This is a genomic window from Paraburkholderia solitsugae (genome assembly GCF_013177695.1).
GTDB lineage: Bacteria > Pseudomonadota > Gammaproteobacteria > Burkholderiales > Burkholderiaceae > Paraburkholderia > Paraburkholderia solitsugae.
The window spans coordinates 1-174,376 of record NZ_WOEY01000127.1; the positions used below are offsets into that span (position 1 = coordinate 1).

Annotated in this window: 162 protein-coding genes, 1 tRNA gene and 6 pseudogenes; 79 read left to right on the forward strand and 90 right to left on the reverse strand. The window is 61.6% G+C overall.

What is annotated here, in order from left to right:
- Nucleotides 1-115: 115 nt before the first annotated feature.
- The 6 genes from GNZ12_RS31480 to GNZ12_RS31505 form a co-directional block, all read right to left on the reverse strand.
- Nucleotides 116-742 (reverse strand): 50S ribosomal protein L25/general stress protein Ctc, encoded by a 627-nt coding sequence (locus GNZ12_RS31480; protein WP_172316022.1) that lies wholly within the window; start codon nt 740-742, stop codon nt 116-118.
- A gap of 164 nt (nt 743-906) precedes the next feature.
- Nucleotides 907-1,863: a ribose-phosphate pyrophosphokinase gene (locus GNZ12_RS31485; RefSeq protein ID WP_074285517.1), complete on the reverse strand. Its 957-nt coding sequence runs from the start codon at nt 1,861-1,863 to the stop codon at nt 907-909.
- Nucleotides 1,864-1,908: 45 nt separating this feature from the next.
- Nucleotides 1,909-1,985: transfer RNA gene (locus tag GNZ12_RS31490), tRNA-Gln, on the reverse strand.
- A gap of 51 nt (nt 1,986-2,036) precedes the next feature.
- Nucleotides 2,037-2,918: a 4-(cytidine 5'-diphospho)-2-C-methyl-D-erythritol kinase gene (gene ispE / locus GNZ12_RS31495; protein WP_172316023.1), complete on the reverse strand. Its 882-nt coding sequence runs from the start codon at nt 2,916-2,918 to the stop codon at nt 2,037-2,039.
- A 65-nt stretch (nt 2,919-2,983) separates the two neighbouring features.
- Nucleotides 2,984-3,616, reverse strand: a complete 633-nt coding sequence (lolB, locus tag GNZ12_RS31500; RefSeq protein WP_172316024.1) for a lipoprotein insertase outer membrane protein LolB — start codon at nt 3,614-3,616, stop codon at nt 2,984-2,986.
- Nucleotides 3,616-5,457 carry a tetratricopeptide repeat protein gene (locus tag GNZ12_RS31505; RefSeq protein ID WP_172316025.1) on the reverse strand — a complete coding sequence of 614 codons (1,842 nt, stop codon included), beginning with the start codon at nt 5,455-5,457 and terminating at the stop codon, nt 3,616-3,618. The genes lolB and GNZ12_RS31505 overlap by 1 nt, the downstream gene beginning before the upstream one ends.
- 87 nt (nt 5,458-5,544) lie before the next feature.
- Here GNZ12_RS31505 and mutM point away from each other — a divergent pair, with 87 nt between their 5' ends.
- The gene (mutM, locus tag GNZ12_RS31510) at nt 5,545-6,375 is read left to right on the forward strand and encodes a bifunctional DNA-formamidopyrimidine glycosylase/DNA-(apurinic or apyrimidinic site) lyase (RefSeq protein WP_074285513.1); all 831 of its coding nucleotides are present in this window, start codon (nt 5,545-5,547) and stop codon (nt 6,373-6,375) included.
- 7 nt (nt 6,376-6,382) lie between these two features.
- Complete coding sequence (mutY, locus tag GNZ12_RS31515; RefSeq protein WP_172316026.1) at nt 6,383-7,498, forward strand: A/G-specific adenine glycosylase; 1,116 nt, start codon at nt 6,383-6,385, stop codon at nt 7,496-7,498.
- Nucleotides 7,499-7,525: 27 nt separating this feature from the next.
- On the opposite strand, the gene GNZ12_RS31520 is transcribed toward mutY, so the two are convergent.
- The 11 genes from GNZ12_RS31520 to kdsD form a co-directional block, all read right to left on the reverse strand.
- On the reverse strand, nt 7,526-8,158 hold the full coding sequence (locus tag GNZ12_RS31520) for an LON peptidase substrate-binding domain-containing protein (RefSeq protein ID WP_074285511.1): 633 nt from the start codon (nt 8,156-8,158) through the stop codon (nt 7,526-7,528).
- A 39-nt stretch (nt 8,159-8,197) separates the two neighbouring features.
- Complete coding sequence (rapZ, locus tag GNZ12_RS31525) at nt 8,198-9,091, reverse strand: RNase adapter RapZ (RefSeq protein WP_172316027.1); 894 nt, start codon at nt 9,089-9,091, stop codon at nt 8,198-8,200.
- Nucleotides 9,092-9,201: 110 nt separating this feature from the next.
- Nucleotides 9,202-10,170, reverse strand: coding sequence for an HPr(Ser) kinase/phosphatase (gene hprK, locus GNZ12_RS31530; protein WP_012431656.1), 969 nt, complete (start codon nt 10,168-10,170; stop codon nt 9,202-9,204).
- Nucleotides 10,171-10,310: 140 nt separating this feature from the next.
- The gene (locus GNZ12_RS31535) at nt 10,311-10,826 is read right to left on the reverse strand and encodes a PTS sugar transporter subunit IIA (protein ID WP_074285509.1); all 516 of its coding nucleotides are present in this window, start codon (nt 10,824-10,826) and stop codon (nt 10,311-10,313) included.
- A 317-nt stretch (nt 10,827-11,143) separates the two neighbouring features.
- A complete protein-coding gene (hpf, locus tag GNZ12_RS31540) occupies nt 11,144-11,500 on the reverse strand; it encodes a ribosome hibernation-promoting factor, HPF/YfiA family (protein ID WP_028199089.1) in 357 nt (118 codons plus the stop codon).
- A gap of 170 nt (nt 11,501-11,670) precedes the next feature.
- The gene (locus GNZ12_RS31545) at nt 11,671-13,188 is read right to left on the reverse strand and encodes an RNA polymerase factor sigma-54 (protein WP_172316028.1); all 1,518 of its coding nucleotides are present in this window, start codon (nt 13,186-13,188) and stop codon (nt 11,671-11,673) included.
- Nucleotides 13,189-13,372: 184 nt separating this feature from the next.
- Nucleotides 13,373-14,158 carry an LPS export ABC transporter ATP-binding protein gene (lptB, locus tag GNZ12_RS31550; RefSeq protein WP_172316029.1) on the reverse strand — a complete coding sequence of 262 codons (786 nt, stop codon included), beginning with the start codon at nt 14,156-14,158 and terminating at the stop codon, nt 13,373-13,375.
- On the reverse strand, nt 14,155-14,826 hold the full coding sequence (gene lptA, locus GNZ12_RS31555; RefSeq protein WP_172316030.1) for a lipopolysaccharide transport periplasmic protein LptA: 672 nt from the start codon (nt 14,824-14,826) through the stop codon (nt 14,155-14,157). The genes lptB and lptA overlap by 4 nt, the downstream gene beginning before the upstream one ends.
- Nucleotides 14,827-14,846: 20 nt before the next feature.
- Complete coding sequence (gene lptC / locus GNZ12_RS31560; protein ID WP_172316031.1) at nt 14,847-15,455, reverse strand: LPS export ABC transporter periplasmic protein LptC; 609 nt, start codon at nt 15,453-15,455, stop codon at nt 14,847-14,849.
- On the reverse strand, nt 15,452-16,012 hold the full coding sequence (locus tag GNZ12_RS31565) for a KdsC family phosphatase (RefSeq protein ID WP_172316032.1): 561 nt from the start codon (nt 16,010-16,012) through the stop codon (nt 15,452-15,454). The genes lptC and GNZ12_RS31565 overlap by 4 nt, the downstream gene beginning before the upstream one ends.
- The gene (gene kdsD, locus GNZ12_RS31570; protein WP_172316033.1) at nt 16,012-16,995 is read right to left on the reverse strand and encodes an arabinose 5-phosphate isomerase KdsD; all 984 of its coding nucleotides are present in this window, start codon (nt 16,993-16,995) and stop codon (nt 16,012-16,014) included. The genes GNZ12_RS31565 and kdsD overlap by 1 nt, the downstream gene beginning before the upstream one ends.
- 161 nt (nt 16,996-17,156) lie before the next feature.
- On the opposite strand from kdsD, the gene GNZ12_RS31575 reads away from it, so the two are divergent.
- The 5 genes from GNZ12_RS31575 to purU all read left to right on the forward strand — a co-directional run bounded on the left by GNZ12_RS31575 (nt 17,157) and on the right by purU (nt 22,425).
- Nucleotides 17,157-19,160 carry a cation:proton antiporter domain-containing protein gene (locus tag GNZ12_RS31575; RefSeq protein ID WP_172316091.1) on the forward strand — a complete coding sequence of 668 codons (2,004 nt, stop codon included), beginning with the start codon at nt 17,157-17,159 and terminating at the stop codon, nt 19,158-19,160.
- Between the two features lie 128 nt (nt 19,161-19,288).
- On the forward strand, nt 19,289-19,855 hold the full coding sequence (locus GNZ12_RS31580) for an adenine phosphoribosyltransferase (RefSeq protein WP_172316034.1): 567 nt from the start codon (nt 19,289-19,291) through the stop codon (nt 19,853-19,855).
- Nucleotides 19,856-19,900: 45 nt separating this feature from the next.
- Entirely contained in the window at nt 19,901-20,515 is a 615-nt protein-coding gene (locus GNZ12_RS31585) for a LysE family translocator (RefSeq protein WP_172316035.1), read from the forward strand.
- A gap of 72 nt (nt 20,516-20,587) precedes the next feature.
- A complete protein-coding gene (locus GNZ12_RS31590; protein ID WP_172316036.1) occupies nt 20,588-21,445 on the forward strand; it encodes an NUDIX hydrolase in 858 nt (285 codons plus the stop codon).
- A 110-nt stretch (nt 21,446-21,555) separates the two neighbouring features.
- Nucleotides 21,556-22,425, forward strand: coding sequence for a formyltetrahydrofolate deformylase (purU, locus tag GNZ12_RS31595; RefSeq protein ID WP_172316037.1), 870 nt, complete (start codon nt 21,556-21,558; stop codon nt 22,423-22,425).
- A gap of 7 nt (nt 22,426-22,432) precedes the next feature.
- Here the strand turns inward: purU and GNZ12_RS31600 are convergent, their stop codons facing one another.
- The 3 genes from GNZ12_RS31600 to uvrA all read right to left on the reverse strand — a co-directional run bounded on the left by GNZ12_RS31600 (nt 22,433) and on the right by uvrA (nt 27,903).
- Nucleotides 22,433-23,677 carry a PepSY-associated TM helix domain-containing protein gene (locus GNZ12_RS31600; protein ID WP_172316038.1) on the reverse strand — a complete coding sequence of 415 codons (1,245 nt, stop codon included), beginning with the start codon at nt 23,675-23,677 and terminating at the stop codon, nt 22,433-22,435.
- 232 nt (nt 23,678-23,909) lie between these two features.
- Entirely contained in the window at nt 23,910-24,995 is a 1,086-nt protein-coding gene (locus GNZ12_RS31605; RefSeq protein WP_121109227.1) for an AI-2E family transporter, read from the reverse strand.
- A gap of 34 nt (nt 24,996-25,029) precedes the next feature.
- Nucleotides 25,030-27,903: an excinuclease ABC subunit UvrA gene (gene uvrA / locus GNZ12_RS31610; RefSeq protein WP_172316039.1), complete on the reverse strand. Its 2,874-nt coding sequence runs from the start codon at nt 27,901-27,903 to the stop codon at nt 25,030-25,032.
- A 355-nt stretch (nt 27,904-28,258) separates the two neighbouring features.
- Here uvrA and GNZ12_RS31615 point away from each other — a divergent pair, with 355 nt between their 5' ends.
- Together GNZ12_RS31615 and GNZ12_RS31620 are read left to right on the forward strand one after the other, a co-directional pair.
- Nucleotides 28,259-29,449, forward strand: a complete 1,191-nt coding sequence (locus GNZ12_RS31615) for an MFS transporter (RefSeq protein WP_172316040.1) — start codon at nt 28,259-28,261, stop codon at nt 29,447-29,449.
- Nucleotides 29,450-29,667: 218 nt separating this feature from the next.
- The gene (locus GNZ12_RS31620; RefSeq protein ID WP_172316041.1) at nt 29,668-30,201 is read left to right on the forward strand and encodes a single-stranded DNA-binding protein; all 534 of its coding nucleotides are present in this window, start codon (nt 29,668-29,670) and stop codon (nt 30,199-30,201) included.
- A gap of 227 nt (nt 30,202-30,428) precedes the next feature.
- Here GNZ12_RS31620 and GNZ12_RS31625 read toward each other — a convergent pair whose 3' ends face one another.
- Together GNZ12_RS31625 and GNZ12_RS31630 are read right to left on the reverse strand one after the other, a co-directional pair.
- Nucleotides 30,429-31,349 carry a polysaccharide deacetylase family protein gene (locus GNZ12_RS31625; RefSeq protein WP_216673447.1) on the reverse strand — a complete coding sequence of 307 codons (921 nt, stop codon included), beginning with the start codon at nt 31,347-31,349 and terminating at the stop codon, nt 30,429-30,431.
- A gap of 42 nt (nt 31,350-31,391) precedes the next feature.
- Nucleotides 31,392-32,867: pseudogene (locus GNZ12_RS31630) on the reverse strand (purine-cytosine permease family protein).
- Between the two features lie 444 nt (nt 32,868-33,311).
- Between GNZ12_RS31630 and GNZ12_RS31635 the strand changes: the two are divergent.
- The 9 genes from GNZ12_RS31635 (at nt 33,312) to GNZ12_RS31675 (ending at nt 43,475) form a co-directional block, all read left to right on the forward strand.
- Nucleotides 33,312-34,700 (forward strand): APC family permease, encoded by a 1,389-nt coding sequence (locus GNZ12_RS31635; protein WP_172316042.1) that lies wholly within the window; start codon nt 33,312-33,314, stop codon nt 34,698-34,700.
- Nucleotides 34,701-34,737: 37 nt separating this feature from the next.
- Nucleotides 34,738-35,475 carry an SDR family NAD(P)-dependent oxidoreductase gene (locus GNZ12_RS31640; RefSeq protein WP_172316043.1) on the forward strand — a complete coding sequence of 246 codons (738 nt, stop codon included), beginning with the start codon at nt 34,738-34,740 and terminating at the stop codon, nt 35,473-35,475.
- A gap of 27 nt (nt 35,476-35,502) precedes the next feature.
- On the forward strand, nt 35,503-36,294 hold the full coding sequence (locus GNZ12_RS31645) for an IclR family transcriptional regulator (RefSeq protein WP_172316044.1): 792 nt from the start codon (nt 35,503-35,505) through the stop codon (nt 36,292-36,294).
- Nucleotides 36,295-36,381: 87 nt separating this feature from the next.
- Nucleotides 36,382-37,290, forward strand: a complete 909-nt coding sequence (locus GNZ12_RS31650; RefSeq protein ID WP_172316045.1) for an NAD-dependent epimerase/dehydratase family protein — start codon at nt 36,382-36,384, stop codon at nt 37,288-37,290.
- Between the two features lie 38 nt (nt 37,291-37,328).
- Entirely contained in the window at nt 37,329-38,111 is a 783-nt protein-coding gene (locus GNZ12_RS31655; protein WP_172316046.1) for a creatininase, read from the forward strand.
- Complete coding sequence (locus GNZ12_RS31660; RefSeq protein ID WP_172316047.1) at nt 38,108-38,896, forward strand: hypothetical protein; 789 nt, start codon at nt 38,108-38,110, stop codon at nt 38,894-38,896. The genes GNZ12_RS31655 and GNZ12_RS31660 overlap by 4 nt, the downstream gene beginning before the upstream one ends.
- Before the next feature lie 1,185 nt (nt 38,897-40,081).
- Nucleotides 40,082-40,858: an IclR family transcriptional regulator gene (locus GNZ12_RS31665; RefSeq protein ID WP_172316048.1), complete on the forward strand. Its 777-nt coding sequence runs from the start codon at nt 40,082-40,084 to the stop codon at nt 40,856-40,858.
- Between the two features lie 114 nt (nt 40,859-40,972).
- On the forward strand, nt 40,973-41,896 hold the full coding sequence (locus GNZ12_RS31670) for a polysaccharide deacetylase family protein (protein WP_172316049.1): 924 nt from the start codon (nt 40,973-40,975) through the stop codon (nt 41,894-41,896).
- A 451-nt stretch (nt 41,897-42,347) separates the two neighbouring features.
- Nucleotides 42,348-43,475 (forward strand): porin, encoded by a 1,128-nt coding sequence (locus GNZ12_RS31675; protein WP_172316050.1) that lies wholly within the window; start codon nt 42,348-42,350, stop codon nt 43,473-43,475.
- A gap of 237 nt (nt 43,476-43,712) precedes the next feature.
- Here GNZ12_RS31675 and GNZ12_RS31680 read toward each other — a convergent pair whose 3' ends face one another.
- Entirely contained in the window at nt 43,713-44,513 is an 801-nt protein-coding gene (locus GNZ12_RS31680; protein ID WP_172316093.1) for a bestrophin-like domain, read from the reverse strand.
- A gap of 305 nt (nt 44,514-44,818) precedes the next feature.
- Here GNZ12_RS31680 and GNZ12_RS31685 point away from each other — a divergent pair, with 305 nt between their 5' ends.
- The gene (locus tag GNZ12_RS31685) at nt 44,819-46,459 is read left to right on the forward strand and encodes a methyl-accepting chemotaxis protein (RefSeq protein ID WP_172316051.1); all 1,641 of its coding nucleotides are present in this window, start codon (nt 44,819-44,821) and stop codon (nt 46,457-46,459) included.
- A 126-nt stretch (nt 46,460-46,585) separates the two neighbouring features.
- Here GNZ12_RS31685 and GNZ12_RS31690 read toward each other — a convergent pair whose 3' ends face one another.
- The gene (locus GNZ12_RS31690; protein ID WP_172316052.1) at nt 46,586-47,473 is read right to left on the reverse strand and encodes a LysR family transcriptional regulator; all 888 of its coding nucleotides are present in this window, start codon (nt 47,471-47,473) and stop codon (nt 46,586-46,588) included.
- 98 nt (nt 47,474-47,571) lie between these two features.
- Here GNZ12_RS31690 and GNZ12_RS31695 point away from each other — a divergent pair, with 98 nt between their 5' ends.
- From GNZ12_RS31695 to GNZ12_RS44625, 4 genes and pseudogenes are all read left to right on the forward strand, one after another.
- The gene (locus GNZ12_RS31695) at nt 47,572-48,888 is read left to right on the forward strand and encodes an MFS transporter (RefSeq protein ID WP_172316053.1); all 1,317 of its coding nucleotides are present in this window, start codon (nt 47,572-47,574) and stop codon (nt 48,886-48,888) included.
- A 362-nt stretch (nt 48,889-49,250) separates the two neighbouring features.
- The gene (locus GNZ12_RS45375; protein WP_328806091.1) at nt 49,251-49,604 is read left to right on the forward strand and encodes a response regulator; all 354 of its coding nucleotides are present in this window, start codon (nt 49,251-49,253) and stop codon (nt 49,602-49,604) included.
- 108 nt (nt 49,605-49,712) lie between these two features.
- Nucleotides 49,713-49,904, forward strand: coding sequence for a helix-turn-helix domain-containing protein (locus GNZ12_RS45380; RefSeq protein ID WP_328806092.1), 192 nt, complete (start codon nt 49,713-49,715; stop codon nt 49,902-49,904).
- Between the two features lie 151 nt (nt 49,905-50,055).
- A pseudogene (locus GNZ12_RS44625) lies at nt 50,056-50,202 on the forward strand (response regulator transcription factor); the annotation flags it as partial.
- A 42-nt stretch (nt 50,203-50,244) separates the two neighbouring features.
- On the opposite strand, the pseudogene GNZ12_RS31705 reads toward GNZ12_RS44625, so the two are convergent.
- A pseudogene (locus GNZ12_RS31705) lies at nt 50,245-51,330 on the reverse strand (ISL3 family transposase); the annotation flags it as partial.
- Nucleotides 51,331-51,580: 250 nt separating this feature from the next.
- On the opposite strand from GNZ12_RS31705, the pseudogene GNZ12_RS31710 reads away from it, so the two are divergent.
- Nucleotides 51,581-52,203: pseudogene (locus tag GNZ12_RS31710) on the forward strand (LuxR C-terminal-related transcriptional regulator); the annotation flags it as partial.
- On the forward strand, nt 52,200-52,340 hold the full coding sequence (locus GNZ12_RS31715) for a hypothetical protein (protein WP_172316054.1): 141 nt from the start codon (nt 52,200-52,202) through the stop codon (nt 52,338-52,340). The pseudogene GNZ12_RS31710 and the gene GNZ12_RS31715, both read left to right, overlap by 4 nt.
- 218 nt (nt 52,341-52,558) lie before the next feature.
- Here GNZ12_RS31715 and GNZ12_RS31720 read toward each other — a convergent pair whose 3' ends face one another.
- Nucleotides 52,559-52,819, reverse strand: coding sequence for a LysR substrate-binding domain-containing protein (locus GNZ12_RS31720; protein ID WP_172316055.1), 261 nt, complete (start codon nt 52,817-52,819; stop codon nt 52,559-52,561).
- Between the two features lie 204 nt (nt 52,820-53,023).
- Between GNZ12_RS31720 and GNZ12_RS31725 the strand changes: the two genes are divergently transcribed.
- Together GNZ12_RS31725 and GNZ12_RS31730 are read left to right on the forward strand one after the other, a co-directional pair.
- Nucleotides 53,024-53,458 carry a CHRD domain-containing protein gene (locus GNZ12_RS31725; RefSeq protein WP_172316056.1) on the forward strand — a complete coding sequence of 145 codons (435 nt, stop codon included), beginning with the start codon at nt 53,024-53,026 and terminating at the stop codon, nt 53,456-53,458.
- A gap of 118 nt (nt 53,459-53,576) precedes the next feature.
- Complete coding sequence (locus GNZ12_RS31730) at nt 53,577-54,542, forward strand: alpha/beta hydrolase (protein WP_172316057.1); 966 nt, start codon at nt 53,577-53,579, stop codon at nt 54,540-54,542.
- Here GNZ12_RS31730 and GNZ12_RS31735 read toward each other — a convergent pair.
- Complete coding sequence (locus GNZ12_RS31735; RefSeq protein WP_172316094.1) at nt 54,512-55,354, reverse strand: EcsC family protein; 843 nt, start codon at nt 55,352-55,354, stop codon at nt 54,512-54,514. The two genes, GNZ12_RS31730 and GNZ12_RS31735, sit on opposite strands and share 31 nt — an antisense overlap.
- Nucleotides 55,355-55,494: 140 nt before the next feature.
- On the opposite strand from GNZ12_RS31735, the gene GNZ12_RS31740 reads away from it, so the two are divergent.
- Complete coding sequence (locus GNZ12_RS31740; RefSeq protein WP_172316058.1) at nt 55,495-57,090, forward strand: MDR family MFS transporter; 1,596 nt, start codon at nt 55,495-55,497, stop codon at nt 57,088-57,090.
- Nucleotides 57,091-57,121: 31 nt separating this feature from the next.
- Nucleotides 57,122-57,595 (forward strand): annotated as a pseudogene (locus GNZ12_RS31745) (MarR family winged helix-turn-helix transcriptional regulator); the annotation flags it as partial.
- A 169-nt stretch (nt 57,596-57,764) separates the two neighbouring features.
- On the opposite strand, the gene GNZ12_RS31750 reads toward GNZ12_RS31745, so the two are convergent.
- Nucleotides 57,765-59,042, reverse strand: coding sequence for an amino acid deaminase (locus GNZ12_RS31750; protein WP_172316059.1), 1,278 nt, complete (start codon nt 59,040-59,042; stop codon nt 57,765-57,767).
- A gap of 145 nt (nt 59,043-59,187) precedes the next feature.
- On the opposite strand from GNZ12_RS31750, the gene GNZ12_RS31755 reads away from it, so the two are divergent.
- The 3 genes from GNZ12_RS31755 (at nt 59,188) to GNZ12_RS31765 (ending at nt 62,019) form a co-directional block, all read left to right on the forward strand.
- Nucleotides 59,188-60,078: a MurR/RpiR family transcriptional regulator gene (locus GNZ12_RS31755; RefSeq protein ID WP_172316060.1), complete on the forward strand. Its 891-nt coding sequence runs from the start codon at nt 59,188-59,190 to the stop codon at nt 60,076-60,078.
- A gap of 3 nt (nt 60,079-60,081) precedes the next feature.
- On the forward strand, nt 60,082-61,563 hold the full coding sequence (locus GNZ12_RS31760; protein ID WP_172316061.1) for an N-acyl-D-amino-acid deacylase family protein: 1,482 nt from the start codon (nt 60,082-60,084) through the stop codon (nt 61,561-61,563).
- Between the two features lie 69 nt (nt 61,564-61,632).
- Nucleotides 61,633-62,019 (forward strand): RidA family protein, encoded by a 387-nt coding sequence (locus tag GNZ12_RS31765; protein WP_172316062.1) that lies wholly within the window; start codon nt 61,633-61,635, stop codon nt 62,017-62,019.
- Between the two features lie 923 nt (nt 62,020-62,942).
- Here GNZ12_RS31765 and GNZ12_RS31770 read toward each other — a convergent pair.
- The 5 genes from GNZ12_RS31770 to GNZ12_RS31790 all read right to left on the reverse strand — a co-directional run bounded on the left by GNZ12_RS31770 (nt 62,943) and on the right by GNZ12_RS31790 (nt 67,796).
- Complete coding sequence (locus tag GNZ12_RS31770) at nt 62,943-63,842, reverse strand: IS3 family transposase (protein ID WP_407947724.1); 900 nt, start codon at nt 63,840-63,842, stop codon at nt 62,943-62,945.
- Nucleotides 63,842-65,197: an IS110 family RNA-guided transposase gene (locus tag GNZ12_RS31775; RefSeq protein ID WP_172313947.1), complete on the reverse strand. Its 1,356-nt coding sequence runs from the start codon at nt 65,195-65,197 to the stop codon at nt 63,842-63,844. Before GNZ12_RS31775 ends, GNZ12_RS31770 begins: the two co-directional genes overlap by 1 nt.
- Nucleotides 65,198-65,318: 121 nt before the next feature.
- Nucleotides 65,319-65,684 (reverse strand): transposase, encoded by a 366-nt coding sequence (locus GNZ12_RS31780; RefSeq protein WP_216673326.1) that lies wholly within the window; start codon nt 65,682-65,684, stop codon nt 65,319-65,321.
- Between the two features lie 222 nt (nt 65,685-65,906).
- Nucleotides 65,907-66,158: a hypothetical protein gene (locus GNZ12_RS31785; protein ID WP_172313949.1), complete on the reverse strand. Its 252-nt coding sequence runs from the start codon at nt 66,156-66,158 to the stop codon at nt 65,907-65,909.
- 309 nt (nt 66,159-66,467) lie between these two features.
- Nucleotides 66,468-67,796 (reverse strand): aspartate aminotransferase family protein, encoded by a 1,329-nt coding sequence (locus GNZ12_RS31790; RefSeq protein ID WP_172313951.1) that lies wholly within the window; start codon nt 67,794-67,796, stop codon nt 66,468-66,470.
- Nucleotides 67,797-67,952: 156 nt separating this feature from the next.
- On the opposite strand from GNZ12_RS31790, the gene GNZ12_RS31795 reads away from it, so the two are divergent.
- Nucleotides 67,953-69,368 carry an aminotransferase-like domain-containing protein gene (locus GNZ12_RS31795; RefSeq protein ID WP_172313953.1) on the forward strand — a complete coding sequence of 472 codons (1,416 nt, stop codon included), beginning with the start codon at nt 67,953-67,955 and terminating at the stop codon, nt 69,366-69,368.
- 12 nt (nt 69,369-69,380) lie between these two features.
- Here GNZ12_RS31795 and GNZ12_RS31800 read toward each other — a convergent pair whose 3' ends face one another.
- From GNZ12_RS31800 to GNZ12_RS31875, 16 genes are all read right to left on the reverse strand, one after another.
- Complete coding sequence (locus GNZ12_RS31800; protein ID WP_172313955.1) at nt 69,381-70,004, reverse strand: LysE family translocator; 624 nt, start codon at nt 70,002-70,004, stop codon at nt 69,381-69,383.
- 158 nt (nt 70,005-70,162) lie between these two features.
- The gene (locus GNZ12_RS31805) at nt 70,163-71,581 is read right to left on the reverse strand and encodes a sigma-54 dependent transcriptional regulator (RefSeq protein WP_328806055.1); all 1,419 of its coding nucleotides are present in this window, start codon (nt 71,579-71,581) and stop codon (nt 70,163-70,165) included.
- A gap of 254 nt (nt 71,582-71,835) precedes the next feature.
- The gene (locus GNZ12_RS31810) at nt 71,836-72,795 is read right to left on the reverse strand and encodes a type II secretion system F family protein (protein WP_172313957.1); all 960 of its coding nucleotides are present in this window, start codon (nt 72,793-72,795) and stop codon (nt 71,836-71,838) included.
- A gap of 48 nt (nt 72,796-72,843) precedes the next feature.
- Nucleotides 72,844-73,821: a type II secretion system F family protein gene (locus tag GNZ12_RS31815; RefSeq protein ID WP_172313959.1), complete on the reverse strand. Its 978-nt coding sequence runs from the start codon at nt 73,819-73,821 to the stop codon at nt 72,844-72,846.
- 51 nt (nt 73,822-73,872) lie between these two features.
- Nucleotides 73,873-75,240 (reverse strand): CpaF family protein, encoded by a 1,368-nt coding sequence (locus GNZ12_RS31820; RefSeq protein ID WP_172313961.1) that lies wholly within the window; start codon nt 75,238-75,240, stop codon nt 73,873-73,875.
- Nucleotides 75,241-75,261: 21 nt separating this feature from the next.
- Nucleotides 75,262-76,470, reverse strand: coding sequence for an AAA family ATPase (locus GNZ12_RS31825; RefSeq protein ID WP_172313963.1), 1,209 nt, complete (start codon nt 76,468-76,470; stop codon nt 75,262-75,264).
- Nucleotides 76,471-76,496: 26 nt separating this feature from the next.
- A complete protein-coding gene (locus GNZ12_RS31830; protein WP_172313965.1) occupies nt 76,497-76,961 on the reverse strand; it encodes a TadE family protein in 465 nt (154 codons plus the stop codon).
- Nucleotides 76,958-77,467: a TadE/TadG family type IV pilus assembly protein gene (locus GNZ12_RS31835; protein ID WP_172314128.1), complete on the reverse strand. Its 510-nt coding sequence runs from the start codon at nt 77,465-77,467 to the stop codon at nt 76,958-76,960. Before GNZ12_RS31835 ends, GNZ12_RS31830 begins: the two co-directional genes overlap by 4 nt.
- A gap of 39 nt (nt 77,468-77,506) precedes the next feature.
- The gene (locus tag GNZ12_RS31840; RefSeq protein ID WP_172313967.1) at nt 77,507-78,760 is read right to left on the reverse strand and encodes a TadE/TadG family type IV pilus assembly protein; all 1,254 of its coding nucleotides are present in this window, start codon (nt 78,758-78,760) and stop codon (nt 77,507-77,509) included.
- 23 nt (nt 78,761-78,783) lie between these two features.
- Nucleotides 78,784-79,092, reverse strand: a complete 309-nt coding sequence (locus GNZ12_RS31845; protein WP_172313969.1) for a hypothetical protein — start codon at nt 79,090-79,092, stop codon at nt 78,784-78,786.
- Between the two features lie 21 nt (nt 79,093-79,113).
- Nucleotides 79,114-81,063: a type II and III secretion system protein family protein gene (locus tag GNZ12_RS31850; protein ID WP_172313971.1), complete on the reverse strand. Its 1,950-nt coding sequence runs from the start codon at nt 81,061-81,063 to the stop codon at nt 79,114-79,116.
- Nucleotides 81,064-81,167: 104 nt separating this feature from the next.
- Nucleotides 81,168-82,004, reverse strand: coding sequence for a Flp pilus assembly protein CpaB (gene cpaB, locus GNZ12_RS31855; RefSeq protein WP_172313973.1), 837 nt, complete (start codon nt 82,002-82,004; stop codon nt 81,168-81,170).
- Between the two features lie 37 nt (nt 82,005-82,041).
- A complete protein-coding gene (locus GNZ12_RS31860; protein ID WP_172313975.1) occupies nt 82,042-83,439 on the reverse strand; it encodes an ATP-binding protein in 1,398 nt (465 codons plus the stop codon).
- Between the two features lie 89 nt (nt 83,440-83,528).
- Nucleotides 83,529-84,065 carry an A24 family peptidase gene (locus GNZ12_RS31865; protein WP_172313977.1) on the reverse strand — a complete coding sequence of 179 codons (537 nt, stop codon included), beginning with the start codon at nt 84,063-84,065 and terminating at the stop codon, nt 83,529-83,531.
- A gap of 206 nt (nt 84,066-84,271) precedes the next feature.
- Complete coding sequence (locus GNZ12_RS31870; protein ID WP_328806057.1) at nt 84,272-84,436, reverse strand: Flp family type IVb pilin; 165 nt, start codon at nt 84,434-84,436, stop codon at nt 84,272-84,274.
- A 150-nt stretch (nt 84,437-84,586) separates the two neighbouring features.
- Complete coding sequence (locus GNZ12_RS31875; protein ID WP_172313979.1) at nt 84,587-84,757, reverse strand: Flp family type IVb pilin; 171 nt, start codon at nt 84,755-84,757, stop codon at nt 84,587-84,589.
- Between the two features lie 1,072 nt (nt 84,758-85,829).
- Between GNZ12_RS31875 and GNZ12_RS31880 the strand changes: the two genes are divergently transcribed.
- The 10 genes from GNZ12_RS31880 to GNZ12_RS31925 all read left to right on the forward strand — a co-directional run bounded on the left by GNZ12_RS31880 (nt 85,830) and on the right by GNZ12_RS31925 (nt 94,616).
- Nucleotides 85,830-87,071 carry a glycosyltransferase family 87 protein gene (locus GNZ12_RS31880; protein ID WP_172313980.1) on the forward strand — a complete coding sequence of 414 codons (1,242 nt, stop codon included), beginning with the start codon at nt 85,830-85,832 and terminating at the stop codon, nt 87,069-87,071.
- On the forward strand, nt 87,068-88,351 hold the full coding sequence (locus GNZ12_RS31885) for a glycosyltransferase family 87 protein (RefSeq protein WP_172313982.1): 1,284 nt from the start codon (nt 87,068-87,070) through the stop codon (nt 88,349-88,351). The genes GNZ12_RS31880 and GNZ12_RS31885 overlap by 4 nt, the downstream gene beginning before the upstream one ends.
- Nucleotides 88,352-88,456: 105 nt before the next feature.
- Complete coding sequence (locus GNZ12_RS31890) at nt 88,457-89,506, forward strand: glycosyltransferase (protein ID WP_172313984.1); 1,050 nt, start codon at nt 88,457-88,459, stop codon at nt 89,504-89,506.
- A gap of 18 nt (nt 89,507-89,524) precedes the next feature.
- Nucleotides 89,525-90,259, forward strand: a complete 735-nt coding sequence (locus tag GNZ12_RS31895) for a class I SAM-dependent methyltransferase (protein ID WP_172313986.1) — start codon at nt 89,525-89,527, stop codon at nt 90,257-90,259.
- A gap of 7 nt (nt 90,260-90,266) precedes the next feature.
- Nucleotides 90,267-90,644: a GtrA family protein gene (locus GNZ12_RS31900; RefSeq protein ID WP_172313988.1), complete on the forward strand. Its 378-nt coding sequence runs from the start codon at nt 90,267-90,269 to the stop codon at nt 90,642-90,644.
- On the forward strand, nt 90,566-90,880 hold the full coding sequence (locus GNZ12_RS31905) for a hypothetical protein (protein WP_172313945.1): 315 nt from the start codon (nt 90,566-90,568) through the stop codon (nt 90,878-90,880). Before GNZ12_RS31900 ends, GNZ12_RS31905 begins: the two co-directional genes overlap by 79 nt.
- Nucleotides 90,881-91,009: 129 nt before the next feature.
- Complete coding sequence (locus GNZ12_RS45615) at nt 91,010-91,717, forward strand: hypothetical protein (RefSeq protein WP_172313990.1); 708 nt, start codon at nt 91,010-91,012, stop codon at nt 91,715-91,717.
- A gap of 376 nt (nt 91,718-92,093) precedes the next feature.
- Complete coding sequence (locus GNZ12_RS31915; RefSeq protein ID WP_172313992.1) at nt 92,094-92,684, forward strand: TetR/AcrR family transcriptional regulator; 591 nt, start codon at nt 92,094-92,096, stop codon at nt 92,682-92,684.
- 173 nt (nt 92,685-92,857) lie between these two features.
- Nucleotides 92,858-93,838, forward strand: coding sequence for a zinc-binding dehydrogenase (locus GNZ12_RS31920; RefSeq protein WP_172313994.1), 981 nt, complete (start codon nt 92,858-92,860; stop codon nt 93,836-93,838).
- A gap of 166 nt (nt 93,839-94,004) precedes the next feature.
- Entirely contained in the window at nt 94,005-94,616 is a 612-nt protein-coding gene (locus tag GNZ12_RS31925; protein ID WP_172313996.1) for a glutathione S-transferase family protein, read from the forward strand.
- Nucleotides 94,617-94,634: 18 nt separating this feature from the next.
- On the opposite strand, the gene GNZ12_RS45115 is transcribed toward GNZ12_RS31925, so the two are convergent.
- Entirely contained in the window at nt 94,635-94,769 is a 135-nt protein-coding gene (locus GNZ12_RS45115) for a hypothetical protein (protein ID WP_268959047.1), read from the reverse strand.
- 132 nt (nt 94,770-94,901) lie between these two features.
- Nucleotides 94,902-95,672: a DUF4410 domain-containing protein gene (locus GNZ12_RS31935; RefSeq protein ID WP_172313998.1), complete on the reverse strand. Its 771-nt coding sequence runs from the start codon at nt 95,670-95,672 to the stop codon at nt 94,902-94,904.
- A 168-nt stretch (nt 95,673-95,840) separates the two neighbouring features.
- Between GNZ12_RS31935 and GNZ12_RS31940 the strand changes: the two genes are divergently transcribed.
- From GNZ12_RS31940 to GNZ12_RS31960, 5 genes are all read left to right on the forward strand, one after another.
- Nucleotides 95,841-96,074, forward strand: a complete 234-nt coding sequence (locus GNZ12_RS31940; RefSeq protein ID WP_172314000.1) for a hypothetical protein — start codon at nt 95,841-95,843, stop codon at nt 96,072-96,074.
- A 391-nt stretch (nt 96,075-96,465) separates the two neighbouring features.
- On the forward strand, nt 96,466-96,891 hold the full coding sequence (gene phaP / locus GNZ12_RS31945; RefSeq protein ID WP_074286572.1) for a phasin family protein: 426 nt from the start codon (nt 96,466-96,468) through the stop codon (nt 96,889-96,891).
- Nucleotides 96,892-96,992: 101 nt separating this feature from the next.
- Nucleotides 96,993-97,259: a hypothetical protein gene (locus GNZ12_RS31950; RefSeq protein WP_172314002.1), complete on the forward strand. Its 267-nt coding sequence runs from the start codon at nt 96,993-96,995 to the stop codon at nt 97,257-97,259.
- Nucleotides 97,260-97,543: 284 nt separating this feature from the next.
- Nucleotides 97,544-97,966, forward strand: a complete 423-nt coding sequence (locus tag GNZ12_RS31955) for a DUF2844 domain-containing protein (protein ID WP_172314132.1) — start codon at nt 97,544-97,546, stop codon at nt 97,964-97,966.
- A gap of 11 nt (nt 97,967-97,977) precedes the next feature.
- Nucleotides 97,978-99,255 carry a DUF3443 domain-containing protein gene (locus tag GNZ12_RS31960; RefSeq protein WP_172314004.1) on the forward strand — a complete coding sequence of 426 codons (1,278 nt, stop codon included), beginning with the start codon at nt 97,978-97,980 and terminating at the stop codon, nt 99,253-99,255.
- 109 nt (nt 99,256-99,364) lie between these two features.
- Here GNZ12_RS31960 and GNZ12_RS31965 read toward each other — a convergent pair whose 3' ends face one another.
- Nucleotides 99,365-100,546 (reverse strand): zinc-binding metallopeptidase family protein, encoded by a 1,182-nt coding sequence (locus tag GNZ12_RS31965; protein ID WP_172314006.1) that lies wholly within the window; start codon nt 100,544-100,546, stop codon nt 99,365-99,367.
- A gap of 380 nt (nt 100,547-100,926) precedes the next feature.
- On the opposite strand from GNZ12_RS31965, the gene GNZ12_RS31970 reads away from it, so the two are divergent.
- From GNZ12_RS31970 to GNZ12_RS32035, 14 genes are all read left to right on the forward strand, one after another.
- A complete protein-coding gene (locus tag GNZ12_RS31970) occupies nt 100,927-104,409 on the forward strand; it encodes a transglutaminase family protein (protein WP_172314008.1) in 3,483 nt (1,160 codons plus the stop codon).
- Between the two features lie 55 nt (nt 104,410-104,464).
- The gene (locus tag GNZ12_RS31975; RefSeq protein ID WP_172314010.1) at nt 104,465-107,137 is read left to right on the forward strand and encodes a circularly permuted type 2 ATP-grasp protein; all 2,673 of its coding nucleotides are present in this window, start codon (nt 104,465-104,467) and stop codon (nt 107,135-107,137) included.
- Nucleotides 107,134-108,024 carry a transglutaminase family protein gene (locus GNZ12_RS31980; protein ID WP_172314011.1) on the forward strand — a complete coding sequence of 297 codons (891 nt, stop codon included), beginning with the start codon at nt 107,134-107,136 and terminating at the stop codon, nt 108,022-108,024. The genes GNZ12_RS31975 and GNZ12_RS31980 overlap by 4 nt, the downstream gene beginning before the upstream one ends.
- Nucleotides 108,025-108,288: 264 nt before the next feature.
- Nucleotides 108,289-109,038: an IclR family transcriptional regulator gene (locus GNZ12_RS31985; protein ID WP_172314013.1), complete on the forward strand. Its 750-nt coding sequence runs from the start codon at nt 108,289-108,291 to the stop codon at nt 109,036-109,038.
- Between the two features lie 73 nt (nt 109,039-109,111).
- A complete protein-coding gene (locus tag GNZ12_RS31990; RefSeq protein WP_172314015.1) occupies nt 109,112-109,867 on the forward strand; it encodes a transporter substrate-binding domain-containing protein in 756 nt (251 codons plus the stop codon).
- A 17-nt stretch (nt 109,868-109,884) separates the two neighbouring features.
- The gene (locus GNZ12_RS31995) at nt 109,885-110,553 is read left to right on the forward strand and encodes an amino acid ABC transporter permease (RefSeq protein ID WP_172314017.1); all 669 of its coding nucleotides are present in this window, start codon (nt 109,885-109,887) and stop codon (nt 110,551-110,553) included.
- Nucleotides 110,550-111,323, forward strand: coding sequence for an amino acid ABC transporter ATP-binding protein (locus tag GNZ12_RS32000; protein ID WP_074286582.1), 774 nt, complete (start codon nt 110,550-110,552; stop codon nt 111,321-111,323). Before GNZ12_RS31995 ends, GNZ12_RS32000 begins: the two co-directional genes overlap by 4 nt.
- Complete coding sequence (locus tag GNZ12_RS32005; protein ID WP_172314018.1) at nt 111,320-112,390, forward strand: formimidoylglutamase; 1,071 nt, start codon at nt 111,320-111,322, stop codon at nt 112,388-112,390. The genes GNZ12_RS32000 and GNZ12_RS32005 overlap by 4 nt, the downstream gene beginning before the upstream one ends.
- Nucleotides 112,391-112,638: 248 nt before the next feature.
- On the forward strand, nt 112,639-113,061 hold the full coding sequence (locus tag GNZ12_RS32010) for a MarR family winged helix-turn-helix transcriptional regulator (RefSeq protein ID WP_172314020.1): 423 nt from the start codon (nt 112,639-112,641) through the stop codon (nt 113,059-113,061).
- 80 nt (nt 113,062-113,141) lie between these two features.
- The gene (locus GNZ12_RS32015) at nt 113,142-113,564 is read left to right on the forward strand and encodes a MarR family winged helix-turn-helix transcriptional regulator (RefSeq protein ID WP_172314022.1); all 423 of its coding nucleotides are present in this window, start codon (nt 113,142-113,144) and stop codon (nt 113,562-113,564) included.
- A gap of 89 nt (nt 113,565-113,653) precedes the next feature.
- Nucleotides 113,654-114,742, forward strand: a complete 1,089-nt coding sequence (locus GNZ12_RS32020; RefSeq protein ID WP_172314024.1) for an HlyD family secretion protein — start codon at nt 113,654-113,656, stop codon at nt 114,740-114,742.
- Between the two features lie 6 nt (nt 114,743-114,748).
- Nucleotides 114,749-116,320, forward strand: a complete 1,572-nt coding sequence (locus GNZ12_RS32025) for a DHA2 family efflux MFS transporter permease subunit (RefSeq protein ID WP_172314026.1) — start codon at nt 114,749-114,751, stop codon at nt 116,318-116,320.
- A 10-nt stretch (nt 116,321-116,330) separates the two neighbouring features.
- Nucleotides 116,331-117,770: an efflux transporter outer membrane subunit gene (locus GNZ12_RS32030; RefSeq protein ID WP_172314027.1), complete on the forward strand. Its 1,440-nt coding sequence runs from the start codon at nt 116,331-116,333 to the stop codon at nt 117,768-117,770.
- Nucleotides 117,771-117,827: 57 nt separating this feature from the next.
- Nucleotides 117,828-119,012 (forward strand): thiolase family protein, encoded by a 1,185-nt coding sequence (locus tag GNZ12_RS32035; protein ID WP_172314029.1) that lies wholly within the window; start codon nt 117,828-117,830, stop codon nt 119,010-119,012.
- A gap of 85 nt (nt 119,013-119,097) precedes the next feature.
- Here the strand turns inward: GNZ12_RS32035 and gltS are convergent, their stop codons facing one another.
- A complete protein-coding gene (gene gltS, locus GNZ12_RS32040; RefSeq protein ID WP_172314031.1) occupies nt 119,098-120,327 on the reverse strand; it encodes a sodium/glutamate symporter in 1,230 nt (409 codons plus the stop codon).
- A gap of 257 nt (nt 120,328-120,584) precedes the next feature.
- Here gltS and GNZ12_RS32045 point away from each other — a divergent pair, with 257 nt between their 5' ends.
- From GNZ12_RS32045 to GNZ12_RS32065, 5 genes are all read left to right on the forward strand, one after another.
- Nucleotides 120,585-121,862: a NupC/NupG family nucleoside CNT transporter gene (locus GNZ12_RS32045; protein ID WP_172314033.1), complete on the forward strand. Its 1,278-nt coding sequence runs from the start codon at nt 120,585-120,587 to the stop codon at nt 121,860-121,862.
- Between the two features lie 15 nt (nt 121,863-121,877).
- Nucleotides 121,878-122,267, forward strand: a complete 390-nt coding sequence (locus GNZ12_RS32050) for a cytidine deaminase (protein ID WP_115776755.1) — start codon at nt 121,878-121,880, stop codon at nt 122,265-122,267.
- Nucleotides 122,264-123,229, forward strand: coding sequence for a nucleoside hydrolase (locus GNZ12_RS32055; protein ID WP_172314035.1), 966 nt, complete (start codon nt 122,264-122,266; stop codon nt 123,227-123,229). The genes GNZ12_RS32050 and GNZ12_RS32055 overlap by 4 nt, the downstream gene beginning before the upstream one ends.
- A 304-nt stretch (nt 123,230-123,533) precedes the next feature.
- A complete protein-coding gene (gene panE / locus GNZ12_RS32060) occupies nt 123,534-124,469 on the forward strand; it encodes a 2-dehydropantoate 2-reductase (RefSeq protein WP_172314037.1) in 936 nt (311 codons plus the stop codon).
- A 54-nt stretch (nt 124,470-124,523) separates the two neighbouring features.
- Complete coding sequence (locus GNZ12_RS32065) at nt 124,524-124,823, forward strand: hypothetical protein (RefSeq protein WP_172314039.1); 300 nt, start codon at nt 124,524-124,526, stop codon at nt 124,821-124,823.
- 73 nt (nt 124,824-124,896) lie between these two features.
- Here the strand turns inward: GNZ12_RS32065 and GNZ12_RS32070 are convergent, their stop codons facing one another.
- The 7 genes from GNZ12_RS32070 to GNZ12_RS32100 all read right to left on the reverse strand — a co-directional run bounded on the left by GNZ12_RS32070 (nt 124,897) and on the right by GNZ12_RS32100 (nt 131,845).
- Nucleotides 124,897-125,943, reverse strand: a complete 1,047-nt coding sequence (locus GNZ12_RS32070; protein ID WP_172314041.1) for an ABC transporter substrate-binding protein — start codon at nt 125,941-125,943, stop codon at nt 124,897-124,899.
- A gap of 64 nt (nt 125,944-126,007) precedes the next feature.
- Nucleotides 126,008-127,135 (reverse strand): NAD(P)/FAD-dependent oxidoreductase, encoded by a 1,128-nt coding sequence (locus GNZ12_RS32075; protein ID WP_172314043.1) that lies wholly within the window; start codon nt 127,133-127,135, stop codon nt 126,008-126,010.
- Complete coding sequence (locus tag GNZ12_RS32080; protein ID WP_172314045.1) at nt 127,128-128,561, reverse strand: FAD/NAD(P)-dependent oxidoreductase; 1,434 nt, start codon at nt 128,559-128,561, stop codon at nt 127,128-127,130. The genes GNZ12_RS32075 and GNZ12_RS32080 overlap by 8 nt, the downstream gene beginning before the upstream one ends.
- Nucleotides 128,558-128,980 (reverse strand): (2Fe-2S)-binding protein, encoded by a 423-nt coding sequence (locus GNZ12_RS32085; RefSeq protein WP_172314134.1) that lies wholly within the window; start codon nt 128,978-128,980, stop codon nt 128,558-128,560. The genes GNZ12_RS32080 and GNZ12_RS32085 overlap by 4 nt, the downstream gene beginning before the upstream one ends.
- 23 nt (nt 128,981-129,003) lie before the next feature.
- Nucleotides 129,004-129,798, reverse strand: coding sequence for an ABC transporter permease (locus GNZ12_RS32090; RefSeq protein WP_172314047.1), 795 nt, complete (start codon nt 129,796-129,798; stop codon nt 129,004-129,006).
- A gap of 51 nt (nt 129,799-129,849) precedes the next feature.
- Complete coding sequence (locus tag GNZ12_RS32095; protein WP_172314049.1) at nt 129,850-130,761, reverse strand: ABC transporter permease; 912 nt, start codon at nt 130,759-130,761, stop codon at nt 129,850-129,852.
- The gene (locus tag GNZ12_RS32100; protein WP_172314051.1) at nt 130,754-131,845 is read right to left on the reverse strand and encodes an ABC transporter ATP-binding protein; all 1,092 of its coding nucleotides are present in this window, start codon (nt 131,843-131,845) and stop codon (nt 130,754-130,756) included. Before GNZ12_RS32100 ends, GNZ12_RS32095 begins: the two co-directional genes overlap by 8 nt.
- A gap of 303 nt (nt 131,846-132,148) precedes the next feature.
- Here GNZ12_RS32100 and GNZ12_RS32105 point away from each other — a divergent pair, with 303 nt between their 5' ends.
- Complete coding sequence (locus tag GNZ12_RS32105; RefSeq protein ID WP_172314053.1) at nt 132,149-133,027, forward strand: IclR family transcriptional regulator; 879 nt, start codon at nt 132,149-132,151, stop codon at nt 133,025-133,027.
- A gap of 28 nt (nt 133,028-133,055) precedes the next feature.
- Here the strand turns inward: GNZ12_RS32105 and GNZ12_RS32110 are convergent, their stop codons facing one another.
- From GNZ12_RS32110 to GNZ12_RS32125, 4 genes are all read right to left on the reverse strand, one after another.
- Nucleotides 133,056-133,433, reverse strand: a complete 378-nt coding sequence (locus GNZ12_RS32110) for a copper resistance CopC family protein (RefSeq protein WP_172314054.1) — start codon at nt 133,431-133,433, stop codon at nt 133,056-133,058.
- A complete protein-coding gene (locus GNZ12_RS32115) occupies nt 133,433-134,359 on the reverse strand; it encodes a hypothetical protein (protein ID WP_172314056.1) in 927 nt (308 codons plus the stop codon). Before GNZ12_RS32115 ends, GNZ12_RS32110 begins: the two co-directional genes overlap by 1 nt.
- 103 nt (nt 134,360-134,462) lie before the next feature.
- The gene (locus GNZ12_RS32120; protein WP_235993850.1) at nt 134,463-134,786 is read right to left on the reverse strand and encodes a DUF2946 domain-containing protein; all 324 of its coding nucleotides are present in this window, start codon (nt 134,784-134,786) and stop codon (nt 134,463-134,465) included.
- A 388-nt stretch (nt 134,787-135,174) separates the two neighbouring features.
- Nucleotides 135,175-136,146 carry a LysR family transcriptional regulator gene (locus GNZ12_RS32125; RefSeq protein WP_172314060.1) on the reverse strand — a complete coding sequence of 324 codons (972 nt, stop codon included), beginning with the start codon at nt 136,144-136,146 and terminating at the stop codon, nt 135,175-135,177.
- An 85-nt stretch (nt 136,147-136,231) separates the two neighbouring features.
- On the opposite strand from GNZ12_RS32125, the gene GNZ12_RS32130 reads away from it, so the two are divergent.
- Together GNZ12_RS32130 and GNZ12_RS32135 are read left to right on the forward strand one after the other, a co-directional pair.
- Nucleotides 136,232-137,158, forward strand: coding sequence for an MFS transporter (locus GNZ12_RS32130; protein ID WP_235993851.1), 927 nt, complete (start codon nt 136,232-136,234; stop codon nt 137,156-137,158).
- Between the two features lie 49 nt (nt 137,159-137,207).
- Entirely contained in the window at nt 137,208-137,711 is a 504-nt protein-coding gene (locus tag GNZ12_RS32135) for a hypothetical protein (protein ID WP_172314062.1), read from the forward strand.
- Between the two features lie 39 nt (nt 137,712-137,750).
- Here the strand turns inward: GNZ12_RS32135 and GNZ12_RS32140 are convergent, their stop codons facing one another.
- On the reverse strand, nt 137,751-138,752 hold the full coding sequence (locus GNZ12_RS32140; protein ID WP_172314064.1) for a questin oxidase family protein: 1,002 nt from the start codon (nt 138,750-138,752) through the stop codon (nt 137,751-137,753).
- Nucleotides 138,753-138,903: 151 nt separating this feature from the next.
- Between GNZ12_RS32140 and GNZ12_RS32145 the strand changes: the two genes are divergently transcribed.
- From GNZ12_RS32145 to GNZ12_RS32165, 5 genes are all read left to right on the forward strand, one after another.
- Nucleotides 138,904-139,875, forward strand: a complete 972-nt coding sequence (locus GNZ12_RS32145) for a Dyp-type peroxidase (protein WP_172314066.1) — start codon at nt 138,904-138,906, stop codon at nt 139,873-139,875.
- Between the two features lie 683 nt (nt 139,876-140,558).
- The gene (locus GNZ12_RS32150) at nt 140,559-141,680 is read left to right on the forward strand and encodes a polyamine ABC transporter substrate-binding protein (RefSeq protein ID WP_172316063.1); all 1,122 of its coding nucleotides are present in this window, start codon (nt 140,559-140,561) and stop codon (nt 141,678-141,680) included.
- Nucleotides 141,681-141,889: 209 nt separating this feature from the next.
- Nucleotides 141,890-143,053 (forward strand): ABC transporter ATP-binding protein, encoded by a 1,164-nt coding sequence (locus GNZ12_RS32155; protein ID WP_172316064.1) that lies wholly within the window; start codon nt 141,890-141,892, stop codon nt 143,051-143,053.
- On the forward strand, nt 143,050-143,979 hold the full coding sequence (locus GNZ12_RS32160; protein ID WP_172316065.1) for an ABC transporter permease subunit: 930 nt from the start codon (nt 143,050-143,052) through the stop codon (nt 143,977-143,979). The genes GNZ12_RS32155 and GNZ12_RS32160 overlap by 4 nt, the downstream gene beginning before the upstream one ends.
- A complete protein-coding gene (locus GNZ12_RS32165) occupies nt 143,979-144,797 on the forward strand; it encodes an ABC transporter permease subunit (protein ID WP_172316066.1) in 819 nt (272 codons plus the stop codon). Before GNZ12_RS32160 ends, GNZ12_RS32165 begins: the two co-directional genes overlap by 1 nt.
- A gap of 848 nt (nt 144,798-145,645) precedes the next feature.
- Here the strand turns inward: GNZ12_RS32165 and hypB are convergent.
- The 16 genes and pseudogenes from hypB to GNZ12_RS45120 form a co-directional block, all read right to left on the reverse strand.
- A complete protein-coding gene (gene hypB / locus GNZ12_RS44640; RefSeq protein WP_172316067.1) occupies nt 145,646-146,743 on the reverse strand; it encodes a hydrogenase nickel incorporation protein HypB in 1,098 nt (365 codons plus the stop codon).
- Nucleotides 146,743-147,072, reverse strand: coding sequence for a hydrogenase maturation nickel metallochaperone HypA (hypA, locus tag GNZ12_RS32175; RefSeq protein ID WP_172316068.1), 330 nt, complete (start codon nt 147,070-147,072; stop codon nt 146,743-146,745). Before hypA ends, hypB begins: the two co-directional genes overlap by 1 nt.
- Before the next feature lie 18 nt (nt 147,073-147,090).
- Nucleotides 147,091-148,173, reverse strand: a complete 1,083-nt coding sequence (hypE, locus tag GNZ12_RS32180) for a hydrogenase expression/formation protein HypE (RefSeq protein WP_328806093.1) — start codon at nt 148,171-148,173, stop codon at nt 147,091-147,093.
- A gap of 94 nt (nt 148,174-148,267) precedes the next feature.
- Nucleotides 148,268-149,554, reverse strand: coding sequence for a hydrogenase formation protein HypD (hypD, locus tag GNZ12_RS32185; protein WP_172316070.1), 1,287 nt, complete (start codon nt 149,552-149,554; stop codon nt 148,268-148,270).
- A complete protein-coding gene (locus GNZ12_RS32190) occupies nt 149,551-150,267 on the reverse strand; it encodes a D-sedoheptulose-7-phosphate isomerase (RefSeq protein ID WP_172316071.1) in 717 nt (238 codons plus the stop codon). The genes hypD and GNZ12_RS32190 overlap by 4 nt, the downstream gene beginning before the upstream one ends.
- 30 nt (nt 150,268-150,297) lie before the next feature.
- The gene (locus tag GNZ12_RS32195; protein ID WP_172316072.1) at nt 150,298-150,603 is read right to left on the reverse strand and encodes a HypC/HybG/HupF family hydrogenase formation chaperone; all 306 of its coding nucleotides are present in this window, start codon (nt 150,601-150,603) and stop codon (nt 150,298-150,300) included.
- A gap of 90 nt (nt 150,604-150,693) precedes the next feature.
- Nucleotides 150,694-153,105 carry a carbamoyltransferase HypF gene (gene hypF, locus GNZ12_RS32200; RefSeq protein ID WP_172316073.1) on the reverse strand — a complete coding sequence of 804 codons (2,412 nt, stop codon included), beginning with the start codon at nt 153,103-153,105 and terminating at the stop codon, nt 150,694-150,696.
- Between the two features lie 24 nt (nt 153,106-153,129).
- Entirely contained in the window at nt 153,130-153,231 is a 102-nt protein-coding gene (locus tag GNZ12_RS45620) for a DUF6893 family small protein (protein ID WP_407947743.1), read from the reverse strand.
- A 123-nt stretch (nt 153,232-153,354) separates the two neighbouring features.
- Nucleotides 153,355-153,906 (reverse strand): hydrogenase maturation protease, encoded by a 552-nt coding sequence (locus GNZ12_RS32205; RefSeq protein WP_172316074.1) that lies wholly within the window; start codon nt 153,904-153,906, stop codon nt 153,355-153,357.
- A complete protein-coding gene (locus GNZ12_RS32210; RefSeq protein WP_172316075.1) occupies nt 153,903-155,333 on the reverse strand; it encodes a hypothetical protein in 1,431 nt (476 codons plus the stop codon). Before GNZ12_RS32210 ends, GNZ12_RS32205 begins: the two co-directional genes overlap by 4 nt.
- On the reverse strand, nt 155,330-155,977 hold the full coding sequence (locus tag GNZ12_RS32215; RefSeq protein ID WP_172316076.1) for a DUF6084 family protein: 648 nt from the start codon (nt 155,975-155,977) through the stop codon (nt 155,330-155,332). Before GNZ12_RS32215 ends, GNZ12_RS32210 begins: the two co-directional genes overlap by 4 nt.
- Nucleotides 155,970-156,605, reverse strand: a complete 636-nt coding sequence (locus GNZ12_RS32220) for a DUF5947 family protein (RefSeq protein WP_172316077.1) — start codon at nt 156,603-156,605, stop codon at nt 155,970-155,972. Before GNZ12_RS32220 ends, GNZ12_RS32215 begins: the two co-directional genes overlap by 8 nt.
- A complete protein-coding gene (locus tag GNZ12_RS44650) occupies nt 156,602-157,204 on the reverse strand; it encodes a NifU family protein (RefSeq protein WP_172316078.1) in 603 nt (200 codons plus the stop codon). The genes GNZ12_RS32220 and GNZ12_RS44650 overlap by 4 nt, the downstream gene beginning before the upstream one ends.
- The gene (locus GNZ12_RS32230; RefSeq protein ID WP_172316079.1) at nt 157,201-159,015 is read right to left on the reverse strand and encodes a nickel-dependent hydrogenase large subunit; all 1,815 of its coding nucleotides are present in this window, start codon (nt 159,013-159,015) and stop codon (nt 157,201-157,203) included. Before GNZ12_RS32230 ends, GNZ12_RS44650 begins: the two co-directional genes overlap by 4 nt.
- Nucleotides 159,016-159,063: 48 nt before the next feature.
- Nucleotides 159,064-160,122: an NADH-quinone oxidoreductase subunit B family protein gene (locus GNZ12_RS32235; protein ID WP_172316080.1), complete on the reverse strand. Its 1,059-nt coding sequence runs from the start codon at nt 160,120-160,122 to the stop codon at nt 159,064-159,066.
- A gap of 272 nt (nt 160,123-160,394) precedes the next feature.
- A pseudogene (locus GNZ12_RS45120) lies at nt 160,395-160,517 on the reverse strand (HoxN/HupN/NixA family nickel/cobalt transporter); the annotation flags it as partial.
- Nucleotides 160,518-160,627: 110 nt separating this feature from the next.
- On the opposite strand from GNZ12_RS45120, the gene GNZ12_RS32245 reads away from it, so the two are divergent.
- Entirely contained in the window at nt 160,628-161,974 is a 1,347-nt protein-coding gene (locus tag GNZ12_RS32245) for a TAXI family TRAP transporter solute-binding subunit (protein WP_172316081.1), read from the forward strand.
- 19 nt (nt 161,975-161,993) lie between these two features.
- On the opposite strand, the gene GNZ12_RS32250 is transcribed toward GNZ12_RS32245, so the two are convergent.
- The 5 genes from GNZ12_RS32250 to GNZ12_RS32265 all read right to left on the reverse strand — a co-directional run bounded on the left by GNZ12_RS32250 (nt 161,994) and on the right by GNZ12_RS32265 (nt 166,258).
- Nucleotides 161,994-162,758 carry a ProQ/FinO family protein gene (locus GNZ12_RS32250; RefSeq protein ID WP_172316082.1) on the reverse strand — a complete coding sequence of 255 codons (765 nt, stop codon included), beginning with the start codon at nt 162,756-162,758 and terminating at the stop codon, nt 161,994-161,996.
- Between the two features lie 1,115 nt (nt 162,759-163,873).
- Nucleotides 163,874-163,987 carry a hypothetical protein gene (locus GNZ12_RS44655; protein ID WP_235993942.1) on the reverse strand — a complete coding sequence of 38 codons (114 nt, stop codon included), beginning with the start codon at nt 163,985-163,987 and terminating at the stop codon, nt 163,874-163,876.
- Entirely contained in the window at nt 163,948-164,640 is a 693-nt protein-coding gene (gene hpnK / locus GNZ12_RS32255; RefSeq protein ID WP_172316083.1) for a hopanoid biosynthesis-associated protein HpnK, read from the reverse strand. The genes GNZ12_RS44655 and hpnK overlap by 40 nt, the downstream gene beginning before the upstream one ends.
- Complete coding sequence (hpnI, locus tag GNZ12_RS32260) at nt 164,630-165,901, reverse strand: bacteriohopanetetrol glucosamine biosynthesis glycosyltransferase HpnI (RefSeq protein ID WP_172316084.1); 1,272 nt, start codon at nt 165,899-165,901, stop codon at nt 164,630-164,632. Before hpnI (GNZ12_RS32260) ends, hpnK begins: the two co-directional genes overlap by 11 nt.
- Before the next feature lie 12 nt (nt 165,902-165,913).
- Entirely contained in the window at nt 165,914-166,258 is a 345-nt protein-coding gene (locus GNZ12_RS32265) for a hypothetical protein (protein ID WP_172316085.1), read from the reverse strand.
- Nucleotides 166,259-166,635: 377 nt separating this feature from the next.
- Here GNZ12_RS32265 and GNZ12_RS32270 point away from each other — a divergent pair, with 377 nt between their 5' ends.
- Nucleotides 166,636-167,295, forward strand: coding sequence for a response regulator (locus tag GNZ12_RS32270; RefSeq protein WP_172316086.1), 660 nt, complete (start codon nt 166,636-166,638; stop codon nt 167,293-167,295).
- Nucleotides 167,295-168,695, forward strand: coding sequence for an ATP-binding protein (locus tag GNZ12_RS32275; protein WP_172316087.1), 1,401 nt, complete (start codon nt 167,295-167,297; stop codon nt 168,693-168,695). Before GNZ12_RS32270 ends, GNZ12_RS32275 begins: the two co-directional genes overlap by 1 nt.
- Before the next feature lie 87 nt (nt 168,696-168,782).
- Here the strand turns inward: GNZ12_RS32275 and GNZ12_RS32280 are convergent, their stop codons facing one another.
- The 4 genes from GNZ12_RS32280 to GNZ12_RS32295 form a co-directional block, all read right to left on the reverse strand.
- Nucleotides 168,783-169,814 carry a flippase-like domain-containing protein gene (locus GNZ12_RS32280; RefSeq protein WP_172316095.1) on the reverse strand — a complete coding sequence of 344 codons (1,032 nt, stop codon included), beginning with the start codon at nt 169,812-169,814 and terminating at the stop codon, nt 168,783-168,785.
- An 80-nt stretch (nt 169,815-169,894) separates the two neighbouring features.
- Entirely contained in the window at nt 169,895-171,079 is a 1,185-nt protein-coding gene (hpnI, locus tag GNZ12_RS32285; protein ID WP_172316088.1) for a bacteriohopanetetrol glucosamine biosynthesis glycosyltransferase HpnI, read from the reverse strand.
- Nucleotides 171,076-172,497: a hopanoid biosynthesis associated radical SAM protein HpnJ gene (hpnJ, locus tag GNZ12_RS32290; RefSeq protein WP_172316089.1), complete on the reverse strand. Its 1,422-nt coding sequence runs from the start codon at nt 172,495-172,497 to the stop codon at nt 171,076-171,078. Before hpnJ ends, hpnI (GNZ12_RS32285) begins: the two co-directional genes overlap by 4 nt.
- Before the next feature lie 303 nt (nt 172,498-172,800).
- Nucleotides 172,801-173,004: a cold-shock protein gene (locus tag GNZ12_RS32295; protein WP_007181784.1), complete on the reverse strand. Its 204-nt coding sequence runs from the start codon at nt 173,002-173,004 to the stop codon at nt 172,801-172,803.
- Between the two features lie 300 nt (nt 173,005-173,304).
- Between GNZ12_RS32295 and GNZ12_RS32300 the strand changes: the two genes are divergently transcribed.
- The coding region (locus GNZ12_RS32300; RefSeq protein WP_172316090.1) for an aldehyde dehydrogenase family protein at nt 173,305-174,376 on the forward strand (1,072 nt) is incomplete at its 3' end.

The window sequence follows — 174,376 nt, forward strand, 5'->3', positions numbered from 1 at the left end:
GTCGAACTCGGCCGAGCCGAAAAAAACCGAAAAAAAACCCGCCGGGGCGAACCTCGGCGGGTCACATCGACCGTTTCACAGAAACGGATCGAGAGGATTGCTCGCTCAGTGCAGCTTAAGCGGCCGGCTTTTCGCCTTCGCCTTCAGCAGCAGCAGCGGCGTCGCCTTCAGCGATTGCGCCAGCCGGGATCGTTGCCAATGCGACGACCGGGTTTTCTGCGTCAACGTGAGCAACCAGTGCCACGCCTGCCGGCAGGACGATGTCCTTAGCGTGCAGCGAGTGGCCCGCTTCGATCTTCACCAGGTCGACTTCGAGGAATTCCGGCAGTGCCGACGGCAGGCACTCGATTTCGATTTCGTTGAGGACGTGCGAGATCACCGCGCCCGACAGCTTCACTGCCGGGTTGGTCTCCTGGTTCATGAAGTGCAGCGGCACCTTGGTGTGCAGCTTCTTCTTCGCGTCGACACGTTGGAAGTCCACGTGCAGCACGAGCTGACGGAACGGGTGGTATTGCACGTCGCGCAGCAGAACCTGTTGCGACTTGCCTGCCACTTCCAATTCGAGGATCGACGAGTGGAAAACTTCTTTCTTCAGCGCGTGCCAAAGTGCGTTGTGGTCCAGTTCGACCAATTGCGTTTCAGCACCAGCGCCATATACGATGCCCGGGGTCTTGCCCGAGATACGCAGGCGGCGGCTCGCACCCGTACCTTGCAAAGAACGCTCGAAAGCGACTACTTTCATTTTGAATCTCCAATGCACTGCCCGCGACCAGGCAGTAAAAACGGGGCCTCCAAGCCGTTATGGCTGAGGCCCCAGAGCGATGGCACGAACCTTCGTTCGTTCATGCCAATTGTGCAAAAGCTCAGCGTGCGGTACTGCAACGCACACTGCGCCTTCGCAAATACTTAACTTTCAGCGAACAGCGACATCACCGAATCGCCGCGGCGAATCCGCGAGAACGTTTCGGCGAGCAGGCCGGCGCTGGTCAGCGAACGGATCTTGGCGCACGAGCGCGCTTCTTCGCCGAGCGGGATCGTATCGGTGACAACGAGTTCGTCGAGTGCCGAAGCTGCAATCCGCTCGCCTGCACCGCCCGACAGCACCGGGTGGGTGGCGTAAGCGAATACCTGCTTCGCACCGCGTTCCTTCAAAACCTGAGCTGCCTTGCAAAGCGTGCCTGCGGTGTCGACCATGTCGTCCATGATCACGCAGGTGCGGCCTTCGACTTCACCGATGATGTTCATCACTTCGGCAACGTTCGCCTTCGGGCGGCGTTTGTCGATGATCGCGAGATCGCAATTCAGTTGCTTGGCCAATGCACGGGCACGCACCACGCCGCCGACGTCCGGCGAAACGACCAGCAGGTTCTCGTAGTTCTGCTTGCGCAGATCGCCGAGCAACACGGGCGTAGCGTAGATATTGTCGACCGGGATGTCGAAGAAGCCTTGAATCTGGTCGGCGTGCAGATCCATCGTAATGATCCGCTCGACGCCGGCGATTTCCAGCATGTTCGCCACGATCTTCGCCGAGATGGCGACGCGCGCCGAACGCGGGCGTCGATCTTGACGGGCATAACCGAAGTAGGGGATGGCTGCGGTGATCCGGCCAGCGGATGCGCGCTTGAGCGCATCGACCATGATCATCAGTTCCATCAGATTGTCATTCGCCGGCGCGCAGGTGGACTGCAGGACGAAGACATCCTTGCCACGCACGTTTTCCTGAATCTCGACCTGGATTTCACCGTCCGAGAAACGGCTAACCATTGCTTTGCCGAGGGGAATACCGAGGATATTGACGACTTCCTGTGCAAGCGCGGGATTTGCGTTGCCAGTAAAAACCATCAGGCCGTCATGGCTGCTCATCGTGCACCTACTTCAGGCTGGGGGCGAGGGAAATGCGAGAAATTTTGGCAGGGGAGGAAGGAGTCGAACCTTCGAATGCCGGAATCAAAATCCGGTGCCTTAACCAACTTGGCGACTCCCCTACACTAACTTTGAGCTTCACCGAACGAGGGAACGTTCGACGAGGCAAAACTTTATGACGCGAAAGTAAAGAGTGGATGCTGATCGAGGCCTGCAGTCACTGCGCTGTTCCATTCGGCTGGCAGTTTGGCTTGCACCGCTTCTGCTTCAGCTTTACTACGGAACGCTGCAAATACACTTGCACCTGATCCAGACATCCGCGCTGGTGCGACGTTTTCAAACCATCGCAGCACTTGCGCTACTTCCGCGTATTTTCCCACGACCACCTGCTGCATGTCATTGCGGCCGAAACTTTCTGGCCATTCAGTGTTGCAGCTAAGTTCTGCAGGAAAGTCCGTAATTATGAGGGGTTTCGAATCTCTTGTCAACGCTTTTTCGGAAAAAATCGCTGCAGTTGGAACCTGAACCCTCGGCGTCACTACTAGGAAATGGCGCGGCGGCAATTGTACAACGACTAAAGCCTCTCCGACACCCTCTGCGAACGCATTTTTCCCAAAAATAAAAAACGGCACGTCGGCACCGAGCTTCAAGGCCAACGCTTGCAGTTCAAGGCGCGGCAAATCGAGCTTCCAGAGACGGTTTAGCGCGAGCAGTGTGGTGGCCGCATCGGAACTGCCGCCGCCGAGGCCCGCGCCCATCGGCAGGCGCTTCTCGATTTCGATATCGACACCCGCGGGCGAGCCCGTATGCGCCTTCAGGAGCGTTGCTGCGCGCACGGTGAGGTCGTGTTCCGGCGGCACGTCGGCGATCTCGGTGCTGCGCGTGATGAGTCCGTCGTCGCGCCGCTTGAAATGCAGCGTGTCGCCCCAGTCGAGCAACTGGAAGACGGTTTGCAGCGTGTGATAGCCGTCCGGCCGACGGCCGGTGATGTGCAGGAAGAGGTTGAGTTTCGCTGGCGCGAGACAATCGCGCAGTGAATCGGTCGTTTCAATCATGAGTCAGGGCTACATGCGCCATAGCGGCGCCGAAGAAGCGGCAAGGGGTGTGCGAACAGGCGCGACTACTGATCCAGCACGAGCTTGATATTGATCGGCGGTTCCGAACGGGCCAGGTTCACGCGCTTCACGCCGGTTGCTGGGGCATCGGCATACGCCAGGTAGTCGATCGTCCAGCCGTCCTGCGTGATCTGCTTCAGCCGCGAAGGCTGCTCCGCATCCTGCTCGGTCCTGGCGCGCGAAGTCGGCGCCGGCGAAGGCTGTAGCCAGTAGCGCAGCCCTTCGATCGGCAGCGCGAAGCCGAGCGCGTTCTGCATCAGCGTGGAGACGTTGTCGGCGGTGAGCGGTTGGCGGTTCGGCAGTTCGAGCGTGGCGGAAGCCGGCGACGAAGTCACGACCGCCAGCGTCTGGCCGAGCGGATTGCGCAATTGCACTGTGACCGTGTCACCCGTTTCCTGCCAGGTGAAGTTGCCATAGGCATTGCGCTGCTGGCCGTTCTGATCGTCGTACTGGATCGCGAAACGGCCTTGATAAGCACGCGTGGTCTGCGCTGTGACGGATGTCGCCGCATTCGACGTAGACGGCCCCTGCGGCTTCACCGATGCACAACCGGCCAACGCGACAACCGCTGCCGCTACGAATCCGAGCGCCGCGCCACGCGGCGCCCGGGGAAAGGAGATCAAGCGGGAAAGACGCATCAAAGATCGTTTACCTGAAGACGTTGCAGCGTTTTAACCAGCGTGTCGTTGTCCGGTTCGAGCTTGCGCGCGTCGCGGAAGGCGGCGCGGGCCTGATCCTGCGCGCCGGTTTTCCACAACACTTCGCCGAGGTGCGCGCCGATTTCGGCGTTCGGCTGCAGGTCGTACGCTTTGCGCAGCAACTTGATTGCATCCGACGTATCGCCCATCCGGTATTTGACCCAGCCGACGCTGTCCATGATGAACGCGTCGTTCGGCGCCAGCGACGAGGCCTTTTCGATCAGCTTGTCCGCTTCCGCGAGGCGCTGATTGCGATCGGCCAGCGAATAGCCGAGCGCGTTGTACGCCTGCGGGTTGTCTGGCTGCGTCTGGATCAGCTTGCGCAGTTGCGCTTCCATGATGTCGTAATGGCCGTTCTTTTCGGCGGCCATGGCGTAGTCGTAGGTGAGATCGGGATCGTCGGGGAAGTTTGCGGTAGCGTCTTGCAGGCGCGCTTCCGCCTCCGGGTAGCGCTTCGCGTCGAACAGAATGGCCGCGTCGGTGCGTGCAATCAGCGCCTGGTCACGTGGATCGGGCGCCTGCAGGCCGGCCAGCAGCTTGCGCGCGTCTTCAGTCTTGCCCTGCTTGGCGAGCAATTGCGCACGCGTGATCTGCGCCGGCACGTATTGCTGGCTTGCCGGTGAAATCTTGTTCAGCCAGTCGCTCGCCGCGGCTTCGTTCTTCTGTTCGAGCGACAGTTGCGCAAGATAGATATACGCCTGGCCCGGATCGGCGCCCGGCGTCTTTTCAGCTTGCTGCGCATACTGCGTGAGGTAGGTCTGCGCGTCGTTGAAATTCTTCTGCTGAATCTTGATCAGCGCGAGCGCCATCAACGGCGTGAGCTCACTCGCGTTGTTCTTGTGCATGACCTCGAACTGCTTCTGCGCGTCGTCCAGACGGTCGCTCGCGAGATACATCTGCGCGAGCGCGAGACGTGCGTCATGCGATTTCGGATTCTGCTGCACGTACTTTTCGAGCGATGCGATGCCTTCCGCGCGCTCCTCCGGGCCCATCTGCGACAGCGTCAGCGCGGCCGGCAAATAGTCCGGTTTGAGCGTGAGCGCCTGTTCGAGCGACTTGCGCGCGCCCGGCGCGTCGTCCGAAACGAGCTGCTGGCGCGCGATGGCCAGCTGCGCCTCCGGCCGGTTCAGGTCGTTCTTCAGCAGGTCTTGCAGCACATGCAAGCCGCCAATCCGGTTCGGACCGCGCGAGAGCAGCAGTTGCAGCGCCAGAATCGCGCTGCCGCGGTTATCTGCGGGCACTTTCGCGAGTTCACGGGCGAGGATCGGCGCGGCGTCGTCAGGCTTGCCGGACAGCACGAGCAGTGACGCGTCGAGTTGAGCGGCCCGTTCCGAATCCGGCGCATACTGCTGCCACAATTGCGCGGCGGCCAACGCGTCCGACGGGCTTTGCGCGGCCAGCGCGATTTCCGTGGCGCGTTGCGCCATGCGCGGATCATGCGTGTCGCGCGCGAGCGCGAGGTAGGTCTGGTAGGCGGGCGCCGGCTGGTCGCGTTGCAAGGCGACTTCAGCGGCGAGCACCTGGAATACGATCTGGCTGGACAGAGGCACGCCCGGCAGAGACTTCTGGTCTTCTGCCGTCGCCGGGCCGAGCGGGTCCGGCAGGGTGACGGACGTGTCATCCGAGTCTGGCGATGGGTCCTGCGCGTGCGCGGGCACGGCAGCCAGGGCCCAGACGGCGAGCGCGGCGGCACCGAGCATGCGGCGAGCGGATACGGCGTGCGGCACGCGGGATGCGCTAGCCGGGCGCTTCGAAAACAGCTTCACGAAGGACAAGTTCATGGAAATCCGTTCAATGTTTCGGACGATTGTAACGCGCTCGCTACAATACGCGCACAACCAACGACGCAAGTTGCAGACCAGTTAGACATGCCAGAGCTGCCAGAAGTTGAGGTTACCCGAAGGGGAATTGAACCGTATGTGTCCGGCCGCAAGGTTGAACGCGTCGATGTACGCACGCCCGCGCTGCGTTGGCCGATTCCGGCGGACCTTGCGAAAACCTTGCGCGGTAGCGTGGTGCGCAAGGTCGAGCGGCGGGGCAAGTATCTGCTGTTCGAAATCGACGCCGGCTGGTTCATTGTGCATCTCGGCATGACCGGCACGCTGCGTGTGCTGCGTCATGTGCCGCAGCCACCGGCCGCGGCAAAACACGATCACATCGACTGGATTTTCGACGAGTTCATTTTGCGCTATCGCGATCCGCGGCGCTTCGGCGCGGTGCTGTGGCACCCGCGTGAAGCCGGCGACGTGCTCGAGCATCCGCTGCTCGCGGGCCTCGGTGTCGAGCCGTTTTCGCCGGCATTCTCCGGCGCGTTGATGCACCGGCTCACGCGCGGGCGCAAGGTGTCGGTGAAGCAGGCGTTGCTGGCGGGGGAGATCGTGGTCGGCGTGGGTAATATCTATGCGTCCGAAAGCCTTTTTCGCGCGGGTATCCGGCCCACCACCGCGGCGGGCCGCGTCTCGCTCGTGCGCTACGATTTGCTGGCGGACGCTGTGCGCATCACGCTCGCCGCAGCGATCGAAAAGGGCGGCAGCACGTTGCGCGATTTTGTCGGCAGCGATGGCGAAAGCGGTTACTTCCAGCTCGACTATTTCGTCTATGATCGCGCGGGGCTGCCATGCCGCGTGTGTGGAACGCCGATCAAACAGATCGTGCAGGGGCAGCGTTCTACGTACTTCTGTCCCACCTGCCAGCGCTAAATATTCAATGCCTTCTCGTCTAAGCCCGTCTGCCCCGTCCGCTGCGCCTGCTTTTCCCGTCATGTCTGATTTTTCCGCGCGGTTGATTGCGTGGCAGCGCCAGCATGGCCGTCATGACCTGCCATGGCAGAACACGCGCGACCCATATCGCATCTGGCTGTCGGAAATCATGCTGCAGCAGACCCAGGTATCGACGGTGATTCCGTACTACGCAAAGTTTCTTGCGCGTTGTCCGGATGTTGCCTCGCTCGCCGCCGCGCCGGCTGACGACGTGATGGCGTTGTGGGCCGGCCTCGGCTATTACTCGCGCGCACGCAATCTGCACCGTTGCGCGCAGGTGGTGGTCGAGCAGCATGGCGGCGCGTTCCCCGCTTCGGCCGACGAACTCGCGGAATTGCCGGGTATCGGCCGCTCGACTGCGGCGGCGATCGCCTCTTTCGCGTTCGGCGCGCGCGCGACGATTCTCGACGGCAACGTGAAGCGCGTGTTGGCGCGGGTTTTCGGCGTCGACGGTTTTCCGGGGGAAAAGAAAGTCGAGAACGCGATGTGGACGCTGGCGGAATCGTTGCTGCCGTCCAACGCAACGGACGACGACGTCAGTGCATACACGCAAGGCCTGATGGACCTCGGCGCAACCTTGTGTGTGCGCGGCAAGCCGGACTGCCTGCGCTGCCCGTTCGCCGCCGACTGCGTGGCCAACGTGACCGGACGTCAGCGTGAACTGCCCACGGCACGACCGAAGAAAGCGGTGCCGACGCGCCGCACATGGATGCTGGTGCTGCGCGACGGCAACGCCGTGATGCTGGAAAAGCGTCCGCCTTCAGGCATCTGGGGCGGCTTGTGGAGTCTGCCTGAAGCGGCCGACGAAGCCGCGCTTGCCGAGCGTGCGCGCACCTTCGGTGGCGACGGAGCGGTTTCGCCGCTCGCGCCGCTTACGCACGTCTTCACGCATTTCAAGCTGGATATCGAGCCGCGGCTCGCTGAGCTGGATCGCGGTGTGGGCGCATTAGTTGCCGCAGGCGACGCGGACACCGCATGGGTCGCATTAAACGATCTCGACTCGTTCGGTGTGCCCGCGCCGGTGCGCAAGCTACTGGATAGTTTGCACGGCTCGCTGCTCTAGCCAACGCCGAGCAAAAAGCACGTCAAATCAAAGCAACTGATGCTGCTGCATATAGTGATGAACCACGTCGATTCGCGCGCCGGCGTCCTGCAACTCCATCAGTTTTTGCCTTGCACGAAGGGCGATGGGCAACACTTCCGCGAGCCGGTTCGACACCCATGACGGATCTTCCAGTCTGAACGGTTCCGCGAACGGCAAGCTGTCAGGGTCGCGTTCGCGGATCGTTGCGATGATCCGTTCGAGCACTTCCGCGCATGCGCCGAATTTGGCCAGTTGCTCATTGCCCTCGAGCGGTATGTCTTCCCCGAGCGGCTCCGCCATGCCGACCAGCAAGCCGCTACTCTCCACGCGATGCGACAGCAGGCGAAACCGCCGCGTGCCGCGCGCCCGAATCAGCAGCATGCCGAAGGCTTCGACATCGCACTCTTCGATTTCGGCGAGACAGCCAATTGCTTCGGGCACCGAAGGCTCTTGCTCGCGCGCCACTTCCGCGCCGCTTTTCAGCAGACACACGCCGAACGGCGTTTTTTCACGCAGACAGTCGCGCGCCATATCGAGGTAGCGCGCTTCGAAGATTTTCAGCGGCAGCAGTCCGTCGGGGAACAACACCGTATGCAGCGGAAACAGCGGCACATCGGCAAGCACAGTAGAAGAAGACATGGCGCAACGCTTCGAGTTGAGGCCGCGCGATGCGGCCGGTTAAGCCACTAACTTCGATGATTCGCCGATGTCGACCGGCGCATCGCGGTGCCGCACAATGACATTCGCCGAAGTTGCGAGACGCGCGGCGAGCGTCTCCGCAATGAACACCGAGCGGTGCTGGCCACCCGTGCAACCGATCGCGACCGTCAGATAACTGCGATTGTCGTCACGGAAATGCGGCAGCCATTTGGCGAGAAATTTTTCGATGTCGTCGATCATTTCATGCACGACCGGCAGCGCGTCGAGAAAATCGATCACCGGTTTGTCGAGGCCTGTGAGCGCCCGCAATTCATGATCGTAGTACGGGTTCGGCAGCGTGCGTACGTCGAAAACATAATCGGCGTCGAGCGGCACGCCGCGTTTAAAGCCGAAGGACTCGAACATCAGCACGAGCCCCGCATCTTCCTGCTCGATGAAGCGTTTGACCCACGCACGCAGCACGTTCGCGCGCAGATTGCTGGTGTCGATCTGATGGCCGAATTCGGCGAGACCCGCCACGAGTTCGCGTTCGCGTTCGATTGCTTCGGCGAGGGACGTCAACAGGCCGACGTCCGCATCGTGCGCGGTGGAACCGGACAGCGGATGGCGGCGGCGCGTTTCGGAGAAGCGTTGAATCAGCGACTGCGTGCTTGCGTTCAGGAAGAGTACGCGCACGTCGTGGGCGCGCGACAGGTCGCGGATCATCGCGGGCATTTCGTCGAGCGAAGCGCTCGAGCGCGCGTCGATGGCGACCGCGAGGCGTTCTTGGCCGCCGTCGGCGAGAAAGTTGGCCAGTTGTGGCAAAAAACGCGGCGGCAGATTGTCGACGCAGTAATAGCCTGCGTCTTCAAGCGCGTTCAGAGCAACTGACTTGCCGGAGCCGGAAATACCGGTGATCAGGATTATGCGCATGGAGTCGTGAAATCCGTACAGTTCATCATAGCATCTGGTCCCCGTGCGCGTGCCGCCTCAGCCTGCCGTTGGCTGCGGGCGTGGCACGGCGCCGCGGGGGTGCCGCGGACTCAGATCAATTTGCCGGGAAACTGGCTGTCCGGGTCCTGCATTGCCAGACGCTGGCGATCCATGAAGTCGCGCAGCGTATCGATGCCGCGCAGTTGCAGAATCGTGTTGCGCACAGCCGCCTCGACCAGAACCGCGAGGTTTCGGCCGGCCGCCACCTGAATCGTGACTTTGCTGATCGGCAAGCCGAGCACGTCGACGGTTTGGCTTTCCAGCGGCAGCCTCTGGAACTCGCCGTCGGGACGGCGCACAAGTTGCACGATCAGTTTCAGCTTCATTTTGCGGCGTACCGCGGTTTCACCGAAGATCGTCTTGATGTCGAGCAGGCCGAGACCGCGCACTTCGAGCAGGTTTTGCAGCAGCGGCGGGCAGCGCCCTTCGACAAAATCCGGCCCGAGGCGCACGAAATCGACCGCGTCGTCGGCAACGAGGCCGTGGCCGCGGCTGATCAGTTCCAGCCCGAGTTCGCTCTTGCCGAGGCCGGAATCGCCGGTAAGCAGCACACCCATGCCGAGAATGTCGAGAAACACGCCGTGCAGCGTGGCGCGCGGCGCGAGAATGCGCGACATGTAGAGGCGCAGGCTGTCGATCACCGCGGCGGCGGACATGGGTGTGGTGAAGAGCGGCGTGGACGAACGCGTGCAGCGCAGCACCAGTTCCGGCGGAGCGGCGACGCCGCCCGCCACCACCAGAAACGGCGGCTCCAATGCGATCAGCTCGGCCATGTGGCGCGAGCGGTCTTCGTCGGTTTGGCGCTTGTAGTAGTCGATTTCGGCGTCGCCGAGTACCTGGATCCGGTTCGGGTGGATCAGGTTCAAGTGGCCGACGAGGTCGGCGCTCGACGTGGCATTGGCGACCGATTCCGAAGAAAAGCCGCGCTCCCAGCCTTCATGCCCCGTCAGCCAGCTCAGCTTCAGCATGGCGGCGTTGTCGTCGAAAATACTCTGGGCGTTGATGCTGGACGTATCCATGAGTCAGTGACTCCAGTGTGGGCCGCTTTGCCAGGCGAAGGGGCGGGCGCGTTAACGCGGGCCGTTTACCTTGCCGGGTTGTACCCGCATGTGTGCGGGTAACTGGTCGAATAACCGGCGTGCGGAGAACCGCCGATGCATCAAGGTTGCCACTGAGTGAGCAGGCGATGCAATGATTCGCGGTCTTCTTCCGTATGCAGGCGCTCGCGGGCCTCGCGATCGGACAGCAACTGGGCGATTTCCGAAAGAATTTCGAGGTGCTGCTGGGTGGCCTGCTCGGGAACGAGCAGGAAGATCAGCAGCGAGACCGGCTGGCCGTCGGGCGATTCGAAGGGGATAGGTTCGGCGAGGCGGACGAACGCGGCGAGCGGTTGCTTCAAGCCTTTGATCCGGCCATGCGGAATCGCGACGCCTTCGCCGAGCCCCGTCGATCCGAGGCGCTCACGCGCAAACAGATTGTCAGTGACCGTGCTACGGGCGATGCCGTTCTGGTTCTCGAAGATCAGGCCCGCTTGCTCGAATACGCGCTTCTTGCTGGTGACCGATAGTCCGACGACGACGTTCTCGAGGGGAAGAAATTTGGCTAAACGATTCATGTTGACAGGCGAAAACGTGGCCTGGGTTCTCCTCGCTGGGGCGTTTGAGTGGTGTTCCATTCGTTTGAGGCTCCCGGCGACGTGCGTTGGAGTCCGAAAGCGCAGGACTCCGGCCGACCGATTTCCGTTTGAGCTAACTTGACCCCGATGGTAACCGGAACATTATAGATCAGGGTAGCAGCGGATGGTGCGGCGCGCCATCCATGCATGATGGGTTTCTTTGCAGGATTGATCCGATCGACGCGGCTGCGCGAGAAAGGCGGCCTGAAACGAAAAACCGCCCGGTTCCGGGCGGTTTGGCTACCTATATGCCTATAGGCAAATGCAGGCAACTGAGGAAAAAACGAAGGAAAGTGAAGAAAACCTTCTAATGTTCCTTATTGCGGCGGCACGTCCAGGAGCGGTGCCGGTTGGTACTTGATCGCATCGTGCTGATGGCCCTGCAGGCGATCCTTGTGGCGTATCACTTGCCGGTCTAGCTTGTCGATCATCAGATCGATTGCAGCGTAGAGATCGCTGTCACAGCTCTCGACAAAGATATCTTTGCCCTTGAGGTGCAGGTTGATTTCAACCTTTTGACGCTTTTCCTTTTCCTTGTGGTTGTCGACCGAGAGGACCACACTGCCGTCAATTACCTGATCAAAATGTCTTAGCACCCTATCCAGTTTGGTGATCACGTATTCGCGCAACGCAGGCGTTACTTCGAGGTGGTGTCCACTGATCTGCAGATTCATAGTGCTTCTCCAAGCTAGAGGCCGCTTGTTCCGCACGATGACGAAGGTCCGGTCGATCTGTCGGCTTGCCTGAGTCGCCCCCCGGTGACTGACTTCTGGCAGGTCGCATCGGCCGGCCTGTCCGCCAACTGCGGAGCGGCCGGTAAATGCCCGTCGCGGGAGGCGGCGGGCTACAGAGACTTGCGCAGGTTGACTGCCGGAATCTTGAGCGCTTCGCGATACTTCGCAACGGTACGCCGTGCGACGACGAAGCCCTGTTCCGCCAGCAGTTCGGCTATGCGGCTGTCTGAAAGAGGAGATTTCGGGTTTTCCGCTCCTATCAGTTGCTTGATGAGCGCGCGAATCGCCGTGGAAGAGGCCGCGCCGCCCGTGTCAGTCGAAACGTGTGATCCGAAGAAGTACTTAAATTCAAGCGTCCCGAATGGGGTCAGCATGTATTTACCGGTTGTCACACGCGAGACAGTTGACTCGTGTAGGCCCAGCGTATCAGCAATTTCTCGCAAAACCAAGGGGCGCATGGCAATTTCGCCATGCACAAAAAAGCTCTTTTGACGCTCGACAATGGCCTGCGCAACCCGGAGGATCGTCTCGAAACGCTGCTGGATATTTTTGATCAGCCAGCGTGCTTCCTGCAGTTGCTGGCGCAACGATCCGCTGCCCGGGTCGCCCCGGTTATTGCGCAGAATATTCGCGTAAAGGTGGTTGATGCGCAGCTTCGGCACCACTTCCGGATTCAGCTCCGCCTGCCAGCCCTGTGCCGTTTTGCGCACCATGATGTCCGGCACGACATAGTCCGCTTCCGCCTTGCCGTAAGCGGCGCCGGGAAACGGCTCGAGCGAGCGGATCAGTACGTGCGCATCGCGCAACTCGTCGTCGTTCGCCTTCAGATGCTTGCGCAGGCGCGTGAAATCGCGTGCCGCGAGCAGTTCCAGATAGTGGGCGACGATGTCGAGCGCAAGCGTGCGCGTAGGCGACTGTTCGAGCCGCAGCAATTGCAGCTTGAGACATTCGGACGCCGAGCGTGCCCCAACCCCCGCAGGATCGAAGCTATGCAGCAGCGCAAGCGCCGCATTCATTTCGTCGAGATCGACTTCGAGCTCGTCAGGCAGGTCAGTCAGCACTTCGTCGAGCGTGGCGGCGAGGTAACCGTCGTCGTCGAGCGATTCGATCAGGAAGGTGATCAACGCGCGGTCGCGCTGGCTCGCCTGGGTGACGCGAAGTTGCGCCATCAGGTGATCGCGCAGCGAGGTGCTCGATTCGTGGATTTGCAGCGGCGGCAGATCGTCGTCGTCCGAGGCATTGCCGGAGCGGCCGTAGTCGCTGAGATCCCATTGCGACCCGTCGCCGTTGCTGTCGCTCGCGAGGCCGTTGTATTCGTCGACACCCTGCGGCTCGCCGTTCTCGGCGCGCTCGCTGCTGCTGGTGGATGAAGACGAGGTATTGCCGCCCATCTGGTCGGGCGGCGGGGAGGAATTGGGCGCCTGGGCGATCAGCGAGCCGTCGGCTGCCACGCGCAGGGGACTCGCGATCCAGTCGTCCTCGTTTTCGAGGAGCGGATTCTGCGAGATCGCCATTGCGACTTCCTGCTGCAGTTCGAGCGTGGACAGCTGAAGCAGCCGGATGGACTGCTGCAGTTGCGGGGTCAGCGCAAGATGCTGCGATAGGCGGAGTTGGAGGCTGGCTTTCATGGCAAGTTGAGATTCATTGTAGAGAGTTTGCCACGACCGCGATACATTGCGAATTCGCAATTACGCGTGCGCCCGTTTTCGGCGGCGCTGGGCGCGGGACGGCCCAAGTCAAAAGTGCTGATGTGCGGATGCCGCAAAAGGTCCGGCGAATGCGCGCTCGCACCGCCGGTAATCCCTTGTGCACTTACATGCGGAAGTGTTCGCCCAGATAGACGCGCCGCACGCTTTCGTTTTCGATGATGTCGCTCGGCGCACCTGCGGCCAGCACGCTGCCGTCGCTGATGATGTAGGCGTGGTCACAGATGCCGAGGGTTTCGCGCACGTTGTGGTCGGTGATCAGCACGCCAATATTGCGCTGCTTCAGAAATTTGACAATCTTCTGGATTTCCAGCACCGCGATCGGATCGACGCCCGCGAACGGTTCGTCGAGCAGAATGAAGCTCGGATTGGTGGCCAGCGCACGAGCAATTTCAACCCGCCGACGCTCGCCGCCCGACAGCGACAGCGCCGGATTCTCCCGCAGGTGAGCAATCTGCAGTTCGTCGAGCAAGGCTTCGGTGCGACTCGTGATGGTGTCTTTGCTGAGCCGCTTGCCGTTGTCCTCGTGCTGCAATTCCAGCACCGCGCGAATGTTTTCCTCGACGCTGAGCTTGCGGAACACGGACGCTTCCTGCGGCAGATACGACAAGCCCAGTGACGCGCGCTTGTGAATCGGCAGCAAGCTAATCGACTTACCGTCCAGATCGATTTCACCTGCATCGAGCGGCACGAGGCCGACGATCATATAGAACGAGGTGGTCTTGCCGGCGCCGTTGGGGCCAAGCAGGCCGACCACTTCGCCGCTTTTCACGTCGAGCGAGACGTCTTTGACGACCGTGCGCGAGCCGTAACGTTTCTTCAGGTTGCGGACCGCCAGCGAACTGCTGGTGCCGGCCGGTTTGCGATTGGGGAGGGACGCGGAGGAACTCACTGACTCGGTGCTCCCTGGATCGTGGTGGACGGCGCGAGCGTGGCCGACGCGCCGTTCAGGGGCGCCGCGCCACCATTGCGTGGCGCCAGCATTGCGCGCACGCGGCCAGTCGGGTTGCCCGGGCTGGCGACGTCCTTACCTGCCTTCGCGGTGTAGAAGTCGTTCTGGCCGTCATACGTGATGACGCTGCCGTGCACCTGATCCATGACCGTCGAGAGGCCTTGCAGGCGCTTCACGGTAGCGTTGGTGGTGAGCGTGGTCAGATCCTGCTTGCCGTCGTAGTCGATACGAATGGCCGTGCCTTCGATGTATTCATCGAGGCCTTCGCGTTTCTGGCGGAAATACGACAGATTGCCGCCGCTCGACGTGCCGGTGGCGTACTGGTAGCCCTGCGGGTCTTGCGTCACTTCGACGCGATCGGCCTTGATCACGATCGTGCCTTTGGTGGCGACCACGTGGCCGGTGAAGATGTTGACCTGCTTGAGGTCGTCGTAGGTCATGTTGTCCGCTTCGACGTTCAGTGGCTTGTCCTTGTCGGCGCGGTCGGCGTGCGCAAGCGGCGCGAAGCCGGCGAGCGGCAACGCGACAATCAGCGCAGCGAGTCCGGCGCGGCACGCGGACAGGGTGCGCGAGCGGCCGGTATCAAAACGGGGGAACGATTCGTTCATGCAGTCACGCCTGGAATGGATTACCCGGGTTGCTTGGGCGAGCTGGCGGAGCCTTCGGACGCGGCAATCGCGCCCTTCACATTGCCGAACAGCTGCATCACCCGGGTGACGTTGTTGTAGTTCATGCCGCTGGCAGTCATCACAGACATGCCGCGCTGAAGTTTAACCGGCTTTTCGGTCTCGATCACATCGTCGTTGACCAGCACCCTAAAATGCTGCGAATCCGCTTGCATCTGCGGATCGCCGTTGCCGGCGGCCCGTATGATGCGCGCGTTGTCGTACAGATTGACGATCGAGGCGTCGCCGTTGACCGTACCGGTGTCGCCGGTCGCGGTGACGATCGGCTTGCCCGGCTGGAACGCGCGCATGGCCGGCTTGACCAGATCGCTCAGCTCGTCGTCTTCGTAGTGGATCAGGCTGGTCGCGGTCAGGCGGTATTGCGTCGAGCCCGACTGATCGAGTTCGGAAACCGAAAAGTTGTCCGCGAAGTAATCGGGCGTGTGCTCCTTGGGGCGCACCACGTCTTCGTTCTGCCGCGGCAGCGTGGCTTGCAACAGCCACCATGTAATGCCGGCAAGCGCCGCCATCGCGACGAGCGGAATCAGTGAGGTCCAGCGAAACCGATTCATCCGACGAGGCCTCGCTGTTCGCCGCTACAGGCTGCCGCGAGCAGAGCCTCATATTTGTGCTGCGCGCGCAGCAGCGTGTCGCAGACTTCCCGCGCGGCGCCGTGGCCACCGCGCGCCTCGCTGACCCAGTGGGCGCGCGCGATCACTTCAGGATGCGAATTGGCTGGCGCCGCCGCGAAGCCGACCTTCAGCATCACGCCGAGATCGACCCAGTCGTCGCCCATATAGCCGCATTCTTCCGCTGTCAGGCCGGTTTGCTTGAGCAGGTCGGCGAACGCCTGGGGTTTGTCTTGCACGCCCTGATAGACGTGGGTGATATTCATTTCTTTCGCCCGCGCCGCGACGATGCCCGACTTGCGCCCGGTGATGATCGCCGTTTCGATGCCGGCCTCGCGCAGCAGCTTCATGCCGTGCCCGTCCATCGAGTGGAACGCCTTCATCGTGTCGCCTTCCGCCGTAAACAGCAGGCCGCCGTCGGTCAGGACGCCGTCGACGTCGAAAATCATCAGCTTGACGCGGCTTGCGCGTTCAGTGGCGGTAAGGGGGGCGACAGCCATCAGATCACCTTCTTCGAGAACAGGTCGTGCATGTTGAGTGCGCCGATCAGCTTGCCTGCTTCGTCGACGACCAGCATCTGATTGATGCGGTGGCGCTCCATCAGTTCCACGGCTTCGACAGCAAGGTGATCCGGACCGATGGTGCGCGGCCCGGCGGTCATCACTGAAGCAATCGACAGTTGGCGGAAATCGCCGTCGCGTTCAAGCACGCGGCGCAAGTCACCGTCCGTGAAGATGCCGGTCACGTGATCGTTGTGATCGACGATCGCCGTCATGCCCATACGTTTGGCGGTCAACTGGAACAACGCGTCGCGGACGGTCGCATCGGGCATCACCTTGGGTACCTGGTCGCCGGTGCGCATGACGTCGCGAACATACGTGAGCAGACGCCGGCCGAGCGCGCCGCCCGGGTGCGAGCGGGCGAAATCGTCCCGGCCAAAGCCGCGCGCGTCCAGCACCGCGACCGCGAGCGCATCGCCGAGCGCGAGCGCGGCGGTGGTGCTGGCGGTCGGCGCAAGATTCATCGGACAGGCTTCTTTCGACACGGCGGAATTCAGATGCACGTCGGCCAGTTGTGCGAGACTCGACGACGGGCGGCCCGTCATCGCAATCAGCTTCGAGCCGATCCGCTTGATGAGCGGCAGGATCGCCACGAGTTCTTCAGTTTCACCGGAATTGGACAGCGCGAGGAACACGTCGTCTGCCGTGACCATGCCGAGGTCGCCATGACTGGCTTCCGCCGGGTGAACGAAGAACGCCGGCGTGCCGGTGCTGGCAAGCGTGGCCGCCAGCTTGCGGGCCACGTGGCCGGATTTGCCGATGCCGGAAACGACGACGCGTCCACGGCAGCCGAGGATGAAGTCGACCGCCCCGACGAAGCCATCGTCGAGTTGATCGCGGAGCGCGCGCACGGCGTCCGCTTCGATGTCGAGCACGTCACGAGCGAGCGCGAGTGCCCTGTCGCCATTGATTTTCGCTATCATTCGCGGAGTATAGCAAAGGCGCTTGTTCGCCGCGCCGGGCCTGCTGTGCCAAGCCGCTGCCTTTATTGCTGTTTTTTACGGCCCCACAACCTTGTCGCGCGGCGTTTCTCGTGCGCGGTTCCGCTGACGAACGAGGACGCTTTACCGATGCGTTTTTGCCGATGATTTCCCCGCTCGAAATGACGCTATTCCTGCTGCTGGCATCGGTGGCGGGCGTGGTGCTATTTCGCTTTCTGAATCTTCCACCGATGCTCGGCTATCTGACGGTCGGCATCGTGGTCGGGCCGCACGCGTTCGGTTTGATTCCAGACTCGGCCGGCGCGCAGAATCTGGCCGAATTCGGCGTCGTGTTCCTGATGTTCTCGATCGGCCTGGAGTTTTCGCTCTCCAAACTGCGTTCGATGCGCCGCCTCGTGTTCGGTCTCGGCCTGTTGCAGGTGATCGGCACCATCGCCGTGGCGGTCTCGCTCGGTTTCGTGCTGGAGCGCTGGGTGCACATCACGTGGCAGGCGAGCGTGGCGCTGGGTGGCGCGCTGGCGATGTCGTCGACGGCGATCGTCAGCAAGATGCTGGCTGAGCGGCTCGAGATCGAAACCGAACACGGCCGGAATATCTTCGGCGTGCTGCTGTTCCAGGATCTGGCGGTGGTGCCGTTGTTGATTGTCATCGCAGCGCTGGGTGGCAGTTCGAACAATCTCGTCAGCTCGCTCGGGATAGCGGCCATCAAGATCGTCGTGGCCTTGTCCCTATTGTTAATAGTGGGGCAGCGCTTCATGACGCGCTGGTTCAACGTGGTGGCGCGGCGCCGCTCGCAGGAACTGTTCATCCTCAATCTGTTGCTGGTGACGCTCGGCGCGGCGTTCATCACGGACAAGTTCGGCCTGTCGCTTGCGCTCGGCGCGTTCATCGCCGGCATGCTGATCGCCGAAACGCCATACAGGCATCAGGTGGAAGAGGATATCAAGCCGTTTCGCGACGTGCTGCTGGGTCTCTTCTTCGTCACGACCGGCATGCTGCTGAATCCGCGCGTGATCTGGGACCACCCATTCATCGTGCTCGGCTTCCTGGTCGGGCCGATCCTGCTGAAGGCGGTGATGGTGACCGGGCTCTCGCGCCTGTTCGGTGCGTCGCCGGGTGTCGCGATGCGCACCGGTATCGGCCTCGCGCAAGCCGGCGAGTTCGGCTTCGTGCTGCTGAATCTGATTCTCGACAAGCATCTGGTCGACGCCACCTTGTTGCAGGCGATTCTCGCGGCGATGCTGCTGTCGATGCTGGCCGCGCCGTTCCTGATCCAGAACTCGGACCGTATCGTGCTGCGCCTGTCGTCGACTGAGTGGATGATGCAATCCTTGCAGATGACACGTATCGCGACGCAGAGCCTGAAGCAAAGCGGCCATGTGATCATTTGCGGCTATGGCCGGGCTGGGCAGAATCTGGCGCGCATGCTGGAGCATGAAGGTCTGTCGTACGTCGCTTTGGACCTGGACCCCGATCGCGTCGCCGCTGCGGCGGCGGCCGGCGAATCGGTCGTATTCGGCGATGCGGGGCGGCGCGAATCGCTGCTTGCCGCCGGTATCCATCGCGCGGCAACGATCGCGATTACCTACGCGAACACGCCGTCGGCATTGCGCGTGCTCCACAATATTCACGAACTGGAACCCACGCTGCCGGTGATCGTTCGCACCGTCGACGACGCCGATCTGGAAAAGCTGCTGGCCGCCGGCGCGACCGAGGTGATTCCGGAAATCGTCGAAGGTAGCCTGATGCTGGCTTCGCATACGCTGGTGCTGATGGGCGTGCCGATGCGACGCGTGGTGCGGCGGGTCGAGGAAATGCGCGACGAGCGCTACGCGCTGTTGCGCGGCTATTTCCATGGCGCGGACGACGTGGAAGACGACGACGGCCACGAACAGGTGCGGCTACAATCGGTGCCGGTCGACGAAAACTCGGACGCGGTGGGCCGAACGCTGGCGGAACTGGGCCTGTTCGATCTGGGTGTCGAAGTGACGGCGATTCGCCGGCACGGCATTCGCGGCGTCGAGCCGGACCCGTCCACCAAGCTGCGCGCGAGCGACATCGTGGTGTTGCGGGGCCTGCCCGAACAGTTGGCCGAAGCCGAAGAGCGGCTCTCGAAGCATCGCCGGGCGGGCGCCGCTGCGGTCTAGTGTGCAAGGTCGGCGTGGCATGATCTCGCCGGGGCGGCGTTGCCGGCCGCGCCTGAGCCCGCCGTACCTGGCCGGCCGCACCTGATTTAGCCATTCATCGGACCTGTCGAGGTCCATCCGGAGACATCATGTCCAACGCGCTCGCGAGCGCGCCGCTCGATGCGGCCGACTACATCAAAAGCCACATCCGCACGGTGCCCGACTGGCCGCTGCCGGGCGTGCAGTTTCGCGACATCACGCCGCTCCTGCAGGAGCCGAAGTCGCTGCGCGTGCTGATCGATCTGTTCGTTCAGCGCTATATCGACGCGAAGCTCGCCTACGTCGCCGGGCTGGATGCGCGTGGTTTCATCATCGGGCCGATTCTGGCTTACGAGCTGAACCTCGGCTTCATTCCGATCCGCAAGCAGGGCAAGCTGCCGTACAAGCGAGTCGCGCAATCCTACGAGCTCGAATATGGCACCGCGACCGTCGAGATTCACGAGGACGCCTGCAAGCCGGGCGATCGCGTCGTGATCATCGACGATCTGATCGCCACCGGCGGCACGATGATGGCCGGCAAGATTCTGCTGGAGCGGCTTGGCGCCGTGGTGGTCGAAGGCGCGGCGATTATCGATCTGCCTGAGCTCGGCGGCTCGGCCTTGCTGCGCAAAGCGGGCCTGCCGCTCTATACGGTGACTGAATTCGGCGGCCATTGAGCGCTGGATGCGAACTTCTTCCTGCACACAAAGAAGGTAAGAAAGATGCCCAACTTCCTGTTGTTTCTCGCAACCTCGATCGCCATCACGATGGCGCCCGGCCCCGACAATCTGCAAGTGCTCGCACGCGGCATCTCGCAAGGCCGTGCGGCGGGCCTCGTCGCCGCGCTCGGCTTTGCCGCCGGCATTACCTTCCACACCACGTTGGCCGCGCTTGGCGTGGCCGCGTTGCTGCGTTCGTCGCCGGTTGCGTTTGAAGTGATCAAGCTGGCCGGCGCCGCGTATCTGGTCTGGATCGGCATCAAGGCGCTGCGCAGCCAGGGCCTCGCCACCGCGCACGAGCGCCCGCCGCAACCGTTGATGGCGGTGTTTCGTCAGAGCGTCCTCGGCAATCTGCTGAATCCGAAAGTGACGCTGTTCTTCGTCGTGTTCCTGCCGCAATTCGTGCAGCCGCACGGCACGCAAAGCGTCACGGTGCAGATGCTCGAACTCGGCGTGTTGTTCATGTTGCAGACCGTGGTGGTGTTTTCGCTGTTCGGCGTGTGCGCGGGACTGATCGGCGGCTGGCTGAAGCGCCGGCCGCGCGTGGGCGTGTGGCTCGACCGGCTCGCCGGCGCGACGTTCATTGCGATCGGGATTCGCGTCGCCTTGCGGGATTGACAGAGGGTCCGCTTAAGCGACTGCGCGAGCGCCGACAACCGGGTGCGCCAGAAGACCAGTTTGGAGCTTTAAATGACTTTGCCTTGCATCACCGCCGCGCGCCGCTTCGACGCGGACGCGCATCTGCCGTTCTGGATCGACGCCGAGCAGGTCGGCTGGATTCGTTCGACCGATGTGCCGTTGCTCGCGCGCTGGCCCGATGTGTTTGAAATCGACGGTGTTGAACGCGGGCGCGTGACGCTCGCGTCCGTGTTCAACACCGTCGACCTGCGCAGCGCGGCGCTTGGCTCCGTGATCGGCGCACTTGCCGCCGAGGGCCGTATTCCCGGCTGGCGCAATGAGACTTACGCGATCCGCAATGCGTTCGATGCGCCGCCGCTCGCGTACATCGAACGCGCGGCGTCGCGCTTCTTCGGCACGATGACCTACGCGGTGCATCTGAACGGCGTCGTAGAATACGCGGATGGCGCCCCGCAACTGTGGATCGCGCGCCGCAGCGACACCAAGGCAACTGACCCGGGCATGCTCGACAATGTTGTGGCAGGCGGGATCGGCTGGGGCTTCGGCATCGAGGCGACGATCATCAAGGAGTGCTGGGAAGAAGCCGGCATTCCCGAGGAGATCGCCGCGCGCGCCACGGCCGGCCGCACCGCGCATGTGCTGCAATCGTTGCCGGAAGGCACGCAGGCCGAACAGATTTTTATCTACGACCTCGCGCTGCCGGGCGATTTCGCGCCGCGCAATCAGGACGGCGAAGTGGGCGAACACCGGCTCGCGCGCATCGACGAAGTGGCACGCTGGATCGAAGAAGGCGGGATGACGGTGGACGCGAGTCTCGCCACGCTGGACTGTCTGCTGCGCCGCCGCTGGATCGACGCAGACGCGTGTCCGGGCATCGAGACGCTGTTCGAGCCGCCGGCGCTTGCATAAGCGCTAGTTGGGCGCGGGTGCGGCGGACAAGCCAGGTCACGCTGGAGCACGCTGCATCGAATAAGACACACCGAACAAACTACGCACTGAAGAAGGGAGTCACCCAGGTCATGTCGACCGATCACAGCTTTATCCTCAAACTGTCGTGCGCCGACCGGCCCGGCATCGTCCACGCGGTTTCGGGCTTTTTGTTCGAGCGTGGCAGCAATATTCTCGACTCCGCTCAGTTCGGCGACAGCCGCACCGGCGAGTTCTTCATGCGCGTGCATTTTCAGCAGGTGGGTGGCGATCCGGGTCTGGACGTGTTGCGTCAGTCGTTCGCGATGCTTGCTGAGCAGTTCGGCATGCGCTGGGAAATGCACGATGCGTCGGTGAAGCCGCGCGTCGTGATCATGGTGTCGAAGATCGGCCATTGCCTGAACGACCTGCTGTTCCGCTATCGCACCGGTCAATTGGGTATCGAGATTCCGGCGATCATCTCGAACCACAAGGAGTTCTATCAGCTCGCGGCCAGCTACGACATTCCGTTCCATCACTTCCCGCTGATGGGCGGCACGCCCGACGCGAAGGCCGCGCAGGAAGCGCGCGTGCTCGAAGTGATCGACGAGCATCAAGCCGATCTGGTGGTGCTCGCGCGCTATATGCAGATTCTGTCGCCGCAACTGTGCGAATCCCTCGCTGGCCGCGCGATCAATATCCATCACTCGTTTCTGCCGAGCTTCAAGGGCGCGAAGCCTTATTACCAGGCGTTCGACCGCGGCGTGAAACTGATCGGCGCAACCGCCCACTACGTGACGACGGATCTCGACGAAGGTCCGATCATCGAGCAGGGCGTGGAGCGTGTCGATCACAGCATGACGCCGGAGCAACTGACTGCCATTGGCCGCGACGTTGAATGCGTGACACTCGCGCGTGCGGTGAAGTGGCATGTCGAGCATCGCGTCGTGTTGAACGGTAGCAAGACGGTAGTGTTTCGTTAAAAGCAGATCAGGACCGCAGCGCGGTCCTGCCCGCATCCCGCTTGTCCCGTGCGTGCCGTGCGTGCCGTGCGTTGTGTGCCGAACGGCGGCGCGCATTCAGTTTCTTCAGCCAGATCAGCAGTCCCGTTGCGCTCAGCACGGCGACCGCGATCCCCATCGCGCTAATCAGAATCCGCCCGCCGAGACCGAGGATGCGTCCCGAGTGCAGCGGGAATTGCACCTGCATGAAGATGTCGCCGGCTGTGCCCTTGCCGGGGATCTGCGCGCCGAGCGGCTTGCCTGTGGCCGCGTCCCAATACATCCACGGATTGCCGAGGCCGAGATCGCCGTGATCGTTGCCGGTTGCGTAGAAGCCGACGCCGTAGGCGTGCAGGAATTCCGCGTAGTAGACGCCGCCCGGCGGCACCTTCAGGTTCTGCGCTCTGCCGGCTTGCTCGGCTAGCTCCACGATGCGCTCGCGGCTCAGGACCTGATCGCCGGGCTCGGGCTTGCGCAGGATTTCGAGGTTGTTGATCGGATCAGGCGTGAGCGTCGAGAACAGCGACACGATTGGCCGGACGACCGGCCTTGAAAGATTCATCGACACCGACGTCAGCGCGACGATCACCAGCAAGCCCCAGATCCACACGCCGCCCGACCGGTGCAGATCGAAGGTGAGCGCATAGCCACCACGCCCAAGGCGAAACGCAAACGACTTGCGCCATGCCTTGAAGCTCGGAAACGACAACCATAGGGCGACCACGCTATCGAACAGCCACACGATCCCGACAATGCCCATCAGCCACGTGCCGATATCGATACCGCCGGTGAACGGCAATTGCAGCGTGTAGTGCAGCTTGTAGATGAACGGAATCAGATTGATCCGCGCGAGCGACACGGCGCCCCATTCGCGTCGCCCCTGTACGTCGCCGGTGGCGGGGTCGACGGCGATCTGATTGAAGTCGAGCGGGTAGGGCTGCTGGGTGGAGGGGTCGGTGCGTGGCAGCACCATCATCTGCAACGTGTGGCCGGGTTCAGCGCCGAGCGGTAGATACGTCACCTGCAGGCGCGGATCGGCCGCTTCGACGCGACGTGCCAACTCGAGCGCTGACAGTGCCGGGCCGTCGGTGCGCGCTTTGAAGAACGATGGGTTCAGTGCGGCATCGAGTTCGTGATCCCACGCGATGATCGCGCCGGTCAGGCCGGCGACAAACAGAAACAGCGCAATAACGACACCGAACCAGCGGTGCAGACGGACGAACTGCCGCCTCATAAATGAGCCGGCGGAATGGTAAACGACGGGAAACAGCGAGTCACGGTGTTGTGTTGTAAATGGGAATTGTTCGCATCTTATGCGAATCGAGTGGCCTCCCGCAAGCTTTTGGTAAGCGGCGGGCGCAGCGCGAATCAGGCCTCCTGAAGACGGCTGACGCAAAAAAAACGGCACCGAAGTGCCGCTTTTTGCCTGCGTCTGCTAAGCCGCGCGTCGCGGTCTGATTGCCCGCTCACACCAGCCGCAGATAAATCAATTCCCGCTTGATATACGCATAGAAGATCGGCGCCGCGACCACGCCGGGGATACCGAACGCGGCTTCCATCACGAGCATCGCGATCAGCAATTCCCAGGCGCGCGCCTCGATTTGACCGCCGACGATGCGCGCGTTCAGGAAGTACTCTAGCTTGTGAATCAGGATCAGGAATACCAACGACATGACCGCCGCCGGAAAGCTTACCGAGAGCGCCACCGCGACGATGATCGTGTTCGAGATCAGATTGCCGATCACCGGCAGCAAGCCGACGATAAACGTCACCAGCACCAGCGTTTTGGAGAGCGGCAGCGTATCGTGAAAGATCGGCAGGATCACCAGCAGGAAAATGCCGGTAAAGACCGCATTGATCGCGGAAATCTTGACCTGAGCGAATACGATGCGGCGGAAGGCATCGGCGAAACGGGTCACGCGCGTGACGAACGCTGTGGACAAGGGCAGCCGTTGCATATGCTTCTGCGCCCCGACCGCGATGATCGCGCCGATGATCATGCCGATCAGGATGTGCGTGAAGCCGCGCGCCGCGGTCTTGCCGCTTTGCTGCAGCATGTTCGCGTTCCTCTGCATCAACTCGGCCGCCCTGCTCTTCATCTGCTCCGTATCGACCGGCAGATAGTTGGCGACGAATTGCGGAATCCGGCCGCGCGCCTGATCGATCAACTGCATTGCCTGGTCGAGCAGCTTCTGCACGCTCGGCACGTCGTTTTCGAAATGTCCGATGATGCCGAGCGTCAGCCCCGTCAGTGCGCCTACTATCACCACCGAGAGGATCACCACCGCGAGCCAGCGCGCGCGCTGGCTCGACATATGCCGTTCGATGCGCGGCGCGATGGTATGCACAAGTTGAAACACCAGCAGCCCGGCCAGCAGGGCGCCAAGCAGCCTCAGTTCGATGACGGCCCACATTCCGAACAGCATCAGCACGTAACTGCCGATTTCGACCGCCGACAGTGTCGGCAGGCTCATGTCGCTAGTCAGCCTGACCGGGCGTGGGCGTAGGTCCTGCACTTGCCCGTCGTCGCGCGCCTGATTCCGCTTGGCCATGGCTTATTCCGTCTCCAACCCGTGTTGTGCAGCGTTACTTTCTACTGGCAGTGCGTTTCAGCAGTGGCGCCAGATACTTACCGGTAAAACTTGCCTTCGACTTCGCAACCTGCTCCGGCGTGCCCTGCGCAATGATCTGACCGCCGCCGGCTCCGCCTTCGGGGCCGAGATCGATCACCCAGTCGGCGGTCTTTATTACATCGAGATTATGCTCGATGATCACGACGGTATTACCCTGGTCTCGCAAACGGTGAATGACTTCCAGCAGTAAGGCGATGTCGTGAAAGTGTAGACCGGTGGTCGGCTCGTCGAGGATGTAGAGAGTGCGACCGGTGTCGCGCTTGCTCAGTTCCAACGATAATTTGACGCGCTGCGCCTCGCCGCCCGACAGGGTGGTGGCCGACTGGCCCAGCCGGATATAGCCCAAACCCACGTCCAGCAAGGTTTTCAGCTTGCGCGCGACGACCGGCACCGGCTTGAAGAACTCGTAGGCGTTCTCCACCGTCATGTCGAGGACTTCGCTGATGTTCTTGCCTTTGTACTGGACGTCCAGCGTTTCGCGGTTGTAGCGCTTGCCGTGACAGACGTCGCAAGGCACATACACGTCCGGCAAAAAGTGCATTTCCACCTTCAGCACACCGTCGCCCTGGCAGGATTCGCAGCGGCCGCCCTTCACGTTGAACGAGAAGCGGCCCGCTTCATAGCCACGTTCTTTCGACGCGGGCACGCCCGCAAAAAGTTCGCGGATCGGCGTGAACAGGCCCGTGTACGTGGCCGGATTCGAGCGCGGCGTGCGGCCGATCGGCGACTGGTCGACGTTGATGACCTTGTCGAAGTGCTCCAGGCCCTCGATCGATTCGTACGGCGCCGGCTCAGCGGACGAGCCGTACAGGTGATGCGCGACCGCGTGGTACAGCGTGTCATTGATCAGCGTGGACTTGCCCGAACCGGACACGCCGGTCACACAGGTCAGCAGGCCGACCGGCAGATCGAGCGAGACGTGCTGCAGATTGTTGCCGTACGCCTCGACGATGCGCAGACGCCGTTCGTCCGGCTCTTTGCGCTCGTCCGGGAATTCGATGTTGCGGGCGCCGGACATGTACTGGCCGGTCATCGATGCCGCGTTCGCCTCCACCTGCTTGGGCGTGCCTTCGGCGATCACCATCCCGCCGTGCTCGCCCGCGCCAGGACCCATGTCGACCACGTAGTCGGCCATGCGGATCATGTCTTCATCGTGTTCGACGACGATCACTGAGTTGCCCAGGTCGCGCAGATGCTTGAGCGTGGCGATCAGCCGGTCGTTGTCGCGCTGATGCAGACCGATCGACGGCTCGTCCAGCACGTACATCACGCCGGTCAAACCGGAACCGATCTGCGAGGCGAGGCGAATCCGCTGCGCTTCGCCGCCCGACAGCGTTTCCGCGCTGCGTTCGAGCGACAGGTAATCGAGCCCGACGTTATTCAGGAACATCAGGCGCGCGACGATTTCCTTGACCACCTTGTCGGCGATCTCGCGCTTCGAACCTTCGAGCCGCAGCGTCTGGAAATAGCCGAGCGCGTCGCGCAACGGCCAGCCGCTGATTTCGAAGATGCCGCGCGCGTCGCTGTTCGAGCCGATCCGCACGAAACGGGCTTCCCGGCGCAGCCGTGTGCCGGCGCAGGCGGGGCAGGGCTGGTTGTTCTGATACTTGGCGAGTTCTTCGCGCACCGCGACCGAATCGGTCTCGCGGTAACGCCGCTCCAGGTTCGGGATGATCCCTTCGAACACATGCTCGCGTACGGAAGTGCGGCCACGTTCGTTGATGTACGAGAACGGAATCTCCTGCTTGCCCGAACCGAACAGCAGAATCTTGCGGACTTTCTCCGGCAGGTCTTCGACGGCTGTGTCGATGTCGAACTCGTAGAACGCCGCGAGACTTTGCAGCATCTGGAAGTAGAACTGGTTACGCCGGTCCCAGCCCTTCACCGCGCCTGCCGCCAGAGACAGCGATGGATGCGCGACGACCCGCTTCGGATCGAAGAAAGTGATCTGGCCAAGGCCGTCGCACTCCGGGCACGCGCCCATCGGGTTATTGAACGAGAAGAGGCGCGGCTCGAGTTCCTGCAGCGAATACGAGCAGATCGGGCAGGCGAACTTCGAGCTGAACAGATGCTCCTTGTCCGTATCCATTTCCAGCGCGATCGCGCGGCCGTCGGCGAGACGCAGTGCTGTTTCGAACGATTCAGCGAGGCGCTGCTTCATATCGCCGCGCACTTTCAGCCGGTCGACGACGACGTCGATCGTGTGCTTGTCATTCTTCTTCAGCTTCGGCAGCGAGTCGACGTCATAGATCTTCGCGACGCCCTCATTGGCCGTGCCGCCGCCCGAGCGCACCCGGAAACGGATGAAGCCCTGGGCCTGCATTTCCTCGAACAGTTCGACGTGCTCGCCTTTGCGGTTCGCTACCACCGGCGCGAGGATCATCAGCTTCGTCTCTTCCGGCAACGCGAGCGCCGCATCGACCATCTGCGAGACGCTTTGCGCTTCCAGCGGAATTTCGTGGTCCGGACAGTACGGCGTGCCGACCCGTGCAAACAGCAGCCGCAGATAATCGTGAATTTCGGTGACGGTGCCGACCGTGGAACGCGGATTGTGCGAGGTCGCTTTCTGTTCGATCGAGATCGCCGGCGACAGGCCTTCGATCAGATCGACGTCCGGCTTCTCCATCAATTGCAGGAATTGGCGGGCGTAAGCGGAGAGACTTTCGACGTAGCGCCGCTGCCCTTCCGCGTAGAGTGTGTCGAACGCCAGTGACGATTTACCCGAGCCGGACAGGCCCGTAATCACGACGAGCTTGTGACGTGGGAGGTCGAGATTGACGTTCTTCAGGTTGTGGGTGCGAGCCCCACGGATACGGATTTGTTCCACGCGTTATTCCAAGACTTGGCCCGTGACCTGGCGGAAAGAGGAGGCGGCTAAACCTGCTACTATAACGACTTTTCAAGACCGCCGTTACGGCTTCCTGACAGCTCGATCGGGTGCCAAGGCAAGTTGTAAGGCAGCGGTCCAGCGCCGCGGGGAAGAGGTCTAACTGGGGCCATTTTCCGCGAGTACAAGGCGCCGCGAGGCGCGAGGCGAGCATGCAGCAAGGTCGCCGGCCCCCATGCCGCGCCGTATGTTTGCCGCCGTCCAGCCATCCCGTGGTGTGCCGCCTGATGGCGGCCGTTCTGCGGGGAAGACCCGCCCGCGGTGTGCCGCCCAGCTCATTCAAAGAACGCTCCCGATGTCCAATCCGTCCGCTACATCCTCACGCATGAGCGCGCCTGAAATGCGCGCGACCGTGTCGCTTGCCGCCATCTTCGCGCTGCGCATGCTCGGTCTCTTCATGATCATGCCGGTGTTCTCGATCTACGCGAAGACCATCCCCGGCGGCGACAACGTGCTGCTGGTGGGTATCGCGCTCGGTGCGTACGGCGTGACGCAGTCGATGCTGTACATCTTCTACGGCTGGGTCTCCGACAAGGTCGGCCGCAAACCGGTCATCGCGACCGGCCTCCTGATCTTCGCGCTAGGCAGCTTCGTCGCCGCGGGCGCGCACGATATGACGTGGATCATCGTGGGCCGGGTGATTCAGGGGATGGGCGCGGTGTCGTCCGCGGTGATCGCGTTTATCGCCGACCTCACCTCCGAGGAGCATCGCACCAAGGCGATGGCGATGGTCGGCGGCAGTATCGGCATTTCGTTCGCGGTGGCGATCGTCGGTGCGCCGATCGTGTTCCAGTGGGTTGGCATGAGCGGCCTGTTCACGCTGGTCGGCATCTTCTCGATTCTGGCCGTTGGCCTGGTGCTGTGGGTCGTGCCGGATGCGCCCAAGCCCGTGCACGTACGTGCGCCGTTTGCCGAGGTGCTGCATAACGTCGAGCTGCTGCGCCTGAACTTCGGCGTGCTCGTCCTGCATGCCACGCAAACCGCATTGTTCCTCGTCGTGCCGCGCATTCTCGAAGCCGGCGGCCTGCCGGTCGCGTCGCACTGGAAGGTGTATCTGCCGGTGATGGGCCTCTCGTTCGTGATGATGGTCCCCGCGATCATTGCCGCGGAAAAACGCGGGAAAATGAAAATTGTGCTGCTGTCGGCGATCGGTCTTATCCTGATCGGACAGTTGTTGTTGGGCGTCGCACCGCATACGATTCTGAGTGTGGCGGCGATCCTCTTTGTCTACTTCCTTGGCTTCAATATTCTTGAGGCGTCGCAGCCTTCGCTGGTGTCGAAACTGGCGCCGGGCACCCGCAAGGGCGCGGCGGCCGGCGTGTACAACACCACCCAGTCGATCGGTCTTGCGCTTGGCGGGGTGGTCGGCGGATGGCTGCTCAAGGTGGACGGGCAGAGCGCAGTCTTTTTCACTTGCTCTGGGCTGGTGTTTTGCTGGCTTATAATCGCGGCAAATATGAAACAGCCGCCGCGCAAGAAGGCATAGCTGCGCCCCCAACTCTGGCGCTTCGCGCCAGGCCTCCCGGCGGGTTCAATGCCCCAAGGGACTTCCTTCGGTGCGGAAAACCTGGGGCGGCCAGGCGTTTTATTGACAGAACTCACCCGGCGGCGGGCTGAGGCGCAGTTCCGGTCTCGGGCCCACTGGCTTGAGACGCGAATCGCGCGTTGCCGCGCCGCCCGTAATGGAATCAACAGGAGAAACTCATGGCATCCGTGAACAAGGTCATTCTCGTCGGCAATCTCGGAGCCGATCCGGAAGTTCGTTATCTTCCGAGCGGCGACGCAGTGGCGAACATCCGCCTTGCGACGACGGACCGGTACAAGGACAAAGCGTCCGGCGAAATGAAGGAAGCAACCGAATGGCACCGTGTGGCGTTCTTCGGCAAGCTTGCTGAAATCGTGAACCAATATCTGAAGAAGGGTTCGTCGGTGTATCTGGAAGGGCGCATCCGCACCCGTAAGTGGCAGGCTCAGGACGGCACTGACCGTTACTCGACCGAAATCGTCGCCGATCAGATGCAAATGCTGGGTGGTCGTGGCGGCTCGACGGGCGGCGGCGACGACGAAGGCGGTTACAGCCGCGGTGAGCCGTCGGAGCGTAGCGGCGGTGGTGGTGGTGGCGGCCGTGCGGTCTCGGGCGGCGGCGCTTCGCGCGGCAGCAGCGGTGGTGGTTCGAGCCGTCCGAGCGCGCCGGCTGGCGGTGGCTTTGATGAGATGGACGACGATATTCCGTTCTGATAGGCAGTTTTAGTAAGTGTAAAGATCGGCCCCACCTTATGGTGGGGTTTTTCTTTTATATCTGGGACTCAGGGCGTTTCCTGACCTGCAACATTTGCCGGAGGGGTACCGTGGCTGCCGGCGATTTTTTGTTCGTAACTATTATCGGTGTAAAGAAAGCCCCGGTTTTTCTCACCAAATCAACGATTTGGAGGGATTCTCCAGGGCTGTTTTATTTAGCGCGTTCGTCACGCCGTCCGGGCGATGCCGAGCGGACCATCGTATTGCGGTAGCGTCTCGCGCATCGGTGTCCATTTCCCGCTCGCCACGAGTTGGGCCACGTACGCCGAGATGTCCTCCATCGGCGCGAACCAGACATCACCCCGCGCAAGGAGCTGCTCGATGAATTGCGCCAGCGCATCCCAGCGGGCGAGGCGGCCGGTCGCGAACGGATGCAGCACGGGCACCCAAAGCCCCCCGTACTTGTAGCACGCGTCGAACTCTTCGACGAACGCGCGCAGGCCCGCGAGCGGCGCGCGGACCGGCATCATGTAATCGAGATCGATCGAATGAACATACTGGGGCCAGTCGTCCAGCCCCCAATGCGACGGTAGCTCGACGAGCGTGCCGCGTCCGTTGCGGCTCTCGATCAGGTACGGGATGTCGTGGCCCATCAACGACGCGTCGTACTGGAATCCGCGCTCGAGCAGGAGGTCGATCGAGCAATCGGAAAAGTTGTACAGTGGCGCACGCCACCCGCGTGGCCGCTTGCCCGTCGCGCGCACGATCACGTCGATGCCGCGATCGAGCCAATACCCCTGTTCTTGCGCCGTGCCCTCGCACGGATTTTCGTGCAGATACCCATGGTGTCCGATTTCGTTGCCGCCTTCCACCATCGCCTCGATCGCCGCGGGATAGCGCTCGATGCACCATGCCGGAACGAAGAATGTCTGCCGGATGCCGAGCTGCTTATAGGTCTTCACGATGCGCGGCACGGCGATGGTTGGCCCGTAGCGCAGCATCGAGATGGGCGAGACCCGTTTGAACCCGTCCGCCGGGTGATCGAGATGAATCAGGCTGTCGGCGTCCATGTCGAAGGTCAGGCATGCCGCGCATCGTGCGCCGTTCGGCCAGGGAATGGGATTGTCGATCATATTGGGTTCATCCATGAACAGGCGTTTTTCAGGAGAGGACTGGCAAGCACGGCCCGCTCAGACGAGGGGCGTTTGCGCGTCGGCGGACGCGCGATCCGCGTGCGACGCCGCGCGTAGGGAAGGGTGTCGCCGCGCTAGCATGAAGTAGGTCGCGCCGGCGAAGAACAGGCCGAACTCGAAGCTCAGGTCGCCCCATCCGAGATAGTCTCGCATCAGCGGGCTGACATAGGCCGGCGAGTTGGAGAAGAGGACGGACGCGACCGTTCCGGTCACGAGCGCCACCACGCCCGGCCAGAAGATGCCATGGTTGTACCAGTATGCGCCGCGTCCCCATTTCATCCATGCGTCGGCCTGATAGCGCCCGCCGCGGAGGAAGTAATCGACGATGAGGATGGCGGCCCAAGGCGCGGTCCAGAAGACCATGTAGTTCAGAAATCCCTGGTACAGTTCGTAGAACTGACCGTAGTACACGGTTACCACGCGGACGACGAGCGTAAACACTGCAATGATGGTCAGCGAAGTGACCCGGTTGATCGGAATCCGCAGCGCAAGAAGCCCCAATCCGGCGGTGTAGCCGTTCGGCACGTTGACCGCTATGCCGCCCAGGATGATCGCGCCCAGCAGCGGCACGGTAAACCAGGTCGGAAGGAACTTCGACATCTGGCTGACGGGATCGTCGCCCAGTGCGCCACCGAGCGCGGTCGCGCAGAGCACGCCAATCACTTCGCAGAACACGAGCGCCACGAACTGACCGCCGCCCGAGGCGAACATGATCTTTTTCCAACTGGTTTCCGACGGAAAGTAGCGGCTGTAGTCGGAAGCGAAGTTGTACCAGCTGATCGGATACGCGAACACGATGCCCATGGCGATCAGCCACGTGCCGAACGACGCGCCGTCGCGGCGGCCCGTCAACGCCACCGCGAAGTCGACGTGCGGCAGGACGAACACCACCAGCGCGCCGAACAGGACGGCCAGCACCACCGCAATCCATTTCTCGGCCGCAATGATCGTCGCATGTCCGAAGATCGCGAGCAGGATCTCCGCCGCCAAAATGATCGCTAATGAGACCCAGACGACGCCTTGACCTTGTCATCCGGCCAGCTTCAGAAGGGTTTCGAGCGCCTGGGTCGCGACGACGGAATTGATCGAGAACCAGCTCAGTGCGGAAACGAGACTCACAGCCTTCGGCAGGAACGAACCGAGCTGACCGAACGCGCTGCGGGACGTCATGATGCCGGACGTGCCGGTGCGAGGCCCCATGATCGTCGTCAGTCCCAGCACAGCGCACCCGAGGACGTTCCCGACGAGAATCGCGCCCAGCGCCTGCCAGAAGGAAAGGCCTTGAGCGAGCACTAGCGCCCCGGTCATGACGACCACGTAATTGATATTGGCGCCGATCCACATCTTGAACAACTCGACCGGTGCGCCGTGGCGGTCGGCCGAGGGAATCGGTTCGATGGCGTGCTGCTCGATGCTCCATGCCTTGTCTGCCTGCACTTCAGCATCGGGATGATGGCGATTGCTGCCTTGCATTGCGTGCCCCTCATGTGGTCTTCGTTCGGTGCGTATGACGTGTGCGCGACGCTGCACGTCGCGTATCGCGCCGGAAATAAAACGTCGTGAGACGGGGAGTCATTCTGGTTCGCTCGGAACTTTGAAAAAATAGGTATCGACCGAAGTGAACTTCGGAGACGGACGAAGCGGTGTGCAACGCGTCGGCTTCGCCACGGGCTGCGCGAGCCCCGTTCATGCGGCGGCGACGTTTCGTGCCCGTAGAACGCGTCGCGATGCACGGCCTGTGCGTGCAACTTAAGCGACAGCCTGAGCAACGTGACAGTGCCTCTCATTGACGTCCGGACACAATTTCAAAGGTTTTCCGCCAGGCGGAATTGCCATCTTGTTCGTTGGAAAATGACGCGCGAGACTGCTTGCAGCCGGTTGATAACCGAACGTCGGCAAGAGGACTGGAGACTAGATATGGAACAGCAAATTTTGAGTGAGGGCAGCACGCCCGGCATCATCGCAGTACCACCGGAGATCGTTGCAGGGAATGCACTGAAGGAGCGTCTGTCTACCGGCCACGTAGTTGGACTGGCCATGGCGGACGTCTCCCCGACAATGGCAGTGTTCCTTTTGTCGGGCGCAGTATTCGTGTCTGCCGGAACAGCTGCCGCTGGTGTGAATCTGCTCATGATGGTGATCGTCGTGCTGATCGCCTTGTGTCTGGGTGAGCTGGCATCCATGTATCCATCGGCGGGCGGCATGTACACACTGGTCCGGGAGACATTGCCTGCGCCGTTCAGTTGGGTAACGAAGTTTAACTACCTATTGCAAGGCGTGATCATCCCAGCGTCGATTGGGCTCGGCATTGCCCAGTTTCTGCGCGACCTGTACCCGACATTCCCAGTGCCGGACACGGTCATAGCGTGTCTGTCGATAGGATTGGCCGCATTCATCGCGATGACGAAAGTGGAGATCGGTGCGTGGTTGACAGTTTTGATGGTGTTCGTTGAACTGACTGTTCTCGGCATTGTTACCGTCGCAGGATTCACGCATGTACATCAATCGCTCGGAGACCTGGTCGTGCATCCGGTGATGTTGAACCAGACTGGAAACGGGATATTCGCTGTGGGCATGGTGGCGGTATTCGCGTCGTTAGCTCCGGCTTTCAACATCATCAACGGTTACGACGCAGCCCTTGGCTTTGCCGAAGAGCTGCATGGGGGACGTAAGAATATCGGAAAGGCCGTGGTGTGGGCCGCAGTCATAGCGTCGATCACCATCATTATTCCGTTGCTTGCCGCGATGGTCGCTGCCCCGGATCTGGTGGGTTTTCTCAAGGCGCCTTCCCCGGTCTTGTACTCCGTCGAAACGGCGATGGGGCCATGGGCAAAGTATGTTGTGGACTTCGGCGTCATCGTCGCGCTCTTCAACGCCGGCCTATCCTTGATGATGTATTTCGGTCGTGGCGTCTATGCAACCGGCCGGGACGGAGCGTGGCCGGATGCGATCAACAAACGCATTGGCACTTTAAACAAACACTCGGTTCCGGGCTGGGCAACCCTGACGTTGGCGGTTCCTGCGTGTGTCCTGAGTTTCTTCAGCTATCTCGACTGGCTCCTGAATTTCTCCGGGACCATGATCGCCGCAGTCTACTTCTGTATCGGGCTTGGCGCTTTCTGGGCACGCGTATCCCAGAAGGACGTGGAGCGCCCTTTCAGAATGCCGCTGTGGCCGCTCCCCCCGCTGATCGTTGTGGCCTTCACTGGATTCGCACTGTATTCGCAGGAACTTCAATACCTGGGTGGCGAACTGGTGTTGATTCTGGTTGGACTCGTCTGCTGGCAGCTCTCGAAGCGTTGGTGATCAGCGGGCCCGTGTTTAGACATAAAAGGAGACGGAGATGAGTAGGAACGTTATAGCGATCACCGGAGCGGGGCGGGGTATCGGTCTGGCGACCGCAAAGCGGTTCGCGAGGCAGGGGGCGCTCCTGGCGCTGAACTATCAGGACACCAAAGACGCCCTTGAAGAAGTCGCGACTATGGCGCGCGATAACGGTGGCGGTGCGATCCTGTGTAAAGCCGACGTATCTGATCACACGCAGGTCGAGGCATTCATCGACGCGGCAATGAGTCAGTACGGCCGTGTCGATGTGTTGGTCAACAACGCCGGAATCCTGCATTCGGTCCCCACGGCAGAGGAGTCGTGGGAGCGGTTTGAGCGAACCATGGCAGTCAACCTTGGCGGAACTTTCGCTGGGATTCGAGCCGTCCTACCTAGCATGCTTGCGCGAAAGAGCGGCCGTATTATCAACGTGGCATCCGAACTCGGCCTGATTGGCTTTGCTACCTATGCCTCCTACTGCGCGTCGAAGGGTGCGGTGATTGCTCTGACCAAGGCCGTCGCCAAGGAAGTCGCGCCTTCAAATATTCTCGTCAATTGCGTAGCACCGGGTCCGATCGAGACGCATATGCTGATTCACGACACGGTTGAGTTCAATGACGAGACCAGAGCCCAGATCCCCCTCAAGCGGTTTGGTCAGCCTGATGAAATCGCCGCAGCAATCGAATTTCTCGCGGGTCCTGGCGCCAGCTTCATGGTGGGGCAGGTGATCAGTCCGAACGGCGGAACTGCGATCTAACGGTTGCGCTTTTGGATGGAGGTCACTGTGGCTTCAAGTGTCCAGTCACTGCTACGTGGGCTGAAAATTCTCGATGTTCTCGCCGATGTGCTCGAGGGTTCGGCGGGACTTGGGGACATTGCGCAGCGTTCGGACCTGTCTCCAAGCACGACGCACAGGTTGCTCACCACATTGGTTGAATGCGGATATGTCGGCCGGGAGGTCGGTACGAAAGGGTATGTGATTGGGCATCGAATGATTCACTTTTCGTCGACCGTCAGGAAGAGGACATCGGGTCTGCGGCATAGGGTGCGCTCTCATCTTGAGGCGATTACCGCGGAAACGGGGGAGACCTGCAATCTCGTCGTTCTTGACGGAAAGAACGTCGTTTATATCGACCAGGTCGAAGGCACCCGGGCGCTCAGGATGGTGCCGGGTGTCGGCTCCATCTTTCCGGCGTACACCTCTGCTTCAGCAAAAGCAGTACTCGCGTTCCAGGTTGATCCCATGTATCTCGACGCCGTGTTCGGAACGGAACCGCTTGTGAAGTACGCAGCACACACCCTGACGGAAAAGCACGAGTTTGAGTGCGCGCTCCGCGATGTCGTGTGTCTCGGATATGCGGTCGAAAGCGATGAACTGGCGGAGGGTGCAAGTTGTATTGCCGCGCCGATTCGAGGTCGCGATGGCGTTGCTATCGGCGCCATAAGCATTCCGGGTCCAACGGGCCGCGTGATGAGCCCTGGCCCGGAAAGGCTGGGGACCCTGGTAAAAAAGCATGCGTTGCAAGTATCGAGCGCATTAGGGTTCAGGCAACTGGCTTACGCAAGCGTCGCATAGCAGCGTGGTCGAGATTCTAAATTGCAGGTTTTTTATGAAAGTGGCGAGTCACGCAGCCGCTTCGATTCATCTAAAAGGAGAGAGACAATGACGGTAACGATGGTGACGGGCGGCCTTGGATATGTCGGGCGGAAGATTGTCTCGCAGCTGACTGAGGCCGGCGAGAAAGTCATTTCTTTCAATCGTGATTACGCGGAGGTCGGTGGGCCGAATCTCGTCGCGGTACAAGGCGAGCTTTTCGACATCCCTTGCATCGTCAAGACGATTCAGAAGTATAGCGTTACAACGGTGATCCACACGGCGGCAATGTCACATCCTGATCTCTCTATAGAGCTGCCATTGACAACGGTTGCTGCAAACATTGACGGGACCGTCCATCTACTCGAGGCAATGCGGCTCGCGGGAATCAAGCGTCTTGTTAACTTCTCTTCTGAGACGGTCTACGGTCACATTGACGGTGAGGTCACCGAAAATTCCAAACTTTCGCCAACGACACCGTATGGCGTGACGAAGGTGGCGACGGAACTCTTCGGGAAAGTCTACAACGATCTGTACGGCATGGAAGTCGTATCGATCCGTGTCTCTGAGGTCTACGGGCCGGGAAACAAGATGCCGCAGGTGACGCGTGACATCGTGAAAACCGTGCTATCTGGTCAGCCGTTCAGGATGGCGTCTGGCGGGGATCATCAATTCCAGTTGATCCATATCGACGACGTTGCACGTGCGGCGATTCTCGGCTCGAAAGCAACGGGAATCGAGGGCGCGGTATTCAATATCACCGGGGGTACTCGGTGCACGCTGCAGGAGATGGCTGCGATCGTGAAGGAGAAGCTGCCGGAAGCGGACATCGAAGTCGGTCCTGGTTTCTGGCACCTCGATAGACAGGGTCCGTGGAATATCGACGCAGCGGCTCGAGAGCTCGACTATCGCGCCTCGTGGTCATTGCGGGGCGGCATTCACGGCTACATTGACTGGCTAAAAAATAACGCTTACTGAGTGTCGTTAGAGGTCTTCTTAACCATTTGGAGAGCCAAATGCAGACGAACATGATGGCGGAGATGACCTGGGTTGAATACCTGCGCCGCCTTCAGACAGAGCAGCAGACCGTACTTCTACCTGTCGGCGCGCTGGAGCAGCACGGGTACCATCTGCCTATGGGCACGGATCACTTCCTTCCGACCGCTATATGCAAGGGCGTTGCAGAACGGATTCCCGCTATCGTTGCTCCGCCAATAGCATACGGCTACAAATCGCAGCCGCGCATGGGCGGAGGCAATCATTTTCCGGGGACGACGAGCCTCGACGGCGGAACGCTTACGCTAGTCGTGCGGGACATCATCAAGGAACTGGGCCGGCATGGGGGCAAGAAGCTCGCCGTGATGAATGGCCATTGCGAGAATTTGTTTTTCGCAATTGAAGGTATCGACCTCGCGCTCCGGGACCTGCGCTTCGAGGGCATCACCGATCTGAAAATCGTTCGCTTTGACTACTGGGATTTTACGACCCCAGCAACATTGGACAAGTGTTTCCCCGACGGCTTCCCGGGATTTGCCCTTGAGCATGCGGCCGTTCTTGAAACGTCGATGGGGCTGCATGTATTTCCGGATCTGGTTCGGATCGACAGCCTGGTCGATGATCCCGCGGCGGTGTTTCCTCCTTATGACGTACATCCGGCCCGAACAGAATGGGTACCGCCGTCGGGCGTGCTGTCGCCGGCCAAGGGTGCATCGGCTGAGAAAGGGAAGATGCTGTTCGACGAATATGTCGATCGCATTTCGGAGGCACTCAGAAAAGAATTTGTGGAGACAGATAAATGACAAACAGGATTCCATCAAATTACGTTGGGGTCTGGAAGCGCTCGAAGCTCCGCAGGGGCGCGTCGCCTTGGGATTTGACGACTCGGGTTTTCTGGTTGCAGACACCATATTGGCACGCGGACATTCGGATTCCGGCCGACCGGCCTGATTTCTCGGGGGTTTGCAGTCTGAAAGAATGCAGTCCGGAGCAGCTCCAGGCGTTGCTGCAGCAAGAGGCATTCTGTGGATTCACGACAGTGGAAGACGACGTGTGCCGCTGGCTCCGCCAGATCGACTACCGTCTTCGGGAGACCGACGACTTCGGACAGATGCGATTTACCGGGAATGACGTCGAGGAGATCGGGATCGCAACCGACTACTACGAGCTATGGCATAAGTTGCCTGACAGCGTCGGCCAGAGCTTCGCGCTTGAACGTATTCAGAATTCGGGCGATGAACATCAGCAAGCGTATCTTTGCGTTGCGGGCGGCTACTTCATTTATTCGAGAAATCGCGGCATGTGGACTTCGCCTGCGGTTCGTGCCCGGAGAAAGATTGAAGGTGGCACAGCGAGTCGGGCGGAAATAGAGGCATTTGTTGATTTCGAGTCGTCATTTGGGACGATCGAAGAGGGCATTGGGCGGATAGAAATGTCCACTTTGCCGTGGCGCGAAGGCGAAATTGCATTTGACCTGAATGACTTGGCTATGGAGATTGCAAGCGTCCCGTCTGCGACGGTGCGAAAAGGCTGGCGGTTGATCCCGGGGTCTGGCGAGTTTCCGTTGTCTAACGTTCGTGCCGCGTAACGCACGCTCAGACGATGTAGTGCATTCTGCCAATCGTCGGGCACGCATCGTCGGAGTGGATTGATCACTGATCGCTCAGTCACCATCGGTGTAGAACAGGCTACCTGAGCGATCGCAACTGATATCCCCGCGATGAAGGTATCTGGAGAAACGAAGGCTGATTCCTCATGAGCTCGAAGACAGTTCTTTTTCAGGTGCGTGCAGTGATTGCCGGAGTGATGGCCGCTCGTGCGGACGCTCGCGCGCCCCTCGTTTGTTTGACTGGGTCGCAACGAGATGAGCAATTGCGGTGCCGCAATGCGGCCAGCGTGCGAGACCATCCTGCGAGCCGGCGACGGCGTGGCAGAAAATGATAAGGCGCCTGATTCAGTTTTGTGGAGGCGGATGTTAGCCATTGACCGGATCTTCCAAAGATCCGGTCGAGGTTTTGACCGGTAGAGTCGTTCGACCACGCGATCGCTTATTCCCCGTTTCAAAATATCCTGCAGCTTGCGCCAACAAACCTGAATGCCGCACGGTTGTGCAAGTTTGAAATCACCGCAGTCAGAACACCTGTCTGAGCGGTGCTATCACAACGCTTCGACGAGTAGCCTTGGCGAGTTGACACTAAAAACCGTTGGTGGGGATCGATTCTATGAGTTCGCATTCAAGCCTCAGGTCGACGAATTCATATTGTTGGTGACCTAATCCCCTGCTGCCTCAGTGTTGTTTTCAGCGGCGCATCTCCCACAACCCAAAGCGCGTGTCCCGACGTTGCTCATTGCCGCCGAGAGGCTGGTGCGCCTTGGCCCTGCCCGTCGATGATCGTCTCGCACGCGCCTTCTGGACCATACCCGGCACGGACACAATGCTTCGATGGGGCTCCATTTGCCGTGATAACGTACCAGATACGAACGGACGTCAGGGCATGGGATGAGGTGCGTTGACAGGCCTCGGATCAGCGATCCTCGCGTCGTTCTATAAGTACAGCACCAGTCACTTGTCGGGAGGCTGAGCGACAGTCGAGATTGGCGATATTTTTTTGAATTTCCACAGCGCGGAAATAGGCTGTTGAAGCGACTAAATTGGACGCTGACACTTGGATCAAGACCATATGACAAGCCCCGCATCATGCTGCGACAACAGTTGTCCACAGAGTTGCATCCTCATGTTTCGGTGCCTGGACCGATGGGGAGTCACGAGACCATGAATAGTGGCAACGTGCAGTCGCTACTGCGGGGATTGGCTATCCTGGACGTGCTCGCCGAATCGCAGGACGGGCTCGCCAGTCTTTCAGACATAACGAAGCGAACGGGCATGTCTCCGAGCACGGTTCATCGATTGCTCGCGACGCTGCTGGATTGTGGCTACGTCGGACGAGACGGTGAGTCGAAGTCATATGTTCTGGGAAACCGGATGCTGCGATTTTCGACATCGATCACCCGCCGGACATTTGCCCTGCGTGATCTGGTTCGACCCAAACTTGAAATCATCACGCGGCAAACGGGTGAGACCAGCAATCTCGTAGTACTGGATCGCACGGACGCCGTTTATGTCGATCAGGTAGAGGGCACGCATGCGCTTCGAATGGTGCCGGGCGTCGGTGCTACGTTCCCTGCGCACACGTCCGCGTCAGCGAAGGCCATTCTGGCGTTGCAGCGCGATTCCCGGGCGCTCGACATTATTTTTGGAAGGCAGTCGTTGATACAGTTGACCAGCAAAACGATAGTCGACGAGGATTCATTCCGTGATGACCTCGCAGGCGTGGTCGAACGAGGCTATGCGATCGAAAAGGACGAGCTCGAGGACGGCGTGAGTTGTATTGCCGCGGCTATCCGCGGAAAAGATGGGGTGGCAATTGCCGCCATTAGTGTGCCGGGCCCAACAGCCCGAGTATTGGCGCCTACGCCGGACCGGATCGGGTTGCTTGTAAAGGAACAGGCGAATCTGGTTTCAAAAGCATTGGGATTCAGGTTCAGTTGAACGCACACCCTCAATCAGGCGTCAAGTCTCGACAGGCTCCGCGTGCATTCGGCGATGGGTTTCGTTTTGGCAAAACCGAGACGGACGCGATTAAAACAACCACGGGTAAATGTAATGATCAAAAATCCGATCAGGTGGCCTGACGGCGCCAGATGCGCCGCATGTTTGACGTTCGACATGGACGCGGATAGCCTGATACATCTCGCGCACCCGTCTGACGGCCATAAGCGCGTGTCCGGGTTGTCGATGTTGCAATACGGGCCTACCGTCGCTGTCCCCCGGATCGTGGCGTCCTATAAACGACTGGGTATTCGCCAGACTTTCTTCATCCCCGGCTGGTGTATCGAACGATATCCCGAAGCAGTCTCCCTTATCGCCGAGAACGGCCATGAGATAGGTCATCACGGTTACCTGCATGAAAACCCCGTCGGACAGTCGCAGGACGAACAGGCATATTGGCTCGATCTCGGGGTTGAGATCATCCGGAAGGCAACTGGCGTTGGTCCGCGCGGCTGGCGCGCCCCTCTCTCGAATTTCTCCGACGATTCTCTCGATCTCCTGTTGTCGCGGGGTTTTACCTACGACACGTCCCTGATGGGCGACGATATTCCGTACCTGATTCAGAGTCGTGTCACGGGGCAGCAGCTCGTTGAGCTCCCTGTGCATTGGGGAATCGACGACTGGCCGCAATATGTTCAGTCATTTGACCTCAACTACATGATGCCGATCCGGGCGCCGAAGAGCGGCTTCGAAACGTTTGAACAGGAGTTTGAGACGGCATACAAGTACGGCGGTATATGGACGCCTGTACTTCACCCATTTGTCGTCGGCCGTCTTTCTCGCTGGGACATATTTGAAGGATTCATCGAAAGCGCATTGAATCGCGGCGACGTCTGGTTCGCTCCAATGGAAGATATTGCCGCATACGTACATGCTGCGCACCGCGAGCAGCGCTACAGCGCACGCATTGATGTGATTCCCCAGTACACCGAGCCGGCAAGCCGGGCGGTTTTTGTAGCATCAGAAAAAGGCAGGTAGTCCAACAACGCGAGGGGGAAATTGATCGCCAGGACAGCTACCTTAGCCCCACAGAAAAAGAGGAGGGCTGGGTATTTATGCGTTGCCGCTCATGGACGAGGTCTTCCTGCCTCGTACTGGATCTGTGGCATCGGATAGAACCTCGCCACGGTGAAACGTTTTTTTCTGGATGCCGGTCTATCGTAATTTCGTTTTGGATTTGCGGATGATGAAGAATGTGAGTCGTAGATTGTTTATCAATAAAAATAAGGAATACTAAGAAATTAGAGGGTCGCTAGTACTTGGTTTGTCTTTTGCCTCATGAACCCAGGTGTCCGAAAAGGGAAAACGGACACGTTTGACGTCGGGCAAAACTCTGTTTGTCTTCGCTTCGAATTTTCTGGCGGGGTGGCCAGCATCCCTCTATCCCGTACGTCATTAAAACTCAACAACGCTGAAACATGAGGAAAGGATGAAAAAGAAACCAATCGCATTGGGCATTTGTGCAACGCTTATCTGCGGGTATGCGCACGCACAAAGCGCTGTCACGCTGTATGGCGCCGTCGACAGCGGCATAGCTTACATTCACAACAGTGGCGGTCAATCGTCGCAGTGGAAGTTTCAGAGCAGCAATCTTTCGATTTCCCAATGGGGGCTTAAAGGTACGGAAGACCTCGGAGGTGGCACGTCCACCGTTTTCGATCTCGAAAATGGCTTCGATAGTGGGACAGGAGAGGCCGATCATGATGAGAAGCTGTTCGGCCGGCAAGCGTATGTGGGCCTGGCGAACGACAGACTCGGTACGGTCACCCTTGGGCGCCAGTACGACCCGATCACAGATCTGTTGCAGCTTCTGACAGCCGATGTCTACAGCGGATGGTTCGCGACCCCTGGTGACGTTGATAACTACGATAGCAGTGCGAGGTTCAACAATTCGGTCAAGTGGGCGAGCCCAACGTGGAACGGCGTCCAGGGATCAATCATGTATGCGTTTGGCGGCGTTGCGGGGGCGACCGGCTCCGGTCAGACCTATAGCGCAGCACTCGCCTATACCGGCGCTGCCCTAAGCGTCGCGGGTGGATATCTTCACATCGACAACGGCAATCCTACTCTCTCAGCACGCGGTGTATCTTCGTCCGATTCGATCTTTAACTCACCGGTCAACAGCGCGTACGCATCGGCGCGGAGCATCGATATTGCCAGGGTGGGTGGGCAGTATGTTCTTGGAAGTTACACTGTAGGCGCCGCCTACAGTTACTCTCGATACGTCCCTGATGCTGCGTCAACATACCAGGATGCAGAGAAGTATCACAACGGATCAGTATTTGCGATTTGGCAAGCGACCCCCGCTTTCCAGGTGATCGGAGCCTATAACTACACTCGAGCCGTAGGAGATTCCTCGGCGAAGTACCATCAATTCAACGTTGGCGCAGATTACAACCTTTCGAAGCGTACTGATGTCTACGCATTTGGAGGGTATCAGCACGCGCTGGGTGAAAACGGGTTTGGGGCGGCAGAGGCGTCGATGGGGTCGCTGGGTATCGCTGCCGGGAAGAGCACCCAGGAAGTTGTGGTCGTCGGACTGCGTCATCGGTTCTGAAGCCGAGTTAGACCGGGCCAAATTAAATTTGCCCCACTCTGCAGACTGAGTTTTGAGCCGGGGCGGAAGCCGGTTGTGGTTGAACCGGCTGCAAATAAGTGCATGCGTTTCGGGGCTGTTCGTCCTCCTTCATCTCGATGCGGGCCACGCCGCTATCGGTGCGAATCGTAACGAGATACTGCTCCCGAAACTGCGCAGCCTGGTACAGATCACGCCGCAGCGAAAGGTAAAAAATCGTCACCGCCTGAGGTGCTCCAGCGCATCTCTCATCGGCGTGCTGGAAATAACAATCGGCCCGGTAAACGGCGTATCCAGATCGACGATTACATAGATAGCGGAAGCAATAGAGACGGCTCCAAGCGAGATCGTGACCAATGCCAAGGCATTGCGCGGCGCAATCAATCCGAAGCTGAGAAAAATCACGCACAACCAGAACGTCAGCGTCATGAAAAAAGGCCGGGAAATTGAACTGTGCGCTTCCTCGATGATCTTCCATCGAGCATCCACCGTTCGCCGATATTGCGTCAACGCATCATCGAGCGCGCGCTGTTGTAACGGATCGTGCGCCCGCAGTTGCCGTAACTGCCTGCCCACCGCGGTCAGCATATCGCCGAGCCGCACGTTCTCCAGCTTCTGCGTGTTGTCCTGCGTTCCGATGTCCCTCGGATAATCACCGGCTGGGGCCGGTTCGTTTGGCCATGTCGACGCAATCGCGGCTGCGGTGTACACACGAAGCAGGCGCCTAGCCTCATCGGTATCGCTGCCGTATTCCCGCATGGTTGTGTCGAATTCGATCAGGTCAGCCGCAAAGGTGCGCAAATCATTCGATTCAGTATCGAAACTGGCCTTCGCGGACGCCGTCATCAACCCGAGCACCAAAGCGGCAAACGTGACCAGCATGCCCATAACCAGTTGGATGAGCTGCACGGTTTCGTGCGCCTTGTGCTCCTCGGGCAGCAGCGGCCGCACCCACACGCCGAGGCCGGTTCCGACGAGCAATAAAGCGAAAACCAGCAGAGCCGAGCCTATTTCTGACATAGAAATGCTCCGGAGACGCGTGCCTCGCCACTTTCTACCAACCACCGCCCGCCGACCACCCGGGTAGTCCCGCAAATGCCCTTGCGTGAGCGGCCGCTGACTTCCTCTCGGAGGTTGATGTATCGCAGACGTATGCGCCATCAACCATAAAGTTTTCCGTCATCCCGCCGTAGACCATTTATGTGGCATTCGCTTAAATTTCAAACAAAAGTTGCGGACCTGGCCGTATGGGCTTGGGCGCAGCACGCGTGACCGAGGCTAATTCTCTGAACATTCGGTCAGGCAGCCCAATGGAGACAAGCCCGATGCTGAAAAATCTGTCGATTCGAACCTGCCTGACCTTAATGATTGTGTTCTTCGGCGTCGTCCTGCTGTTTGGCGCCGCCGCCGGTCTTTTGTCGTTGCGTTCGAGCAACGCGTCGCTACAGCAGATGTACACCGTGGACACGCCCGCCGTCGCCGATCTCGAAGGCAGTGCCGGACAGCTGTTGCGCTTGCGTCTGGCGCTGGCGACCTACGCATCGTTGGTCGATCTGAACGATCAGGACGGCGCGAACGCAGTGCTCAAGCGCTTTGATCAGTACCAGAAAGCATCGAACGATCGCCTTGCCCACTATATGAGCCGCGCGAGCACGGATGCCGATGAACAGCGCCTGATTAAGGACATGCAGGACAAGCGCGACACCTTCCTGCACGAGGGCGTCGATCCGGCGCTGACAGCGCTCAAGTCCGGCGACAGAACCGCATTCGAGCAGTTGCAGGCGCACAAGCTGCCATCGCTCTATAGCGCGTATGAAAAGGCCATGCTTACGCTCGAGCAATTGCAACTCGATCACGGCGCGCAGCGCTATCAGGATGCGCAGGACCTGTTTTACGCGATCTGTGTTGCGGTGGCGATTGGCATCGCGCTGTCGCTGCTGGGCTCCTTGATCGGGCGGGCGGTCATGGTGCGGGCCATAGTCAGCCCGGTCGACGCGACCATTGCGCAGTTTCAGCGGATTGCCAATGGCGACCTGACCAGCCCGATCGACGTGACGAGCAATAACGAAATGGGTCGTCTCGCGGCGGCGCTGCGCAAGATGCAGGACTCGCTGATCGAGACGGTGAATGCCGTGCGTCACGGTACGGAATCGATCGATACGGGCGTGAGCGAGATTGCGGCGGGCAATACCGATCTGTCGCAACGTACCGAGGAGCAGGCTGCGTCGCTCGAAGAAACGGCGGCCAGCATCGAAGAGCTGACCTCGACGGTCAAGCAGACGGCGGACAACGCGAAGCAGGCGAGCTCGCTGGCGCAGGGCGCCTCGAGCCTGGCGGCACAGGGCGGCGATCTGACCGAGCAGGTGGTCGGCACGATGCATGGCATCGTCGACGACTCGCGGCGGATTGCCGACATTGTCGGCGTGATCGAAGGGATTGCGTTCCAGACCAATATTCTGGCGCTGAACGCGGCGGTCGAGGCGGCGCGCGCGGGCGAGCAGGGGCGTGGCTTTGCGGTGGTGGCGAGCGAAGTGCGGTCGTTGGCACAGCGAAGTGCCGCGGCGGCCAAGGAGATCAAAGGGTTGATCGATGCTTCGACGGCGCGGGTGCAGGCAGGGTCGCAGTTGGTCGAGCGTTCGGGCTCGACGATGACTGAGATTGTCGAGGCGATTTCTCGCGTGAGTTCGATTATGAGTGAGATTGCGGCGGCGGCGATTGAGCAGAGTACTGGGATCGATCAGGTGAATCTGGCTGTTGCGCAGATGGATGAGGTGACTCAACAGAACGCAGCGCTGGTTGAGCAGGCTGCTGCTGCGGCTAGTTCGCTGGAGGAGCAGGCTCGCAGGTTGACTTCGGCGGTGGCTGTCTTTCAGACAGGAAGCGGGGTTTCTTCTTTTGCCGGTCGGCGAGGTGGTTCTGTCGCTGCGCTGAGAAAGGTTGACGCGATCAGCATAGGCGTCGAATAGAGCGCCTTCAATATTTATTCTGCGTCTGGTTTGAGTGCGGGCTGCATCGTCGAATGCGATTGATGTACTGCTCTTTGTTGCTGCCGGGATTCATAAGTCGCAACGTGTGCGTCGACGCCCGGCGCGTCAACTGAAGAGGCGCATCAACGCCGTGCGTGCATTGCTGACAAGTTCGCTTTCGCCGATTCGCCCCGGCAACAGATGAAACTCGACGGGAGGTAGTGCGGGCAACCCGACATTCGATGGGCAGGCCACCACGCCCCCACCGATCGACGATTCGTTCAGGCAGGAAATGCCCAGCCCGGCCTTCAACGCCAGTTGCAGGCCGGCCACGCCGGACGCCGAATGCGACACCAGATACGGCACCTTGTGTTCGTCGAGGAGCTTCACAACGAAGCGCTGCAACTGGCAACTCGACGGCAGCAATACCAGCGGATAAGGCGTGGCCGGTCGCGGACTGGCATCGGCCGCGCTGACCCACAGCAATTTCTCGCGCCGCACCACCGTGCTTGGTGCGTCGGCGCGCCGGCCGGCGAAGCGCGTGTTCCCGGTGACGAGCCGCAACGAGAGGCCGATGTCGTACGACGCATCGTCGCCGGCGCTGCTGTCGATCACGGCGCTCGGCAGCACGGTGACGTGCAGCTTCAGGCGTGGGTGCTGTTCCGAAAACGTCTTAAGGATGCGCGCGATGTCGAGCGGACGGTAGTAGTCCGTGATGGCGATGCGCAATTCACCGTCGAGCGAGCGGCCGTGCAGGTCTTCGAACGCCGCCTCGCTCATTGCGATGATGCGCCGCGCGTGATCGAGCAGGCGGCTGCCGGCCGGCGTGGCGCTCACACCCTGCTTGCTGCGCACGAACAGCGGCTGGCCGGCGCGCTCCTCGAGTTTCTTCAACTGCTCGCTCACTGACGACTGCGACAGGAACACACGCTCCGCACCCGCCGAGACGCTGCCCGATTCGGCGACGGCGACGAAGGTGCGCAACTGTGTCAGGTCAAATCCGCGTTGGCTCATGATTCGGTATATCCGATGGAAGACATTTGAATTTCCGGCTTTTCCGATGGTTTGCCCAGCCGTAGGATACCTCCAATTCATTCATTGCAGAGGCTGTCATGGGAAACGAATCGATTGCTGCCGTGCGGGTCTCGGGTACGCGTGCAGCAAGTCATCGGTGGAAGGTGCTGGGAGTCGGCTTTGCGGCGAACGCGAGTTTTTCGGCTGCTTTCTCAGGGATTCCGACCACAGCCGTGTTTTTGCGTTCGGGCTATCACCTCGGCAACGACGGGCTGGGATTGGTCCTCGGCATGCTCGGTCTGGGCATTGCGGTCAGCGAACTGCCATGGGGCCTCCTGACCGACTGTTGGGGCGACCGCCGCGTGCTGCTGCTCGGACTTCTTTCGACTGCCGCGGCGCTAGCCGGGCTGGCATTGTTCGTGGTGCCGTCCGGCGCGCATGTGCCGAGCGTGGCGACGCTCGCGCTCGGCTTGCTGCTGGTCGGCCTGCTTGGCGGCAGCGTCAACGGTTCGAGTGGCCGCGCGGTGATGGCCTGGTTTCGCGAGGGTGAGCGCGGCCTCGCGATGAGTATCCGGCAGACCGCGGTGCCGGCCGGCGGTGGCCTGGGGGCGCTGATCCTGCCGGCGCTCGCCTCGAGATTCGGCTTTGCCAGCGCGTACACGCTACTGGCGCTTGCGTGCGCGATCACCGCGGGGTTCGCCTGGTGCTGGCTGCACGAACCTTCGCATGCCGAAGGGAATGGTGCGGGTGCGGCTCGCCACGCGAGCGCAGCGGGTGCAACGCCGGCGAAGGTTTCGCCGTTACGCGACATCGGCATCTGGCGTGTGGCGCTTGGCGCCGGCGCATTATGCGTGCCGCAACTTGCCGTCGTGACGTTCGGGACCGTCTTCCTCCACGATTTCAGCCGTGCCGGTGTGCTGACAATCAGCGTGACGATGGCGGCGGTGCAAACGGGCGCGGCGATTGCGCGGGTCTGGAGCGGTGCGTGGACCGACCGGCGCGGAAATCGACGCGATTACATGCGCGCCTGCAGCGTGCTGACGGCGGTGCTGTTCGCCTCGCTCGCTTTGGTGACGGGCTTGGCCGGCCTGCACCACGCAGCGATGACCGTGGTGTTCGCGCTGATGATCGTGCTGGGCGGCGTAAGCGCGTCCGCATGGCACGGCGTGGCTTTCACGGAACTCGCGACGCTCGCAGGGACGAACCGCGCAGGGACCGCACTCGCGATCGGCAACACCTGCGTCTTTCTCACGTTGTTCCTGACGCCGCTCGCGATTCCGCCGCTGTTGTCGGTGGGTTCGTGGCCCATGGTGTGGGCAGTAGCCAGCGTGTGCGCATTGATCGCGCTACCGGTATTTCCGCGTGCGGCTCGTGCCGGCAAGCTGGCGGCGGCACGCGCTTGTGATGCCACATGATGGGGCAAGGGTGGCCGGCGGCGTGATGCTATCGGTCCTAGTCGTTATTTTCCGGGCGATGGGAGCGGTGGGGTGCGCTCTCATCGTTGTTTTGTTTTTCAGCTGGAAATAAACAGCGAGAGAAAAACTTTAGAATATTCGAATTGCATAAATACGCACTCCTATTTTGATGGATTCGCGATGGAATATTAAATTGTCGGCGGGTTTCGGAACGCTCCGATTTTCGCCCGGTTGTAGCGGTGGTTTTATGGCCGACTCTGGCACGTGATCCTAGGTCTGGGGCCGTTAAAGCAAGTGTGAAGCGCGTGGGATTTCCCCTGCGCGTTCGCCGAATACACCGACAACAACTGAGAGAAATCATAGTGAACCTTCGAGTCATTCTGGCGGACGAACATCATTTCGTTATGCTTGGCGTTCGGTCCGCGCTGGAAATGCATGTCGGTGTGATCATTGTTGGCCAAGCGGCTACGCCTATTTCATTGATCAAACTGCTGCTGAGCACGCCATGCGATGTGCTCGTCACCGACCTGACGATGCCGGAGGAATCTGGCGCGGTTGAAGACGGCCTGCATCTTGTCAGGCGAATCCGATCTGGCTGGCCATCGTTGAACATTGTCGTGATGACGGCGCTGACGAACATTGCGATTCTGCGTGCCATCGTGTTAGTCAGCGTTGTCAGCACGCTCAGAAAAATGGAAACAATAGATGAACTCTAGCAAGCGATTGAGGCCGCCGGCAGGGGGGAGGTCTACATCGGCCATTCCATCATCGAAGCGCTTGCCCAGCCTCGGGACGAAGCCTGCAATCTGCCGCTGGTTCCACGGTTGTCCCGCAGACAGGCGGAAGTGATAAGAATGTTCGTACGTGGCGACTCGATCTCCGAGATCGCGGTGGCGCTTGGATGTCATCGCCGAACCGTCACCCGTCAAAAACGTGAAACAGTGGCCAAACTCGGCGTCGCCAATGATCCCGGCCTCTTCGCTTATGTTCGCGCACATGGAGTTTATGGAAGTTAAATCGCATAGCTAATCAATTATTCGAGTGAGTGAATTGAGATAATTCAGAGCGATCTTATTTTTATTCGCCGAAATATGTTTAATGATCGCGGCAGGGCCAGTTGCTCCGGAGAGAGCGACAGGGAATCCAGGGAAGGGGGAGAAAGAGACGATGAACGATAACGCCGACTTGAGTACACCTGTTCGAACCATCATCGCGGACGATCATCCACTCGTTCTGTTGGCGATCGAAAATCTGATGTTGGGCTATCCGGATATGCAAATCGTCGGTCGCGCCGCTGACGCTGCGGAACTTTTTAAGGGTTCTTCGCGGAAAAGTGTGATGAAAAATCGCCATTTTTCAGATTCGAGGCAGCATGCAAGTGAGGATCTTCAGGCGCAGATACTCCTCATCTCGCAATCCGTACGCGCGTCGTTGGATGACCCGAATCTTGTTGTTGAGTCCCTCAACGAAGCCGAGCGGCACCTTGTTTTCTGGCTTGCAATAGGAAGCAATCCCGTCCCAATGACGCTCGACCATCGCGGCAAACTTCTCGTACGGCTTCAAACGCTGCCACTTCAGGCTGGACTTCCAGTTCTCGAAGAAGCGACATGCCCAGCCTTCGCGCTCGTAGTCCCACAACTGCCCGAACGACTCCTTGAGCAAGTACGCGGTATTCAGACGTCGGTTCGCTGCGAGAAGCGTTTTCAAGGAGTCCCTGCCTTCCATCGACAGGTTCTCACGATGACTGAGCAGAACGTACTTCTGGCCTTTGATGTAGCGCCGCTGCTCGCCTTGCAGGCGAGCGTATTCGCTCTTGCGCACTTCATCCAGGGCTTCGTTGAGCTGCTTTATGACGTGGAATTTGTCGTACAGGATGCCCGCATGCGGCACGCGTTCCTGCGCGACGTTGTAAAACGGCCGCCACATGTCCATCACGACAAGCCGGATGCCGCGGGCCTTTTTCTCGCCAAGCCAGTCATAGAACTGATGCACGCTGGCCTCCTTTCGATCTTCGCCACCGAACCAGATCGCACGGCCCCGTATCAGGTCGCTCACAACAATGCGGTACGTCTGTCCCTTGCCAATCGAAATCTCGTCGATGCCGATTACCTTCGGCCCGGGCGTGCCGAACCGCTCCAGCTGCGCCCGCATGTACTGCATCTCGAGGTCCTTGACCGTGTGCCAGTGCAATTGCAGTTCGTCAGCCACGTCCTTGACCGTGCTCTCGCGACAGCGACGACCGACGTACCACGCGAAGCGCTTCGTGTAGTGAGGGTTATCCGCCAGAAAGCTCAGTCGTTCGCCTTTCACGCTGCCATCGCATCGACAGCGGACCCGACGAGCCTCGAGTTCCAGGTAAATCCGTACATCGCCGTTTGGCAGATCTCGAACGCGACGCACCCTGCGATCGTGTATCGAGCACCGTCGACCACATCCCTTGCAGGCCGTTTTTTTGAGCGCCGAGCCAGCGTGACGACGCGCGCCATGCGATCACCGAAGACACCGCGCAGCGCTTCGCAAGGACGGAAACCGTCGAACCGGTATGCGTCGGAAAGACGCTTGCGTTTGCGTGAAGTAGCCATCGCAAAATCATGCCCGATTTCGCGAGGCCATCAAGACGCGCAAACCCTTGCCCAGATCGGCTCTCCGACGTTTTCATCATGAAAAACCATCACACTTTTCCGCGAAGATCCTTTTTAAGGAAGTCGACCGTACGCCATGCGACCTCGTTCTCATGGACCTCTACATGCATGGAGGTTTCTATGGAGACGGACTGGAAGCCGTCAGGCAGTTCCAGATGCGCTATCCCGATGTTGCACTCGTCATCCTCACCATGGAAACCGAAGCTGCCGCGCTGAGAAAGGTCATCGCGCTCGCTGTCGATGGGCTGATCAGCAAACGCGACCGGATCGATCCGATTCACGTGGCAGTCGTCACGGCACGGGCTCGCGAGTGTTATCTCGGCACCGGTGGTGCGCGCGCTGATTGCCGACGCAACGATCGCGCAACGGTTCGATTTTTGTCCGGCAATTGTTGTCGCGCCGCGAACTGCAGGTGTTCACGCAATACGCCTCTGGGCTTGGTGTAACAGAGATCGCCGCGCGTTCTGGGCGCAGTGTCAAGACAATCAGCGCCCAGAAATGTACCGCGATGCGCAAGCTCGGCCTGCACAGCGACGCGGAGTCGTTCCGCTTCGCCGTCGAGCACGGCGTGATCTCTGAAGATTGCGTGCAGAACCGGCGCGGAGCCGACGAGACGTCGTGCCGGTCTCCTAGCATGACGACGAGAAGATGCACTTGGCATAGCCCGGGATGAACGTCGCGTGCAGGGACTACCGCCGGGACATTGCCGTCAAGGCGCCGGAACGCTTGCGCAGCGACGGGCTGGCGTTGGCGAGCAAGTGCAATGCGATGCTGGATGGAATCGAGGAGCCGGCTGCACTGCTGGCGTGACGTTTTGTCGCGCAGCAGCGAGGCGAGGCTGTAGCGCTTTGCTCAGATGATCGCATTGGCGCGCTCGAGAGTGAATCCAGGCGGCGAATCGGGAGGGCGAAAAAAAACGCGGCCGAAGCCGCGTTAAGGATTTGGAGACATCCCTCGATGAAGGAGTCACTTCTCGCAGAAAGAAGCATAACCGGAGCTGCGCAAAAGATTCATTACAAAATGCGCAATTAACTGTTTGTAAATATCGATGAAAGCGTCGACCCGGCTCTGTTTCGAAAATAGTCGACGGTGAATTCGACAAATAAGCGTGTTTGGGCGGACGCGTGCCGGCGCCCGGGGTACACCAACGAGACTTCCTTGTCCGCCCCTTTGATCGGGTAGTCCGGCAGTACCTGCACAAGCGCACCGCTCATCAGGTCCGCCGAAACATGATGCTCCGACAGGATCGTAATATCCATGTCGGTGAGCACCGCCTGGCGTTGCAGCACACGCGTGGCACGTCGAACGGGTCGAACCACTGGAATCAGTTCGGTCTGCAGACTGACTACGCGCTGTCCTGACGCACCGATCTGTACGCCGAAGACCTCGTGCAGGTCTGCGCAAACAGCTTCGACGGATTTGCACTAGTATGTGGTGGCCCTGCGCGTCGCCGACATTTCGGTGCGGCAGTGCGTCAAAGTCCGGAGAAGACCATGATCGCGCTTCGAAAACTGAATTTTGCTGTGGTGGTATGGGCGTTGGCGTCGGGCGTCGCCTTCGCGGATACGGTGGCGCTGAAGGCCGATCTCGAGCCCTCGAGCGAAGTGCCGCCGCGCGTGAGTCACGGGCATGGCATGTTGAACGCCACGTTCGATACGTCGACCAAGTCCCTGCAATGGACGATCACCTATGAAGCGCTGAGCGGCCCGGCCACCGCTGCGCACTTCCAAGGTCCCGCGCCGGTCGGGCAGAACGCCAAGGTCCAGGTGCCGATTGCGAAGGATGCGCTCGCGAGCCCGATCAAAGGGTCGGCGGCGCTCACCGAACAGCAGGTGACGGACCTGATGGCGGGGCAGTGGTACTTCAACGTCCACACCGAGCAGAACCCGACGGGCGAGATTCGCGGGCAGGTTTTGCCGGCGAACTAAGTAAAAGGAAAGCCTTGCCCGTGGCGCGCGGGCTTTTTCAGGATTAGAAGCCATCGTCCACCGGCGCGGTGGCGAACACACGTACCATGACGGGACACTATCGAAGGAGCGTGTTCCAATGAGCTGGCAAAGCGCACTCGCGTGCTGGTATCTGCGAAAGCAGTTTCGACCGCAAACCCTCAAGCCGGGTGTCAATGTCGAGAAAGCGCGTGCGCTTACGAGCCGGCGCGCCTGGTCGCCGCGCGTGCCCGGTGGCTGGTGTCTGCGCGAATTGTACGGGCCGGACGATCGGCCGCTGCGGGGTGAGTGGTTCGAGCGCGCTGACAGCGTATCGACTTCCGGGAACGGCCCGACCGTACTGTATTGCCACGGCGGCGGCTACTATTTCTGTTCGCCGCTGACGCATCGCTCCATCGCATTCGGCTTGGCCACGCGTGCGAACGCACCGATCTTTTCCCTCGACTACCGGCTCGCACCGGAGCACCGCTTTCCGGCCGCGCTCGACGATGCGGCCGCAGCCTACCGTCAATTGGTTGCGGACGGCACGCCGCCCGAGTCGATCGTGATCGCGGGGGATTCCGCGGGCGGCGGCCTTGCGCTCGCTACGCTGGTCGCCTTGCGCGACGCCGGCGATCCGCTGCCGGCAGGCTGCCTGCTGTTCTCGCCGTGGACCGATCTGGCCGCTACCGGCGACACCATCCGCACCAACGACGGTCTCGATCCCATGTTCAGCGGTCCCGCAATTGGGCCCGCCGCCAGGCTTTATCTCGGCGAAACGCCCGCCACGCATCCCTACGCTTCGCCGCTCTATGCCGACCTGCACGGCTTGCCGCCGCTCTTCATCATGGCGGGCAGCACCGAGGTCTTGCTCGACGACTCGCAACGCGTTGCCGATAAGGCGCGCGCGGCGGGCGTCGACTGCGAATTCGAGGTGTGGAAGAAGATGCCGCACGTCTGGCCGCTGTTCTCTCCGTTCATTCCCGAGGCGAACCGCGCGCTCGACCGCGCCGCGGCTTTTGTGCGGCGTGTGACGAGCGGCGCAACGAAGGCCGCTCAGCCATCCAGGGTGACGTCCATCGCCTGATAGGCGGCCTCGACCGTTTCCTGGCCGTAGCGCCGCTCCAGCCGCCGCACGGTGAAGTGACCGTGCGCGACCTGCTGGAAGTGGTCGATGAACACCGTGTTGACCATTGCGCCGAGCACCGCGCCAATCGCCGGAATCGACTTGGCCGCGATCTGCTCGCTCACCTGCACCGAAAAGCGTGAGGCAATCGTGTTCAGCAGACGCAGCAAGGCCGCGGAGCCATGCGCGGTGAAGCCTTTCGTCGCGATTTCGGATGAAGCCTTCGACACCGCCTGCGCCAGCGCGCCGCGCATGATGAAGTAGCCGAAGTCGGCGTCGTCGTCGGCTTTCGAGGTGCCGCCCATGCCGAGCACCGTCAGGCATTGCAACTGCGTGTCGATCGAAGTCAGATCCTCGCCCTCGCTGCGCGCGATGTCGCAGATCGAGCGGAACATCAGTGTGGTCGTGACTGGCAACTCGACGGGCAGTGCGAACAGACCGAAGGCGCCGCCGGCCGCGCCGGTGGTGGCCACGGCGAACTTGTGCAGCAGGTTGCTCGGTTTGTCGGGCACGATCAGGGGCGAGGCACCGGCCTGCCGCCCCAGTGTGCGCAGCGCGATCGAGAGACATTTGCGCAACGCCAGTTCCGTCGCATCCGTGACCTTTTCATTGGCAAAAGCCGGCATGCGCGAGAGCAATTTTTCGAGCGGCGAGCCGACGATGCTCGCCAGTTTCATCGCCAGCGCGGGGCTCTCCAGTTCGTGTTTCGCGCGTCGCAGCGCGCTCAGGTCTTCGTCCGATAACGATTGTGCTGCGAGCGAACTCGGCTCCATGTGCCTCCCTGGCGTCATGTGTTGTCCATTCTTCAGTCGATTGCCAGCGCGATGAACCGTTCCAGCGCGCTCCAGCTTAGAGCATCACCTCGTGGTATGATTCCCAATCGTTTGACGAGTCAACTGTTGCTCTATCAAAAATGACTGTCCATACCGCAGCCCACCACTCGAGTGGGCAAGTTTTACCTTTCCGTGAATCGCTACTGGCGATGCTCGGGATTTCCTTCGTCTCGATGCTGGTCGCCCTCGACCAGACAGTGGTCGGCACCGCCTTGCCCACGATCGTTTCGGAGTTGAAGGGTTTCGAGCTTTACGCGTGGGTCGCCACGTCGTACCTGCTGACCTCGGTGATTACCGTGCCGATCTTCGGCCGGCTCGGCGATTACTACGGGCGCAAGCCGTTCGTGATCGCATCGATCGTCGTGTTCACGGGGGCTTCGGTGCTGTGCGGCGCCGCCAACAACATGCTGTTCCTCGTGCTCGCTCGCGGCTTGCAGGGCATTGGTGGCGGCATGCTGGTCGGCACCGCCTTTGCGTGCATTCCCGATCTCTTCCCCGACTCAGTCGTGCGACTGCGCTGGCAGGTGCTGATGAGTTCGGCGTTCGGTATCGCGAATGCGGTGGGGCCGTCGCTCGGTGGTTTTCTCACGCAGTACTACGGCTGGCGCTCGGTGTTCTACGTGAATCTGCCGGTTGGTTTGCTGTCGCTGTATTTCGTCTGGCGCTTCCTGCCGCATCTGCGGCATGTCGAACACGAAGGGAAGATGCGGCTCGATTGGCCGGGTGCGCTGCTGATCGCGGTGGCGCTCGGCTCGCTGCAGTTGTTCGTCGAGATGTTGCCGAAGCACGGCGTCACATTGAGCGCCTTCGCGCTGCTCGCCTTGAGCGTCGCCTCGGCGTACGGGTTGTGGCAGTGGGAAAAGCGCTGCCCGACAGCGATTTTGCCCATCGACATGTTCCGCAATCGCAGTCTGGCCGCGCTCTTCACGCTGGCCGTGCTGGGCGGCTTCACGATGTTCTCGTTGCTGTTCTACGCACCGTTGCTGTTCCAGGGCGGCTTCGGGATGTCGCCGAACGAAGCGGGGCTCGTCATTACGCCGCTCGTTGTGTTCATCACGATCGGCAGTATCGCCAACGGACGTATCGTCTCGCGTGTGCGCAATCCGAATCTGATGCTGTACATCGGCTTTGCGCTAGTGGCGCTGGCGTGCCTCGGTGTGGTCGTCGCGACGCGTTCCATGCCGCAATGGCTGCTGATGTCGTTCATGGTGCTCGGCGGCCTCGGTCTCGGCTTCGTCATGCCGAATCTGACGATCTTCGCGCAGCAGACAGCCGGCCGCGAACACCTCGGTATCGCCACCGCGCTGCTGCAGTCGCTGCGGATGATCGGCGGGATGATCGGCACCGCGCTGACCGGCACGCTAATCACCCATATGTACGCAAGTGGTGTACGCGGCGCGCTTGAAAACGATCACGCATCGCAGTGGTTCTCCGACCTTGGCGACCCGCAAATCCTGATCAATCGCGATGCGCAATCCGCCTTGCTCGGTCAACTGACGCACGCGGGCCACAACGGCGCGATGTTGCTCGAGAGTGCACGCGAGGCGCTCGTTTCGGCAATTCATCTGGGTCTCGCGCTGGCGGCGATCATCGCCGTGGTGTCCGTGTGGCAAAGCCGCCGTGTGCCGCCGATCAAGCTCCAGCGCAAGCTCGAGCCGGTGATTCACGCGGATTGATTTTTTAGCCTTATCGTTTTACTGACAGATTATGGAAGAACAGGATCGCGTCGCCGTCTTGCAGCAATTCGGCCGCACTTATCGGGCGTTCATGTCGGCGTTCGAGGCCCGCGTCGGTCACCCGTTGCCGCGCTGGCGCATTCTGCTCGCGCTGCACGAGCAGGCCGGCGAGTCGTCGCAGAAGCGGCTGGTCGAGCGCCTGCGCGTCGATCCGGGCGCGCTCACGCGGCAGCTGAAAACGCTCGAGGGTTTGGGCTGGATTGCTCGCAGCATGGATACGCGCGATAACCGCGTGACCAATGTGCGGTTGACCGAAGCGGGGCAGTTGGCGACTGAAGCCAGCCTGCCGCGCCGCAACGCTTTTTTGCACGACACGATGGCGGCATTGCCCGACGATGCGCTGAGCGCGCTGTCGGGGGCCTTGAAGATGCTGGAAGTGCGGATCGGCGAAGTGGCGGCGACCGCTGCCGCCGCAGGCGCGGATTCTGCCGCCCCTTCGCAAGCACCGGAAGCGGTTGGCACTGACCTTGGCACGTTAGGCATTACGGACGAAAGAGCGGCCGATTCAGCGCAGCGGCCGCCGCGAATGAGACGGCCTGAACCGAAGTCACGAACGTCGTGAGAGTCACGACCGGCGCGCCACCTTACGGTGAAGCGCGCCGTTTGCATCAGGATCAGAAGAACGTTTCGATCACTTCAGTGACCCGATACGACGGGTCGAGCACCAGCACCTGACGCCACTTGTCGAACGTCAGGCACGGGTGCGAGATGTCGAACGCGATCATGTCGCCCACCTTCAGATCGGCGCCTGCGGGAATCCGCAGATACGCGTGCTGGTCCATCAAGCCAAAAATCTCCCAGCCCTCGCTCGCTGCGATATCGCGCGGCGCTTCGCTGCCCGGACGATAGTGGCGCGCCGGTTCAGGCATGCCCGCGTCGAATGCGGAATCGCGTTTGCCCAGACCGATGATGGCGCGATCAGGTTCCGGGATCGATTGCACGTACGCCCACAGTTGCAGTGCCGGCAACAGGCCTTCGCCCATTTTCTTCGCGACCGGATTGCGCGCGAAAATGTCCGTTTGCGCCTTGCGGTAGACGCCGACGTCATGCGACAGATAGCAGCCGGGCCGCAGCACGACTTCGACCTTGCCGGTCTCCGAGGCCTTCACGAATTCTTCAGCGACCACGTCGTACCAGGCCGAGCCGGCTCCTGACAGAACGGCCGGCGTGCGGGCAAAACGTCCTTCGTCGACGAGCTTACGCGTCACCGCGACGGCGCTCTGCAGGAACTCGCGCACTTCGTGTTCTTCTTTCAGCACGCCTTCATACAATTCGACGCCTGCCAGCTTCAACACATCCGGATAGCGCGCTATCGCATCGAGCACCGCGTTGCGCTGCGCTTCATCGCGCACGCCGGTGCGCCCGCCCGGCACGCCGAGCTCGAGCAGCACCTGCAGCGGTTTGCGCACTGACGTGAAAAACTGCCCCAGTTGCTCGACGCCTTCGACCGAATCGACGAGGCAGAAGAACTCGAAATCAGGGTCGCTCAGCAACTCGGCGATCATCATCATGTTGCGGCGGCCAACCAGCTGGTTTGCCATCAGGATCCGCGATACGCCGCCGTGATACGCCGCGCGCACTTGATGCGCGGTGGCGAGCGTGATGCCCCATGCGCCGGTTTCAAGCTGACGGCGAAACAGCTGCGGCGCCATGGTTGTTTTGCCGTGCGGCGCGAGCTTGACACCGTACTCCGCGACGAACTCCTGCATCCACTTCAAGTTGTGTTCCACACGATCCGCGTACAGCACCGCAGCGGGCAGACTCACGTCTTCGTTCAGCAGGTTCCACTCGAGGCGCGCGGCATCCGTGAGTTGGATACTGGTGCCCGGAACCATGCCCAAGCCCTTGCTATAAGGATCAATCGTTGCGCCCTGATAGTTTGTAACTTTCATGTCTCCCTGCTCCATCGTCCAGTTAAATTGAATCAAAGTTGACTTTACTATGTTACCGAAAGTACGATGGTTGAAGGGATGTTATTTAGTACCACGGCTTGCCGGAGGCTTTTTGTAAGCGTCGCGCGGCCTTCCACCTTCTGCAATGAACTCAACTGCTGAGCCGCTGGCCTTCGACATCGTCGCGCGCATCGCCGAGTGCGCGCCGGAACTGCGTTCGGCCGAACGGAAGGTTGCGGCACTGATTCTCGACGATCTGACCGGTGCATCGCGGGCCAGCATTGGCGCGCTCGCGCAGCAGGCGGAAGTGAGCGTCGCGACCGTGACGCGCTTTGCGAAGGCGGTCGGTTGCCGCGACGTGCGGGAGTTGAAGCTGCGCCTCGCGCAGGCGGCCGCCGTCGGTCAGCGCTTCCTGCAAGCGGGCGGACCCACAGACGCGCCCGAGCCCATCGCCACCCGTATTTTCGACGAACTGCAGACTGCGCTTGCCCATAACCACCAGTTGCTGCGCCAGGCGCCTTTAGACGAAGCGGCGGCCGCGTTGCGCGCCGCGCGAATGATCTATGTGTTCGGCATGGGCGGCGGCTCAACTGCATTGGCCGACGAGATGCGCTTCAGGCTCGTGCGCCTCGGCCGGCCTGTTGCGACCTATCAGGACGGCTTGTTGCAGCGGATGGTGGCGAGCACCGTGTCGCGCGAATGCGTGGTGATCGCATTGTCCACCACCGGGCGCGTGCCGGAGATGGTCGAGAACTGCAAGATTGCGCGCAGCTACGGCGCGACGGTGATCGCCCTGACCGCGCCGGCTTCACCTTTGGCCAAACTGGCCGATTGGGTCATCCCGATCGTCGCCTTTGAAACCGATTTCATTTACAAGCCGTCGTCGTCGCGTTACGCGATGATGATGGCGCTCGATGTGCTCGTCACCGAACTTGCCGTCAGTCAGGGCGACGAGAGCCGTGAATTGCTGCGCCGCATGAAGCACGCGCTCGACGCGCACCGTGGCGGCGGAGATCGACAACCGTTAGGAGACTGATCCATGCATTCGCATCCCGAAGCCGCCGATACGCTGATCGTCGGCGCGCAACTGTACGACGGCACGGGCGCGCCGCCGGTCGAACGCGACGTTGCGATCCGCGACGGCCGCATCGCCGCGATCGGCAATCTGTCGAACTGGCTCGCCGAAGAGGTGATCGAGGCCAACGGCCGCGCGCTGGCGCCCGGTTTCATCGACGTTCATACGCATGACGACACGCACGTGATCCGTTCGCCGCAAATGCTGCCGAAGATCACGCAGGGCGTGACGACGGTGATCGTCGGCAATTGCGGGATCAGTGCGTCGCCGGTATTGCTGAAGGGCGATCCGCCTGATCCGATGAACCTGCTCGGCGAACGCGATGCGTTCCAGTACCCGACTTTCGCGGCGTATGTCGAAGCAGTGAACGCGGCGCGTCCAGCGGTGAATGTCGGCGCGCTGATTGGACACACGGCGTTGCGCAGCAACCAGATGGACCGGCTTGATCGCGCTGCGACCGCGGAGGAAATCGACGGCATGCGCGCGCAACTCGAAGAGGCGTTGTCGAACGGGGCGTTGGGCTTGAGCTCGGGGCTCGCCTATGGCTCCGCCTTCTCCGCGCCGACCGAAGAGGTGATGGCGCTCGCCGAGCCGCTCGCTGCCGCCGGCGCGCTTTACACGACGCACATGCGCACCGAGTTCGACGCGATTCTCGACGCGATGGACGAAGCGTATCGGGTGGGCCGTCACGCGCATGTGCCGGTGGTGATTTCGCATCTGAAGTGCGCGGGGCCGTCGAACTGGGGGCGTAGCGAGGAGGTGTTGAAGTCGCTGGAAGGCGCGCGTCGCTTGCAGCCGATCGGCTGCGATTGCTATCCGTACAACCGTAGTTCGTCGACGCTCGATCTGAAGCAGGTGACGGGCGACATCGACATCACGATTACGTGGTCTGAGCCGCATCCCGAGATGGCGGGCAAGCTGCTGAAGGAGATTGCCGCCGAGTGGGGCGTGACGCAACAGGAGGCGGGCAAGCGCCTGCAGCCGGCGGGCGCGGTGTATCACAACATGTCCGAGGACGACGTGCGGCGCATTCTGTCGCATCCCGCAACGATGGTCGGCTCGGATGGTTTGCCGAACGATCCGCTGCCGCATCCCCGGTTGTGGGGTGCGTTTCCGCGCGTGCTTGGGCATTACGTACGCGATGCGAACCTGTTGCCGCTCGAAGAGGCGGTGCGCAAGATGACCAGCTTGTCGGCGCGCCGGTTTGGCCTGGCGCAGCGGGGCGAGGTGCATATCGGTTATCACGCGGATCTGGTGTTGTTCGACCCGGCCAAGGTGCGCGATGCGGCGACGTTCGAGAAGCCAGAACAGGCGGCGGACGGGATCGACGCGGTGTGGGTGAACGGCGTGTTGACTTACCGCGATGGTGAGGTGACGGGCGAGCGAGCCGGGCATTTTGTCGCGCGTGGCGCGGCGTCGAAGGGTGATGCGCACGGCGCGTTTTGATTTTGGTTTTCTGATCGATGCGGCATGCGTTTTCGTTGGTGCGTGCCTGACTTTTTAAGGAGTTGGATGATGAAGCGATTTGGCGTTGAAGGCGGCAAGGGTACCGGTGGTCAACATATGCCCTTTGCCCGGGCAGTTGAAGCGGATGGCTGGTTGTTCGTTTCCGGGCAGACGCCGATGGAAAATGGTGAGGTGATCAATGGCGGGATCGTTGAGCAATCGCACAAGGCGATTCAGAATGTTTTCGCTATTTTGAAGGAAGCCGGGTATGGGGCGGAGCATGTTGTTCGCTGCGGCGTGTGGCTCGACGATCCGCGTGATTTTGCTTCGTTCAACAAGGTGTTTCGGGAGTATTTTGGCGAGAATCCGCCGGCGCGGGCCTGTGTGGTTTCGTCGATGGTGATCGACTGCCGGGTTGAGGTTGATTGCGTTGCGTATAAGAAGCCTTCGGCTTAAACGGGTTTTTTGTTCGCCGTAGGCGGTGGCTAGGTTTTTTGTCTGTATGCCTGCGGCGGTGGTTCTTTCCTGATTTGTTTGCCTGCGCGGGGCTTTTGTCTGTACGCCTGCGGCGTTGGCCTTTTCTTGATCTGTTAGCCCGCGCGACGCTTTTTGGTTGTGCCCTTACGGCGTTGGCCTTTCCTTGATTTGTTATTGGTTTATTAGCGTCGCCCCTGTGCCGGGGCGGGCACTTACTTCTCTTTGCCAGCTATGTCTCCGGTCTATACACCAGCCGCAAAGAGAAGTAAGCAAGAGAAAGCGGCTCAAACCGCTAGTTCTTAAGCGGGTCCCCCGCACAGTCGCGGTAGTGGTACATCTGGAATCCGTGCCCTCGCACCCTCAGCGCAAGTGACAAAGGGCTCATCAGCTCCCACTCCGCACTGCGTGCGTCGCGGACGGGTCTGCCCAGGACGCCAGGGGCTTCATTCGCGGTCTGTGAGGGCCGTCGGCTGTGCCGCGGCGAAGTGCCAAAAGATATCTGTTTCGGAAAGTGCCACTTGGCGCCCGTGAGACCGACAAGTCGCGACAGTGCGTGCAGATGTGAATTCGCACTTCGAACGAAGCGCCGGCACATAGGAGGCAAGTTGGGGATGCAACGGTGAGCCGCGGCGCCGAGTGAGGCACACGCGCGAAACGAGCAGACGGTTCTGTGAAGTACCTTTCGGCGCGCGCAGCGCCGCCGGAAGAATGATGGCTTTGTCACCAGGGCTGAATGTGCGAGTGCACGGATTCCAGATGCACCACTACCGTGGCTGTGCGGGGGACCCGCTTAAGAGTTAGCGGTTTGAGCTGCTTTCTTTTGCCTACTTTTCTTTGCAGCAGGCAAAGAGAAGTAAGTGTGTAGTGGTCAAGTAAACCTGGACACCCGGAAAGGGGAATATTTAAAAAAGTGAAGCTTCACATCGTGCCGGCGGCTGACCGCCTGCTGCCGAATGGATGCGACGGTAGTTATAAAAGTCGTCGATGTAGGCCCCGATGTCGTGTTCGGCGTGCGCGTGATCGGGGTACCCTTTCTCGTCGATCCATTCGCTTTTCAGGCTTCTAAAGAAACGCTCCACCGGTGCGTTATCCCAGCAATTCCCCTTTCTGCTCATGCTCTGCACCATGCCGTTGGCCTTCAGGTCTTCAACGAAGTGCGCGCTGGTGTACTGGCATCCCTGATCCGAGTGGAACATCAGCCCCGGCGGCGGACGTCGCTGGTCGCGCGCCTGCTGCAAAGCCCTGATGACCAGTGCTGTATCAGGCAGCAGCGCAAACGCCCAGCCGACGATACGGCGCGAATACAGGTCCATCACGATGGCCAGATACGACCAGCCCTGAAGCGTCCTCACATAAGTAATATCTCCTGCCCACACCTGGTTGATGGACGGCGGCTCGAAGTGACGCGCCAGCAGATTCGGCGCCACCAGCGCCTCGCCATTGCTCTTCTGATAGCGGTGCGTGCGCTTTCTGGTAACCACCAGCTGCGCGCGCTGCATCAGCGTGCGGGCACGATAACGCCCCACCTTGTGACCACGCCTCTGAAGCTCCTCCGACATCCTTCGGCTGCCATAACTGCAGCGGGTTTCGCGATGAATTTCACGCGCCTCGGCGATCTGCGGGCAGGGCGTAGGGCTAGCCGACGGGCGCCCCGCGAACGCGTAATAGCTGCTGCGCGCCACTTTCATCACCTCACACATCACCCTCACAGGCCAGGCCTTCTTCAGTGACTGGATCACTTCGGGAAGCGATCCATTTCCTTGACGAAGAAGGCCGTAGACTTCCTGAGAAACCCGAGCCATCAGGCTGGTTTGGCCTGCAGCACGTAGCCAAGTGATTCGGCGCGTCGGGTCAGGTTGTTGAGGACCCGCTGCCGGTAGCGCTCTTCGTAATACGCGGCGCCGGGATCCACATATTCGATGCCGTAGCGCAGTGTGTTGTAGAAGAGCACCGCGATCTTGCGGGCGGTGGCGGTGACGGCCTTGGCGTTGCCGATCCGCGCCGACAGTCGTCGGTAAAAGCCGCCCAGCGCGGTGTCCGTCTTGCCGATCGCGACTGCTGCAAGACGCAGCGCAGCAGCAGCCTTGCTGGAGGAGCGGCGCGTCTTTGACGACAGGATCTTGCCGCCGGAGATCTTGTTGCCTGGAGCGAGGCACAGCCACGACGTGAAGTGCTTTGCCGTGGGCCAGCGCGACATGTCATTACCGCATTCGGCCACAAGCTTGAGCGCCACGTAGGGTCCGAGGCCGTGAATCTGTGTCAGGTCGACGCCGAGCATGGCGTACAGTGCGGCACGCACATCAAAGGAGAAGCCGTTAGGTTGCCTGGTCCGGTACCGCGCTGCGGGCAATGGCGCGGCGGGTGGTTCGGCACCGGTCTGCAGTTGCCGAAGCGTGCGTTCGATACGCTCATCGCATTGCGCGACCTGGGTCTGGTAAAAATCGTATAGCGAAAGCGCCTGGGTCAGCTCGAACACGTGCTCGGCTTTATAGTTGCCGATCAGCGCGTCGCGGATGGTCTCAATCGATGCCTTGCAACGCACATCGCGATGTCGGGCGAGTTCCCCGGCATTGCGTTCGCCGGCCACGATGGCGCGGATGATCTTCATGCCGGTGGCGCCCGTGACGTCCTTCACGACGTGATGCAGTTGCAGGTTCATTTGCATCAGCGCCTTCTGCATGTGCTGGATATGTGCAGCGGCATATTCGAGCAGGCGTTCCCGTTGCCGCAGATAGGAGCGCAGCGTGGCCACGTCGTGCCGCGGGCGGAAACTGGCGCGCAGCAGCCCGTATGCGTGAAGCTTCTGCAGCCACTGCGCATCGCTCACATCCGTCTTGCGACCCGGCACGTTCTTCGCGTCGCGCGCGTTGACCAGTACCACCTCAAAGCCGTGCGCCTCCAGGATCTCGAACGCGGGGATCCAGTAGACGCCGGTTGACTCCATGGCGACGGTCGTGATTCCAACTTGTTTGAGCCAGTTGGCGAGATCGTGCAGCTCTTTGGTGAAACTGCGGAATGAACGAACCGGTTGCGGGTCACGCTCCGGTCCCACTGCCACCACATGAAACTGTGCGCCGATGTCGATCGCCGCAGCATGGTGATGCACCACCGTAATCTGCGCCGCACTGCCGGCGCGTCGGGAGTTCGTTGCCGTCATGCCAGACCTCCGCCATCAGAATGGGCAGAGGGCGGGACAGCGGAATCGATCACCTTCCTGAACGGGATCGCCTGGCGGCGTCACCAATGCTGGGTCCGCGTCAGTCCCTGGGCCACGTTTTTTAACGGGATGAATCACCAAAAGTCTGACGGCCGCTCCCTCTGGGAGCAGTCAGTGTAGCGGTGCCCGGGAGTTTCTGCCCTTCGGGCAGGGGCGCGTCCCTTGGGGTGTTTTTTAGAATGTCGCGTTCCCTCTCGAGATCAGCGACCTTCGCCTCGAGCTCGCGAATGCGGCGCGCGTCGGTCTCGATCTCTATCGCTGTGCGCGGCGGTTTGGCCTGCTCCTCGCGCCACCGCGCGACCCAGCGACGCAACGCCGTGTCGCCAACGCCCAGCGCTTCGCAGGCCTGGGAAAACGAATAGCCCTTGCTGACCACCAGCTGGACTGCTTCTGCCTTGAATTCTTCAGGAATGTTCCGTCTGCTCATTTCTCACCTCAGTTGGAGAATTATCCCCTTTAGAGGTGTCCGGGTTCATTGAACCACTACAGTGCCGCCCCGCACAGGGGCAACACTAATAGACCAATAAGAAAACAAGAAAAGGCCAACGCCACAGGCAAACAGAAAAACAAGCGCCGCGCAGGCAAAACAGATCAAGAAAACCCCAACGCCGCAGGCAACCAGACACTAAGCGCCGCGCAGGCAAAAACCCTATTCCTCTGCATCATGCTCAATCACAAACCGCCTCAAATAAGCCAGCACAGCGGCTTCCACAGCCCGATGGTCAGCGGTATTCTTCGACCCCGCATTTTCCTCATCGCCAAACAACGAGGACGGCGCATTATGCACATCCACTTCCTGGCCTTCGCGAAACACGCGAATCTCGTGAACGTCTTCAGCGTACTCGGCAATCCAATGCACGCCTTCGATATGCGCGCCCGCGCGAACGGTAGGTATCTTCATGGAAGTCTCCCGTCAGGTCGGACCACGGCGCCAACCCTTGCCATCACCATACGCCGTCCAGGCGCCAGGCGCGAGCCTTCCAGGGCAATTTCCTGAAGTTTCGCTGCGTTGCAACGAGCCTCCCCAAGCCGGGGAATTCATCAAGGAACAGGTCGATAAGGCGTGCACCGGCAAGTACGGCATCAGGTCGGCCAAGCAGGCGATAGCTATCGGCCAGTTGGAAGCACGCCGTAAAAGCGCTGCCGCCTCATTCGCGCCGCTGGCAATGCGGCGCGCGCAACCCCTGCGCACCGCATCTCGCCAGCAGTCTTACTGCACCGTCGCCAGCACGTCGCCCACCGTCTTGAAGATGTGCGCAATCTGCTCTTCGTCGATGATGAGCGGCGGCGAGAACGCGAGGATGTCGCCGGTAAAGCGCACCAGCACGCCCGCCTCGAAGCACTTCACGAACGCTTCGTAAGCACGCGCGCCCGGCGCGCCGTCGCGCGACTCGAGCTCGACGCCCGCAATCATGCCAAGGTTGCGAACGTCCTTCACTTGCTTCGCGCCGCGCAGCGAGTGAGCGGCGGCTTCGAACTTCGGCGCCAGCGTCGCCGCGCGCTCGAACAGGCCCTCACGGCGATACAGGTCGAGCGTTGCAACCGCGGCCGCGGCTGCGGCCGGGTGGGCCGAATACGTATAGCCGTGGAACAGTTCGATCGCGCCCTGCGCGCCGCTGTTGACGATCGTATCGTGGATCGTGCGGCTCGCGGCCACGGCGCCCATCGGGATCGCGGCGTTGTTGATCGCCTTGGCCATCGTGATCAGGTCCGGCGTCACACCGAAGTATTCGCTCGCCGTCGCCTTACCGACGCGGCCGAAAGCGGTAATCACTTCGTCGAAAATCAGCAGGATGCCGTGCTTCGTGCAGATCTCGCGCAGCTTCTGCAGATAGCCTTGCGGCGGAATCAGCACGCCCGTCGAGCCGGCCACCGGTTCGACAATCACCGCGGCGATCGTCGACGCATCGTGCAGCGTGACAATGCGCTCGAGTTCGTCGGCGAGATGCGCGCCCCAGGCGGGCTGACCCTTCGAAAACGCGTTGTGTTCGAGGTTATGCGTGTGCGGCAGGTGATCGACCGCCGGCAGCAGCGCGCCGGAGAACGTCTTGCGGTTCGGTGCGATGCCGCCGACCGAAATGCCGCCGAAGCCCACACCGTGATAGCCGCGCTCGCGGCCGATCAGACGCGTGCGCTGGCCTTCGCCGCGCGAACGGTGGTACGCCAGCGCGATTTTCAGGGCGGTGTCGACCGATTCCGAGCCGGAGTTCGTGAAGAAGATGCGGTCGAGGCCGTTCGGCATCAATTCGGCGACTTTCGTGGCCGCTTCGAATGCCAGCGGGTGGCCCATCTGGAAGGTCGGCGCGAAATCGAGCGTGGACAGCTGCTGGGTGATTGCGGCGACGATCTCGTCGCGGCCGTGGCCGGCGTTCACGCACCAGAGGCCGGCGCAGCCGTCGAGCACTTCACGCCCGTCCGTGGTGCGGTAGTACATACCCTTGGCCGATTCCAGCAGGCGCGGCGCAGCCTTGAACTGGCGATTGGCGGTGAAGGGCATCCAGAAAGACGACAGGTCGTCGATGACGGGGCGCGAAGTCATGGTTTTTTCCTCGAAGTGGTCCCCCAAGGGACTTCCTTCGGGGCATAGCCAAAACTGTAGCGTTCGCGGTTTAATGGCGGCATAAACAGTTGACGCAGTGTGGTGCTAACTGTGCTGGTGGAATTGCGATAACTGTGCCGACTCCTCATTCCTACCATGATCGAACTACAACTTGAGCGCGACCGGCGCGCCGCCCCCACGCTCGTCGAGCAGGTCGTGCAGGGCTTCGCGCGCGCTATCGAGGCGCAATCGCTGCGCGCTGGCGCGCTGTTGCCGTCGGTGCGGCAGTTGGCGCAAAGCCATGAACTGAGCACCTTCACGGTCACCGAGGCCTACAACCGTCTTGTTTCGATGGGGCTCGTGGTGGCGCGGCGCGGATCGGGTTATCGCGTGGCGGCGCGCTCCCAGTCCGCGCGGGTCGCGCCGACCGACTGGCAGCCGCCGAGCCTGACCGCGACCTGGCTATTGTCCGACGTGTTCGCCGACCATTCGGTGCCGATCAAGGCGGGTGGCGGCTGGCTGCCGAACGAATGGATCAACGAGACAGGTTTGCAGCACGCGCTGCGTGCAATGAGCCGGGTGCCGGCGGCGCGCCTCGGTGACTACGGGCATCCGTACGGCTTCGCGCCGCTGCGCGAGCGGATCGCCGAGCAACTCGACCGGCGCGGTTTGCCGGTCGACGTCTCCAACGTGCTGCTCACCCAGGGCGCGACGCAAGGGCTGGATCTGATCGTCCGCACGCTGCTGCGCGCGGGTGACGCCGTGATTGTCGAAGATCCGGGTTACTGCAATCTGCTGCAGATTCTCAAGCTGGCGGGGCTGGAGGTGCATGGGGTGCCGCGCACGCCGGCCGGCGTCGATACCGACGTGCTCGAAGCGCTGGTCGCGCAGCACAAGCCAAAGGCGATTTTCGTCAACACCACGCTGCAGAATCCGACCGGCGCGACCTTCGGCATGTCGGCGGCGTTTCGTCTGTTGCAGATCGCGGAGCGTCAGCGCATGTGGGTGATCGAAGACGATGTCAGCCGCGAGCTGGCGCCGCCTGGCGCGCCTTTGTTTGCCGCGATGGAAGGCTTGCAGCGCGTGCTATATGTCGGCGGTTTTTCGAAGACGGTGACGCCGGGGCTGCGCTGCGGCTACGTGGTCGCCGAGCGGGCGGTGTTGCGCGAACTGGCGCGCACGAAGATGGCGGTGGGATTGACCTCGTCGGAAGCGATCGAGCGGATCGTCGACAAGGTGTTGCTCGAAGGACGCTATGCGCGCCACGTCGAAGCCGTGAACGAGCGGCTCAAGCTCGCGCATGCGACCGTCGAGGAGCGGCTCGATTCGCTCGGCCTCGAACTGTTTCACCGGCCGCGAGCTGGCTTGTTCCTGTGGGCTCGCCTGCCGATCGAAGCCGAGTGCGCGGGGGAGGTGGCGACGGCCGCGCTCGCGCATGGCATCTGGCTCGCGCCCGGCTCCTACTTCCGTCCCGACGATGCCCCGAGCGCCTGGTTCCGTTTCAACGCCCCGTACTCGACCGACGACGCGTTATGGCGCTTCATCGAGCGAGTGGGGCAGGGTGCGATCTAGCGTCGCTCAATCTTATGCTGACTGGCCGAGCAGCTTCAGCGCGATCGGATACAGCGAGAGCACCAGCAGCAACGCCATCGCCACATTGAAAATGCGTAGCCGCTTCGGGTCCGACAGCACCTCGCGCATCGCGGTGCCGAAACCGGCCCACAGGCAGATGCACGGAAACCCGATGACGTAGAAGATCACCGCCATCGCGACGGCGTTCATGCTGTAGCTCTCGCTGAGGTGGATCGTCGTGGCGGCGGTCAGCACCATCATCCACGCTTTCGGATTGATCCACTGGAACGCGATGGCTTCATGAAACTTCATGGGCCGGCGATCGCCTTTCTTGACCTTCAGTTCGCCCGACGTGCCGATTTTCCACGCGAGATACAGCAAGTACGCGACGCTCGCGACTTCGAGCACCGTGTACAGCACGGGAAAGTGCACGAAGGCTTCGCCCAGACCAATCCCGACCGACAGCATCAACAGCACGACTCCGGCACTGATTCCGGAAAGATGCGGCAGCGTGCGGCGAAAGCCGAAGTTGACGCCCGAGGCCAGCAACATGGTGTTATTCGGACCCGGCGTGATAGTGGTGACGAGCGCGAACAGAATGCCGGCGGGAAGCGCGCTGAGGCTGAGGTAAGACATGGGTGGCTCCGGTGTCGGTCGATAAGACCTTTGGAGCATTCTAGCGAACCATGCCGGTACAGTACCTGTACGGTTTTGGGGATGGTGTCCGGTACAGGTGGGTGGTCAGGTGCAACGTGAGCAGCACGAAGACCTCGAAAAGGCATCAATCAAACGGATTATTTTTCGTTCGCTTCCTCATCCGTATCGTCCACGGCCTCGCATGCTGAGTGACGCATTTCGTACTCAACCATCAGCCGATACAGCGTGACCCGCGAGATTCCGAGCGCCGTCGCCGCTTTTCCCACCCGGTAATCGTGGCGCAGCAATGCGGTTTCGATCGCGCGGCGTTCGGCCACTTCGCGTACATGGTCGAGCGTCGGCGTTTCCTTGTCGATTGGCGATTCGAGGTCAAGGTCACGAGGCGTCAGTAGTCTGCCTTCAGCCATCACAAGCGCACGTCGCACGCGATTGATGAGCTCGCGCACGTTGCCGGGCCAGTGGTACCTGTACATGGCGTCGATCGCCGATGGCGTGAAGCCGTGGATCTTGCGAGTGCTGTCGATCTTGTACTTCTGCAGGACGTGATGCGCGAGTATTTCGATGTCCTTGCCGCGTGCTCGCAGCGGCGGCTCGTCGACATGCAGCACACATAGACGATGGAACAGATCCGCGCGGAAGCGCCCGTCGAGGATTGCGGCGGCAAGGTCGACGTGGGTCGCCGAAATAACGCGTACGTCGACGGGAAGCGATGCATTGCCACCCAGGCGTTCGATCTTGCCTTCCTGCAGGAAGCGCAACAGGCTAGCCTGCGCCGCGAGCGGCATGTCGCCGATTTCATCGAGAAACAGGGTGCCTCCGTTCGCCGATTCGATACGGCCGATCTTGAGCTGCTCCGCGCCGGTGAACGCGCCGCGTTCGTAGCCGAACAGTTCCGACTGAAGAAGTTGGTGATTAATTGCGCCGCAATTGATCGCAATGAACGGCGCCTTGCGCCGCGGCGAGTGCTCATGGATCGCGAGAGCGGTGAGCTCTTTGCCAGTCCCCGATTCGCCGGAAATGAAGACGCTCGCGTTGGTATTGGCGACCTTGCGGATTTTGCTAAAAAGCTGCTGCATGGCGTCGCAGGTGCCAAACATCTCGTTGTTCCCTGGGACATTGGCTTCGGCGGCATTGTCAAGATAATCCAACGCCGCCATGCCTCGGGCATGCCCGAGCACATGGGAGATCCACTCATACGGCAGCGGCAGCGTGATGTAATCGAAACAATAATTGCGAATCAGTTCGCGTACCGCGTGGTTTACCGACTGGCATTCAGCCGTGATCGCCACCCAGCCGATGGTCGATTGACTCAGGCACGCCTTGAGAGCGGCAAAGTCGCGTGGCGCGAAGCCGTCGAAATCGATGAGACCCGCTGCCACGCCTGTTTTGGTCGTCGCGGCTACTGCACCGGCTGCGGTTTTTGCCACAGTAATATCCCAGCCGGCTGAGCGCATATTCTCCAGCAGCACGTCGCTCGGTGCGCGAGCAACGCAGATCAGACGTCGCTGGGTGTCCGGTTGGAGCGGGGGAGCGGACTGCGCAGAGTCGGCCGTCACGCAAACGGTCGTTCGGACGCGACCTGGTGATTTTGGCACGATATTCCCCCCCTTCTTTTTTGCATTGTTGCACGCCTGAATATCGGCTATGCAACGACGGCCGGTACATTGATACTATTCGCTGCCGGCCCTGAAAAAAAAGAATATCGGTGCGGCGATTCTCACAGCAATATCCTCGGGGCGCCAATGCCCGTATAGCGTCTCGATTCGACCGCAAATATATAGGTGTTTTCCCGGCGGCCGCAAATCTGAACTCAGCCGCCAAAGGTAGGCAATAACACCCGGTAGATATGGATAAATGCGGGCCCTAGCAGGACGGTGAGCAGGGCCGGGAAGATGCAGAAGATGAGTGGGAACAGCAATTTCAACGCGATCTTCGCCGCCTGCTCTTCTGCGCGCATCTGGCGGCGTGTGCGCAGGGTGTCCGACAGAACACGCAATGAGGAGCCGATGCTCGTGCCGAAACGCTCGGCCTGAATCAACATTGCGCAAAAGGAATCGACATCCTCGACACCGGTGCGCAAAGCAAGATTGCGTAACGCTTTCTCCTTGGAAAACCCGGAGCGCATTTCGAGCAGCATCAGTTGGAATTCGCTGGCGACCACCGGGCTGCGCAGTTCGATTTCTCCCGCCACTTTCATCAACGCCGCGTCGAGGCTGAGGCCCGCTTCGACACACACGGTTAGCAGGTCGAGCGCGTCGGGAAAATCTTCGAAAATTGCACGCTTGCGCCATGCAATGCGGCGCGCCAGCACGAAATTCGGCATGTAGTAGCCGATCGCGCCGAGCACGGCGAGCAGGGACATCAACAGGTACTGCTGCGTCGCGAGCGAGGTATTCGCCAGGCACGTAAGTGCAATCAGCGGCAGCGCGAGCGCGAGCAGGGTTTTCGCGGCGAAATAGAGTGCGGCGGCGCCCTGCGTGCGCCAACCCGCATTCATCATTTGCACGCGCAGTGCCGAGTTTTCCCAGCCCTCAGTCGGGATCGACAGTTTCGAAATCGGCTGCGAAATCTCGGCGAGCTTTTCGAGCCATGCCGAGCCTGACGGCATGCTGCCGGGGTCGGACATGGGGAGGTTGGTCCCACCTGCCTGTTCGATACGCCGACGCATATCGCGCGGTGAGAATAGCAACATTGCGGCGAATATCGCGCCGAACACCACGGCGAAAAGGCCGACCAGCAACAGCATGTGCATCGAGTCGAGCGTTTGCATGACAGCTCCTTGTTATCCTGATCTGCGGCGCCTGTGCGAAAAGTGCAATCAGACGCGAATCTTCACGATGCGTCGCATCCACAGCACGCCGCATAACATGGAGAACGCCATTGTTTCGATGACCTTGATGCCGGCCGGGTCCTGCCACAGCACTTCGAGGAAAGTGGGGTTAAGGACCATCATGAGCCCCGCGGTGACAAACGGCAGCAGGCCAAGTATCCACGCCGACAACTTGCCCTCGGCGGACAGCACGCGGATCTTGTTGAACAGCTTCATGCGTTCGCGGATCAGCGTTGCAATGCTGTCCAGTATCTCCGCGAGATTGCCACCCGTCTCCCGCTGAATGAGGACGGCGATCACGAAGTAACGCAGATCGCGGATCGGCACGCGCGTCGCGAGATTCATCAAGGCCTCGTTCAGTGAGACACCGTAGTTGATTTCGTCGAAGGTGATGCGGAATTCACCCCCCATAGGCTCGGCGAATTCGGTGCCGACCATGCCGATTGCGCTAGAGAACGCGTGTCCTGCGCGTAGCGCGCGGCTAATCATGTCGGCGACGTCAGGCAACTGGCGTTCAAGTTGGCGCAGCCGCTTGCTACGCCGCCGGCTCACATAGAGGAACGGCAGCACTGACGCAGACAAGGCGCCGAGTGCGGCGAACATCGTCGGTACGGGCGTGAGCGTGGCGAGAGCGAGCACGCTTGCAGGCAGAACGAAAGTCGTACCGATCAACCGCGCAATCGACCACTTGAGCCCGGATTGCTGGATCCACAGGTCGAGCGTCTGGATGCGAGGCAGTTTCATCAGCAGCTTGTCGAGCAATGCCGACTCGCTCAACATGCGCTGCTTCAGGATCGTCAAGCGTTCCTTATGAACCTGGCCGCCGGCGGATAGTGCGCGGATACGCGATTCGATCCGGCGGGCAGCAGGGCCGTGACGATTGTTCCACCACTGGTAACCGCCCTCGAGCGCGAGCACGACAGCGAGGAACAGCAAGATGGCGAATGCATAGAAGATCGGGGTCATGCGTGTCTCCTCAGACCGCAGCGAGTCAATGAGCGGATCGGGTCAGCCGGATCACGTGGTTTCGAAATGCCGTCCGGGATCGTAGATAGCGTCGGGCAATGCAACGCCGAACGCCTGCAAGCGCTCGGCGAATTTGGGCCGCACGCCGGTCGCGCAAAACCGCCCACGCACGTTGCCGTTCTCATCGATACCGGTTCGCTTGAACGTGAAGATTTCCTGCATGTTGATGATGTCGTCCTCCATGCCGGTGATCTCCTGAATGCTAACGATCTTGCGTCGGCCGTCGGTCAGCCGGGCAGCCTGGATCACGACCGAGATGGCCGATGAAACCTGCTGGCGCATGGTTTTGGTCGGCAGCGACAGGCCGCCGAGGTTGATCATGTTTTCGAGACGAGTCAGCGCATCGCGCGGAGTATTCGCGTGGATGGTGGCCAGTGATCCTTCGTGACCGGTGTTCATCGCGTTGAGCATGTCGAGCGCCTCGGCGCCGCGCACCTCACCGAGGATGATGCGATCAGGCCGCATCCGCAGCGCGTTGCGCACCAGCGTGCGCTGCGTGATCTCGCCGCGCCCTTCGATGTTCGGCGGGCGCGTTTCGAGCCGCAGCACATGCTGCTGCCGCATTTGCAGTTCCGCCGCGTCTTCGATGGTCACAATGCGCTCATCGTCCGGAATGAAGCCCGACAGGACGTTGAGCAGCGTCGTCTTGCCGCTGCCGGTCCCTCCCGACACCAGTATGTTCACCTTCGCGCGCGCCAGTGCATCGAGCACCTCCGCCATCGGCGGCGTGAGGCTCTGCAACTGGATCAGGTCGGAGACTTGCAGTGGATTGACCGCGAAGCGCCGGATCGAGAGCAGCGGTCCGTCCACTGCGGATGGCGGAATGATTGCATTGACCCGCGAGCCATCTGGAAGACGTGCGTCGACCATCGGGCTCGATTCATCGATCCGGCGTCCGACGCGCGATACGATCTTTTCGATCACCTTCATGAGGTGCGCGTCATCGTAGAACGTCACGTCGGTCAGCTCGAGCCGCCCTTTACGTTCGACGTAGGTGCGCTGGTACGTGTTGACGAGAATGTCGGATATCGTCGGATCGCGCAGCAGGCTTTCCAGAGGACCGAACCCGAACATCTCGTCGTAGACGTCGATCACCAACTGCCGGCGTTCGAGATCATTGGCCGGTGCTTTCTCTTCTTCGAGGATGCGCGTAACGAGCGCGCCGATTTCATGGCGGACCTGCTCAGGTGGCATTCTCGCCAGCCGTTCAAGTTCGACTCGCTCGAGCACGCACTGATGTATTTCCCGTTTCAGCTTCTGGTAAGCAGTCCGCGCCATGTGGTTCGGCGAGTGGTGTCCGTTTTCGCGCTCGCCAAACGGCTGCACGCGTTGAGCGGAAATCTGTTCACGCAGTGACATGATGGTCTCCAGTGGTGTACATCACATAGCCTTGAGTTTCGGTGCCGGGCTGCGGCCGAAGAAGCGGCTGAGTCGCGGTTCACCCTTTAAGCGCGCCTCCTCGGATCCCGCTGAAAGGCTGACGATGTTGCTCGCGAGCGCAAGCAGACTGCGCGACACGGCGCTGTTGCGGCTCAGCTTCGCCACCGGCACGCCGTGGTTCACTGATTCCGACACGATCTCCGTGTCTTCCGGGATGACCTGATAGGGACGCATGCCGAGAACTTCCTCCAGCGCGGCCCGTGCGCGTTCCCCATGGCGCGTGTACCGGTTCAGAAGCAGCCGGGTACGGTCAGCCGGATAAGCGAGCGACGCCAGAATTTCCTGCAGACGCCGGCCCGCGCGTACATGCGGCATGCTCGCCTGCAAGACGAGATGGATCTGGTTGCTGCGATCGAGCGCCAGTATGGACAGCGGATTGATCGATTGGCCGAGATCGAAGATCACCACGTCGTAGCGCGGAACGGCGATGCCCAGAATCCATTCGAGCCTTTCCTCCTTGATCTCCGACGCTTTGACAGGGTCGCCGGCGCCGGCGAGTATGTGGAACGTGTCGCTCACGTGCACGAGGCACGCGTCGAAGAAGGCTGCGTCCATCCGCTCTACCTGCGCACACATCTGCGGCAAGCTCGAGGGTGGTTTTTCGTCGGAGACGAGAAATGCGGCATCCCCGAAGAGCTGACTGAGGTCGATCAGCAGCACACGTTTTTGCTGGCTATCCGAGATCGCATGAGCCACGTTGCTGGCGATGAAGCTGGTTCCCGCACCACCCTTGCAGGAGAGGAACGAAACGATCTGTGTTTCGTGCGTGCCATTCAGCGCCAGCTGACTCTCGATGCGTGAAAGCGCTTCACAGAGCGAAGTCTTGTTGAGCGGCCAGCCGAGCACGTCGCGAAAGCCGGCGCGCATGGCTTCGATCAGCGTCTGCGGCGACGCATCGGGAATCAGCAGGATGGATGTGACCTGAGGGCGCCGATGGCACAGCTTGCCGACGACCGGAAGCTCGGCGGTTTCGAGCGACGATGCGTCGACGATCAGTACGTCGAAGGCGTCCAGGCTGTCGCCGCGCTCTACTAGCGACGACGGTCTGCCGGCCACGCGGGTCGTGCGGTAGTTGCCGCATTCGCCGATCAGACTCACGATTTGGGACAACCGCGCGGCGTTTTCCGAAGTGATGAGAATGTTGATCATGGTCGTGGCTGCCTGGGTATGTTGTGTTATTGACAGACGCTGCCGCCCGTCGACGTCGCGAGACTTTCGCGCGGCAGGGTGGTTGTGAGCGGTGGCATCGTGAGCGTGAGGGGCACGAACGGAATCATGGTTTTCACGCTGACGTTGGTCACGCTGACGGTGACTAACGCGCACGTGTTGCGTGCCGTGGTGGGGTCGGAGTCGCAACCGGACGGTGTGTACGTGACGCTCACGTTGGACGCGGCGAGCAAAGGCAGCAGGCCTGTTATCCTGGTTTTGATCACCGCGGCATCGGCATCGCAGACCGCGGCGGTACGTGCGCCGAGGCGCACGGCTTCACTCGCGGTGTTCCAGTAAAAGAGCACGCGGCCCATTTCGCAAATGCCGATCAGCAAAGTGCACAGAATGCCCGCGACCAGCGCGAACTCCACGGCGGCAGCGCCGCACTGTGCGCGCAGCCGCGGTGAGCGGGAAACAAGGCTCGGGTTCATGACACTTGCCTCATCACGGTGACGATGTTGCCGAACGTCAGATTCGACAGATTGAAGTAGTTCAGGATCGGGGAGTACGGATACCCCTTGATCTTGACTTCGACGAGGTTGATGCTGCCGGCTGCGTTCGAAGGGCCGGCTCCGTTGTTGTTGTCGTAGGTCGGGACGTTGGCGAACTGCGCCGGGTCGGAGGCATCGGCGCAACTGGTCGTGTGCGCGCTGTCGCACACGATCACCATCGAGGTCGTCAAACCTGTTACGAGCTCCGTTCCGCTTCCCGGCGTCGCGCAGGTCGTACTGCCATAGACGGCGAGACATTGGGCCTGCGCGAGCGGGTAGGCGCTATCGGTCGGCAGGTAGGTGGACAGGTAGCGCGCGGCATCGCGCGTGGCTTTCGTGAGCGCTTCATACTGATAAATTGCGTGGCCGAATTCGGCCACGCCGGCGACGAGCGTCACGAGCGGAATCAGCACGATGGCGAATTCCACCGCGGCGACACCGCGCATGCGTGCTAGACGGGTAGAGCGTTTGTTCATGACAGTCCCCTATTGCAGCAACACGGGTACCTGCGGCCCGACCGAGCTGCCGGAACCAGGAACGCCCTGCGTGGCACAGGGGCTTCCCGGCGATGACGACGAACCGCGGTACTCCAGATGGACGGGGCCGGGATTCCCGCCGGAGTCCATCGGGTCGAGCATCAGCACACAATCCCAGGAAACGACCGGAGCCTGGTGGCTGCTCGCCAGCACGCCGCAATCCAGTTCGGGGGCGAGTGCGAGACGCCGGTCGGCGCCAAGTGGGTAGTTGCTGGCGCTGTATGTACCTTTGGTGCTGGAGCCGGTGACGTTGTCGCCCTGATAGGGCTGAAACGTTTTGCGCTCGTTGACGAAGTCGCTATAGGCGTTGCTCAGCGCTGTCCACGTCGTTGCGGTGTAAGCGTATCCGGTGAAATCGGGCTCGCCGTCGGCAGGTCCCTTGTACGAGGTGCCGTAGATACCAAAGCGCGTATTCCAGGCGCCTGAGTCGGCGACCATGTTGCCTGTCGAGCCAATGCTCGCGCCGACAGCGGGCAGGGCGCAATAATTCCCCGTCAATTCGGACTTGATCGAATTGGCGCTGTTGCTGCCGTCGAGGGCGGCCCAGCCAAAGTTGCCAGGACCGTATGCCGGCGATGCACCGCTTTTCGACGCGATCCACTCCCCGACCGTATACGTTTCACCTGCTGTCGGCGGAGTGGTCTCCGTTCCTGCCTTGCAGACGAAAGCCGGAATCGCGCAAGTGGTTTGCGCGGCACCGACGGTCGCAACGGCCGTAGCGGAAACGGTTGCATTGGCTATGCTCGTGCCGCTGAACGCGCCAAGTACCTGGATGAACCAGTTCGCAATGTTCGCGAGGGACGTTGTGCATTTTGCGTACTTCATGTTTGCCGGGGTGGCGACGGAGCTCTTCGGCAGGAACGGATTGGTCAGCGAATCGCCGTACAGCACGCTGCTGTCTGTTGTCATCTGCACGGCGTTGCTCTGGAACAGCGCGTAGTTGAGGTGGCCGGCAGTGATGCCGGACGCCTCGGAGACAGACAGATTGATAGTTGCACCGGTGAGATCACGTGCGGCGGCCAGCGCACAGGCATCGGCGCTGTTCTGCAACTCGCTTCGGGTCACATACAGCTTGCCGAGATCGAGCGCGAGGCCGACGAAGCCGATCAGCGCGACGAGCGACAACGCGACGATGATGGACACGGCGCCGCGCTCGCCTCGACGAGCTGTACCGCACCTGCCTGACTGATTAACGCTACGCATGACGCCCCCCGTGCCTATTGTTCTTACTGACCGCTGGCCCCGCCGCCGCTTCCGACTCCGATGACAAACGCGTTCGGCGACGGTGCGGGTTGTTGAAATGACTTGTCGTAGGTGTCCATCGCCGAAGCGGCGGACTTGCCGTCCACGCCCTGAGCCGACTGCGCGTGTTCTGCCGCGTGTGGATCGATGATCTGCGCCTTGGTGACGGTTTTGAGCGCCTCGCCAAAATGCGCGTCCCAGATCGGCGTGCTGGACATGCAACCTCCCAGCGCTGCACAGACCGGCACGATGAGCGCGGCCCAGCGTGCGAAAGCAAAGTGTTCGTGTTTCATGAGATTCCCCTTGGCATCACATCAATGGTCGACCGCGTGGCTGGAAGCGTCCGCGTTCGCGACTTCTTGCCGAACCTTGCGGGAGGCGATCCGTGCCGCGGCGCTTTCGATACGGGCGGCGCGGGCCGCCTGTTCGGTCTGCGCGGATGGCGGCGCGGCCGTGCCCGCCGCCGCATCCGGCATGGGGCGTGCCCGGTCGGCGCTGGACGACGCGGTCTGCGGGCCGGGCTGCGGCAACGCCGTTGCAACGGGTCCGGCAGGCGGTTGCGGCGCCGGTGCGGGCGCGGGCAGCGGTGCCTGCGGGCTCACCGAAGCCGGGGCCGGGGCCGGGGCCGGCGTGGGCGAAGCGGCCGGAGCAGCGCTGTCAGGCGCGGCACGCATTTTCGGATGACGGCCTTCCATGTTGCCGGTCGCGTAGACGTCGGCCTCGTTCGGCTGTGAGAAGCTGTCCGTAGGCAGCGGCAGGTCGGCGGTCTGCAGCGGCTTGACGAGATGCGGCGTGATGATGAACACGAGTTCCGTGAGGTCCTGCTGGAATGACGTGCTGCGCGCCAGCGCTCCGAGCACCGGCACTTCGCCGATGCCGGGAATGGCTTTCAGCGCGCCGGTCACGTTGCTGCTCATCAGTCCGCCAATCGCAAACGACTCGCCATCGTTCATCTGCACAACCGTGGATGCGCGACGCGTCGTAATGAGCGGCAGGATCGATACGCCGCTCACGTTAGTCGCGCTGAGCGTGATGCCGGTCGGCGACAACTCGGACACCTCAGGCGCGACTTTCAGGTTGATGCGGCCATTGGCGAGCACGGTCGGGGTGAACTTCAGACCGACACCGAATTCCTCTTCCTGCAGCGTGATGGTCGTGGCGCCCGTGCTGCTGCTCTGCGGCACCGGGATGAAGATCTTGCCACCGGAGAGGAAGCTGGCCTCCTGGCCGCTGATCGCCACCAGATTCGGTTCGGCAAGGATCTTGACGAGGTCGTCCGTCTTCTGCGCATCGATCGCGAAGCTCAACGGGCGGTTGTTCGCCTTGCTACCCGCGATCGCGCTCGTTACGCCGGCCAGCAGATTGCTCACGAGCGCACCGCTCCATGAGCCGAAGCCGCCCTGAATGTTGAGCGCCGCGCCCATCTGGTTGATGAGTGTCTTCGACACCTCGGCGACCTTGACTTCGAGCATCACCTGCTGGGGCGCGTCGACCGTCATCATGTTGATCACATCGGCTGCCTTGCTGGTGCTCGAACTCTGCTGGTTCACGGGGGTCCCGTTGCCGAGGACACCGGACCCGTTCTGCGATTGCTGGGTGGGCTCTGCGCTCGCAAAGGCCTTCGCGATCTCCAGCGCCTGCTGGGCAGCCGGCGAGCTTGACGCGTGCCCCCCGAGCACCAGGTTACCCGCGGCGGTCGATACACGGATGCCACGCTCGCCGGGCATCAGTTGCCCAAGCGATTGCTGCAAGCCGTTGGCGTCGATGTTGACGATCACATCGATAATCTGGCATCCGCCGCTGCGTCCCTGAACGATCATGTTGGTCGTGCCGACCGCCATGCCGACGAGGTAAAGCGTGCGCGGCGACACCAGCGTGGCTTGCACGATCGTCGGATTGCCGAGCGTGCGGTTGCGTGCCGGTTCGGCGAGAGGCAGGAGTGTCGACTTGCCGACCGGCACGACGACGCTGGTTTCTTCGCGGATTTCGCCGGTGCAGTTCGGGCCGCGCAGCGGCGCGGAGGCGCCGGCAGCCCCACCTGCCGGCATCGGCGCCATGCTGACCATCATCGGTGTTGGCGCGCGGCCCACCGGCAACGGAGCATTCGGCCGGACCTTCGCGAGCGCTGGGCCCTCGACCGCTTCCTGCGCTACGCCGCTCTGTGCGACAAGCAATCCGGTGCACAACGCCGACGCGAGTACGACGCCGCTCAGCGAGCGGCCACGCATCGCACTACCGGTTGAGAACCCCAGTTTCGTTTTCATTTTCCTGCCCCCGTTTCTCGACATCGGTCGATCGAGACTTCCGTTATTTGCCTTGGTGGTGCCAGTTGCAGCGGCTCGTCTTCGCAGATGCCGCCGCATCCGCCCTAGAAACATTCGATACTGCCCAACACTCCGGAGAGCACGCCGACGCAGTCTCGCTTCGCCGCTGGTCGTGCGGCGTAGTGCACGCGCGCCGGACGTGCGGGCAAAGCGGCAGGTGCCGAGGCCGGTGCCGCTACAGGTGTGCCGAGCAGCGTGAACTTCGTGGCGCCGTCGGTCGGTAGCGTCGCCTTATCAACCTGGTTGCGCAGTACCAGCGATAACGTGCCGACGCTGCGCGCGAGGTCGAGTTTTTCCGCCTGGTCGGGCGTGACTTCGAGCGTGACCGCGTTGACGACCTTCGGTGCCGTGTCGTCGCGATTGACCTGCTGGGCCACCGCGAGAACCAGGATCTTTTCCAGCACGATCTTCGAGATGCTTTGCTGAGCGTCGCTCTTGCCCGGTTCCTGGGTGTTCACGATGACGTCGACGTAGTTGCCCGGCAGCGCGAAGCCCGCTACGCCGACCACGTCGTTGACACGGACCGTGATGGCGCGATTGCCTTCGCCGATGACGGCGGAGAGGCCGCCTTTGGTGCCGATCGGTGCGAGCTTCGCCTCGATCACGGGCTCGCCGCGCCCGAGACTCGTACGCACCACACGGCCATCGAGCGCTTTCGGATCGGTGAACGCACCAGGCGGCACACTTCCCGTCGGCCAGTTGACGGTGCGGATCAGGCTGGCGTTGAGCGGCTCGCCGAGACTGACGTCGCCCGCCGCGACCGCGATCGGCGTGACCGCATTCGACGAGGTTTGTATCAGCCATCGAGAAGCAAAGACCACGGCGGCCAGACCGGCCAGCATGGCGACGGCCAGCATGACTAAAGCGCGACTGTTTTTCATGGTGATACTCCTGCGTAGGTCGTTGGACACTTGCCGGTCAACCGGCGGCCAACTGGTGGCCCGGCCGGTCGGCCGTAGGTGGGTAGGTACTGTCGTGGTCCAGCGCGGTGCCGAAATAGCTGTGCCATGCTTCGCGCAGTCCTTCCCCCGTCACTTCGCGCGCCGTGCCGCGGTAGTGCGCCGTGGCGGAGATCAGATTGAGCAGATCGCCTGGATAGCAGGCCAGGAACGGCTTGCCGCTCGGGAGATGCAGGTTGTGGAGCAGGTAGTCGAATGAGGTTTGCACCGCAGTGAGCTTGAGCGCAGCACAACGCGCGTTGAAGACCGCGCGATAGTCGTCGACCGACAAGGGTCCGACGTACAGCTTCGAGCCGAGCCGGCGCAGGAATGCGTCGTCGAATTGGGCCGGAGCGAGATTGGACGAAAACACCGGCCATACGTCGAAAGGTGCAATGAAGCGCGAGCCGGATTGCAGCGTGAACTGATCGACACCCCGATCGAGCGGCATCAACCAGCGGTTGAGCAGATCATGAGGCGCGATGCGCTGGCGCCCGAGATCGTCGACGATATACAGTCCCATGTTCGCTTTCATGTGCGGCGGCGCCTGGTAGAAGCCGGCCGTGGCGTCATAGCGCAGGTCGAGCGCTTCGAGCGTCAGTTCGCCGCCTGAGATCACCATCGGGCGGCAGCACATGCGCCAGCGCCGGTCGCTTGCCTGCGTCTGACTTTGCTCGGGCGCATCGCGATGCACGAGTGGGTCGTAAAGCTGCACGATTTCGCCGCCGACGTAGAGCGCATAGGGAATCGGCACGTTGCCGCGCAGCAGCAGGCCAAGCCGTTCGGCAAGAAACGTCTTGCCGCTGCCTGCTAGGCCGTGCAGCATCAACGGCCGTCCGGCATTGAGCGAGGCCGCAGCTGCATCGAGCAGCGTGTGATCGATGACCACGTCGCGGAATGCCGAACTTACGTTGCTTTGTGTGATGCGAATCCAACGAATCGAGTGTTCGCGCACACTTGCAACATAGCTGTCGAACGCGACGGGGGCGGGGCCGCAATATCTGCAGCGCGTCATTTCGTCTTGTGCGAGATTGCGGCCGCTGTCTGTGAGACGAAGCTGCACGTCAATGTCATTCGCCCCGCGGTGGGTGATCTCGACGAGGTGCTCGCGCACAAGAAATGCCAGCACGTCGTCGAGTACGCTCACCGACAGCTTGTGCCGCTCGGCGAGATCCGCGAAACTCGACTTGCCGTGCAGCAGGACGGACTTGAGTACGAGCCGTGTCACGAACTCCTGCGGCAGTCCGGTTTCGGCGAGCGTGCGTGGAGCACGCAGCGACACGGTGGATTCCTCCGCTTGACGGCCATACGACGGCTCAGGCTCCGGCAGGTGCGTAACTTGCGCGACACTCCCGCTTTCAAGGTTCTGCTGGTTCATCGCTCTTTTCTCCCGCACCGGTTTGCGACCGGCATCACAGGCTGTACGGCTCTGGCTGTCCATGCTGGCGGCAACCCCGGATTCTTCGGCTACGCAGCCGATGCGAACAACACACCCAATGTTCCCGCGGCAATGGCAACGCCGTAGGGTAGTGATCCAACCGATTCGATCTGCTGGTACTGAGGATTCCCGGCCATCTGTCGTCCGGGGTGCCACATGCTGCTTACGATGCACCAGAGATTCACGAGCAATTGCCGCGTGCGTCGGTGACGCAAGATGACGCACAGTGACCAGATCCCGCCCGCGACGAACGTTGCCAGGGCGATACGGACGGTCATCGCCGGTCCGACCCAGGCGCCGATCGTCAGAAGCAGTTTCACGTCGCCGGCGGCCATGCCCCGCAACAGATAGAAGGGCAGCAACACCGCGAACCCGGTCAGGGCGCCGGCCAACCAGTCCGCACTTCCGGCAAGCGGGCCGTTCAGCCGGACCTGCACGACAAGTGCAGCGACGAGGCCGATCGCGATGATCCGGTTCGGAATTCGCCGGCAAGTGAGATCGGTGCTGGCTGTCACGATGGCCAGCGCAATCACACATGCAGGAATGGGTTGTGGGGGCAGAAACATGGCGGGTCTCGATGGGTTTTGTCTGCGTTTATGAAAGCGCCGCCGTGACCTTGGTCGCGATGCGCTGATGCTTCGCAATGTCGCTCCATGCGTGCATGGCTATCTCCCGAATTGATTCGTCGTCGCTCTCGCTCGACGGTGGAACACGCAATGATTCTGGGGAAGACGGGAGAGACGGAAAACCGCCCACCCGTCAAATCCCGTCTCTACAGATCGCTTGAGATGGTGTTGAACACCGCGTTCAGATCTGTCCCGACTAGCGCTACGGCAACGATGATGGTCACCGCAATTAGTGCCGCGATAAGGCCGTACTCGATGGCTGTCACGCCTTGTTTGTCCAACACGAAACGTTTGGTACGCGCTGCGTCAATCCTGAAGAACTGCAGCAGCGCGACGCGTCGTGCTGCTTCTCTCATCGCATTCATAGGTCGCTCCTGTCTTGGTTGGGGAGTGCTGTCAGAATCGAGGACCCGGCGGAGACGGACAAATCAACGGCTAGTCATTGTCCGTCGACGCGCCGCTTATAGGTCGGCCGCGACTGTGTTAAAGACCGCATTCAGCTTTGTGCCGACGAGCGTTACGGCGACGATGATGGCGACGGCGATCAATGATGCGATCAGCCCGTATTCGATAGCGGTTACACCATCTTCGTCACGAACGAAACGCTTGGCTTGGGCGATGATATGTTGCATGGCTAACTCCTTTGGATCACTAATTAAAAACCCTTGGCCTGAATTGGCTGAGGGAAGGTACTACGGGCACTGCGGAAAAAAGGGGCGCCGAGTCTAGGCCGGCCGTGTCGGCGTACACACGGATGCGTGCAAACCGATCTGGTCGGAAGAGTCGCAGCGAGTAAACAGACCACGGAGCGTGTGCAAGGCGAATTGCCAGGCGTAGGGTCTGTGGAGATCATTGCCGGCGCGATGGTGCGCGCAGCGAATGATCGATGTGGTTGCTGCCGGGAACGCGAAGCCAGTGTCGCTGTGGCGACGGTGGGCCCGTCGTTTTGTTTGATCGATCTTCATGTCGTGGTCCTCGCATTCTGTTGCTCGTTATTGGCTTCCGGCCAAAGCCGGAGCCCGCTAGTCAGTCGGCGACTACCCGCTGTTCTCTTTCTCCCCGCGCTGTCTTTGATGATTGCAGCTGCGTATGTGAAGAGATTTCCCCGTGGCTGACTCCGGTCACGATTCAGGCTCTCCCTCGTACCTGCTACCTGAATCGCGCCGGTCGTCACGTCGTCGACTTCCGCGCCCTTTCCTTCGCAAGCTCTGGGCCAGCTTCCCCAAATGCCAGGAAATACGGCGGTGAGGGCGGTTTGCCGGTTGTTCAATCTCACCTCCGACGCACAGGTTGTCTCTAATCTGCGACGATTTCGGGCGCCGATCCGCCAGGGGCAGAATCCCGGAGAGGCCCGCCGTTCGTTGCTCTGCGGAAAATACTCGCGATTTACCCTGGTTCGGTTCGGACGCCGGTGTCGATGAGATCGGCGGCATTTCCACGGACTCGCCGGCCAAAATCGTTTCAATGTTGAAACGCGACTCATCCAGGTCGCTAAAAAACGCGTCGAATTTGCGCTGTGACGCGTGTCTTTGACGGGTGCCACGGCCGGGGAGGAAAACGATGCCTTGAAAGTCAAAGTATTTCCTACAACAATGAATCGACCACAAGCGCGCGATGAATCATTCGTTCGCTTAGGAATGGAAACAAAAAAATCAGATAGACCGGATGCGAAAAAATATCCGGATCTCATGCGAGGCGGGGATCATGTACTTTTCAGGTCGGGGAGTGTTCGGTACCGAACGTTGCATCCATAACTGGCTCACACGCGAACGCGTGTTGCTGTATAGCTGCGTGATGCTCGTGCTTTGCGCCATCCTGCTGGCGGCATGGGGTTGGACTAGCGGCGGTTTCATGGCGACTGGCGTCACCCGGCCGGGCGTCGACTTCTCAGTGTTCTGGACTGCATCGCACATGATGTTGAACGGCTCACCGGCGGCGGTCTACGACTATCCTACGTTTGCACGGGCAGAATCGGCACTTCTCGGTGCGTATGTGAATCATGGTTTTTATCCGTGGCTTTATCCGCCGACGCTACTGCTGCTCGTCACACCGCTTGCTCTTCTGCCCTACACCCTTTGCTATTTACTGTTCGTGTGCGTCGGCGCTTGGTTGTTCGCAACGAGCACGTTAGGTGTCAGCGGTTTCGCGACGCACTTTCGTCGTCCGCAGGTTGCGGGGCTCGTCGTGCTGGCGTATCCGGGTGTCTATGTCGCAGCCTCCATTGGACAGAATGCGTTGCTGACCGCCGCGCTGATGGCCTTCGCCGTTCGCTGGACCGAGAAAAAGCCCGTACTGGCTGGTATTTGCATCGGCCTGCTAGCGATCAAGCCGCAATTGGCGGTGCTGTTTCCGGTAGTGCTGATCGCGGCGCGTGCATGGAAAACCATGTGGGTGGCAGCGATCAGCGCAGGGGCGTTTACAGGACTCAGTGTGCTGGTGTGCGGCACTCAATCGCTCCACGCGTTTGCGGCCAGCACGCGCCTCGCCCGAGAGTTGGTACTCGAGAACCGCACGCTGTACTTGTTTGCGTCTCCGACCCCGTTCGCCGCATTGCGCCTCGCCGATGCATCGATCGCCATGGCTTATATCGCGCAAGGCGGCGTCGCACTAATCGCGGCTGTGGCAGCCTGTTATGTGTGGAAACGCACAGACGATCTGCGTATGCGGGCTGCGGTACTGGCAGTGGCGACGCTGCTCGCCATCCCCTATCTATGGTTCTACGAACTCACCTGGCTTGGCGTGGCGCTTGCCTGTATGACGGTGTGTGGTCTGGAAAAGGGCTGGCGGCGCGGCGAGCAGGCCATTCTGGTGGTGGCGTGGCTGCTGCCGCTATACGAGTACTTCAATCGCCTGACCCTGTTGCCGCAAATCGGACCGGTAGTCCTGCTGCTCGCTCTGCTCGTTATCGTGCGGCGCGTGCGGCTCGATACACAGGAGGCGGCATGAATCTGCACACGTTCCGTCATGCCGCGCCGAAATGCCGGCCGCTGCCGGTATTGCACGGAGCGGGTCCGACGAGGCGTCCGCATTGGCTCAACGCGGATCGTCTGCGGCTATACCCGATCATCGTATTTGGGTGCTACACATTATTCATCGCAATCTTTCTGGTCCGGATAAGCGGGCAGAGCGGGATGAGCGGCATGAGTCCATTCATGGTCGATTTCCTGCCGTTCTGGAGTGCAGCAGTTCTTGCCCTGCATGGGCACGCAGTCGATGCCTATAACGTAAAGGCGCTCTCCGTGATCGAGATCGGCGCGGTGCCGTACCTGGGCGCGGTCAACGGCATCCTGCCGTGGCTGTATCCGCCCAACGCGCTGCTGCTGGTTGCTCCGCTTGCGCTGCTTCCCTATAAGGCAGCTGCGGTGCTATGGCTCGGCGGCGCGTATGCGCTCTTCGTCAAGGTGATCCGGGCCATCGTGCCAGACCGGCACGCTATCCTGCCCGTGCTGTTCTTTCCTGGTGCGCTTTTCGTCATCAGCACCGGGCAAAACGGCTTGCTGACAGCCGCGCTCGCAGGGTGCGGACTTGTATGGTTGCGCCGCCGGCCGGTTGCTGCAGGGGTCTGTCTGGGCCTGTTGTGCATGAAGCCGCAACTGGTCCTGCTGTTTCCGCTGGCTCTGCTGTGCTCCCGGTCCTGGCGCGCGCTGGCTGCTTTCGTGTTGACGGCCGGGGCCACACTCGCGCTTGCGATGCTCGTGTTCGGCGCCCAAACGCTAACGGCATTCCTGCATAACACCGGGATTGCCACTTACAGCATCGAGTCCGCACACGCCACGCTTGAACGCGTGCCGACTGTATTCGCGCTCGCTACGTTGGTTCATGCGCCGGCTGGGCTCGCCTACGCGGCGCAGGGCGCGTGTGCGCTGATCGCCGCGGCTGCCGTCTGTTACGCGTGGAGCCGTGAATGCTCGTATGCCCTGCGTGCTGCAACGTTGATCTGCGCGAGCCTGCTCGTGAGCCCGTATCTCTACGACTACGATCTCGCCTGGTTCGGTGTGTTGATCGCGTGGTATTGCCGGCACGCGCTGGTCGCGGGTTGGGAGCGCGGCGAGCGGGAATGGCTGACCGTGCTCTGGATCGCGCCACTCGGGGGCATTTTGATCATGGCCTGTGGGCCGTTCCAGTTCTTGCCGTTGATCTCGCTGACAACGCTCGGGATGCTGCTGCGGCGCATCGCGCTGGAACGGCGCGCGGCCCCGGTCTTCCAACGTTATGCCGACGAGTGAGGGCCACTACACAAGAGAAGGAAACGCCGGAGAAAAACGTGCGCGATGTGCGGCCTACATTCGCACCGGCTCATAGCATCAAATCAGAATTACGGGGAGGTAATCATGTTTGAACAATATAATATTCCACTGATTTCACTGGTAGTGCCGTTCTACAACGAAGGCGAGGCGGTAGATCAGTTCTTTAGCGAGATCGTTCCGGTTCTCGAGGGGATTGCGTCAACGCGTTTCGAAATAGTCTGCGTCAATGATGGCAGCAGCGACGGTACGCTCGACAAGCTGATCGCCGCCAGCGCGCGCGATGCGCGCATACGTGTTATCGACCTGACGCGAAACTTCGGCAAGGAGGCAGCGCTGACGGCCGGCATCGACGAAGCGTGGGGCGACGCGGTGATCCCTATCGACGCCGATCTGCAGGATCCGCCGAGCCTGATTCCGGTCATGGTCGAACATTGGCGGAAAGGTGCGGAAGTCGTCGCCGCCAAACGGACTAACCGGGCGTGCGACACCTTCGCGAAGCGTACCGCTGCCGCGATCTACTATCGCGTTCACAATGCGCTGTCTGAAGTGAAGCTTCCGGAAAACGTCGGCGACTTTCGTTTGATGGACCGTCAGGTCGTCAACGCACTGCGAAATTTGCCGGAGCGGCGGCGCTTCATGAAAGGGCTGTTTGCGTGGGTCGGCTATCGGACCGTGATTGTGGAGTACCAGCGCGAACCGCGCAGCGCCGGTCATTCGAAGTTCTCCGGATGGCGGTTGTGGAATTTTGCGCTCGAAGGCATCACGAGTTTCAGTACCGTGCCGCTGCGGAGCTGGACCTATATTGGCCTTGCGATCGCCACTGTGGCTTTTGTGTATGGCGGCTTCATCATCGGCCGCACGCTGTGGCTCGGCAACCCGGTGCCCGGCTACGCGTCGCTGCTTTCCGTGATGCTGTTCATGGGGGGTATCGAGTTGATTGGGATCGGCGTGGTCGGCGAATACATCGGCCGAATCTACTACGAGACGAAGGGACGGCCAGTCTATCTCGTGCGCCGCCGCTATCAGGAAAATAGCAAGATCAGCACGCTGCCCGTCGGGCGCAACAGCTCGCGCATGTCGAACACCCTGCGGCTCGAATCCTCGCGCAAGCGCGTGCGGTTCGCTGGCCGCTGATTCGTGGAGGCATGAATCATGTCCCCTGATGCTTATCTTCAGATGGCCGAGACCGAGGCCGAACATTGGTGGTTTCGCGGCCGGCGCGATGTGTTGAGTTCGGTGTTGCGCCGCCTTGCGTTACCGTCCCGCGCGCGTGTGCTCGAAGTAGGTTCGGGCACCGGCGGCAACCTGGAAATGCTGGCCGAGTTCGGCAGCGTGAGTGGAATCGAGATGGACGAGACGGCGCGGGTGCTGACAGCAAAAAGCACCGGAGAGCGTTTCGATATCCGCGCAGGCCGTTGCCCGGATGATTTGCCTTTCGACTGCGAACGCTTCGATCTGATCTGTTTTTTCGATTGCCTCGAACATATCGCCGACGATGTTGGCTCGCTCGTGCGCATGCGGGAGGTACTGGCCCCCGGCGGAAAAGTCGTCGTAACCGTGCCGGCATATCAATGGCTATGGAGCGCGCATGACGTGTTTCTTCAGCACCACAGACGCTACAGCCGAGCGGCGCTGACGGCGTGCGCTGACGAAGCAGGTTACCGCATCGAACGCATCACGTACTTCAACACGCTGCTGCTGCCGCTGGCGATTGCGGTACGTTTTATCGACCGCCTGCTTAAGCACGATAAATCGAGCGGCGATGCTACTCCGGCCGATGTGCTGAACACGTTCCTATACCGCATCTTCAGCGCTGAGCGTCACTGGGTTTCACATCGTACGTTGCCGTGCGGCGTGTCGCTGCTCGCAGTGCTGACGGTAAAGTGACACAGCCATGGCAAACAACACCGAGTTTATAAGAGTGGTCCGCTTCGGTGTCTGCGGCGTGCTGGCGACGGGCTTGCATATCGTCGTGGCCGTCGTGCTGATATCGCACGCTGGTGCGTCGTCGACGTTGGCGAACACGGTGGCGTTCGCATGCGCGACGTGTTGGTCATACCTGGTGAACACGCTCTGGAGCTTCTCATATTCGCTTCGGCTCAGGAACGTCTGGCGATTTGCGGCCGTTTCGTTTGGCGGTGTCGTTTTGACCGGTCTGGTGTCGTACCTGGCGCACGCTGCAGGAGCCGGACCGTGGATAGGAATTGCGATGGTCGTTTGCACGATAACGCCGCTCACTTTTGTCACACACCGTCGCTGGACATATCGATAGAACGTGCGCATTTGCATATTGCCGATTCTTCATGGGGAACGGCCCATTTCTCGACCAGGAATGATTTGAAAGTCTGGTCAACTGCCATGACATCCGGGGTGCTCGCGCATTACATTGCACGCCGTTGCGTGCGCTGGTCGAATGCCGCCGGTGGAACCAACAGCCTGAATACCCTGTTCGGGCAAATCGCATACAGCCTGACAAAGCCGCGGCTGATACCGCTGAGTGCATCGTAAGGCGTTGCGGCAAAGGCAGATGTGGCCTTGCAAACGGCCGGTCGCATATCGGCCATTCCGTCGCCAGATGGCTCCGACACAAAATAAACGATATATACTGTTTATACAGTTATCAATTCGGAGGTAAACATGACAGCACCCGTCACTCGGGAGCACACCAAGAAGGCGTTCCATTTCCCGAAGAGTTCGGCTAAGCACGCGGCGGACGGCGCGGCGCAGGACGTCGCGCCGGAACAGCCGGCGGAAGCGGCGCCTGTCGTCAAGAAGTCGGCCAAAACGAAGCGCTCGGCAGCCGCGGAAGGGGCCCCTGCCGGTAAGAAGGCGGGTAAAGCGAAGCGCTCGGCGGCTTCGGAAGCGACGCCTGCCGTTAAGAAAGCAGCCAAAGCAAAGCGCTCGGCAACGGCGGAAGCGGCGCCTGTTGTCAAGAAGGCGGCCAAAGCAAAGCGTTCGGCAACCGTGGAAGCGGTGCCGGTCGCCAAGAAGGCGGCCAAAGCGAAGCGTTCGGTAGCAGCGGAAGCAGCGCCGGTCGTCAAGAAAGCAACCAAGCCGAAGCGCTCGGCAACCGCGGAAGCTACGCCTGCCGCCACTCCTGAAGCAAAGAAAGCCAAGGCGCCGAAGAAAGAGAAAGTCGTGCGCGACAGCTTCACGATGCCGAAATCGGACTATGACAAGATCGCGTCGCTCAAGCAGAAGTGCCTTGACGCCGGCGTGCCGGTCAAGAAGAGCGAACTGTTGCGAGCAGGCTTGATGATGCTGGAGTCGGCAGCGCCGCAGCGCCTGCTTGCTGCGGTGTCGTCGCTCGAGACGGTGAAGACGGGGCGTCCCGCGAAGGGCTAAACCTGGCATTGTGGTTCGATGCAAGATTTAGCTGGCGTCGTGCCCGCCCGGGCGGTGTCGGACTGCAGCGCATCCGGCTGCAATTTCTCGAGCCGCAGGGGCGGGTACGAAGCATCATCATGACACCGCCATATTGCTGGAAGGTGACGGGCACATTAAGCCGAGCCGCCAGCAGCTTCCCAACGAATCCGCCCTGCAACCTGATCGAACAGCGTACGCACGCGGGGAACGCAAGCCGGTTGTAAATCCATTTCGACACGCGATCCGCTCGCCTTTCCACGATTGCCGCCCGGATAGGGCGCTCAACCTCGGCCATGCGCAGCCGTATTTATGCGCTCTAGACGACTGGTCTAATTGAAGCCATAATCCGGTTCCTATGAGAGCTAGCCATCCCCACATTCGTCGGCACATCCTCGACGCCGGGCGCGCCCTGATCGCGCGCAAAGGCTTTGTCGCGGTCGGGCTGAACGAGATTCTGACCACTGCCGAGATCCCGAAGGGGTCGTTCTATCACTACTTCGGCTCGAAGGAATCGTTCGGCAGCGAGTTGCTGCAGCAGTATGTCGCCGACTACGCGGCGCGCCTTGACGAGCTGTTCGGTCAGCCCGGGTTCAACGGCCGCGACAAGCTGCTGAGTTATTGGGCCGCCTGGCAACAGGCGCAACTCGATCAGGACGGCGACGAAAAGTGTCTGGTGGTGAAGCTGAGCGCGGAAGTCGGCGACCTGTCCGATGAGATGCGCATCGTGCTGCGCGACGGCGTCGACCGCTTGATGACGCGTCTGGCGTCCGTGATCGAAGAAGGTAAAGCAGATGGCTCGCTTTCGCCGGAGATCAAGGCCAAGGAAGCCGCCGAACTCCTTTATCACATGTGGCTCGGCGCGGCGCTCGTCACCAAGCTGCGACAGGATGGAAGCGCGATGGCACAAGCCATGGCGGTCACCGTCAGCGTACTTCGCGCGCCTTGACCGTGCCGCGGTCGAGGCCGAGACCGTGACGCTATTGACGCCTCTCGAACAGAAGCACCAGCAGAAGCACTCACAGAAGCGCTCGCTGAAGAAGCACTCGCAAAATCACTCGCAGAACCACTAACTCCGTGCAGAGCGGAGTCCTTACCGTTGCACATTCCAGGAGATTGATTGTGCGTAGCGTTATCTATTCCTCTTTCGGCAATCCCACCGACGTGCTGCAGGTCGCGGACCGCCCCACGCCGAATCCCGGCGCAGGACAGGTGCGCATCAAATCCACCATGTCGTCGATCCACAATCACGACCTGTGGACGATTCGCGGTCAATACGGCTACAAGCCGAAACTGCCGGCTGTGGGCGGCACTGAAGTCGCCGGTGTAATCGACGCGATCGGCGAGGGTGTCGATCACGTGAAAGTCGGTCAGCGCGTGGTGGTGGCCGGCATCTACGAAGCCTGGGCCGATTACGTTCTGGCGCCGGCGGCAGCGGTCATCCCGCTGCCCGACGCGATCGACGACGAAACAGGCTGTCAGTTGATCGCCATGCCGTTGAGCGCGGTGATGTTGCTGGAGTATCTGCATCTGGAGCCCGGTCAGTGGTTCATCCAGAATACGGCGAACGGTGCGGTTGGTAAGACCCTGGCGATGCTGGCCAACGCACGCGGCATCAATGTGGTCAATCTGGTCCGGCGCGAGTCGGGCATTGCGGAATTGGCCGAGGTGGGCATCGGCAATGCGGTGTCGACCGAAAGCGACGGCTGGAAGAAGCAGGTTCGTGGCATCGTCGGCGATGCGCCGCTGGTAGCGGGTGTCGATTCGGTTGGTGGCGATGCCAGCGGAGACATCTTCAGTCTGCTTGGCGAGAACGGCACGCTGGTTTCGTTTGGCGCCATGTCCGGTGAGCCGATGCGCCTCAGCTCCGGCGACGCGATCTTCAAGCAGGCGACCGTCAAAGGTTTCTGGGCGACCAAGGTGTCCGAGGTCACGTCTGGCGCGGATAAAGCGCGAATGATCGGTGAACTGCTGAAGCTCGCTGCATCGGGCGAGTTGAAGCTGCCAGTCGAAGCCGTCTTCGACGTCGAAAACGCGGCGCAAGCGGCAGCGGCGAGCGAGAAGAGCGCGCGCAAGGGCAAGGTGCTGCTGCGGTTTAAATAAGCAGCGGGCCTTTTCGCTGCACCGCGCGCCGCGCCGTGTAGCGAAGTACCGTCCCAATGCCAGTTCGCAAGCTATCTCCAACGCCTGGCTGTCTGTCCGAATCTATCGATCGGATGCACGGCAGGCGTTGGCCGCATTTTTTCTCGTCGACTCCAAAGCCCAATCCATGATCGAAGTCCATCACCTCAATGAATCCCGTTCGCGCCGCATTACGTGGCTGCTCGAAGAACTCGGCCTCGACTATCAGCTCGTTCAGTACCAGCGGAATCCGCAGACCCGTCTCGCTCCCCCGGAATTGATGGCGATCCATCCGCTGGGCAAGGCCCCCGTGATTCGTGACGGCGAAAAGGTGATTTTCGAGTCGGGCGCGATTGTCGACTATCTGATTCGCCACCATGGCAACGGCCGCCTGAGCCCGGCATACGGAACCGACGCGTACGACCGTTACGCGCAGTTTCTGCACTACGCGGAAGGCTCCGCCATGCTGCCATTGATGTTGAAGGTGTACACGGCACGTCTTGGCGACGGTGCTGCTCCGTTGCAACCGAGAATCGAAAGTGAGTTGCAGAATCACCTCGGTTTTCTGAATCAGGAATTGGCCGGCCGCGACTACTTCATGGGCGATGAATTGACTGGTGTCGATATCCAACTCTCCTTCGTGGCTCAGACGTGCCTGAAGTTTTGTGGACGCGACGCGTTCCCGAATATCACTGCGTTCGTCGATCGCATCGAGGCGCGTCCCGCTTATCAACGCGCGATGGAAAAGGGCGGCGCGTAGGCGTACCTCAGCCGGCTATCAGGCCGGTTCGCTCAACGCCGGCTCATTGACGATCTGTTTGATGACCGCTTCCAACAAGCCTGGAAACCCGGCGTCCAGCTCGGCACGCCGCAGCGAATTCTGATGCACGGTGCCGGCAACGCGCGTGCGCACCAGCCCCGCTTCGCCGTCGCTTAAGCGCTGCGCTACGCGAAAGCGGTGAGGGCGTAATAAAGCGCGCGGCAGGGTGTGAATTCCACACACCCTGCCGCGCGCTATTTGCAGATCAATCCTGCTGCGGGTTGCTTATCCTTTGATGTGCTCCGTCGAGAGCCAGCCCCCGCTTACGCCGATCTGCGCCACCTGTTTTGCCACCGCGTCGGCCAGACGCTTCGCGTCCGCTGAAACACCGGCCTTCTTGGTTTCGGATACAGCGTGCAGGCCACCGCCCACAGCCGCTGAGGTCGCGACGCTCCCGACCGCGGCGCCCACGCCGGCTGTTTCTGCCATACCGGGTGCCTTGCCGCTGTCGCCGGTGGCATTGAAACTTTGCACCAGCCGCGCGGTGCCGCCCGCTGGTTTGTACAGAATCTGCACGGAGCTGCTAACCTCGCTCTTGCCTGCGCCGAGGCCGATCAGCACGCGGCGGCGGCGATTGCCCTGGTCGATCGTGTCGAAGCTGCCTTGTACGAGCAGGACGTTCTGGTCGGCGGGGGCGGGGATGTCCGAGCGAATCGCGCGCAGCCCAATCGACTGCAATTGATGCACGATTTCGTTGGCGACCTGCTCACGCACGGCGATCGCATCGGCGGATTGCTTGTCCGCGGGGGACGAGCCGTCGAGCTGCGATTTCAATTTCTTCAGCATGCCGCCATTGTCCAGTTTCACCTGATCCGGATTGGTGTCGAACGTGTAGACATAAATGTTGTCCGGGCGCACTTGCGGCTGTGCGCTGGTCTGGGTCGCGTTGCTGATGGTGCCGCCGGCGCAGCCGGTCAGGAGCGCGCTGCCGAAAACCATCGCGACGCATGCAAAACGAGCGGCATTCTTTTTGAGGAAACTCACTGAAGTCAACATGTTCATCCTGTCGTCGGCACTGGGTGCCGTTATGTTCGAACGCATCTTCCGATGATCGGGCAACCGTGGGATCGGTGATCATCGGGATCGCGTTCGCACGCGCATTTTCACTAAAGCACCCTTGATCTCATGCGTCTTTTTTCGTACGCACCGGCAGCGAAACGAAGTATGGGTGAGTCACTTCCCAAACTCCATTCAACAATTATTTCGCGCTATGTCACGGCGAAACAGGCCGCTGCGGGGTGGTTCAGGCAGGGGGTGAAAGCGACGGCGAGGACATCAGCTCAAGGCGAGCTGGATGATGCAGCAAAGAACGAAGACGAGAAGCGCGGCGGCGACGGCCATGTTCAGCGGATAGCGCATTCTTCACCTGGCACTAGCGTTGCGGTGTTCTTATCCTAATCACCTGAGGGAAGATGAAAAGTGGGCAGCGAGGCGGCTATGTGCGAAAGCCAACGTAGCCTGCTGAATGGCTACGCTGCTTTTTGGCGGGAGCGCTTCCAACTGATCTTGCGTCGGGATGGATTGCCGTGTTCCGTTCCGTGATTTGGAATGACCGGGCCCCAAAGCGAACGAGTGTGCGCGTCGGCACGAAGACAGACGACGCCAGGGTGTGCCCGCTGGCGCAATGTGGCTGGATGGCGCATGATTGAAGCAATGTGCCGTCCGACCCTAGAAGCAGCAAGCCTCTGCGGGAGGCGCGGCGCACGCGACGCCACGGGTGCATATGCCGGAGAGGCCCATCGCGGCGATGCACTGCGGGCGAGTATTCAATCGTTAAGGAGGATTTCGCATGGACCGACCTGACGCCGCCAATCCGTTTGGCGATTTCACCAAAATGCTGGAGCAGTTCAAGCTCCCCGGCTTCGACGTACCCGCCATCATGGAAGCACGACGCAAGGATATGGAGGCACTGGTTCAAGCGAATCAGACGGCCTTCCAGGGCATGCAGTCGCTCGCGCAGAAACAGACCGAGATGCTGCGTACCACGCTGGGCGAATTGCAGTCGCTCACGGGGCAGCTGTCGGCCGGCGGCGCCGCGCCTCCGGCGAAAGCCGCCGAACTGATCCAGCAAAGCCTGCATAAGTCGCTCGCCGATATGCAGCAGTTGGCGCAAGCCGCGTATCAGACGCAGGCTGAGTCGTACGCGGTGATCGCAAAACGCGTAGAAGAAAATGTGCAGGAGCTCAAATCGCTCTTGCAGCAGCAGAAAAAGTAACCGGCGCGCCCGCGTCGGATCGCTCGATTCGGATCCGGCGCCACTCGCGGAATTCGCAATGAATTCGCAATGAAGCAGCAATGAAGTGCCAGGTGCCGCGGATGGCGATCAAATTATCCGCGGCATTTTTTTCGCCTCGAATCACCCCCATCCCGCGATTTTCTCTTCACACAAATGCAGTCTGCACGCGCCGCAATGATCAGATGAAACAGGCCCGCGAACGCGAATTATTCAGCGAACGCTTACATCGCTCGTCACATGCTACACGCATCGATATTTTTCTGCTGCGGCCCCGTTATTTTTTCAGGGTGTTCGCTTTAAACAGGGAGAAGCGGAAAAAAATGCATCGAAACGCCGCCCCTTGGTGATCCGGTCCGCAAATTTCAAACAGTCTGAAACGGCATCGCGCTCGCGGAAGGTTTAAATCGTCCCGCAAACGATTGCTGTGCCACGTCGCGATGCCTAAAGTTTCGCGCCGCCACTCCGTAGACGCATTCACGCAACCCAACCGGTGTGAATGCAGTACCGGCACCACCGGTCCGGAGTGCACCCCTGGATTCCCGCTCGTGATGGGCTCACCCGCCGGCCACGAGCGTTTCACCTCGAAGGACATCTCTTGAAACCGAAGCTCTCTATCAGCATTGCTCGCGCAATGCTCGGGGCAAGCTGCGCGCTGTCGTTTGCCGCGCACGCCACGCTCGGCCAGAACGTCAGCACCGTCGACAGCGATCAGACACGCCTGCGCGCAGTGACGCATACAGCAACTACGCAAAGCGCGTATTCGGTGCACCTGATGACGATGCCGTCCGGCACGCTCGTACGTGAGTACGTTGCGCCCAACGGCACCGCGTTTGGTGTCGCGTGGCAAGGCCCGACATTGCCGGATCTGAAATCCATCCTGGGCACGTCGTTCGACCAGTACGTCGCCGTCACCGCAACGCGGCGTGGCACGCCGCTCGCGGTGTCCACCAGCGATCTGGTGGTCTACTCCGGCGGGCACCTGCGTGCGTTCGCCGGCTATGCGTATCTGCCGCAAGCGGTGCCCGCGGGCGTCGATGTCGGCGTCATTCAATAACGGAGCGGATCATGCGTCAATCTTCTTCGTTCGTGACCGTGTTGTGCGCGGCGCTGCTCGCGTTGCTCGTCAGTGCCTGCGGCGGCGGAGGCGGCGGCTCCAGCGGTTCCAGCCCCTCGGCGAGTTCCAGCAGTACGACGAGCCTGTCGGCCGGTCCCACCGTCACCAATGCTTCGCCTTCGCCGCAAGTGGTAGCCGACAACGCGGTCCTCGTATCGGTCGACTCCGGCGTGAGCAACGTGCCGAACATGCCGTTTGTCAGCGTCACGATTTGCGTGCCCGGCACGACCCAGTGCCAGACCATCGACCACATGCTGGTGGATACCGGTTCATGGGGCGTGCGCGTGTTCGCCTCGCAATTGCCCGCTTCGATGACGCTGCCGCAGCAGAAGGACGCCTCGGGCAATCTGGTCGCCGAATGCATGCAGTTCTTCGACGGCTACACATGGGGTTCGGTGAAGCTCGCGGACCTGCAGATCGCGGGTGAAAAAGCGGCCTCGCTGCCGATCCAGGTGATCGATCCGAACTACGCTTCGCTGCCGTCCGATTGCGCGAGCTACGGTGCGTCGCGCAACACACCGGCTACGTTGCAGGCTAATGGCATTCTGGGCATCGGCGTGTTCAAGCACGATTGCGGCGCGAACTGTGTGCAGAATGCGGTGGCCGGCACGTACTACGGTTGCAACGGCACGGCATGCACGTCGATTCCGCTCGCTGAACCGCTGCAGGTCGCCAATCCGATTCCGTACTTTGCGACCGACAACAACGGTTCGATGCTGAGCCTGCCGATGGTGTCGGGCGGCGCGCAGTCGGTGAGTGGGCAATTGGTGTTCGGCATCGGCACGCAGAGCAACAATTCGCTAGGCAGCGCGCAGGTGATCGGTGTGAGTCCGTCGAATGGCACTTTTACGACGGTGCAGAACGGCACGACGTATTCGAGCAGTATTCTGGACAGCGGCTCGACCGGCCTGTTCTTCCAGACCAGTGCAATGCCTGCATGCGCAAGCCCCAATAACGCGTACTACTGCCCGGTGTCGACCCAGTCGTTGAGTGCCATGATCCAGGGGGTGAACGGCACGACGAGCACGGTGAACTTCAGCGTCGGCAATGCGACGACCATTTCGCAGACGTACAGCGGCGATTCGGCGTTGCCGCTGCTGGCGGGACCGGCCTTTGTGACGTCGTCGATTTTCGACTGGGGCCTGCCGTTCTTCTACGGGCGTAACGTGTATGCCGCTGTCGAGCAGCAGGCGACGCCTGGCGGGACGGGGCCTTACGTCGCGTATTGAGCGATAGCCAGGTTTCGCTCCGATGGGAAAAAGCCCGCTGCCGGTTTATTCGGCAGCGGGCTTTTTTGTGGGGGCGCGAAGTGTGTCACGTGCGGGCATTGCAATTGGACTAACGCCGGCGTGCGGCCCGCTTGGCGGGTGCTGTTTTGGTGGCAGCGGGCTTGGATTGCTGCGGCGCCTGCACCGCCCCGGCACCACCCGCCGGCGTCGCCACTTCGCGCGGTTGCGTTTTGTCGCCGACTGCCGCAATCAGCCGATGCACGAACCGCAACTTGTCCATCACCGGCGAGGCCAGCGTGAACGGATAAGCGTCGGGCATGCCGAGACTGCGGTTCAGGCTGTTCAACGCATAGGTGAGCGGAAACCAGCGCTTCATCAGATTTTCGAAGCTCGCGTCTTCCACCGGCGTGCGGTCAGTCAGCGTCGGCTCGCTCGGGTCGTCGGGCAACAGGGCGAGGCCGTACGACGTCGAGGTATCCAGCACGTCGACGATCAGCAGGTAGTGCGCCCACGTCTCGGCCCAATCTTCCCAAGGATGTGTCGTCGCATAGGCGCTGATCGTCGAGGCCTGCCAGTCCGCCGGTGCGCCGTCGCGGTAGTAGGCCGTCAACGCCTTGCCGTAGTCGGCACGCTCGTCGCCGAACAGCTTGCGGAACGGCTTGAGCCAGCGCGGATCGCTCTCGATCAACTGGCTGAAGTAGTAGTGGCCCGTCTCATGGCGGAAGTGGCCGAGCAGCGTGCGGAAGGGCTCGCCCATCGCGCTGCGCACCTTTTCGCGGTAGGCGTCGTCGGCTTCGGCGATATTCAGCGTGATAAGGCCGTCGTCGTGGCCGGTCATGACGCGCGAACCGTCTTCGCCGTCCTCGAGGAATTCGAATTCCAATCCATGCTCCGGATCGGCCTGGCGCGACGGCACGTCGAGGCCGAGCGCGGCCAGCGTGTACAGCAGACGCCGTTTCGCCATCTCCAGCCGATACCAGTAGAGCCGGTTATCCGGCGTGCTCAGATTCGGAATCGTGCGCGTGAGCTGGCAGGCACGGCACAATGTGTCGGGCGAGTCGGCGGGGATCATCCAGTTGCAGACATTTTCGACGGCGTAGTTGTGGCACTGCCGGAACAGGGCGCCCTCGGCACGCGGATGCAGACTGCGCCAGCGTTCGTCATCGGCTTCTTCGAAGGCGCTGATTTCGGCCAGTTCGGGTACGTATCCGAGCAATGACTCGCACCGTTCACAGCGCACGTTTTCGTAGAACACAAGATGCGAGCAGCGATTGCAGTGGAAGGTTTTCATCGATCGAGCCCGGAGGGGTGGGGGCAGTCATGGAGCAGCAGGGGGGCGCTTTGCCGGCAGGCCGTATGTCGGTCGCCGGGCATCCCCAGGCGCCTGCAAGAGCGAAGGCGATGTGCAATCTTCATGCCGCATTTGCCAGACGTCACTGGTTTAACGCACATTACGTACATGATCGTGCATTGGCGCTGCGCCGCTTTGGTGCGCGGCCTTCGAAAAAGCAGTGGAAAGGCGCGTGGATCGATCGGCCGGACGGTCGGTAGACGCGGCAAACTTCGTAGCAGGCGCTAATCCGGGCGGGTCAGGCAGTTCACGCGGTTTTTCGATCAACGGCATGAAGCTTGCTTTTTGGCGGGCTGCCATCCTTTGTCCAGGAGTCCGGTGTGTCCATACGCGTCGCGTTGAATCATGTCACACATTACCGCTACGACAGGCTGGTTGCGCTGTCGCCCCAGGTCGTGCGGCTCAGGCCTGCGCCGCATTGCCGGACCCCCATTCTGTCTTATTCGATGCGGGTCGAACCGGCCGAACACTTCATCAACTGGCAGCAGGACGCGTTTGCCAACTATCAGGCACGCCTCGTCTTCCCCGAGAAGACGCGCGAATTCAAGGTGACCGTGGATCTGGTCGCCGAGATGGCCGTCTATAACCCGTTCGACTTCTTTCTCGAACCGTCGGCGGAAAAGTTTCCGTTCGAGTATGCGCCCGGCCTCGCGCTGGAACTCGCGCCGTACCGCGTCAAGCGCCCCATGACGCCACGCTTTGCCGAGTTCGTCGCGAGTATCGACCGCACGCCAATGATCACGGCCGACTTCCTCGTCGCACTGAATCAGCGGCTGCAACGCGAGATCCGCTACCTGATCCGCATGGAACCCGGCGTGCAGACGCCCGAGGAAACGCTGGTGAGCGCCGCGGGCTCGTGCCGCGATTCGGGCTGGCTGCTGGTCGAGACGCTGCGGCAATTGGGGCTGGCGGCGCGCTTCGTCTCCGGCTACCTGCTGCAGCTCGCGCCCGACGTCAAATCCATCGACGGCCCGAGCGGCACCGAAGTCGACTTCACCGACCTGCACGCATGGTGCGAGGTGTACCTGCCGGGTGCGGGCTGGATCGGTCTCGATCCGACCTCCGGCCTGCTCGCCGGTGAAGGCCATATCCCGGTCGCCTGCACGCCCGAACCCGGCAGCGCGGCGCCGATCTCAGGCGCGGTCGACGAATCCGAAGTCGAGTTCGAGCACACCATGTCGATTGAACGGGTCCTGGAGACGCCGCGCGTCACCAGGCCGTTCAGCGAAGCGGTGTGGGGCGACGTGCTGAAAATGGGCGAACAGGTCGACCAGCGCCTCACCGAGATGGACGTGCGCCTGACGATGGGCGGCGAGCCGACCTTCGTGTCGGTGCGCGATCGCGACGCCGCCGAGTGGAACACTGACGCGCTCGGCCCCACCAAACGCGGCTACGCGGTCGCGCTGATGGACAAGCTGCGCTCGCGCTACGGCGCAAACGGCTTTCTGCACATCGGCCAGGGCAAGTGGTATCCGGGCGAGCAGTTGCCGCGCTGGGCGATGTCGCTCTACTGGCGCGCCGATGGCGAACCGTGCTGGCAGGACCCCACGCTGTTCGCCGACGAACGCGAGCCGGGCACCTACACGGCAGCCGACGCGCAACGTTTCCTCTCTCATCTGACGAGCAAGCTGGGAGTCGACCACGACTGCATCCAGCCCGGTTTCGAAGACGTCTGGTACTACCTGTGGCGCGAGCGCCGCCTGCCGGTCAATGTCGATCCGCTCGATGCGCGTCTGGACGACGAGCTGGAACGCGTGCGTCTGCGGCGCGTGTTCGATGCGGGCCTGGGTGGCGCGACCGGTTTTGTCCTGCCGCTCGCGCGCGAACGCGATGTGCCGCACGAGGCGCCGAAGTGGGTTAGCGGCCGGTGGTTCTTCCGCGACGACCGTATGTTCCTGATTCCCGGCGACTCGCCGATGGGTTATCGCTTGCCGCTCGACTCGCTGCCGTGGGTGTCGAAGACCGACTATCCGTATCAGCACGCGCACGATCCGTTTGCGCCGCCGGTGCCGTTGCGCCCGGCCGCGCAATTGCGCATGCAATACGACGGCGACGGTGAGGCCCGCCGCACCCTGAGCGCCGCCGAAGCGCGGCAGGCGGCGGCTTTGTCGTCGTCAGCGGCGGAGTTGCTGAGCGGCATGGCGGGCAGCGGGGTGCTGGCGTTTGCGCCGCAACCGGGCGATGAGCAGGCGCCCGCGCGCGGGCAGTCGTCGAAGGAAACATTGCGTACGGCGATCTGCGTGGAAGCGCGCGACCCGAAACGTGCCGCCGGTCCGAAAGCGGAAACCGAAGCGTTCGGCAGCGGCCGTTCGCTGCTGCATGTGTTCATGCCGCCGCTCACGGAACTCGATGATTATCTCGACCTGCTCGCCGCGGTCGAAGCGACGGCGGCTGAGTTGCAGATGAAGGTGGTGCTCGAGGGCTACCCGCCGCCGCGCGATGCGCGCCTGAAAGTCCTGCAGGTGACGCCGGACCCGGGTGTGATCGAGGTGAACATTCATCCGGCTTCGAGCTGGGCGCAACTGGTCGACAACACGGAGTACCTGTATCAGTCCGCGGCCGAGAGCTATTTGAGCAGCGAGAAGTTCATGACCGACGGCCGGCATACCGGAACCGGCGGCGGCAACCACTTCGTGCTCGGCGGCGCGACGCCTGCCGACAGTCCTTTCCTGCGACGCCCCGATCTGCTCGCGAGTCTGATCGCGTATTGGCACAACCATCCTTCGCTGTCGTATCTGTTTTCCGGGCTCTTTATCGGGCCGACGAGCCAGGCGCCGCGCGTCGATGAAGCACGCAACGATCAGGTGTATGAACTCGAAGTGGCGTTCCGCGAGTTGCAGCGGCAGATCGATCTGCTCGGCGGCCGCGACAGCGCGAATCTGCCGGCGTGGATGATCGACCGCTCGTTGCGCAACATTCTGATCGATGTGACGGGCAACACACACCGCGCCGAATTCTGCATCGACAAACTCTATTCGCCTGATGGTCCGACTGGCCGCCTCGGCCTGCTCGAATTGCGCGGTTTTGAAATGCCGCCGCATGCGCGCATGAGTCTCGTGCAGCAGTTGCTGCTGCGCGCGCTGGTGGCGCGCTTCTGGCACACGCCGTACACGCAGCGGCTCACGCGCTGGGGCACGGAACTGCATGACCGCTTTCTGCTCGGCACCTTCGCGAAAATGGATTTCGACGACGTGCTCGGCGAACTCAACCAGGCGGGCTTCGCCTTCGAGAGCAGCTGGTTCGCGCCGCACTTCGAATTCCGCTTCCCGCTGGTCGGCGCGACCACGGTGAACGGCGTCTCGCTGACCATTCGCAACGCGCTGGAACCCTGGCACGTGATGGGCGAGGAGGGCTCGCCGGGCGGCACGGTGCGTTACGTGGATTCGTCGGTGGAAAGGCTCGAAGTGCACGCGCTTGGTTTGAACGACAACCGTCATGTGCTGACCGTCAACGGGGTGCCGGTTCCGCTTCAGCCGACCGGCCGCGTCAGCGAATATGTGGCCGGCGTGCGCTTTCGCGCGTGGTCGCAACCGTCGGCGCTGCACCCGACCATCGGCGTGGATGCGCCGCTCACCTTCGATCTGGTCGATACGTGGACTGGCCGCTCGGTGGGCGGATGCCAGTATCATGTCGCTCATCCGGGCGGGCGCAACTATGAGACCTTCCCGGTCAACGCCTATGAGGCGGAAAGCCGGCGGCGCGCGCGCTTCTTCTCGTCCGGGCATACGCCGGGGCCGCTCACGGTCGAGAGGCCGCCGCGCAGCCTGGAGTTTCCGTTCACGCTGGACCTGCGGTACTGGTAACCTGGTAACCTGGTAGACTGAAAAGCGGCAACATACTTTTAAGAACGACACGACCTTGGCCTTTCAATCGACTTTTCCTTTCGAAACGTCCGCCGCCCGCGCGGACGCTTCGTCCTTATTGCGGCTGTTGCCGGCCTACGAGGGACATTGGGACGAGTTACGCGATGCCTCAGGCGCGTTGCGCGCACCGTGGCGGCAGTTCTTCGAGCGGCTCGGCGAAGACGGCATCGCGCGATTGGAGGATCACTACGCGTCGATCGCGCAGCAGATCCGCGACAACGACATCAGCTACAACGTCTACGCGGACAACGGCGAGCCGCGGCCGTGGGCGCTCGACCTGCTGCCGTTCCTGATCAGCGAGGCCGAGTGGGCGCATATCGAGCGTGGCGTGACGCAGCGCGCGCACCTGCTCAATGCGATCGTCGCCGATATTTATGGGCCGCAGACCTTGCTCGAACGTGGGCAGTTGCCGCCTGCGCTGGTGTTCGGGCATCCGGGTTATCTGCGCTCCGTGAAGGGCTTCACGCCGCCTGGCGGGCAATATCTGCAGGTGGTCGCCGTCGATCTGGCGCGTACGCCCGGCGGTAACTGGACCGTGATGGCGCATCGCACCGAGGCGCCATCCGGCCTCGGTTATGCGCTGGAAAATCGCCTGATCGTGTCGACGCTGTTCGCCGATCCGTTCCGCACGATGCGCGTGAGCCGCCTCGCGCCGACTTATTCGCAGCTGATCGCGACACTCGTGCAGGCCGCACAGTGCACGATGGAGCCCGACAGTTCGAGGGCCGATCGTTCGCCGCATATCGCGCTGCTCACACCCGGGCCGTTTAGCGAGACTTACTTCGAGCACGTGTTTCTGGCGCGCTATCTCGGCGTCACGCTGGTCGAAGGCAAGGACCTGACGGTACGCGACGACATGCTGTATCTGAAGACGCTCGGTGGCCTCGAACGTGTGCACGTCGTGCTGCGCCGTCTGGACGATGCGTTCTGCGATCCGGTCGAACTGCGCGCGGATTCGAGCATCGGCGTGCCGGGCCTGTTGCAGGTGATGCGAGCGGGCAACGTGATCGTGTCGAACGTGCCGGGTTCGGGTTTTGTCGAATCGCCGGCCTTGCATGGTTTTTTGCCGGGCATCGCCGAAGTGTTGCTCGACGAAGACCTCGTGCTGCCGAGCGTGGCGACGTGGTGGTGCGGCGAAAAGGCGGCGCGCGAGCATGCGTTCGCGCGTCAGGACGAAGCGTTCATCGTGCCGACATGGCCGGTCGCGCCACGCGATGCGCCGCCCGGGATCGAGCAGGGCAGACAGCGGCTGTCGACATGGCGCGAACGGATCGAAGCGATGCCCGACACCTATACGATCCAGCAACCGCTGCGCTTTTCCTGCACGCCACGTTATGAGGATGGCACCATCGGCCGCCGTCCGTCGGTGCTGCGCGTCTATGCGATCGCCGACTTCAACGGCGGCTGGCATGTGATGCCCGGCGGCTTCACGCGTATGGCCGCCGAGCGTCAGACGACGGTGTCGATGCAATATGGCGGCAGCAGCGTCGATACGTGGGTGCTGTCGAGTCAGCCGACCTCGACCTTCACGCTGCTGCCTTCGCCGATGCAACCCGCCGACCTTGCGCGCAAGCATCGCACCGTGTCGAGCCGCGCGGCGGAAAATCTGTTCTGGGCCGGACGTTATGGCGAACGCGCCGAAAACAATGTGCGGCTGTTGCGCCTGATTCTCGGCTCGCTGGAAGGCAACGACGCCGACGCGATGTTCCCCACGCTGGTCGAGCTCGCCTTGCATTGCGGCCTTGTGCAGTCCGGCGATATGTCCTCGCCGTATTCGCCGCAGGCATTCGAGCGCGCGCTGGTCGCGAATCTGATCGAGAGCACGGGCGCTGCGAGCATCGGCCAGAACCTCAACTACCAGGCGCGTTCGAACGGTGAAGTGCGGGGGCGTTTGTCGAACGATCATTGGCGCACGATTCTCGCGGCGCGCAACGACTTTCGCGATGCATTGCAGACTTTGATGCCGGCCGCGGGTTTCAACGGCAATGGGACTGGCAATGGTAATGGCGGTGGTTCATCGCAGGGCGGCGCGAATGGCAACGGCCGCGCTGAGCGCAGCGAACGCTACGATCGTTATGACCGCGTGACGCTGATGAATGCACTCGAACGCCTGTCGGTGCAATTGTCGGCGATTAGCGGCGCGCAAGGCGACCGCATGACACGCGACGAAGCGTGGCGTCTGCTCTTCGTCGGACGGCACATCGAGCGGGTATCGGCGATGACGTCGTTCCTGCGCGTGGTCGCCGATAAAGGCCAGCTCGTGACACCGGCCGGGTTCGATCTGCTGTTGCAATTGTTCGACAGCACGCTGACCTATCGCTCGCTGTATCCGGGCCGTTTCGAAGTGCCGGCTTTGCTCGACCTGCTGGTGATCGAGCCCACCAATCCGCGCGGCATCTACGGCGTCTATGAACGCCTGCGCAAAAAGCTCGACGAGATCGCCGTGGCGGCGGGCTGCATGCGGCATCGGCCATTTGCGGAATTGATGCCGCCTGCCGCTTCGTTGCCGACGCTCGAATCGCTGTGCGCAATCGACGAAGATGATTCATACGCCGAGCTGATTGCAGTGTGCGATCAGATTGGCGGCTATGTCGGCGCGGCGGCGCATGAGATCAGCGCGCGCTATTTCAGTCATGCCAGTACGGTCGCATCAAGGGTGTGGTCATGAAGAACGCGCCGACCGTGTTGTCCGTCTCGCATCGCACGACCTACCACTACTCCACGTACGTGGAGACCGCCCAGCATCTCGCGACGATCCGTCCGATTGCCTGTTCGTGGCAGCGGGTGGTCTCGCACAGTGAAAAGATCGAACCGGAGCCGTCGTATCAGACTAGCCGTCTCGATGCATTCGGTAACGACGTGTTGTACTTCGCCTTGGACGCGCCTCACGAACGCCTGCAACTCGTCAGCGAAACGACGGTGGCGCTGATGCCGCGCTGGACCGACCTCGACCCCGACGAGACGCCGGAATGGGAAGAGGTGGCGGACGCGTTGCGCTTTTGGGTCGGTGGCGAGTTCCGGCCCGAGGTGGAGTTCTGCTTTGCGTCGCCGAACATCGTGCCGCGGCCGTCGTTGCGCGCTTACGCACTGCCGAGCTTCCCTCCCGGCATGCCGATCGTGGCGGGCGCGATTGATCTGATGCACCGGATTCACGAAGACTTCGCGTACAAACCTTCGGCGACGATGTTCGACACGCCCGCCGAGCGCGCTTTCGAATTGAAGAGCGGGGTGTGCCAGGACTTCGCGCAGGTGATGATCGGCTGTTTGCGTTCGCTGGGCTTGCCGGCGCGCTATGTGAGCGGTTATCTGCGTAACGATCCGCCGCCTGGGCAACCGCGCTTGATCGGTGCGGATGCCTCGCATGCGTGGGTGTCCGTGTATTGCCCGGAGAGTGGCTGGATCGATCTCGACCCCACCAATGACGTGCTCGCCGATATGGACCACGTGACGCTCGCGATCGGCCGCGATTACAGCGACGTATCCCTGCTGCGCGGGATGATCCTGGGGGGCGGGGCGCATCGGGTGGAGGTGGGTGTGACGGTGCTCGCGCTTTAAGCCGCCGCTTTTACGCTCAGCTTTAACTGCCCGCTTTTACCCCCCGCTTCAAGCCATCACTTCCTGCCGCTCTCACCCTTCAATACGCCACGTTGTGGTCAGACGATTTCCATCAACGAGCCGCGTATCCGCCGCGGCACGCTCTTTTACCCGCGTTCGGGGAAAACCCTCTCCTCGTATTCCCACTCACCGGGAATCCATTTTTTGAAATTCGAGAATGTTCTGGCATTCTGATTCCATTATTCATTGTGGGTAGTTTTCATCGTGAACGCGGAACAGGGTGTGACAGGGGCTGAACGAGTATTGCTGGTGCTGGCGGCGCTCGCCAGTCATGGCAAGGCCATGTCGGTCAAGGATCTGCTCGCTGTCACCGGTCTCGCGCAAAGCACGCTGTACCGGCAGATCGCCTTGCTCAAGCGCTGGGGTTTCGTCGCTGAAAACGCGGGCTATTACGCGCCGGGTCCAATCAGCCTGCAACTCGCGCTCGGCTTCGACGTGAATTCGCTGCTTGTCGAAGCGAGCCGCTCGGAGATGCAGCAACTGGCGCGCGCGTCGCAGGAAAGCATCGGGCTGGTGGTTGCGGTCAAGCATCAGGTGATGTGCCTGGAAATGGTCGACAGCCAGCACTCGTTGCGTTGCTCGTTCGAAAAAGGCCGTGCCGTGCCGCTGAAAGCCGGCGCTTCGGCGAAATCGTTGCTGGCGTTCATGGCCGACAAGGCGCGCACCGAAGTACTCGACAGCGTGTTCGACAACGACCCCGCCGGCCGTGCCGCGATCGAAGCCGAACTCGAACAGATTCGCGCTCAGGGCTACGCCGTTAGCGACAGCGAAGTCGACCCGGGTGTGTGGGGCGTGAGCGCGCCGGTATTTCACCGCAGCGGACGCGGCATCGGCAGCAGCGCGTCGATCACGTTGATGGCGCCGTCCACGCGCGCCATCGGCCGCGAAAGCCAATTCATAGACGGGACGCTACGCACGGCCCGCGCCATTTCCGAGCATATGCAAACCGATTGATCGGGCAAAGCCGCTCGCGGCCGCATTCGATCTGGATACCGAACGAACTGAACGAACCACCAGGAGCCCTCCCATGAAACTGAATCGACTGTTGTCCCTCGCATGCGTCACGTTTGCGGTGACGTTTGCCGGCTTTTCCGGTGCGGCGTCCGCCCAAACGCCGGACGTGCTGAACGTCGCCACCGACGCGACTTTCCCGCCGATGGAATACACCGAAAACGGCGCGCGCGTCGGTTTCGACGTCGACATGATGAATGCGCTCGCGAAAGCCATGGGCAAACGCGTGCAATGGACCGATATCGACTTCAAAGGGCTGATTCCGGGCTTGATCGCGCATCGTTTCGACGCGGCGATCTCCGGCATCTACATCACTGATGAGCGCGCGAAAGTGGTCGACTTCACCGACTCGTATTACGCGGGCGGCCTCGTTGCGCTGGTGAAAACCGATTCGCCGATCAAGTCGGTCGCCGACCTGAACGGCAAGAAAGTGTCGGTCCAGGTGGGCACGAAGTCGGTCAACTTCCTGCGCGACAACTTCCCGCAAATTAACCGCGTCGAAGTCGAGAAGAATCAGGAGATGTTTGACCTGGTCGGTATCGGCCGTGCCGACGCTGCCGTGACCGGCAAGCCTGCCGCCTATCAGCTCGTGAAGACGCGCGGCGGTTTCCGCGTGCTCGACAAGCCGCTGACGACCGAAGCCTACGGCATCGCCGTGCGCAAGGACGAACCGCAACTGAAGACGGCATTCAACACGGCACTGGCGAAGATCAAGGCCGACGGCACGTATGCGGCAATCGTCAAGAAGTGGTTCGGCGCCACCGCGCAATAACCGGCTGAGCAAACATAATGGACCTCGATTTTTCGCCGGTGATTGCCGGCTGGCCGGACATCATGCATGGCGCGCTGGTGACGGTCGAAGTGACCGCCGCCGCGCTCGCGCTGAGCTGCGTGCTGGGTCTGTTGATCGGTATCGGCCGGCTCACGCCGCAGCGGCGCATCATGTACGGCTTGTGTACCGCGTACCTCACGTTCTTTCGCGGCACGCCGTTGCTCGTGCAACTTTTCCTGCTGTTCTTCGGCTTGCCGCAATTCGGCATTCTGTTGCCGGCTTTCGTGTGCGGGATGCTAGGGCTTGGTTTGTATTCGGCGGCCTATGTATCGGAGATCGTGCGCGGTGCGATTCAGTCGGTGGATCGCGGGCAGATGGAAGCGGCGCGTTCGATCGGCATGTCGTCGGGCCAGGCGATGCGCGCGATCATTCTGCCGCAGGCGATTGTGCGGATGATCCCGCCGCTTGGCAACGAGTTCATCGCGTTGATCAAGAACTCGGCGTTGGTATCGCTGCTCACGATCGACGATCTGATGCACGAAGGCCAGAAGATCATCAGTGTGTCGTACCGTTCGCTCGAAGTGTATCTGGCGATCGCGCTGGTGTATCTGGTGTTGACGCAGGTGACCAATTACGCACTGCATCGTGTGGAGCGCCGCTTGCGTGCAGGAGGGATGGTGCAATGAACACCGTAAAAGTAGATGAACCTATTGTCAGCATTCGCGGACTGACCAAATCGTTCGGCTCGCATACGGTGCTGAACGGCATCGATTTCGACATCCAGCCGCAGCAGGTGGTGGTCGTCATCGGGCCGAGCGGCTCGGGCAAAAGTACTTTCCTGCGTTGCTGCAACGGGCTTGAAGAGGCTGAAGGCGGCACGATCGATATCTGCGGGCACCGGCTGGTGGATCACGGGGCGATGCTCAAGGAGCGCTCGCTGAATGCGCTGCGCACCGAAGTGGGCATGGTGTTTCAGTCGTTCAATCTGTTTCCGCATCTGTCGGTGCTGCATAACATCACGGTCGGTCCGCGGATGTTGCGTGGCGCCAGCAAGGCCGAAGCCGAAGCGACTGCAACCGCGTTGCTGGAAAAAGTGGGCCTCGCCCACAAGGCGCACGTGATGCCGGCGAGTTTGTCGGGCGGTCAGAAGCAGCGTGTTGCCATTGCTCGCGCGTTGGCGATGCAGCCGCGCGTGATGTTGTTCGACGAGCCGACTTCCGCGCTCGATCCCGAGCTGGTTGGCGAAGTGCTGCAAGTGATGAAGCTGCTAGCGAGCGAGGGCATGACGATGGTCGTCGTCACGCACGAAATGGGTTTCGCGAAAGAAGTCGCTGACGTGGTGGTGGTGATGGACGGCGGCGTGATCGTCGAAGCGGGACCCCCTGCTGAGATTTTCTCGGCGCCGTCGCAGCCGCGCACGCGCGCTTTCCTTCAGGCGGTGTTGTCGCGCGCATGAGAGTTCCATTCGATGGCAAGGTGTGGAGCGGCCGTTCCGACGAGGGAGAACCCGGCGACACCCGGCGTATTTTCAATCAGGTGGTGCCGTTTGGCGGCGCGCTGCGGCATGAGGATGCTTTACGCGCCGCGCCGCTTACTGGAAGCGATGCGCCCGTGATCATCGGCTTTGGTTCCGACGAAGGCGTGCGGCGTAATCAAGGGCGTATCGGCGCGGCCCATGCGCCGAAGGAACTGCGTCGCGTGCTGGCGGGCTTGCCGGCGAAAACGTCGATGGTGACGCTCGCCGATGCGGGCGATGTGGTGTGCGACGACGGCGACCTCGAAGGCGCGCAGGCGGAACTCGCGAACGTGGTGAGCGACGTGCTCGCGAGCGGCGGCCGGCCGTTGGTGTTGGGCGGCGGCCATGAGGTCGCGTGGGGGACGTATAGCGGTTTTCGCCTGCATCAGGATCGCGTGGCCGGGGCAGCGGGCGCCGGCGTCGCGGCCACCTCACCAAGCTCCGTGGCTCCTGCAGCGAATGCAGGTGTGGTTTCGACCGTCACGTCAGCAACGGCAACCCGCAAGCTCCTCATTATCAACTTCGACGCCCACTTCGATCTGCGCCAGAAGCGGCCGGCGAATTCAGGCACGCCGTTCGATCAGATTGCCAGCGACTGCGCCGAACGAGGTGTGCCATTCAACTACGTATGTTTCGGCATCAGCGATCTGGGTAACACTGCTTCGCTGTTCGCGCATGCAGAACGACTCGGCGTGCGCTACGTGCTCGACATCGACATGCAGGAACCGCAATTGCCGCAGCGTTTGGACGATCTCCGGCAGGTGCTGGACGCAGCGGACGACGTCTATCTGACCATTGATCTCGATGTGCTCCCGGCCGCTACCGCGCCGGGTGTATCGGCGCCTGCCGCGCTGGGCGTGCCCTTGTCGGTGGTCGAAGCGATGGTGCAGCGCGTGCGGGCGTCGGGCAAGCTGCGCGTGGCGGATATTGCGGAGTACAACCCGTCGCTCGATCAGGATAAGCGCACGGCGAGGGCGGCGGCGCGCCTGGCATACCGGCTGCTTTAACGCACGTTAGCCGCACGGCACGGCAGCGGGCGGCGCCGCAGTGCAGCGCACCGCACTGTGCCGCGCCGTGTCGCATCGCGTCGATCGGTGTATCGTAGTCGCCGGTGATCGCCGTGCCGGCACGCGTATTTCAAACGGGCGTATGGATAGATTATTGCTTCGAAGGCAGTCGTTATCGATTCTTGCGAAGTACCTGCTGAGCGATCGTAAACTTGACTCTGTGCGTATGCACATATAGACTGCCTAGCATGAACCGTCCTCTCTCTTACGACGAATGCAACTGTTTCGCGCTGCGCCAGGCGGCCCGGCACGTCACGCAAATCTACGAGCGTCATCTCGGCCAGGTCGGGCTCACGGCCGCGCAGTTCACGATTCTCGCCAAGCTCGCGCGCACGCCAAACCTGCCGATGGTGGACCTTGCGGACGCGATGGTCATGGAGCGCACCACACTGGTCCGCGCCATGAAGCCGTTGCAGCGCGACGGGCTGGTGGTCGCCGAATCGGCGGAGCATGACGGCCGCACGCTTCTGTTCAGTCTTACGGAGAAGGGCGAAACGATCTTCGATCAGGCTGCCGTCGCATGGCGTGCTGCGCAGAGCGAGTTCGAAGAAGAGTTCGGTCACGCACGTGCCAAGGCGTTGCGCTCCGAACTGTTCAGCATCACCGGATAGACAAACCCTATGAGCTCGTTCCGACGAGCTTGGGTACGCCCGATTATGTGCATACGCACTCACGATAGGGAAGTACAGCGATGGACGGACTCTTCGACGACGACTGCTTTGCGATCCGCCAGGCCGCGCGCTATGTGTCGCAGCTTTACGACCGCCACCTGGGGAACGTCGGCCTGACTATCACGCAGTTTTCGCTGATGGGGCGTCTGAAACGCACCGGTCCGTTGACCATGAAGGAACTGGCCGAGGCCATGCGCATGCAACGCACCACGCTTGTCCGCACGATTCAGCCGCTGCGGCGCAACGGATTGGTGTCGAGCGACACACGCGGGGCGGACGCGCGGACGTTGTGGATTGCAATCACGGCAGCCGGCGAAGCGCGTTTGCACGCAGGCCGCAAGCATTGGGATGCGGCGCAAGCCGAGTTCGAGGATCGCTTTGGCGAGCAGCGCGCGGCGGCATTGCGCAGTGAGTTGTTCGCCGTCACAAGCGATCCCATTTGAATCAGGCCCGCGTGGAGCGGGCCAAGCCCGGCGCAGTACAACGCGCCGTTTTTTTTAGCTCAAAGAGTGCATACACACATTCGAACATCATGTCCACTACACCCTCGACTATTGCACCGCCCAGCGTGGCCAAGGCCGCCAAACCGGCCCGGCGCATTCCGTGGATGCTGCTCGCAATCATCACGGTGGTCGCCGTGCTGGCGCTTGCCGCGTCGTACTGGTTCTTCGTCGGCCGCTCTATCGAAACGACGGACGATGCCTACGTCGGCGGGGATGTGACCGTGATGTCGCCGAAGGTGAACGGCTTCGTCACGGACGTGCTGGTGCGCGACAACCAGTTCGTCCATGCGAATCAGGTGCTGATCCGGCTCGATGCGCGCGATTACGACGCTCGCCTCGCGCAGGCCAGCGCGGAGGTTGAGAGCGCAGAGGCCGCCGTTACCGAACTGCAGGCGAAGAAGTCCTTGCAGCTTGCCACCATCAACGAGCAGGCCGCCGAGGTTCGGGCGTCAGGCGCCGAGTTGACACGCAGCGCCGCCGATCAGACGCGCTATCGCGAACTGGTGAAGGACGACGCGGTATCGAGTCAGGTCGTCGAACGCGCGGACGCAGATCTGACCAAGGCGCATGCCGCGGTCGACCGCAGCAGCGCGGCGTTTATTGCCGCGCAACGGCAGATCGCCGTGCTCGACGCGCAGATCGGCGATGCGCAGGCACGCATCGCCACCGCGCAGGCGGCACAACGTGTTGCGGCATTGAATGTGGAGTACACCACGATCCGCTCGCCGATCGACGGTTACGTCGGCAATCGCACTGCGCGCGTCGGCCTGCTGGCGAACACGGGTGTTTCGCTGCTGACGGTGGTGCCGTCGAGCGGGCTGTGGATCGACGCCAATTTCAAGGAAGACCAGTTGAAGAAGATGCACGTTGGCGACGGCGTCGACGTCGATCTCGATGCATCGAGCAACCGGATTCACGGCGTGGTTGAGAGTCTCGCGCCCGCGACCGGCGCGACCTTCAGCGTGTTGCCGGCGGAGAACGCCACCGGCAACTTCACGAAGATCGTGCAGCGCGTGCCGGTGCGCGTGCGTCTCGACGTGCCGAAGGACATGCAAGGCGTACTGCGCCCGGGCCTGTCGGCGACGGTGAAAGTGCACCTCGACGCTGCTCACGGTTAAACGATCATGACTCAGGTCCTCGCCAATCCCGCCGACCTGCCGACGCGCACCAAAGTGTTCGCGTTCGTGCTGATGTGTCTCGGTTTTTTCATGGCGACGCTCGATATTCAGATCGTAGCGTCTTCCCTCAAGGATATCGGCGGCGGCTTGTCCGCGAGTCAGGATGAGCTCTCGTGGGTGCAGACCTCGTATCTGATCGCGGAGATTCTCGTGATCCCGATGTCCGGTTGGCTCACGCGTGTGTTCTCGACACGCTGGGTGTTCGCATTTTCCGCGCTGGGTTTTACGGTCACGAGTATGCTGTGCGGCCTTGCATGGGACATCAACTCGATGATCCTGTTTCGCGGTTTGCAGGGCGCGCTCGGCGCCGCGATGATTCCGACCGTGTTCACGACGGCATTCGTGCTGTTCCCCGGCAAGCAGCGCCTTATTGCATCCACCACCATCAGCGCGCTCGCCACGCTCGCACCGACGGTCGGCCCGGTGATCGGCGGCTGGATCACATCGCAATGGTCGTGGCACTGGCTGTTCTATCTGAACCTGGTGCCGGGCACCGTCGTCACGCTGATGGTGCCGAAGTACGTGCACTTCGACAACGTCGATCTCTCGCTGCTGAAAAAAGGCGACTATCTCGGCATCCTGTTGATGTCCGGTTTTCTTGGGTGCCTGGAATACATACTGGAGGAAGGGCCACGCAAGAACTGGTTCGGCGACGACGTGATCCTGACGTGTACCTGGGTAGCGGCGATCTGCGGATTCCTGTTCATCGTGCACGCGTTCACCGCAAAAGAGCCGATCGTCGATTTGCGCGCACTGGCGATCCGCAACTTCGGCATTGGCAGTCTGCTGTCCTTCATCACAGGGATCGGGATTTTCTGCGCGGTGTTCCTGACACCGGTGTTCCTGTCGCGTGTGCGCGGCTTCGATTCGTTGCAGATCGGCGTGGCGTTGCTGTCGGTGGGATGTTTTCAATTGGTCGCGATGGTCGCGTATTCGGTGGTCGCGCGTTTCGTCGATATGCGCTTGTTGCTGGTGTTCGGCCTGGTGTTGTTCGGCGTCGGCTGTTATCTGTATGTGCCACTGACCAATCAGTGGGGCTGGCAGGAATTGCTGATCCCGCAGGCGTTGCGCGGCATTGGCCAGCAGTTCTGCATTCCGCCCATCGTCACGATGGCGCTCGGTTCATTGCCGATGTCGAGGCTTCGATCCGCCAGCGGTCTCTTCAACCTGATGCGCAATCTGGGCGGCGCGATTGGCATTGCCGTGAGCAGCACCATGCTCAACGATCGGTTGAATCTCCACTACGAGCGGCTCGACGAGCATTTGAGCGCGGGCCGTCCGGTGATCGAGTCGATCTTGCAGCAGCAAAGCGCGCACTTCGCGGCAGTCGGCGGCGATGCGCTGAATGCAGCCAATGCGGGCCTCGGCGCGTTGCATGCGCTGCTGATGCGCGAAGCACTCGTGCTCACGTTCTCCGACACGTTTTTTGCGCTGTCGCTCTGTTTTGTCGTTGGTTTGCTAAGCGTGCTGTTTTCGCGCCCGTTTGGCAATACCGCACCGCCGCCCGATGCGCATTGAGGAAATCAGCATGAAACCCATCGTTATGAAAGTACTCGCGAGCGCGGCACTGCTGACACTAGCGGCATGCGCGGTGCAGCCTGAAACGCATGCGGACCTCCAGCATACGGTTCAGACCGTTGCACCGACCGCGTGGAATGTCGATGCTCCTCAAGACAGCATCAACGCCGACACATGGTGGGCCCAATTCGGCGATCCCGTGATGCATCAGCTGGTGGAATCGGTGCTAACGGGCAATCTCGACGTGCAGGCCGCGGTGGAGCGCGTCAAGCAGGCGCAGGATCTCGCGACGCAAGATCGCGCGGCCTTGCTGCCGGAGCTGAACGCCGGCGCGGGCGCATCCGACTCCCGGCAGAACACGCCGCCGCCGCTCGGCTACGTGCGTCAAGCCGGGTTCGGCGTGACGGCGAGCTGGACGCCGGACGTTTTCGGCGGCGAACGGCTTGCAGTGCTCGCAGCCCAGGCGCAAGTGTCAGGTCGGCAGGCGGCTTTGAATCAACTGCGTCTGGCGCTCGCGGCGAACACAGCGGCGGCGTATATCGATCTGCGCTGGGCGCAATCCCAATTGCAGATTCTCAGCGACAACGAACAGATCCGTGCGCGCGCGTTGAAACTCACGCAGGAGCGCTTGCATTACGGACTGTCGACCCAACTCGACGTTGCGCGTGCGCAGAACCAGTTGGAGGATTTGCAGGCGCAGATCCCGCGCGTGCAGTCGGCCGTGCAGCATCAGTTGAGTCTGATCGCGGTGTATTCGGGGCGCACGCCGGAGAGCGTCGATGGCTTGCTGCTGGCTGATCCAAATATGGCTCGCGACATTCCGGTGCCCGCGCAAAGCGTGCCGCAGACGCTGCCGTCCGACGCGCTGTTGCAACGGCCCGATGTGCGCAATGCCTACGCGACGGTCGAACAGCGCGCGGCGGAAGTGGGCGTGTCAAAAGCGCAGCGCTATCCGCAGTTCAGGCTCAATCTCGCCGACGGCCTACTGGCCTCGTCCTATCTCGGCTTGCCGACGCTGACCGATAACCTCTTCAGCGCGGCATTAAATGCCACGAGCCCGATCTTCAACGCCGGTCGCATCACCGCGAACATCGACGCGAGCGAGAGCCGGATGCGCGAATCGCAGCTCGGCCTGCAGCAGACCATGCTCCAAGCGCTCAAGGAAATCGAGGACAACCGCAGCGATCTGGTGAGTGGCGGTGTGCAGGTGCAGCGCTTAGGCGGCGCGCTCGATGCATCGAATCATGCGCTGCATCTGTCGACTGAGCTCTACAAGAACGGCGCGACGGATTTCCTCGATGTGCTCACCGCGCAGGAGGCGTATCTGCGCGATGCGGAATCGCTAAATCAGGCCAAACGCGAGCATGCGCTTGCAGCCGTCGCGCTGTACCGCTCGCTCGGCGGCGGCTGGGATGTGCCCGCCACAGTCACGGCGGCATCAGCAAATTGATGCGCGTGGACGTGGCGGCGAGATGGGTGAAATGGGTAGTCCAACTGGAGATGAACGATGAGTAAGCGAGAAGTAGTGATCTGCAATCCGGTGAGAACGCCGATTGGCGCATTCGGCGGATCGCTGAAAGAGGTGCCCGCAACCGAACTCGGCGCGGTCGCGGTGCGTGAGACGCTGCGTCGCAGCGGCCTCGATCCGGCCGTGTTGGCGTCCGTCGTGATGGGCAACGTGATTCAGGCCGGCAACAAGATGAATCCGGCACGTCAGGCATCGATTGGCGGCGGCGTGCCGGTGGCCGTGCCTGCGTTGACGGTCAATCGTGTGTGCGGTTCGGGCGCGCAGGCGATTGCGTCGGCGGCCCAGGAAATCTGGCTTGGCCTCGGCGATGCAGCCGTGGCCGGCGGCATGGAAAACATGGACCGCGCGCCGTATCTGCTCGACGGCAGCCGCTGGGGCTACCGGATGGGCAACGCGCAAATCCACGACAGCCTGCTGCGCGACGGCCTGAACGACGCGTTTTCCGGCGAGCATTCCGGCTGGCATACCGAAGACCTCGTCACGCAGTTCGACCTCACGCGCGAAACGCAGGACCGTTGGGCCGCGCGGTCACAACAGCGTTTTGCGCAAGCGCAGGCGCGCGGCGATTTCGACGCTGAACTGGTCGCCGTCGAAGTCCCGGGGCGCAAAGGTCCGCAACATTTTTCGAGCGATGAACAGCCGCGCCCGGATACCACCGTCGAAACGCTCGCCAAACTGCGTCCGGCATTCCGTCCGGACGGCACGATTACCGCGGGCAACGCGCCGGGCTTGAACAGCGGCGCGGCAGCCATGCTGGTCGCTGAGCGTGGGTTCGCTGAGGTGCGTGGCATCGAGCCATTCGCGCGGCTGGTGGCATATGGAGTCGCGGCTGTCGAGCCGGGCATGTTCGGCCTCGGTCCGGTGCCGGCTGTGCAAATGGCCTTGGCCCGCGCAGGTTGGCAACTCGAGGACGTCGAACGCTTCGAGATCAATGAAGCCTTCGCAGCCGTGCCGCTCGCGGTGGCGCGCAGACTCGGCATCGCGGATGAGCTGATCAACGTGCAAGGCGGCGCGATCGCGCACGGTCATCCGATCGGCGCGACCGGTGCGGTATTGACGACGCGTCTCCTGCATTCAATGCGCCGCGACGGCCTGAAACGCGGCGTCGTCACGTTGTGTATCGGCGGTGGGCAGGGGATTGCGCTGGCGTTGGAAGTGATCTGAAATCGGCTGCGGCGCGTTGCGGTGCCAGGAACCGATGACGCGCCGCGGCGCTGGCATGTCGCTGAAACGGCCGCGGCCGTATCGGCTAATGAAAGATCGGCAAGGCCAGATATCCCTTGATGACGATCGCATTGGCGATGTCGATAAAGAAAGCGCCCACCATCGGCACGACCAGAAAGGCGAGGTGCGAATGGCCGAAGCGGGCCGTGACGGCCTGCATGTTGGCAATGGCCGTGGGCGTGGCGCCGAGTCCGAAACCGCAATGGCCGGAGGCGAGCACGACAGCATCATAGTTGCGACCCATCACGCGGAACGTGACGAAGATCGCATAGAGCGCCATCAAAACGGTCTGCGCAACGAGAATCGAAACGACCGGCAGCGCTAGCGAGGCGAGGTCCCAGAGCTTGAGCGTCATCAGCGCCATGGCGAGGAACAGCGCGAGGCTCACGTTGCCGAGCAGGGCGACGGCGTGATCGAGAACGGGCTTGCCCGCGAGCCCGAGTGCATTGCTTAGCACCACGCCGACGAATAGCACGCAGACAAAAGTCGGCAGTTCGATCGCGGTGCCGGCCAATACTTGTGCGAGCGCGTCGCCGGCCGCGAGGCTGATCGCGATCAGTGCCAGCGTCTCGATGAAGGCGCCCGGTGTGGTGGCTTGTTCCGCCTTCGGTTCTTCGAAGGCGAGCGGCGCCTCGACGGGGCTGTCGCCGTGGCTCTCTGCTTGATTCGCTGCATGATGCGCGGCGTCCTTCCTGGCGACTTGCCGCATCAGCACGCGCGCCACTGGGCCGCCGAGAATGCCGCCCATCACGAGGCCGAAAGTCGCGCAGGCGATCGCCGCCTCGGTGGCGGACTGAAGCCCGTGGTGTTCGGCGAACACCTTGCTCCATGCTGCGCCCGTGCCATGACCGCCGGACAGGGTGATCGAACCGACCAGCAAACCGTACAGCGGATCGATGCCCAGTAGATAAGTGAGGGCAATGCCTACTGCATTCTGCAGGACCAGCAGGCCGATCACGAGACCGAGAAAACGCAGCAACAGCGGGCCGCCTGACTTGAGGCTGGCGAGGTTGGCGTTGAGGCCGATGGTCGCGAAGAAGGCGAGCATCAGCGGTGTTTGCAGCGCGGTATCGAAGCGTACTTCGACGTGGCTCGTGGTGCGCAGGATCAGCAGGACGATCGCCACCAGGAGCCCGCCGGCAACGGGTTCGGGAATCGTATAGCTGCGCAGCGGGGGGATCCATCCGACTAGCCTGTTCCCCAACAGCAGAACCAGTGAGGCCGCGACGAGTGTTCCGTAGATACCGACGTTCATAGGCGACCTCGTTGAGAATGAATGGTCTTCACAGCTTGACGAGGCGTCTGACGGCGTGTGGAGCGGTCAAGAAGCGAATGGGAAACGCCTGTGGCGTGAGGGTACCTGAACGGCGGTGATCCAACAACGACTGCGCGCGAGGCGCACTGTCGTGGACCGCCTGGTCGTCGGTGTTGGAGTGAGGCCACATTGAAAGTTTTTCTCCAGCATCGGTTTCGTTTAGCATCGTTGTCACTTTCACAAGAACACCAAGAGACATGGCACTGATCGCACGAAACATCCTTGGGATTGCCGTACTGCTGCTTATCGCCTTCATCTTCTCGACCAACCGGCGCGCCATCCGCTTACGGACTGTAATTACGGCGTTGCTTGCGCAGATCGGTATCGGTGCGTTCATTCTCTTCGTGCCGCTCGGCAAGACGATCCTCGCGTCCGTCGCGTCCGGCGTCAATGATGTACTCGGCTATGGCAACGCGGGCATCGCGTTTCTGTTCGGCGGCCTCGTGCAAGCGAAGATGTTCCAGGTGTTCGGCGACGGCGGATTCGTTTTTGCCGTGCGGGTGCTGCCGGCCATCATCTTCGTGACCGCGCTGATCTCGGTGCTGTACTACATCGGCGTGATGCGCTGGATCGTGCTCGTGCTCGGCACGCTGTTTCACAAACTGCTCGGGGTATCGAAGCTCGAATCGTTCTCGGCCGTGACCACGATCTTCCTGGGCCAAAGCGAAATGCCTGCCGTGGTCAAACCGTTCGTGCGCGACATGACCGGCGCTGAACTGTTCGCGGTGATGTCGAGCGGCATGGCGGCGATTGCCGGTTCGGTGCTGGCCGGCTATGCGGGCCTCGGTGTGCGGATTGACTATCTGCTGGCTGCGTCGTTCATGGCGGTGCCAGGCGGCTTGCTGTTCGCGAAGATCCTTCACCCGACCACCGAACCGAGCCGCGTCCATCTCGAGCATCTCAGCTTCGACGAGAAGCGTCCCGCGAATGTGATTGAAGCCGCGAGTTCAGGCGCGACAGTGGGCCTCAAAATCGCCGTGATGGTCGGCGCGATGCTGATCGCGTTCGTCGGCTTGATCGCGTTGCTCAACGGCATTGTGGGCGGCATAGGCGGCTGGTTCGGCCATCCGCAATTGTCGATGCAGTCGGTGCTCGGCACGGTGTTCGCGCCGCTCGCCTATCTGATCGGTGTGCCGTGGAACGAGGCGGCAATCGCCGGCAATTTCCTCGGCCAGAAGATCATTCTGAATGAATTTGTCGCTTATGCATCGCTGTCGCCGTATCTGAAAGATGCCGCCAGCGTGAGCGCGGCCGGCCTGCAGGCGCTCGATCCGCGTACCCTTGCTATTCTGTCGTTTGCGTTGTGCGGCTTCGCGAACTTTGCGTCGATCGCGGTGCTGACGGGTGGCTTTAGCGCCGTCGCACCGGAACGCCGCGCCGAAGTCGCGCGCTACGGCCTGCGTGTCGTGCTCGCCGCGACGCTCTCGAATCTGATGAGCGCCACGATCGCGGGCATGTTCCTGACGCTGAATTGAATTGAGGATCGTTGCATGAACATGGAACAACTGCTGGAACGCGCGGGTGTTGCGCGAGAAAAGGCCTATGCGCCTTATTCGAAGTTCAAGGTTGGCGCCGCGCTGCTGACCAAAGACGGCACCGTATTCGACGGCTGCAACGTCGAGAATGCATCGTATGGACTGTGTAATTGCGCTGAACGTACGGCTTTTTTCAGCGCGATCGCCGCGGGCTATCGGCGCGACCAGTTCGCCGCGCTGGCCGTGATCGGCGATACGGATGGACCGATCGCACCGTGCGGCGCGTGCCGCCAGGTGATCATCGAACTGGGCGGCCCCGAATTGCCGATCCGCCTCGGCAATCTGCATGGCGCGACCCGCGACACCACCGCGCGTGAACAATTGCCGGACGCGTTTTATCTATGAGCAAGCACAAAGTTATCTACGACACCGATCCCGGTGTGGACGATGCGATGGCGCTCGTTTTCCAGGCGCGGCATCCGGACATCGAATTGCTCGGTCTGACGAGCGTATTCGGCAATGCCACGATCGAGACCACCACGCGCAATGCGCGTTTCCTGGCCGGGCGATTCGCGCCGGGCGTGCCGGTTGCGCAGGGCGCTGCCGCTCCGCTCAAGCGCGCAGCGCCCGAGCCGCTCGCCTGGATTCACGGCGATAACGGACTTGGCAACATCGCGATCGAAGCCGGGGTTGAAGCCGCGCTCGACGCACGCCCCGCACACCGCTTCATCATCGACACAGTGCGCGCGCATCCCGGCGAAGTCACGCTGATCGCCGTGGGCCCGCTCACGAACCTGGCATTGGCGCTGGCCGACGATCCGCAGATCGCCTCGCTCGTCAAGCAGGTGGTCATCATGGGTGGCGCGTTCGGTACGGACGGCGTGCTCGGCAATGTGACCCCCGCCGCCGAAGCGAACATCCTCGGCGACCCCGATGCAGCTGACATGGTGCTCGGCGCGCCTTGGCCGGTGGCGATCGTCGGGCTCGACGTCACGCAGCGCACCATCATGAGCCGGGACTATCTGGCGTCGCTGCGCGATCGCGGCGGTGCAGCAGGGCAGTTCGTGTGGGACGTGTCGCGGCACTACGAGGCCTTTCATGAGCAAAGCGCGCAACTCAGGGGCATTTACGTCCATGATTCGTCGGCGGTGACCTATGTGCTGGCGCCGCACCTTTATACGACGCGCAATGGCCCCGTACGTGTGCTGACGGACGGTATCGCGGTGGGCCAGACCATCCAGAAGCCTTCTACGATGCCGGTGCCCGCGCCGGACTGGGACAGCCGGCCCGAGTGCAAAGTCTGTGTGGACGTGGATGTGCCCGGAATGCTCGCGCTCTACGAGCGAACCCTTTGTGGCACGCTGTAGGACGATCTCGCAACGTCGCTGCCGCTTGTTCCGGGAAGCCCTCTCTCAGTACCTCGTTTTATGCAGACCTGGGCGTAGCGGACGGCTGGCGGCGCGGCGATTGATCTGACATAAGAGAGCAGTGCGGAGAACAGTGCGGAAAACAGCGCCGCCGCGGTGCGTTGCAGCAAGCCGGTCCCGCATGTGTGGCCGATGCGCATCGTCAATCTTTGCTACATTTCTGCAGACGTGCTGCGTGCGTGGTCCGCGAAGCCTTGGCTTATCGACCCGGCGTGTGTGACCCAAATCTATCAAGAGGCAAAAGATGCGAATTCTAGTCGTAGGGGCGGGCGCCGTGGGCGGCTATTTCGGTGGACGTCTCGCAGCGGCGGGCCAGGACGTGACCTTCCTCGTGCGCCCTGGCCGTGCGGAAAAACTCCAGCGTGACGGTCTCGTCATCAACAGCGCGCGCGGCAATCTCACGTTGCACGAGGTCAAGACGATACTCGCCGGCGTCGGCGCGGAGCCGTTCGATCTGGTGCTGCTCAGTTGCAAAGCGTTCAGTCTCGACGACGCGATCGATTCGTTCGCACCGCTGGTCGGCGAATCGACGCTGATTCTGCCGATGCTCAACGGCATGCGCCATATCGACGTGCTCAAGGAAAAGTTCGGTGCGTCACGCGTACTGGGCGGTCAATGCGTGATCGCGGCGACGCTCAGCCCCGAGCAGCACATCCTGCATCTGAACGAAACGCACGCGATCACCTTCGGTGAGCTGGACGGCGGCACGTCCGAGCGCGTCGAGGCGATCGCGGACGCGATGGCCGGCGCGAATTTCGATGCGGTGATCAGCGACAAGATCCTGCTGCGCATGTGGGAAAAGTGGGTGTTCCTGGCCACGCTGGCGGCCGGTACGTGCTTGATGCGTGGTTCGGTCGGCGATATTCTGGCCGCGCCGGATGGCAAGCACATCATTGAAAACCTGCTCGGCGAGTGCCGTGGCGTGGCCGAAAACAATGGCTTTACCATGGGCCCGGACTTCGATGCCCGAGCGACCCAAACGCTCTTTACGCCTTCGCCGCTCACGGCTTCGATGATGCGCGACGTCGAAAATCACTCGCATACCGAGGCGGATCACATTCTCGGCGATCTGATCTCGCGCGGCGGCGATGCGCAAAAGGGCGAGCACGGCTTGTCGCTGCTGCGTATCGCCTATAGTCATCTGAAGACGTATGAAGCGCGCCAGACCCGCACGTCGTGAGCGTCGCGGGTATCAGTGCATGCCTATAGTAGCCTAACGTTTCGGAGGTCAAGCATGCCGAGTCCAACCGGATCGGTGCCCGCGCTGAGTTCGGCCGCAGCCACGATCTTCTCGATCGGTATTGTGTTTCTCGGCTATTGGGGCGTGCACGAGTCGGCGAAATGGCGCCTCAGCGAGGTGACGGTGGTGGTGTTTGCGCTGGTCGGCTTTGCCTGCCTCGGGCTCGTGCCGTGGATGGCGACGCGCCCCGTCGCAACCGAAACCAGCGACGCCGGCATCCGCGTCGCGCGGCGTCTGTTTCTCGCCGGCGTGGCGGCGATATGGCTCGCGGTGGCGCTGTCGGTCGTCGCATAAGGCGCGGCGCACCCATTAAAACGCGCGCGCCTTGCAGCAAACAAGGCGCGCGCGTCACCGCAGCAAGTCAGGCTCAACGCTCGATCTGCCGATTCCAGCGCGTATCCCACTGCGCGCGATGCGCGTTGATCGTGTCCCAATCCACCACGGTCACTTTCTTCACCAGATCGTCGACGCTACCGAGGCTTTGCTGCATCGGCGGCGTCATTTTCGCGAGCCGGTTGGTCGGAATCTGCTTGCCGGCCTCGGCCGCTTTTGTCTGAGCCGGCGCGGACAGGAGGAACTGCGCGAGTTTCTGCGCCAATTGCGGATCCGGGTTGTTGTTGACCACGCACAGGTCGACCAGCAACAACACCGGACCTTCCTTCGGGTTCACATAGCCGACCGGAATGCCCTTGTCCTGCAGGTCGCTCACGGCCGTCGGCGTCAACGGGAACAGGCCCGCTTCGCCGGTCTGGACCATTTCGGAAATCTTCGCCGAGTTCGGCACGTACTCCACGACGTTCGGCCCGACTGTGCTCGCCCATTTCGTGAAGCCCGGTTCGACGTTCTGCTCGCTGCCGCCCATCAAACGGTTGATCGCCAGAAAGCCGTGCAGGCCGAAGGTGCTGCTCGAAGCGGACTGGAACACCACTTTGCCCTTGTACTTCGGATCGGCAAAGTCCATCCACGAAGTCGGCGGCGCCCAGCCTTTTTCAGCGAACAGCTTCTTGTTATACGCGATGCCGGTCATGCCGAGTTGCACGCCCGCGCCCATGTCGTCTTTCATGCGCGCGAACGGGTAGAGCTCCTTGAGCACCGGCGAGTCGTCGAGCTTCTTGCACACGCCCATGCTGACCGCGCGCGCCATCACGCCGTCGTCGAGAAACACCACATGGATTTGCGGATTGGCCTTGTTGGCGAGCAGCTTGGCGAGAATGTCCGACGAGGTGCCGGGCACCACGACCACTTTGACGTCGTTGGCTTTCTCGAAGTCGGGCAAGACCTGGCTCGTATAAGCCTTTTCCATCGGGCCGCCGTTCATGCCGATGTAAATGGTCTTGGTCTCCGACCATGCCGGCGCGGCCGCACCGAATGCGCACAATGCGGCCAGCGCCGCGATCGTCTTGAACAGTTTCATTGTGAGGCTCCTGAGTTTCATTAAACGATAACGAGGCGATGACTGAGCAATGACCAGGTAATAACTAAGCGACGGATGACGCAGCAACAGCGGCGAAGCGATTGATCGAGAAAGCGTCGAGCGGTGTGCTTGTGGCGCCGTCGATCACGAGATCCGCGAGTACTTCTCCCACGCCCGGCGCCAGCAGAAACCCGCCGCCCGAAAAGCCGAACGCATGCAGCAGACGTGGCACCGTGCGGCTCGCACCGATGATCGGATTGCTGTCGGGCGTTTCACCTTCCACGCCACTCCATGTGCGGATCAGCAGCGCCTCGCGCAACGCGGGCAGCAGGGCGCACGCGTCGCGCATCACGGCGCGGGTGGTTTCCGTCGACGGTTGACCGTATTCGCCGTCGCCATGTCCGCGCCCGCCACCGATCACGCAATTGCCGCGCGCCACTTGCCGTGCGTAGATACCGCCGCCGACCACGCCGAGGTTGTGCGTGATGAAGCGTGGCAGCGGTTCGGTGACCCACATGTTCGGGTAGATCGGTTGCATCGGTGCGGTTTCGCCGAAGTAACCGGCAACCGTGTTCGCCCATGCACCCGCGGAATTGATCAACCAGTCGGCGCTGATGCGCATGTCGCCTGCGCGTAACTGGAAGCGTGTGCCGTTGTGATGAATCTCGGTCAGCTCGGTTTGCTCGTGTACATCCGCGCGTGCGGCTCGCGCGGCACGGGCGAACGCGGGCGAGACCAGACGCGGATTCGCATGACCATCGGTCGCACACAGCGAGCCGCCAATCGCTGCGGCGCCCAGCCATGGATAGCACTGGCGGAACGCGGCGCCACTGATCAAATGCGCTTGCAGTCCGTGACCGCGCGCCATCTCGGCCCATGCTTCGAGCGCGGCGATATCGGCTTCGCTGCGCGCGAGCCGCAAATGTCCTGACACGATGAACTCGCCGTCAATGCCGATCAGTTCCGGCAAGCGATCCCAGATGCGCCGTGCACGCATGGCGAGCGGCATCTGTTCGACCGGCCGTCCCTGGACGCGCACGCCGCCGTAGTTCACGCCGCTTGCCTGCGCGCCGCAGTAGCGCCGCTCGAACAGGCCCACGCGCAAGCCGCGCCGTGCCAGCGCCAACGCCGCCGATGAGCCGACTAGGCCGCCGCCCGCAATCGCGACGTCGTAGTGCAGGGTGTCACTCATCGCGCGCCTCCTCGGGAATCTCGATGACGTCATCGGAATACATCGCGGGCGATAGCGGAATCGGTTTGACAGGCGGCTGGCTGCGCAAGCGGCCGACGGCTTCGAGGGGTTTGCCGGTTTCTTCCGCCAGCAGCGTCAATGCCGCTTCGCCACACATGCGTCCCTGGCAACGGCCCATGCCGACGCGCGTGAGCGCTTTCAGGCGATTGATCTCGTTCGCTTCGCCACCGCGGATACAGCGCCGCAGAGTGCCCGCGTCGATTTCTTCGCAGCGGCACACGGTCATGTCGTCGGGCCATTGCGCCGCGCATTGTGCGGGTGGCGCGAATGCCGCTTCGATACCTTGGCGAAACACCGCGATACGTTGCAGGCTGCGGTCGAGGGAAGCCGCGTCGCGCATGCCCAGGTCCCGTGGATGCGCGATGCCGAGGTCGTCGAGTAGCGCCAGCGCGGTGCGGCGGCCGGCGAGTTCGGCCGCGTCGGCGCCGGCGATGCCCGCACCGTCGCCCGCAAGATAGATGCCCCGTACGGAACTGCGGCCGGCGGGGTCGAGATCGGGCAGCCAGCAACGATTGTGCGTATCGAAGCGGAAGCGGCACCCGGCGAGATCGGCGAGTTGGGTTTCAGGCTTCAGGCCGAAGCTGATGCCAACGGCGTCGCACGCGAGGGTTTCGGTCTTTGAGCAGTCGGTTGAAGGACGCCATTTGATTGCGCTCACGCCTTGCGCGCCGTGAATGCCGATCAGGCTCACATCGCGTTCGATCCGCACGCCGTGCATCTTTAGCCAGCCGACGTAAAAGAGTCCTTTGGCGAACGTAGCAGGTTGCCGCGCGAGTTTCGGCGCCGCGGCAATCTGCTGCGATAGCGGACTCGTGTCGAGCACGGCTACTACTTGTGCGCCTGCTTTCACGTACTGGTAAGCCACGAGATAGAGCAGCGGCCCTGTGCCTGCCAGCACCACGCGCCGACCGATCGCACAGCCCTGCGCCTTCAAGGCGACCTGCGCCGCGCCCAGTGTGTAGACGCCGGGTAGTGTCCAGCCCGGCACCGGCAGCACGCGATCAGTGGCGCCGCTCGCGATGATCAGATGCGAAAACGGCACGCTGATTTCCCGTCCCTCGTGCAGCGTATCGAGACGGCCCGGTTCACAAGCCCAGGCCAGCGTGTCGGGGCGATAGTCGAGGTGCGGAAGAAGCGCGGCCATCGTCGTATGCAACGCGTCGGCTTTGTGCGCTTCGAAACCGTAGAGCGTCTTTTTCGAGCGCTGGAATGCACCGTTCGCGGGCGGTTGACGATAAATCTGTCCACCCCAGCGGGCGTTTTCATCCAGCACAATGGGCCTGATACCGGCCGCCACCAGCGTTTCGGCGGCGCGCACACCTGCCGGTCCCGCGCCGACGATAACCACGCGGTGTTCGTTGCTCATTGCGTGTCTCCGTTTGTCGTCGTCGCCGCCGCCGCAGATGCAACTGTAGCGACGGAGGCAACGTCAGAGGCAACATCAGCAGCAGAGGCAACGTCAGCGAGCCGCGTGACCACACGCATGCCTTCTGTCACCAGCGTCGAGCACGCGCGCAAGCGCATGCCCGCTTCGGTGCGCATCCAGCAGTCCTGGCAAGCTCCGATCAGGCAGAAACCGGCACGCGGCGCGCCGCTGAATTCGCTTTCGCGCACGCGACGTTGTTGCATGAGCACGGCGGTGAGCAGCGTATCGCCTTGCAGCGCAAAGACTTCGCGACCGTCGATAAAAAAGCTGAGCGGTTCACGCTGCGTCTCCGCAACGCGAACAAATTGCGCATCACGCATCGGCGCGGCGGGTTCGGAAGACGGCAAATTCGACGGCATGGGAGAGAGGGCAGGAGAAGACATCAGTGCTGGCCGATCAGAATCCGGTTGAGCCCATACACGCGATCGAGCAGCAGCATCGCGCCCGCTGTGATGAAGATCACCAGCGCGGAGACCGAAGCCATCATCGGGTCGATCGATTCGGTTGCGTACATGTACATGCGCACCGGAAGCGTGACGGTTTGCGGCGAGGTGACGAAGATCGACATCGTCAGTTCGTCGAAGCTGTTGATGAACGCGAGCAACCAGCCGCCGGTAATGCCCGGCAGAATCATCGGGAAGGTGATGCGGCGAAACGTGGTCCACGCGTCGGCGCCGAGCGAGTGCGCGGCATGTTCGACGCTGCGGTCGAGACCGCTGACCGAGGCCAGCACGAGCCGCATCACGAACGGCGTGATGATGATCATGTGCGCGAGCACGAGCCACGCGAACGAGCCGGTCGCGCCGATCAGCGCGAAGAAGCGCAGCAGTGCGATGCCGAGCACGAGGCCGGGAATCACCAACGGTGACAACAGTAAGCCGTTGAGGAAGCCCCGGCCCGGAAAGCGGGCACGGCCGATCGCCAGGGCGGCGGGCAAAGCGACGATCAAAGACAACGTGGCAGAGGCAAACGCCAGCTTCAGGCTGTTGAAGAACGCCGAGATGAAGTCCGGGTAATCGAGGATCGCGCGGAACCAGCGCAGCGAGAAGCCGTGCGTGGGCAGCGTGAGCGTTTCGTCGGGCGTGAAGGCGACCAGCACGACGATCACGAGCGGCGCGAGCACGAACGCAATGACGAGCGTGTGGAAAATCAGCGCAATGGGGCCGTTTTTTCTCATGATGATCTTACTCAGTGAGCCGATGAATGAGCTGATGAACGAGCCGATGCATTAACCGAGACTTCTGGTGTACTTGCGTTCCAGAATCCGGTAGTACGTGAGCATCACGATCAGATTCGCGACCAGCAGCAGGAGCGCAATGGTTGCGCCGAGTGGCCAGTTCAGCGAGCCGAGGAATTCGTCATAGACGGCAGTGGCCGCAACTTTCAGGCGCCGTCCGCCGAGCAGGCCGGGAATCGCAAATGCGCTCGCCGACAGGCCGAACACCATCAGGCTGCCCGACAGAATGCCCGGCGTGAGTTGCGGCAACACGATGCGCCGCAAGGTCATGGCGGGCGATGCCATCAGCGAAAGCGCCGCATTCTCCGTTTGCGGGTCGAGCTTCTGCAACGCGGTCCACACGGGAATCACCATGAACGGCAGCATCACGTGCACCAGTGCGATGACGATGGCGAAGGTGGTGTATTCGAGCTTGTACGGCCCTAGCCCGACGAGACCGAGCGCCTGATTCACGAGGCCGTTGCTGTTGAGCAGCATGCTCCAGCCGAACGCGCGCACCACGACCGAGACCAGCAGCGGCGCGAGAATGATCAGCAGGAACATCGAGCGATACGGATCGCGCATTCGCGACAGCACGTAGGCCTCCGGCGTACCGATCACGATGCACAGCAGGGTGGTCAGAAAGGCGATGCCGAAGGTGCGCAGGAAGATCGTGTGGAAATACGACGATTTCAGCACTTCCGCGTAGTTGCCGAATTGGAATGCGGCGATCGGGCCGCTCGACGGATCGAAGCGGTAGAAGGTCAGCACCAGCGTCATCACGAGCGGCACCAGCACGAGCGTCGCAAACAGCAGGAAAGCCGGCGCGCACATCAGCCACAACGGTAAAAACGCCTGCCACGGCGCGCGGCGCGCCTTGCCGGTCTTCATGCTGTGGTTCGAAGCGGGCAGCGTACTAGCCATGATGCGCATCCCGTTGAATGAAGCGAATCGCCTCGCTGTTCCAGTCGACACCGACCGCCGCGCCCTCCGGCAGCGGCTCGGTGCCCTCATTCTGACAACACACCAGCACTTCGCCGAGCCGGCTATCCACGCGGTACAGCCATTGGCTGCCGAGGAAGAAGCGGCTCGTCACGGTGGCCGGTAAACGTCCCGCGTTCGGCGCGCATAGGCGCAGCTTTTCCGGACGAATGCACAACGTGACCGCGTCGCCGACGCCGATCACCCGTTCGCGCATGGGCAGTTGTGCGGTGTGGCCGGTCTCGGCGAGGTCGTGCCCGAGATCGATGCGGATCGCGTCGCCGTCGCGCGCCACCACCGTGCCCGCCAGCATGTTGGCCTTGCCGATGAACTGCGAGACGAATCGGTTTTCAGGCCGCTCGTAGGCTTCGTACGGCGTGTCGATCTGTGTAATGCGGCCGGCTTCCATCACCACCACACGGTCGCTGATCGACAGCGCTTCCGACTGGTCGTGCGTCACCATAATGGTGGTCGTGCCGATCTTGCGTTGAATGGCGCGCAGTTCGAACTGCATGTCTTCGCGCAGCTTGGCGTCGAGGTTCGACATCGGTTCGTCGAGCAGCAGCACGGGCGGCGCGATCACGATCGCGCGGGCAAGCGCCACACGCTGGCGCTGACCGCCGGACAACTCGCGCGGAAAGCGGTGCGCGAGCGTATCGAGCCGCACCAGCGCCAGTGCTTCGCGCACGCGTTCCTTGCGCTCGGCCTTGTCGACGTTGCGCATCTCGAGCCCAAAAGCGACGTTGTCCGCGACGCTCATATGCGGAAACAGCGCGTAGCTCTGGAACACGATGCCGAGGCCGCGCTTATTCGGTTTCATGTGCGTGATGTCGCGGCCGTCGAGCGTGATGCGCCCGCGCGTCGTTTCGACGAAGCCCGCGATCATCTGCAAGGTGGTGGTTTTGCCGCAGCCGGACGGCCCGAGCAGCGAAACGAACTCGCCTTTTTCAACCGACAGGTTCACGTCGGCGACGGCCTGCAGATCGCCGAACGATTTCGCTACGTCCGTGAGTGTGAGGAACGACATGATCTGGCCTTTGGATGGATCGACACCGGTTCAATCGGCTACTGCCTCGATGGAGCCGACTCTATCTAGCCAAATTGGATCGCGTCAATTTCAAATTCCGTTTGCCGGTATAAGATTCAGAAAAATTCCGTTGAATGGAAGATATTCGATGAAACCGGCGTCAGGTGTTCCGCTGCATGAAGTCCGGAAAATCCCTATGAATCAGAACAAAGTACAAATGGAACGAGCGTGCCGTGAAGATTCCATTCACGGATAAAACCCTCTATAGTGTTCCGATCAATGAAATAATTCGGAGCGCTGGAGATGAATGCTGCCGCCAAACGAGATGCCGATGCCGCACTGACCGAAACCGGCAGTGCGCCCGGTCCCGGGATGCTGGAGCGCGCCTTCGCTGTGATCCGCGCGTTATCCGAAGCGCAATCCGACGGCGGCCGCGTCACGCGTCTCGCGAAAGCGGTGGGTCTGACGCAAGGCACGGTGCACCGCATTCTTCACGCGCTGATCGCGGAAGGCATTGTCGAACAGGACGAGAGCTCGAAGCTCTATCGGCTGAGCGTGGATTTCTTCGCGCTTGCCGCGCAGGCCGGCAATCCGAGCGGCATGCGCACGCTGTGCCGTCCGGCGTTGCTGCGGCTGTGCGCGAGTCTCGGCGACACGATTTTCCTGCTGGTCAAAAGCAGCTTCGACGCGGTGTGTCTCGACATCTGCGAAGGGCCGTTTCCGATTCGCTCGTTTACCGGCGATATCGGCGGGCGCGTCGCATTGGGTGTCGGCCAGGGGAGTCTGGCGATTCTCGCGTTCCTGCCGGAAGCCGAGCGTGAAGAGATCATTCGCTTTAACGTGCCGCGCATTCGCGGCTATGGCGTGCTCGACGAAGTGTATTTGCGTACCGAGATCGAACGCGTGCGCCAACTCGGTTACGCGGGCCGCAATAGCGGGGTGCTCGACGGCATGGCGGGCGTCGCGGTGCCGATTCTGGACCGTACCGGCGTGGCGGTGGCGGCATTGAGCGTCGGCACGCTGGCGGCGCGTCTCGGCGACGATCGACTGCCGATGGTGGTCGAATTGCTGCGCCGCCAGGCCGATGCGATCGGCCCGCAAACCAATCCCTTCGATGTCGCGTTGCGCCGGCCGATGCACGGGTTGTCGCGCGCCATGACGACCGAGCGCATCGCCGGATAAGCGGAAACGAGAAGGGGCGGATTCGCTGTTACTTCACCGTGAAGGTGTAGTGCCCCTGCGTGCGGTGCCCGTCGTCAGCGACCGCCACCCAGGCAACCGAGTAGGCGCCCGGCGTCAGTGGGTTCAGCGCCACCGACATGTGCTTCCTGTTGGACGGATCGATCACGGATTTGCCGCTCGTCACCGGCTTGCCCTGCGCATCGGTGACGGTGATCGAACTGAACGCCGGTTCGAGACCATCATCGAAGTCGATGGCCACATCTTTCTGCGACGTCGTGACGGTCGAGCCGGCAGACGGCACCTGGTGAGTCGGATAGGCGTGGGCGTGCGCGAATTGCGCGACAGTCAACGTCAGCGCGGCGACGAGGCCGCGCACCATGGAGGAGTTCAGGAGAGCGGTTTTCATCAGTTGAAGAGCGGCTTGCCGAGAGAGTTAGGGAAGATGTCGTCGAAATACAGGTGAGCGTCGAACAGGACGCCCACGTGGTTGCCGGTCAGGCGATTGACCGGGATCTGCGCTTCGATGCCGAACTGGCCATAACGGTTGAGCCAGAGTACGCCTGGGTTGACGGTCCCGGTTGTTTGACCGGCACACGCGCCCGCCGTACAGGTACTCATCGGGGCTTCTACGACCAGAATCAGGTTGCGGAACGGTTGCGGGAGCCCGAGGTCTTTGACCTGCGATTGCAGGTAAGGAATGCTGTACTGCAACGTGAGGCCCCAGCCCAACGAATTCGGACCGTTATCCGACGATGCCGTCGTCAGGTTGGGACCGAGCTGCCCCGTAATCGCGAAAGGCCGCAGGTAGCTGAGCGAGGCGGGCAGATCGCCGAAGCCTTTGCCGAAATAGACGTTCGGCGTGAACGTCGAGTACGAGCTGGCGATCGATTTCGCGCCTGTGCCGCCGATTGCAGCCAGCAGCCCGATCGACGCCATGAATTCGTGCCGCGCATTCGCGTAGATCAGGTATTTGGCGCCGACGGTGACGTTGTTCCAACCCTTGGCGGAGCCGCCGTTCGGGTCGTTCTGGGTCACGTAGTCGCTGGCAACGCTGAACGCGAGGTTCTTCGTGATGAGCTTGTCCCACTCGTACGACACGGTGTTGACGTTCATGTTGTCACCGTTGCTGTCCGGGGTTTTGATGTGGCCGAACTGGGTGTCGAATTCGTCGCCGACACCGGGGTCGTCGATGGTCAGCGTGGCAGGAAATACGCGGTCGCCGACCACTGCATGGGCCGAAGCATCCGGCGAACCGGTGAGGCAGGCGGCGCTGGCCGCCGCCATCAGGGCGGCGCGTGCGGGCGCCGCGTGCCGTTTGAAAAACGTACGCATGATCTAATTCTTCTCCAATTGTCTTGATACATCGCCGCGTTTAGGTGCGGCGACATCCCGCGACTGCTCGCGCAGTGCGGACTCTGTTCTGGTACAGATCGACTCAGGAAAGAACGGGAGGCGCACGCGGCTGGGCCGCGGTGTAGAAAAGGGGGACGTGGACCGCGTCGCGCGTTGCGACGACCGGTGCTCGCGCCACCGATAGCGTGGCGGCAAACACCGCTGGCGTGCCCGGCAGCACCGGCGCGTGGGCAAGCATGCCGCAATAGGCGCAAGCTTGCCAATGGAATGCCGGTGAATGCGAGGACTTGCTGTTCTGCGCGACCGGGCTGTTGTCCGGTTCTGCCGAGCAGTAGGTGGCGAGTGCCTGGCCGAGCCGATCGTGTGCCGCCAGTGCCTGCGAAACCGTCGGCGCAAGCGTACTCATCAGGATTGCAAGCAATCCCAACAGGCTACCGATTTTCTGAAGGCGAAGACGAAGCATGCTGGCCGCTAAGGACGGGAGGAAGCAATGAACGACGCCGATTATGCCACGCCACTATTCAGTCGAAGATACAGGGTTTCACATGTCCGAGGTAGGTCTATTAGCATTTTTTCGGGGACATGAAGACGCATTCATGCAACGTCAGTCTCGGTCGCGCAGTCATGGATCCTGTCCGGATAGGCTAAAAATTTCGTTTGCGAACGCCGCTTGATGGCCCTGGTTTGGCCACGCTGAGATTTCTTCCTTAACGTCTCAGATTGGTCGGCCGCGCAAGTTCGGCATTCAAGGGTCGGCCCGGGTCCTGCACCGACCGTCCGTCTCCGAACGGCCATCAACGCTTCTTCCGCGATCCGGCTCGCCCGGCGACACTTTGTGCCTGGACTTTGCCATCGCCCGCCTGGCGGCTCTTCACGTGATCAATGAACGCGCGCAGCTTCGGCAAGATTTGCCGGCGACTGGGATAGCAGAGAAACACCCCCGGAAGCACCGGCGCGTACGCTTCCAGCACGTGCACCAGTCTTGCTGCTCTCAACCCTTCGGCGACCATCGGCTCGGGTAGCTGCGCGAGGCCCAGGCCTTCGATCGCGGCGCCAAGCATGGTCGGAAAATCGCCGGCGATCAACGGACCGGATACGGCGATTTCGATCGCCTGCCCGTTGACGTTGAATGACCATGGCGCGAGTGCGCCGCTGGAGCGCCGCCATCGCAGGCATGCGTGTTGGCGCAGATCGTCCGTGTTTTCGGGCCGGCCATGCGCCGCGAAGTAGTAAGGACTACCGACAACGATGAGGCGAAACGGCGGCGTCAATGGCACCGCGACCATGTCGGCGGCGACGAGATGCCCCAGCCGGATGCCGGCGTCGAATCCTTCCGCCGCAATATCGATCACCTCCTTGCTGGTGGCAAGCTCCACCTCGATCTCGGGATAGGCCTTGCAGAAGGATGCGATCAGCGGTTCCAGCAGGATCGGGACAACCGCGCGCGGTACGGTGAGACGCAGCAATCCGGTCGGCCGCTGACCGAGCCCGCGCGCAACCTCGCCGGCCGCGACAAGTTCCTCGAAGGCGGGCTTGGCGCGCGAAAGAAACCGTTCGCCGGCCTCGGTCAGGCCGACACTGCGCGTGGTGCGCATGAAGAGCGCTGCGCCAATGCGCGCTTCGAGCACGCGCACCGTCTGGCTGACGGCCGATGGCGTCACGCCGAGTTCTGCAGCTGCCTTTCGAAAGCTGCGATGCTGGGCAACGCTCAAAAACACCTCCACGCCATCGAGCGCACCCTGCCGAACTGTGAAGTTCTGCTTCATAGCCTGTCAACATTGTGATGAATAGTCACTCGCGCGAGACGATGGTACACCTAACACCTGCAGATCAGGAGTGGGAGATCCTTCAATGACTGACGTACTTGATGGCGTGCGCGAACACGATCGCACGACCGGCCTGACCGGCCACGAAGTCCAGGATTCATCTGGCGAACCGCCGCTGATTACGCGCGCTGATTCCGCCAGGATCGTCCCGCCGCGCCCCGCCTGGCGCAGCCTGCTCTGGTTCGCGCCGCTGACGGCCATGTGGATTGCGTTGATCTACTGGCAGCCAATAATCCCCTCCAGCGGGGTTCAGACCACGGCCCACCAGCTGATGGCCCATGCGTTTATCGCGCTTGGCTTGTGGCGCGGTCTCGAAAGCACTGACCTGACGCCGGGCCAACGCCGCGCGACCTGGCTTGCGATCATGATCCCGGACACGCTTTGGTTTGCAGTCGTCTGGAGTGCGGCGATCAATGGCGTCTTTCTCCTGAGTGCCACACCCCCACCGGTGCCGTTCCTGCCTATGGCGATCTTCCTGCCGGTAATCATTGGCGCGCCTCTGTTGCTGTTTTCGAAGCGGGTCGGTCAAGTGCTCGACGCGATGCCGGCGACCTGGCTCGTCGCGCTTCAGCTTTACCGCATATTCGGCAGCTGGGCTCTCGCTGCCTGGCTGCACGGCGTGATGCCAGGCATCGTCGCGCTGCCGGCAGGGATGGGCGACGTGCTGACCGGCCTATTCGCACTGCCGGCGGCGATATCCCTGGCAAGCGGCACGGCTCCAGGGCGCAAGACGGCGATCGCCTGGAACTTCTTCGGCCTTGCCGATTTCGCCGTCGCGATTACCTTGGGGATGATCACCGCGCCCGGCCGCTTCCAGTTGATCGCTCTGCATGGGCTAAGCATTAGCGCGGGCGCTTATCCGTATGTACTGACCCCTGCTTTCGTGGTGCCCAGCTCGATCCTGCTGCACGCGCTGTCGCTGCGGCAACTGATCCGACGACGCGCCGCCTGATCGCGTTCCCGACCATCAATGCTCCACCCAACACTGGATAACAAGCACCATGTCACCGAAACTTCTCTTTCAGTTGCAACTCGTTCTGGGGTATGTCGCGTGGCTTCTTTGCTTCGGCGCATACGTCTGGCCCAGGCTCAAGTCGATGGCCCCATTCGACGCGCAGCGCGCAATCGCCACGTTGCACAGTTTCCGTTTTTTCGGGCTTGTCTTCATCCTCCCGGGCATCGTCAGTCCCGATCTTCCTGCCAGCTTCGCCGTGTTTGCCGCATACGGCGATTTCGCAACGGGCGTGCTGGCGATGCTGGCGCTCCTGACGGTACGCATACGCCGACTCTTCTGGTTGTTCGTCGTAGCCTTCAATTTTGTGGGTGCGACCGACATCATCGTCGACTACTACCACGCAATTCAGGCCGACCTTCCTGCGCATGCGGGAGAATTTGGCGCCGTGTACGCGATTCCGATCATCTACGTGCCCTTGCTGATGATTACGCATGTTGCCGCTTTCTGTCTGGCGCTGCGCCCTCAGCTCAAGACGGCTCCGAGCTATTGATCTTTCCGTAAGCCATGATGCGACGCGAACGGAAGGCCGCTACGACACTAGCCTTGCCGCTGATGCGAGGTATAGCGGCGATGGGTCGCGTCGGTGCTCGCAAAAACAGGTGTAGGTCATCTTGATCACGTGATCGTCGTCCGAGGCGACCGCCATCCCGCACACGTCGTTCCAGTCGATGGCGAGATCCGGGATGTTTGCTTCTGCGTCAGCCAGTCTGCCGACCGTTGCATAAGCGGCGCATAGCGCAATCCACAGGCCCGGCAGCAATTGCTTGACCAGTTCATCGGGAAGCTGGGCAAAGACGATTCGCGCGGCTCGCGTTGCGGTAACCGTATGGAGCAAGGTGAAGTCCGGCTTACGCCAGTAAGCGCCAATTGTCGCCCGCGCCAGATCGTCCAGCAACGCCACATCGGCGGGAGGCGCAAGCACGGCGTTGCCAAACCGCGGATCGGCTCCAACAGCACGCAAGCGCGACGTGATCGAGGTGCCCTCGAAAGCCGTGCCGCTCAGTGCCTGGGCGACGTGGTCGAATCCTGCATCAGCGCGCCTCGCCGTGCGATTTTCTTCCGGACTAACGTCAATCGGCAGATGCGACGAGATTAACGACGCCAAGCCCGCGGCAATCTCGCCGGCATGCCCGGCCTCAATGCCGTAGGCCAGCCGGATCAGCGAGTGGAAGGCCTGCGTAGCAGGAGCGAAAGGCACCTCCTGCAGCACTGTCGTGATCACGGGATCGGGGCCGGCGTCGGCGATCCAGTCCTGAAAGCAAAGGCGCAATGCGCCGAATGCGGCTCGTTCGCCTAAATGTCGTGCCCATTCGTGACGAGCGATAACCGCGTCGATCGGCGGAGCACTCAAGGCGTACTCGCGCTCCCACATATCGAAGAACGCCTGCAGTCGAACTGGCGAAGCCCCCATTTCGGCCAAGGCAACAAGCGCCATCGGGCAATGGTTCGTTGTCCCTCTAGCCGCAAGGTCAAAGTGTGCGTTTGCATCGAGAAGCTCGCTCAACTTGAGGTGAACGGGGTCTTTGCGCATGTTGACGTCTCTTAACCAAAGGGGGGAAGTCTCATTGTGAATTAGAAGGCTTACGGTCACATTGCGCTTGACCCGTGCCTCACGGCCATGATTGAATTTGCCAAGGGTGTTCTTCGGCAATGCTCACCTCGCTTCGCCACAGGAGGCATCCGTGAGCCCGAAAGCTTCGCCGATCTCCAACGCCCAGCGCGCACTCGACACCGAGCCGCAATCCGTCGATGCTCCGCTGTCGGCGGCCGCCGCGTTTCTCGTGCTTGTCGTCAAGGATGATGACGCATCGATCGCCACCGCCCGCTCCGTGGTGGCCAGTACCGGCGACCTCATAAAAGACCTCAGGATCCGAGCCAATAGCGGCCTGTTTACCTGCAACGTCGGGATCTCGCATCGTGTCTGGGGACCGCTCACCGGCAAACCCGCGCCGAGCGAGCTTGTGCCGTTCCGGGAGGTGCGGGGCGCTACGCACACGGCGGTGGCCACAGCAGGTGATCTGCTCTATCACATCCGTGCCGACACGATGGATCTGATCATCGAGTTCGAGAAGCTTCTCCTTGAGGCCTTCGGCGACGCCGTCACGGCGGTCGACGACGTGGCTGGGTTCCGCTACTTCGACGGGCGCGACCTGCTCGAGTTTGTCGACGGCACCGCGAATCCCGACGGCCTTGACCTGCCCGCCGCGACGATCGTCGGCGAGGAGGATCCCGACTACGCCGGCGGTAGCTATGTCGTGATCCAGAAGTACCTTCATGACCTCTCAGCCTGGCGCGCTCAAAAAGTCGAAACCCAGGAGGCGATTATCGGGCGCACCAAGTTCGACAACGTCGAGTTACCGGACGCGACGCAGGGTCAAAAGTCGCACAAGACGCTCTGCACGATCCAGGACGCCGACGGCGAGCACGACATCCTGCGCGATAACATGCCGTTCGCGGTCCCGGGACGGGGCGAGTACGGCACCTACTTCATCGGTTATTCGCGCCACCTTTGGGTGATCGAGAAGATGATGGAGCGGATGTTCATCGGCGATCCTCCACCGCTTCACGACCGGATCCTGGACTTCTCCAAGGCCGTCGCCGGCGTGACGTTCTTCGCTCCGGCCCGCAAATTTCTCAGCGACCTTGCTGACTGAGTTATCTCAGCGACTGTCAGATTCACTACCTTACGTGGCGAACACCGCGTGGATCGCTGCAGTTATTGACCGTCCATGGCGCGATGGCATCCGTTTAGCAGTTTGCGCGAGTCCACCGCCAAAGTTTGCACGATCCGGACGATTAGCCGCGGCTTGGGCTCCGCCTGGGCTCCGCGCCGAGGCAGACGGACGTCATCGAAGTTCCCACCGATGTTCCATTTTCGACCTTGGGCTGCCGCTGCGGCAGCCTCTCGAACACACGCGTGTCTAGCTCCGGGTTAGCGGGCGGCTTTTGTGTCTCCTGCTGCCCGCTGCAGAAGACATGAGAGAAATTGATCAAACCAAGCAAAAAACATCAATTCTCATCAGATATTGTTCGGCCGAGAATGGTTCACCAGTCGGCAACGCGAGAGACGCGATGCCGGATGAGCAACGATTCTCCATCCATTCCTGTCGCTATTCAGTTCATCCAAATAGTTAGGAATGTAGATTAAATGGCTGGCTGGTTCAGATGCGAAAAAAGAATGGTCGGTGCCAGTACTCGGCGGCTTGCATTTTCGTCGGCACAGTGCCGTCACTGCATGAGCGGAGGATATCCGGACGGGGCGATCCGATCGTTTTATGGTTTCTTATGTATTCCTACTTAAAGTAAACACAATCTACTACCTTCAAGGGAAAAAACCATGAGCGTTTGTCATCTTCGTCATGCGGTCGCGGGGGCCGCGCTTCTCGCCTTCACGGGTTTTGCGGCGTTGTCGGTTACGCCGGCCCTTGCGGCCGACACGGAACTGAATGTCTACAACTGGTCGGACTACATCGCGAAAGACACGATTCCGAACTTCGAGAAGCAGGACGGCATTCACGTTAAATACGACAACTACGATAGCGATGATACGTTGCAAGCCAAACTGCTTGCGGGCAGCTCCGGTTACGATATCGTGGTGCCGACGTCGAACTACATGGCCAAGCAGATTCAGGCCGGCGTGTATCAGAAGCTCGACAAGTCGAAGCTGCCGAACCTCGTGAATCTCGACCCCGTGTTGATGAAGATGATTACCGATGCCGATCCGGGCAACCAGTACGGTGTGCCCTGGGCCTACGGCACTGACGGTGTCGGCTACAACGTGCAGGCCGTGCAGAAGGCGCTCGGTGCCAATGCGCCGGTGGATAGCTGGGCCCTGGTGTTCGACCCGGCCAATCTGTCGAAGTTGAAGGGCTGCGGCGTGTCGTTCCTCGATCAGCCCGTCGACGTCTTCGCTGCCGCGCTGCAATACATGCATAAGGATCCGAACAGCACAAACCCCGCTGACTATCAGGCAGCGTTCGAAATGCTGAAGAAAGTCCGTCCGTATATCACCCAGTTCAACTCGTCCGGCTACATCAACGACCTCGCCAACAACGACGTCTGCGTCGCGGTGGCATGGTCGGGCGACGTCGGCATCGCCAGCCGCCGCGCCGCCGAAGCAAAGCGTTCATACGACGTGAAATTCTCGAACGTCAAGGAAGGTGGTCTGCTGTGGTTCGACGTGATGGTAATCCCGAAAGACGCACCGCATCCTGAAGCCGCACTGAAGTGGATCAACTACATCGAAGATCCGAAGGTCAACGCTGCGATCACCAACGAAGTGTTCTACCCGACCGCGAACAAGGCCGCGCGCCAGTTCGTCACACCGGCGGTCGGTCAGGACAAGACCGTTTATCCGGGCGACGACGTGTTGAGCAAGATGACACTGATGAAGCCGATGCCGACCGACGTTCTGCGCCTTGAAAACCGTCTTTGGGCACAGCTTAAAACCGGTCATTGATTAAACCAAACTAGAAAGAATCGATCCCGCGCTCAGGGATCGCTCGAACCCTGAGCGCATGAATGGCAGTAACGGTAGTCAGCCTGCGCGCTTTTAGCGTCCCACCCGCGCGCAGTCCCATGTTTTCCGATCGCGCCGCATTTGCGAGCCGCTTCCCGCGCCTCGTATGGAGACACTTGCGCCCGCGATCCGCAAGGAATGGTTACATCATGAACTCGACGACCTTAAAAAGCACGGCCGGCGCCGCCCAGACGGCCCGCCCCGCACCGACGACAAAATCGAAATCGGACGAATTCGTTCGCATTGAAAATGTCGTGAAAAAATTCGGCGACAGCACCGCTGTCGATAACGTCAACCTGAGCATTGCGAAGAACGAACTGTTCGCCCTGCTCGGCAGCTCAGGCTGTGGCAAGTCCACGCTCCTGCGCATGCTCGCCGGACTGGAAACGGTCACCTCCGGGCGCATTTTCGTCGACGGCGAAGATCTCGCCGCGATGCCGCCGTACAAGCGGCCGGTCAACATGATGTTCCAGTCGTATGCGCTGTTCCCGCACATGACGGTCGAATCGAATATCGCGTTCGGCCTCAAGCAGGAAGGCACGCCGAAGAACGAGATCAAGGAACGGGTTGCCGACGTGCTCAATCTCGTGCAAATGACCAAATATGCGCAGCGCAAACCGCATCAGCTCTCTGGCGGCCAGCAGCAGCGTGTGGCGCTGGCCCGTTCGCTCGTCAAACGCCCCAAGCTGCTGCTGCTCGACGAACCGATGTCCGCGCTCGACAAACAGATCCGCCAGAAAACGCAGCTTGAACTGGTGAACATCATCGACAAGGTCGACGTCACCTGCGTGATGGTGACACACGATCAGGAAGAAGCCATGACGATGGCGGGGCGCCTCGCCGTGATGAGCGAAGGCCGCATCGTACAGATCGGCTCGCCCAGCCAGGTGTACGAGTTTCCGAATAGCCGCTTCTCGGCCGAGTTCATCGGCTCGACCAACCTGTTCGAAGGCACCGTGGTCGCGGACGAACCGGATCACATCTTCGTCGAAAGCGAAGACCTCGAAACGAACATCTACGTGAGCCATGGCATTACCGGCCCGCTCGGCATGCCGGTGGGCATCTCGGTGCGGCCGGAACGCGTGAAGGTGTCGCTCGAAAAACCGTCGACGCCGCACAACTGGGCGCGCGGCGTGGTCTCGGATGTCGCGTACATGGGCAGCTATTCGCTGTATCACGTGAAGCTCGACGCCGGCAAAACGGTGATTGCCAACGTGACGAGCCTGGCATTGACGGAGATCGACCCGCCCACCTGGGGCGACGAAGTGTATGTGCGCTGGAGCGCGTCGGCCGGTGTGGTGCTGACGTCATGAAGCGCTCGATCAGTTCTCTGGCGTCGTGGCCGGTGCGCCGTTTCAACCTGAACGGCCGCACCGCGGTGGTGGCCGGGCCGTTCATCTGGCTGCTGCTGTTCTTCCTTGTGCCGTTCCTGCTGGTCGTGAAGATCAGCTTTGCCGATTTGCAGCTTGGCATTCCGCCCTATACGGAACTGACCACGTACACGGATGGTGTGGTTCACGTCGCGCTGGACCTGTCGCACTATGCGTTTCTGCTGACCGACAGCCTGTATTTCGCGACCTATGTGAATTCGGTGGTGGTCGCGGCGATATCCACGTTGCTGTGTTTGCTGATCGGGTATCCGATGGCGTACTACATTGCGCGATCGAATCCGGCGAGCCGCAATCTGTTGATGATGGCCGTGATGCTACCGTTCTGGACGTCGTTTCTGATTCGCGTGTATGCATGGATCGGCATCCTAAAGAATAACGGCTTGCTGAACAACTTCCTGATGTCGACCGGGTTGATCCATACGCCGATCGAGCTGTACCACACGAACACCGCGGTTTATATCGGCATGGTGTATTCGTACCTGCCGTTTCTCGTGATGCCGCTGTATGCGCATCTGGTGAAGATGGACATGACGTTGCTGGAAGCCGCTTACGATCTCGGCGCGAAGCCGTGGCGGGCGTTCTGGCAGATTACCTTGCCGCTGTCGAAGAACGGCATCATTGCCGGTTGTTTGCTGGTGTTTATTCCGGCGGTAGGCGAGTACGTGATTCCGGAATTGCTGGGCGGCGCGAACACGCTGATGATTGGCCGTGTGATGTGGAATGAGTTTTTCGACAATGCCGATTGGCCGATGGCGTCTGCCGTGACGTGCGCGATGGTGTTGTTGTTATTGGTGCCGATGGCGTTTTTCCAGTACGCGCAGGCGAAGGCGATGGAGGAAAGACGCTGATGAAGCCAAACCGAATTTTTCAGTTCATTGCCTTGGGGATTGGGTTTTTGTTTCTCTACATTCCGATCGTGAGTCTGATTGTGTATTCGTTCAACGAATCGCAACTGGTCACGGTGTGGACGCGGTTTTCCACGCGCTGGTATGCGGCGTTGTTGCAGGATGACGAGTTGATCGCGGCTGCGTGGTTGTCGTTGCGCGTGGCGTTGCTGACGGCGTTTGCGTCGGTGATCATCGGCACGTGGGCCGGGTTTGTTTTGGCCCGGATGGGGCGGTTTCGTGGGTTTACGCTTTATACCGGGATGATCAATGCGCCGCTGGTGATTCCCGAGGTGATTCAGGGGATTTCGCTGCTGCTGCTGTTCATCGAAATGGCCAAGTGGTTGGGATGGCCCGCCGGGCGTGGTATTTTCACGATCTGGATCGGGCACGTGATGTTGTGTATTTCTTATGTGGCCATCATTGTGCAGTCACGGGTGAAGGAGTTGAATCCTTCTCTTGAGGAGGCCGCGCTTGATCTTGGGGCTACGCCGCTGAAGGTGTTTTTCTTCATTACGTTGCCGTTGATTTCGCAGGCTCTGGTTTCTGGGTGGTTGTTGTCGTTTACTTTGTCTATCGACGATCTGGTGTTGTCGGCGTTTTTGTCGGGGCCTGGGTCGACTACGTTGCCGTTGGTCGTTTTCTCTCGCGTTCGGCTTGGGTTGAATCCTGAGATGAATGCGTTGGCTACGTTGTTTATTGCTGTTGTTACGGTTGGGGTTGTTGCTGCTAATTATTTTATGCAGCGGGCCGAGAGGAAGAGGGCTGTAATGGCGGTGTAGGTTTTTTTTGCCTGCGCGGCGCTTTGTCTGTTTGCCTGCGGCGTTGGCCTTTCCTTGATTTGATATTGGACTATTAGCGTCGCCCCTGTGCGGGGCAGGCACCTACTTTTCTTTGCATGCCGCAAAGAAAAGTAGGCAAAAGAAAGCGGCTCCAACCGCTAATTCTTAAGCGGGTCCCCTAGCTCGGAGGGGGCAGTGGTGCATCTGGAATCTGTGCCCTCGCACATTCGGCCTTGGTGACAAAGCAGTCATACCTCCGGCGGCGCCGCGCGCGCCGAAGGGCATTTCATAAAACCGTCCGTTGTGTTCCGGCTCCCGCGTTTGTCACGGAACCGCGGCCGGCGGCCACGTCAACACTGCCACTGCCACTGCCACTGCCACTGCGACTCACTGACATTTCATTTGAGGTATGAGTTTGCCCATGCGAGCAGAGGCGTTTCGCCGAGGCGAAGCCGATGGCTCCCACCGCGCCCAAACGAAGCCTCTGGTTTCCCATGCAGACCCGTCCGCGACGCACGCAGTGCGGAGTGGGAGCTGATGAGCCCTTTGTCACTAGCGCTGAAGGTGCGAGGGCACGGATTCCAGATGCGCCACTACCGTGGCTGTGCGGGGGACCCGCTTATGAGCTAGCGGTTTGAGCCGCTTTCTTTTGCCTACTTTTCTTTGCGGCAGGCAAAGAAAAGTAGGTGCCCGCCCCGCACAGGGGCGACGCTAATAATCCAATATCAAATCAAGGAAAGGCCAACGCCGTAGGCAAACAGAAACAAGCGCCGAGCAGGCAAAAAAACTAAAGCAAAGCCCAACACCGCAGGCAAACAGACAAAAAAGCGCCGAGCAGGCATATAACGTTAACGCCCGAGCGCGCGCAGCGCCCCAACCCACCCATACCATGCCTCCATCCCCTCGCCGCTCTGCGCCGACACCTGCAAAATCTCAATCTGAGGATTGACCTTCCGTGCATAGTCCATGCACCGCCCAACATCAAACCGCAAATACGGCAACAGATCGATCTTGTTCAACAACAACAACGAACAAGCCCGAAACATATGCGGATACTTGATCGGCTTATCCTCACCTTCCGTCACGGAAAGAATCAAAACCTTGGCCCTTTCGCCAAGATCAAACAACGCGGGACACACCAGGTTGCCTACGTTCTCAATCATCAGAACCGAATGCATCGGCGGATCAAGCTGCGTCAGAGCGCGCGAAGCCATCTCCGCATCCAGATGACAACCCGTGCCCGTGTTGATCTGAACGACACGCGCGCCGGTTGCGCGAATCCGCTCGGCGTCGTTGAGCGTCGCCTGGTCGCCTTCGATTACCGTCAGCGGCAACGTCGCGCCGAGATCGTGGATCGTGCGCTCGAGCAACGTCGTCTTGCCCGCACCCGGCGAACTCATCAGGTTCAGCGCGAGAATCGAACGGCCCGCCAGCCAGCCGCGATTGCGTTCGGCCAACAATTGGTTCTTCGCCAGAATGTCCTGCTCCAACGTAATTGAAGTGACATGCTCGCTCCCATGGTCGTGGTCGTGCGGGTGATCATGTACATGGGTATGACCATGCAAGTGATCGCCGTCATGTGAATGCTCATGCCCGTGTGAATGCGCAAAGACACCGTCGTGCAAATCCGCATGCGCCGGGTCACCATCAGGTAAAGGCTCATGAGGGTGAGGGTGCGGGGGGTGGCCGTGTGAATGGGCGTGGTCGTCCGAATGCAGTGAGTCGTGTGTATGTGACTGGCTATGCACATGCGAGTGGCTGTGCGGATGGGGGTGTGCATGGCCCTGCTCGTGTGCAATCACTCGCCGATATGCCGGTTCACGCGCTCCCAGCGCAGCGCCATCCTGCGCGGATTGCGATTGCGTTTCCGCCTGCACCGCCTCCTCCGCATCCAGATCGGTCACCGCCACGCCCTGCGTATTCGAACATCCGCATGTCGTACACATCACACCACCTCCATCTGCCGGATCTTCAACTGCTGCCCCGAAATCAGTTCGAGGTCTTCGCTCCCGCATTCGCACTGCCCATACGGCACGTCGATGTCGAGTGTCTCGCCACACGCAAGGCAACGTGCCCGCCCTGGAATTTCAATGATCTCCAGGGTCGCGCCCTCCACCGCCGTATCCTTCGCGCAGACGTCGAAGCAAAACCGGATCGCATCCGGCATCACTGCCGACAATTGCCCGATTTCGAGTGTCACACTTCTCACGCGCGCACCGTTGGCCTGCTCCGCGCAAATCTCGACGACGCTGTTGGCAATACTCAACTCATGCATGGCGCGCTCCTCCAGCAGTCAGCAGATGCGCGGCAACTGCTCGCCCACCAGCATGTCGACGATACGCTGCCCACCGAACACCGTCTGCATGACGACGAGCGCATCCGGACCCGCCTCGCCCATTTCCACCGTACCAATGGCGGCTGCCTCACGTCCTGCTGGATGCGCGCGCATGGCAGTCAGCACCCGCTCGGCTGCATCGGCGGGCACAACGGCCACCAGCTTGCCTTCATTGGCCAGATACAGTGGATCGAGGCCGAGGATCTCGCACGCGCCCTTGACCTGCTCGCGCAACGGCAGGTCCGCTTCACGCAACCGTATCGTCACGTTTGAGCTCTGTGCGAACTCGTTCAACACGGTCGCGACGCCACCGCGAGTCGCATCGCGCAAACAATGAATCTGCGGACATGCGTCGAGCATTGCCGCGATCAGGCTATTGAGCGGACAGCAATCGCTTTCTACATCAGCTTCCAGTGCGAGTTGCTGGCGCGCCACCAGAATCGCCGCGCCGTGATCGCCGAGATAGCCGTTCACAATCACGATGTCGCCAGGACGCGCGTTGCGAGCCGAAATCGACACGTCGCGGCGTACCACGCCGATGCCGGCGGTGTTGATGAACAGTTTGTCCGCACAGCCGCGCTCGACCACTTTGGTGTCGCCCGTCACGATCGCGACGCCCGCTTCGAGCGCGACCCGTTGCATGCTCGCGGCGACACGCCGCAAGATATCGACTGCAAGACCTTCTTCGATCACCACCGCGCACGAGAGATATAAGGGCGTCGCGCCGCATACGGCGAGATCGTTGACCGTGCCCGATACGGCCAACGTGCCAATGTCGCCGCCTGGAAAAAACAGCGGATCGACTACGTAGCTATCGGTCGTAAAGGCAAGCCGGTCCCCACGCGTGGCGAGATCGGCGAGCGCGAATACGGCCTGATCCTCCAGCGCGGCAAGCGTGGGGTTGTCGAAGGTCGAAACAAAAACGTCCTCAATCAGATCGCGCATCGCGCGGCCGCCGCTACCATGCGCCAGATTGACGGAAACGTCGTGTACGCGACGACGTGCCGTGGGCTGCAGAGGATCAGACGCCCGGTCGTTCACGAATGGCCTCCCGTGGTCGATGCATAACCTGCATCGGCAGAGAAGACCATGCGCTGAGGTACGCCTGGTCGGATTGGAGTGGACAGTTGCCCTTTCATAGGGCGCCTCGTGTGGCCGTCGCAGCAATCGCATCGTCGATCAGGCCAGCTGCACGCTCAGGTTCATGCTCAGGTGCAACAGTCACGTCGCTGGCGCCCAGGCACGCCGTAGCCATCGCATCCGCTGATTTCACGCTTTGCCGCGCAACACGCCGCTCATCAATCCGCGACGTATCAATACGCCCATAGTTGTAGTAAGCCGCACACGCGCCTTCGCTCGACACCATCAGCGAGCCGAGCGGCGACTCCGGCGTGCAGGCGGTGCCGAACACCTTGCATTGGTGCGGCTTGATCACGCCCTTGAGCACCTCCCCGCATTGGCATGCTTTCGGGTCCGCGATCTTCAGGTTCGGCACGTCGAACTTGCGCTCCGCGTCGAACGCGGCGAACGCCTCACGGACCCGGACACCCGAGTGATCGATCGAACCCAGTCCGCGCCATTCGAAGAACTCACGCGTCTCGAACACACGCGTCACCGCCGACAAGGCCTGCGCATTGCCATCCTCCGTCACGACCCGGCCATACTGGTTCTCCACTTCACAGCGCCCGTCCGCGATCTGCCGCAATACCATCCACATCGATTGCAATATATCGAGCGGCTCGAATCCTGCCACCGTAATCGGCTTGCGATAGTGCCGCGCGATGAAATCATAGGGTCGCGTGCCGATCACCATGCTGACGTGCCCCGGGCCGAGAAAACCGTCGAGATGCAAGTCGGGCGAATCGAGAATCGCCTTGATAGTCGGGATGATCGTGATGTGATTGCAGAACAGCGAGAAATTGTGGATCTCTTGCGCGTGCGCCTGCAGAACCGTCATCGCCGTGCTGGGCATCGTCGTCTCGAAGCCGAGACCGAAGAAGATCACCTCCCGGTCAGGATTCAGTTGCGCGAGCTTCAATGCGTCGAGCGGTGAATAGACCATGCGCACGTCGGCGCCGTCGGCTTTCGCTTTCAGCAGGCTCTTTTTCGAACCGGGTACACGCATCGCGTCGCCGAAGGTCGTGAAAATCACTTCCGGGCGTTCGGCCAACGCGACGCAATCGTCGACGCGGCCCATCGGCAGTACGCACACCGGGCAACCCGGGCCGTGCACGAACTCCACCGCATCGGGTAGCAACTGCTGGATGCCGTAGCGGAAAATCGTATGGGTATGACCGCCACACACTTCCATGATTTGCAGCGGCCGTTGTTTGGCGCGTTCGATGCAGGACACCAGCACGCGGATTTCCTTCTCCAGCGTCTTCGCTTTGTGCGGGTCGCGAAACTCATCGACGTATTTCATGGCGCGCCTCCCTCTGCCGAGCCTGCCAGCCCCCCCGAACCGGCGAGGTTGCCGCGGTCGTCGGCAAGCAGCGTATGCACGAGGTCCCACAGAATGTGATAAATCGCCACATGAGTTTCCTGCACGCGATGAATGCTGTCGCTTCGCACCACGAGGCAATGATCGACAGCGGCGCTGGTGGACATGCGTCCGCCATCGTGACCCGACAGTCCGATGGTCAGCAGGCCCATCTCTTTCGCCTTCGTAAAGGCAGTCAGCAGGTTTTCGGAGTTTCCGCTGGTCGACACGCCGATCAGCGCATCGCCACGCCGGCCTTGCGCCACCAGTTGCCGAACGAAAATATGGCTGAAGCCGACATCGTTGCCGACCGCGGTCATCATGGCGACGTCGGCCACCAGATTGATCGCGGTGAGCGCCGGCCGGCCCGTGGTCACCGGATGCAGAAACTCGACGGCAATATGCGCGGCATCGCAGCTCGACCCGCCATTGCCCATCGTGAAGAGCCGGCCGTCGCGGCGGTACATGTCGGCTACCGCATGAGCGATCCGTACCACCGCCGGACCGTTTTCGTCGAAGAAACGTCGTTTGGTGTCAACGCTGTCCTGTGCTTTCAAACGCACGGATTCAAGTAATGCCGCGTCGAGTTTGTCCACGTCCTGGCGAGCGCCGTGCAGGAACGGATACAACGCCTGCAGCGATTCATGTTCGGGCATATCGGTCTCCGTTGGCTTCCGATCGCGCACTCATGGCGCACTGCGCAGTTCATCGCGCAGCTCATCCATGTCAGCCATGTCGTCCATCTCGCCCTGCGCGACGCCCAGTTCGTGCAATAACGCGAGCGTGCGCGCGGCTTCCTGCTCGTCGAGCCGGCTCATCGCGAAGCCCACGTGCACCAAGACCCATTCGCCGATGCACGCGCTCGCCGGCCGCCCCTCGTCGATCACGAAGGCGATGTTGATCACGCGCCGCACACCGCCGACGTTCACGAGCGCGAGATCGTTCGCCGCGTCAGTCACTTCGACGATTTGTCCCGGGATGCCCAAACACATGGTGTTCTCCCCTTAACCCGCTTTTGCGCCGCTATTTCTGCATCACCGCCTCTGTACCGCTACTTCCGCACTGCTACCGCTGCGCCACGTTCACATGCCATTGCATTGCTGCGCCGCCGCGACGACCGCCTGCCCTAGCGACAAACCACCGTCGTTGGCGGGTACCTGCCGATGCGTCAGCACACGAAAACCCGCTGCGCCGAGCCGCCCGGCGACCTGTTCGAACAGAATACGATTCTGAAAAACACCGCCCGACAGCGCGACACTCCGCGCATCAACCGGTCCTGTCAGCAGATCGGCCAGACATTCGACCATCCGCACGATCGCGATGGCCAGCCCCTTGTGAAACCGCGCCGCGACCACCGGCATGGACGTGCCGCGCAACAGATCGCCGAGCAAGGCCTCCCACATCGGCCGAGGCTCGATGCAACGCAAGCCGTCCGGCGTGGTGCTGACGATTTCGAACGGATACGCGTGGACGTCGCTGTCGTTTCTCAACGCCTGCAGATCAACCAGCGCCTCAAGCTCGATAGCGGCCTGCCCTTCGTAAAGCACACGCTCCCGGCACACGCCGAGCGTGGCCGCCACGGCATCGAACAGGCGGCCCGCGGAGCTTGCCAGCGGACTATTGACGCGTTGCGCGATCATCGTATCGAGCGCGGCGCGCGGACGGCGGCTCAGGAACTGCTGCACGTCGAGTCCGCCGTATTGCCGCGTAAAGCCGTGCCAATCGAATGCCGCCATGAGATGCGCGTAAGCGTTGCGCCACGGTTCTTCGATGGCGCGGGTACCACCGGGCATCGCAACCGGTTTGAATCTGCCGAGACGCGTGAAGCCGCGGTAATCCGCCAGCATGAATTCCCCGCCCCACAGCGTGCCGTCGTCGCCAAAACCAAGACCGTCGAGGGCGATACCGAGCATCGGCAGCGCATCGAGCGCAACGCCGTTCTCGGCCATGCACGCGGCGAGATGCGCGTGATGATGCTGCACCTCGACCACGGGGACCTGCCACGTTTGCGCGAGGTCGTAGCCGATCTTGCGCGACAGATACTCGGGATGAAGATCGAGCGCCACCGCCTGTGGCTCATGGTCGAACAGGCGCAGATACTGCGCCACCGAGCGGCGATAGTCCGCATAGGACAACGCGTCTTCCAGATCGCCGAGATGGTGCGAGACGATCGCCTGTGCGTCGCGCGCAAGGCAGAAGGTGTTTTTGAGCTCGCCGCCCATCGCCAGCACCGCCGGCGTTTGCGCGAAACCCTCCGGCAACAGCAACGGCGCCGGTGCATAGCCCCGTGCGCGCCGCAGCACGCGCGGTTCGCCCTGCACCACGCGCGCCACCGAATCGTCGACCCGGCGTGCGATGTCGCGATCGTGCATCAGGAAAACATCGGCGATGCGGCCGAGCCGCGCGCGGGCATCCGCGTTGTCGATGCACGGGGGCTCGTCGCTGGTGTTACCGCTCGTCAAGACGAGCGCTGAGTCGATCGACTCCATCAGCAAACGGTGCAGCGGCGTAGACGGCAGCATGAAGCCGAGCGTGCCGACACCCGGCGCGACGCTCGGCGCGACGCACTCCGCCCCGTCAGCACGCAAGATGACGATCGGTCCGGCCGCGCTATGCAGCAGGGCGAGTTCGGTTGGGTCGGGCGTGCAATAGCGGCGTACTGCCTGCAGATCGCGCGCCATCAGCGCGAACGGTTTGCGCTCGCGCCGCTTCAATTTACGCAAACGCGCGACCGCGACTTCATCGCCGGCGTCGCAGGCGAGCTGAAAGCCCCCCAGTCCTTTGATCGCGACAATCGAGCCGTGCCGCAACAACAGGCTTGCCGCGCGACAGGGATCGTCACCATCGGCACGCGCGCCATACCGGCCTTCCAGCCAGACACGCGGGCCGCATACCGGACACGCGACCGGTTGCGCATGAAAACGCCGGTCGGCGGGATTCTCATACTCGGCACGGCACGCGTCGCACATGTCGAACGCGGCCATGGTCGTATTGGCGCGATCGTAGGGAATGGCCTGAACGATCGACAGACGTGGGCCGCAATGCGTGCAGTTCGTAAACGGATAACGGTAACGTCGGTTCGCCGGGTCGGCGATCTCCGCGGCACAGTCCGCGCAGATTACTGCGTCAGGTGTGACGCCCGTCTGCACCTGGCCGCTCACGCTCGCCACGATCCGGAAATCGCTGGCTTCGGCCGCTGCGCTCAGTTGATGCCGCTCGATGGCGTCGATCCGCGCGAGCGGCGGACACTCGGTGCTCAGGCTTTCGATGAAATGCTGCAGCGTCCACGCATCGCCCCACGCATGAATCAGCACACCGTCGCTATCGTTGCGCACGTCGCCGACCACGCCGCATGCATGCGCGAGCCGCCACACGGTCGGCCGGAAGCCGACACCTTGCACCAGTCCGCGCACGCGGATTTCCTCGCCGACTGCCCCGGGGATCGCCGAACGTGGCGGCGAAGACCGTCCGGCAGGCTGTACATGTGTGCTCATCGCTAACTCCCTGGCTGCTACCGCCTACATGTTGCGGATACGGATATAGCGCTTGATGTCCTTCATATTTGCCATCACGCCGACGATCAACGCAGGCAACAAGAGGTACTTCAGAAAGCCTTTCATGATGCCTCCCACTTCAGTTATCTCGCACCGTATCCGTGACGGTCTGCCGCCGGGTTGCTCAGTTGCTCAACCGTTCGAACGGTGCATGCGGACTGCAACTCAACCACCTGCCTGCCCGGCCGTTCAAGCCGCACGTGCGGACAAGCGCTCCATCCTCGCCATCACCAGCTTCACGGCCAGTTCGACCGCCGGCTCGACCGCCGCCGCCACCGCGCCGCTCAAAGCCATCCGTCCTTCCTCGCCATTCTCGAACCCGAAGTCATGCGGCTCGCAACCCAGCACCACGATGTCCTCGCAACCGCCGCCCAGCATCCGCACCGTTTGCAGCACGTTGGCCGGATCCATTTCATGCGGCGACATCAGGATCGGCGCCGCATACGGATCGCCGGGTTCATCGCCGGCAGTGTCTTCAACAGACGGCTCAATCACATACAACGTGCCCGGCGCACCGCCGCGCTGCGTCGTATCGATCAGAATCGCGCTGTCCACGCCATCGAGCAGCGCATAGCACAGGTCGATGCCGCGAATCCCGAAGTCCGCGACGCTCACGCCTCCGCCGAACGCCGGCAGCTCACCGGCCGCCAGTTTCTCCCGCAGTCGGCGCACCACTTCGACGCCGAAGCCGTCGTCGCCGAGAAACACATTGCCGAGGCCCGCCACCAGAATCGCGCTCACGCATGGCCTCCTTTGCGACTGGACGGACCAGATGAGCTGGACGCATCGACCAGCGGCACGATCTCGTCGGGGCCGAAGAAGAAGCGATGGCCGGGCATGCGCTGCATGCCGAGGTCCTTGCCGGGATCGTCGTCGACTGTGACGGCAACGTGTACGTGATCGTCGAAATCGCGCTCGATCGATTCAATCGTCGCAATCATGCCGCTCAGTGCGATATCGAAGATGTCCGCGCGGCCACGTGGGCGCAAGCGCACCTGGTCGCCGATCCGAATCTCCACGCCCGCCACCCGCACGCACGCGAGATGCGGGCGCGCGTCGAGCTCCGCCCAGGGCGACACCGGCATGGCGGCAGCTTCCAGCGGCGAGAATGCGCCCACGCTTGCCGCGTCGAGCGCGCGCACCTGGCGCAAGGTTCCGTGCAGCTTCTCCATCTGCTCGGCGCCGAGACTTTCGGTACGTGCAAGCAACGCGCGCGCGCGCTCGTCCGTGGCGATCATTTCGCGCTTTTCGTCGTCGGTCATGGTGAGAATGCGCAGCGTGAGGATCTCGTCGATCTCCGTAGAATCGAATAGATCGCCCGCGCTTTCGGGCGCGATCTGCGGGAAGTCGTAAAGAATGATCGGCGAGGCGAGCATCGTGTCGGGCTGTTGTTCGTCGCCCACGAGGACAGGCCATACGCCGATATTGCGGCTCGCGGCGACAGCCGCCGCCAGTTCCGCGGGCGGATCGATCGACGAGATCCACGTGCCGCCCTCGGTGGTCAGCACCGTGTGACACGACACCAGCGCGTACAGCGAAGCTGCATCGCGCTTCAGGCCGCCTGCATTGTCGAGTGGCGTCTCGTTGACGATACGCACCTTCAAACGATAAACCCCGGCCGCCACGCTAGCCGCACTCAGTTCGACGCGGCCTTGCAGCGAAGCGCGGGTGCGGCTAAGTGCGCCACGCAGTGTGCCTTGCCTGTCGGCGAGCGGTTCGAGCTCACGGGTAGCGTCGAACGAAAACGCAATCTGCAACGGTGCATCAAGCAATTCGCCAATGACCAGAACCGGCACGGCAATGTGTCGCTCGGCCGCTTCCTGCCATGGGGTATAGCGCCGTTCGTCGATATCCAGCACGGGCACGGTGCGCCAGACCGGCTCACCCGACTCCGGCCGCGCGGCGGCACCCTCCGCCACATCGAGCACCATCCGTTCGATTACCTGCAGAAAACCGGGTCGCACGACCACGCGGGTGCGCTTGTCGCCGCGCAGCAGACACTCGGTCTGCGTCACCCACGGATCGCTGCCGGATGCCTCGGCATAGACGCGCGGATACACACCGCCGAAGGTCCAGCGTTGCCGGTTCTTGACCGAGGTCGGCCGGTACGGATACAGCATGTAGCCTTCGTACAGCACCGCCTGAACCACACTCTCGACCGCGTTCACGATATGTCCTCCTCGACGCCGTCGAGCAGGCTCGACACTGCCTGCTCCCAGCTCGTGAGACCCCGCCTGCTTTTGTAACGCGAGAGGCGATCGAACACATCCCGGTGCAAACACAGCCAGGCACCGTTCGGGTAGTAGCGGGTCATCATGTCGCGCCATAGCGCAACGGGTAGCCGATAGGCCGCTTCCTTGTGCCACGGAATCGGCGCGGCCTGCAACGCACCGTCGGCTTCGCGATAAAACACCGTGCCGCTGAATTGCAGCATCACCGGAATCTCGCCTTCTTCAAGGCCGTGAAAATATTTGGTTGAGGCCACATTGAAATCGAAGCTGCACGGCACTGGCAAATCGAGCGTGCACTCGCCGGTGAACGGTGGTGCGATCGCTGTCGTATGGGCCCATAGCAGCGTGCGCAGCGTTTCGCCCCAGCGCGGTGGCGTGCCGAACAGGTCCTCGAGTCCGTATTGCTCGGCGGGCGCGTAGCGGCGCCTGGTCGCTTCGATCTGGATCTGGCATTGCAGGGTAATGCTGGCGATCTCTTCCTGCACCGGTGTATTGGCAATATGCAGCCTGAACGTCAGCAGCGGCGCTGCGGCGAACGGCACGACTTCCGCCGACTCGACAGTGAATCCGAGATCAGGCATGGAGCAAGCCCTCCGGCACCCGGCCATGAGTCTTCAGCGCGGCGAAGAAACGATGAATCGCATCCCACGCCTCCCGGCCGCCAGACAGTCCGCGCCAGCGTGCGCGAATCACACCAGTCAGCGCGTAACACTGGTCGATCGGCACGCGGTAATAATCGCGCGCGCCTTCGCTGCGATTGACCAGCAGCGCTTCGACGTCGGGTTGCAATTGCGCAAGCAACGGATTCTCGGCGACCAGTTCGTCCCACGCTTGCAACGCCAGTAGCGACTGGGTGCCACCGGCCGGCCCGGGATAAAGCGCGACGACACGCTGTGCCTGGCTGTCATGAAAGAAGAAAGCGATATCGATGGGAATCGCCAACGCATCCCATTGCGCATCGCTCATGCGGAAGCCGTCGAGATAATGCGCGTCGCGTGGCACCGGACGATAGCGCGCATTCTGCTGGCTGCCGAACAGCAGCGCGCACGCACGGCAACAGCAATAGAGCTGTCGTTTGGCAGTTTCGAACAGATGGGGGTGGTCGGACAGAATCGGCAGGCCACACAACTCGCACTGCATGTCGTCGGCCTTGCGCACGAAATGGCGCAGCCGCGCGACCCAGCCGCGTGTCGTGGCGGCGGGGGTCATTGCGCGCCGGCCTCGGTCCGGCCTGCTACCTCGCTTGGTACCTGGTTTGCTCCATCACTTGCTGCCTGTGTGTGATGCGGCACAAAGCGCAGTTCATGCACGTTAACGTCCGGCAGACCCGCGATCTCGACGCGCATCGCTTCTGGCGCCGCTTCGAAAATCGAGCGTTCGATTTCCTGCTGCAATTCGCCCACTGAGTTGTGCTTGCCCTGCAGCCGGCCGGCTACGCGCACACGCACGGCTTCTTCCGCGGCGTCGAGCAGTTCGATCTGGATGCCCTGGGCGCCGAGCAACGGCCGCATCTTGTCGACCGCATGCGACACACGCGTCGGCAGGTCCTGCGGATGCAAGCCGTGCAACAGCAGCAACGCCGACACGCCGGCGTCGCGCTCGAACGCTTGGACCATGGCGTCGTCCATCGCGCCCGCGTCCGCCACGATCTCCATCAGTCGTGCGAGCCCGTTCGTGTGCAGATCGAGGACAACCTGCAACAGTTCTTTGGCAGGCTCACGCGCGCGCGGGTCGTCGAGCGCCTCCAGCGCTGCAATCAGTTCGTCGATGCGGCGTTGCTGGGCGGCGACCGCGCTCTCGTGGCTCACTTGAGCGCTCCCTGCATCACGCCGAAGGTCGGTGAGTGCGACGTATCGATCGTCTTGCCATTGCCGACGTACATATGCACGCCGCACGGCAGACAGGGGTCGAAGCTGCGCACCGCGCGCATGATGTCGATGCCCTTGAACTTGTCCGGCCCGTTCTCTTCGAAGATCGGCGTGTTCTGTACCGCGTCTTCATAGGGCCCAGGCGTGCCGTAGATATCGCGCGGATTGGCGTTCCACGGCGTAGGCGGATACGGGTGATAGTTGGCGATCTTGCCGTCGCGGATCACGAGGTGATGCGAGAGCACGCCGCGCACCGCTTCATGGAAGCCGCAGCCAATGCCCTCCTCCGGCACCGTGAAGTCGCTGAACGTGCGGGTGCGGCCCGCGTGCAATTCGGCCAGCGCCTGCTCGGCAAAATACAAGGCCGCAGCCGCTGAATACGCCTGAAAATACGTGCGGGCGCGATCGCGTTCGATCGCGTTGCTCCACTTCGGAATCTTCCATTCAAATTCGACTTCGGGCTTGAGCGCGGTCTTCGGCAGATAGATCTTCACGCTCTGGCCGGTCGCCTTGATGTAACCGATATCGACCAGCCCCGCCAACGCCGTCGCCCACAAGCGTGCGATCGGTCCACCGCCGGTATCGAGCGCGAGATGATCGCCCGTGCGCTTGTCGAACCAGCGCGGTGACATCACCCACGTGTAGTTGCCGTCGAATTTGCGCTTCTGCGGACGCGGCAGCGTGGTCTGATTCCAGGGATGCTTGCGGTCGACCGGATTGCCGAGCGGATCTTGCTTGACGAAGGTTTCTTCGTGGTCCCAGTCGTCGTAATAGGAACTGCCCAGCAGGATGCGGATGTTCAGGTTGATATCGACGAGGTCGGTCGTCACCAGTTCGCCGTCCACCACCACGCCGGGCGTGACGAACATGCCACGGCCCCATTGCGTCATCGTCTTATAGCTGTAGTCGCACACGTTCGGGTCCTGGAACGAGCCCCAGCAACCGAGCAGAATGCGACGGCGGCCGACTTCTTCGTAACCCGGCAACGCTTCATAGAAGAAGTCGAACAGATCGTCATGCAGCGGCACGACTTTCTTCATGAACTCGACGTACCTCATCAGACGCGTGATGTAATCCGTGAACAGCTGAATGGTCGGCACCGTACCCACGCCGCCGGGATAGAGCGTCGACGGATGCACGTGGCGTCCTTCCATGAGGCAGAACATCTCGCGCGTATAGCGGCTGACCATCAAGGTCTCGCGATAGAACTCACCCGTGAACGGATTGAGTGCGGTCATGATGTCCGCGATGGTTTTATAGCCGTGCTTGTCCGCATGGGGCGCGGGCGTTTTCTGTGCCTTGTCCCACACGCCGGGATTGGTCTCCTTGACCATCCTCTCGCAGAAATCCACCCCCACCAGGTTGTCCTGGAAGATGTTGTGGTCGAACATGTATTCGGCCGCTTCGCCCAGATTGACGATCCACTCGGCAATCGCCGGCGGCTTCACGCCGTACGCCATGTTCTGCGCGTACACGGAACAGGTTGCGTGATTATCGCCACAGATCCCGCAGATGCGACTCGTGATGAAGTGCGCGTCGCGCGGGTCTTTGCCCTTCATGAAAATGCTGTAGCCACGAAAGATCGACGACGTGCTGTAACACTCCGCCACGCGGCGGTTCGCAAAATCGATCTTGGTGTAAATGCCCAGACTGCCGACGATCCGTGTAATCGGATCCCAGTTCATTTCGACCAGCTTGCCCGGCGCTGCCTGGGTGCTTGCGGTCGCTTCAGGTGCGGTACTAACGGCCATGACCTCCTCCCTGCTGACAAGTCGAATTCCGTCAACTACGCCGCCCGATCAGCGATCGTAGCCGGTCGTGAGTTTCGAACCGTTGTGACGCCATTTCGGCTCGTGGTTGAGCGTGTTGTTGGTCAGCTTGCGCAGGCTGCGAATCAGCGGACCATAGCTCTTGATCAGATTCGACGACAGCACCGCTCCCGGCGGCTCATCCATGAACGGCATGAACTTGTCGGGAAAGCCCGGCATCGTGCAGCCGATGCAGATGCCTCCCACATTCGGACAACCGCCAATGCCCGCCATCCAGCCGCGTTTGGGCACGTTGCACTGCACGACCGGTCCCCAGCAACCCAGCTTGACGATGCAATTCGGGCTGCCGTATTCGGTGGCGAAGATCGCCTGTTCGTATGAACCCGCGCGATCGCAACCGTCGTGAACGGTGCGCGTAAACAGCCACTTCGGCCGCAACGCTTCGTCGAGCGGAATCATCGGCGCGAGACCCGCCAACTGATAGAGCAGGTAGAGCAGCGTCTCCATGAAGTTATCCGGCTGTACCGGACAGCCTGGCACGTTGACGATCGGCAAACCCGCTTTCGACTTCCAGTCCCAGCCGAGATAATCGGCGAGGCCCATGCAGCCGGTCGGATTGCCTTCCATCGCGTGAATGCCGCCGTAGGTCGCGCAGGTGCCCGCGCCGACTACCGCCAGCGCGCGCGGCGCGAGCCGGTCGAGCCATTGCGGGATCGTGATCGGTTCCTGCGTATCGGGGTCGGTGCCTAATGCGGCCCAATATCCCTCGCGATTAATACGTTCGTTTGGAATCGAGCCTTCCATGACCAGCACGAAGTTCTCAAGCTCCCCGCGCGCGGCCTGGTGAAACGGCTTGAGAAACTCGTCGCCGTTTTCATACGCCAGTACGGGGTTATGTAAATGCACCTTCGGCAGGCCGGGAATCGCACCGAGAATGACATCCTCGATGCTTGGCTGAGTTGCCGCGGTAATCGATACCGAATCGCCGTCGCAGCCGAGGCCCGCGGTGATCCAGATGATGTGCACTTCCTTGAGAGCCGGCGCGTGCTGAGTCTTGCGCCCATAGGGGACGTTGTCTGCTTCTGCCATGATGTGTCTCTCCACTGCGAACCACGTTCTTTTTAGGTCAAGCAAAGATACGTGGCGAGTGCCGCACGGCAGTCACGTGTCCAGCAATCGATCGGTAATAATTCCGCACGATGCGGTTAAAAGGATCGGATTTGCTGCATGTATTGTTCGGGAAGGGTGCCCACCGTGATGAGCCCGAAAAACTTTTTTGAGTATAGTTCAGCGATATGAAATCACCCAGTTTCGTCACTTACTCACGAAACATGGCGCAGCGTATTGACACCGACCGGCGTGCCTTCTGCAATTCTCTGACTGATGATGTAGTAGAGCTTGCGCGTGACGTTGTCGATAGCCGCGATATGATCCGCGTCTACCGCATGCCTCAGACCAAATGAATAAGCGAGCAGGCTCAGGCCACGATCTGACGCGCATCCCGGCCGGCAAGGCGCCGGTTATGCCGGACATTTCACTTATACGCTGCGGACAGTAGACAATGCGTCATCCCGGCTATCGGCACGGAGTGTCCATGAAAGCGCCTCGCTCGCGTCCCCCGCATTTTCCCGGCGATCAATCGCATGCGGAGTGGCGCGATCACACCCTGCCTTACGTCATCGTGGCCGCGCTGATCGTGCTGATGGTCACGCTGATCGTCTGGCTGGTCGATCCGGCGCCGCCGAAAACCATCACGATGAGCGCGGGCCCGCACGACAGTTCGTTCTTTGTCGCCGCCGATCAGTACAAGAAGATTCTCGCGCACAACGGCATCACGCTGAACGTGTTGGAGTCCGATGGCTCGGTGCAGAATCTGCGTCGTCTGCTGGACCCCAAACAGCATGTCGATCTCGCGCTCGTGCAAGGCGGCGTGGCCGATGGGCTCGATACGTCATCGCTGATGTCGCTCGGCAGCGTTTTCTATATTCCGGTGGTCGTGTTCTATCGCGGCACGGGCATCAACGAGCTTTCAGAACTGGAAGGTAAGCGGATTGCAATCGGCCGTGAAGGCAGCGGTACGCGCCTGCTGGCGCTCAAACTGCTGGAAGCAAACGGCATCGAACCGGGCGGCGACACCGTGCTGGTGCCGAGCGATGGCTTGCAGGCCGCCACACAACTCGTGGCCGGCGACGTCGACGCGGCGATCCTGAACGGCGACTCGGCCACGCGCGGCTTGATGCTGAGGCTCCTGAGAGTGCCGGGCATCTCCGTGATGGATTTCGACGAAGCCAGCGCCTATACGCGCCGCTTTCCCTATCTCGACGAGATCGACCTGCCGCCCGGCGTGCTGGATCTCAAGCGCAGAATTCCGCCCGTCACCGTCCATCTGATCAGCCCGACGGTCGAACTCGTGGCCCGGACCAATCTGCATCCGGCGATTTCCGACTTATTGATTGAGGCCGCGCAGGAGGTGCACGGCATGCCCGGGCTGTTGCAGCACGCGGGGGAATTCCCGAGTCCGGTCGCCCATGAGTATCAGATCAGCGAAGACGCACAGCGCTACTACAAGACCGGCAAGAGTTTTCTATACCGCACGCTGCCGTTCTGGCTTGCGAGCATCGGCGACCGCACGCTCGTTCTGTTGCTACCGATGGCAGTGCTGCTGTTTCCGGCGATGCGCCTGATTCCGGCACTGTACCGGTGGCGCGTGCGCTCGCGCATCTACCGCTATTACGGTGCGCTGATTGCAATTGAACGCGGCGCACTCGCCGACTCGAGCGACGCGGAGCGCAAGCAGCTTTTCGCGGAACTCGATCAAATCGAGGCGTCGCTTAACCGTTTGCGAATGCCCCTTGCATATGCCGACGCGTTCTATGTGCTGCGCGAGCACGTCGGCTTCGTGCGCGGCCGGCTGGCGGCGGCGCACGGCAGCCACCCCTAGGCGGGGGCGGCAGGTCTCGTTACGCTTCGGCAGTGGCCGACGGTGCTGACGGCGGCGTTGTCGACGGCGTGGCCGACTCAGCGGCCGGGGTGTCCGTCGAGGCGGCCTGCGGCTCGTTCGCTGCGTCACCTTGCGAGCTGGCCGCTGCTTGCGCTGCGGCATCGGCCGAAGCGACCGCGGTGCCCGAATCCGACGAAGCGCCCGAAGCATTGGCGGACGCCTCCGCCGCCGAAGCTGCTGCTTTCGCTGCGCCCCTGCCCGCGCGATGCGCCTGCAGGCGTTGTGCGCCTGCCGCTTCCTGCGCGGTGACCTTGCCTGCTTCGCCGCCCGTCAGATCGACGCGCGCGGCGCCTTCGACCAGGCATTTCCAGTAGCGGCTGCCACGGCACCAGGTCTTGATCGCATCGCGCAGCTCGGCTTCGTTCAGCGACAGCTCCTTCGCGTGAACCACGAGGTCCTCGAAGATGCCGACCTTCAGCGGCAGCTTGGGCGCCGGATTTTTCGGGAACGCGTTCGGGAAGCGCTTTTGCAGCCTGCCGATCGATTTCACCACCGGGTCCACGGGCCGTGCGTCGGCCGCGGGCTTGGCGTTGGGCGCGGGCCTGGCGTCGGCTGCGGGCCTAGAGTCGGCCGCTGGCTTTTGAGCGGGCGCGCCACGTCGCGGCGGCGACGGCTTGCGCGCAGGCTTCGCACCGGGCTTGGCGACAGGCTTGGCCGCAGGCGCAGCTTCGGCGCGTGCGGCCGCCAGTTGCTTCTTCAATTCAGCGAGTTGTTCGAAACCCATAGCGCACAATCGATCGAGAAAGACAGGATTGTAGCAGCGTGTTGAAACGCGCTCATGGCGGGGTGCGATGTGCCGCATGACGGCGGCGGTGAAAGTTCCCTTGTGGCACGATTAAATTCGAGGTTTTTCCTGCTATGTACCCCGCTTTCGCGTTTTATGGGTCTCAGGTAAATCCGGTATTTTTTTGCGATTTTCGAAGGATGAGGGTGTTGATTGTTGTTTTTTTTGCCTGCTCGGCGCTATCTGCCTGTTTGCCTGCGGTGTTGGGCTTTGCTTTAGTTTTTTTGCCTGCTCGGCGCTTGTTTCTGTTTGCCTACGGCGTTGGCCTTTCCTTGATTTGATATTGGATTATTAGCGTCGCCCCTGTGCGGGACGGGCACCTACTTTTCTTTGCCTGCCGCAAAGAAAAGTAGGCAAAAGAAAGCGGCTCAAACCGCAAATTTTTAAGCGGGTCCCCCGCGCAGCCACGGTAGTGGTGCATCTGGAATCCGTGCCCTCGCACATTCGGCGTTGGCGACAAAGCGCTCATCAGCTCCCACTCCGCACTGCGTGCGTCGCGGATGGGTCTGCCAGGGAAACCAGGGGCTTCGTTCGGGGGCGGTGGGGGCCATCGGCTTCGCCTCGGCGAAGCGCCTCTGCAATCATGCGCGAACCCCTACTTCGAATGAAATGTCGGCTGCGTGGCAGCTTTAGCCGCAGGCCCCGGCCCCAGTTGCGGTGGCAGATTTGGTCGCGGTGGCGATGCAACGGCGAGCCGCAGCGTTGAGCGAAGCGCGAACACTAAACCGCTGCGGGCGGTTTTAGGAAGTGGGTTTCGGCGCGCGCAGCGCCGCCGGAAGTATGACTGCCTTGTCACTGGCGCCGAATGTGCGAGAACACAGATTCCAGATGCACCACTGCCCCCTCCAAGCCAGGGGACCCGCTTAAGAATTAGCGGTGTGAGCCGCTTTCTTTTGCCTGGCACAGGGGCAACGCTAATAGACCAATAACAAATCAAGGAAAGGCCAACGCCGCAGGCAAACAGACGAACAAGCGCCGAGCAGGCAAACAGATCAAGGAAAGGCCAACGCCGCAGGCATACAGAAACAAACGCCGAGCAGGCAAAAACCCCAATTTTAAATAGCCTGCTTCTTCATCAACACCTTCAACACCACAGGCAAAAGCAACAACACCAACGGCAACTGCACAATCAACCCAGAAATAATGGCAACCGCCAAAGGCTGCTGCATAGCCGCCCCCTGCCCAAGGGCAAACGCAAGCGGCAGCAACGCCAAAATAGCCGCCCACTATTAGCAATCCCAACAACATAATCGTTATGCACGATCCCGGCCCGATCCAGTCTCGCCCGCACCCGTGAGATCCACGGCCGCAACCACAGCGGCGCGCCAACTTCAAACGGCAAACGCATCGCCCGCATCCCATACTCGCGGCCAATCTCCAGGATCAATCCAAGCACCGTCGGATGCAAATGAAAATGCTTGTGCGTATTGACGTGATCGAGCGTCAACCCCGTCCTCGCAAAAGCCTCGAACTGCGCGCGAATCTCGCGCGCCAGCTGTTTGCGAACATGCGGCAAAAAGAAAAACCGCACCCCGTCCCGCACCATGTTGTCGCCAAAGCGGCCATGCTCGTCGAGCAACGCAGAAATCCCGGCGCGCGGCGTGACCGCGTCGCCGTCAGCAAGCACCAGATGCAGGCCGACCCGCAACTCCGGCAGTGCGCGAGCACGCGCCACCGCATCACCCGCGGCAGGTGCACCGATCATCAGGCTCGCGGCCGTCAAGACGCCGTGCCGGTGCGCCTGCTCGACCGCCAGATTCACCCGTGAATGCAGGCCGAAATCGTCGGCAGTGACGATCAGCCCACGTGGCTTAGCCGCCATCCGAAGTCTCCATCACACGCAGCGTCGCATCACGCGTAGTCGACGCAGAGGCCACGACCGGCACGCGCGCGCCACGCCACATCACATGCGAGCCGAACGCGCCGGCGAGCCATTGGAACGCCAGCAACGTATCGCGCAACGGCACGAGCGGCAAGTCGCGCCAGAAAGTGCGTTCATGACGCGCGGCACGCAGATGCAGCAGCATGCGCGCGGCAAAACCCGCCGCCGTACTGGCGCCGCTCGCTAGCACCGCCCACAGATGCACGCCGTCGAAGGGACCGTTGACGAGACCGGCGGTGAGCCATGCGCCGGCAATGAGCCACGGCGTCGGGAACGTGATGATCAAAGACGCGAAGCCAAGCGGGTTCACCGAGCGGATCGTGCGCAACCAGCGCGTCTCACGCTGCCACAAAGCTGAAAAGGTCGGCTCGATGACGTCGGTGGCCACCATCACGCGCGAAAGCACCGTGCTAAGCCCGAGCGCCCGCACGTGTTCGGCGAGCCAGTAATCATCCGCGAGACAGTCTTTCAACGCGTCGAAACCGCCAATACGCTCGAGCGTCGCACGGCGCAAAGCCAGGGTCGCGCCGAAACCGAAGCGGCGCGAGCCCGTCGCATGCGCGACGCGCACCGACGGGGCGAACCATTCGTTGATGAACAACGCGCCCACCCGCGGCCAGAAACCGCCGACGCTATGCGCCACGTAGAGACAGGTCACCACCCCCACGTGCGGATCGGCGAGCGGCGCTGCTACGCTGTCGAGGTAATCGGCTTCGACCGCGATGTCGCTATCGGCGATCACGATCACGTCATGGCGCGCCCGCGCCGCCATGTTGATCAGATTACTGACCTTGAGATTGCTGCCATGCACGCGCGTATCGATCGCAAGCTCGATGTCGTGCCTCGGGTAGGCAGCCTGCAAACGGCGCACCACCGCAATCGCCGGATCGTCCGGCGAAGACACGCCCAGCACGAGCTGGAAATTCCCGTGGCGCTGGTCGCAGAAGGTTCTGAGATTCTCGTAGAGACGCGGCTCGGCGCCGCACAGCGGCTTGAGCACGCTGACGCCGACACCGACAAAAGGCGCCAGAACATCTGAAGCGCTGCCGGCGGCATTCGCAGCCGCTGCCGCGCTCGCTGCCCTCCCGCGGCGCGCCGCGAAGAACGGCATCGCCACCGCCGCCAGCATCGCATAGAGCGAAGCCGGGACGCAGCCGGATAACAGGATCCATTGGCATGCCGTCAATGTGTGCGCTGCCATCGCCTGCGTCCGTCAGTGCCCGGCCAGCACGAACGGTCTGCCCGTAAAGCGGAGATGAAGAACCACGAACCAGCGCTGCGGACAATCCGCTTCAATCAGAACGGGCCGGCCGGCATGCGTGGCGTGCCGGCCCTGAATAGCGAGGTCGAACGCGGCGTGCGCGATCTGCCGCATCACGAGGACGCCACTCACGATCAGCGCGAGCGCAAGGAGCTGAAAGCTTGTGGAACTGAAGAAGACCTGTTGGGAAACCGGTAAGACCAGCAGTGCCAGCAATGCAAGCACTTCGGTCCCCATGGCCGTAAGCGAAGCCGCCATCAGATGGGCTCGCAACATGTCGACGGTGAGTGGCTTCATGGCGTGATCTCGTGGCCTGAAGAAACGCACGGCGACGTGTAGCGGCGCGGTTTGCGGGACAATGCGCTGGCAAAAGCGCCGGCAAAAAGCGCCAGCATAAGCGCCGGCCGTACATTCGATCGATGTGCTTACGATTAAGTTGCGATGTTCTGACAACTCGACGTAGTTTCGCGTGCTCGTGTTGGCCATGCGACAGTAACTGGCAGTAACCAATTCACGGGCGATAGTAGCGATTCTAGCTGAAGGAAACCTTAAGGAAAAAAGAGGTATAAAGCGTGTCAGGAACATGACCGTTACACTCCAGGTATGCGGCTTGGCGCTTACTTAAAAGCTGTCACCACGATGCAATGGACATATCGAATGGAATCTCTCCCCCTATGCGCGTACTCCTCGTAGAAGACGACGACCTGATCGGCTGCGGCATCGAAGCGGGACTGCGTCAGGCCGGTTTCACGGTCGATTGGGCACGCGATGGCCACAAGGCCAGCCTCGCGCTCGATACTACCGCCTATGCGCTGGTCTTGCTCGATCTCGGCTTACCCAAGGTATCGGGTATGGAACTGCTGAAACGGCTGCGCGACGCCGGCAAGGACGTGCCGGTACTCGTGCTGACAGCGAGAGACACGGTGGTGGACCGCGTCGGCGGCCTGGAAGCCGGCGCCGACGACTACCTCGGCAAGCCCTTCGACCTGACCGAGCTGATTGCGCGTTGCCGGGCCTTGCTGCGTCGCGCGCAAGGGCGCAGCGTCGAAGTGATCCGCTACCAGGATCTGACGGTCAATCCCGCCGCGCAAACCGTCGAAGTCGGCAATACTCGCGTGCCCCTCACCTCGCGCGAATGGGCGATCCTGATGCAGTTGCTGACCAATCAAGGCATTCCCCAGTCGCGCTCGCGCCTCGAAGAAAGTTTGTATGGATGGCAGGAAGAAATCGAAAGTAATGCGATCGAGGTCCATGTGTCGAATCTGCGCAAAAAACTCGGCGCCAAGCTGATCAGAACAGTGCGCAATATTGGCTACGTGGTAGAGAAAGCGTAATGTCGGCATCGATACGCCGCCGGCTGGTGCTGCTGGTCCTGACCAGCATCGTGCTGATCTGGGGCATCGCGCTGATATCGAGCTATCGTCAGGCCAAGCGCGAAGTCGGCGAATGGGAAGAGGCGCGCCTCGCGGAGCTCACGCAAATCCTCGCGCTGCTCGATCAGCGCAACCTGACCACCCTGGCCAATGCGCGCATTGATGTGCGCGAAGAAGAAGAAGGCGGCGAAGCCGGCGCGAACAACAGCGACGACGACGACGCCTTGCCACGCGACGCGCTATTCCAGGTGCGCAGCGCGAACGGCGACGTGCTGGCCGGCAGCCCGCAATTGCGCGTGCTCAAAGCGTGGGATCTCCCCGTCCCCTCCGCAAGCGGCACGCAAGACATCATATTGGGCGGTCAACTGTGGCATTCATTCACCTTGCGCGATACCGCGCTGGGCCACACGGTGCGCGTGTTCGAACCGGCCAACACGCGCAGCGATCTGGTGAGCGGTGTGGCGAGCCGGATCGCCCGCCCCACCCTGTTCGCACTGCCGGTGCTGGCGCTGCTGGTGTGGTTGAGCATCGGCTGGAGTCTGGCGCCGCTCAAGGTGCTCTCCGGCGCTATTCGAGCGCGTGATATCAACCGGCTAGAACCGGTCGATATCGGCCGGGCGCCGACCGAGGTGCGGCCGCTCGTCGACGCGATCAATCTGGTGCTGTCGCGCCTGCGGCACTCCATCGAGCGCGAACGCGCGTTTACCGCCGACGCCGCCCATGAACTGAAAACGCCGCTTGCAGCGATCAAGGTGCAGGCTCAGGTCGCGCTGGCCGAACCGGACACGGCGTTACAGCGCCTGGCGATGGAACGCGTGGTGCAAGGCGTCGATCGCAGCGCGCGCCTCGCGGAGCAGTTGCTGCTGCTCGCGCGTCTGGACGTGCAGGAAAAACTCTCCACCGCGCCGCTCAAGCCCGCGGCGGTGGCGAAAGACGCGCTGCTTGCCAACGAACGCAATGCGCAGCAGAAGGACATTCGCGTGACGCTCACCGGCGACATGCGCGCCGAGATCAATGCGGAACCCGTACTCATTGGCATCCTGCTCGACAACCTGCTGGATAACGCAATCAAGTATGGACGCTCGGGCGGTTGCATCGAAGTGGCGGTGCAGTCTGAGTTCGGCCGGGTGCAGCTTACTGTGCGGGACGATGGCCCAGGCGTCGCGCCCAGCGATCTCGCGTGCCTGACGAACCGGTTTTTCCGAGCGACGGGCAACCATGCCACCGGCAGCGGGTTGGGCCTCTCGATCGTCGCGCGGATCGCGGAGCATTTCGGTGCGAGCCTGCGTCTCGGCGCGGGGATCGGCGAGCGCGGCCTCGCGGTGGAAGTGTCGTTTCCTGCTTATGCGGAAGCGGAGTGAGGGGGTTGCCGAGGGTGTCTATGGGGGCGCCGGTACGGCGATCGCGGGACCGGGCGACCGAGGGACGTATCCCGCGCTCATAGCGTACTAGCGCTGGCTTGCTTCGCCCACGACCGTTCGCCCTGCCCGTTCCGCCCGCTCTGCCCGTTTAGGTTCGCGATTCGACGACTCGGCAAACTGCCACGCAATCAGTCCGGGCACGAAGATCACCAGATCGCGAATGCGCCGCGCGCCGGCGAGCGCGAGGCAGATGGAAGGATCGAGACCCAGCGCGCCGCCGATCAGAATAAAACCGCCCTCCTGCACCCCCAGACCGCCCGGCACAAAGAAGGCCGCACTGCTGATCGCCTGGATCAGCGATTCGATCACCACCGCTTCGACCAGCGTGACGTGAACGCCGAGAAAGTACAGCGCGAGCCAGATCTCCAGCGACGTCAGGAAGCACTGCAGGGGTTGCCAGAAAAACAGATAGCGCAGTATCACGCCGCGCCGGCGCCAGATCAGTTTGATGGCCTGGTCGATCTGAGCCGATTGTCCGACGAGCGCGGCGAGCTTGCCGCTCGTCATCCGATTCAGCATGCGCGTGATGCGCTCGAACGGACTGGCATGCTGCACGAGCGCGAACAGCACCAGCAGCGGCGTCAGCACCACCACGCCCCACGCCAGTTGCCCGGCGAGCCGCAGCGTGTCGGAGTGCGCATGCGCGAACAGAAAACCGATGCCGACCATCGTGAACAGCAACTGGCTGATCACCGTGAGCTGCATATCGACGATGATGCTGCCGACCGCCGTAGACGGCCGCACGCCCCAGCGCTTGAGCATCCGGAACGACACCACCTCGCCGCCGATACGCGCCACCGGCAACATGCAATTGACGGATTCGCGCACCCAGACCAGATGCAGCATATTGGCAATGCTGGGCCGGTTCGCGCCGCGAATCAGCGAGCGCCAGTCGCAGGCATTGGCGAGCATCGGCAACACGTGCGCGATCGCCGCCAGAAGAAGGCCGGCACCCGCGGCGCGCAGTGCGCCGAGCACGGCGCCGGGATTGTCCTGCCAGACCAGCCACAATGACACCAGCAAGCCGGCAAGCGCGGCGACGCGGCCAAGATGCTTCATCACGCGGCCACCCTTCTCGCGCGCTTCAAGCCCGCTGCATTGTCCTCGCTAACCTCTGCCCGATACCCGCGCATCATTCCTTACCCAACCTGTTGTTCATCCGTCATGCCGTCCTGTGCCGCCGACAACAGGCCGTCGCCATCTACCTTGAAACTGAAACCGCGCCAGATCACGCGCGAGGACCAGAAGCTCGCCACAAAAATCGCAAACGATACGATATCCCATAACGGCAACAGCCACAGGTCGCGATGCGCCTGCTGCAACGCACGATCGGACAGCAGTTTAAGCATGAGCCGGGCGCATATGGCGACCAGGGCGAGCGGCAACGACCACAGCGCGCCGCCCGAGAAGGCGACGGCGAGCGTTGCGAAAGCGACCGGATGAATCAGCGCCGAGCCGAGATGACCCAGCGGATCGATGCTGCGAATGGTGCGGCTCCAGCGCAGTTCGTGCGCGATCAGTTGCGCCGCGCTCGATTCCACGCAGGCATGCGAAATCGTGAACGGGGGAATCACCACCTTCTCGCCGATCATGCGCACCGCTTCGCCGATTGCATGGTCCTCGGCCAGATGCTTCACGAACGGCGTGAATCCGCCGATTTTTTCGAGGGTATCGCGCCGCATCACGATGGTCTGCCCAAAGCAGGGACGCGCGAGACCCAGCGCAAGCCCCGTCACCACGCCGGGCAGGAATTGGTAGTTGGTCGCCTTGGCCGACATGCGCGGCCAGAAACCGGGGTCGGGCGCACCGCGATAGACGCAGGTGACGAGACCGACACCGGGCTTCTGCAATTCACCGATCACATTGCGCAGATAATCCGGCCCCACGCTCACATCGCTGTCAGCAAACACCAGCACGTCGTGCTGAGCCTGCGGCAGCATATTGAGGATGTTGCTGATCTTGCGGTTCGGACCGTACAGGCGCGCGTCGGCGACCACGGTGATGTCCGCTTCAGGATGCAACCGCCGCAGGTCGTCAACGGTTTGCAAGGCGGGGTCGGCTGAATCGTGCACGCCGAACAGGTATTGCACGGGACCCGGATAATCCTGCTGACAGAAACTCGAAAGGTTGGTGAGCAACGCCCACTCATTACCGTGCAACGGTTTGACAATCGTGACCGGCGGAAAGCTGGTCGGCTCGGACACCGCTCTCGCGAAGAACCGGCCGATCAGGGCGCCCGCCAGCACCGTGTAGGCGATGCCGAAAACCGCACTCGCCGCACACGCATAGGCAAGCGTGACGGCGAGCAGATGCAGGGCGCTCACGCTTGGTGGGCGCGCAAGAAGCGGAAGAATTCGACGCCTTCACGCAGGCGCCGTTTCATCATGTCCCAACTCGTGAGCATCTCGCGCAGAATTTCCCAGATCTTCGACGGGCGGAAATAGAAGCGCTTATAGAAGTTTTCGAGCTGGTGGTAAATCTCGTCACGCGACAGGTGCGGATAGCCGATCGCCGCCAGCTGCACCCCTGATTTGCTGACGAGGTTGATGACCTTGTTCTCTTCCAGCCAACCGTTCTCGACCGCCTGGTTGTAGAGCGTCGTGCCGGGATACGGCGCGGCGAGCGACACCTGGATCGTATGCGGATTGATTTCCTTCGCATACTCGATGGTCTTCTGGATCGTGTCCTGCGTCTCGCCGGGCAGCCCCAGAATGAACGTACCGTGAATCTTGATGCCGAGCTTGCGGCAATCTTCACTAAAGCGGCGCGCGATGTCGGTGCGCAGACCCTTCTTGATGTTCAGCAGAATCTGGTCGTCGCCGGACTCGTAGCCGACCAGCAGCAGGCGCAGGCCGTTTTCCTTCATGATCTTCAGCGTCGCGTACGGCACGTTCGCCTTCGCGTTGCAGGACCACGTCACACCCAGTTTGCCGAGGCCGCGGGCGATTTCCTCGACGCGCGGCTTGAAGTCGGTGAAGGTGTCGTCGTCGAACATGATCTCCTTGACTTCAGGCATGTTGTCGCGAATCCACTTCACTTCTTCGAGCACGTTCTCGGTCGAACGCGTGCGGTAGCGATGCCCGCCCACCGTTTGCGGCCACAGGCAGAACGTGCATTTCGAGCGGCAGCCGCGACCCGTGTAAATCGACACGTACGGGTGCTTCAGATAGCCGATGAAATAGTTGTCGATCTTCAGATCGCGCTTGTAGACGGGCGCCACGAACGGCAGCTCGTCCATGTTTTCCAGGATCGGGCGCGCTTCGTTGTGCTCGATCGAGCCGTCCGCGGCGCGATAGCTCAGGCCCTTGATCCCGGCAAACGGTTTGCCTTCGGCGACTTCCTGGCAGGTGAAGTCAAATTCTTCACGGCAGACGAAATCGATCGCCTCGCTGGCGGTCAGCGAATTGTGCGGATCGACCGCGACCTTCGCGCCAACCATGCCGATCAGCACCGAAGCCTTGCGCTTCTTCAGGTCTTCGGCAAACAGGGCGTCGGTGGGAAAGGACGGAGTGCTGGTGTGGATGATCACCAGGTCGTATTGCTGCGCAATATCGAGCGATGCTTCGACGGACAGGCCGTCAGCGGGGGCGTCGAGTACACGGCTATCGGGGACAAGTGCCGCGGGCTGCGCGAGCCACGTCGGATACCAGAACGAACGCACTTCGCGTTTTGCCTGGTAGCGCGAACCCGCGCCACCGTCGAAGCCGTCGTACGACGGCGCCTGCAAGAACAGGGTTTTCATGGATGCTCCAGCAAGCCTTTGATCGGCGCTTTCAGTTTTCTGTCGGAAAACTCTGGGAACTATTGCCCGCAGGGATGCGCGGGCACAGCGAATCGCGCAAATACTACGGAGCAAAGCTGAAGGAAACCTTAAGGAAAATAACACAGGCCGTGCTGTTCCACACGGTTAATACACCTAGGCTTCGCCTCGCCTGCGCTTCCGTCATTTATAGGCGAAACATATGACAATCGTGGTGCCGTTACCGGTATTGCACGAAAAAATCGTCCAATCCGCGCGCCTGCGCGCGCGGATCAGTCACCGCTTTTACACCGGCTTGATATCCGCCGCCTGCTTGCCCTTCGGTCCTTGCTTGATTTCAAAGCTGACCTTCTGGTTTTCCTGCAGCGATTTGAAACCTTCGCTGCGAATTTCCGAGAAATGGGCAAACAGATCTTCGCCACCGTCGTCCGGTGTGATAAAGCCAAAACCCTTCGCGTCATTGAACCACTTCACTGTACCGGTTGGCATGTCGATTCCTCGCTTGCACCTTGGTTGATTGGGTTGCGTTCACCGTCTTTCGCCGGTTCCTGCTACTGCTGCTTGACTTTACGCCTGTTTGCGCGGCGGCGCTCAGGCAGATGTTTCTCCGCCGCGGCAACCGGGATAGCAAAGCCCGTGCCGCGCACCGCCCATGGGCGCGCCGCCGATGCGATCGCGTGCAATCAGATAAGATGTTTGCTATCGGCAGTCCATCCTTGGCCGCGCAGGTCCAGCCCAATGCATCATGACCGCGCGACCTATCGTTTTCCCCACTTACAGGAACCCAGCATGGCTACCTCGAGCTATACCGATACCCGACTTCTGATCAACGGCGAGTGGTGCGACGCTGCCAGCGGCAAAACCCTCGACGTCATCAATCCCGCCACGGGCAAGGCCATCGGCAAGGTGGCCCATGCTGGCATTACCGATCTGGACCGTGCGCTGGCCGCCGCGCAGCGCGGTTTCGAAGCCTGGCGCAAGATTCCGGCCAACGAACGCGCCACGACCATGCGCAAAGCCGCGGCGCTGGTGCGCGAACGCGCTTCGGACATCGCCCGTCTGATGACGCAGGAACAGGGCAAGCCGTTCGCCGAGGCGCGCGTCGAAGTGCTGTCCGCGGCGGACATCATCGAATGGTTCGCCGACGAAGGCCGCCGCGTCTACGGCCGGATCGTGCCGCCGCGCAATCTGGCGGTACAGCAAACGGTGCTCAAGGAACCGATCGGCCCGGTGGCCGCGTTCACGCCGTGGAATTTCCCGGTCAATCAGGTCGTGCGCAAGCTGAGCGCGGCGCTCGCGTGCGGCTGCTCGTTCCTCGTCAAGGCGCCGGAAGAAACCCCGGCGTCGCCGGCGGCGCTGCTGCAGGCGTTCGTTGAAGCCGGCGTGCCGGCCGGTACGGTCGGCCTCGTGTTCGGCGATCCGGCGGAGATTTCCAGCTACCTGATTCCGCATCCGGTGATCCGCAAGGTCACGTTCACCGGCTCGACGCCGGTCGGCAAGCAACTGGCCGCGCTGGCCGGCACGCACATGAAGCGCGCGACGATGGAACTGGGCGGTCATGCGCCTGTGATCGTGGCTGAAGACGCAGACGTGGCGCTGGCCATCAAGGCCGCGGGTGCTGCGAAGTTCCGCAATGCAGGCCAGGTCTGCATCTCGCCGACGCGCTTTCTGGTGCACAACAGCATCCGCGAAGAATTCGCCGCGGCGCTGGTCAAGCACGCTGAGGGCCTCAAACTCGGCGACGGTCTGGCGGAAGGCACGACCCTGGGGCCGCTCGCTAATGCGCGCCGTCTCACGGCGATGAGCAAGGTGCTGGACGATGCCCGCAAGACGGGTGCGAAGGTCGAGACGGGCGGCGAAC

Excerpts from the sequence above, each read along its gene's own strand:
- GNZ12_RS31685 (WP_172316051.1), top strand. The coding sequence starts at position 44,819 with ATGCTGAAAAATCTGTCGATTCGAACCTGCCTGACCTTAATGATTGTG.
- GNZ12_RS31760 (WP_172316061.1), top strand. The coding sequence starts at position 60,082 with ATGCATTCGCATCCCGAAGCCGCCGATACGCTGATCGTCGGCGCGCAA.
- GNZ12_RS32010 (WP_172314020.1), top strand. The coding sequence starts at position 112,639 with ATGAACCGTCCTCTCTCTTACGACGAATGCAACTGTTTCGCGCTGCGC.
- GNZ12_RS32275 (WP_172316087.1), top strand. The coding sequence starts at position 167,295 with ATGTCGGCATCGATACGCCGCCGGCTGGTGCTGCTGGTCCTGACCAGC.
- GNZ12_RS31900 (WP_172313988.1), top strand. The coding sequence starts at position 90,267 with ATGGCAAACAACACCGAGTTTATAAGAGTGGTCCGCTTCGGTGTCTGC.
- GNZ12_RS32280 (WP_172316095.1), bottom strand. The coding sequence starts at position 169,814 with ATGAAGCATCTTGGCCGCGTCGCCGCGCTTGCCGGCTTGCTGGTGTCA.
- GNZ12_RS31615 (WP_172316040.1), top strand. The coding sequence starts at position 28,259 with ATGTCCAATCCGTCCGCTACATCCTCACGCATGAGCGCGCCTGAAATG.
- GNZ12_RS31770 (WP_407947724.1), bottom strand. The coding sequence starts at position 63,842 with ATGGCTCGGGTTTCTCAGGAAGTCTACGGCCTTCTTCGTCAAGGAAAT.
- GNZ12_RS32005 (WP_172314018.1), top strand. The coding sequence starts at position 111,320 with ATGAGAGTTCCATTCGATGGCAAGGTGTGGAGCGGCCGTTCCGACGAG.
- GNZ12_RS32110 (WP_172314054.1), bottom strand. The coding sequence starts at position 133,433 with ATGAAAACCGCTCTCCTGAACTCCTCCATGGTGCGCGGCCTCGTCGCC.
- GNZ12_RS32045 (WP_172314033.1), top strand. The coding sequence starts at position 120,585 with ATGGCACTGATCGCACGAAACATCCTTGGGATTGCCGTACTGCTGCTT.
- GNZ12_RS31820 (WP_172313961.1), bottom strand. The coding sequence starts at position 75,240 with ATGTCACTGCGTGAACAGATTTCCGCTCAACGCGTGCAGCCGTTTGGC.
- GNZ12_RS32270 (WP_172316086.1), top strand. The coding sequence starts at position 166,636 with ATGCGCGTACTCCTCGTAGAAGACGACGACCTGATCGGCTGCGGCATC.
- GNZ12_RS31895 (WP_172313986.1), top strand. The coding sequence starts at position 89,525 with ATGTCCCCTGATGCTTATCTTCAGATGGCCGAGACCGAGGCCGAACAT.
- GNZ12_RS31890 (WP_172313984.1), top strand. The coding sequence starts at position 88,457 with ATGTTTGAACAATATAATATTCCACTGATTTCACTGGTAGTGCCGTTC.
- GNZ12_RS31800 (WP_172313955.1), bottom strand. The coding sequence starts at position 70,004 with ATGTCTTACCTCAGCCTCAGCGCGCTTCCCGCCGGCATTCTGTTCGCG.
- GNZ12_RS31845 (WP_172313969.1), bottom strand. The coding sequence starts at position 79,092 with ATGAAACACGAACACTTTGCTTTCGCACGCTGGGCCGCGCTCATCGTG.
- GNZ12_RS31670 (WP_172316049.1), top strand. The coding sequence starts at position 40,973 with ATGATCAAAAATCCGATCAGGTGGCCTGACGGCGCCAGATGCGCCGCA.
- GNZ12_RS32025 (WP_172314026.1), top strand. The coding sequence starts at position 114,749 with ATGACTCAGGTCCTCGCCAATCCCGCCGACCTGCCGACGCGCACCAAA.
- hpf (WP_028199089.1), bottom strand. The coding sequence starts at position 11,500 with ATGAATCTGCAGATCAGTGGACACCACCTCGAAGTAACGCCTGCGTTG.
- rapZ (WP_172316027.1), bottom strand. The coding sequence starts at position 9,091 with ATGCGCATAATCCTGATCACCGGTATTTCCGGCTCCGGCAAGTCAGTT.
- GNZ12_RS32095 (WP_172314049.1), bottom strand. The coding sequence starts at position 130,761 with ATGGCTAGTACGCTGCCCGCTTCGAACCACAGCATGAAGACCGGCAAG.
- GNZ12_RS31825 (WP_172313963.1), bottom strand. The coding sequence starts at position 76,470 with ATGATCAACATTCTCATCACTTCGGAAAACGCCGCGCGGTTGTCCCAA.
- GNZ12_RS31590 (WP_172316036.1), top strand. The coding sequence starts at position 20,588 with ATGACTTTGCCTTGCATCACCGCCGCGCGCCGCTTCGACGCGGACGCG.
- GNZ12_RS31810 (WP_172313957.1), bottom strand. The coding sequence starts at position 72,795 with ATGCAAACGCTCGACTCGATGCACATGCTGTTGCTGGTCGGCCTTTTC.
- GNZ12_RS31750 (WP_172316059.1), bottom strand. The coding sequence starts at position 59,042 with ATGAAAGTTACAAACTATCAGGGCGCAACGATTGATCCTTATAGCAAG.
- GNZ12_RS32150 (WP_172316063.1), top strand. The coding sequence starts at position 140,559 with ATGAGCGTTTGTCATCTTCGTCATGCGGTCGCGGGGGCCGCGCTTCTC.
- GNZ12_RS31780 (WP_216673326.1), bottom strand. The coding sequence starts at position 65,684 with ATGAGCAGACGGAACATTCCTGAAGAATTCAAGGCAGAAGCAGTCCAG.
- GNZ12_RS32160 (WP_172316065.1), top strand. The coding sequence starts at position 143,050 with ATGAAGCGCTCGATCAGTTCTCTGGCGTCGTGGCCGGTGCGCCGTTTC.
- GNZ12_RS31790 (WP_172313951.1), bottom strand. The coding sequence starts at position 67,796 with ATGACTTCGCGCCCCGTCATCGACGACCTGTCGTCTTTCTGGATGCCC.
- GNZ12_RS31765 (WP_172316062.1), top strand. The coding sequence starts at position 61,633 with ATGAAGCGATTTGGCGTTGAAGGCGGCAAGGGTACCGGTGGTCAACAT.
- lolB (WP_172316024.1), bottom strand. The coding sequence starts at position 3,616 with ATGCGTCTTTCCCGCTTGATCTCCTTTCCCCGGGCGCCGCGTGGCGCG.
- GNZ12_RS32035 (WP_172314029.1), top strand. The coding sequence starts at position 117,828 with ATGAGTAAGCGAGAAGTAGTGATCTGCAATCCGGTGAGAACGCCGATT.
- GNZ12_RS31675 (WP_172316050.1), top strand. The coding sequence starts at position 42,348 with ATGAAAAAGAAACCAATCGCATTGGGCATTTGTGCAACGCTTATCTGC.
- GNZ12_RS31695 (WP_172316053.1), top strand. The coding sequence starts at position 47,572 with ATGGGAAACGAATCGATTGCTGCCGTGCGGGTCTCGGGTACGCGTGCA.
- GNZ12_RS31625 (WP_216673447.1), bottom strand. The coding sequence starts at position 31,349 with ATGGATGAACCCAATATGATCGACAATCCCATTCCCTGGCCGAACGGC.
- GNZ12_RS31775 (WP_172313947.1), bottom strand. The coding sequence starts at position 65,197 with ATGACGGCAACGAACTCCCGACGCGCCGGCAGTGCGGCGCAGATTACG.
- GNZ12_RS31995 (WP_172314017.1), top strand. The coding sequence starts at position 109,885 with ATGGACCTCGATTTTTCGCCGGTGATTGCCGGCTGGCCGGACATCATG.
- GNZ12_RS31965 (WP_172314006.1), bottom strand. The coding sequence starts at position 100,546 with ATGAAAACCTTCCACTGCAATCGCTGCTCGCATCTTGTGTTCTACGAA.
- lptC (WP_172316031.1), bottom strand. The coding sequence starts at position 15,455 with ATGAATCGGTTTCGCTGGACCTCACTGATTCCGCTCGTCGCGATGGCG.
- GNZ12_RS31740 (WP_172316058.1), top strand. The coding sequence starts at position 55,495 with ATGACTGTCCATACCGCAGCCCACCACTCGAGTGGGCAAGTTTTACCT.
- GNZ12_RS32070 (WP_172314041.1), bottom strand. The coding sequence starts at position 125,943 with ATGAAACTGTTCAAGACGATCGCGGCGCTGGCCGCATTGTGCGCATTC.
- GNZ12_RS45620 (WP_407947743.1), bottom strand. The coding sequence starts at position 153,231 with ATGAAAGGCTTTCTGAAGTACCTCTTGTTGCCTGCGTTGATCGTCGGC.
- GNZ12_RS32195 (WP_172316072.1), bottom strand. The coding sequence starts at position 150,603 with ATGTGTTTGGGCATCCCGGGACAAATCGTCGAAGTGACTGACGCGGCG.
- lptA (WP_172316030.1), bottom strand. The coding sequence starts at position 14,826 with ATGAACGAATCGTTCCCCCGTTTTGATACCGGCCGCTCGCGCACCCTG.
- GNZ12_RS31725 (WP_172316056.1), top strand. The coding sequence starts at position 53,024 with ATGATCGCGCTTCGAAAACTGAATTTTGCTGTGGTGGTATGGGCGTTG.
- GNZ12_RS31860 (WP_172313975.1), bottom strand. The coding sequence starts at position 83,439 with ATGAACCAGCAGAACCTTGAAAGCGGGAGTGTCGCGCAAGTTACGCAC.
- GNZ12_RS31815 (WP_172313959.1), bottom strand. The coding sequence starts at position 73,821 with ATGACCCCGATCTTCTATGCATTCGCCATCTTGCTGTTCCTCGCTGTC.
- GNZ12_RS32120 (WP_235993850.1), bottom strand. The coding sequence starts at position 134,786 with ATGAGTACGCTTGCGCCGACGGTTTCGCAGGCACTGGCGGCACACGAT.
- GNZ12_RS31655 (WP_172316046.1), top strand. The coding sequence starts at position 37,329 with ATGCAGACGAACATGATGGCGGAGATGACCTGGGTTGAATACCTGCGC.
- GNZ12_RS32030 (WP_172314027.1), top strand. The coding sequence starts at position 116,331 with ATGAAACCCATCGTTATGAAAGTACTCGCGAGCGCGGCACTGCTGACA.
- GNZ12_RS32135 (WP_172314062.1), top strand. The coding sequence starts at position 137,208 with ATGTCACCGAAACTTCTCTTTCAGTTGCAACTCGTTCTGGGGTATGTC.
- GNZ12_RS31480 (WP_172316022.1), bottom strand. The coding sequence starts at position 742 with ATGAAAGTAGTCGCTTTCGAGCGTTCTTTGCAAGGTACGGGTGCGAGC.
- GNZ12_RS31535 (WP_074285509.1), bottom strand. The coding sequence starts at position 10,826 with ATGGAACACCACTCAAACGCCCCAGCGAGGAGAACCCAGGCCACGTTT.
- GNZ12_RS31545 (WP_172316028.1), bottom strand. The coding sequence starts at position 13,188 with ATGAAAGCCAGCCTCCAACTCCGCCTATCGCAGCATCTTGCGCTGACC.
- GNZ12_RS31730 (WP_172316057.1), top strand. The coding sequence starts at position 53,577 with ATGAGCTGGCAAAGCGCACTCGCGTGCTGGTATCTGCGAAAGCAGTTT.
- GNZ12_RS31715 (WP_172316054.1), top strand. The coding sequence starts at position 52,200 with ATGAACGTCGCGTGCAGGGACTACCGCCGGGACATTGCCGTCAAGGCG.
- GNZ12_RS31735 (WP_172316094.1), bottom strand. The coding sequence starts at position 55,354 with ATGGAGCCGAGTTCGCTCGCAGCACAATCGTTATCGGACGAAGACCTG.
- GNZ12_RS32090 (WP_172314047.1), bottom strand. The coding sequence starts at position 129,798 with ATGAGAAAAAACGGCCCCATTGCGCTGATTTTCCACACGCTCGTCATT.
- GNZ12_RS31600 (WP_172316038.1), bottom strand. The coding sequence starts at position 23,677 with ATGAGGCGGCAGTTCGTCCGTCTGCACCGCTGGTTCGGTGTCGTTATT.
- GNZ12_RS31605 (WP_121109227.1), bottom strand. The coding sequence starts at position 24,995 with ATGGCCAAGCGGAATCAGGCGCGCGACGACGGGCAAGTGCAGGACCTA.
- GNZ12_RS31650 (WP_172316045.1), top strand. The coding sequence starts at position 36,382 with ATGACGGTAACGATGGTGACGGGCGGCCTTGGATATGTCGGGCGGAAG.
- GNZ12_RS31865 (WP_172313977.1), bottom strand. The coding sequence starts at position 84,065 with ATGTTTCTGCCCCCACAACCCATTCCTGCATGTGTGATTGCGCTGGCC.
- GNZ12_RS32155 (WP_172316064.1), top strand. The coding sequence starts at position 141,890 with ATGAACTCGACGACCTTAAAAAGCACGGCCGGCGCCGCCCAGACGGCC.
- GNZ12_RS31925 (WP_172313996.1), top strand. The coding sequence starts at position 94,005 with ATGATCGAAGTCCATCACCTCAATGAATCCCGTTCGCGCCGCATTACG.
- GNZ12_RS32085 (WP_172314134.1), bottom strand. The coding sequence starts at position 128,980 with ATGCCGTCGAATTTGCCGTCTTCCGAACCCGCCGCGCCGATGCGTGAT.
- GNZ12_RS31575 (WP_172316091.1), top strand. The coding sequence starts at position 17,157 with ATGATTTCCCCGCTCGAAATGACGCTATTCCTGCTGCTGGCATCGGTG.
- GNZ12_RS32050 (WP_115776755.1), top strand. The coding sequence starts at position 121,878 with ATGAACATGGAACAACTGCTGGAACGCGCGGGTGTTGCGCGAGAAAAG.
- GNZ12_RS31835 (WP_172314128.1), bottom strand. The coding sequence starts at position 77,467 with ATGCGCGGTGTCGCCGCGGTGGAATTCGCCATCGTGCTGATTCCGCTC.
- hpnK (WP_172316083.1), bottom strand. The coding sequence starts at position 164,640 with ATGGCGGCTAAGCCACGTGGGCTGATCGTCACTGCCGACGATTTCGGC.
- hypA (WP_172316068.1), bottom strand. The coding sequence starts at position 147,072 with ATGCATGAGTTGAGTATTGCCAACAGCGTCGTCGAGATTTGCGCGGAG.
- GNZ12_RS31565 (WP_172316032.1), bottom strand. The coding sequence starts at position 16,012 with ATGGCTGTCGCCCCCCTTACCGCCACTGAACGCGCAAGCCGCGTCAAG.
- GNZ12_RS31980 (WP_172314011.1), top strand. The coding sequence starts at position 107,134 with ATGAAGAACGCGCCGACCGTGTTGTCCGTCTCGCATCGCACGACCTAC.
- GNZ12_RS31785 (WP_172313949.1), bottom strand. The coding sequence starts at position 66,158 with ATGAAGATACCTACCGTTCGCGCGGGCGCGCATATCGAAGGCGTGCAT.
- GNZ12_RS31950 (WP_172314002.1), top strand. The coding sequence starts at position 96,993 with ATGGCGATCAAATTATCCGCGGCATTTTTTTCGCCTCGAATCACCCCC.
- panE (WP_172314037.1), top strand. The coding sequence starts at position 123,534 with ATGCGAATTCTAGTCGTAGGGGCGGGCGCCGTGGGCGGCTATTTCGGT.
- phaP (WP_074286572.1), top strand. The coding sequence starts at position 96,466 with ATGGACCGACCTGACGCCGCCAATCCGTTTGGCGATTTCACCAAAATG.
- GNZ12_RS31880 (WP_172313980.1), top strand. The coding sequence starts at position 85,830 with ATGTACTTTTCAGGTCGGGGAGTGTTCGGTACCGAACGTTGCATCCAT.
- GNZ12_RS31795 (WP_172313953.1), top strand. The coding sequence starts at position 67,953 with ATGATCGAACTACAACTTGAGCGCGACCGGCGCGCCGCCCCCACGCTC.
- GNZ12_RS32115 (WP_172314056.1), bottom strand. The coding sequence starts at position 134,359 with ATGCGTACGTTTTTCAAACGGCACGCGGCGCCCGCACGCGCCGCCCTG.
- GNZ12_RS32230 (WP_172316079.1), bottom strand. The coding sequence starts at position 159,015 with ATGGCCGTTAGTACCGCACCTGAAGCGACCGCAAGCACCCAGGCAGCG.
- ispE (WP_172316023.1), bottom strand. The coding sequence starts at position 2,918 with ATGATTGAAACGACCGATTCACTGCGCGATTGTCTCGCGCCAGCGAAA.
- hypB (WP_172316067.1), bottom strand. The coding sequence starts at position 146,743 with ATGTGTACGACATGCGGATGTTCGAATACGCAGGGCGTGGCGGTGACC.
- GNZ12_RS32140 (WP_172314064.1), bottom strand. The coding sequence starts at position 138,752 with ATGCGCAAAGACCCCGTTCACCTCAAGTTGAGCGAGCTTCTCGATGCA.
- GNZ12_RS32000 (WP_074286582.1), top strand. The coding sequence starts at position 110,550 with ATGAACACCGTAAAAGTAGATGAACCTATTGTCAGCATTCGCGGACTG.
- GNZ12_RS32075 (WP_172314043.1), bottom strand. The coding sequence starts at position 127,135 with ATGAGTGACACCCTGCACTACGACGTCGCGATTGCGGGCGGCGGCCTA.
- GNZ12_RS32220 (WP_172316077.1), bottom strand. The coding sequence starts at position 156,605 with ATGACCCCCGCCGCCACGACACGCGGCTGGGTCGCGCGGCTGCGCCAT.
- GNZ12_RS31680 (WP_172316093.1), bottom strand. The coding sequence starts at position 44,513 with ATGTCAGAAATAGGCTCGGCTCTGCTGGTTTTCGCTTTATTGCTCGTC.
- GNZ12_RS31830 (WP_172313965.1), bottom strand. The coding sequence starts at position 76,961 with ATGAACCCGAGCCTTGTTTCCCGCTCACCGCGGCTGCGCGCACAGTGC.
- GNZ12_RS32080 (WP_172314045.1), bottom strand. The coding sequence starts at position 128,561 with ATGAGCAACGAACACCGCGTGGTTATCGTCGGCGCGGGACCGGCAGGT.
- gltS (WP_172314031.1), bottom strand. The coding sequence starts at position 120,327 with ATGAACGTCGGTATCTACGGAACACTCGTCGCGGCCTCACTGGTTCTG.
- GNZ12_RS32065 (WP_172314039.1), top strand. The coding sequence starts at position 124,524 with ATGCCGAGTCCAACCGGATCGGTGCCCGCGCTGAGTTCGGCCGCAGCC.
- GNZ12_RS31585 (WP_172316035.1), top strand. The coding sequence starts at position 19,901 with ATGCCCAACTTCCTGTTGTTTCTCGCAACCTCGATCGCCATCACGATG.
- GNZ12_RS32130 (WP_235993851.1), top strand. The coding sequence starts at position 136,232 with ATGACTGACGTACTTGATGGCGTGCGCGAACACGATCGCACGACCGGC.
- GNZ12_RS31885 (WP_172313982.1), top strand. The coding sequence starts at position 87,068 with ATGAATCTGCACACGTTCCGTCATGCCGCGCCGAAATGCCGGCCGCTG.
- GNZ12_RS31485 (WP_074285517.1), bottom strand. The coding sequence starts at position 1,863 with ATGAGCAGCCATGACGGCCTGATGGTTTTTACTGGCAACGCAAATCCC.
- purU (WP_172316037.1), top strand. The coding sequence starts at position 21,556 with ATGTCGACCGATCACAGCTTTATCCTCAAACTGTCGTGCGCCGACCGG.
- GNZ12_RS31840 (WP_172313967.1), bottom strand. The coding sequence starts at position 78,760 with ATGCGTAGCGTTAATCAGTCAGGCAGGTGCGGTACAGCTCGTCGAGGC.
- GNZ12_RS32125 (WP_172314060.1), bottom strand. The coding sequence starts at position 136,146 with ATGAAGCAGAACTTCACAGTTCGGCAGGGTGCGCTCGATGGCGTGGAG.
- mutY (WP_172316026.1), top strand. The coding sequence starts at position 6,383 with ATGCCTTCTCGTCTAAGCCCGTCTGCCCCGTCCGCTGCGCCTGCTTTT.
- cpaB (WP_172313973.1), bottom strand. The coding sequence starts at position 82,004 with ATGAAAAACAGTCGCGCTTTAGTCATGCTGGCCGTCGCCATGCTGGCC.
- GNZ12_RS32265 (WP_172316085.1), bottom strand. The coding sequence starts at position 166,258 with ATGAAGCCACTCACCGTCGACATGTTGCGAGCCCATCTGATGGCGGCT.
- GNZ12_RS31635 (WP_172316042.1), top strand. The coding sequence starts at position 33,312 with ATGGAACAGCAAATTTTGAGTGAGGGCAGCACGCCCGGCATCATCGCA.
- GNZ12_RS31990 (WP_172314015.1), top strand. The coding sequence starts at position 109,112 with ATGAAACTGAATCGACTGTTGTCCCTCGCATGCGTCACGTTTGCGGTG.
- GNZ12_RS31755 (WP_172316060.1), top strand. The coding sequence starts at position 59,188 with ATGAACTCAACTGCTGAGCCGCTGGCCTTCGACATCGTCGCGCGCATC.
- GNZ12_RS32165 (WP_172316066.1), top strand. The coding sequence starts at position 143,979 with ATGAAGCCAAACCGAATTTTTCAGTTCATTGCCTTGGGGATTGGGTTT.
- GNZ12_RS32020 (WP_172314024.1), top strand. The coding sequence starts at position 113,654 with ATGTCCACTACACCCTCGACTATTGCACCGCCCAGCGTGGCCAAGGCC.
- GNZ12_RS31620 (WP_172316041.1), top strand. The coding sequence starts at position 29,668 with ATGGCATCCGTGAACAAGGTCATTCTCGTCGGCAATCTCGGAGCCGAT.
- GNZ12_RS32055 (WP_172314035.1), top strand. The coding sequence starts at position 122,264 with ATGAGCAAGCACAAAGTTATCTACGACACCGATCCCGGTGTGGACGAT.
- kdsD (WP_172316033.1), bottom strand. The coding sequence starts at position 16,995 with ATGATAGCGAAAATCAATGGCGACAGGGCACTCGCGCTCGCTCGTGAC.
- GNZ12_RS31850 (WP_172313971.1), bottom strand. The coding sequence starts at position 81,063 with ATGAAAACGAAACTGGGGTTCTCAACCGGTAGTGCGATGCGTGGCCGC.
- GNZ12_RS31915 (WP_172313992.1), top strand. The coding sequence starts at position 92,094 with ATGAGAGCTAGCCATCCCCACATTCGTCGGCACATCCTCGACGCCGGG.
- GNZ12_RS31935 (WP_172313998.1), bottom strand. The coding sequence starts at position 95,672 with ATGTTGACTTCAGTGAGTTTCCTCAAAAAGAATGCCGCTCGTTTTGCA.
- GNZ12_RS31875 (WP_172313979.1), bottom strand. The coding sequence starts at position 84,757 with ATGCAACATATCATCGCCCAAGCCAAGCGTTTCGTTCGTGACGAAGAT.
- hpnJ (WP_172316089.1), bottom strand. The coding sequence starts at position 172,497 with ATGAAAACCCTGTTCTTGCAGGCGCCGTCGTACGACGGCTTCGACGGT.
- GNZ12_RS32105 (WP_172314053.1), top strand. The coding sequence starts at position 132,149 with ATGAATGCTGCCGCCAAACGAGATGCCGATGCCGCACTGACCGAAACC.
- GNZ12_RS31580 (WP_172316034.1), top strand. The coding sequence starts at position 19,289 with ATGTCCAACGCGCTCGCGAGCGCGCCGCTCGATGCGGCCGACTACATC.
- GNZ12_RS32100 (WP_172314051.1), bottom strand. The coding sequence starts at position 131,845 with ATGTCGTTCCTCACACTCACGGACGTAGCGAAATCGTTCGGCGATCTG.
- GNZ12_RS31955 (WP_172314132.1), top strand. The coding sequence starts at position 97,544 with ATGCTCGGGGCAAGCTGCGCGCTGTCGTTTGCCGCGCACGCCACGCTC.
- GNZ12_RS32245 (WP_172316081.1), top strand. The coding sequence starts at position 160,628 with ATGAAAGCGCCTCGCTCGCGTCCCCCGCATTTTCCCGGCGATCAATCG.
- GNZ12_RS32215 (WP_172316076.1), bottom strand. The coding sequence starts at position 155,977 with ATGCCTGATCTCGGATTCACTGTCGAGTCGGCGGAAGTCGTGCCGTTC.
- GNZ12_RS44655 (WP_235993942.1), bottom strand. The coding sequence starts at position 163,987 with ATGCAGCAGCCTTTGGCGGTTGCCATTATTTCTGGGTTGATTGTGCAG.
- GNZ12_RS32295 (WP_007181784.1), bottom strand. The coding sequence starts at position 173,004 with ATGCCAACCGGTACAGTGAAGTGGTTCAATGACGCGAAGGGTTTTGGC.
- GNZ12_RS31690 (WP_172316052.1), bottom strand. The coding sequence starts at position 47,473 with ATGAGCCAACGCGGATTTGACCTGACACAGTTGCGCACCTTCGTCGCC.
- GNZ12_RS32015 (WP_172314022.1), top strand. The coding sequence starts at position 113,142 with ATGGACGGACTCTTCGACGACGACTGCTTTGCGATCCGCCAGGCCGCG.
- GNZ12_RS31665 (WP_172316048.1), top strand. The coding sequence starts at position 40,082 with ATGAATAGTGGCAACGTGCAGTCGCTACTGCGGGGATTGGCTATCCTG.
- GNZ12_RS31505 (WP_172316025.1), bottom strand. The coding sequence starts at position 5,457 with ATGAACTTGTCCTTCGTGAAGCTGTTTTCGAAGCGCCCGGCTAGCGCA.
- GNZ12_RS32190 (WP_172316071.1), bottom strand. The coding sequence starts at position 150,267 with ATGCCCGAACATGAATCGCTGCAGGCGTTGTATCCGTTCCTGCACGGC.
- GNZ12_RS31940 (WP_172314000.1), top strand. The coding sequence starts at position 95,841 with ATGGGTGAGTCACTTCCCAAACTCCATTCAACAATTATTTCGCGCTAT.
- hpnI (WP_172316084.1), bottom strand. The coding sequence starts at position 165,901 with ATGGCAGCGCACACATTGACGGCATGCCAATGGATCCTGTTATCCGGC.
- hprK (WP_012431656.1), bottom strand. The coding sequence starts at position 10,170 with ATGGATACGTCCAGCATCAACGCCCAGAGTATTTTCGACGACAACGCC.
- mutM (WP_074285513.1), top strand. The coding sequence starts at position 5,545 with ATGCCAGAGCTGCCAGAAGTTGAGGTTACCCGAAGGGGAATTGAACCG.
- GNZ12_RS31640 (WP_172316043.1), top strand. The coding sequence starts at position 34,738 with ATGAGTAGGAACGTTATAGCGATCACCGGAGCGGGGCGGGGTATCGGT.
- GNZ12_RS45615 (WP_172313990.1), top strand. The coding sequence starts at position 91,010 with ATGACAGCACCCGTCACTCGGGAGCACACCAAGAAGGCGTTCCATTTC.
- GNZ12_RS31520 (WP_074285511.1), bottom strand. The coding sequence starts at position 8,158 with ATGTCTTCTTCTACTGTGCTTGCCGATGTGCCGCTGTTTCCGCTGCAT.
- GNZ12_RS32250 (WP_172316082.1), bottom strand. The coding sequence starts at position 162,758 with ATGGGTTTCGAACAACTCGCTGAATTGAAGAAGCAACTGGCGGCCGCA.
- GNZ12_RS31660 (WP_172316047.1), top strand. The coding sequence starts at position 38,108 with ATGACAAACAGGATTCCATCAAATTACGTTGGGGTCTGGAAGCGCTCG.
- GNZ12_RS31960 (WP_172314004.1), top strand. The coding sequence starts at position 97,978 with ATGCGTCAATCTTCTTCGTTCGTGACCGTGTTGTGCGCGGCGCTGCTC.
- GNZ12_RS32235 (WP_172316080.1), bottom strand. The coding sequence starts at position 160,122 with ATGGCAGAAGCAGACAACGTCCCCTATGGGCGCAAGACTCAGCACGCG.
- hypF (WP_172316073.1), bottom strand. The coding sequence starts at position 153,105 with ATGAGCACACATGTACAGCCTGCCGGACGGTCTTCGCCGCCACGTTCG.
- hypD (WP_172316070.1), bottom strand. The coding sequence starts at position 149,554 with ATGAAATACGTCGATGAGTTTCGCGACCCGCACAAAGCGAAGACGCTG.